This window comes from Mucilaginibacter aquariorum (genome assembly GCF_024498135.1).
Lineage (GTDB): Bacteria > Bacteroidota > Bacteroidia > Sphingobacteriales > Sphingobacteriaceae > Mucilaginibacter > Mucilaginibacter aquariorum.
The window spans coordinates 115,343-298,194 of record NZ_JANHOH010000004.1; the positions used below are offsets into that span (position 1 = coordinate 115,343).

137 protein-coding genes and 1 riboswitch (1 of these 138 cut by a window edge) are annotated in these 182,852 nt (G+C 42.4%); of the genes, 102 read left to right on the top strand and 35 right to left on the bottom strand.

All coding sequences use genetic code 11. The features are described 5' to 3' along the window. From NPE20_RS17065 to NPE20_RS17105, 9 genes are all read left to right on the top strand, one after another. A protein-coding gene (locus NPE20_RS17065) for a glycosyltransferase family protein (protein WP_256539896.1) crosses the window boundary here: on the top strand, nt 1 shows a 1-nt sliver of it. It extends 887 nt beyond the left edge of the window; only 1 of the gene's 888 nt is visible here; its start codon lies off the left edge, out of view; the stop codon is cut by the window's left edge — 1 of its three bases falls inside, at nt 1. 6 nt (nt 2–7) lie between these two features. Continuing rightward, a complete protein-coding gene (locus tag NPE20_RS17070; RefSeq protein WP_256539897.1) occupies nt 8–1,006 on the top strand; it encodes a glycosyltransferase family 2 protein in 999 nt (332 codons plus the stop codon). Then, entirely contained in the window at nt 1,003–1,926 is a 924-nt protein-coding gene (locus NPE20_RS17075) for a glycosyltransferase family 2 protein (protein WP_256539898.1), read from the top strand. The genes NPE20_RS17070 and NPE20_RS17075 overlap by 4 nt, the downstream gene beginning before the upstream one ends. Before the next feature lie 54 nt (nt 1,927–1,980). After that, a complete protein-coding gene (locus NPE20_RS17080; RefSeq protein WP_256539899.1) occupies nt 1,981–2,727 on the top strand; it encodes a glycosyltransferase family 2 protein in 747 nt (248 codons plus the stop codon). 72 nt (nt 2,728–2,799) lie between these two features. Next, nucleotides 2,800–3,939, top strand: a complete 1,140-nt coding sequence (locus tag NPE20_RS17085) for a glycosyltransferase family 9 protein (RefSeq protein WP_256539900.1) — start codon at nt 2,800–2,802, stop codon at nt 3,937–3,939. A gap of 47 nt (nt 3,940–3,986) precedes the next feature. Continuing rightward, on the top strand, nt 3,987–5,813 hold the full coding sequence (locus tag NPE20_RS17090) for an ABC transporter ATP-binding protein (protein ID WP_256539901.1): 1,827 nt from the start codon (nt 3,987–3,989) through the stop codon (nt 5,811–5,813). A gap of 9 nt (nt 5,814–5,822) precedes the next feature. After that, a complete protein-coding gene (locus NPE20_RS17095) occupies nt 5,823–6,419 on the top strand; it encodes a hypothetical protein (RefSeq protein WP_256539902.1) in 597 nt (198 codons plus the stop codon). 32 nt (nt 6,420–6,451) lie between these two features. Next, nucleotides 6,452–7,342: a hypothetical protein gene (locus NPE20_RS17100; RefSeq protein WP_256539903.1), complete on the top strand. Its 891-nt coding sequence runs from the start codon at nt 6,452–6,454 to the stop codon at nt 7,340–7,342. Nucleotides 7,343–7,356: 14 nt separating this feature from the next. Next, nucleotides 7,357–8,310: a nucleotide-diphospho-sugar transferase gene (locus NPE20_RS17105; RefSeq protein ID WP_256539904.1), complete on the top strand. Its 954-nt coding sequence runs from the start codon at nt 7,357–7,359 to the stop codon at nt 8,308–8,310. A gap of 62 nt (nt 8,311–8,372) precedes the next feature. Here NPE20_RS17105 and NPE20_RS17110 read toward each other — a convergent pair whose 3' ends face one another. Then, complete coding sequence (locus NPE20_RS17110) at nt 8,373–9,056, bottom strand: porin family protein (RefSeq protein WP_256539905.1); 684 nt, start codon at nt 9,054–9,056, stop codon at nt 8,373–8,375. 183 nt (nt 9,057–9,239) lie between these two features. On the opposite strand from NPE20_RS17110, the gene NPE20_RS17115 reads away from it, so the two are divergent. Continuing rightward, nucleotides 9,240–10,961 (top strand): glycoside hydrolase family 3 protein, encoded by a 1,722-nt coding sequence (locus NPE20_RS17115; RefSeq protein ID WP_256539906.1) that lies wholly within the window; start codon nt 9,240–9,242, stop codon nt 10,959–10,961. Here the strand turns inward: NPE20_RS17115 and NPE20_RS17120 are convergent, their stop codons facing one another. Continuing rightward, nucleotides 10,962–12,548: a S41 family peptidase gene (locus NPE20_RS17120; protein ID WP_256539907.1), complete on the bottom strand. Its 1,587-nt coding sequence runs from the start codon at nt 12,546–12,548 to the stop codon at nt 10,962–10,964. It lies immediately after the preceding gene. A 112-nt stretch (nt 12,549–12,660) separates the two neighbouring features. On the opposite strand from NPE20_RS17120, the gene murQ reads away from it, so the two are divergent. The 7 genes from murQ (at nt 12,661) to metF (ending at nt 21,569) form a co-directional block, all read left to right on the top strand. Beyond that, nucleotides 12,661–13,470, top strand: a complete 810-nt coding sequence (murQ, locus tag NPE20_RS17125) for an N-acetylmuramic acid 6-phosphate etherase (RefSeq protein WP_256539908.1) — start codon at nt 12,661–12,663, stop codon at nt 13,468–13,470. 134 nt (nt 13,471–13,604) lie between these two features. Next, the gene (locus tag NPE20_RS17130; protein WP_256539909.1) at nt 13,605–14,171 is read left to right on the top strand and encodes a hypothetical protein; all 567 of its coding nucleotides are present in this window, start codon (nt 13,605–13,607) and stop codon (nt 14,169–14,171) included. Nucleotides 14,172–14,293: 122 nt separating this feature from the next. Further along, entirely contained in the window at nt 14,294–15,220 is a 927-nt protein-coding gene (locus NPE20_RS17135) for a hypothetical protein (RefSeq protein WP_256539910.1), read from the top strand. Nucleotides 15,221–15,320: 100 nt separating this feature from the next. After that, nucleotides 15,321–16,055: a Bax inhibitor-1/YccA family protein gene (locus tag NPE20_RS17140; protein WP_256539911.1), complete on the top strand. Its 735-nt coding sequence runs from the start codon at nt 15,321–15,323 to the stop codon at nt 16,053–16,055. Nucleotides 16,056–16,179: 124 nt separating this feature from the next. Next, a riboswitch (SAM riboswitch) is annotated at nt 16,180–16,291 on the top strand. A gap of 152 nt (nt 16,292–16,443) precedes the next feature. Next, nucleotides 16,444–20,160 (top strand): methionine synthase, encoded by a 3,717-nt coding sequence (metH, locus tag NPE20_RS17145; RefSeq protein ID WP_256539912.1) that lies wholly within the window; start codon nt 16,444–16,446, stop codon nt 20,158–20,160. A 53-nt stretch (nt 20,161–20,213) separates the two neighbouring features. After that, a complete protein-coding gene (locus NPE20_RS17150; protein ID WP_256539913.1) occupies nt 20,214–20,576 on the top strand; it encodes a four helix bundle protein in 363 nt (120 codons plus the stop codon). A 36-nt stretch (nt 20,577–20,612) separates the two neighbouring features. After that, complete coding sequence (gene metF, locus NPE20_RS17155; RefSeq protein ID WP_256539914.1) at nt 20,613–21,569, top strand: methylenetetrahydrofolate reductase [NAD(P)H]; 957 nt, start codon at nt 20,613–20,615, stop codon at nt 21,567–21,569. A gap of 138 nt (nt 21,570–21,707) precedes the next feature. On the opposite strand, the gene NPE20_RS17160 is transcribed toward metF, so the two are convergent. From NPE20_RS17160 to amaB, 3 genes are all read right to left on the bottom strand, one after another. Continuing rightward, entirely contained in the window at nt 21,708–24,089 is a 2,382-nt protein-coding gene (locus NPE20_RS17160) for a hypothetical protein (protein WP_256539915.1), read from the bottom strand. A 124-nt stretch (nt 24,090–24,213) separates the two neighbouring features. Beyond that, on the bottom strand, nt 24,214–25,863 hold the full coding sequence (locus NPE20_RS17165; protein ID WP_256539916.1) for a S8 family serine peptidase: 1,650 nt from the start codon (nt 25,861–25,863) through the stop codon (nt 24,214–24,216). A gap of 80 nt (nt 25,864–25,943) precedes the next feature. Then, nucleotides 25,944–27,485 (bottom strand): L-piperidine-6-carboxylate dehydrogenase, encoded by a 1,542-nt coding sequence (gene amaB, locus NPE20_RS17170; RefSeq protein ID WP_256539917.1) that lies wholly within the window; start codon nt 27,483–27,485, stop codon nt 25,944–25,946. Between the two features lie 235 nt (nt 27,486–27,720). Here amaB and NPE20_RS17175 point away from each other — a divergent pair, with 235 nt between their 5' ends. After that, nucleotides 27,721–29,124, top strand: a complete 1,404-nt coding sequence (locus NPE20_RS17175) for a tetratricopeptide repeat protein (protein WP_256539918.1) — start codon at nt 27,721–27,723, stop codon at nt 29,122–29,124. Between the two features lie 378 nt (nt 29,125–29,502). After that, nucleotides 29,503–29,772 carry a hypothetical protein gene (locus NPE20_RS17180; protein ID WP_256539919.1) on the top strand — a complete coding sequence of 90 codons (270 nt, stop codon included), beginning with the start codon at nt 29,503–29,505 and terminating at the stop codon, nt 29,770–29,772. Between the two features lie 70 nt (nt 29,773–29,842). Here the strand turns inward: NPE20_RS17180 and NPE20_RS17185 are convergent, their stop codons facing one another. The 9 genes from NPE20_RS17185 to NPE20_RS17225 form a co-directional block, all read right to left on the bottom strand. After that, nucleotides 29,843–30,646 (bottom strand): carboxylesterase family protein, encoded by an 804-nt coding sequence (locus NPE20_RS17185; RefSeq protein ID WP_256539920.1) that lies wholly within the window; start codon nt 30,644–30,646, stop codon nt 29,843–29,845. A gap of 110 nt (nt 30,647–30,756) precedes the next feature. Next, nucleotides 30,757–32,106, bottom strand: a complete 1,350-nt coding sequence (locus NPE20_RS17190; RefSeq protein WP_256539921.1) for a glucoamylase family protein — start codon at nt 32,104–32,106, stop codon at nt 30,757–30,759. Between the two features lie 52 nt (nt 32,107–32,158). Continuing rightward, nucleotides 32,159–33,844, bottom strand: coding sequence for a glucoamylase family protein (locus NPE20_RS17195; protein WP_354003263.1), 1,686 nt, complete (start codon nt 33,842–33,844; stop codon nt 32,159–32,161). Between the two features lie 93 nt (nt 33,845–33,937). Further along, nucleotides 33,938–34,771 (bottom strand): LamG domain-containing protein, encoded by an 834-nt coding sequence (locus tag NPE20_RS17200; protein WP_256539922.1) that lies wholly within the window; start codon nt 34,769–34,771, stop codon nt 33,938–33,940. Between the two features lie 21 nt (nt 34,772–34,792). Continuing rightward, entirely contained in the window at nt 34,793–36,262 is a 1,470-nt protein-coding gene (locus tag NPE20_RS17205; protein WP_256539923.1) for a RagB/SusD family nutrient uptake outer membrane protein, read from the bottom strand. A 21-nt stretch (nt 36,263–36,283) separates the two neighbouring features. Beyond that, nucleotides 36,284–39,319 (bottom strand): SusC/RagA family TonB-linked outer membrane protein, encoded by a 3,036-nt coding sequence (locus NPE20_RS17210; RefSeq protein ID WP_256539924.1) that lies wholly within the window; start codon nt 39,317–39,319, stop codon nt 36,284–36,286. Nucleotides 39,320–39,578: 259 nt separating this feature from the next. Continuing rightward, nucleotides 39,579–42,464, bottom strand: coding sequence for a ligand-binding sensor domain-containing protein (locus NPE20_RS17215; protein WP_256539925.1), 2,886 nt, complete (start codon nt 42,462–42,464; stop codon nt 39,579–39,581). 194 nt (nt 42,465–42,658) lie between these two features. After that, a complete protein-coding gene (gene trhO / locus NPE20_RS17220; RefSeq protein WP_256539926.1) occupies nt 42,659–43,618 on the bottom strand; it encodes an oxygen-dependent tRNA uridine(34) hydroxylase TrhO in 960 nt (319 codons plus the stop codon). A gap of 147 nt (nt 43,619–43,765) precedes the next feature. Then, on the bottom strand, nt 43,766–46,246 hold the full coding sequence (locus NPE20_RS17225; RefSeq protein ID WP_256539927.1) for a DUF5686 family protein: 2,481 nt from the start codon (nt 46,244–46,246) through the stop codon (nt 43,766–43,768). 132 nt (nt 46,247–46,378) lie between these two features. Here NPE20_RS17225 and kbl point away from each other — a divergent pair, with 132 nt between their 5' ends. From kbl to NPE20_RS17245, 4 genes are read left to right on the top strand one after another with little or no spacing between them, the layout of a single operon-like run. Next, a complete protein-coding gene (gene kbl, locus NPE20_RS17230; protein ID WP_256539928.1) occupies nt 46,379–47,569 on the top strand; it encodes a glycine C-acetyltransferase in 1,191 nt (396 codons plus the stop codon). 45 nt (nt 47,570–47,614) lie between these two features. Beyond that, nucleotides 47,615–48,649 carry a phenylalanine--tRNA ligase subunit alpha gene (gene pheS / locus NPE20_RS17235; RefSeq protein WP_256539929.1) on the top strand — a complete coding sequence of 345 codons (1,035 nt, stop codon included), beginning with the start codon at nt 47,615–47,617 and terminating at the stop codon, nt 48,647–48,649. After that, the gene (locus tag NPE20_RS17240; protein WP_256539930.1) at nt 48,650–49,063 is read left to right on the top strand and encodes a Rieske (2Fe-2S) protein; all 414 of its coding nucleotides are present in this window, start codon (nt 48,650–48,652) and stop codon (nt 49,061–49,063) included. It abuts the gene before it with no gap. A 3-nt stretch (nt 49,064–49,066) separates the two neighbouring features. Further along, complete coding sequence (locus tag NPE20_RS17245) at nt 49,067–49,648, top strand: TetR/AcrR family transcriptional regulator (RefSeq protein ID WP_256539931.1); 582 nt, start codon at nt 49,067–49,069, stop codon at nt 49,646–49,648. Between the two features lie 11 nt (nt 49,649–49,659). On the opposite strand, the gene NPE20_RS17250 is transcribed toward NPE20_RS17245, so the two are convergent. After that, a complete protein-coding gene (locus NPE20_RS17250) occupies nt 49,660–50,367 on the bottom strand; it encodes a hypothetical protein (protein WP_256539932.1) in 708 nt (235 codons plus the stop codon). Between the two features lie 111 nt (nt 50,368–50,478). Here NPE20_RS17250 and NPE20_RS17255 point away from each other — a divergent pair, with 111 nt between their 5' ends. From NPE20_RS17255 to rlmD, 7 genes are all read left to right on the top strand, one after another. After that, a complete protein-coding gene (locus NPE20_RS17255; RefSeq protein ID WP_256539933.1) occupies nt 50,479–51,111 on the top strand; it encodes a hypothetical protein in 633 nt (210 codons plus the stop codon). Next, nucleotides 51,108–51,413, top strand: a complete 306-nt coding sequence (locus NPE20_RS17260; RefSeq protein WP_229704710.1) for a winged helix-turn-helix domain-containing protein — start codon at nt 51,108–51,110, stop codon at nt 51,411–51,413. Before NPE20_RS17255 ends, NPE20_RS17260 begins: the two co-directional genes overlap by 4 nt. Before the next feature lie 52 nt (nt 51,414–51,465). Next, on the top strand, nt 51,466–52,821 hold the full coding sequence (gene creD / locus NPE20_RS17265) for a cell envelope integrity protein CreD (protein WP_256539934.1): 1,356 nt from the start codon (nt 51,466–51,468) through the stop codon (nt 52,819–52,821). A 66-nt stretch (nt 52,822–52,887) separates the two neighbouring features. Beyond that, a complete protein-coding gene (locus NPE20_RS17270) occupies nt 52,888–53,640 on the top strand; it encodes a ferritin-like domain-containing protein (protein WP_256539935.1) in 753 nt (250 codons plus the stop codon). Between the two features lie 25 nt (nt 53,641–53,665). Beyond that, nucleotides 53,666–54,103 carry a hypothetical protein gene (locus tag NPE20_RS17275; protein WP_256539936.1) on the top strand — a complete coding sequence of 146 codons (438 nt, stop codon included), beginning with the start codon at nt 53,666–53,668 and terminating at the stop codon, nt 54,101–54,103. Nucleotides 54,104–54,411: 308 nt separating this feature from the next. After that, nucleotides 54,412–54,837: a hypothetical protein gene (locus tag NPE20_RS17280; protein WP_256539937.1), complete on the top strand. Its 426-nt coding sequence runs from the start codon at nt 54,412–54,414 to the stop codon at nt 54,835–54,837. Nucleotides 54,838–54,947: 110 nt separating this feature from the next. Continuing rightward, nucleotides 54,948–56,372 (top strand): 23S rRNA (uracil(1939)-C(5))-methyltransferase RlmD, encoded by a 1,425-nt coding sequence (gene rlmD, locus NPE20_RS17285; protein ID WP_256539938.1) that lies wholly within the window; start codon nt 54,948–54,950, stop codon nt 56,370–56,372. A 368-nt stretch (nt 56,373–56,740) separates the two neighbouring features. Here the strand turns inward: rlmD and NPE20_RS17290 are convergent, their stop codons facing one another. After that, a complete protein-coding gene (locus tag NPE20_RS17290) occupies nt 56,741–57,709 on the bottom strand; it encodes an NAD-dependent epimerase/dehydratase family protein (protein ID WP_256539939.1) in 969 nt (322 codons plus the stop codon). A 174-nt stretch (nt 57,710–57,883) separates the two neighbouring features. Here NPE20_RS17290 and NPE20_RS17295 point away from each other — a divergent pair, with 174 nt between their 5' ends. The 3 genes from NPE20_RS17295 to NPE20_RS17305 are packed head-to-tail and all read left to right on the top strand — an operon-like array spanning nt 57,884 to nt 61,471. Next, entirely contained in the window at nt 57,884–59,065 is a 1,182-nt protein-coding gene (locus NPE20_RS17295) for a formimidoylglutamase (protein WP_256539940.1), read from the top strand. A 52-nt stretch (nt 59,066–59,117) separates the two neighbouring features. After that, the gene (locus NPE20_RS17300; RefSeq protein WP_256539941.1) at nt 59,118–60,290 is read left to right on the top strand and encodes a TlpA disulfide reductase family protein; all 1,173 of its coding nucleotides are present in this window, start codon (nt 59,118–59,120) and stop codon (nt 60,288–60,290) included. Nucleotides 60,291–60,340: 50 nt separating this feature from the next. Beyond that, entirely contained in the window at nt 60,341–61,471 is a 1,131-nt protein-coding gene (locus NPE20_RS17305) for a redoxin domain-containing protein (RefSeq protein ID WP_256539942.1), read from the top strand. A gap of 155 nt (nt 61,472–61,626) precedes the next feature. Here the strand turns inward: NPE20_RS17305 and purD are convergent, their stop codons facing one another. Beyond that, nucleotides 61,627–62,901: a phosphoribosylamine--glycine ligase gene (purD, locus tag NPE20_RS17310; protein WP_256539943.1), complete on the bottom strand. Its 1,275-nt coding sequence runs from the start codon at nt 62,899–62,901 to the stop codon at nt 61,627–61,629. 226 nt (nt 62,902–63,127) lie between these two features. On the opposite strand from purD, the gene secA reads away from it, so the two are divergent. The 3 genes from secA to NPE20_RS17325 all read left to right on the top strand — a co-directional run bounded on the left by secA (nt 63,128) and on the right by NPE20_RS17325 (nt 68,217). Next, a complete protein-coding gene (secA, locus tag NPE20_RS17315) occupies nt 63,128–66,436 on the top strand; it encodes a preprotein translocase subunit SecA (protein WP_256539944.1) in 3,309 nt (1,102 codons plus the stop codon). 127 nt (nt 66,437–66,563) lie between these two features. Beyond that, nucleotides 66,564–67,040 (top strand): SPOR domain-containing protein, encoded by a 477-nt coding sequence (locus NPE20_RS17320; protein WP_256539945.1) that lies wholly within the window; start codon nt 66,564–66,566, stop codon nt 67,038–67,040. Beyond that, nucleotides 67,033–68,217: a M20 metallopeptidase family protein gene (locus NPE20_RS17325; RefSeq protein WP_256539946.1), complete on the top strand. Its 1,185-nt coding sequence runs from the start codon at nt 67,033–67,035 to the stop codon at nt 68,215–68,217. The genes NPE20_RS17320 and NPE20_RS17325 overlap by 8 nt, the downstream gene beginning before the upstream one ends. 244 nt (nt 68,218–68,461) lie before the next feature. Here the strand turns inward: NPE20_RS17325 and NPE20_RS17330 are convergent, their stop codons facing one another. The 4 genes from NPE20_RS17330 to NPE20_RS17345 all read right to left on the bottom strand — a co-directional run bounded on the left by NPE20_RS17330 (nt 68,462) and on the right by NPE20_RS17345 (nt 71,231). Next, on the bottom strand, nt 68,462–68,914 hold the full coding sequence (locus tag NPE20_RS17330; protein ID WP_256539947.1) for an SRPBCC family protein: 453 nt from the start codon (nt 68,912–68,914) through the stop codon (nt 68,462–68,464). Nucleotides 68,915–68,926: 12 nt separating this feature from the next. After that, entirely contained in the window at nt 68,927–69,178 is a 252-nt protein-coding gene (locus NPE20_RS17335; RefSeq protein ID WP_256539948.1) for a hypothetical protein, read from the bottom strand. 58 nt (nt 69,179–69,236) lie between these two features. Then, the gene (asnS, locus tag NPE20_RS17340) at nt 69,237–70,673 is read right to left on the bottom strand and encodes an asparagine--tRNA ligase (RefSeq protein WP_256539949.1); all 1,437 of its coding nucleotides are present in this window, start codon (nt 70,671–70,673) and stop codon (nt 69,237–69,239) included. Between the two features lie 72 nt (nt 70,674–70,745). Further along, nucleotides 70,746–71,231, bottom strand: coding sequence for a hypothetical protein (locus NPE20_RS17345; RefSeq protein WP_256539950.1), 486 nt, complete (start codon nt 71,229–71,231; stop codon nt 70,746–70,748). Nucleotides 71,232–71,849: 618 nt separating this feature from the next. Here NPE20_RS17345 and NPE20_RS17350 point away from each other — a divergent pair. The 4 genes from NPE20_RS17350 to NPE20_RS17365 all read left to right on the top strand — a co-directional run bounded on the left by NPE20_RS17350 (nt 71,850) and on the right by NPE20_RS17365 (nt 76,385). Next, a complete protein-coding gene (locus NPE20_RS17350; RefSeq protein ID WP_256539951.1) occupies nt 71,850–72,746 on the top strand; it encodes a DMT family transporter in 897 nt (298 codons plus the stop codon). A 261-nt stretch (nt 72,747–73,007) separates the two neighbouring features. Beyond that, nucleotides 73,008–74,945 carry a DNA primase gene (gene dnaG, locus NPE20_RS17355; protein WP_256539952.1) on the top strand — a complete coding sequence of 646 codons (1,938 nt, stop codon included), beginning with the start codon at nt 73,008–73,010 and terminating at the stop codon, nt 74,943–74,945. Beyond that, on the top strand, nt 74,945–75,313 hold the full coding sequence (locus NPE20_RS17360; protein ID WP_256539953.1) for a YraN family protein: 369 nt from the start codon (nt 74,945–74,947) through the stop codon (nt 75,311–75,313). The genes dnaG and NPE20_RS17360 overlap by 1 nt, the downstream gene beginning before the upstream one ends. A gap of 1 nt (nt 75,314) precedes the next feature. Next, the gene (locus tag NPE20_RS17365) at nt 75,315–76,385 is read left to right on the top strand and encodes a glutaminyl-peptide cyclotransferase (RefSeq protein WP_256539954.1); all 1,071 of its coding nucleotides are present in this window, start codon (nt 75,315–75,317) and stop codon (nt 76,383–76,385) included. A gap of 284 nt (nt 76,386–76,669) precedes the next feature. On the opposite strand, the gene NPE20_RS17370 is transcribed toward NPE20_RS17365, so the two are convergent. Together NPE20_RS17370 and NPE20_RS17375 are read right to left on the bottom strand one after the other, a co-directional pair. Then, nucleotides 76,670–79,462: a hypothetical protein gene (locus NPE20_RS17370; RefSeq protein ID WP_256539955.1), complete on the bottom strand. Its 2,793-nt coding sequence runs from the start codon at nt 79,460–79,462 to the stop codon at nt 76,670–76,672. A 24-nt stretch (nt 79,463–79,486) separates the two neighbouring features. Continuing rightward, nucleotides 79,487–80,458, bottom strand: a complete 972-nt coding sequence (locus NPE20_RS17375) for a GlxA family transcriptional regulator (protein WP_256539956.1) — start codon at nt 80,456–80,458, stop codon at nt 79,487–79,489. Between the two features lie 134 nt (nt 80,459–80,592). On the opposite strand from NPE20_RS17375, the gene NPE20_RS17380 reads away from it, so the two are divergent. Both NPE20_RS17380 and NPE20_RS17385 read left to right on the top strand, forming a co-directional pair. Further along, nucleotides 80,593–81,159, top strand: a complete 567-nt coding sequence (locus tag NPE20_RS17380; protein WP_256539957.1) for a dihydrofolate reductase family protein — start codon at nt 80,593–80,595, stop codon at nt 81,157–81,159. Nucleotides 81,160–81,166: 7 nt separating this feature from the next. Continuing rightward, nucleotides 81,167–81,742 carry a dihydrofolate reductase family protein gene (locus tag NPE20_RS17385; protein WP_256539958.1) on the top strand — a complete coding sequence of 192 codons (576 nt, stop codon included), beginning with the start codon at nt 81,167–81,169 and terminating at the stop codon, nt 81,740–81,742. Between the two features lie 265 nt (nt 81,743–82,007). On the opposite strand, the gene pgi is transcribed toward NPE20_RS17385, so the two are convergent. Continuing rightward, nucleotides 82,008–83,654, bottom strand: coding sequence for a glucose-6-phosphate isomerase (gene pgi, locus NPE20_RS17390; protein WP_256539959.1), 1,647 nt, complete (start codon nt 83,652–83,654; stop codon nt 82,008–82,010). 252 nt (nt 83,655–83,906) lie between these two features. Here pgi and NPE20_RS17395 point away from each other — a divergent pair, with 252 nt between their 5' ends. The 5 genes from NPE20_RS17395 (at nt 83,907) to NPE20_RS17415 (ending at nt 87,410) form a co-directional block, all read left to right on the top strand. Continuing rightward, nucleotides 83,907–84,344, top strand: a complete 438-nt coding sequence (locus tag NPE20_RS17395; RefSeq protein WP_256539960.1) for a hypothetical protein — start codon at nt 83,907–83,909, stop codon at nt 84,342–84,344. Nucleotides 84,345–84,433: 89 nt separating this feature from the next. Then, nucleotides 84,434–85,526, top strand: a protein-coding gene (gene prfB / locus NPE20_RS17400; protein ID WP_256539961.1) for a peptide chain release factor 2 whose coding sequence is annotated in 2 segments (ribosomal slippage) — nt 84,434–84,493 and nt 84,495–85,526 — 1,092 coding nt in all. Because the reading frame shifts where the segments join, the coding sequence is not laid out codon by codon here. 228 nt (nt 85,527–85,754) lie between these two features. After that, nucleotides 85,755–86,669: an alpha/beta hydrolase gene (locus NPE20_RS17405; RefSeq protein WP_256539962.1), complete on the top strand. Its 915-nt coding sequence runs from the start codon at nt 85,755–85,757 to the stop codon at nt 86,667–86,669. 10 nt (nt 86,670–86,679) lie between these two features. After that, nucleotides 86,680–87,075: a hypothetical protein gene (locus tag NPE20_RS17410; RefSeq protein WP_256539963.1), complete on the top strand. Its 396-nt coding sequence runs from the start codon at nt 86,680–86,682 to the stop codon at nt 87,073–87,075. Next, nucleotides 87,072–87,410: a DHCW motif cupin fold protein gene (locus NPE20_RS17415; RefSeq protein ID WP_256539964.1), complete on the top strand. Its 339-nt coding sequence runs from the start codon at nt 87,072–87,074 to the stop codon at nt 87,408–87,410. The genes NPE20_RS17410 and NPE20_RS17415 overlap by 4 nt, the downstream gene beginning before the upstream one ends. A gap of 45 nt (nt 87,411–87,455) precedes the next feature. Here the strand turns inward: NPE20_RS17415 and NPE20_RS17420 are convergent, their stop codons facing one another. The 3 genes from NPE20_RS17420 to NPE20_RS17430 all read right to left on the bottom strand — a co-directional run bounded on the left by NPE20_RS17420 (nt 87,456) and on the right by NPE20_RS17430 (nt 89,337). After that, the gene (locus NPE20_RS17420; RefSeq protein WP_256539965.1) at nt 87,456–87,842 is read right to left on the bottom strand and encodes a carboxylesterase family protein; all 387 of its coding nucleotides are present in this window, start codon (nt 87,840–87,842) and stop codon (nt 87,456–87,458) included. Further along, nucleotides 87,802–88,323, bottom strand: a complete 522-nt coding sequence (locus NPE20_RS17425; RefSeq protein WP_256539966.1) for a hypothetical protein — start codon at nt 88,321–88,323, stop codon at nt 87,802–87,804. Before NPE20_RS17425 ends, NPE20_RS17420 begins: the two co-directional genes overlap by 41 nt. Nucleotides 88,324–88,467: 144 nt before the next feature. Next, complete coding sequence (locus tag NPE20_RS17430) at nt 88,468–89,337, bottom strand: transglutaminase-like domain-containing protein (protein WP_256539967.1); 870 nt, start codon at nt 89,335–89,337, stop codon at nt 88,468–88,470. Nucleotides 89,338–89,382: 45 nt separating this feature from the next. Here NPE20_RS17430 and NPE20_RS17435 point away from each other — a divergent pair, with 45 nt between their 5' ends. Beyond that, a complete protein-coding gene (locus NPE20_RS17435) occupies nt 89,383–90,168 on the top strand; it encodes an O-methyltransferase (protein ID WP_256539968.1) in 786 nt (261 codons plus the stop codon). Nucleotides 90,169–90,175: 7 nt separating this feature from the next. Beyond that, nucleotides 90,176–90,685 (top strand): hypothetical protein, encoded by a 510-nt coding sequence (locus NPE20_RS17440; RefSeq protein ID WP_256539969.1) that lies wholly within the window; start codon nt 90,176–90,178, stop codon nt 90,683–90,685. A 9-nt stretch (nt 90,686–90,694) separates the two neighbouring features. On the opposite strand, the gene NPE20_RS17445 is transcribed toward NPE20_RS17440, so the two are convergent. Then, nucleotides 90,695–91,846: an outer membrane protein assembly factor gene (locus NPE20_RS17445; RefSeq protein WP_256539970.1), complete on the bottom strand. Its 1,152-nt coding sequence runs from the start codon at nt 91,844–91,846 to the stop codon at nt 90,695–90,697. Between the two features lie 98 nt (nt 91,847–91,944). Here NPE20_RS17445 and NPE20_RS17450 point away from each other — a divergent pair, with 98 nt between their 5' ends. From NPE20_RS17450 to NPE20_RS17565, 24 genes are all read left to right on the top strand, one after another. Then, nucleotides 91,945–92,925: a deoxyhypusine synthase family protein gene (locus NPE20_RS17450; protein WP_256539971.1), complete on the top strand. Its 981-nt coding sequence runs from the start codon at nt 91,945–91,947 to the stop codon at nt 92,923–92,925. 253 nt (nt 92,926–93,178) lie between these two features. Beyond that, on the top strand, nt 93,179–94,447 hold the full coding sequence (locus NPE20_RS17455; RefSeq protein ID WP_256539972.1) for a c-type cytochrome: 1,269 nt from the start codon (nt 93,179–93,181) through the stop codon (nt 94,445–94,447). Nucleotides 94,448–94,488: 41 nt separating this feature from the next. Further along, a complete protein-coding gene (locus tag NPE20_RS17460) occupies nt 94,489–97,551 on the top strand; it encodes a TAT-variant-translocated molybdopterin oxidoreductase (RefSeq protein WP_256539973.1) in 3,063 nt (1,020 codons plus the stop codon). 22 nt (nt 97,552–97,573) lie between these two features. Beyond that, nucleotides 97,574–99,046, top strand: a complete 1,473-nt coding sequence (gene nrfD / locus NPE20_RS17465) for an NrfD/PsrC family molybdoenzyme membrane anchor subunit (protein ID WP_256539974.1) — start codon at nt 97,574–97,576, stop codon at nt 99,044–99,046. A 2-nt stretch (nt 99,047–99,048) separates the two neighbouring features. Continuing rightward, nucleotides 99,049–99,585 (top strand): DUF3341 domain-containing protein, encoded by a 537-nt coding sequence (locus tag NPE20_RS17470; protein WP_256539975.1) that lies wholly within the window; start codon nt 99,049–99,051, stop codon nt 99,583–99,585. Further along, nucleotides 99,578–100,153, top strand: a complete 576-nt coding sequence (locus NPE20_RS17475; RefSeq protein ID WP_354003265.1) for a c-type cytochrome — start codon at nt 99,578–99,580, stop codon at nt 100,151–100,153. Before NPE20_RS17470 ends, NPE20_RS17475 begins: the two co-directional genes overlap by 8 nt. A gap of 11 nt (nt 100,154–100,164) precedes the next feature. Beyond that, a complete protein-coding gene (locus NPE20_RS17480; RefSeq protein ID WP_256539977.1) occupies nt 100,165–101,421 on the top strand; it encodes a quinol:cytochrome C oxidoreductase in 1,257 nt (418 codons plus the stop codon). Between the two features lie 48 nt (nt 101,422–101,469). After that, nucleotides 101,470–102,669, top strand: a complete 1,200-nt coding sequence (locus NPE20_RS17485) for a cytochrome c oxidase subunit II (protein ID WP_256539978.1) — start codon at nt 101,470–101,472, stop codon at nt 102,667–102,669. Nucleotides 102,670–102,688: 19 nt separating this feature from the next. Further along, nucleotides 102,689–104,581: a cytochrome c oxidase subunit I gene (locus tag NPE20_RS17490; protein WP_256539979.1), complete on the top strand. Its 1,893-nt coding sequence runs from the start codon at nt 102,689–102,691 to the stop codon at nt 104,579–104,581. Nucleotides 104,582–104,664: 83 nt separating this feature from the next. Beyond that, nucleotides 104,665–105,726 carry a COX15/CtaA family protein gene (locus tag NPE20_RS17495; RefSeq protein WP_256539980.1) on the top strand — a complete coding sequence of 354 codons (1,062 nt, stop codon included), beginning with the start codon at nt 104,665–104,667 and terminating at the stop codon, nt 105,724–105,726. Then, nucleotides 105,723–106,613, top strand: a complete 891-nt coding sequence (cyoE, locus tag NPE20_RS17500) for a heme o synthase (protein WP_256539981.1) — start codon at nt 105,723–105,725, stop codon at nt 106,611–106,613. Before NPE20_RS17495 ends, cyoE begins: the two co-directional genes overlap by 4 nt. Continuing rightward, nucleotides 106,610–107,194, top strand: a complete 585-nt coding sequence (locus tag NPE20_RS17505) for a cytochrome c oxidase subunit 3 (RefSeq protein ID WP_354003266.1) — start codon at nt 106,610–106,612, stop codon at nt 107,192–107,194. Before cyoE ends, NPE20_RS17505 begins: the two co-directional genes overlap by 4 nt. Nucleotides 107,195–107,200: 6 nt before the next feature. After that, entirely contained in the window at nt 107,201–107,920 is a 720-nt protein-coding gene (locus NPE20_RS17510) for a cytochrome c oxidase subunit 3 (RefSeq protein ID WP_256539982.1), read from the top strand. Between the two features lie 20 nt (nt 107,921–107,940). Beyond that, complete coding sequence (locus NPE20_RS17515; protein WP_256539983.1) at nt 107,941–108,282, top strand: cytochrome C oxidase subunit IV family protein; 342 nt, start codon at nt 107,941–107,943, stop codon at nt 108,280–108,282. Continuing rightward, nucleotides 108,282–108,980 (top strand): SCO family protein, encoded by a 699-nt coding sequence (locus NPE20_RS17520; protein WP_256539984.1) that lies wholly within the window; start codon nt 108,282–108,284, stop codon nt 108,978–108,980. Before NPE20_RS17515 ends, NPE20_RS17520 begins: the two co-directional genes overlap by 1 nt. 92 nt (nt 108,981–109,072) lie before the next feature. Then, on the top strand, nt 109,073–109,648 hold the full coding sequence (locus NPE20_RS17525; protein ID WP_256539985.1) for a DUF420 domain-containing protein: 576 nt from the start codon (nt 109,073–109,075) through the stop codon (nt 109,646–109,648). Between the two features lie 9 nt (nt 109,649–109,657). After that, nucleotides 109,658–109,933, top strand: coding sequence for a hypothetical protein (locus NPE20_RS17530; RefSeq protein ID WP_256539986.1), 276 nt, complete (start codon nt 109,658–109,660; stop codon nt 109,931–109,933). A 41-nt stretch (nt 109,934–109,974) separates the two neighbouring features. After that, nucleotides 109,975–110,637, top strand: coding sequence for a DUF2461 domain-containing protein (locus tag NPE20_RS17535; protein ID WP_256539987.1), 663 nt, complete (start codon nt 109,975–109,977; stop codon nt 110,635–110,637). Nucleotides 110,638–110,658: 21 nt separating this feature from the next. Continuing rightward, a complete protein-coding gene (locus NPE20_RS17540; RefSeq protein WP_256539988.1) occupies nt 110,659–111,486 on the top strand; it encodes an OmpA/MotB family protein in 828 nt (275 codons plus the stop codon). Nucleotides 111,487–111,640: 154 nt separating this feature from the next. Further along, nucleotides 111,641–113,305, top strand: coding sequence for a UxaA family hydrolase (locus NPE20_RS17545; RefSeq protein ID WP_256539989.1), 1,665 nt, complete (start codon nt 111,641–111,643; stop codon nt 113,303–113,305). A 6-nt stretch (nt 113,306–113,311) separates the two neighbouring features. Continuing rightward, nucleotides 113,312–114,076: an SDR family NAD(P)-dependent oxidoreductase gene (locus NPE20_RS17550; RefSeq protein ID WP_256539990.1), complete on the top strand. Its 765-nt coding sequence runs from the start codon at nt 113,312–113,314 to the stop codon at nt 114,074–114,076. A 91-nt stretch (nt 114,077–114,167) separates the two neighbouring features. After that, nucleotides 114,168–115,025, top strand: coding sequence for a fumarylacetoacetate hydrolase family protein (locus NPE20_RS17555; protein WP_256539991.1), 858 nt, complete (start codon nt 114,168–114,170; stop codon nt 115,023–115,025). Next, nucleotides 115,012–115,842 (top strand): amidohydrolase family protein, encoded by an 831-nt coding sequence (locus NPE20_RS17560; RefSeq protein WP_256539992.1) that lies wholly within the window; start codon nt 115,012–115,014, stop codon nt 115,840–115,842. Before NPE20_RS17555 ends, NPE20_RS17560 begins: the two co-directional genes overlap by 14 nt. Nucleotides 115,843–115,873: 31 nt before the next feature. Next, on the top strand, nt 115,874–117,529 hold the full coding sequence (locus NPE20_RS17565; protein WP_256539993.1) for a tetratricopeptide repeat protein: 1,656 nt from the start codon (nt 115,874–115,876) through the stop codon (nt 117,527–117,529). A 2-nt stretch (nt 117,530–117,531) separates the two neighbouring features. Here the strand turns inward: NPE20_RS17565 and NPE20_RS17570 are convergent, their stop codons facing one another. Beyond that, nucleotides 117,532–118,881, bottom strand: a complete 1,350-nt coding sequence (locus NPE20_RS17570) for an APC family permease (RefSeq protein ID WP_256539994.1) — start codon at nt 118,879–118,881, stop codon at nt 117,532–117,534. A gap of 335 nt (nt 118,882–119,216) precedes the next feature. Between NPE20_RS17570 and NPE20_RS17575 the strand changes: the two genes are divergently transcribed. Beyond that, the gene (locus NPE20_RS17575) at nt 119,217–120,545 is read left to right on the top strand and encodes an NHL repeat-containing protein (protein ID WP_256539995.1); all 1,329 of its coding nucleotides are present in this window, start codon (nt 119,217–119,219) and stop codon (nt 120,543–120,545) included. A gap of 57 nt (nt 120,546–120,602) precedes the next feature. Here the strand turns inward: NPE20_RS17575 and truA are convergent, their stop codons facing one another. The 4 genes from truA to NPE20_RS17595 form a co-directional block, all read right to left on the bottom strand. Next, nucleotides 120,603–121,409: a tRNA pseudouridine(38-40) synthase TruA gene (gene truA, locus NPE20_RS17580; RefSeq protein ID WP_256539996.1), complete on the bottom strand. Its 807-nt coding sequence runs from the start codon at nt 121,407–121,409 to the stop codon at nt 120,603–120,605. A 28-nt stretch (nt 121,410–121,437) separates the two neighbouring features. Then, on the bottom strand, nt 121,438–121,677 hold the full coding sequence (locus NPE20_RS17585; protein ID WP_256539997.1) for a hypothetical protein: 240 nt from the start codon (nt 121,675–121,677) through the stop codon (nt 121,438–121,440). A gap of 90 nt (nt 121,678–121,767) precedes the next feature. Then, nucleotides 121,768–123,255: a serine hydrolase domain-containing protein gene (locus NPE20_RS17590; protein WP_256539998.1), complete on the bottom strand. Its 1,488-nt coding sequence runs from the start codon at nt 123,253–123,255 to the stop codon at nt 121,768–121,770. Between the two features lie 249 nt (nt 123,256–123,504). Further along, nucleotides 123,505–125,229, bottom strand: coding sequence for a DUF5005 domain-containing protein (locus NPE20_RS17595; protein WP_256539999.1), 1,725 nt, complete (start codon nt 125,227–125,229; stop codon nt 123,505–123,507). A gap of 240 nt (nt 125,230–125,469) precedes the next feature. On the opposite strand from NPE20_RS17595, the gene NPE20_RS17600 reads away from it, so the two are divergent. From NPE20_RS17600 to NPE20_RS17685, 18 genes are all read left to right on the top strand, one after another. Then, nucleotides 125,470–126,126 (top strand): helix-turn-helix domain-containing protein, encoded by a 657-nt coding sequence (locus tag NPE20_RS17600; protein WP_256540000.1) that lies wholly within the window; start codon nt 125,470–125,472, stop codon nt 126,124–126,126. A gap of 57 nt (nt 126,127–126,183) precedes the next feature. Continuing rightward, complete coding sequence (locus tag NPE20_RS17605) at nt 126,184–127,572, top strand: SGNH/GDSL hydrolase family protein (RefSeq protein WP_256540001.1); 1,389 nt, start codon at nt 126,184–126,186, stop codon at nt 127,570–127,572. Nucleotides 127,573–127,577: 5 nt separating this feature from the next. Next, entirely contained in the window at nt 127,578–130,151 is a 2,574-nt protein-coding gene (locus NPE20_RS17610; RefSeq protein WP_256540002.1) for a glycoside hydrolase family 38 C-terminal domain-containing protein, read from the top strand. A gap of 237 nt (nt 130,152–130,388) precedes the next feature. After that, nucleotides 130,389–132,713 carry a GH92 family glycosyl hydrolase gene (locus NPE20_RS17615; protein ID WP_256540003.1) on the top strand — a complete coding sequence of 775 codons (2,325 nt, stop codon included), beginning with the start codon at nt 130,389–130,391 and terminating at the stop codon, nt 132,711–132,713. A 16-nt stretch (nt 132,714–132,729) separates the two neighbouring features. Beyond that, nucleotides 132,730–134,115, top strand: coding sequence for an SGNH/GDSL hydrolase family protein (locus NPE20_RS17620; protein ID WP_256540004.1), 1,386 nt, complete (start codon nt 132,730–132,732; stop codon nt 134,113–134,115). Between the two features lie 14 nt (nt 134,116–134,129). Continuing rightward, entirely contained in the window at nt 134,130–134,957 is an 828-nt protein-coding gene (locus NPE20_RS17625; protein ID WP_256540005.1) for an alpha/beta hydrolase, read from the top strand. Nucleotides 134,958–135,258: 301 nt separating this feature from the next. Then, the gene (locus tag NPE20_RS17630) at nt 135,259–137,010 is read left to right on the top strand and encodes a RagB/SusD family nutrient uptake outer membrane protein (RefSeq protein ID WP_256540006.1); all 1,752 of its coding nucleotides are present in this window, start codon (nt 135,259–135,261) and stop codon (nt 137,008–137,010) included. Between the two features lie 17 nt (nt 137,011–137,027). After that, nucleotides 137,028–137,465 (top strand): DUF5004 domain-containing protein, encoded by a 438-nt coding sequence (locus NPE20_RS17635; protein WP_256540007.1) that lies wholly within the window; start codon nt 137,028–137,030, stop codon nt 137,463–137,465. Nucleotides 137,466–137,486: 21 nt separating this feature from the next. Then, nucleotides 137,487–138,488 carry a DUF4961 domain-containing protein gene (locus NPE20_RS17640; protein ID WP_256540008.1) on the top strand — a complete coding sequence of 334 codons (1,002 nt, stop codon included), beginning with the start codon at nt 137,487–137,489 and terminating at the stop codon, nt 138,486–138,488. A 214-nt stretch (nt 138,489–138,702) separates the two neighbouring features. After that, the gene (locus NPE20_RS17645) at nt 138,703–141,678 is read left to right on the top strand and encodes a SusC/RagA family TonB-linked outer membrane protein (RefSeq protein ID WP_435529213.1); all 2,976 of its coding nucleotides are present in this window, start codon (nt 138,703–138,705) and stop codon (nt 141,676–141,678) included. Between the two features lie 27 nt (nt 141,679–141,705). Further along, nucleotides 141,706–143,412: a RagB/SusD family nutrient uptake outer membrane protein gene (locus NPE20_RS17650; RefSeq protein ID WP_256540010.1), complete on the top strand. Its 1,707-nt coding sequence runs from the start codon at nt 141,706–141,708 to the stop codon at nt 143,410–143,412. A gap of 39 nt (nt 143,413–143,451) precedes the next feature. Then, on the top strand, nt 143,452–146,574 hold the full coding sequence (locus NPE20_RS17655; RefSeq protein WP_256540011.1) for a SusC/RagA family TonB-linked outer membrane protein: 3,123 nt from the start codon (nt 143,452–143,454) through the stop codon (nt 146,572–146,574). A gap of 93 nt (nt 146,575–146,667) precedes the next feature. After that, nucleotides 146,668–147,834, top strand: coding sequence for a prolipoprotein diacylglyceryl transferase (locus NPE20_RS17660; RefSeq protein WP_256540012.1), 1,167 nt, complete (start codon nt 146,668–146,670; stop codon nt 147,832–147,834). A gap of 24 nt (nt 147,835–147,858) precedes the next feature. Beyond that, nucleotides 147,859–149,037, top strand: a complete 1,179-nt coding sequence (locus tag NPE20_RS17665; protein WP_256540013.1) for a DUF5005 domain-containing protein — start codon at nt 147,859–147,861, stop codon at nt 149,035–149,037. A gap of 80 nt (nt 149,038–149,117) precedes the next feature. After that, nucleotides 149,118–149,780 carry an SGNH/GDSL hydrolase family protein gene (locus tag NPE20_RS17670; protein WP_256540014.1) on the top strand — a complete coding sequence of 221 codons (663 nt, stop codon included), beginning with the start codon at nt 149,118–149,120 and terminating at the stop codon, nt 149,778–149,780. 107 nt (nt 149,781–149,887) lie between these two features. Then, entirely contained in the window at nt 149,888–152,170 is a 2,283-nt protein-coding gene (locus NPE20_RS17675) for a GH92 family glycosyl hydrolase (RefSeq protein WP_256540015.1), read from the top strand. Nucleotides 152,171–152,273: 103 nt separating this feature from the next. Further along, on the top strand, nt 152,274–153,500 hold the full coding sequence (locus NPE20_RS17680) for a sugar MFS transporter (RefSeq protein ID WP_256540016.1): 1,227 nt from the start codon (nt 152,274–152,276) through the stop codon (nt 153,498–153,500). Nucleotides 153,501–153,623: 123 nt separating this feature from the next. Continuing rightward, entirely contained in the window at nt 153,624–154,649 is a 1,026-nt protein-coding gene (locus NPE20_RS17685; RefSeq protein WP_256540017.1) for a substrate-binding domain-containing protein, read from the top strand. Between the two features lie 17 nt (nt 154,650–154,666). Here NPE20_RS17685 and NPE20_RS17690 read toward each other — a convergent pair whose 3' ends face one another. Continuing rightward, nucleotides 154,667–157,330 (bottom strand): glycoside hydrolase family 2 protein, encoded by a 2,664-nt coding sequence (locus tag NPE20_RS17690; protein ID WP_256540018.1) that lies wholly within the window; start codon nt 157,328–157,330, stop codon nt 154,667–154,669. Nucleotides 157,331–157,442: 112 nt separating this feature from the next. On the opposite strand from NPE20_RS17690, the gene NPE20_RS17695 reads away from it, so the two are divergent. The 10 genes from NPE20_RS17695 to NPE20_RS17740 all read left to right on the top strand — a co-directional run bounded on the left by NPE20_RS17695 (nt 157,443) and on the right by NPE20_RS17740 (nt 182,584). Continuing rightward, nucleotides 157,443–159,800, top strand: a complete 2,358-nt coding sequence (locus NPE20_RS17695) for an alpha-L-rhamnosidase-related protein (protein WP_256540019.1) — start codon at nt 157,443–157,445, stop codon at nt 159,798–159,800. Between the two features lie 495 nt (nt 159,801–160,295). Beyond that, the gene (locus NPE20_RS17700) at nt 160,296–164,507 is read left to right on the top strand and encodes a hybrid sensor histidine kinase/response regulator (RefSeq protein ID WP_256540020.1); all 4,212 of its coding nucleotides are present in this window, start codon (nt 160,296–160,298) and stop codon (nt 164,505–164,507) included. Nucleotides 164,508–164,902: 395 nt separating this feature from the next. Next, nucleotides 164,903–168,091: a SusC/RagA family TonB-linked outer membrane protein gene (locus tag NPE20_RS17705; protein ID WP_256540021.1), complete on the top strand. Its 3,189-nt coding sequence runs from the start codon at nt 164,903–164,905 to the stop codon at nt 168,089–168,091. A gap of 11 nt (nt 168,092–168,102) precedes the next feature. Beyond that, entirely contained in the window at nt 168,103–169,803 is a 1,701-nt protein-coding gene (locus NPE20_RS17710) for a RagB/SusD family nutrient uptake outer membrane protein (protein ID WP_256540022.1), read from the top strand. Nucleotides 169,804–169,873: 70 nt separating this feature from the next. Continuing rightward, on the top strand, nt 169,874–171,373 hold the full coding sequence (locus tag NPE20_RS17715) for an RICIN domain-containing protein (RefSeq protein WP_256540023.1): 1,500 nt from the start codon (nt 169,874–169,876) through the stop codon (nt 171,371–171,373). A gap of 24 nt (nt 171,374–171,397) precedes the next feature. Continuing rightward, a complete protein-coding gene (locus NPE20_RS17720; protein ID WP_256540024.1) occupies nt 171,398–173,827 on the top strand; it encodes a glycoside hydrolase family 2 TIM barrel-domain containing protein in 2,430 nt (809 codons plus the stop codon). A gap of 37 nt (nt 173,828–173,864) precedes the next feature. Beyond that, nucleotides 173,865–175,685 (top strand): glycoside hydrolase family 35 protein, encoded by a 1,821-nt coding sequence (locus NPE20_RS17725; protein ID WP_256540025.1) that lies wholly within the window; start codon nt 173,865–173,867, stop codon nt 175,683–175,685. 6 nt (nt 175,686–175,691) lie between these two features. Continuing rightward, nucleotides 175,692–179,048, top strand: a complete 3,357-nt coding sequence (locus NPE20_RS17730; protein ID WP_256540026.1) for a VCBS repeat-containing protein — start codon at nt 175,692–175,694, stop codon at nt 179,046–179,048. 6 nt (nt 179,049–179,054) lie between these two features. After that, nucleotides 179,055–180,374 (top strand): vanadium-dependent haloperoxidase, encoded by a 1,320-nt coding sequence (locus NPE20_RS17735; protein WP_256540027.1) that lies wholly within the window; start codon nt 179,055–179,057, stop codon nt 180,372–180,374. Nucleotides 180,375–180,391: 17 nt separating this feature from the next. After that, entirely contained in the window at nt 180,392–182,584 is a 2,193-nt protein-coding gene (locus NPE20_RS17740) for a glycoside hydrolase family 43 protein (RefSeq protein WP_256540028.1), read from the top strand. Between the two features lie 138 nt (nt 182,585–182,722). On the opposite strand, the gene NPE20_RS26990 is transcribed toward NPE20_RS17740, so the two are convergent. Continuing rightward, nucleotides 182,723–182,852 (bottom strand): integrase core domain-containing protein (locus tag NPE20_RS26990; RefSeq protein ID WP_435529214.1); only part of this gene is annotated, 130 nt, incomplete at its 5' end.

Genomic DNA, 182,852 nt, shown 5'->3' on the forward strand with positions numbered 1-182,852 from the left:
AGCCGTTTTGCAGTTCGAAAAAAAAAGTATCTCTATAGTTATACCTAATTATAATGGCCGTAAACTATTAGAAGAGTATTTGCCATATACCTTAACGGCTATTAAAAACGCAGGGGTAGATCATGAAATTATTGTGGTTGATGATGCTTCGACTGATGAATCCGTTGGGTTTTTAAAAACGGCTTATCCGCAGGTTAAATTATTGGTTAACCCGCAAAATAAGGGTTTCTCCTACTCCTGCAATCAAGGCATAAATAAAGCCCGGTGCGAATTGATACTGTTGCTAAATTCGGATGTAAAACTTACCCCCGATTACTTTGAACATCAGTGGAAATACTTTTCGGCAGATGATACATTTGGTGTGATGGGGCGCATTATAGATATGGAAGGCGACCATATACAAGATGCCGCGCGTGTACCAAAGCTTAACGGGCTTAAACTAAAAACCGATTACTTTTACTACACAACAGAACCCAACGACCGGCTGTATACTTTTTATCTATCAGGCGCTAACGCATTAATAAACGCCGAAAAGTTAAAGAGCATTGGTGGGTTCTACGAAATATTTTCGCCGTTTTATTGCGAAGATATGGAGTTAAGTATAAGAGCGTGGAAGTTGAACTGGAAATGTTATTACGAACACCAGGCTGTTTGCAGGCATCAAATGTCGGCAAGTACTAAAAATTATAAAACGGCACGCTGGGTAAAAACCATATATTATCGTAACCGTTTTTACATGCATGCCATTCACCTTAACGGTTTAGCTTTATTAGGATGGTTTTTGCAGATCACTTTTATTGATATGTTGCCAAAATTACTAATAGGTAAATGGTGGTTATGGGGTAGCTATGTAAATCTTATTAAAAACAGGGACGAAATAAAAGTCTACAAAAAAAAGGTAAGTACCCTGTTAAAAACTAATAACAGTCATACCAGTATCTTTGAGGTAATAAATAAAATACGTAATGCTGTTAAAGGTAAAAGCGTAACGCGTTTAAAAGTATGATAGGCAAAGATTTAGTATCAATAGCATTATGTACCTATAATGGCGAAAAGTATTTGCCGGCGCAACTTGATACATTGGTTTCACAAACTTATACCAATATTGAAATTGTTGTAGTTGACGATTGCTCTACCGATAATACATATAATATATTAGAGGAGTACTGTAAAAAGTACCCTCAAATTCGCATTAATAAAAATGAGCACAATTTGGGGTACGTTAAAAATTTTGAAGCTGCCTTAAAATTATGTAATGGCAGCTTGATAGCTCTCTGTGATCAGGATGATATATGGGATGCAAGGAAAATAGAGTTGCAGGTAAATGAAATTGATAATAATGTTTTGGTTTATCACGATTCGGAATTTATAAATGAGAATGGCGAAACGATGAACAAAAAAATGTCAGATTTGATGAACTTGTATAGTGGTGATAATCCCGGTGTTTTTTTATTTTTCAATTGTATATCTGGCCATACCATTTTAATGAAGAAGGAATTGCTAAATAGTGCATTACCTTTTAAGGAAGGGTATTTTCATGATTGGTGGTTGGCATATGTGGCTACTAATATAGGTGCTGTTAAATGTATACCGCAGTGCCTGGTTAAATACAGGCAACATAGTAATAACGATACTGATGTTTTACGCAGAAAGCAAGTTAAAAAGCAATCGTCTGTTAATAAAATAATGCGGATACATCAATGGCTAAAGTACTGTGCAGAATACCCTGGTAATAAATATCCGGCTTTAGTAAACGATTTTTATGAAGCATATACAATACGTATTAATACCTATGTATCGTTTAAGCTTAGTTTACTTTTGTTTAAATACCGATCAACAATATTTGCAATACGTAAGAAAAGCAAGATCAATATGCTTAATTACATTTATCAGCAAGTTTGGGGCGCAAAAATAAAAGAGTTATGATAACTCCTGCCGTTTAAGAATATAGTTTTTTCCCTGATATCAATTAACATAATAATGCAGCACTCATTAAATAAAACCGAGAGCGGGTTGCCTAAACTCTCTATAATAATTGTAACACTAAATGTTGCCCATTACTTGCAAGATGCGCTCAATAGTATTTATGCACAAACTTATCCAAATATTGAAATTGTAATAATGGATGGGCTTAGCACCGATGGCACGGTTGATATATTGAAGGCCAACGATGATAAAATAGCATTATGGCGCAGCGAAAAAGACGGCGGAATATATGAAGCCATGAATAAGGCACTTGATTACATTACGGGCGAATGGGTGTATTTTTTAGGTGCCGATGATGTATTGTTTGATGATTTTTCAAAACTCGCTTATGAGTTGAAAGACCCATCTGTATTATATTATGCCAATGTGATGTTAAAAGACATAAAATACCGGGGCGAGGTAACCGCGTATATGCATGCTAAAAGTACTATTTGCCATCAGGCAATGATATATCCAAAATGGGTTTTTGATAAATACAGGTTTAACACCAAGTACAGGATATCTGCAGACCATGAGTTAAATATGCGCTGTTGGAAAGACCCTAATTTACAGTTTAAATATTTTGACCTTATTATTGCAAGGTTTAATCATACCGGGGCATCGTCTGCTGTCGATTTGGTTTTTGAGAAAGATAAAGCAGATCTTATTCGTGAAAATCATGGCTTTAAACTTTGGTTGCGTTTTATTTTTAGAAGATTTAAAGGGAAGCTTTTAAGAAGAGAGCCGGCCAGGTTTAGGTAATATGACAATTTGTAATGCCTCAACAGCAAAAAACTATGCCCAAATCTTATAACTAACCCCGATGACGATACAATGGATATAAAAAATCGTAATCTGTTCAGGATAACCCGATTTATACTATTAAAATTACCGACGTTATTCAGATTCCTTTCTCGTTTAAGGCCCTCCCGTAAACGCCTCCTGCTTATAAAGACTGATGCAATTGGCGATTATATCCTTTTCAGGAACTTTATCGAAATAACAAAGCGATCAGAAAAGTACAAAGACTATCGTATTGATCTTTTAGGGAACCCTATCTGGCGTGATATTGCTTTAACCTATGATAAGGAGTTTTTGAACGCCTGCTACTTTACCACTACCAGAAACCTTTATGAAGAGCCGTTTAAGGTATTTAAACTTGCTCTTCGCTTGTTTTTAAACAATTACGAAGTAGCACTGCAACCCACCTATACCCGCATTTTTATAACAGATGGGTTTGCCGCATTAACAGCTGCGAAACATATAATTGGTTACCAGGGCGATTATGAAGGTATAGAAGCGCGACATAAAAATAAAACGGATGCTTTTTATACCCAAATGCTACCGTTGCCTCCGTCTGTTTATTTCGAGTTTCATCGTAACAGGTTTTTTTTTGAAACTGTTTTGAATAAAAATATTACCCTTAATGCACCGTCTATTACAACGTTTGGCAGTTCTAAAAAGGGTATTGCCATTTTGCCCGGTGCAGGAGAATTTAAACGAGGTTGGGAAAAAGAGAAATTTCTGGAGTTGATCAGGATGCTGCTGCAGCACACCTCGCAACCTGTTTATCTTATAGGTGGGCCTGGCGAAGTGCAAACCGGCGATTATTTATTGCAAAACCTACCTGCCGGAACTGTTGAAAGCTTTATCAATAAAACGTCCCTGCCACAGATGATTGAATTAATAAGTAATTCGGCCTTACTTATAGCTAATGAAACCAGCGCTATCCATATAGCTGTAGCTACCCAAACACCTTCGGTTTGTATACTGGGCGGCGGGCATTTTGAACGGTTTGCCCCGTATCCGGATGATGTTAACTGTAAGCCGGTTTGCGTTTACGAAAAAATGCCCTGCTACTATTGTAACTGGGGTTGCATTTTTAAGACTGAAGAGAATCAACCCTTTCCCTGCATTTCATCTGTAAGCCTTGAAAAGGTTTGGGAAAGTACACTGCCATTATTGCCCGTATAATAGTAATTGATTAATTACCGTTAACTTTGCATCTATTATTTTTTTGAATGAAGACATACTTCCGGTTATTATCCTTTGCAAAGCCTATCGAGAAGTTTGCAATACCTTATATTTTAACAACCCTGCTAACCGTAATATTCAGTACGTTGAATTTGGCATTGCTTGCCCCCTTGTTACAAACGCTATTTTCTGGTAAGGGCAGCACTGTTCATCCATTGGGCGTTAAGCCTTCGTTTTTTGATATTATGGGTACATTTAGATATTATGTAGACTATGCTATTAACAATTACGGGGCATGGGCTGCATTGCAATTTGTATGCGCTACTATTATAGTAGCTGCCTTGTTAAGCAATCTGTTCAGGTATTTATCACAACGCACTATGGAAAGCCTGCGCGTGCACACCTTGTTAAACTTGCGTCGCACGGTGTTCAATAACGTAATGAATTTGCACATGGGTTACTTTAGTAACGAGCGTAAAGGCGACATCATTTCAAAAATAGCATCAGATGTACAAGTGGTGCAATATTCGGTTACTGGTACACTGCAGGTGGTGTTTAAAGAACCATTAACCCTTATTGCTTTTTTGGTGATGCTTTTTTTAATATCGCCAAGCCTTACTCTGTATTCATTAATTGTGATCCCGCTATCGGCATTGATTATATCCCGAATAGTAAAAAGGCTAAAGGAGCAAGCAACGGCTTCGCAGCAAACATATGGTAATATGATAAGTTACCTGGATGAGGCACTATCTGGTATAAAAATCATCAAAGCCTTTAATGCAACCGCATTTATTAAAAACCGTTTTGATAAAGAGAATATTAAATATTCAAACATTACAAGGGCCATGGCAAAACGCCAGCAACTGGCATCGCCCGTATCAGAATTTTTTGGGGTAGCCATGGTTGCAGGTATTGCATTATATGGTGGCAATTTAGTTTTAAATGATCAGTCGCCATTATCACCACCAGAGTTTTTCACTTTTATAGCTTTATTCTCGCAAGTAATGCGCCCGGCAAAAGCCATATCAGACTCCTTTAGTAATATACATCAGGGTATTGCCGCCGGCGAACGTGTACTAAGCCTGGTAGACGAAAAACCTTTAGTAACCGATGCGCCAAATGCAATTACTGTTACAGAATTTAATGATGCGCTTTGTTTTGAAAATGTATCTTTTGCTTATCAGGACAGAACCGTATTATCAAACATAAACTTAACCGTTCCAAAAGGTAAAACCGTGGCGCTTGTTGGGCCGTCTGGTGGGGGTAAATCAACTATGATGGATCTGGTCCCCCGGTTTATGGATCCCAGGGAGGGTAGTATCACGGTAGACGGAAAAGATATAAAAGAAATAACGGCCGATTCGCTACGCAGCCTGATGGGCGTTGTTAACCAGGAATCGGTTTTGTTTAATGATACCATCTATAACAACATTGCTTTTGGTAAAACCGATGCCAGGCGCGAGGATGTAGAAGCGGCGGCACGTATAGCAAACGCCCATAATTTTATCCTGGAAACAGATAATGGTTACGAAACAAACGTGGGCGACAGGGGGACTAAACTATCCGGCGGGCAAAGGCAACGTATCTGTATTGCCCGCGCGGTATTAAATAACCCGCCAATTATGTTACTTGATGAAGCTACTTCTGCGCTGGATACCGAATCAGAAAAACTGGTGCAGGACGCCTTAAATAACCTGATGAAGAACCGCACATCGCTGGTAATTGCCCACCGCTTAAGCACTATCCAAAACGCCGACATAATTGCTGTGTTGGAGAATGGTAAGTTAATTGAGCAGGGATCTCATCTGGAGTTGTTAAACCACAACGGTTTATATCGCAAGTTAATTGACATGCAAACGTTTAACGAAGGTTAAAAGCATTAAATGGTACACGTAATAATTACCACGGCTAATATTCCCGATGCCTACGAGTACAGGAAGGAGCAATATATCCAATCTATCGAGTCGTGCTTAAAATTTAGTCACTTATTTGATTCGTACACGATACTGGAGTGTGTATCTGCTAATGAGGATTATCTTGACCAATACAATACCGTTTACAGCAAAGAGGGCAACCTTTATAACGACAAGGGTTTAAATGAAATGAACCATTTGCGCGCCCACTTAAAACAATCGCCTTATCCCGATGATCTGTCGATCATAAAGTTATCAGGCAGGTATATAGTAGAGGATGCTTATTTTTTTGAACGGGTGCTGGAGCTGCACGACCAGTTTGATAGTGTCTTTAAAAACGATAATGACGTTTATGAAGGCAATGGCTACCATACTTTTTTTTATTACATGAAAAAGCGGCTATTTATAGATGTTGCCAATAGTATTGAATATTCAAACGATCACAACAGGCCTATTGAATGGGACGTTAAAGACTATTTAATGGTAAGCGAAAAGCATATAGAGATTGACAGGCTTGGCGTAATGGCGTATCAGGGCACAAACAGCGAAAAAATATTCAGGTGCTAACATGCACCTCAATAAAATTATAAAAGATTATTATGGCATTACCTATTATATTTTTTCACTACGGTAACCCGGCGTATTTAAAATATAGCCTAAAGCAAGCCAAATTTTTTAACCCCAATTCTACCATTTATTTATTGGGCGATGATAGTAATAATTGCTACTCATTTGTTACCCACATCCCGGCAAATAAATATAAAAGCGAAGCCACCCCATTCATAAAAAATTATAAGCATCTAACCTCTAATTCAGAAGATTACGAGCTGATCTGTTTTTTACGATGGTTTTATATAAATGCTTTTTGCAGAGAAAATAATATAGGCGCATTTATATATTTAGATTCGGATGTGCTACTTTACGAAGATATAGCTACCATGCAGCCCTTTTTTGAGCATAGTAAAATTGCTAATACCTGCGATACAACAGGGGTGCCTGCATTTACATATTTTAACGGGCAAAAAGCTATTAACGACTTTTGTAATTTCCTGCTTTATTCATACACCCACAATGATGCGGTAAAAAATTTAGAGGCCTTGTATGAACCATTTACGAAAGCCCCGGAAACCCTGGGCGGAATAAGTGATATGACATTGTTCCATCTTTATTTTCAGGAGCACCCCGCTGATACAATGAAGATCAACTTTATAAATGATGACCTGGCAATTGATATTTGTATCAACAACCCCGACGGATTTGAAATGGCTGCGGGTATCAAAAAAATTATATGGCAAGATGGTCTTCCCTACGGTATAAATTCTGAAAATGGTTCACTGATCAGGTTTGCGTCATTACATTATCAGGGAAAATCAAAGAATTTAATTTTTAGGCACTACCTGGCCGGTGGTTATAAATTACAACAATTTAGAGATAAATTAAAAGAACGGTTCAAAAAGATCAGAAGAAGCATTAATGGTTTGTTTAAATAAACATATTTGTAAAAATGAGCGCCCCCGATAACCCTGTTTACAAAACACAATCGCCTATATTATTTATCATATTTAATAGGCCAGATACAACCCAAAGGGTTTTTGATAAAATAAAGGAGACGCAACCACAAAGGCTGTATGTTGCAGCTGACGGCCCGCGTGCTACTAAGCCAGCCGAGGCCGGGATGTGTGAGCAGGCCCGCGCAATAATCAACCAGGTAGACTGGCCCTGCGAGGTGAAAACGCTTTTTCGAGATAGTAACCTGGGCTGTAAGCATGCGGTGTCATCTGCCATCGACTGGTATTTTGAAAACGAGGAAGAGGGGATTATATTAGAGGATGATTGCCTGCCTGCCAATGACTTTTTCAGGTATTGCGATACCATGCTGGAGCGTTACAGGTATGATACCCGGATACGTCATGTTGGTGGATGCAACCTGCAGATGGGAAAAAAATGGGGCAACGCTAGCTATTATTTTTCTAATATGACCCACGTATGGGGCTGGGCCGGTTGGCGCAGGGTTTGGAAAGAATATGATAAAGAGCTGAGCCGCTACCATTCAAACGAAATAAGGCCACAGCTGGAAACCATTTTTAGCGACAAATTTATTGTAGATACCTGGGAAGAGATTTTTAATCACATGAAAGCTGACCGGATTAATACCTGGGATTACCAGTTAGCCTTCCTTAACTTTTTTAATAACAGCTTATCGGTAATTCCTAACGTTAATCTTATATCTAATATTGGGTTTGGCGAAAACTCCACCCACACCACAGACGCGAACAGCTTAAATGCAAATTTGCCGTTAGGCAAACTTGGCGATATAACACATCCTTTATATGTGTTACCGCAAAAAGGCGCCGACCTGTTCACCCTCCGTTACGATTTTAATATAGAGGCCCGATGGAAAAAATATAACCGACCTAAGTACAAGGTAAAAAGATGGTTTAAGGGGTTGTTTAAATAACAAGCATAAAAGCCACTCACCTATGGGCGAATGGCTTTTAAATAAATCAATAGTAAATTCTTTTATTGAAACTTAAACCCTAAGCCCAATTGAAACACCTGGTTGCGATAATCGGGTATAGCGCTGCTATTAGAATGGTTTTCACCCAAATCAATGGCATATCGGCCACGTAGCTCAACATTACGGTTTAAATCAATACCAACACCAATAACACCGGATATATAGCTCTTATCGCCACGGTAACCGTATTCAGATTCAGATATGGTATTAAACCCATCGTCATAAGTATTGTGGGTTGATGTGATGAACGTTAATTGCGGGCCTATAACAAAATTGAAACCCGGTACCAGCCTGAATTTCGCCAGCAATGGGATATCAACATAGTTGGTGCGCTGCTTAAATGTACCATCAATAGTTTCGGCCTTGTACCCTTTTTGCGAAAATAAAACTTCGGGCGCGAATGATAGCGGGTAGGCAATTGGCACATCAAAGGTTAAACCTGCATGCCAGCCTGCAATAGTGCTGGTACTAAAGTCAGAATTATAAGCATCAACAGTATTTGAAAAATTCACACCGCCTGCTAAACCAACCCGGGGTCTGTAAAAATCATCAGCACGCCTGTTATAACGTTCCTGAACGGGCGCTCGCCTAACTACTCTTACCCTGCGTGGGCGGCGGTCATAACGTTGTGCACTAACTTCGCCTGCAACCAGCAGGCATATAGCCATAAAGAGAATTTTTTTCATCGGTTTTATTTTATTTGTTTTGTGATGAACTATCGTGGATTGCCCACAATATTTCATGCCGGTTAATTTTATAACCTATAGAGTGAAATTTCGTGCCAAGGTTTATTCGGGATATGTTTTATAAAATCTTAGATAGGTAAAACAATTAGCTAAATTTTAGATTTAAGCTACATTTGGATAATAATGAAACAAAAACTTTACGTCGCCTGCACCATCCTTTTTATGTTAAGCCTGCTAACTCAAAGCAGTTCCGCTCAAAAAACAAGCTTCATTAATTCATTAAGCGAGCAAAACCATTGGGTAGATTCGGTGTACAAAAAAATGAGCCGTAAGGAGCGTATTGGCCAGCTTTTTTACGTAAGGGCGCATACCAATATGGGCAAAGCCTATGAAGATTCGGTAGGTAAGATTATAGAGGAAGAGCATATTGGCGGCCTGGTGTTTTTTCAGGGTGGGCCGGTAAGGCATGCTAATCTCATTAACAATTATCAAAAGGTGTCAAAGGTGCCTTTGCTTATAGCTATGGATGGTGAATGGGGATTAGGTATGCGTTTAGATTCATCCGTTTCTTATCCTTACCAAATGACTTTGGGGGCTATCCAGAATAACAACCTCATCTACAAAATGGGGCAAATGGTAGCTTATGATTTTAAGCGGCTGGGGATGCATATCAACTTTGCACCCGATATGGATGTTAATAATAACCCCAACAACCCGGTTATCAACTATCGTTCTTTTGGCGATAACAAGTATAACGTGGCACAAAAGGGTATTGCTTATTTTAAAGGGATGCAGGATGCCGGGCTTATTGTTTTTGCAAAACACTTCCCCGGGCATGGCGATACCAATGTAGATTCGCACTTTGCCTTACCGCAATTACCCTTCACCCGCGCCCGTTTAGATTCGTTAGAAGAATACCCGTTTAGGGAAGCCATAAACGCAGGTATAAGCGGGGTAATGATAGCGCACATGAATATACCCGCGCTGGATACTACAAAAAATTTGCCTTCTACCTTATCAAGGGCAATAGTTACCGGTGTGTTGAAAGATTCCCTTGGTTTTAAAGGGATTGTTGCTTCGGATGCCATGGAAATGCAGGGCGTGGTAAAAAACTTCCCTAATGGCGAAGCTGATGTAAGGGCATTTTTAGCAGGGAATGATCTGATAGAACTATCTGTTAATTCAAAAAATGGCGCTAAGCTAATTTTGAAAGCCATCAAAAAAAAGAAGATCGCTAAAGAGGAATTTGAGGCGAGAATAAAAAAACTATTGGCAGCTAAATACTGGGCAGGCTTAAATACGTATAACCCTACCACACCGGCAAACTTACTGCAGGATATTAACCGCCCAGCCGCAGCCGAACTAATACAGCAATTAGCTGATGCCGCCATAACCGTGTTAAAAGGCAGCAGCCAAACCATCCGCCAAAACCCGCTCCGGAAAACAGCCATTGTAAGTATCGGGGTTGACAGGCCAACTACTTTTCAGATGGAGCTTTCTAAATGGTATGCCAACAGTATGATATTTTTGGTGGGTAAAAGTACATCCGTAACCGATATGAACCGCATGCTGCAAACCCTAAAAGGTTTCGACCAGGTTTTTGTAAGCATACACGATACCCGCGCACGCCCGGCAAGTAAGCTGGACTACAGCAGCGATGTTAAATATTTAGTAGCTGCCCTTGCCGCAAAACCAAATACAGTAACAAGCGTTTTTGCAAACCCTTATACTATTACCGGTTTACCGGGAATTGAAAAAAGCGCCGGTATCATAGTAGGGTATCAGAAGGATGACGCCATGCAACGATCGGCAGTAAAAGTGATAACCGGTTTAATGAAACCCGCGGGCAAATTGCCCGTGAGCGTAAATGTATATTTCCCAACTGGTACGGGGGTGAGCTTTTAATTACTCCTGCAAAGCTTTTTTAAAGGTAGTATCGCTGTCATTTAACACACGGTAATAAGCGTTGTTTCCCCATTTAAAGCGGGCTGCATTCGCTTTTATCAAGGTTTTGATAATATTACGCGATTGCTGCAGATCGCTTGGGCTTATATATTTTACCGTTTGCGATGCATAGGCTATAAAATTATGCAGGCTTTCTTCGCTGATATTGTATTGACCAATAAAGTTATCGGCAGTGGGGTATTTGCTTATTACGGGCTGCAGCCTGTCTATCACATAAGCGGTAAAAAGCTGGTTGCCGGCAAGCTGCTCTATCAGTTGGGTGTTCTGGCTGGTATCGGTAGGTACAAAAACATCGGGCATTATACCACCTCTGCTAAAAACTTTGCGGCCCTTAGTAGTATGATAAGCCGAAGCCCCGAGGAAAGCGCTATCGTTTAAATTACTGCCTGCATTTAGCAACTCGCCTTTACGGATCCGATCAGCCAGTTCGTTGCGGTAACTTATAACACCATTCTTATACGATTTTTGTATCGACCTGCCCGACGGGGTGTAATACCGGGCAACGGTTAAATTTATGGCGGTGCCATCCCCAAATGCAAACTGCTGCTGTACCAGCCCCTTACCAAAAGAGCGGCGGCCTACAATAGTAGCCCTGTCCAGATCCTGCAATGCGCCTGCCAATATCTCACTTGCCGATGCCGAATATTCGTCAATAATAACGGTAAGGTCGCCCTTTTCATAGCTGCCAGAGTCTGTGGCGAAATAGTCGGTACGGGGCTCATGGCTGCCTTGTGTGTAAACTATCAATTTGCCTTTTGGCAAAAACTCATCGGCCATTGCGGTTGCAGTGTTAAGATACCCGCCGCCATTGCCGCGCAGGTCGAGCACCAGTTTTTGCATACCATCAGCCTGCAGTTTCTTTAAGGCAGTTCTAAAATCGTTATCGGTGGTTGATGCAAACTTGCTTATCTTAACATAACCTGCATCACCAACTGTATAGGCCGCATCCAGGCTGCTCAATGTAACCCGGTCGCGTTTTATGGGGAAGTCCTGAAGTTTCTTAGATTGATTTCGCGAAATACCAAGCGTGATTTGGGTATCCTTTTCGCCCCTAAAGGTTTTACTGATACGTTGAACAGTAAGCTGAGTGCCGGAAAAAGGACTGCCATCTACATTTATTACCCTATCGCCAACCATAATACCCGCCTTAGCAGCCGGGCCATCGGCATTAACCTGGGTAATTACCAGTGTATCGCGCAGCAATTGATATTCTAAGCCTATACCGTTAAAACCGCCTTCCAGTCGTTCGTTAATAGAACGTGCCTGTTGCGCGGGCAAATAAACGGAATGCGGATCAAGGTTTTGCAGCATATCGTTAACGGTAACACCCTCAACGCTGTCTGTATTAACCGAGTCTACATATTTGTTACTTACCAGGTAAAGCACCCGTGATATTTTATCCGGGTTTGAAAAATTAAGGCCAAGCTTGCGCCCCACCATATTATCGTTGCTGATAAGTAAACCGATAGTGACACCTATCAGTATCAATATTAATGTCCTGAAAATTATTCCCGCCGTTCTTTTCATCTATAATTTAACCATACAAATCTAATAATTAGCTGTCATTGCTAATAATTTATATCACCTTCGTTGCTTTGATGTTTTTTACTCAATTTTGTTAAAAATTTATTGCCAAAACATGGAAATAAACACAGAAAAGGATTCCAACTACAACGGCCTCGAAAACATGTCGGTATTGGAGCTTCTTCAGAATATAAACAACGAAGATAAAACCGTAGCATTTGCAGTAGAGAAAGCTTTGCCGCAGATAGAAAAACTGGCAACCATTGTTACTGATCGTATGCGTAATGGCGGCCGGTTGTTTTACATTGGTGCCGGCACCAGCGGCCGGTTGGGCGTGGTAGATGCTTCTGAGTGCCCGCCAACATTCGGCGTTCCGTTTGATTGGGTGGTTGGCATTATAGCCGGTGGCGATACAGCCATCCGCAAAGCGGTAGAATTTGCCGAGGATAACCGCGAGCAAGCCTGGAGAGACCTGCAGGTGTTTGATATTAACGAAAAGGATGTAGTAGTGGGCATAGCAGCATCGGGCACTACGCCCTATGTTATTGGCGGTTTAAAAACCGCTAACGAGCATAATATTGCTACCGGTTGCATTGTATGTAATGCGGGCAGCCCCGTAGCCGCCGAAGCTCAATTTCCTGTTGAAGTAGTTACCGGCCCCGAGTTTGTCACCGGCAGTACCCGTATGAAAGCAGGTACCGCGCAAAAGCTGGTTTTAAATATGCTAAGCACAAGTGTAATGATACAACTGGGCCGTGTAAAGGGTAATAAAATGGTGGATATGCAGTTATCCAATAATAAGCTGGTACACCGCGGCACCCGTATGGTAATGACCGAAACGGGTCTGCCGGAAAATGAAGCAGCCGAGCTTTTAAAACAATACGGAAGTGTTAGAAAAGCGGTAGACGCGTATAATAATAAATAGATGTGCAGATGGGTGAATATGCATATGTGCAGATGAAGAGATAGGTTAAAAAATTGATTATTAATAGGGATATGTATATGCGCCGTGCTAACATCTGCACACTTGCACATCTGCATATCTGCACATTTGAATAAATGCACGAAATAGAACCATATTACCGCTGGCGGGATGACTATGTAGCATCAGAGGATGAATATTCTCCTTTTTATGCCACACAGTATAACGAGTTTGAGTTTGATAAGCAGGTATATAACTATTTGCTACACCCGCAATGGGACTCGTTTGGGTCCAATACGCTATATCTTAAGGTTTTGTATGTTGATTATGACCGGGGCTACAGCATTATAGAATTTATTGGCGAATGGAACGATGCCATTAATAACGATATTATGCTGATGAAGCGCGAACTGATCGAGCTGATGATAGACCAGGGCGTGAACCAGTTTATATTGATAGGTGAGAACGTGCTTAACTTCCATTTTTCTGACGATAGCTATTATGAAGAATGGTTTCAGGAGGTTGAGGATGGCTGGATAGCCGGGGTGAATTTCCAGGAGCATGTTATCCGCGAGTTTAAGAACGCCAATATCGATTACTACATCAACTTTGGCGGGCAATTGGATGAGCTTAACTGGCGTTCCCTAAAACCTTTACAAGTATTTAAAAAGGTGGAAGAGCAACTAACTAAAAGGCTTAATTAAAAGTTTTGGATCGATATTTTAACTGCTAATTTAAGTTGTTCATGATGGGGTTTATCATAAAAATCCAAAATATCCGTCCTCCTCTTTTAGAATATGTAGAATCACTTTAGCACATTAAAGCTATGACCGCCAATGATATCCAAATATACAAAGAATGCTTGGCGTGCCTATCCATTCAAGAAATAAAGAGTCGAATAGAACACTATAAGAGAGCCGTTGATCTGCGCACGATAACACCAGCGCGTTTAAAGCAAGAACTGCGACGAGTCTTTACCATAAATCCCAGGGGCAGAGAAGTAGAATTTTTCATCAAGGCCGACACTTTGATGAAAGAATTTTATTTAGACTATTACCATAGGATCCGAAAATTTACTGAGAATGATATCGATGGAATGTTAAGTAAACAGTTCCAATCTATGCAAAAGGAGCAAGATGTTTGGTGCCGTTCAGCAGAAGACATCAATTCAATAGGACGGCTCAATGATAGTAACGAACCGGTATTGTATGCAGGATCGGGCATTGAAAACGCGATTTTCGAAACAGAATGTAAAGTCGGCGAGTTTTTCTTTTTAATAGTATATCAGACTAAAAAGCGTCTGCGAGTAGCACAGATCCATGCCAATATCGAGTATCCAGAATTCGATGAATTGGAAAATGCGAAGTTGACCATTCTACAAACTTTTTTACAGCATGAGTTTGTAAAGGTGGTTCAACCTGGCCAAGAATATCTTTACAAAAGCTCCATAGCAATTTATAAACATTTTTTTAAGAGTGATCTGAACGATGCATTCACCTATCCCTCCGTTAAGACTGCCCGCACAATCGGATATAATATTTGCTTTGAAGAAAATAAAGCAAAAGCAGCCCTACAATTTTTAGGCGTACGGGTGTGCAGGCTGGTTTCGATCGGGCAAAACCCCGAATTCGTCGTTGAAATATTTTATGATGGATTTTTAAAAGAAACGGGTGGTTTTGACTTTTTCCCACAAAACTCTGAAAAATCTAATGCAAATTTGGGAGCTTATAAAAGGGGACTGCCTTTCCACTGAACTATTAACTCATCGTATTGTAAGCTTTACAAAGCATACAACTTTTATAACCATTACAACGTTTTTACTATATTCGTACAAATAATTTCTAAAAATAAAAATGGAAACCAAAACTCACGATTACGTTTACGAAAATGTAAGTTATGTTGAAAATGCCGAGGCATCACGAAAGTTCATAGCAAATGTTTTTGTTTGGATGTTTGTTGCATTAGGTATATCATCCCTGTGCACCTATACATTTGCCTTTATACCCGAATTATCTGCTTTGTTGCGTGATACACAAACCGGAAAAAGTAATGTTTTAGGTATCATTACCATGTTTGCCCCGTTTGTTTTTGTGTTGATACTGACCGGCAGGTTTGCAAAAATGAGCTTCGCATCAACGGTTGTTATGTTTTTGGCATTTTCCGCCGTTATGGGTGTTAGCCTTAGCTACATATTTTATATATATTCTTTTGGGGCTATAACAACCGCTTTCATAACAGCAGCTGTGGTGTTTGGTGTAATGGCTATTGGCGGTTATACAACCCAGCAAGACCTTACCAAGTTTGGTTCAATACTTATTATGTTGTTAATAGGCGGTATAGTTGCAACCCTTCTGAATGTTTTTTTATTCCGCAGCAGCAGCTTCGATTTACTGATAAGCTACATAATGGTTGCCATATTTGTTGGCCTAACCGCTTTTAATGTACAAAAGCTAAAACGGATTGGAGCCGGTATCGAATTTGGTGATGCAGAAGGCAAAAAGTTGGCAATTATGGGTGCATTAACACTGTATATGAACTTTATTAACCTGTTCTTGTGGTTATTACGCATATTCGGCAACAGGAGATAATAGCATACACATTTATTAAAGGCCGCCTGTTTAATTAACGGGCGGCCTTTTTTATTTACACAGGGCTGGCGTAAGGTGTAATTTATACGCTTGCACTTTACAACATTATTATTCATCTTTGTAACGCTTATGGAGAAAGACGGAGGGATTAGACCCTGCGATGTCTTAGCAACCTGTTACTTAACAAGGTGCTACATTCTACTCAGACCAATTGAATGGTTTGGGACAGATAAGTGAAAGTCAATATTATACCCGACTTTTCGAAATAAGTTTTTTTAGTATCAGGTAATTAGTATCAAGTATCAAGACTTTTTCTTGCGCTGGATATTATGCTCACGTATCGGTTTTCGGTACTTGATACTTGATACTCGCTACTTGATACGGAACAATGGACATTAGAAAAGAATTACAGAAACGCATATTGGTTATTGACGGAGCTATGGGTACCATGATTCAAAGGTACGAGCTCACCGAGGAAGATTTTCGTGGGGAGCGTTTCCGTGACCACCCATCTGACCTTAAAGGCAATAACGACCTGCTGAACATAACCCGCCCGGATGTGATCAAGGCTATCCATGCCGAATATTTGGATGCCGGGGCGGATATTATCGAAACCAATACCTTCAGTACCCAGCGCATATCACTTGCCGATTATCACCTCGAAGAACTTGATTACGAACTAAGCTACGAAGGCGCCCGCATAGCCCGCGAAGTTGCGGACGAATACACCAAACGTAACCCATCAAAACCACGTTTTGTAGCGGGTGCTGTTGGCCCAACAAACCGCACCGCATCCTTGTCACCAGATGTGAACGACCCGGGTTACCGCGCCGTTACCTTTGATGATTTGGCCGAAGCTTACTATGAACAGGTACGTGGTTTGGTAGATGGTGGTTCGGATCTGTTATTAGTCGAAACCATATTTGATACCCTGAATGCAAAAGCGGCATTGTTCGCTATTCAACGATATAAAGACGAATGCCAGGCTGCCGGAAAGGATTATCCTGCCTTTAGGGAAACAGGCGGTATCATGATATCGGGTACTATTACTGATGCATCTGGTCGTACCCTTTCCGGCCAAACAGTAGAGGCTTTCTGGAACTCTATTAGCCATGCCAACCTGCTATCAGTAGGATTGAATTGCGCCTTAGGTGCCCGCGAAATGAGGCCGCACTTAGAGGAACTTTCTGATAAAGCGGGTGTATTTATCTCCGCCTATCCAAACGCGGGCTTGCCAAATGAATTTGGCGCTTACGACGAAACCCCGCACGAAACAGCCCATCAGGTTGATGATTTTATAAAAGCCGGATTGGTAAATATTGTAGGTGGTTGTTGCGGTACCACGCCGGAGCACATTAAATGCATTGCCGATAAAGCCGCGAAATATTCCCCAAGGCAACTGCCGGAGATCGAACCTTACCTGCGCTTAAGCGGATTAGAAGCGGTAACCCTTACCCCCGAAACTAACTTTGTAAATATAGGCGAGCGTACCAATATTACCGGTTCACCAAAATTCTCCAAACTTATCCTTGCCGAAGATTACGAGGCAGCCCTTACCGTTGCCCTGCAACAGGTAGAAGGTGGTGCGCAGGTGATCGACATAAACATGGATGAGGGGATGATAGACTCGGAAGCCGTGATGGTGAAATTCCTGAACCTGGTTGCCAGCGAACCTGATATTGCCAAGCTGCCCATCATGATAGATTCATCTAAATGGACGGTTATTGAGGCGGGCTTAAAATGCTTGCAGGGTAAAGGCATTGTTAACTCCATCTCGCTAAAAGAAGGCGAAGAAAAATTTAAAGAATACGCACGCAAGATCTTAAGCTATGGAGCCGCTGCGGTGGTAATGGCTTTTGACGAAACTGGTCAGGCTGATTCACTGGAACGCCGTAAAGAAATTTGCGCGCGCTGTTACAGGATATTGGTTGATGAAGTAGGTTTCCCTCCTCAGGATATCATTTTCGACCCGAATATATTAACTGTAGCTACCGGGCTTGAAGAACATAATAATTACGCGGTAGATTTTATTGAAGCTACCCGTTGGATAAAACAAAACCTGCCGTATGCCAAGGTGAGTGGTGGGGTGAGTAACATTTCATTCTCGTTCCGCGGTAATAACGTGGTGCGCGAGGCTATGCACTCTGCATTCCTTTACCATGCCATCAGGGCCGGGTTGGATATGGGTATCGTAAACGCCGGGATGCTGGAAGTTTACCAGGAGATCCCAAAAGATCTGCTGGAGCTGGTTGAAGATGTATTATTAAACCGCCGCGATGATGCTACCGAGCGATTGGTAGAATTTGCCGATACCATAAAAAGTAAAGGGAAAGAGATAGTACGTGACGAAGAATGGCGCAAAGCGCCGGTAGAAGAGCGCCTTTCGCACGCGCTGGTAAAGGGTATTATCGAATACCTGGATGAGGACGTGGAAGAAGCCCGTCAGAAGTTTGCCAAACCTTTAGAGGTGATTGAAGGCCCGTTGATGGATGGTATGAACGTGGTAGGCGACCTTTTTGGCGCCGGTAAAATGTTTTTGCCGCAGGTAGTAAAATCGGCCCGTGTAATGAAGAAAGCGGTGGCTTATTTGCTGCCCTTCATCGAACTGGAAAAACAACGTGTTATTGATGCCGGGGAAGATAGCAGTGGCAGTCGTGCCAATGCGGGTAAGGTATTAATGGCCACCGTAAAAGGCGATGTACACGATATTGGTAAAAACATTGTAGGCGTTGTACTGGCCTGTAACAACTTTGAGGTAATAGACCTTGGGGTGATGGTGCCTGCACAGCGCATTATAGAGGAAGCAAAAAAACAGGAAGTAGATATCATCGGACTAAGCGGCTTAATTACCCCATCGCTGGATGAGATGGTGCATTTTTCCAAAGAGATGGAACGCGAAGGGTTTACTATTCCGTTAATTATAGGAGGGGCTACTACTTCCAGGATCCATGCCGCTGTTAAAGTTGCGCCACATTATTCGGGTGCTGCTATACATGTTTTGGATGCATCGCGCAGCGTAACTGTTTGCAGCAGCCTAATGAACCGCGATACACGTGACAGTTATATACAAGGCATTAAGGATGAATATACCAAGGCCCGCGAAGCGCACGCTAATAAAAAGAGCGATAAACGTTTTGTAACTATTGAGCAGGCGCGCGAGCAAAAATTCCAGATAAATTTAGATACAGTTGCGCCTGCGCCAACCTTTACAGGCACCAAAGTTTTTGAAGCTTATCCGCTGGAAGAGCTTGTACCATATATAGATTGGACGCCGTTCTTCCATACCTGGGAATTGCGTGGCAGCTATCCTAAAATATTTGCCGATAAATTTGTTGGCGATGAGGCTAAGAAACTTTTTGATGATGCGCAGGCATTGATGAAGAAAATAGTTGACCAAAAACTGCTACGTGCTAATGGCGTTATTGGTTTTTGGCCGGCAAACAGTGTTGGCGACGATATAGAGATCTATACCGATGAAACCCGCCAGCATTTGCTTACCCGTATCCATACGCTTCGCCAGCAGAACGAAAAGGTTAAAGGCGAGCCGTATTATGCCCTATCGGATTTTGTTGCACCTAAGGATAGCGGTGTGGCCGATTACTTTGGCGGCTTTGCCGTAACTACCGGTATTGGTTGCGATGAACTGGTTGCCGAGTTTGAAGCGGATCATGACGATTACAACAGCATCATGACCAAAGCTATTGCCGACCGCTTTGCCGAAGCTTTTGCCGAGAAAATGCACGAACTGGTACGTAAAGAATACTGGGGTTATTCGAAAGATGAGCATTTGGGTACCGATGAGTTGATCAAAGAAGAGTATCAGGGTATCCGTCCGGCACCCGGTTATCCCGCCTGTCCGGATCATACCGAAAAAACTACTTTGTTTGAAATACTGAAAGCCGAAGATAATGCCCACATGCACCTTACCGAAAGCCTGGCCATGATGCCGGCAGCATCGGTAAGCGGATTTTACTTCGCGCATCCGCAGGCAAGGTATTTTGGACTGAATAAAATAAGTAAAGACCAGATAGAGGATTACGCTGTCAGGAAAAACTTATCTGTTGATACTGTGGAACGCTGGTTAGGGCCGAATTTGAATTACTAAAAGAGCGGGGAGCGAGGAAAGAGGTGCGGCATGGTTGATGATAAAATATAGATATGATATTCACTGATTTAGACGCTTGGAGAGAAGCCAGATTGTTGGTTAAAATGGTTTATACATGTTTGTTGCCTTTTCCTAAGGAAGAAATGTATGGTTTGCAATCTCAGATTAAAAGATCTGTCATATCCATTCCGTCAAACATCGCAGAAGGATGTGGACGAAGTCATCCCAAAGACACAATGAGATTTTTCTATATCGCTCGTGGTTCGGCATATGAATTAGAAACACAATTATATTTATCCCTCGATTTAGAATTTATTGATGAAATAATATTGAAGGAGTTGTTAGACAAATTAACCCGTGTAAGGATTTTATTAGCGGGTTTAATTAATTATCAAAAAGCTCAAATAACAAATTAACCGCACCTCTCACCCCACTCTACGCACCGATACAACATGAAAATAACGGAACATATAGCCAACGCCAACGGCAAAACACTTTTCTCATTCGAACTTATACCACCTTTAAAAGGACAAAGCATCCAGGGTATTTATGATGCTATTGACCCGCTGATGGAGTTTAAGCCGCCGTTTATTGATGTTACATCGCTGCGCGAGGATTATATCTATAAGGAGCACGAAACGGGCTTGTTAGAGAAACTGGCCTACCGTAAGCGCCCGGGCACTATCGCCATTTGCGCGGCTATTATGAATAAATATAAGGTAGATACTGTTCCGCATTTGCTTTGTGGTGGTTTTACCAAAGATGAAACCGAGAACGGACTGATAGACCTGCAGTTTTTAGGTATTGATAACGTATTGGTTTTACGTGGCGATGCCCGCCGTGGCGACGCCTCTTTTGTGCCTACACCCAATGGCCACTGTTATGCTACCGACCTGCTACAGCAGGTAGTAAACATGAACAACGGTGTTTACCTGCACGAGCATTATGAAGGTATCCTAAAAACAGATTTCTGTATTGGTGTTGCGGGATATCCCGAAAAGCATTTTGAAGCCCCCAACCTAAAAACCGACTTCAAGTATTTAAAACAAAAGGTTGATATGGGTGCAAGCTTTATTGTTACCCAAATGTTCTTCGATAACCAAAAGTATTTCGATTTTGTAAATAACTGTCGTGCGGTAGGCATCAATGTTCCGATCATTCCGGGCTTGAAGCCGATCACGACCTCAAAACAATTGGTTAATCTTTCAAAAACCTTCCATATCGATATCCCGGAAGCACTGAGCGATGCCATACACGATTGTAAGGAAGAAAAGAACGTAAAAGACATTGGTATAGAGTGGATGATAGAGCAATGTAAAGAACTGGTGAAGTTTGGCGCACCTGTATTGCACTTTTACACAATGGGTAACCCCGGCCCAACTAAAAGAATTGCTGAGGCGATATTTTAGTAGCTAAACAAATCCACCCTGTCATTTCGAACGAGGTACGAGGAGAAATCTTTTACACCATGCATCCGTTGAAGCATGTTATACACCTTGCACTTGTAAAAGATTTCTCTCTATCGTTCGAAATGACAAGAGAGGTTTTCACAGCGTTTTTTCTATATGCACCAATTTCCCGTCGAAGTTCATGCCTTCTAACACAACTTTAAACCGGCGGGTAACATCGTTGTTGTAAAATTTAATAAGGTACTCGTTCTTTTCTTTATCCAGTATGATATTAGGGTTCCAGTAAAGGGTAGTGCGCAAGTCGGGTGCAGTAACAGTATTAATTACAGTAGCGTAATCCGGACTGAAAAAATCTTTTACCAGGGTGTATCCTGCTAAAGGGAGCATTTTGTTATTTTTATCGTTATAAACAAAGCCTTTGCCCCTTTTAGTATAAACGGATATTACACCACCATAAGCACCAAAGGCGCCACCCATTGATGGATCGTATATTTTAATATAATCAACATCCATCATTGGGGTATTACGGATATCAGCGGTACTGGATGAGAAATTATTCAGGAAAAAAGCCACGGGATCATTCCGCCAAACAATAGATGGGATATCGCCCAATGGATTGCTGATCCTAATACCTGGTATTTTACCCTGTAAGTATTGAAACAACGAACCGTAATTAGTGGCCCGTGGGTCGTTACCAACTAGTATATTGGTTGAGATACCATCTTTAAAAACACCGGCGGTATAAACTTTATCTATTTTTTTCTCCTGCGAAATGCCTTTTGATTTTATCTGCACCTCCTTAAGTTCGCGGGTGTTTTTAAGTTGAAGCATGTAGTCCTGTACCCGTTTTGATAATTGCATGGGCGCGGCATTTAATGTAATGCTCGTATCCGGCGCCGGTTTCATAAACGGGTAGATATAGTTTTTCACCAGGCCATTATCAACAGTGAGTTTTATTTTATTTGATGCCAGGTTTTTGTCCTGAAACTTAAAGTACAACTTTGCGTCGCCGTAATAGATCAGGCCATCCCTAAAAAAGCCTGCATTATCGCTTACTTGTAATGGCAGCATTACCGGACTGCCATCGGGCGTTTCTACATAAATAGTGGCATAAGTGCCCGGCTTAAATCCGTTGGCCCTAACACCACTTACCTTTCCATTAATACTTAAAAAACGATGATTGGGTATAGTATCGGGAAGCGTTTTGGTGGTATCAGTGCTCCAGTTATATTTTCGCCAGCCATGGGTAAGCATTACCAGGTCTAAATTTTTCGCGGCATCTTCTGTTTGGTTAGCAAAGTAATAATACGGGTTAACGATCTTTCCCCGCAGATCACCGGTTAAAAGCAGGTGCGAAACAATATTATCCCGGTTTGGCGATACATCATCTATGTCGGCATCGGTAACCGATATAGAGTAATTGGAACGGATAGTATCTTTTACTGCCAGCTTTAACTGGTTTAACCCTCGTTTTAACTTACTAATTGCTGTAAAATTGGTATCTACATTAAAACTATAATCGTGGTTGTTTACGAAAGTTATGCGCTCTGCAACCGGCTTTAGGTTTTTGTTGAAAACAGTAATATACAATATCCCCGACGGCATATCTTTTACGGGGATGGTACCATTTGACATTTCCGCATTTGAAAGATCAACCTTTATCTGGTAGGTAATAGTGCCGTTGCTATGCGCCACCAGCGTTACCTGTTTATCGGCAGCATCGGCATCTTTAGATCGGAAGATGTAAAACTTTTTACCTGCGGCAACATCAGCTATATGCAGGCTTATACCGTTTGGCTTTGCCGTTGGCAAAGCCGTAGTATGTTCGTTGCCACCTGCATCTTTCCATATGGCAGTGTAAGATTGATTAGGTTGCGCAAGCATAGTAAATGCGCCCATCCCATCGTGTGTGGTGGCAAATTCTGTTACCGTATTGCCATTGCTTTTAATAATACCTTCGGCTTTAACGGGCATGCCGTTGGCATCGGTAACCTTAAAGGCCATCAGCGATGGTATGCCATTTACCCAATCGCCGCCCTCGGGTAAAAAATGTATAGCCGGTGGCGTGGAGTTTGCAACTTCGGCCGTTTTTTGAAGATTTACAACCGATAGCTGCTTCATATAAATAAAACTGCTATCGCCTTTCAATGTAACCTCGGTATAAGCCCGGCAATAAACCGCATGTATAGCGGTATCTGTTGGCAGTACTATATTGCCCGATGCGGTAGATTCAAATATGGGCGCCGTAAGTCGGTTAAGCACTTTGCCGTTATTATCCAGCAGTTCCAGGTAAAAGTTTTTGCCCGCCCTTGATCTTTTAGAACCGGTGAACAAGTAAGCTTTAAACCATACCGTATCGCCGGTAACATAGCTGGTTTTATCGTAGTGGATGTATATTTTTTCCTGCGGATCTTTCTGTAATTGGGTATTTACTATCTGGTCAATGCTTTGCGCAACGCAAAAATTAGAGCAAAATAATAGGGTAATAACAAAAGATAATCGGACAAATAATAGGTTCATTAGGTTGTGAAGAATTACAGATGAATGTAATCACTTTTTAACAAGATTAAAAGCAATAATTTTTTGTCCAATAAAAAAGCCGGACTAAGAATAGTCCGGCTTTTTTTAGCACATGGGAAGGGGATTAGATCCCTCTTTCGCCTTTTAGTTTTGAAGCGGCAAGTAATGCCCTGTAAGCATTAACTATGCCACCTGTTTTTGAAAGGCTTGTAAAATCAACCTTTTCGGTAGTGCTGCCCGGTTTTAAAACCATGGTGCCCGTTAAAGGTACTGCCGATTCTAATATTACCTGTTTAAGCTGTTTAGCGCTTAGGTTTGGATAATATTCCAAAACCAACGCGGCTATACCTGCCGTGATTGGCGATGCAAAGCTGGTACCATCGGCTGTGTTAAATTCGGCATCCATATTTACAGATGTTACCTTAACACCGGGTGCAAATACATCTACATTTTTTTTGCCATAGTTGCTGAAGCTACCCGCAAGGGTCTCGTTCAACTTATCGGCAGATGCGCCAACACTTATTACATTATCGGCATCAACGCCAGATCCATCCTCAAAAATATCGTTCGGAAATTCCGGCTGGGCGTCAACATCCTGGTTGTCATTGCCGGATGCCTGTATCAGCAATACATTTTTTTCTGCAGCATATTTAAAGGCTGCGTCAACCCAATCTTTATGTGGTGATAGTTTTTTACCAAAGCTCATGTTAATGATCTTTGCGCCATTGTCAACCGCGTAGCGTATAGCATTAGCAATATCTTTATCATACTCATCGCCGTTTGGCACGCCTTTAATAGACATAATCCTTACGTTATCGGCAACGCCATCTATACCATATTTGTTGTTACGTACGGCGCCAATTAAACCCGCCACGCCTGTGCCATGTTCCGCATCGGCAAATTTTAGCAGGTTGCTACCATAAGGTTTACCGTCGTTTACATCGGGGTTATCGCCAACAATACGTTTGCGTGCATCCAGATCAGGATTAACATCATTGTTAAGTTTAGCCAGGTATTCGCTCAGGTCATTAATGATCTTGGCATTGGTTTGATCACCGCCCTCTTGTTCAAAAACCGAGGTCCATACCGCTTTACTCTGTTTAACAGTATCGCTGGCAGCAGTGATTTTTGCCAGATCGGCCTTCTTAAAAGAAGAGCCGCTTTGTAATTTAAGCGCTTTTTTAACATAACCGCTGGTGGCCATTAAAGCGTTCATTATTGGCTGTAACTGCTGTATTTCGGTGTTAGCTTTTTTAAGTGTTGCATCATGGGTAAGCTTTACCTTTTCCCAGTAAGCAAACTCCTTTTCGCTGCCCGCAGGTGCCGATGAAAGCGTTTCGTATTTGCCTTTCAGTCTGTTATACTCACGAACCTCTTCGGTAGTTTCGGTAAAATCGCACTTGCCACCCGGGCCGCCCAGAAAGTTCCAGCCGTGTACATCATCAATGTAACCATTCTTGTCGTCGTCAATGCCATTGCCCGGAATTTCTTTCGTATTAACCCATAGTATAGGTTTAAGATCGGCCTGCGCGGTATCAATCCCGCTATCAATAGTGGCAACCACCACGGTTTTGCTTTTTTTGCCTTTTACAAATGTATAGGCCTGGTTTAAACTGATCCCGAAATAGCCATCGGTTTTAAGATCCATCAGATGCCAGTTTTTTGGCAATTCGGCAGGTGCTTTTGTTGCTGCTACCTGCGCGGTTGAATTAAAGCTTATTAATAAGGCGCTGCTCAATAATACGCCGGTAATAGTTTTGCAAATTTTGTACATACTTTCTTTATCTGTGTTTTACCCATTTGTTGCCGTTGACTTTAGCCAACGGATTACAAGGTTATTAATATAATATTTGTTTACAGGTCAAATTTAATACCCTGCGCTAATGGCAACGTTTTAGAATAGTTTATAGTATTTGTTTGGCGCCTCATATAAACTTTCCATGCATCAGAACCAGATTCGCGACCGCCGCCGGTTTCTTTTTCGCCGCCAAATGCGCCACCTATCTCAGCACCCGAAGTGCCGATGTTTACGTTGGCAATACCACAATCAGAACCCGCGTAAGACAGGAACCGCTCTGCCTCGCGCAGGTTATTGGTCATAATAGCTGATGATAAACCCTGCGGAACACCGTTCTGCAGTTCGATAGCCTCGTCAAGATCTGCGTATTTTATTAAATAAAGAATCGGCGCAAATGTTTCATGCTGTACAATTTTGTAGTGGTTCTCTACTTCGGCAATGCATGGTTTTACGTAACAGCCCGATGAATAGGCTTCGCCTTCCAGCTTACCGCCTTCAACAACAAACTTCCCGCCCTCGGCCTTGCATTTCTCTATCGAATCTAAATACAGGCTAACCGCATCCTGATCTATTAGCGGGCCCATATGGTTGTTCTCGTTTAGCGGATCGCCAATTTTTATTTGTCCGTATGCACTGATCAGTTTTTGCTTAAACGCTTCGTAAACACTTTCGTGGATAATAAGTCTGCGTGTACTGGTACAACGCTGGCCTGCGGTACCTACCGCGCCAAAAACAGCACCTATGAGCGACATATCCAGGTCGGCATTCTCTGTAATGATGATAGCATTATTACCACCAAGCTCTAAAAGGCTTTTACCTAAACGCGCGCCTACAGCAGCACTCACCGCTTTACCCATGCGGGTAGATCCGGTTGCCGATACCAGGGGCACACGGGTATCGTTGCTCATTAGCTCGCCAATGTTGCGGTCGCCTATAACCAGGCAGCTTACCCCTTCGTCAATATTATTGCGTTTAAAAACCTCCTGCGCAATGTGCTGGCAGGCAATAGCTGTTAAAGGTGTTTTTTCGGATGGTTTCCAGATGCAAACATCACCGCAAACCCAGGCCAGCATAGCATTCCAGCTCCATACAGCAACAGGGAAGTTAAAGGCCGATATTACACCAACTATCCCCAGCGGGTGATACTGTTCGTACATGCGGTGCTCGGGGCGTTCGCTATGCATGGTAAGGCCATATAATTGGCGGCTCAAACCTACCGCAAAATCGCAAATATCTATCATCTCCTGCACCTCGCCGTAACCTTCCTGCAGGCTTTTGCCCATTTCGTAGGATACCAGTGTGCCTAACTGTTTTTTATTCTCGCGCAGCGAATCACCTATCTGGCGTACTATCTCGCCACGCTTAGGCGCAGGTATTTGTCGCCAGGTTTTAAAAGCTTTTTTAGCCGTTTCTACAACGGTATTATACTCATCTGCAGTAGCAAATTTTACAGCGGCAATTTTTTTGCCGTCGGTTGGCGATACAATATCTTTGGTAACAGCATTGTCGCTGCTACCCCATTGAGTGCCAGTACTAAACGCATGGTTTATGTCGTTTATATGTAAATGATCAAGAATATCTTTAATTGGTAAGCTCATAATTGGTACTTTTGTCAAAGGTAAAAATCTTTAAGGCAATTTCTACAACTCATCCCTCGCCGGCTAAAATGCTTTACATTTATTATCAGTTACTTGTATTAATATCTGTTAATAATGTTTGTATGTTGAAAACTAAATTGACTTATGGAAGCTTATTGTTGTAATTTGAACTCATGTTTAAGCCTTGCGGATAAACATCCGCCTGGGAAATATGGTGTTCTGCAAATAAACTTGAATGGAAGAAGAATTTGAATTTGGTTTTACCGAAGATCCAAAGTTTTCGGTAGAACGGTACGAAGAGATGATTCGAAATCATGATCAGTACTTTTTTGACGCGCAGGCGTTTGAGAACATTATAGACTACTACATAGAAAAGAACGACCCGGCAAAAGCCCTGCAGGTATCCGAGTATGCCCGCAATCAGCACCCGTTTGCCGCTGTATTCCTTATAAAACAAGCCCAGCTACTGGTAGTTACAAATCGTGCATCAGAGGCATTTGCCGCATTGGATAAAGCCGCCATGCTGGAAGCAAGCGACGCGGATATCTACATCATTCGCGGTAACCTGTACGAAAGTATGGAGCGTAACGCCGAAGCTTTAGAGAACTACGAAAAGGCGCTTGACCTTGCCGAAGAAACTGACGAGATACTATTGCATATTGCCTACGTTTACCAAAACATGGGCGATTATGATACCGCCATTACTTACCTTAAGCTTTGCTTAAAACAGAACATGGAAAACCAGGATGCCCTTTACGAACTGGCATTTTGTTACGATGTTTTGGATAACCAGGAAGAAAGCGTTCAGTTTTATCAGCAGTATATTGATAACGAACCTTACAGTTATGCCGCATGGTACAATTTAGGTAACGCTTATACAAAGCTAAGCTTATTCGAGAAGGCGATAGACGCTTACGATTACGCTATCCTGATAAAAGACAGCTTTGCATCGGCCTATTTCAATAAGGGTAACGCTTTAGTTAACCTGGAAAAATATGCCGAAGCGATTGATGTTTACCGCCAAACTTTTGAGTACGAGCAACCTAATGCCGATACTTATTGCGCCATTGGCGAATGCTACGAAAAGCTGGAGCAGATGGACGAGGCACGTTCGTTCTATAAAAAATCGGTTAAGATGGATCCTAAACTGGCTGATGCCTGGTTTGGGATTGGTGTAACGCTTGATTTTGAAGAACGTTATTTTGAGGCACTGCACTTCTACAAAAAAGCTTTAGATCTGGATATTGCCAATGCCGACTACTGGTTTGCCATTGCTGATGCCGAATACAAATTGGGCCACATGCCCGAGGCAGAAAGCGCTTACGAAAAGGTGGTAGAGCTAAATCCGCTTGATGTGGATGCCTGGCTGGATTACTCGTCGATACTGTACGAACAAAAACGACTGGTTGATGCCATTGAGGTAATATCGCAGGCCATTAAAAACAACCCGGATGCTGCAGAGTTGTACTATCGTATGGTAGCCTACCTGTTTGCCAAAGGCGAATACAACGAAGCATTGAACTACCTGGAAATGGCCCTTGCCGCCGATCCGGAGAAACATTATATATTGTTTGATTACCTGCCTCAACTGCAGGAAAACAAGGTGATCATTGATATTATAAACAGGTATACGAAGTAGGGATTAGTGATTGGAGATTAGAGGTTAGTTGTAAGTCATTACGGCTCTTTTAAGGCCGAAAAATAGCTAAATAAATACGGGTTTTTTGCCCGGCAGATAATATTCAAATCCGACTCAATCAAATGTTAAAAGCCAGACAGCAATGTTTGGCTTTTTTGCTGAATGACAAATCAATTGTTACAAGCCATACTATTATATTAAAAAGTGGTGGCACTGATTTATCAGTAGCTGTTTTTTTAAGTCGTTGATTTTTAGTGAATTAAAAACTATTCGCACCGTTCACGGCCGTGAACGTGAACACTTTAAAGGGGAAATTTAACTACTGACGTTTCCAAACAACCCCATCTTCTATACGTTATTCTTTAAAACCGAATAATTATGAATACCCCAAATACACCCCCCGGCAATAAATTTCCTTTAGAAGGCGAAACCGGCGACCCGAAAGTTAATGCGGCAGAAAAGGATGTGATCACCAACAAGGACGAAACCAGTCACATAACCAATAAAGATGGCGCTGTTGCAGATACCGATGGGATAGAAGAAACCCTCAGCGAAAGCGAACCTACAACGGAATTAAACGCCGATAACCACATTACCAACAACGATAGTGCAGCAACCAACGAACTGGAGTCTGACGAACAATTTTAATAGATCATTAAAGAATAGTATCAAACATGCTTCAATAAAAAAGCGGCCCAAATTTGGACCGCTTTTTTTATTATTTACTATGCGAAAAAAGCCAGGGGATAAGCTGTGGTTCTGCAAAGGCATCGTCCCAGCTGTTGTGATCGTCTTTAGGGTAAATGGTAAATTTGGGATCGGCGCCTGCGGCCTTAAGGGCATCTACCACCACTTGCGAATGTTCAAACGGTACCACGCTGTCTTTGGCCCCATGGAAGAACCATAAAGGGATTTTTTTAGCATATTTTTTAACGTTATTGGTGTTATCGCCACCACAAATAGAAAACGCGGCTGCAAAAGTATTTGGCTTACGCCTTAGCATTTCAAGTGTGCCCATGCCACCCATTGAAAGGCCGCCTATGTACACCTGTTTTTTGCTGATAAAGGGTTTATCAAGCATTTGGTCAACAAGGCCGAGCAGTAAGTTCATGGCGCAGGTAGGTTTACCGCCTTCCTGGAAATTGAATATTGTTTTACGTGTTATCAGGTTTTGGTCTATTTTAACATTGGGCCAAAAATCATCTTTAGGGCATTGCGGGAAAACCACTATGGCCGGATAGTTTTGGCGAATGGTATCGTTCAAAAATAGCTTTGGCCCGTATTTAATTTGTGCTTCGTTATCATTACCCCTTTCGCCGGCGCCATGCAGCACAATTATAAGCGGGTATTTTTTTTGAGGGTCAAACTTTTTGGGGAATAAAATGCGGTAAGGCAGCGTGTCCGTTTTCATGATAAACGACCCCCTGTCAAAAGATGAGTTGGTTTGGGCCTGCGCTAAAAAAGGAAATGCCAGGTACATTGTACCCAGCATTATCAATATTCTTAATTTTTTAATCGTCATGTGCAATTAGTTCAGTTTTGTTACTAAACGTAAATTAACACCTTTCCATTCATTTTGCTTTAAATATTTTTATGATAGAATAAGTTTTGCACTGTTATCTGCATCAAAAACTATTTTTTCGCGATAGCAGCGCTCTGAAAATCAAGCTTTTTCAACCCGTTCTGAACCTCGGGGCAACTCATAAATAAGTTCCACAATAATCCCGAGCGATAATTCTCTATCATCACAATAATTGGCCCCTGGTCAATAGCCAGGTATGATTTGGCATACCAGTTATGCGATTCGCTAAAGGCATCGGTAAAGCCATATTCGCCCCATATTTTATCACCCAGGTCATAATAAAAGTGGCGTAGTGCTTTCATAGAGTACTCCGGCGTGTACGGGAACGCGGATAATGCCGCTGTTGGTGTAATAACGCCCAGGTCATTATCCGGCGAGTGCGCGTTATAACCTTCAAAGTTATCGCTGGCAGTTAAGCCCCATGTGTTTTCGCCGTAGCCTTTAAATTTTTTAGGGTTATCAATACAGTATGCCCTGTTAATAAGGGTATGGTTCAGGTTTTGTTCCCAATAATCGGCATACCTGTCCTTTAGTCCTTTAGGATTTAATCCCAGGAAAGAGTATTGGGAGAAGAACAGCGGTCCGCCGTATGGAAAACCTAATGGCAGCCTGTATCCATAATAAGTGTGGCCATTTTTAAAGAAATCGCTTTGCGCCCAGCCCCTGTGGTAAACATCGGCACTAACCGGGTAGCGATCTGCAGATGCTGCAAGGATATAGGTTATTAAACACTCGTTAAACCCACGGATAGGGAAGTTCATGGCCCAACCATTGTTCGGGCTCCAGTGCCAGTACAGGTTGTCGCGGCCTTCGTGTGTGTACCAGCTCCACTCTACTTCATTCCATATCCAGCTTATTACATCGCGTATACGGCGTTCTTTTTGATTGTTGGCAACATAATATTGCTTGGCGCATAAAAGCCCCTGCAGCAAGTATGCAGTCTCTACCAGGTCGCCGCCATCATCCTTACGGCCAAAGCGTATGGTTTTACCCGTTTCGCCATTTAACCAATGCGGAAATACGCCATGATATGCATCGGCCCTGAACAAGAACTCCACTATCTTCAGCATACGATCAACAGACTGTTCATGGGTGATGAACTTGCGGTGATCTGCAGCTATCATGGCCATTATCCCAAAGCCCGAACCACCGGTAGTTACTACCTCGTCGCCATAATCAAAAGATTTGTTGCTGCGCTCGCGGGCAAGGCCGCTAACAGGGTGACCAAAATCCCAAAAGTAACGGAACGTTTGGCGTTGTACTACATCTAAAAGAGCGCTGTCGCTCAAATTTTTTATGATGCCTACCGGTTTAATGGCTCCCTCAACCTTTGCCGGATTTTGCGCCATGCAGCAAACAGATGCAATTGCCATGCAGGCTGATAGTAATATTTTCTTCATTGGATTAGATCAGTTAATAGTTAAACAGGCATATCGCGTGCCTTTATTTTGTTTATAAGTTTGGGCTTGTAAAGCCTAAGCCTTTCATGCCGGTTTTTACTTCGGGGCAGCTCATAAATAAGTTCCATAAAAGGCCGCTCCTGTAATTTTCTATCATCACAATTATGGGCCCCTGGTCAATAGCCAGGTACGAATTGGCAAACCATGGGTTATTTAAATTATAAGCGTCATAAAAGCCATAGTCGCCCCACATTTTATCACCCAGCTTGTAATAGAAAAAGCGTAGTGCCGCCATTGATTCTGTTGGGGTATAAGGTAACGACGATATGGCTGCGGTAGGTGCAATAACACCCACATCGTTTGTTGGCGAGCTTGCCGTATAACCACCTTCAATATCGCTTGCGGTTAGGCCCCAGCTATCGGCGCTATACCCATAATAGTTTTTAGGGTTGGCCACACAATATTTATAATTGATCTGGCTGTGTGCTTTGTTCTGCTCATCATAGTTAGCGTAAGCATCGGCCAGATTATTAGGGTTAATACCCAAAAAGGAGTAATGCGCGAAAAATAAAGGGCCGCCCTGTGCCGGGCCTAAGGGTAGTTTTACACCGTAATAGGTAGCTCCGTTTTTCATGCTGCCATTACCTGCCCAGCCGTTGTCATAAACAACTTTGGGCACGCTGTGCGTTGTTGACGATGCTGCCAGTACATAGGCGATTAGCCCTTCGTTCCAGCCGCTAATTTTCATGTTGATGGCCCAGCCGTTGCTTGGGCTCCAGTGCCAGTATAATACGTTTTGATTGCCCTGCCTAAACCAATCCCACTCTACGTTATTCCAAAGGGTGTTGATATTCGCACGTAAAGTGCTTTCATCTGTGCCTGCGCCGTTAAAATACTGGCGCGCAGTTAACAGGCCTTGCATTAAATAAGATGTTTCTATCAGATCGGCACCATTGTCCTGCGCGCTAAAGGGCTGTACAGCACCGCTTGTTCCGTTAAGCCAATGCGGAAATGCACCATGAAATGTCACCGCCTTGGTTTTTAAAAACCCCACTATTTTTTGCATGCGTGCCAAACCTTCGGCGCGGGTTATAAAGCCGCGATTAACCGCGACAACCATAGCCATAATCCCAAAGCCTGAGCCGCCTGTGGTAACCACATCGCCTGATGTATTGCGCTCGCGTGCCAGGCCGCTTACCGGGTGGCCAAAGTCATAAAAGTATTTAAATGTCTGTTTCTGTACCAGATCAAGCAGTTGATTGTCTGATATAGCGGCGAACTTGTTAGTAGAATCGATACCTGTTGTAAGGTTGATAGTAAATGCCGATTGTAAACTGCCGCTCTTGGCCGATTTAAGGCCCGTGGTTACATCTAAAGTATATTTAGTGATAGCGGCAAGCGTAGGCTTTATGATAACGGTGCTGTCGTTGTTTTCGTAAGTTGCCGCGTAAGTAACTGCGGCACCGGCTTTATCTTTTAAAGTTATAGCTGAAGCAACGGTAGTTTTGTTAAGCGGTGTTGTGAAAGTTAGTTTAATAACCGGGGTTTTATTTACATTGGTATAGGTAAACCCACTGTTTAAACCATTCACCTTTAATGCGAAAAAGCTAAATGACGATGGTGTTATAGGTGGCGGCGTTACCGGCGGTTTAGGGTTTGGCGTACCGCTTTTACCACAAGCAAATAATACTAAGGCAAGCAAGCTTAATCCGGCAAAAATCTTTATATCTCTCATCATCAATACTTTTAAGGTAGCAATACCTGCAAACTAAATTTCAAAAAAAGAGGCTGCCCGGTTATACGCCGAACAACCTCATACTCAATCAAATGTTTACTTTCCGCGACCTTCGAGTTTGGCAATAGAGCCAACTTCTATGTCGCTTAACGCTTTGTTATAAATTCTTACTTCATCTAATTTACCGGCATTGAAACTTGCCCAACCTTCGGCGCCATGGCTGGATGTTTGGCTTGGAGTGGTCATAAATTGCGGTGCTCCAAAAACAAGGTTACCTTGGTCTTTAAAATTTAAAGGACCTGTTACACCCGGGAATGGCCCACTAAAAACTCTTGAACCATTTACGTAAACCTTGCAGGTTGATGTTGCGCCATCATAAGAAAACGCGATGTTTACAAACTTATTGAACAGATTTTTTACGCCATTTACTTCCAGTGCTTTGTCGTCAGTGCCATTAAATAAGTGAAAACGTAATAATCCGTTATCATTTGTACTTCCGTTTTCAAAGAAAAATTCAATATTTCCCCAAAAGCCTGTTTTATTAGCGAGCGAAAATATAGGGATAATACCCACTGATGGCGGTGGCGTGTTTATCCATTCGGTAATGGTAAAGCTTTTAAGATTGGCTACAGCCGATGATGGGGCAGCTATTACGTAACTGTTTAAAGCGCCCTGCAAAGCATCGCCTTTAATACCTTCGGCAAAGGTTGTGCCGGTAGCAGTGCCCGCGGTGTTTGATACACTATCAACCAAGCTGTTATCAAATCCCCAATAGGCAATCAGGCTTTCTTTGGCAACCTCGTTAGCTGCAGTATAGCCGTTTATATCTAACGGCGGTGCATAAGTTGACGGATCAAACTTTTTTTGGCAAGATGACAGGCCTGTACTAATAAGCACAGCCGTCAATATATATAGGTTCGTTTTTTTCATAACATTAAATATCAATAGTTATTAATTATACCCCGGGTTTTGAACTAAAGTTCCGGCAGACAGGTCAAGCTCATTTTGAGGGATTGGCCAAACTTCGTTCTTGTTCGCCTTCCAACCTTTAGGGCCAAATACCTCTAATGCACGACCCTGGCGTATCACATCAAAATAACGGTCAAATTCCATAGCCAATTCTACCTGGCGCTCGTGCCATATAGCTGTACGTAAAGCGGTTTGATCGGTAGTTGTAATTTTAGGTAGAATGGCATTGTTACCACCACGCGCACGCGCCCTAACCAGTTCAAGATCGGCCAATGCCGTTGTAGGGTCGCCTGTTTCGTTAGCTGCTTCGGCATTCATTAATAACACTTCGGCATAACGTAAAACCCTCACGTTTTGATCTTCGCCCTGGTTTTGTATAAACGGGTAACTTTTAGGCACATATGATTTTTGATTATACCTTGGGTTTGGCCCGGTTATCTCAATAGCATCACCCTGTGGTGTGGTTTCACCCCTGAAGATTATCGTAGCATCCATACGTGGATCACCAGGTTCAAATGCATTAACTAAAGCTTCGGTAGGTGTATTAAAGCCCCAGCCAAGGTTAAGGTTGCCCGGTACGCCTTGTATTTGCGAATACTGGCTTGTTGCGGCACCTCCGCCTAAGCTTTGCGCCTGTATTTCAAAAACTGATTCTGAATTGTTTTCATTAGGGATTCTGAATGATTCTTCAAAATTAGGGAATAAGCTATAGCCAAAACCTTTAACTGTATTAGTTAAACTTAAAACCTGATCCCATTTTTTCTGATACATGGCAACTTTAGCATGCAGTGCTATAGCAGCACCTTTTGTAGCACGCCCAATATCGCTTGAGCCATAATTCTGTGGTAAAACAGTAGCAGCGTCAGTTAAATCGGTTTCTATAGCCGCCCATACATCTGCTTTAGGTGTACGCGGAATGTTATACTCAGTAGCATCTTTTGGCAAATGCAAACGTAGTGGTACATCACCAAACGCACGAACCAGCCTAAAGTATGAATATGCACGTACAAATTTAGCTTCTGCTAAATAACGGTTCTTTAGGGTCGCATCCATATCGATGTTAGGCACATTATCTAATACCTGGTTACAAAGCTGAATGTTTTGATACTGCCCGTTCCAAAAATCCTGGATCTGGCCTTCTGTTGCTGTTACAGTGAAGTTATCGAATGCATTCATATAAGAAGCATCGGCTGGTGTGCTACCTTTTTCAGCCTCGTCAGATCCTAAGCTTTCGATGGCCATGGGGGCAAAAGCGGTGTTGTTCCATACACGTAAGTTGGCATATATAGAGTTTATGGCTTTTGAAGCGTCATCTGCGGTTTTAAAGAATTCCTGGCTTGGCTGCTGCCCTTGCGGCGGTACATCAAGGAAGCTTTTTTTGCATCCCTGTGATATTAGCAGCACTGCGCACGTACTTAAAGCAAGTGCGGTTTTAAAGTTTTTTATAAACATGACTTTAAATATTTTTAATTGTTAAAATGTAACATTTACACCGAAGTTATAAGTGGCATATAGCGGGTATGCACCATTATCAATACCGGCATTTATACCCGGCTGATCGCCTTGTCCACCAATTTCTGGGTTGAACCCTTTGTATGAAAAGGAATTAAATACGTTTTGCCCACTGGCAAAAATCCTAACCCGTTTCATAAATAATTTTGATGCAACTGCAGATGGAAGGGTATAGCCTACCTGAACGTTTCTAACCCTGAAGTAAGCACCGCTTTCAACAAAAAATGTATTAGGTAAATAGTTTTTGCCACCACCTACGTTAGCAGACGGATAGGTATTTGAAGTCCCTTCGCCATGCCAGCGGTTGTCATAAAAGTCTTTGGTGAAGTTTTCAGAACCGAAACGCAGGCCTTTATTGGCATTATAAACATCAACCCCGGCAACACCTTGCAGATCAACTGATAAGTCAAACGCTTTGTAATTAAGGTTTGCGCTAAAACCATACAGGTATTTAGGGTTAGGGTTACCAATTGTAGTACGGTCTTTGGCGTCAATAACATTATCGCCGTTTAGGTCTTTATACTTAAAGTCGCCAGGTTTTGCATCTGGTTGTAATGAGTTAGTTATTTCGGCCGTATTTTGGAAAACGCCGTCAACAACTAAACCGTAGTATTCGCCAATTGGCTGCCCAACAACTGTACGGGTGCTTAACTGGCCACCTGTTGCAGCTGCGCCGCCACCATAAATTGGGTTAGCACCGGTAGCTGTTGATAACACCAGGTTATTATTAAGACTAAAATTGCCGCTTAAGCTGTAGTTAAAATCGCTGGCTATTGTACCTTTCCAACTTGCTGCAAATTCAAAGCCTCTGTTACGGAAAGTAGCCTGATTACCAATGATAGTACCACCACCGGTACCTAATGAACCTAAAACAGGGATTGCAAAAATTGCTTGCTCTGTTTTCTTTTCATAGTAATCGGCTTCAAATGTTAGGCGGTTGTTTAAGAAGGCCATTTCCAAGCCAAAATCGGTACCAACACCACGCTCCCAATAAGTAATAGGAGGCACAATTTGTGTAATGTTTGCGCCTGTTGCAGGTTGGCCATTATAAATAGCTGTAAATGCAGCAGAATTATTAACAACCAAGGTGGAAAGGTTAGCCGGTACTGATGCGTTACCAATTTTACCCCAGCTACCCCTGATTTTTAAATTGTCAAAAATGTGCTGGTCTTTCATGAAATCCTCATTGCTGATAACCCAGCCCGCGCCTACTGAAGGGAAGTAACCCCAGCGTTGATTGCCAATAAATTTTGACGAACCATCACCACGAAACGAAGCATTTAATAAATACTTGTTTTTAAAAGAGTAATTAACCCTTCCAAAATATGATTCGTACGTTGCCAAAGCACCACTGTCATCAATAGTACGTGGGAAATTAGGATCGGTTGTAGTGCTTCCTAAACGCAGGTAAAGGTCACCATCGCTTGTGAAAGGTACATTACGCGCTGATGCTGTAATATTGTACGATTTGTAACGCTGTGATGACTGACCAGCCAATACGGTTAAATGATGGTCGCCGAAAGTTTTATCAAAGGTCAAGGTATTTTCCCAGATCCAGTTTCTTACTTCACCCCTTGATACATTAAGGGTGCTGTTATCATTTAACTGTGTTGCGGTAGCCTTATAAGCAGGTACGTAACCTAACACTTCTGCCTGGCCAAACTCACCACCAAAGCTGGTATGAAAGGTTAAATAGTTAGTGAATTTGATATCAGCAAACATATTACCGGTTATACGGTAACCGTTTGAGCGTTGGTTAAAGAAATCTAACTGTGCTTGTGGATTGTTTGTAGCGGTACCAATAGGGAAATCATTAGGATCACCATAAGCGCCATCGGCATAATAAACCGGTACTACAGGCGCTGCAGTAAAGCCTTTATAGATAACGTCTCCGGGCACATCTCTTGATTTGCTGCTTTGCAAAACAGCATTATAACCTAATTTTAAAAAATTAGTTGCTTGCACATCTTGTTGCAGGTGGGCAGTTATACGGTCATAATTATTACCAACAACTACACCTTGTTGTGATAAGTAACCTGCAGAAAAAGAGTAGGTAGACTTATCTGTACTGCCACTAACGGTAAGGTCATGCTTCATAGTGAAAGCGTTACGCAATACTACGTTTAACCAATCAGTGCCCTGGCCAAATTTGTTTGGATCCGGGAAAGTAGTAGGGTCTGCCGGGAACTGTATAGCGTTCAACTCATTTATTAGTGTAGCATACTCGGTGCCATTAGCCAACTTTGGTTGGTTAGTTACCTTTTGCCAACCGGCATAAGCGTTATAACTAATAGATGGCGCGCCTTTACCTTTTTTGGTAGTTACCAAAACAACGCCATTTGCTGCGCGAACACCATAGATAGACTCACTTGATGCATCTTTTAAGATACTGATGTTTTCAATATCATTTGGGTTTAAGAAACTGATATCATCAAACCATGCACCATCTACTACGTATAATGGGTTGGCATTACCGTAAACGGTACCAAGGCCACGTATCCTTATCTGCGGAGATGAGCCCGGGCCACCTGCGTTTGTTATTTGGACACCGGCCACTTTACCCTGTAAAGAGCTCACTGCATTTGTAGATGATTGTTTGGCGATATCTTCTCCTTTTACCTGTGCTACCGAACCGGTAACATCCAGTTTACGTTGGGTACCGTAACCAACAACTACAACCGCCTGCAATTCGTTTGTGCCCGATTGTAATTTGATATCAATATTGTTGCGGCCGGCTATTGCAACATCCTGCGTAGCGTAACCTATATAGGATACCTGCAGGGTTGCGTTTGATGCTGCGTTTAACGTGTAAGCGCCGTTAACATCGGTTTGGGTGCCTGTTGTTGTACCTTTCACGGCAACTGTTACGCCTATAAGCGCTTCGCCGGTGGTAGCATCTGTAACCTTACCTTTAAGGGTTAGGGTTTGTGCCAACACAGCAGTTGTGAAAAAAGTAAACAATAGCAGTAACCCCGAGATTGTGTAAATTCTCTTCATAGTGGTTAATAATTTTTTTAAGTACTGGGTTAATTGGTTTTTGTAGAGTCGAAATTGTGCAGATAATATAATTTTAACAAATAATGTAACTCTACATTATTACATCAAACGAAAAATACTTTCTCAAAAATTTTAAGAAGAAAATATAAATAACTGATATACAAATAATTATAATATCATAGTGTAGGCGTTACATACTACAAGGAGGGCATATAGGAGTATGCTATTATTTGTGCTGATGAGAGGTAATGATGTAGTGTTATAGCTCAATGAGAAACTCCACAAGGTTCTTATCGTGCTCTAAATTGAGCTTTTTACGCAGCCTGTAACGGCGGATCTCTACCCCGCGTAAAGAAATGTTTAATAACGACGCCATTTCCTTACTGCTCATATTCATGCGCAGGTAGGCGCACAGCTTCAAATCGTTAGGTACAAGGTCTGGGTGGCCGTGCTTCAGTTTTTTAAAGAAGTTCTCGTGTGCCTCGTTAAAACTGTTTTCAAAAACATTCCAATCACGGTCATCGCTCATGCCTTCGTCAATAACCTTGTGTATTTTTTTCAGCTGATCTTCTGATAGTTTTTTGCCATTACTATCTTTAAAGTTGTTTATCTCGTCGCTTATTTTCTGAAGCAGTTCGTTCTTGTAAACAATGTTCATGGCCGAGTTTGCCAACTCGCGGCTTTTGCTTGCCAGGTCGGCCTGTAACTGTTCGTTCTTAATGGTAACAATGTGCTGCTCGTTGGCCACTGCCTCCTGGCGCACAAACTCTTCTTTCTCGCGCTGTAGTTTTTCCTGCAATTCGTGGCGGTGGCGCTTTAATTTTAGCTGGTAATAATACCTGATGATGTAATAGATGAATATCAATAACAGTACATAAAAAGCAATGGCAAACTTGCCGGCATACCACGGAGGTAAAATTTCAAATGTAAAGGTTGTTACTACCGATACGTTTTCGTCGTTAATTTTGGCCCTTACTTTAAAGTGATAAGTGCCCTGGTTAAGGTTGGTAAACTCTTTTTGAGTTTGCGAACTCCAATCGCTCCATTGCCGCGAGTAGCCTTCTAAAAAGTACTGATACTTAATATTCGATTGTTTGTAATAGGGCAGTGAGTATGCTATGCGGATATTATTTTGGTTATAGGGGATGGAGATCTCCACATTATCGCTGTTCATATCGCTCAGTGCCGATGTTTTATCGGTAATGTTTTCCACTTTACGAATTAGCACCGGGGGCAATTTAAAGTTAGGTTGCTGTAACGCGTCCTGGTCGTTTAAAATAACAAAGCCATCATCAACACTGATCAGGTAAATTTGGTTGTTAATGAGGTTAATGTTCTCATAATTTTGTACCATTTGCCCGTTGAGCATGCTAAACCGGTTAGAATCGATAGTAAGCTTGCCCGGTACCGAAAGATCTGCCAGTGCAACGCGGCCGTGGTTTATAAACCAGTACTTTTTACCAATGGCGGCAATTACTTTGTTAGATGATGCAAAGGTGTGCAGCTTTTTATTCAGCTGCTGATACTTGTAAAAACGATCGGTAATATCGTCGTAAACATAAAAGCCCGAATCTGAGGAAAAAACAATTCGGTTATCCAGGTTAAACACCCCAACGTTATAGCTATCGGGTAAGCCCGAGCGCTTGTCGTAGTATTTTTGAGATATTACCTTTTTGTTATCCGCGCTCAGCATAACCTTATAAATGCCTTTATAAGCGTGGCTCACCCATATTTGGCCTTTATTGTCCTGCTCTACATAGCGCGATGGCTCGGTAAAGCCCTCTACTTTATGTTCAAATACCCAGTTACCGGCAGCATCTTTATGGTAAATGATGAGTCCGGTATAGGTGCCTTGAATGAGGCGGTCGGTATTAAATTTTTTAAGTGTCCATCCACCGCTTAGCGATGTTATTTTGGTGATGGAGCTGCCATTAACCTGAAAAGTACCGTCGTTGTGGCCGCAAAGCAGTTTGCCATCTTGTAAAGAGAGCTCCCATACCTGGCCTTGTGAACCGGGGATCAATTGGAAATCAAATGACTGGAACAGCCGTTTGGTACCGGGGCTTACCCATTCGCTATAAAAAAGACCCTGGTTAGTACCGAGGTATATTTTATTATTAAAAATAATGCTGGAGTAAACCGTACCAAAACGCCCGGTTTTATCGAAATAAAAATACAGGGGCGAGTTTACTTCTATACGGTCAATCCCGTTATCTAACCCTGCCCAAAGGTTTTGCTCGGCATCGGTATAAAGGCTTAAAACGGTGTTGTTTTGTAACCCGCTCGATTTATTGATGTGTTGTACCACGTTGCCCGCAGTATCTATGATCACTATGCCATTTAAGATAGTGCCGTACGCAAAGTACTTGCCTGGTATTATAGCGCCGTTATTTAACTGGTAGTTTTTAAGGAAATCATTAGCCTGGTTTTGCCATGGTTTCATGGTGATGCCGTCGTAAATGAACAGTCCGTTTTTGGCGGTACCAATAAGGTATTTATTTTGCTGAAAAGGTAATATTGATAAAACCCTGCTGCCTAATATATTGCTGCCTGTTATATAGGTGAGCTTATTATTTTTGAGTTCAAACAAGCCCGCATCAACTTGCTCAACAAAATACCGGCTGCCCGTTTTAAACAAGAACAGGAACGGTTTTGGCGCTTTTACAACGCTGATTTTGCCATTGGCATAAATATAAATGGAGCCGAACGATTGAAATATCACCTTATCCTTGTCTACATAGATCTTCCAGGTTTCTTCTTTAATGGGCTGGTCTTTTTTGGGGACAAGGTGTGTAAGCGATTTGTACTTCAAAAAGCCTTTCTGGTCGTTTTCCCAATAACCAAATTCGCCAAAGCCACCCGAATATATTTTGCCTTTACTATCGGCTGCTACCGAGCGTACAATTAACCCGTTTGGCATGCGGTTAAGCTGCCAGTATTTACCATCGAACGAAAGCAGGCCCTCGTCATTACCAAAGTACATAATGCCATGCTCATCGCGCGTTACCGACCAGTTTTGATTGCCCGATTGATACTGGGCCTTGGTGTAATTTTGAACATACGGTACACCAATGCTTTTTATATCGGCCGCCTGGGTGCAGATATTAATCACTATAAAAAAAGCAAACAGAAGGTGTTTACGCATAAGGGTATAACGGTGCAGCTGTAATTATACGAAAATACTATTTGCTATTGAATAAACAGCGTGGGCATTTGGCTGAAATCGAAATCCTGGTCTGCAATCCGTCGGCTTCAGCCGACGGCAATGAAGTAATATTGTTTTTTGATCTTTCATTGCCATCCCATTTATGGGACGGATAAAAGCATTACACATCGGCTTTAGCCAACCAGCTGCACCGCGCCTTTTTTAGCTGTATTTACCGGTTGCGGAACTTTTACATAATACCCCGTACCATCATAAACGCGTTTGCGCGGATGCGATTGGCAGGTATCGCTGCAGCAGCCGTCCATTTTAGTGCCGCATTCGTCGCATTGGGTAAAATGCTCGTTACACTCAGGGTTGGCGCAGTTTATCATTTTATGCGTAGTGGTGCCGCAGTTATAACATGTAGATATTACTACCGGGTTAACACTGTTCACATCAACCGAAAGACGGTTATCAAACACATAACATTTGCCTTCAAAATCTTCGCCGCCGGTTTCTTTACCGTATTTGATAATACCACCATGTAACTGGTAAACTTCGCTAAATCCTTCGTGCAGTAGCAGGGCCGATGCTTTTTCGCATTTAATGCCGCCGGTACAGTAGGTAAGAATTTTTTTATCTTTGTATTGCGCCAGCTCATTTATCATGGCCGGGAAATCGCGGAAGTTTTCAATATCCAGCGTCACCGCGTTTTTGAATTTACCCAATGAATGCTCATAGTTAGAGCGCACATCCAGTATCACCACATCATCACGGTCTTTCATGGCCAAAAATTCTTTTGGTTCCAGGTGTTTGCCGGTTTGCTTTTGCGGATTGATCATATTAGGGTCGCGCAGGCCAGAGTGAACGATCTCTGATTTGTAGCGACAGTGCATTTTAACAAACGAAGGTTCGTCCACTTCATCCACCTTAAAATCGATACCGGCGAAGCGCTCGTCGGCATGCAGGGTATCCATATAGGTTTTACATGCTTCGGCTGCGCCGGATACGGTACCGTTCAACCCCTCGTTAGCCACAATAATGCGCCCGGTTAACCCAAGAGATTTACAAAATTTTAAATGATCGGCCGCAAATTGCTCGCCATCGGCTATTGTTGAATAACAATAGTAAAGTAGTGTGTTGTATTTTCCCATAAAATCATTGATGCCGCTGCAAACGGTGTTAAATGAAGTGCAAAGATAAATATTTTAGTGATTAGTTAATTAGAGGTTAGAGATTAGTTGTTTCCGGTGACAAATTACCCCTTTTAACTAATCTCTAAACTCCAGTCTCTAATCTCTCTACCTAATTCCGTAAAATATCCTGAACCCCTGCAGGTATTTTTTGTTGCCCGCATAGGAAATACCATAATCAACCCGGAAAATTAAGCGCTGTACACCCACATAAAACTCCCTGTAATTTGGGTTGCCTTTTGTGGTTAAATAGTTGGCGCCTATTACTTCTTCGAGTTTTAATTTCCGTACAAATGGCACCTTGTTTAATATCGACCCGGCAAAGTTATGCTGATAGTGGGCTTCAAAAAAAGCGCCGTTTGTGCTATAAGTATAAAAAGGCAGGAAGTGGAAACTACCAATATAGGTAGGATCAAAGGTGGTACCCTGGTTACCTAAATAGTGGTAATAATCCATGTAATACAGGGTGTTGTTATTAAAGTAATCGCCCCCGGTTAACTTAAAGGATGAAAACCCGGTTAGCCCTATCCTGATGTTTGATTGAGAAATATCCGCCGAAGCAAAATCATAATCAACATCAGAGCCCAATACGCTCTTTATCCCCTTACGATAGTTAATGGTAAGCGTTGGATATTTTGATGGTAAATTGAATTTACCGGTTGGCCTGGTTATATACTGCTGATCGAACGAGAAGCTAATTGATGTTTTAAATGTTAAGGCCTGGTTCTGCGGAAACAAAAATGAATGGTCATCAGCCGGTGTTCCCGGGGGGGCTAATGGGTTGTTAGAGGTGTACTCCTTATTTTTTACATCGCGGATATGGCCAAAAGAAGTATTATATAACTGACTGCGGCTTGCATAATTTAAACCGCCCATCCACAAAATACCATTCCATAGTTCGCGCTGGTAACCAAAACCGGCATACTGCGACCGGTAATATTTTACGTAGTTGTTTTCTGATAATAATGTACTCAGGGTATTAAAATATAACGAGCGGGTGCCCACGTTATTCAGATCGAGTACATCGCTACCAAAATCTACATAATATTTGGCGTTATGGAAAGGATCGTTCAGGTACTCACTGTGTATGTTGGCACTAAAAAGTTTATTGCCAAAGCCATAGCGTACGGCCGGGGTAATGCTGTACGAATGCAGTTCATCAAGTACGTGGGTATAACGAACCTTGGCATTTATACCAAAGCCCTCTACCGTGTTGTAGTAAAACGTTTGCAGAAAAGGGAAAACATAAAGTGAATCTTTTTCGCTGCGATTGCTGGCACTGTACCCGAATATTAAATAACCGGGGTAGTTAATGTTGTTTTTAGTATGTTGTATCGAATCTAAATACTGGTCTGTTTTTTTGTAAGCGGCAATGCTGTCTTTCTTTCGATAATCGCGGGTTTCTAACGGGGTTAGGGGTACCGGTCGATTTGCGCTCCAATAATTTTCGGGCTTAATATTGGCAGCTGTATCTATCCTTAATACTTCGCCGTTAAAAAAGCCTTCGGGGAACTTGGGGTTTATTTTATAGTTATTGTAAATACCCTGGTAATAGCCCCCAAACTTAAACCCTAATACCGATCCGCTAAAACTAAGCTGCACAGCCGTCGGCATCCAAACACTATCGGTAATGGGTATATATTGCTGGCTTATTTTAAGCGTATCAACCAGGTTAAGACTGTTCATTTTGTTGGTGAGCAAAAGATCTGTGCTGTAAATGCGCCAGTCGCCCTCAACTATATAAATATATCCCTGGAAATACTGGCCGTTTTCGCGCCGCGGAATTACCTTTATTTTATCAATGGTGCGGCCGTTTTGTACACTGGTACCAATTAATTTATAGTTGTAAAACGTAAACGCGTTTGATGCTACAGGCGAAACATAGCCACGGCTGCTTAGGCCATTTATTTTTATTACATCATTATAAAAATTTACCTGCAGATCTGACCCCTTACTGTAACTGAAAGCGGTATTTATACCCGCTTCTTTTGATGCGATGGTAACCTCCTTTACTCTATTTGGCCTTTTAAAGTTAAAAGTAGAGAGCAATTCCGATTGATAAAGTATCCCGCGACCATTAGAGTCAAGATCTAAGGCTTTCCTGACCGCTGCGCTTGTTAATGATCTTGGAGAGCTTAATAACCTTTGTACCCCTTTTATATAAACCGAACATGAATAACTATCTGCTTCTTCTAAATGTGCTTTACGGCTACTAATAACCATGCGCATAATGGTATCGCCGGGATCAAGGTTTTGCTTCCATTTGTCAGATATCCGGCTAAACTTAAATATCTCATCCGGAAGCTGCACATTATGCACCTCGTCATGGTCAGTGATAGTAATGTTTTCCGTTAGCTCCTGATAACCCGTAAAGCGATAGGTAACATTGTAGGTGCCGGGGCTTAATTTAAACTGATAATGACCTTCTTCGTTAGCAGTAGTGCCATAGGTAGAATTACGGATATAAACAGATGTAAAGGGAACTGCCTCGTTTTTTTGACCCGTAATAATGCCCGACAAGGTGTATTGTTGTGCCGAAGCGGTAAATACTGTTAGCACGAATAAAATAGCAAGTAAGTATCTTCTCATATAGGGCTTTTACGGTTAATACCATTTAGCTGCAAAATGTTTGTTTGCTATACGTAATTTATATTAAATGTTTTACATAACCATTCAATTGCATGTTATTGTTTAATTTTGCGGCCTTAATACTCATTTATTATGTATAAAACACTACAGCCGGTTTTACAACAGGAGCTTGCCGACATAGAAAGTGCCGGACTATATAAACGTGAAAGAATAATTACTTCGCCGCAGGGTGCCGATATTACTGTGCAAGGCGGTAAAGAAGTTATAAACTTTTGCGCTAATAACTATCTGGGTTTATCGGCCCATCCAAAGGTTATAGCAGCTGCCAAGGCAACTATGGATACACATGGCTACGGCTTATCGTCTGTACGTTTTATCTGCGGTACGCAGGATATACATAAAGAGCTTGAGAAAAAGATCTCAGAATTTTTGGGTACCGAAGATACCATACTTTACGCCGCAGCATTTGATGCCAACGGCGGTGTGTTCGAGCCTTTGTTTAACGAGCAGGATGCTATTATATCTGACGAGTTAAACCATGCCTCTATCATTGATGGAGTACGTTTGTGCAAAGCCCAGCGCCAGCGCTACAAGCATGATGACATGGCCGACCTGGAAGAGAAACTAAAGGCCACGCAAGATCTTCGCCATCGTATTATTGTTACCGATGGTGCATTTTCCATGGACGGTACCATTGCCCAGCTGGATAAAATTTGCGCATTGGCCGAGCAATACAATGCTTTGGTAATGATAGATGAAAGCCACTGCAGTGGCTTTATGGGCAAAACAGGTCGCGGTACGCACGAGCACCACAATGTAATGGGTAAAATAGATATCATTACCGGTACATTAGGTAAAGCATTAGGCGGTGCATCTGGTGGGTTTACATCGGGCCGTAAAGAAATCATTGATATGCTGCGTCAGCGTTCGCGCCCATATTTGTTCAGCAACACTTTGGCCCCGGCTATTACCGGCGCTTCTATTGCAGTGCTTGATATGCTAAGCGAAACTACCGACCTGCGCGATAAGCTGGAAAGCAATACCCAATACTTCCGCGAAAAAATGACAGCCGCGGGTTTTGATATTAAGCCGGGTGTACACCCAATTGTACCGGTTATGCTGTACGATGCCAAGCTGGCGCAGGAGTTTGCCGCTAAAATGCTGGAAGAAGGTATTTATGTAATAGGTTTTTACTACCCGGTAGTGCCACAAGGAAAAGCACGTATCCGTGTGCAGATCTCGGCCGCGCATGATACCGCGCATTTAGACAAGGCCATTGCCGCGTTTACCAAGGTGGGTAAAGCTTTAGAGGTGATTAAATAATTACCTGTTATATTTGTAATTATAATTTTTGAATAAAAGATACTAATGCAATCTAAAATAGATCAATATACTGCCGAAATAAAAGCTTTCACTGCCGCTAAAGCGGATGAACTGGAAGCATTTCGTATAAAATTTTTAGGTACTAAGGGTTTAATAAAAGATCTTTTTGAGGAGTTTAAAACCGTAGGCCCCGAAGAGAAACGCACCTTTGGTAAAGTACTTAACCAATTTAAGCAGTTTGCCGAAGGCAGGTATAACGAGATAAAGGAAAGTCTGGATGCTGGTCCGCAGGCTAAGGTATCGGATATCGATTTGACTTTGCCGGGCGATGGGTTTGAGATTGGTTCGCGCCACCCGCTATCGCTGGTGCGTAACGAGATCATAGATATTTTTAAACGCCTTGGTTTCGTAGTTGCCGAAGGGCCGGAGATTGAAGACGACTGGCATAACTTTTCGGCACTGAACTTCCCGGAAGAACACCCGGCAAGGGATATGCAGGATACTTTCTTTATCCGTAAGGGCGAAGGTAAAGATGATATCGCTTTGCGCACCCACACCTCATCGGTACAGGTAAGGATGATGGAGAATGGTAAACCACCGTTCCGCGCTATTATGCCGGGCCGTGTTTACCGTAACGAAGCGATATCTGCCCGTGCGCATTGTTTTTTCCACCAGGTAGAAGGTTTGTATGTAGACGAGAACGTATCTTTCTCTGACCTGAAACAAACGCTGTATCACTTTGTGCAGGAGCTTTACGGCGAAGGTACCAAAGTTCGTTTCCGCCCGTCGTACTTTCCGTTCACCGAGCCATCTGCCGAAATGGATATCTCTTGTACCATTTGCAAGGGCTCGGGCTGTAACATGTGTAAATACAGCGGTTGGGTAGAAATATTGGGTTGCGGTATGGTTGACCCTAACGTTTTGGAAAACTGCGGTATCGACAGTAAGAAATACACCGGCTTTGCTTTTGGTATGGGTATCGAGCGTATCACCAACTTAAAATATGTGATAAAAGACCTTCGTTTATTCTCGGAAAACGACGTACGTTTCTTAAAGCAGTTTACAACAGATATTGCATAGATGAGGAAGATACTGGCACCGGTTGTTATTAGCATGTTGTTTTTTAGCTGCGGTAAAACCGTAGGCGTTGTGCCAAATGTGCCGGTAAACGTTAAAATTGTAAAAACAGATCCACGATATACAACGCTTAATGCCGCCGGGGGATATGCTTATGTACCTGGAGCTGGTGTTGCCGGTATTATTATATACCGCCAGGTTGATGGCTCTTATACCGCTTATGACCGTTGCAGCAGCTATCAGCCCGAAAAATTATGTGCCATTACGGTTGATGATACGGGCTTTACCGCCACCGACCCTTGCAGCGGCGCAAAGTTCTCACTTACAGATGGTAGCCCTGTTAAAGCCCCTGCTACTAAATATCTTAGATCATACGTTGTAAATACGTCACAATTTGAGATATTTGTTTCAAATTGATGAATGGAAGCCGATAAAATTAAAGATAGTATTAAGCGGGCAGCGCAGGATCTGTTCCGGAAATTCGGTTACCACAAAACCAGCGTAAACGAAATAGCCAAGCGCGCCAAAATTGCAAAAGCTACCATCTACAAGTATTTTGATAGCAAGGAAGCCCTTTTGCATGTTTTGCTGATGGACTATATTAAGGTGAGCGTTGACGAACTGATCAACACCAACACGCCCGATATGGACGAGGAAGCCCACCTGAGCAACCTGATCATGAAAACCTGCCGCTTATCCTACACCGTTTGTAACGAATTTATAGGCTGGGATTTTATCCGCGAAAGCACCAACTCACAAGATTTTTTAAAGAACCTTTCTAACGAACTGGAAGAACTGCTGGTGCATTCATTTACCCAGCTGGCAGGCATCCGCAAGCACGAAACCTATCAGCAGCGCATCCGTTTCCTCATTAAATGCAGCAAAAGCATTGTGTTCAGCTTCGCGTTCACCTCGGTAAGCGATAGCGATGTACGTAAAAACTTTGTATCCTTCCAGAAAGAGATCTTGCCTTATTTGGTGAAGGCGGCATTGCAGGTTTAAGCAATTAAATTTTAAAAATACACAAGGCTCGCTTGCTTATCCAGTTCGGCATAAGTAAAAATGTCGTATATTACTCTTGATAACAGTCTTTTAATGGAAATAGCATCTTTGAAGTACTCCATATTGTATTTGTAAACTAATTTACTGCCTGTTTGGTTCAATCCAAATCCTAAACCGCTGAATTTATTTAAAGGGTTTTCGTCTTCGTCGTCTTCAAAAAGGTACTCGACATTTAATGCACTTTTTACATCGATTGAAATACTTAAGATATCTGTTTGTAGTAATTCAAATGTGAAACCAAGATTATCCTTAACATTTAAATAAATGATAAAACCGTTGTGTCGCCCGGCACGAATATTAAATATGGCATCATCTACTTTTTGATCGTCATATTGAGGTTTAGCATTCGATTCATTAAGTTTCTTTAACTCGTCATTAACTTCAGCAATCACTTTTTGATAATACAGATCGATATCTGGACTGTCTTTTCTGAACTGTTTATACATCTCCAGTTGCATTTCTAATTCCATTTTCTTATTATAAAATGGGTCTTTTAGTTGCTTAAAGATTCGCAGCTGTGTATTTAATTTAGTTAAAGTCTTGGTATGAATATGAGCATGTAGATATTCAAATTCATCAATATTATCTTTAATGCATTGTTCAATAAAGAGTTTTTCTTCTTGTAACAGTTCAATAAGCTTATCAATATCTGATTGCATAGTAAAGCTGGGTTAACATGCCTGTAATTAACCATAAAATATTAATGAATGAAAATATTTTTTGGAAGTCTAACTTTTATTCCATTACTTTGAACAACAAAGTACTTTTAAGTGAAAGAAAACGAAATACAGGACGAGCTAACATCCATCCGCAGTATGATGGAGCGCTCCTCAAAATTCATTTCGCTAAGCGGCCTTAGTGGTGTGCTGGCGGGAGTTTACGCGCTTATTGGAGCGGCACTTGCTTATAGTATCATATATGGCAGCGGAGGCTTTTTTAGCTATCGCGAATATGTGATGGCCAATGTCGACCGATCGCCTGAAAGGTTAGTCACCTTAATATTGATTGCCCTGGCGGTGCTCATCGCATCGGTGGCAACAGGTATCGTGCTTACCATCCGCAAGGCAAAAAAGAAAGGCCAGCCGGTTTGGGGCAATACCAGCAGGCAGCTTTTGTTTAATATGGCAGTACCGCTGTTTACAGGCGGGGCTTTAATGCTTGTTTTATTAAACCGCGGGTATTTTGGCGTTATAGCTTCGGCATCGTTAATATTTTACGGCCTGGCATTGGTAAACGCAAGTATTTTTTCTTTTAAAGATGTACGTTACCTTGGTATTTGCGATATTTTTTTAGGTTTGCTGGCTGGATTACTGCCGGGTTATGGCCTGCTATTTTGGGCTATTGGCTTTGGAGTACTGCACATTGTTTACGGCAGCATTATGTACATAAAATACGACCGGTGAAGATTCCATTTGAAAAACTTGATAAAGCGTTTGAGAACCGGCTGCGTTTGCAAATAATGAGTGTGCTGGTAGTGAACGAGCGCTACGATTTTAACTCGCTTAAAGAACTGCTGGATGCATCAGACGGTAACCTGGCATCGCACCTTAAAGCTTTAGAGAAAGAGGAGTACATTATGGTACATAAATCATTTTTGGGCCGCAAGCCAAACACTAATTACGAGGCTACTGCTAAAGGCAAACAAGCGTTTAAACAGCACCTGGATGCCTTGGAGCAGATCATAAAAAATCAGAAAACGTTATAACTATATTTTTTTGCCTAATTACTTTGTAATTCAAAGTACTTTTAAATTCACAATGATAGAAGAACAACAAACCGGCCTAAAAGGCATCATGAATTGGTTCAAGGAATCGATCACCGTTAAATTAATTTTTATAGGCTTTTTAATATTGGTGCTGCTTATACCATCATCATTAATAGACGACCTTATCCGCGAGCGTGCCAACCGGCAGGATGAGATGGTAAAAAGCATAGCCGATACGTGGTCGGGCAGTCAAATGGTGAAGGGGCCTGTTTTGGTGATACCTTACCGCAAAACGGTAAAGTTTATTGATGCTGATAAGAAAGAAGCCATGCGCGACGTAATTGAAAACTTATACATACTGCCCGAAAATTTAAAGATAAAGGCAAACGTAAAACCCGAGCGCCTGCACAGGGGGATGTTTGAAACTGTGGTTTATAACTCGTCTATTAAACTAACCGGCAACTTTAGTAAAGCCGACCTGGGAAGCCTGTCGTTATTGCCCGAACAGCTGATCTTAGATAAGGCCCGGCTCGAGTTTAGTATATCAGACCTGAAAGGGCTTAAAAATAACCCTATGGTAAATGCTGCCGGTCAGCAGCTTACTGCCGAGCCCTCGTTTAACGCGCATCCATTATTTAATAGCGGCCTGCAGGCCAATATAAACTTATCAAACGTGTCAAACGGCGCTTTTACCTTTGATTACACGCTCGATTTAAAGGGTAGCCAGGAGTTGCATTTTTTACATTTAGGCAAAACAACCGATGTTGAAGTCGCCGGTAATTGGTCGTCACCAAGTTTTGATGGCCGTTACCTGCCCGATACCCGCCATATAGATACCAGCGGCTTTAACGCTAAATGGCGTATGCTTTATTACAACCGCCCTTATCCGCAGCAATGGGTGGTTGATAATGATTTGCTTAACGATGAAAAGAAACAGGATGATGCATCATTTGGGGTGAAGCTGCGCCTGCCTGTTGATCAGTATCAAAAAATTACCCGTACCAGTAAATATGCCATACTCATTGTATTACTAACGTTTGTATCGCTGTTCCTTACCGAGGTGATCCGCAAAAACAGGATCCATCCGTTTAACTATATCCTGATAGGCGCCGCCATGATCATTTATTATACCCTGCTGCTGTCGTTCTCAGAACAGCTTGGCTATAACATGGCTTACCTGATTGCCTCGGTAGCTACTATCGCGCTGGTGTCGGTTTTCATTTCTTCCCTGCTAAAAAATAAAGGGGCCGCGATCTTGTTCGCGCTCATCCTGTCGGTTATATACATCTTTATTTTCGTCATTATCCAGCTGGAAGATCTTGCATTAATGATAGGCAGTATCGCACTGTTTATTATCACAGGCTTGCTCATGTATTTCTCCCGTAAGATCAATTGGGACAAACAATAACAACCTAAACCTTACCGGCCGGGGCACATAGCGTCGGCCGGTTTTAAAACTAAACATCAAAAAACTATGCATACAAGTTATTACTGGATAGGGTATTTCCAGGCAAATGCCCGCCATAAAAGAGTGAACTGGAATTTAATGCCAACCATTACACAGGACGAGATCGCTGCCATACTGCCATCGCTGCAGGCCTGGCAGCTGGGCGAAACATCAGAAGGGGAACACCTGATAGCGGCATCAACACGTTATGCCTACCGCCTTGGCGACCCCGATTATGTGGATGCTGTTAAGCTTTTTATAAAAGAAGAGCAGAAGCATGGCAATAACCTGGGCAGGTATATTGATAAAATAGGGCAAAAGAGGATAAAAAAGGACTGGGGCGATACGCTGTTCCGTAAGGTGCGCTACTTTAATACCAGCATGGAACTATGGACGCTGGCGGTTATAGTAGTAGAAAGCACCGCCCAGATCTTTTATCAGGCCCTTAAAGATGCTACTCATTGTCGGTTGCTGAAAGATATTTGTACGGATATTTTAATAGACGAAGCCCCGCACATTACTTTTCAAACAGAGCGGCTGGCTATCATATTTGAGGAGAAATCAAACTTCTCTAAAAGCTGGCGTAAAGTGGTGTACAAACATTTCTTTCATGCTACATCGCTGTTGGTATGGCATGCGCATAAAAAGCTTTTTATGGCTGGCGGTGTAACCTTTGATATGTATGTGAAGAAAATGCAGTACAAGTACAACAAAACCATCAGTGCCATAACTGCCCCGCCTGCAGATCATAGGTCCATAATCTTTAGATATGAACACTAAAATTCATCAGCCCTAAACTTATAGTATGAATACAAATTCAATTCTTTATAGCTTAAAAGTATGGCTAACCAGCGTAGGTTTAGCCCCGGTCATGTTTATAATCGTTGATTCCTTCACAAGTGAAAATAATTATTCAAGTGTCATGAATTTCGTGTCCGAGAAAATAACAATATATGCAGCTTGTGTAATATTTGGTGGCATAATTTCTTTTTTTACATGGATGCTTTTTATCCTGATCATTAAAGGGATAATCACTTGCTTTTCGTCATTTAAGCTACTCAAGCAAGTAATAGCCGGAGTAGGCGTTCTGCTAACGCTTGGCACCTTTGCGGTATTCTTTCGGGTATTAGAGATCTTAAATGAACCCTTTTACTTAATAATCTCGAATTGTGTTTGCATTGCAGGGGGATCATTGTTTTATAAACTGGAAATTAGAGAAGAGGTAAATGTCATTGTAGATTAAAGAAAAGAATAATTCAGAATACCGTTTTGGTTTTTGGTATAATAAATACTATGTTTGCATAGTAAAATATTATGTCATGAGTAGGGAATTAGCAGAATTTTCGGACCTGATAGATGAACAATTTGATAAAGAAGATACCGAACCGGATACCTTCTGGAACGATATCCTGAACTTGTTTATCTGAATAGAGCAACATTGCTTGTTATTCGCCAACAATAGTAGGCGGGCTGGAAATACTTTTGCTTAATAGTTTGCTGCTTTGATCTATACGACCCACCCAAACGGATTTAATTAATTAAATCCATCACATGAAAAAAACAATCATCCTTGCAATTGCTGTTATGGCAGTCGCCTGTACCTACCGAAGTAAAAAAAATTATATACTTAGTACAACGGCAAACAGATATAATCACAATAACGGTTGCCCGGTGAAATTGTATAGAGAGTATTATCATGCATTCTCAGGATTTATGACCAGTGGTTTAAATGCGCTCTATTTAACCGATTCTACAAGCTTTAGAATTAACTTAGGTTTGTACGATACCGAGTATGAGCGTATTAATACAACCTGTAAAGGGGACACTTTAAAAATAGAAAAGCTTACTAAATTAGGATATATGCTGTCGGATAAGCCGGATAGTACATATATCAGTTCGATACAATATAGTAAAGACGTTGAAACAAAAATTTATAGTTTAAAAAAGCTCAAAGAAGAGGGGGATTTTGATTATTAGCGATATTCATTGCCGTCCCTTTTAAGGGACGAATCTATAAAGTTTCCAAATTGGCTTTAGCCAAACGCACCCTTCTAAAAATTAATAATTACGTTTAACTTTGCAGCCTGATGAGTAGATCTGCAAAAAAACCTAAGTTCTTTGAGAACGTTACTGTAATTGATATTGCCGAAGAAGGCAAAGGAGTTGGCAAAGCCGAAGATTTTGTGCTGTTTATAGAGAAAGCCGTTCCCGGCGATATTGCAGATGTAGAGGTTTACCGCAGCAAAAAAAGTTTCGGTGAGGCTAAGATCACTAAACTTATTACCCCATCAGAATACCGCGTACATGCATTTTGCGAACATTTTGGTACCTGCGGCGGCTGCAAGTGGCAGCACATGACCTATGATGCGCAGCTAAAATTCAAACAAAAAGCTGTGCACGACGCGCTTACCCGCATTGCCAAGATAGATGTAGAGCACATGGACGCCATCGTTCCATCACCTGCCGACCGCTACTACCGCAACAAACTGGAATATACTTTCTCTAACAAGCGCTGGCTGTACGACGGCGAAAACCGCGAAGACGAAACGCTTGATATGAATGCCCTGGGTTTCCACATCCCCGGTCGTTTTGATAAGATCCTGAACATTAACCACTGCTACTTACAGGCCGAACCATCAAACGATCTGCGTAACAGCATCAACGCTTTTGCCAAAGAAAATGGCATTAGCTATTATGATGTTCGCCAGCATACAGGCGCTTTGCGTAACCTGATCATTCGTACTTCGTCAACCGGCGAAATTATGGTTATCGTAGTTTTCGCTCACGCGGATGAAGAGCAGGTAAACCTGCTGATGAATTATGTAGATGCTGCCTTCCCCAACATAACTTCGCTGTTGTACATCTTAAACCAAAAGATGAACGATACCATTTTTGATCAGGAAGTTATAGCTTGGAAAGGCCCCGAATATATTCATGAAGAAATGCCTGCCGCAAATGGAAACGTAGTTCGTTTCAGGGTTGGTCCCAAATCTTTCTATCAAACAAACTCGATACAGGCCCTGCGCCTTTACGAAATAACCCGCGATTTTGCAGGTTTTACCGGCGATGAACTGGTTTATGACCTTTACACAGGCGCCGGTACCATAGCCAATTTTATAGCCGGCCATGTGCGCGAAGTAGTAGGGGTAGAATATGTGCCGTCGGCTATTGAGGATGCTAAGGTAAACTCACAAATAAACAATATCACCAACACCAAATTTTTTGCAGGCGATATGAAAGATGTGCTGGTGCACGATTTTGTTGCAGAGCACGGCAAACCTGATGTGATCATTACCGACCCGCCACGTGCCGGTATGCACGCCGATGTTGTTGCCCGCCTAATGGAAATTGAAGCCGATAAAATAGTTTATGTAAGCTGCAACGCGGCCACCCAGGCCCGCGATCTGCTGATACTAAAAGAAAAATACGACACCGTAAAAATTCAACCCGTAGATATGTTCCCGCACACCCAACATGTGGAGAACGTGGTATTGTTGAAGTTGAGAAAGTAGACATAGCATTTAATCATTGCCGTTGGCTTCAGCCAACGGATAACAGATAGACTTTTCCGGCTTTAGCTAAATCAAGGAGGTTTGGCTAAAGCCCTTAATATACTTGCTATTCCGTCCCATAAATGGGACGGCAATGAATTGAATTTCCCCAACCTCTTTGCGCAAGAGGATAGAGAGGCAAATAACCTGCTGGTACATTTGAATGGATAGCGTTTAGTCAACTCACCCGGTCATTGCTTCGCTCGACCGCCCTCTCTTCGCCTGCGGCGGAAAGATGGCTAAAAATCCCTTCCCCACCCTCTTTGCGCAGCAGAGAGAGTCGACCAGCGCAGCGATGTCGGGGTGAGTAATTCACCGACCTGCAATAACTAATGCTTCAACGCTGTGCAAATCTCCTTTATACTCTCACTCACCGGCTTAAATTCAAAGCCGATAGCCTTTTTTATTTTATTGTTATCAAACTCCCGGGTTACAGATGCTGCACGGGCGCTTATTTTATCAAGGGCAGGTGCTTTGTCGGTTAAAAAACCGAATAAAGATGCACCACGCCAGGCCAGTTCCATCATCCATGTTTTTGCTAATGTGGTTGGCGCGGGCACGCCCATGCATCCGGCAATTTCTTCAAAAAGCTGTTTGTAGTTACGGTTTTCGGCATTAATAATATAACGTTCGCCGCTAATATCGCTTTCCATCAGGGCTATCATGCATTTGGCTACATCCTGCACATCTACAAAGCCAATAGTGCCCCGTGTGTAAAACTTCAGGCCTTTGCGTACGGTCTCAAATATTTGTCCGCTGCCTGCAGTACCCGCGCTTGCCCCAATAATAATGGTAGGGTTCACTATCACGGCATCCAGGCCTTCGGCAACCCCGCGCCAAACCTCCATTTCGCTTTCCAGTTTTGATATGGCATAACCATCAGTTTCTGTCGACGAATCCAGGTGGTGGTTTTCGGTGATCAACTCGCCGGGTTTAGCCTCGCCCACTGCCGCTACCGAACTGGTATGCACCAACCTAATGCCTTTTTCGTTACATAAGTCGACCAAATTGGCAGTACCCCGCACGTTGGTGCGTATCATGGGGTCTTTATCCGCCTGTTTTAAGGATACAAAAGCGGCGCAGTTATATACTTGGGTTACATCTTCGAGTGCTGCTTCCAGCGCGGAGGCATCCATCAGGTCGGCATCAGCCCATTCAATTTTTGCAGCATAAGGCTCCAATAATTGGGGAATGGTAGACGATGCACGTTTGGTGCAACGGATACTGTTCCCGCGAAGGATAAGTTCTTTTGCTAATTCGGCCCCTAAAAAACCTGTTGCACCTGTAACTAAAATCATATGCAAATGTGATAAATAATGTGCGGATATGCAGATGTGCAAATATGCAAATAGAAAAAATGCCGCAGGCGTTACCATCCTTACAAAAACATCTGCACATCTGCATATTTGCACATCTGCAAATCGTTTTTTTCTGCACATTTGCACATCTGCATATTCGCACATTTATAACATATGTCCTTAGCCGATTTTTTTACCCCCATCGATCTTAAAAAGATCACGCCAAAAAATGGATATTTTACCAGTCAGCTGGGCGATAAGATCGAGCATTATTCGGTTGATTTCCCCGATCTGGAACAAAAAACGGATATCGCCATTATTGGTGTGCTTGACGATCGCAATGCTATAAATAACGCCGGCTGTGCTTTAGGACCCGATTATGTACGCGAAAAATTATACTTATTGCACGAGGGGGCCTATACTACTAAAATAGTTGACCTGGGTAACATTGCCCGCGGCGAAACCGTTGTTGATACCTATTACGCCTTAAAAACCGTGGTAGAAGAGTTAATAAAGAAAGATATTATCCCCCTTATAATTGGCGGCGGGCAAGATCTGACCTACGCCCAGTACCTGGGTTATGGAGCCCTGGAGCAAAAGGTAGACCTGCTGGTGGTAGATTCGCAGTTTGACCTGGAAGAGGATGGCCTGCACGAAACCATCGAAACAACCTCGGCATCGTACCTAAACAAGGTATTCCTACATGAGCCTAATTACCTGTTCAATTACAGCAATATGGGTTATCAAACCTACTTCGCCAATCAGGATAGTTTACGGGTGATGGATAAGCTTTATTTTGATGTTCATCGACTGGGCGAGCTAACCTCAAACATAGCAGTGGCCGAGCCCATTATCCGCAATGCTAATATGGTGAGCTTTGATATGGGCGCCATCCGCTCATCAGACGCTGTAGGGAATGCCAATGCCAAACCAAACGGTTTTTACGGTGAAGAAGCCTGCCAGATTTGCCGCTATGCCGGTTTTAACGATAAACTAACTTCCATTGGTTTCTACGAATTTAACCCGGCTTATGATAGCAATGGCCAAACCGCCATGCTGTTATCGCAAATGATCTGGTATTTTATTGATGGCTTTTATAACCGCAAGCGCGATTTTCCGCTCAACCCCAAATCGCAGTACCTGATCTATAAAACCAGCCTTACGCATGATGAGCACGAATTGGTGTTTGTAAAAAGCAAAAAGAGCGATCGCTGGTGGATGCAGGTGCCATACCCAACCGGCGGCTCCAAAAACGAACGCTTCCATTTAGTGCCCTGCCGTTATGAAGATTACAAAACAGCCGTATCCGGCGAAATGCCCGACTTATGGTGGCGCACTTACCAAAAATTAAACTAATCGGCAATTCATTAGGCATTTACACGTTATTGATACTTTACTAATAATTTAAATGAAGAAATTCTTTTTTATCATAGCGGCCTTTTTGCCGGTATTTGCATTTGCCCAAAACGCGCAGCCTTTTACTGTAAAAAGTAAACTAACAAATATCACCGGCCCGGCTAAAGCCTATTTAGTTTATTACCTGGGCGCTAATAGCGTAACAGACTCCGCGTCTATTGTTAACGGCGAGTTTAAATTTGATGGCGTAATAATGGATCCGGTTATGGCATCCTTATTTATCGATCATAAAAATGTGGGGTTTGCAAAGTATATAGATCAGAACTTTCCGGATGGCGGCCCTTCAAAAACAGCCGATGGCTTAAGCTTTTTCCTGGAGAAAGGTAACCTTACCATTACCGGGAAAGATTCTATAGCAAATGCTGATATTGCGGGTTCGGCTATAAATGACGATAATAAAAACCTGAAAGCGCAGCTAAAGCTAATTATAGATAAAGCACAAAAGATTAGGGAGGAAACCAGAAAGGCATCTGCCGAGCAGCAACGCTCAGCAGCTTTCCAGAATGCTACACAGGCTAAATACACGGTACTGCAGCAGGAACAAAAAACAGTGCTGAAGAATTTTATTACCACACACCCAGCCAGCTATATCAGCTTACTAGCACTGTCAAGTGTTAGCGGGCCAACCCCGGATGCTGCCGATGTTGAGCCATTATATAACCTGCTTTCTGCCGATCTGAAAAACTCTGAGGGGGGTAAGCAGTTAAAAATGGCTATCGACGCGTTAAAATTAACCGCTATTGGCGCAACCGCACCAGATTTTTCACAAAATGATGACAAAGGTTTACCGGTGCGGCTGTCATCTTTCCGTGGTAAATATGTGCTGGTAGATTTTTGGGCATCGTGGTGTGGCCCATGTCGCCAGGAAAACCCTAACGTTGTAAAACTGTACAACAAATATAAAGGTAAGGGCTTTACAGTACTTGGTGTGTCATTAGATAAAGCCGGGGATAAACCGGCTTGGTTGGCTGCTATCAAAAATGACGGACTGACCTGGACACAGGTATCTGACCTGAATGGATGGAGTAACCTGGCAGCCAGATTATACGGTGTGCAATCTATCCCCCAAAATTTCCTGATAGACCCGCAGGGGAAAATTGTTGCCAAAGGCCTCCGAGGCGATGACCTTGATCAAAAACTGGAAGAATTGCTGGGCAAGATTTGATTTATCAGTTATTAAATTGATATTAGGCGTTTAAAAATAGACAACTCATTATGAAAAAGATACTTTTAAGCGCCATAGCGCTTTTGCCCGTGCTGGCTTTTGCACAGAATACAAAGTTTACCATACAGGGTAAAGTTGGCGTAGCAAGCGCCCCGGCCAAAGCCTACCTTCAATACCGTAAGGATGGTAAGACAGTTATAGATTCAACCGTTTTAAAAAATGGTGAATATACATTTACCGGTGATGCAGGCGCGACACCTACACCAGCCTACGTTTTAATAAACGAAAAAGGATCGGGCATGAACACCACACGCGATTACAAATCTGTTTATGTAGAGCCGGGAACTATCACCCTAACAGGTGCCGACCTTGTTGCAAAAGCAAAGGCCGATGGTACAAAAGCAAACCGCGAGAACGAGGTTTATCACACCGCCATGCAGCCTGTTAACGATGGTTATGCCGCTATGGAAGCAAAAGAAAAGGCTACCCCCGAGGCCGAACAAAAAACTGAGGAGTATATTAAACAAAACAAGCTGGCCGAAAAAGCCATAGAGGCTCAGGAGAATGCCATCAATAAAAAGTTCATTCAGGAACATCCTGATTCTTACATCAGCCTTAGCGTATTGCAATCATTTGCTTATGGCGCCGACTATGTAGATATAGCGCCATTATACAACGCACTTTCTCCGGCAATAAAAGCATCGGCAGCGGGTAAAGAGTTTGGAGCGTTAATGCCTAAATTAAAGGCCGTTGCCCTGGGCGCGACAGCACCTGAATTTGCCGAGGCGGATACCGCCGGTAAAACGGTTAGCCTTGCCTCATTCCGTGGTAAGTATGTACTGATAGATTTTTGGGCATCATGGTGCGGCCCTTGCCGTGCCGAAAACCCTAACGTAGTTAAAGCATATAATGCTTATAAAACTAAAAACTTCACCATTTTAGGTGTATCGTTAGATAGGCCAAACGCAAAAGAGGCATGGTTAAAAGCTATCCATAAAGACGGCCTTACCTGGACACAGGTGTCCGACCTGCAATTCTGGAAAAGCAAAGCTGCCGATCTTTACGCGGTACGTGGCATTCCTCAAAACTTTTTGATAGACCCTAACGGTAAGATCATCGGCAAAAACCTAAGAGGCGATGACCTGGAAGCCAAACTGGCTGAATTGTTCGGGAAGATATAATTTTTTGAGTCATTGAGTCATTACGCTAACGCGCAGTCAGTGAGTCATTCGATTTTAAATACAAAAGGCGAGATTGCATTTGCAACCTCGCCTTTTGCTTTGTATTAAACTATGCAATGACCCAATGACGCGCCAGCACAATGACTCAATGACTTTTACAATAAGTCGAACCCTATATCTTTTCTGAAATACACGCCGTCGTAGTAGATCCGTGCGGCATCGGCGGTTGCTTGTTGCAGGGCATCAAACATGTTATCTTGTAAGCTGGTAACAGCTAACACACGGCCGCCAACTGCTTTTATATCCTCGCCAACCAAAGTTGTGCCTGCATGGAACACATGCGAATCGCGTACGTTTTCAATCCCGCTGATGGTTTTATCCTTCAGATATTCGCCGGGGTAACCGCCTGCAACGCAAACTACAGTTGCGGCAGTTTTATTAGAGATGACAAGCTCCTTTTCGTTCAAATTACCTTCGGCAACGCCTAATAGCAAGTCAACAAAATCCGATTCGATACGCGGCATAACGCTTTCCGTTTCCGGGTCGCCCATGCGGCAGTTATATTCAATAACCCATGGCTCGCCGTGGGTATTCATTAATCCAATAAAAATAAAGCCTTTGTAGGGGATGCCTTCTTTTTTCAAACCCTCAACAGTAGGGATAATAACCCTTTGCTCTACCTTCTCCATAAAAGCGGCATCAGCAAAATGCACCGGCGAAACCGAACCCATGCCACCTGTATTTAAACCGGTATCGCCTTCGCCAATACGTTTGTAGTCTTTGGCTTCGGGCAGTATCTTGTAGTTGGTACCATCAGTCATTACAAAAACCGAAAGTTCAATTCCCTGTAAAAATTGTTCAATCACCACTTTAGAACTGGCATCGCCAAATTTAGCTTCGGTAAGCATCTCCAGTAACTCCTGGCGGGCCTCCTCTAAAGTAAGGCATATTAAAACACCTTTCCCAGCTGCAAGTCCGTCGGCTTTTAAAACAACGGGCAGGCCTGTTGTGGCCAGGTAGTCAAACCCTTCCTGCAGGGTATCGCGGGTAAACGTGCGCGATGCCGCGGTTGGCACATTATTGCGTTGCATAAATGCTTTTGAATAATCTTTGCTGCCTTCTAATTGCGCGCCTTCCTGCTGCGGGCCAATAACGGGGATGCTTTTCAGCTGCTCATCGGCCAGGAAAAAATCGTGAATCCCTTTTACCAGTGGTTCTTCGGGGCCAACCAATACCATTTTAATATCGTTAGCCAAAACCAGGGCTTTGATGCCTTCAAAATCGGTAACCTTTAAATTAACATTAGTGCCATACTGGCCTGTACCGGCATTACCGGGCGCTATAAAAAGCTTATCGCATTTTGGGCTTTGAGAAATTTTCCAGGCGAAGGCGCTTTCCCTTCCACCCGAACCAAGGAGCAGGATATTCATACGGGCAAATATAGTGTTTTGATATGCAGATGTGCGAATGTGCCGATATGCGGATTATAGAACGGCTAAGTAATTAAGTCATATAGCGGCCAGATTAGCGAATTTAACATCATTTGCACACCTGCACATCCGCATATTTGCACATTAATCCTATCTTTGTATGTCAAAATGACTTTAAAATTGCACTGGCGCAATTATTGAGTTTGGTGCATTATATAAAAATAATATGTTAGATTTTTTCAGTAAGCTTTTTGGAAGCAAATCAGAGCGAGACGTTAAAGGCCTTATGCCGATAGTTGAGAAAGTTAAGGCTGCATATGCCAAGCTTGATCAGTTAAGTAATGATGAGCTTAGGGCCAAAACCATAGAATTTAAAGAGACCATTGCAGCCGGCCTTGCCGGAATTGACAGCGAGATACAGGCTATTAAAACCCGTACCGAAACTGAATTGAATATGGAGGTAAGCGAAAAAGTTACCCTGTATACTCAATTAGATAAGCTGGAGAAAGACCGCAATAAGGAGCTTGAAGATATATTGATGAATATTTTACCTGAGGCTTTTGCCGTAGTAAAAGAAACATCGCGCAGGTTTGCCGAGAACAAGACCATTGAGGTTACCGCTACACAGTTTGACCGTGAATTGGCTGCCCAAAAAAGCAATGTTATTATAAAAGGCGACCAGGCTATTCACCATAATACATGGTTGGCTGCCGGTAACGAGGTTACCTGGAACATGGTACACTACGATGTACAGTTGATAGGTGGTATTGTATTACACCAGGGTAAAATTGCCGAGATGGCAACAGGTGAAGGTAAAACGCTGGTAGCTACGCTGCCTGCTTACCTTAACGCGCTTGCCGGCCAGGGTGTGCACATTGTAACTGTGAATGATTACCTGGCACGCCGCGATAGCGAGTGGATGGGCCCATTATACGAGTTTCATGGTTTGGCTGTCGATTGTATTGACAAACACGAGCCAAATTCTGAGGAACGCCGTAAAGCGTACCTGGCCGATATTACCTTTGGTACCAATAACGAGTTTGGTTTTGACTACCTGCGTGACAATATGACACGCAGCCCGGAAGAACTGGTACAACGCAAGTTGCATTATGCCATGGTGGATGAGGTGGATTCGGTATTAATTGATGATGCACGTACACCATTAATTATATCAGGCCCGATACCACGTGGTGATGAGCATGAGTTTTATGAGCTGAAACCACGCATAGAGCGTTTGGTTAACGCGCAAAAAGCTTACGTTAACGCGGTTTTAAACGAAGCTAAAAAAGCTATAAACGAGGGTAACACCGGTATTGACGATGGCGGCTTAGCATTATTGCGTGCACACCGTGCATTGCCAAAAAACAAAGCCCTTATTAAATTTTTAAGTGAAGGCGGCAACAGAACGGTTCTGCAAAAAACAGAGAACCACTACATGCAGGATCAGGGCAAAGAAATGCCAAAGGTTGATTCGGAGCTGTTCTTCATTATCGATGAAAAAAATAATTCGGTAGAGCTTTCAGAAAAAGGTATCGAGCTGATAACCGCATCGGGCGAAGATCAGGGCTTCTTTGTAATGCCTGATGTAGGTACCGAGATCGCTAACATCGAAAAATCTGACCTTCCGGCAGAAGAGAAAATTGCCCGTAAAGATGAGCTGATGCGCGATTTCTCTATCAAATCTGAACGTATCCACTCGGTTAACCAACTGCTTAAAGCATATACTTTATTTGAAAAAGATACCGAGTACATCCTTGATGAAGGCAAAGTAAAAATTGTTGATGAGCAAACAGGCCGTGTATTAGATGGCCGCCGTTACTCTGATGGTTTGCACCAGGCTATCGAGGCTAAAGAAAATGTTAAGGTAGAGGACGCTACACAAACCTTTGCTACCGTAACGCTGCAAAACTACTTCAGGATGTACCACAAGCTTTGCGGTATGACGGGTACTGCCGTTACCGAAGCAGGTGAGTTTTGGCAGATCTACAAACTGGATGTGGTAGAGATACCAACCAATACGCCAACCAGCCGTGCAGATATGCAGGATTTGGTTTACCGTACCATCCGCGAAAAATACAATGCCGTTGCTGACGAAATTGTGAAACTAACCCAAGCCGGCAGACCGGTACTGGTGGGTACAACATCGGTAGAGATCTCGGAATTATTGAGCCGTATGCTTAAGCTGCGCGGTATTAAACATAACGTACTGAATGCTAAAATGCACCAGAAAGAGGCAGACATTGTTGCCGAAGCTGGTCAGGCTGGTACCGTAACCATTGCCACCAACATGGCAGGCCGTGGTACGGATATAAAATTAGGGGCAGGTGTAAAAGAAGCCGGTGGTTTAGCCATTGTAGGTACCGAGCGCCACGAATCGCGCCGTGTAGACAGGCAGTTGCGTGGTCGTGCCGGTAGGCAGGGTGACCCGGGTTCGTCTCAGTTCTTTGTATCATTAGAAGATAACCTGATGCGTTTATTCGGATCAGAGCGGATCTCTAACCTGATGGTACGGATGGGTATCGAAGAGGGCGAAGTGATACAGCACTCTATGATCTCAAAATCAATAGAGCGTGCACAAAAGAAAGTAGAAGAAAACAATTTTGGTATCCGTAAGCGTTTGCTGGAGTATGATGATGTGATGAACTCACAACGTACCGTGATCTACGCTAAACGTAAGAACGCCCTGTTTGGCGAGCGCCTTGATGTTGATTTGAGCAATACCGTATTTGATGTTATTGAAGATGTGGTAACCGAATATAAAGAAGCCAACAACTATGAAGGCTTCCGCTTAGAAGTTATCCGTTTATTCTCGATAGATACGGAACTTACTGCCGAAGAGTTTTCAAATACCAACATCCCAACTTTGGTTGATAGTACCTTTATAGAGGTTAACAACTTCTACAAACGCAAAGCCGAAGCCGTTGCACAACAGGCATACCCTGTGTTGAAAGACGTTTACGATACACGCGGCCAGTACGTGGAAAACATTGTAGTGCCTTTCTCTGATGGTATCCATGGTTTACAGGTTTCTGTTCCGCTTAAAAAGGCAGTAGAGAACAAAGGAGTGGAAGTGTTTAAATCATTCGAAAAGAATGTGACCCTTTACCTGATCGATGATGCCTGGAAAGAGCATTTGCGCGAAATGGACGAGTTAAAGCAATCTGTACAAAACGCGGTTTACGAACAAAAAGACCCGCTGTTGGTTTATAAGTTCGAAGCCTTTGAATTGTTCCGTCAGATGTTATCAAACGTGAACAAAGAGCTGGTTAGCTTCTTGTTTAGAGGAGGTATCCCGGTTCAGCAGGAGCCCGAGCAGGTACGTGAGGCAAAACCTCAGCCGAAGCTCGACCTGAGGAACATGCGTACTTCAAAACCCGAGCTGGTAAGCGAATCTAACGGCATGCCGATGGAAGATACCCGCGAAATACAAAAGCCAACCCCTGTAAAGGTTGAGCAAAAAATAGGCAGGAATGACCCTTGCCCTTGTGGTAGCGGCAAAAAATACAAGAACTGCCACGGCGTAGGGTTGAATTAAAAAATATAAAAGTCATCCTGAACTTGTTTCAGGATCTCTCAGGACGGTTGACCACTATGCAATCGACTTTGCGAGTGGGATGCCGAAACAAGTTCGGCATGACAACGTTTGTTGAATAAATACAAAAATGAAAAAAGCAATGTTTGATAATAAAGCTCCTGTAAGCCTCATCAAATATTGCTTTTTTTTTGTGCTGATACTGGTCTCGGCCAAAGCATCGGCACAAACCACCCGCGGCAAGGTACAGGTAGTGGCCCCGCCATTGTTTGATACCCTTTTAGCTAAACGTGCCACCCTTGGCAAAGGCAGCGCTGGCGGTAGTAGCACGGCGGGTTATTCCTCATCATACGGCTACCGTGTGCAAATTTACAGCGGCAGTAGCCGCAGTGCGGCCTTTAACGCGCAGGCAAAGTTCAATAGAGAGTTTCCCGAAATGCGTACCTATATCATTTATCGCGAGCCAAACTTTAAAGTAAGAGCCGGCGATTTCAGATCGCGTATTGAGGCCGAACGTATGAAGGAAGAATTGAAATCATTATTCCCGGCGATGTTCATCGTATCCGAAAAAATAAATCCACCCAAAACGGTTATCAGCAATGATTAAAGAAAAGATCCAGCAGCTATCAAAAGATATTTTTAACGATGTAGTGGCCAACCGCAGGCACTTACATTCGCATCCCGAGCTTTCTTTCCACGAGGTAGAAACATCAGTATTTGTAGCAAATAAACTGGAAGAGCTGGGTCTGGAATATCATAAAATGGCTGATACCGGTCTGGTCGCTTTAATAAAAGGCGATAAGCCGTCAAACCAAGTGGTGGCCCTGCGCGCGGATATGGATGCATTGCCTATTACCGAAGCAAACGATGTTCCCTATAAATCACAAAACCCGGGCGTAATGCACGCCTGCGGGCACGATGTGCATACCTCGTCGTTGTTAGGGGTAGCCAAAATATTAACCGATCTTAAAAGCGAGTTTGGCGGTACTATAAAACTTATTTTTCAGCCGGCAGAAGAAAAACTGCCAGGTGGTGCAAGCCTCATGATAAAAGAAGGCGTACTGGAAAACCCAAAACCTGCCGCGGTTATCGGTCAGCACGTTATGCCGTTGATAGATGCCGGTAAAGTTGGTTTCCGCGCGGGTAAGTACATGGCCTCTACAGATGAGCTTTATGTTACCGTCAGGGGTAAAGGTGGGCATGGCGCGCAGCCACAGCAAAATGTTGACCCGGTTATTATCACCGCGCATATATTAACAGCCCTGCAAACAATTGTAAGTCGTTCTGCCGACCCTAAAAGTCCGTCGGTACTATCATTTGGAAAAGTGATTGCCAACGGCGCCACCAACGTTATACCCAACGAGGTGTACCTGGAAGGTACCTTCCGCACCATGGACGAAAAATGGCGTTCTGAAGCCCATATCAAGATCAAAAAAATGGCCGAAGGTATTGCCGAAAGCATGGGGGGGAGTTGTGAGTTCAATATTATGAGGGGTTATCCTTTCCTGATCAACGAGGAAAAATTAACCGCCCGCACCCGTGGCCACGCCGAAGATTATTTAGGTAAAGAGAATGTGCTCGACCTGGATATCTGGATGGCGGCAGAAGATTTTGCCTATTATTCGCAAGTGGCAGATTCTTGTTTTTATCGCCTGGGTACACGTAACGAAAGTCGCGGAATTACCTCTTCGGTACATACCCCAACGTTTGATATAGAAGAAAGCGCATTGGAACAAAGCGTTGGTCTGATGGCTTACCTTGCCGTTAAGCAGTTGGGTAATTAATTAATAGCTAATGGTGATGATACAGGAAATGACCACCATTTTTGATAAATAGCTTCATGCCGTCGCTCGGCTCCAGCCGGGTGACCATTATTACAGGGCCTCCGGCCGAATTTTTATTACACTGCGGCGAGACGCCGCTTAATACATGTCACTCAGCTTGAGCCGAGCGACTACAAAAGGTATATTCATTGCCGTTGGCTTTAGCCAACGGATAGCCTGCCATTATAGCGGCTTTAGCCGAAAATTACCCCTTCTCTGCCATTTCTTTTATCACCAGATTTCGCTTTAACAGTAAGTTATTCATATACTTTTTCAGGAACAACCAGTTAGCCAGTTTACCCAACAACCCAAGCGGCGATTCAAAAGTAAACTCATCCCGCATGATGGTTTGCTTATCATCCCCGGTAAAATAATGTTCGTGGCGGAAACTTTTAAATGCTCCTGCTACCATTTCATCAGCAAAGAAAACAGGGAAATTAAAGTCGGTTATTTTTGAAGTAAGATTTTGCCAGATGCCGAAATGTTTAGCCCGCCAGGTTACGGTTTCGCCCGACTCAATTAATCCGCTGGTGCGGCCTGCAATAGCTTGCTCGCCGGTGTGTTTGGTGGATGCTACATGTATGTCAATATCCCGTGCAACGTCAAAGCAGCGCTGCACAGGGGCGTTGATGTAGGTGTGGAGTTGGATGATAGGCACGCAGATCTGTTATTATTTCACTAAAGATCTTAGAAAAGTCATGCTTGCCTCGTTGTCGATATTTTCTACTAACTTGTTATCTAATTCTAAAATAAAGGCTTCGGCCGCAAGCCCACTTTTCACGATAAAAAGATCCTGCAATAAACTTGAAATTAAGTGCCAATCTTCGCCATTAATATCTTTGCTATTCGCATTCATCCTTGCCCAACCATCAACATCCCCGCCATAATTTTTATATATATTTAGCTTATCAAGTGTGATCATGTTAATTAATTATAAAGGCAATTCATCAGTGTCATCAAAAAACAGTTTTAATCCCGGTCTAAAACTCCGCGTTCTTAGGGAACCTTGGGAAAGGGATCACGTCGCGGATGTTGCCCATACCGGTAACAAACAGTACCAAACGTTCGAAGCCTAAACCAAAGCCGGCATGCGGGCAGCCACCATAACGGCGGGTATCCAGGTACCACCAAAGCTCATCTTTAGGGATGCCTATCTCGTCCATACGTTGCTCCAGTTTATCAAGGCGTTCTTCACGTTGCGAACCACCTACAATTTCGCCTATACCCGGGAAAAGGATATCCATAGCGGCAACGGTTTTACCGTCGTCGTTCTGGCGCATGTAGAAGGATTTTATTTCTTTAGGATAATCTGTCAGGATCACCGGTTTCTTAAAGTGCTTCTCTACCAAATAACGCTCATGTTCTGATTGCAGATCGGTACCCCAGCCTTCAATCAGGTATTGGAATTTCTTCTTTTTGTTCGGGGTAGATTCCTTCAGGATCTCAATCGCTTCGGTATAAGTTAAACGCTCAAAATCGTTTTCTAAACAAAACTGCAGTTTCTCTAACAAATTAAGTTCAGAGCGGTCCTGCTGTGGTTTTTGTTTTTCCTCGTCTAACAAACGCTGACTTAAAAACTCAATATCATCTTTATTTTTATCCAGCGCATAGCGGATCACATATTTCAGCAACTCCTCGGCCAGGTCGGCGTTATCTTTCAGATCGTAGAAAGCCATTTCGGGCTCAATCATCCAAAACTCGGCCAGGTGGCGGGTAGTGTTTGAGTTTTCGGCACGAAAGGTAGGGCCGAAAGTATAAATATCGCTCAGCGCCATTGCACCCAGCTCGCCTTCTAACTGGCCGGATACGGTAAGGTTTGTAGCACGACCAAAAAAGTCTTGTTTAAAATCTATTTCGCCAGTTTCGGTTTTTGGCGGGTTTGCTAAATCAAAGTTGGTTACGTGGAACGTTTCGCCGGCACCTTCTGCATCACTCGCGGTAATTATAGGGGTATGCAGGTAAACAAACCCGCGTTCCTGGAAAAAGGTATGTATAGCGAACGACAGCGTATTACGAACCCTGAATATAGCACCGAAGGTATTGGTACGGAAACGCAGGTGCGCTATCTCGCGTAAAAATTCAAGGCTGTGTTTTTTGGGTTGTAAAGGGTATTTCTCCGGGTCGCTATCGCCCAGTATTTCTATCTGGGTTGCTTTAACATCAACACTCTGGCCTTTGCCCAACGAGGCAACAAGCCTGCCGCTAACGCTAAGCGCGGCGCCGGTGGTAATGCGTTTTAATAAAGCGGGATCGGTGTTCTCAAAATCAACAACAATTTGCAGGTTGTTATTGGTGGAGCCATCATTTAAAGCAATAAACTGATTGTTACGGAAGGTACGTACCCATCCTTTAACTGTTACATCAATATCGGTTTTACCGCTTTCAAGCAGTGCTTTAATTTTTGTACGAGAGCTCATATAAAAAGTATTTGAGCGGCAAAAATACAATTATTTGCTAAACCTGTAAGCAGTAAAACCGACTTTAAATGATTAGTTGCGTGGCAGGTAAACGCTAAACTGGCCTTTACTATATTTAACGCTATCCGGGTAAACACTTGATGTGGTAGGGAAAGTCCTTTTAAAGTTTAAAGTAAACTTACCCGCAATTACACGATTGGTAGAATCATAATCGGTTACTTCAAGTGAGCTTCCGTTTGCAACGCCAATATTATAACGACTTACCGTATCGCTATTTATTTTTTGATAATACTTAGCCTGGTTGCCGGTTAATCCATAAATACCTTTTCCGGTAAATTTAATGTGCATGCGTATACCAGCATCCTGGCTTAGGCCGCCTATGGCGATAGAATCGGTACCTACTTTGCCACTTGCGGGGATACCGTAAACCTGCAATCCATTTTTCTCTGCAACAAAATAAGGTTGATAAGGGGCCTGGCAACAATTATCGTCGTTTTTTAAACAAGCGGTAAATAATAACGATAATAAGGCCAATGAAGTAAATGTTAGCTTTTTCATGATCAGTGTTTATTTGTATTATTTATACTATACGTTAAAAAAATTGCGGATGATACAGCGGGTCTAAAAAAATGTTGGAAAAGCCTCACCCAACCCTCTCCAAAGGAGAGGGCTTTAAATATTCGATTCCCTCCTTGGGGGAGCGGAGCTACCGTTTACCCATATCTTTTCGTTGGGTGTATTTTTTATGACCCGTAGGGTCTACCGCTTTGTAGCCAAATGGAAGAAAAGGGTTTTGCCCCATAGGGGTTACCCCATTATCGGCATTTTTAGGATGGATGAGACTAATTTCGTTACATTTCCACGAATGGGTAGCCTCTACGAGGCATAAATCATGTTCATTATTTTTTCTACAAAGCGGTAGAGCCTACGGCTCATTATCCTTGCCTAATTTCAAAAGATGCGGGTACTCGGTAGCCTGGGGAGGGGTGTGTAGGGATGTGACGTGGCAGGGAGGGGCTTATCCGCCTTGCTTAACGCCGCCCCCCCCCCTCCCTACACCCTCCCGTTGGGAGGGAATCGCGCAAGCCCCATGCTTTATGTCTACTCATGTCTATTACTTTGGAAAGGGTCGGGGTTAAGGCTTTTTTCTTAAGTTTGCACCTCAATAAATTTTTCATGAAACCGAAGCTGAGCCTGGTTATTGGTATTGTATGTATTTCTTTTTCGCCAATATTTGTGAAGCTTGCCGCTTCGCCGGCTATTACATCGGGCTTTTACCGCATATTTATTGCCTGGCTGTTTTTACTGCCTTACTGTATTATTAAAGGGAAACTAAGAACCACTCCTAAAGCGCTCGTCATCACGGTAATTGGGGGTATAGTATTTGGGGCCGATATTGCCATGTGGAATATCTCCCTGCTAAAAATAAGCGCTACAGTATCAACCCTGCTGGCCAATCTGGCCCCCGTTTGGGTAGGGTTGATGAGTTACCTGCTGTTTAAAAAGAAATCGGGTTATTGGTTTTGGGCAGGCACCATCGTTGCTATTATTGGCATGGTGATCCTGGTGGGATACCAGAATGTGATCAACCTGCAGTTTAACGAAGGTATACTATACGCCGTAGCTGCTAGTATCCTTTATGCCATATACATTATGATAACCAAAGGTATTTTGAAACATATAGACACCTTCACCTTTATGTTTTACAATATGCTGGGCGCTTCTGTGCTGTTATTAACCATTGTATTTTTGCGTGGCGATGCCTTATTGAGCTTTGATACCGCTACCTGGGGCTGTTTCATTGGCATGGGGGTGCTATGCCAGCTAATAGGGTGGCTTACCATCAATCATTCGCTCCGTTACCTCGAATCTACAAAAGTATCAATAGCCTTGTTGGGGCAAACCGTTATAGCCGGGTTTTTGGCTATCGGTTTGCTTGGCGAGGTGCTGCATTTAAAAGAGATTATTGGCAGTGTAATAGTATTGGCGGGGATAGCGTTATCGTTTTTAAAAACTCCATCCCGGTCTGTTGCCGCAGTCGGAACCCCGCAGACAAAAGAACTGGATAACTAAGGAACTGGATACCTGATTCATTGCCGTTGGCTTTAGCCAACGGATAGCGAACTAAACAAATTGGCTTTAGCCAATTTGAACGCTTATTTCGGCTAAAGCCGATAGTCCTGCGAGCATGATCCGGCCCATAAATGGGACGGCAATGAAAAGAAATGCTAAGCGAACCGCTCGCCAATCAAAATATTATTGAATTTTTATATATTTAAACAAGGCGATTAAAAGCTTTAAACCACTATTTTTGCAGTTCGCATTTTTTAAAACATGATCACCAAACCCACCATAGACCGTATAATGGAAGCCACAGATATTGTGGAGGTGATTGGCGAATTTGTTGCTTTGAAAAAGCGTGGGGCCAATTATGTGGGCCTTTCTCCCTTCGTAAATGAACGTACACCGTCGTTTACGGTATCACCGGCCAAGGGGATCTTTAAAGATTTCTCGTCGGGTAAAGGGGGCAGTGCCGTTACCTTTTTAATGGAACTGGAAAAGTTCACCTATCCCGAGGCGCTTAAATGGCTGGCCAAAAAGTATGGCATCGAGGTAGAGGAAACGGTAGATACTACCGAAAACCTGGAAGAACAAAATCACAGGGAAAGCTTAATGATCGTATCCGGCTATGCCGCGAAATTCTTCCACGAAAGCTTGCTGGATACCGATGAAGGCAAAAGCATAGGCTACAGCTATTTTAAAGAGCGTGGTTTTAGTAATGATACCATCAAGAAGTTTGAGTTAGGCTACTCGCCCGATCAATGGGAAGCCTTTACCGGTGAGGCCATTAAACAAGGCTATAAAGAAGAATTTTTAGTAGAAAGCGGCCTTTCGGTTAAGCGGGATAATGGGACACTGTACGACCGTTACCGCGGGCGAGTAATGTTCCCTATCCATAGTTTTACAGGCAGGGTTATCGCTTTTGGCGGGCGTACTTTAAAAACCGACAAGAACGTACCCAAGTATGTAAACTCGCCCGAGTCGGAGATCTACCATAAATCAAGCGTATTATACGGACTGTATTTTGCCAAGCGATCTATCCGCGAAGAGGATAATTGCTATTTGGTAGAGGGATATGCCGATGTAATATCTGTTCACCAGGCCGGTATTGAAAACGTGGTGGCGTCATCCGGTACTTCTTTAACATCCGAACAGATCAGATTGATTGGCCGCCTCACAAAAAACATCACTATACTTTATGATGGCGATGCGGCAGGTATAAAAGCTTCGCTGCGCGGACTGGATATGATACTGGAGGAAGGGCTCAACGTAAAAGTGGTTCTTTTCCCCGATGGGCATGACCCGGATTCGTATGTGCAAAAGTTTGGCACCAATGCCTTTAAAACGCACATCGAGCAGAATAAAAAAGACTTTATCCTTTACAAAACGGATATCCTTTTAAAAGAGGCCGGTAACGACCCTATTAAAAAATCGGAAGTAATAAGGGAGATCGTTGAAAGCATTGCCAAAATACCCGATTCTATAAAGGCATCGGTATTTATACAGGAGTGCAGCCGCATCTTAAAGATCGAAGAGCGCTCTTTAAATACAGAGCTGAACAAAATGCGCCAGGCCAAGGCCAAAAAGGATCATCAGCATCAACAGCAACAAAGTTATAAACCGGAACCCTCTCCGGAAGACCTGCTGTTTTTTGATGAGCCGGAAGAGAAGGCGGCTGCAAAAGAATCTGATACACAAGAAAAAGAAATTATACGCCTGCTGTTGCTTTACGGCAATAAAATGATTGATTGGGATGGTATTGCCAATACCTATATTGGTCCGTTCATGATTGCCGAGCTAAGCGATGTGGAGTTTGAACAGCCGGTGACTAAAAATTTCATGGAGATCTATCGGCAGGAGATAGAGAACGGCGTGCTGCCCGAAGAGCAACATTTTATCCATCACCCGGATAAAGGGATAGTTGATTTGGTAGTTACTTTGCTTACAACCAAATATGTGTTGAGCGAGAACTGGTACGAGATGCATAAGATATTGGTATCAGATGAACAGGCCAACATGAAGGCAACCATACTGGGTGCCATATTCCACCTGAAAAAGCAAAAGGTGGGCAAAATATTACAGAAACTGCGTAACGAGCTGCAAACAAGTACCAGCGAAGCCGATCAGGAGATTTTGCTGAACCAGTACATGCACATGAAAAAGGTGGAAAAAACCATATCCGATTACTTAGGCTCGGTAATTATAAAATAATGGCAACCCACAATGACCTCGGCCAAAAAGGCGAAGCAATGGCGAAAGCCCATCTGGAAGCCACGGGTTACGAGATAATGGACGAGAACTGGGTTTTCGGCAAAGCCGAGATCGACCTGATCGCTTATAAAGACAAGATCATTATCTTCACCGAAGTAAAAACCCGCACCGGCAACGGTTTTGGCGAGCCCGAAGATTTTGTAGATGCCCGCAAGCAGCGTTTATTAGTAGAAGCTGCAGATGAGTACATATATTTGATGAATCATGAGGGCGAAGTGAGGTTTGATATAATATCTATCCTGTTTGACCGTAATAATAACCACATATTAAAACATATTGAAGATGCCTTTTGGCCTTCTGCCATTTAAAATGAATAAACGAATAACCCTTTTCGCACTATTAGCCCTGCTGGCCTACGGATGTAACAATGATAAGGCCGATGAATTTACGATAAGCCCCGAGGCGGGCAGCAATTACAAATCCGGCGATGCCATAGCCCTAAAAGTTGGTTACCCTGCGGGTGCCAAGGTAGATTCGGTGGTTTACCTGCTGGATTCTGTAAGGATCGGCGTAGCCAAAGATTCGGCTGCTGTAAACTTAAAAACAGATAGCATTGCACTGGGCGCAAGGGTAATAACCGCCAAGGTTTACCAGGCAGGCAAAAGCCAGGAATTGACCACCAATATTGTATTGCTGGCCGCTAAAGCCCCCGAAGAACTAACTTATACCGTAGAGAAAGTTTTCCCGCATGATACTACCCTGTATACCGAAGGGTTGATCTATGACAATAACGGTTTCTATGAAAGCGGTGGCGGTTACGGCATCCCCCCTTCAGGCGAACCGGTAGATGGCCCGTCAAAACTGGTTAAAACCGACCTGGCTACGGGTAAGATCCTGAAAAAGCAAATGATAGACCCCAAAGTATTTGCCGAAGGTATTATAGTGGTGGGTGATAAGATAATGCAGCTTACCTGGAAAGAAAAAATAGGGTACGTGTACGACAAGAAGTCGTTTAAACTATTGGCCACCATTAACAACAATGTTGGTGTTGAAGGCTGGGGCATGACCTACGACGGCAACAAAATTTACATGGACGATAGCACCAACCGTATCTGGTTTCTGAATAAAGACACCTACCAGCAAATAGGATTTGTTGATGTATATGATGATAAAGGCGCGGTTAATGAAATAAACGAACTGGAGTATATTGACGGAAAGATCTACGCCAATGTTTACCATAAAGATTATATCCTGGTGATAGACCCTAAAACCGGCGCTGTTTTGCAAAAAATTGACCTGACAAACCTTTACCCCGAAGCCAGCCGCAACCCCGAAGCTGATGTGCTAAATGGTATAGCTTACGATAAAGCCACCAAGCGCATTTTTATAACCGGTAAAAAATGGAATAAACTATTCCAGGTAAAGTTTATTAAGAAGTAATTAAGTTAGAACGTCATGCCGAATTTATTTCGGCACCTCACATGCAAGGTGAGGTACATACTAATTACTTGTCCTGAGGGATCCTGAAACAAGTTCAGGATGACGGTGAGTTTAAAGAGAAAAGCGGGTATTTGCCCGCTTTTCTCTTTTTTAAAAATGTCATTTCGAACGAACGATAGTGAGGAGAAATCTTGTTCATCCGGGCAGGTTGCAAACTTGGCATAATGAACAAGATTTCTCATCGTACCTCGTTCGAAATGACATAATTTGTAAAGGTAGCCCTATCATCGTTTTTCAACGCTGATGCTTTGTCTTTTTACCCCAATGTTACCATCCAGATCGGCACCTTCGGCAATAATGGTGTATTTACCGGGGGCATCGGCAGTGTAAAAACTAATGGTAGCCTTACCATCCTTATCCGTAATAATATTCGGTTCCCAGTGTATGGTTGATCGGATATCTGTCATGTTGGGTATAGGATCTAACGAGTACTTAGGCGAATAAAATTGCTTTGGTATATTAATAGGCATTGGCCTGTACAGGTAAGTACCAATAGCTTTTTTCATGAAAGGGCCGTGCCCACTGCGCGTAGTAACCTCAATAAAGGCGTGTTCCCAGGGTATCGCCATGGGGTCTACAAAACGGCTGGTGTAGGCCGATACATTTGCCGGTTTGGTCATCAGCTCAATGCCTTTAATTTCTTCGGCATCATAATAATCAAGGTACTGGTTAAAATAATCGTAGGGCCTTACGCCATCAGGCATTAAAAAAGCAATATCAATACCATCTATAATAATGTGCACCAACTGTGTCCTAATGCGATAATAAATCACCCCGAACTTATTCGCAACCGGGCCAAATCCCTTTACATTTTTATAGAGCAGGTCGCGCAGGGTTGTTCTGCCGGCTTTTTGAAGCTGTTCATCATCAATAGTTATATCAGCCTCGCCGGGCCCGTTCAGGTTTTTAGATCCTTTTACTATCCTTTTACTTTTGATCTGCACTTCCTTAAGCACCTTGCCACGGGTAATGGTTTCGTAGTTCTGTTTTAAGGTTATCTGGTTTTTTACAATGCTTAAGTTGCTGTTATCGGTATTAAGATACCAGGGGATTAGCCGTTCGGCGCGAGGCGTAAAAATGGGGGGCTTAAATTCGTCCATTTCAATGCCAACATTATTGCTTTTTCCTTTTTTGTTACGGGCCTGTATAAAATATACCGCCGTATCTGAAGGGAGAATGCCTTTAAATGTAAATATGCCATTTGTATTTGTAACGGTATCGGTTACCAGCAGCGGTTTCTTTGACAGCAAAGTTATCCTCGAATTGGCTACGGGTTTATTGAACACATTGGTAACCCGGCCTGTAATTAAAAACTCCGGTTCGGCCGCATATGGCATTGGTTTGGGTGCGGAAAACGCCTCATTCCAATCATAAGCAGCCCAGCCTTGCGCTAAAAGCAGGCGGTCAAGGTCCTGCCATTTGGCAGCGTCATCCGTACTGTGCTCATAATAACCGGGATCTTCCACCCCGCCCTTAAGATCTGACGTAAGGAGCATATAACTCATTATCGAGCTGTTTTTTAAGCTGTCGGTTTTTACCTGCCCATCATCAGTAACAGCAAGCGAAAAGCTGCCTTCAACAGGGTCTCCGTATACATCGGTTACCTTCATGTTTAGCGCAACGCTATCGCGCTGTTTGTATATCGCTTTATTGGCGCTTATGCTTATATTTAGCTTACTGTTATAATCGGCAAACACCATGCGTTCGTTAAGCGTTTTTTTATCGGCGCCAACTACGGATAGGTGCAATATGCCGCCGGGTAATGTTCTTTTATTGATTAGAAGTTTTGCAACGCCATTATCAAACTTTACCAACGCCCCGTAGAAAACCATCCCCCTTGTATGGGCCATCAGGTAATAATTGTTGGAGGATGTTGCTATATCAGGTGTAGCGGCTATAAACACCACTATCGAATCGCTTTTGAACCGGTTGTTAACTTTAAGCACAAACCCCGAGGGTTTAACCGTCGGCAACGGAAAGCTTTTATAAGAACCATCTGGTAGTTTTATTTTGGCTGAATAAACTTCGCCGGCCTGCGGCAGCATGTGAAATGCCCCAATGCCCTTATGAGCCGAATTAAAAGTTGCAACCGCTTCCTGCTTACTGTTATAGATACTGCCGGATACATCTGTGCCCCGGCCATCTTCGTTTATTGCTTTGAAGGCCACATAGGCCGGCAAACCTGCAACCAGGCTGCCCCCTTCGGGCATAAATTGCAGATCGATATTTTGGGGGCGGTTAAACGCTAACGGCATCACCAGATTACGATTACCCTCGCCCTTACGCAGATCGCGCATTGTTAACGATAGATTTTTGAAGTCGGCTTTTTCGGGCAGCTCGAAATTTACATTTACCAGCCCCTCCATATCTGTATTTACGTTGCTTTTTAACCAGGTACGTTTACCATCGGTTAATTTTAATTGCATTTCGCGCAAGCCAATTGGGGCAGCATCTAAACTGTTAACTTTTAACCCAAGCTGCACCTTGTATGCGTCGGCGCTTTTTTCGGTATGGGCGTTGTAGTTTATCAGCCAGTCGTTATCAGCAACTTTGCTAAAATAAAATGGTTTACTGTAGATGTAGGCCTCGTCGAAGTTGCGCATCCAACTCGTATATGCCCTTAAAATGTAGGTGCCCTGCGGCATGTCTTTCTCATCAAGCACTATATCGCCATAGGTTATGGCATCAACAGGCGCCATAATTCTTTTTATGAGCTTACTGCTATCGTTAGCAATTTCGATATACATTATACCGCTTTTTTTACTTGCCTTTAAGGTAATGCTTTCCAGTAAATAAGCTTTAAACCGTAAAGTATCGCCCGCCTGATACGCGGGCTTATCTGTTTGCAGGTATATTTTTTCGATAGCCTGGCTGGCATTGCGGCTGTTAACGGTCGAAATTATATTGCTGATAACAGCCTTGGGCGTTTCCTGGGCGGATGCTGAAATTATAAAGCTGCATAATATAAATGCAATTAAAAGCCCCCGGACAAAAGCTATGCGGTTGGTATTAAACATGCGGTTAATTGTGATATGACGGGCTTAATTTACACTATTATACTTATTCCTGTACTCTACAGGAGATAAACCGGTTATCTTTTTAAACACCGTACGGAAGGCTTTGGTATCCGAGTAGCCAACATCGTACATTACCTCGTTAATATTTTTGCGGCTGCTTTCCAGATGCTTTTTGGCGGCTTCTATCTTTACGCGCTGTATATATTCCAGCGGACTATTATTGGTAGCTTTTTTAAACCTGCGCTCAAAATGGCGTTTGCCAATGGCGTATTTTATGGCCAGGTCTTCAACAGAAATTTTCTCGGTGATGTTGGCCTCTATAAACTCCTGCGCTTTTTTTATCGGCTCATCCTCATGAGTTTTTTGTCCGTTAAACATAATAAATGGCGACTGGCTCTTGCGGTCAATTTCTAAAGCGAACATCTTGGCGGCCATAATAGACATATCGCGCCCGGCATGTTTTTCTACCAGATACAGAAGCAGGTTCCAGTAGGAGGTTGCGCCGCCACTGCTGTACAAGCCCTTTTGCTCGGTAACAATGCGGTCATCAACCAGGGTTATCTGCGGGAACACCTCTCTAAATTCGTTTGCAAACCGCCAATGGGTAGAACATTCCTGCCCGTCTAACAAACCTGTTGCGGCCAGCAGGAATGCACCAACACAAAGGCTGGCAGCTTCTGCGCCCTTATAATGCTGGTCAACTATCCATGGTATAAATTCTTCATTACGTTTTATGCTGGTCCGCATATCCCCGCCAAAGGCGGGGATAATTATCAAATCGGTTTTTTTAATATCACTCAGTACAGCATCGGTATGTACCGAAAATAAACCGCCATGCAACCGCACTTCCTTCTCTAAACCCACCAGTTGTACGGTAAATGCCGGCGGTTTACCCGCGGCGGCCAAAAAGTCATTTACGCCGGTAAATATTATCCGGGGGTCTACAATGCTTGCTAAAACCGCTTCGTTGGTGATGAGGATAGATATATGTTTCATGATGAGTTGGTTTAACTGGTTTATAAAAATAAAAGTAAGGAAGAAGAAAGTCGTAAACAACCCCTAAAAAGTCCTTTTTACACCTGAATAAGTTTTTATAGCAGAAGTACCTTTGTATTATCAAACAAATAGTGATGAGAAAGCTAAAATTACAGATGCAAATTAGCCTTGATGGCTTTGTAGCCGGCCCTAACGGTGAAATGGATTGGTTGACCTGGGATTGGGACGATAAATTGAAGGAATATGTCAAAGGCATAACAGAGCCAATAGATACTATTATACTTGGCCGTGTGCTGGCCGAAGGCTTTATCCCCGTATGGAAAGAACGCGCTGCCGACCCATCTGCCGATGTATTTACCCATCAAATGGTGAACACGCCAAAAGTGGTATTCTCAAAAACATTAACCACCCACCTATGGGAAAACACAGCCTTAGCCAACGGCGATATAGTTGAAGAGATAAAGAATCTTAAAAATCAGCCCGGGGGCGATATCGTTGCTTACGGCGGCGCGCGCTTTGCATCGGCATTAATAAAACACAATTTAATTGACGAGTACCATTTGTTTGTAAACCCGGCTGTTATTGGGAAAGGTATGAGCATTTATAACGCTGTTGAAGAAAAGCTAACCCTAAAGCTGGTAAAAGCTACACAATTTGAATGCGGCATAACTGTGCTTTGTTATACCCCTGCAATGAAATAATTAAACTATGCGCAAGCTTATAGTATCGATGAATGTAACCCTTAACGGTTTTATGGCCGGCCCGTATGGCGAACTGGACTGGCATACACCGTATTGGGACGATGAAATGGCCCGTGTTACAGCCGAACAATTGGGCAATGCCGGTACCATACTATTGGGGCGTAATACTTACCAGGGGATGGCGCCGTACTGGTCGGCCCAACAGGCAAACCTGCATAGTGCCCGTGAGGATGCCGACTTTACCGATATGATGAATAGTTATGAAAAGGTGGTGTTCTCAAAAACCTTAACAAGTGTAAGCTGGCGTAATTCCCGTTTGGCGGGCAGGAGCATCGCCAAAGAAATAAAAGAGCTTAAAAAATCAACAGGTAAAGATCTGATAGTTTATGGCAGCGGTAAACTGGTTGCATCCCTTATTAGGTTAAATGTTGTAGATGAGTATCGAATATGGGTTTACCCTGTGGCTATAAGTAAAGGCAGGCCGCTTTTTAAAAATCTGCATGAAAGGTTAAACATACGGTTATGCAAGGTTAAAATGTTTAATACAGGGGTGGTGTTAATGTGTTATGAGGTGAAAGGGTGATCCTGAGATACAAAATCTGTAACCTTTGAGGCTGTAAATAACAATATAGTGTCAGTCTGAGCTTGTCGAAGACTTAGCAAAGGGACTAATGGTTCGACAGGCTCACCATGACAGGCTAAAACAAAAATGTCATCCTGAACGACAGTGAAGGATCTATTAATAAACATGCAGGTAACTACATATTGGCGAATAGATGCTTCAAATCGTTCAGCATGACAAATTGGCGGAGCTGCTTACTGCAAACTCAAACCTGCCAACTGAAAACCTACCTCCAGGCCTTGTACTGATTGATCAACCCATTTGTTGACGAATCGTGGCTGGTTATTTCCTCGTTGCCTTTTAACTCAGGTAGGATCTTACCGGCTAATTGTTTGCCAAGTTCAACGCCCCATTGGTCAAAGCTGTAAATATTCCAGATGATGCCCTGTACAAATATTTTATGCTCGTACATGGCTATAAGGCTGCCCAGTGTGCGTGGGGTTATTTTTTTAACCAGTATGGAGTTTGTTGGGCGGTTACCTTCAAATACTTTAAACGGCGCTATCTCACTGATCTCCTCCTCGGTTTTACCGGCTTTCTTTAATTCGGCAATTACTTCCTCTTCGCTTTTGCCGTTCATTAAAGCTTCGGTTTGGGCAAAAAAGTTTGATAGCAGCATATTATGATGTTCGCCCAACGGGTTGTGTGATTGTGCAGGCGCTATAAAATCACAAGGAATAAGTTTTGTTCCCTGGTGTATCAGCTGGTAAAACGCATGCTGACCGTTTGTACCCGGTTCGCCCCAAATAACCGGGCCGGTTTGGTAATCTACATGTTTACCGTTGCGGTCTACATGTTTGCCGTTACTTTCCATATCACCTTGCTGGAAGTAAGCTGCAAAGCGGTGCATGTACTGGTCGTATGGTAAAATAGCTTCGGTTTCTGCCTCAAAGAAGTTGTTATGCCACACACCAATTAAGGCAAGTATAGCAGGCAGGTTCTGCTCAAGCGGGGTGGTTTTAAAATGATTGTCTATAGCATGTGCGCCATCCAACAGCTCAACAAAATTATCGAAGCCTACACTTAACGCAATAGATAAACCAATGGCGCTCCATAACGAATAGCGGCCGCCAACCCAATCCCAAAACTCGAACATGTTTTTGGTGTCGATACCAAACTTCTCAACGCCTTCGGCATTGGTAGATAGTGCCGCGAAGTGCTTGGCCACATCTTCGTCTTTACCACCATTTTTAATGAACCAATCGCGGGCGCTATGGGCATTGCTCATGGTTTCCTGCGTGGTAAATGTTTTAGATGCAATCAGGAACAGGGTAGTTTCCGGGTCAACTGTTTTTAAAGTTTCTACTATATGGGTAGCATCAACGTTAGATACAAAATGCAGGTTTAAATGGTTCTTGTATGCTTTTAAAGCTTCGGTAACCATAACAGGGCCAAGGTCCGAGCCGCCAATGCCAATGTTCACCACATCGGTAATAGGTTTGCCGGTATAGCCTTTCCAGCTTCCGGATATGATGGCCTCACTAAATTCTTTCATGTGGGCAAGCACGCTGTTCACCTCGGGCATTACATCTTTACCATCAACATACACGGGGGTATTGCTGCGGTTACGTAAAGCGATATGCAAAACAGGGCGGCCTTCTGTCACATTGATCTTTTCGCCGGAATACATGGCGTCGATTGCCTCATTTACACCACACTCGCGTGCTAATTGTATCAATAAGGCAAGGGTTTGCTCATCAATGCGGTTTTTGGAAAAGTCCAGCAAAATATCCTCAAATTGTAATGAGAATTTTTCAAAACGCTGATTATCAGATTCAAATAATTCCTTTAAACTTTTCGACACAATATCGATGTAATGGTCGGTTAAATATTTATAGGATTGGGTGCTTGTGAAATCAATATTTGGCAGCATAGTTGTGATGTTTTTTGTAAAAATAACAAGTTAAAATTGACCCCTGCATTAAATGTGAAAAAAGGACAGTTCAGTGTTATTTTAACACACTATACATAGTGTTTGTTTTACACCAACGAATTGTCATTTTAATAACAAAAGTTTAATAATATTTTGAATATTAAAACTTATAAATGATATATTTGTTGGGATGGTAAATAAAACAAATATTTTTCATCATTCTCTTAATTTGTTTTTTAATTACATAAAATCATGTTCGAAAAACTCTTTTTGCTTGTAAAAAATAACGCCGGGGCGGCTGTTATGAACAATCCGTTAGTTGCCGAAAAACATCGTGAGGCAGTAATAAACGATGCTTCAAGCTCTATTATCGAGGTTTTAAAGAACCATTTGGAGAGTGGTAAATTAAAAGACCTGGTGAAATATTTTCAATTTTCGGCAATTTATGATAACCCGCTTATTACAAGTGTGGTAAACAGGTTTGCCAATAAACTGAACAACTTTTATAACATGGATACCCCCACGGCCATGTCAATTGCCGATAAGCTTATCCCACCGGTTATGCACCAATTGATGGAAGAATCAAAAGGAGAGCACAACAAGGACTTTGCTTTAAGCGCTATCCTGTCAAAAATTAGCGGCAACGGTGGCGATATGAGCCTGCTGTTAAGTCAGTTGCGCATAGCTTAAAAAATATATTTATATAGAAAGGCTTACGATTGATAGCAATTGTGAGCCTTTTTAATTTACCCTGTTTTCATTTTTATATATTTGCCATTATGACAAGAGAAAATATGCAGGATTTAAGGGATAGAACAACTTCCCTGAGGAGGCATCTTTGACATCGATACCAAACTCGATGCCATGCAAAAGGAACAGGATATAACCTTAGGCCCAAACTTTTGGGATCATCCTAAAGATGCCGAGAAGGTTCTGGCATCCATCAAAACAAAAAAAATATGGACCGATGCTTTCCAGAAAGTAGTATCGGTAGTTGAAGATACCAACGTATTGTTCGAGTTTTTTCAGAGTGGCGATGCTACCGAGGCCGAAATGAACGAGCAGTATGCGGCGGCATTAACCGCGGTTGAAGAGCTTGAATTTAAAAACATGCTTAGCGCCGAGGAAGATCAGTTTAACGCCGTACTGCAAATTACGGCCGGTGCCGGTGGCACCGAAAGCTGCGACTGGGCCGGTATGCTGATGCGTATGTACATTATGTGGGGCGAGAAAAACGGCTACAAAGTTACCGAGCAGGATTACCAGCCGGGCGATGTTGCCGGTGTAAAAACCGTTACCCTACAGCTGGAAGGCGATTTTGCTTACGGATATTTAAAGGGAGAGAATGGCGTTCACCGTTTGGTGCGTGTATCACCTTTTGATGCCAACGCCAAGCGCCATACATCGTTCGCGTCGGTTTACGTGTATCCATTGGTTGATGATACCATTGAGATAGAGGTGAAGGATGCCGATATTGAGTTTGAAACCTTCCGCGCGGGTGGTGCGGGCGGGCAAAACGTAAACAAGGTAGAAACCGCTGTACGTTTATATCACAAACCATCGGGCATTATTATCAAAAACCAGGAATCGCGTTCGCAATTGCAGAATAAGGAGAACGCTATCCGTTTACTAAAATCGCAGTTATACGAAGCCGAAATGCGCAAGCGCGCGGAAGCATCAAGCGCGGTTGAGGGTAACAAAAAGAAGATAGAGTGGGGCTCGCAGATCCGTAATTACGTGTTGCACCCTTATAAGCTGGTTAAAGACCTGCGTACCGATCACGAAACCTCGAACGCCGCCGCCGTATTAGATGGTGACTTGAACGAGTTTTTAAAATCGTACCTAATGGAATTTGGCGGACCGAAAAATTAAGTGCTGTAACACTTCCCTCCCCACGGGAGGGGTGCGGGTGGTTGTGCAGTAGCAGGGAGGGGTTTATCGAATTAACTCATTAAACCCCTTCCTGCACCTTCCCAAGGGAAGGAATCGCACCAGGCCGCTGTTTTTACGCCCAATTTTATAAAAAAACGATGCTGCACATCACAGCATCGTTTTTTATTAGCATAAATTGTACTTTGGCGTCACCAATTACTGCTACTAATGATAAAGAATATTTTAACCGCCCTAATTTTGACTGTTACTGCTACCACCGCCTTTAGTCAGGAAAAACCAATGCCGCTATACCCTAATGGTGTACCAAATTCAAAACCAACACCGGCCACCTATGTAGAAATTATTAGCGATACCTTTTGGATAAATAACGTTAGCGTACCCACGCTTACGGCTTACGTACCCGAAAAGGGAACAGCCAACGGTACCGCCGTTGTTATATGCCCGGGTGGCAGCTACAGCGGTCTGGCATCGGCACACGAGGGCTTTCAGGTTGCACAAGCGTTTAACAAGATGGGTGTAACGGCGTTTGTATTGAAATACCGCTTACCAACCGACCTGATCATGGTTGATAAAACGATTGGCCCGCTGCAGGATGCGCAGCGTGCTATCCAAATGGTGAGGAAGGATGCCGCTAAATGGGGTGTCAATCCCAATCGGATAGGCATTATGGGCTTTTCGGCCGGCGGGCATTTGGCATCTACCGAGGGTACGCACTTTGATAAAGTAGTAATTGATAATAAAGATAATATCAGCGTTCGGCCCGATTTTATGATGCTGATCTATCCGGTGATAACCTTCGGCGAAAAAGCGCATGCCGGCTCGCGCGAGAACCTGTTAGGCAAAAACGCCTCACAAGCACAAATAGACCTGTACTCGAACGAGAAACAGGTAACTGCTAACACACCGCCAACCTTCATAATACACGCGGAAGATGATGATGTGGTACCAGTAGAGAATGCTTTACTGATGTATGATGCCCTGGTAAAAAACAAGGTAAAAGCCGAAATGCACTTGTACCCGGCCGGCGGCCACGGTTTTGGGATGTTCAACTCAAAAAGCAAAGGCCTTTGGTTTGAATGGCTAAAAGTTTGGATGGGTGATAATGGGTGGTTGAGTAAATAAAATTGAGATAATGAATTTTCTAAGTAAACTTTTTGTTAAAAAACATCCTACAGATGAAGAGATTCTTAACAAGGGATTTTCAATGGCAATGGAATTTGGGAAAAACTTTTTGAAGCCTATAAATGAAAGACTGAAATTAAAATTCGATTTTTTATCTGATAGTGAAGTTGAATATTATAATACGACCTGCACAGAAGCGATGAAGGTAGGCCATGCATTTATAATTGATAGCCTCGCATCAAAAGCCGAACGGAATGAAACTGTAAATGGTATTGCGTTTAAAAGGCAGTTTGAAAACGATTTTACTGAAAAATTCAATTGGGTTACCCAGTCTAATATTAATTGCATTTACTCTCAAGGGCTATATTTCGCCTGGAAAGAGGGGTTAGACAAGATCATAATATGAGCATCCCTTTCCAAACCATTCAGTGGGATAATATCCCAAAAGAAGAACATGTAGGCGAGCAGGGCACATCGTACTGGCAAACCCTGCAGTTGCCCGGGTTAAGGATCCGGCTGGTAGAATACTCTCCCGGTTACCTCGCCGACCATTGGTGCCGGAAGGGCCACATTGTACATTGTTTAGAAGGCGGTTTTAACAGCGAACTATCCACCGGCGAAGTATTTACTTTAAGCAAAGGTGAAAGCTATGTAGTTTCTGACGAGGCCAGTTCTCATAGGTCTGTCTCCCAAAAAGGGGTAAAACTTTTAATAATTGACGGCGATTTTTTGAAGGGGTAGATCAGGTGCTTTTTTGAGGCGAAATAAGGCGTTTTTAAGGCGAAATTAATCCCCTTTTTTTTGTTTAAAAAGCCATTCAGGTATCGTATTTCCTATATATAACTCCGGGTAAACCTCATGCGAAAGGTTATCTATCTCCCAGTATTTTATTTTAGGGGCATGCAACAATTGCAGGTTTTTATACAACACCGAATCGCTGCTGATAGGGTTTTCGGTGTCGGCATTACCATGAATAAACCATATGGGCGTCTTTGCCAAGGTATTGAGGTGTTTAAAGTCGGGTATGCCCGAAATAGAAACAGCCGCCGCAAACAAATCGGGCCGTAAGCCCAAAGAATTTATAGTGGCTGATGCGCCCATTGAAAAGCCAATAACGTATATTCTTCTGCTATCAATAGGGTAAGTTTTCTTTAACGAATCTATTAGTTGCAATACGCTTGTAAGGGAAGGGTCGGGGGGTAGAAGTCAGCACTTTATAGCTGTTATCCGGCAGGTAATTTGACGATCGCACCGCGAATTGCGGAACAACAACATATGCCGGATATTTTGCGCGGATATTAGCTTGTGCCCATAATTTAGCTAAAACCCCAAGTTGGGCGCTATTGTCGGCACCTATAGCACCCGAACCATGCAAAACTAAAACCAGCGGGTAACTTTGGACTCTTTTTGCCTTAGGCGGTGTAAGCAGCCGGTATTTAATAGTTGTTTGGTTTGAGCCGGTATATTCAAAAGGCGTAAAAATAGCATTGCTAACGCTTAGAATGTTCTTCTTATATCTGGCAGCAGAGTCATTATTGATAGTGGGTTTTATCTTAAAATAGCCGGTGCTTCCTTTTCGTGTTTTGCAGGCTGCCAGCGTAGTTAAGGTAACAACAAACAATAGCCGAATATACAGGTCATATTTAAATTTCATGCTGTAAAAGTAGCGAACCGGAAATTACCCTCTCTTAATTTTGAGTATATTTTTATAGCATCAAAGCTATATCTATTGCTTAGCATCAGGTATAAAAACATCCTCAAAATTCAGTGCATAACTGAAAGAGATTAAGTTCTCCTTTTAGTGGTTTGGGGAGATAAGAATCTCAAGCAATTCATTCAGTTCATCTACTTTGTCTGACGACCCCAGGTGCTCATAAGCGCTGATAAGGTTACGCAGCACACGCTTAATAATATCGGCATTTGTGCAGGGTTCGTAAAATTGCTTATCAAATTGTAAGTTCAACTGTTTCAGGAACATATCCACATCCCGGCGGCCAAAAATGAAGCCTTTATTAAACGCGTTGATATAAAACAGGATACCGCCTTCAAACTCGTTTCCCTGGGTTTCATCCAAATAGGCTAAAATAAAATGCTGGGGCAGGTTTACACCATAAACAGGGATATCCAGCTTTTGGGCGATGATAGAATAGATAATGGCAAGCGAGATCTGATTGCCCTTCTTGTTTTCCAGCACCTGGCTTATATAGCTGTTCTGCGGGTCGCGATGATTGGTTGTGTTGCCGCTAAAACCGTGAATGCTATAAAATACATGGTTCATTAGCTTCACCTGTTCAACCGGGCTGGCCTCGTTCATCATATGTATCCAGATGTCGCGCTTGATAGATTCTATCTGGTTAATTACCTTCTGTTCATCAAGATCGGGGTATTGGTAGCGGTTAACAATGAGGATGCCTTGCAGCAGGTCAAACGATCCGCTCTGGTACCAAAGCTTCAGATCGTTCTTTACTGTGCCAAATTGTATCTCGTGTACAAGGTTTGCTATGCGTTCTTGTTGGGTGGAGTCGAAAGCTTGCTCGAAGGCGCTTTCCAGGTAATGTATGGCCTCCGGGCCATAAGAAAGCAGCTTATCGTGAACGTGCCCGAATATTTCAGTATCCGGATCGTCCAGCAAACGAATCAATGAATTTACTTCTGTAGGATTAATCATATCTCTTAATGCTAAAATACTAAACGTTTTAATATTTTTACAGCGATGTTTAATTTAACGTTCGCTAAGGATTTTCTGTTGCATAGGCTTAAGTCAAAAAACCGTCATGGTTTGCACTCGCCGTTTGTTTACCGTTTGGTAGACGAGGTTATTTACGATAAAAAGCATAAACCCGAGTACGACAAAATTGAACAGGAGCGCGACCGCTTGCTGATAGATGACCGCTATATTACCGTTACCGACCTGGGTGCAGGATCGCACGTGAACAATAACAAGCAGAAAAAAATCAGCGATATTACCATTAATGCGCTTAAACCGCCAAAACTGGCCAAGCTGCTTTACCGCCTTGCTGCCTTTACCAAACCAACGAATATTGTTGAGCTGGGTACCTGTCTGGGCATTACTACGTTATACCTGCAAGCTGCGGCACCCAACGCAAAAGTTTATACATTAGAGGGTTGCCCTCAAACCGCGGGCGTTGCTAAAGATGTTTTCAACAGGACAGGCGTAAAAGATATCAATGTAATAACCGGCAACTTTGATGATACCCTGCCGGATGTTATTGCCGGGCTGGACAAGCTTGATTTTGTTTACATAGATGGCAACCACCAACGCGATGCTACCCTTCGATATTTTGAATGGTGCCTGCCCAAGGTACATGAAGATACCATGTTGATATTCGACGATATTTACTGGAGCGAAGGCATGAAAGAAGCCTGGGCACAAATAAAAGCCCATCCGCAAGTAACAGCTACGGTTGATCTTTACTGGATAGGCCTGGTGTTTTTTAAACCCGGGCAGGCTAAGGAAGATTTTATGATAAAGGTGTAGTCAATATATGAAATTGGTTTTACTTGTTCCCTTTTTTTGGATAACATCTTTACAAGGAAGTTGGTTGCCTGCGTGGTTCACACAATCATTTAATGATAAAAAATTGAATGAGCGATACGCAATTATAAAACCTGTTAAACCTAACTTTTTAGAGGCTGATTTTACAGGTGATAAGATAAATGATATAGCGGTCCAGGTAATTGATAAAAAGAATAGAAAAAGAGGGGTACTGATTATTAACGGGGGGACTAACAAGCATTATATTTTTGGTGCTGGATACAAATTTGCAAGCGAAGATTTTGATGATACCAATTGGGTAGATGGCTGGAGTTTGTACAAAAGTAAAGTTGCGTATAAAACTTTATTTGATGCAGATGGTGATATTTCAGGAAGCAAAAAGGTGAAAATTGCTCATGTCGCCGTTTCCATATATGCAATTGAAGATGGGAGTGAATTAGCCGGCGCTTTAATTTATTGGAACGGAACAAAATATGTATCTATTCATCAAGGGGAATAAACACATCACCTAAAACGCTTCACCTAACCCCACATATACACCACTTTGCCTGGTTTCGCCGGGGCGTTTTTCACCAACACCATAATCTACGCGGATGCTGAGGCCTTTTTGTATATCAAAGAAGTAACGCAAGCCACCACCGTAATTAGGCTTTAGCTGGTTTACGCTAAACTCTTTATTGAAAACTTCACCTGTACCAATGAAACCTACAATGCCGAAACGTTCGCTCATGCGGTAGCGTAGCTCGGTTTGGCCGGCTATCAGATTGCGGTCGCGAAAACGGCCGTTGTAATAACCACGCATCATTTCGTCGCTGCCCAGGGCGGGCAATAAGTAAAACGGCGATTGGTTGCCGGTCCAGTTCTGGCTTTGTATATCAAACCCTAAAACAAAACGCTTGCTTAATGCAAAAAACTGGGTGAACTCCACATTCAAAAATCCACCGGTAAGGTTATTGTTGCCCCCCACGCCATGCATAAAATCAAAATGACTGGTAAGCATAGTGCCTTTAGTAGTATATGTATTGTTATTACGGCTATCAAAAACAAAGCTTGGGCCAAGGTACAAGGTTGTACCACCATGTTTGCCCTCAATAGTAGGGTCGGTAGTAAATATGCCGGTGCTCTCCTGGTCATGAAAACGGAAATCAAGGCCGCCGGCTACAAGTCCAACGTAAATATTGCTGCCTATCCTTTTTTCGGCGGTGAAATTTACACGTACCCGTTTTTGGCCTAATCTATCGGCATCTGCTTTAAGGGTATTATTACCTACACCATAAAAATCAAAAGGAAAGTTTATGTATCCAATGGCCCCGGTAAAGTGGTAATTATTTTGCGGCGACCAATAGCTGCTGCTTAGGTTTAAACGGCTCTGGCCTTTGGTGGTGATAGTAGCGTAAGCGAAGATGTTGGATACCCTTGTGTTTTTGCTTAGCGTATCGGTATAAAAAGAATACAGTGCCGAGCCACCTGCTTCCAGTCCGGTTTCGGGGGCCGAGCTTATCACCGGGAGGATAACAAAGCTTCCTTTTTTGGTGGTGTCCTTCTCAAAAAACATTTTGCGCACAAACTTTGGTAAAAGTTTTGTTTGCGCAAAAACGGGCTGGACAAATATGGCGAGCAATAAAATCGTGGTAAGTTTTTTCATGTAGTATAGTGCCATAAAGGTAAATTTAAAGCACTTGTTTTACCGAATTTGTAATTTAAAATTCTGATGTGCGCAAAATACCTACTTTTGCAAAATAATAAGAGCAAAATAATATGAGCACAACAAGAGGCCCAATATCACAATTCATAGAGAAAAATTACCTGCATTTTAATGCAGCGGCGCTAATGGATGCAGCCAAAGGTTATGAAACCCATTTAACCGAAGGTGGTAAAATGATGGTGACCATTGCAGGCGCTATGAGCACGGCAGAGTTAGGTATTTCGCTTGCCGAAATGATACGCGAGGGGAAAATTGACATTATATCGTGCACCGGTGCAAACCTGGAAGAGGATATCATGAACCTGGTGGCGCACTCGCACTACAAACGCGTGCCTAACTATCGCGACCTAAGCCCGCAGGATGAGTGGGACTTATTAGAGAACCATTACAACCGTGTAACCGATACCTGTATCCCTGAAGAAGAAGCATTCCGCAGGTTGCAAAAACATATTTATAAGATCTGGAAAGATGCCGATACCAATGGCGAGCGTTATTTCCCGCATGAGTTTATGTATAAGATATTGTTAAGCGGCGAACTGGAACAGTATTATGAAATAGACCCTAAAAACTCGTGGATGCTGGCTGCTGCAGAAAAAAACCTGCCAATTGTTGTACCGGGATGGGAAGACTCTACTATGGGTAACATATTTGCATCGTACGTTATAAAAGGCGAGGTAAAAGCTACTACCATGAAGAGTGGTATAGAGTATATGGCATGGCTTGCAGATTGGTACCCAAAAAACTCGGGTGGTAAAGGTGTAGGCTTTTTCCAAATAGGTGGTGGTATTGCCGGCGATTTCCCAATTTGCGTTGTACCTATGCTTTATCAGGATATGGAAATGACTGATATTCCTTTCTGGAGCTACTTTTGCCAGGTGAGCGATTCTACAACTTCATACGGTTCATATTCGGGTGCTGTGCCAAACGAAAAAATAACCTGGGGTAAACTGGATATTAATACGCCAAAGTTTATTGTAGAAAGCGACGCGACGATAGTAGTGCCTTTGATATTTGCCTGGATATTAAAACAATAATTAAGTTTTAAAAGTATCTTTAGATATTCTCTTTTTTCAGATCCTACTGATATTTTACAAAAAAGGCCTTTACGGTTATTTAAAGGCCTTTTCCCATTAATTTAGAACGATTATAAATTAGATATTGCTGTCATTATATTGTCAGCGATACTGTAATAAATTATACTTTTGTGCCTGAAAAAGTGGCTAAAACATACAGGTCTACGTCGATTTAACACTTTAATATAAAAATTATTTAGCATAAATACCTTTTATGAGAAATATCTCATTGATTTTTAAACAGTTTTCAAGGTCGGTTTTACTGGTTGCCGGTTTGGTTGTATGTGGGTTAACAGCTCATGCGCAAACAGATGCAGCAAAGGGTGAAGCTATATTTAAGGCCAAATGTACAGCGTGCCACAAAATAGATACGCGTATGACCGGCCCGGCCTTAGGTCCGCAGCTTACACAAGAGACTGACGATGCCTATTTAACCAAATGGATCCAAAACAATCAAGCGCTAATTGCTGCTGGTAACAAAAAGGCCGTTAAGATATTTAACGAGTACAACCAGGCCGGCATGACAGTTTTTGCTGAGTTAAGCGATGCTGATGTTGGTAATGTTATTACTTACATCCGCGCTGATTGGAAAAAGATCCAGGATGATAAAGCTAAAGCTCCTGCCGGTGGTGCAGTTGCTGAAGATAAAGGCCCAAGCAGCCTTGTTATCTGGGGTTTATTAGGCGTTATTGTTATCGCATTCATTGTTATCCTTGTATTAAACAAAGTAATTGCCACACTTGAGCGTTTACTTTTAAACAGACAAGGTTTAGCGCTTGAAGAAGCAACTGAAGAAGAGAAAGCGCCTGCTGATCGTTTAGCAACAGTTAAGAAGCTTCTTAAAAATAAGAAACTTGTTTTCTTCATAGTGGTTTGCGGTACTATAGCAATGGGCAGCTTTAGCTGGGTAACCATGTGGAACACTAACGTTCACCAGGGGTATCAGCCGGTACAACCTATTAAATATTCGCACCAGTTACACGCAGGTGCTATGAAAATAGAGTGCCAGTACTGCCACACCGGTGCATTCAAATCTAAAAACGCTTCAATACCATCATTGAACGTTTGTATGAACTGCCACAAATCGGTTAAAACAGAGTCGCCGGAGATTCACAAAATTTACGATGCACTGGGTTATGACCCTAACACCGCTAAATACGATAGCACTAAAGCTAAACCAATACAGTGGGTGCGTGTGCACAACCTGCCGGATCTGGCTTACTTTAATCACTCGCAACACGTAAAGGTTGGTAACATTAAATGCCAAACTTGCCATGGCCAGGTTCAGGAAATGCAGGAAGTATACCAATACTCTCCGCTTACCATGAAATGGTGTATACAGTGCCACAAACGTACCGAGGTTAACGGAAAAGGCAACGCTTACTATGATAGCATACTTTCTGCCCACGAAAAAATTAAAAAGGGTGAGAAAGTTACTGCAGCTGTGTTAGGCGGTATTGAGTGTGCTAAGTGCCACTACTAATAATTATCAAGAAAAGTACATTACAGTTTATATAACTATAAATGGATAGCAATAAAAAATACTGGAAAGGTTTAGAAGAACTGAACAAAACACCAGAATTTGTTGAGAAAAATAAGCATGAGTTTGCCGAGCCAATCCCTATCGAAGAGGTTTTGAGCGGAGGTGGCTTGTCATCAAAAACCCCTCGTCGCGACTTTTTAAAGGCGCTTGGCTTTGGTGTGGGTGCGGTTACTTTAGCCGCTTGCCAAAAAGTACCGGTACATAAATCAATCCCTTACTTAATTAAGCCTGAAGAGATAACACCGGGTGTGGCTAACTATTACTCATCAACTTATGATGGTAGCGCTATATTGGTTAAAACCCGCGAAGGCCGCCCTATTAAGGTTGAAGGTAACCCTAACGATCTTTTATCAAAAGGTGGTTTAAGTGCGCAGGCCCAGGCATCAGTGCTTGAGCTTTACGATACCAGCCGCATAAAAGATCCGCAGCAAAATGGTGGCGACAGCAGCTGGGCAAGCGTTGATGCTTTTGTAAAAAGCGAACTTGCAGCTATCGCGGCAAGCGGTAAAACAATAAGCCTGGTAACATCAACCGTACACAGCCCATCAACACAAGCTGTTATTGCCGATTTTATATTAAAATATCCTACTGCAAAACACGTAAGTTATGATGCAGTATCATATACAGGTATTATAAAAGCTAACCAAAACAGTTTTGGTAAAGCGGTATTACCTCACTATAATTTTGACAAAGCGGATATCATTGTAAGTTTCGCTGCAGATTTCCTTGGAACATGGATCTCTGGCGAAGAGTTTACCCGCCAGTACGTACAAAACAGGAACAACAAATCGCTTGAAGCTAAAAAGATGTCACGTCACATCCAGTTTGAAAGTGGTATGAGCCTTACCGGTACCAACGCCGATGTACGTATAGCCATTAAACCATCTGAAGAAGGTGTTGCACTGGTTAACCTTTACAACGCGTTATCGGGCACAACCCTACCTGGTTCAAGAAAATTAACTACTGCCAACGCAGATAAAGCAATAATACTAGTAGCAACAGAATTAAAAGCAGCTAAAGGTAAAGCCTTAGTAGTTTGTGGTTCAAATGATGTAGCTACACAAGTATTAGTTAATGCCATCAACTCCTTATTGGGCAGCTACGGTACTACTATCGATTTGGATAACCCATCTCGCCAGTACGCCGGTAATGATGGTGAGATCGTAGACTTTATAGCACAGGCTAAAAGCGGCCAGGTTGGTGCAGCATTATTCCTTGATGCTAACCCTGCCTATGATTATCATTCGGCAGCCGCTGTTAAAGATGCATTGAAAAATGTTCGTCTTAAAGTATCATTCTCTGATCATGCAGATGAAACTACAGCCCTTTGTAATATAGTAGCACCAAACCACCACTATTTAGAGTCGTGGGGTGATGATAGCTCAATTGAGGGTTACTACACTGTAATGCAGCCGACCATTAACCCGGTTAACAATACCCGCCAGGCCGAACAAAGCCTGTTGGTATGGAGCGACAATGCGGTTAAAGATTACTACACATACGTTAGAAATAACTGGAACAATAACCTGTTAGCCAAAGGCGGTTTATCTGGCCAGGCTGGTTGGGAAACCTTATTGCAAACAGGATTTGTATTAGCTGCACCAGTTGCGGCCGGTACTTATACCTTTAACCTTGACCTTAACGCGGTGGCACAAACGGTATTAAACCAGAGCGCTAAATTAGCCGAAGGTAATAAAGTAGAGCTGCAGGTGTACCAATCTGTTGCCATGCGCGATGGTAAAAGGGCAAATAACCCATGGTTACAAGAGTTGCCAGATCCGGTATCTAAAGTTACCTGGGACAACTTTGCAGCCATGTCTCCGTCAGATATCAAAAAGTTAGGCCTTGAAGAATTTGAGGTTGTTACTATTGAGGCAAACGGTTACACAGTATCATTACCGGTATTATCACAACCCGGCCAGGCGCCTGGTACTGTATCAGTAGCTGTTGGTTACGGCCGCACAGCAGCCGGTTTGGTTGGTAATAATGTAGGTAAAAATGCATTCCCTTTCCTTAGCTTCCGCAATGGTACTTTCCAAAATACCGCAACTGCAGATCTTAAAGGAACCGGAGATATATTCCCGCTTTCGCAAACACAAACGCACCATTCATTTGAAGGCCGTAACGTTATCCGCGAAGCAACATTTACCGAATACAAAAAGAATCCATCAGTAAACAGCGGAAGTGATGGCGAGCACGAAAAATATGACTTGTGGGAAAATACCAACGAAGATCATATCCACGCCCGCCCGGTTTATGATTGGGTTATGGCTATTGACCTTAACGCATGTACAGGTTGCGGTGCTTGTATCGTAGCATGTAGCGCCGAAAACAATATACCGGTTGTTGGTAAGGACGAAGTTGGACGCCGCCGCGAAATGCACTGGATACGTATTGACCGTTACTATAGCTTTAACAACGATAGCAATGGCCACGGCATAAGCAGAGAAAAAGAAATTGCCAAGCTTACCGACTTTGACAATGTTACTGTAGTTCACCAGCCAATGCTTTGCCAGCACTGCGACCACGCACCTTGCGAAACAGTTTGCCCGGTATTAGCAACAGTACACTCAAGCGAAGGCTTAAACCAAATGGCATATAACCGTTGCGTTGGTACACGTTACTGCGCAAACAACTGTCCATATAAAGTACGTCGCTTTAACTGGTTTAACTACTGGAACGATTCACGTTTTGATAACTACCTTAACAACGAGCATACACAATTAGTACTTAACCCTGATGTTACTACACGTTTCCGTGGGGTTATGGAAAAATGCTCGATGTGTGTACAACGTATACAGGCAGGTAAGTTACAAGCTAAAATAGAAAAACGCCCACTTAAGGACGGCGAGGTTAAAGTAGCCTGCCAGCAAACCTGTTCAGCAAACGCTATCGTGTTTGGTAACAGGAACGATCCTAACTCTGAAGTTTCAAAAGCTTTAAAGAGCGAGCGTACTTACTACGTGCTTGAAGAGCTTAACGTGAAACCAGGTATTGGTTACCAGGTAAAAGTTAGAAATACATCATCTGAATTACAGGCTTAATTTTACAAGAGATATATAACATATGGCATCTCACAACGAATCGATAATCAGGGAACCGTTAATGACGGGCAAGGATATTACCTATGCCAAGATCACTAACGACATATTGTTGCCTGTAGAGAATAAACCTAACAAAGCCTGGTGGATAGGCTTTACAGTTGCCTCATTAGGCTCATTATTATGGGTTGTGTCTATCAGCTACACCTTTTGGTTTGGCTTAGGCGCATGGGGATTAAACAAAACAGTAGGATGGGCCTGGGATATCACCGGTTTCGTATGGTGGGTAGGTATTGGTCACGCCGGTACATTGATCTCGGCGGTACTATTGATCTTCCGTCAAAACTGGCGTAACTCCATTAACCGGTCGGCAGAGGCGATGACCATCTTCGCCGTAATTTGTGCAGCCACCTACATTGTGGCGCACATGGGCCGCCCATGGTTAGCTTACTTTACATTACCACTTCCAAACCAGTACGGCTCACTTTGGGTAAACTGGAACTCGGCGCTGATGATGGACGTGTTCGCGATATCAACTTACTTCTCTGTATCATTATTATTCTGGTACACAGGTTTATTGCCGGATATCGCTTCAATACGTGACCGTGCTACAGGTTTACGCCGCCGTATCTACTCAATACTTTCTTTCGGATGGACAGGTTCATTAAAAACCTGGCAGCGTTTCGAAACTGTATCATTGATCCTGGCGGGTATATCTACACCACTGGTACTTTCGGTACACACTATTGTATCCTTTGACTTTGCTACGTCATTGGAACCGGGATGGCATACAACAATCTTCCCTCCGTACTTTGTTGCGGGTGCTATCTTCTCTGGTTTCGCAATGGTACAAACCCTGTTGCTGGTAACCCGTAAGGTATTAGGTTTAGAAAACTATATCACCATGTTCCACATCGAATCGATGAATAAGATCATCTTATTAACAGGTTCTATCGTGGGTGTGGCGTACATCACCGAGTTCTTTATTGCATGGTACTCTGGCGTTGAATATGAACAATACGCATTTATCAACAGGGCAACCGGTCCATACTGGTGGGCTTACTGGAGCATGATGAGCTGTAACGTGATATCACCACAGCTTTTCTGGTCAAAAACACTGCGTACAAGCATCAAATTTTCATGGTTCCTGTCAATCATCGTGAATATAGGTATGTGGTTTGAGCGTTTCGTAATTATTGTAACTTCTCTTCACCGCGATTATATACCATCAAGCTGGGCTATGTTTTATCCTACCTGGGTAGATGTAAGTGTGTTCATCGGTTCAATAGGCTTGTTCTTTACCATGTTCCTGTTATTTGTAAGGGTATTACCATCGGTAGCTATTGCCGAGGTGAAACTGTTGCTTAAAACATCAAGCGAGCAGGCTAAGAAGAAACTTATAAACGAAAATCATCTTGATCCGGTCGAGGTTGAGTACTACAAAGAGTCCCTAACAAAGTTCGACAGTATTGACATGGTTGATTACGAAAAAGTATAAAAATGAGCAAGACTAAAATAATATTAGGCCTTTTTGATGATCCTGATGATATGATGCGGGGTATCGATAACTTACAGAAAAATAGTATACCTATCTATGATATTTATACGCCAATGCCAATACACGGTATTGAAGATAAAATGGGCGTTAAAGATTCAAGATTGGGTTACGCGGCGTTTTGCTTTGGCTGCCTTGGCGCAACAGTAATATTCAGCATGATCTATTATATGCTGGTGCATGACTGGCCAATGAACGTTGGTGGTAAACCAAGTTTTGCTATACCAAACTTTGTACCGTTTACTTTTGAGTGGACCATTCTATTTACCGCTTTTGGTATGACGATAACCTTTTTTGCTGCAACGCATTTATTCCCGGGCCGTGCGCCACGTGTAATGGATCTGCGTGCAACCGATGATCGTTTTGTTATAGCAATAGACGCTAAAGGAAACATCCCGCACGAAGACATCACCAATTTATTAAAACAAGCAGGAGCAGTAGAAGTAAAGCATAACGAAAGAAAATATGTTAGCTATGAATAAATTTAGAATATTGGGCACAACGGCTATCGTTATTGCTGCATCGATCGTTATTACGTCGTGCAAGGATAAGCGTAGTACCGGTTGGGAATATGCTCCCAATATGTACGAGCATACAGCATTTGACCCGGATCAGGCTAATCCTAACTTTAAGGATGGCAAAACAGCGCAGTTACCACCTGCGGGTACTATACCGGTAGGGTTTAAACGTTTTGATTATCCAAACACACGTGAAGGATATGATAAGGCGAGCCTTGAGGTTACTAACCTTATAGCACAAACCCCGCAGCATTTGGCAGAAGGTAAAGCCCTTTTTGTTACATTTTGCTCTCCGTGCCATGGTGTAACCGGGCAGGGCGATGGTTTGGTAGTACAACACGGATATCCGCCACCACCGTCTTATTCAAAAGGACAATCATCACGCGGTGGGGCAATGAAGGATCTTACAGACGGAAAAATTTATCATACTATAACTTATGGTGTTAATGCGATGGGTTCTTACGCATCACAGGTGGCACCAGAAGAGCGCTGGAAGATAGTTATGTATGTACACCATTTACAAAATTTATAAGATTATTTTTAATGAAGACTCATAATAGTATTGAAGAACGTTTTCAATTCACAGGCAACGCTAAAACCATCAGTTTGGTTGCCATTGTAATTGGTGTAATAGCAATTGCATTTGGGTTTATACTCGGTGGAGAACACGTACAAAGCACTTACAGCAACTTGCTGCTAATGTCTTACTACTTTGTTTGTGTTTGTTTGGCGGGCGTATTCTTTTGCGCATACCAGTATGCTGCACAAGCGGGTTGGTCTGCCGCCTTTATCAGGATCCCGCAGGCAATGGCAAGAGTATTGCCTATAGCAAGTGTTATATTAATTATCGTAGTAAGCTTTGGCTTGTTTAACGAGCACGAGGTAGTTGAGCATGGCAAAAAAGAAATGGTACCCTACCTGTATGCTCACTGGGCTACACATGGTTTAACTGACCCTGCCAGCGAAAATTTTGACCCGATCATAACAGGTAAGGCAGCTTTCCTAAATATCAAATTCTTTTACGGGATGCTGATCGTATTATTAGGCGCTTACAGCTACTTTGGTTTGGCTTTAACAAAATGCTCAGAAGCTGAAGATACCGAAGGTGGTATGAGCAACTATGATAAAAGCTTTAAACTGTCTTGTATATTCCTGGTAATATTTGGTTTTACATTCCCAATTTTTGCTTTTGGAGCTATCATGTCATTAGAAGCACATTGGTTCTCAACCATGTTTGGTTGGTACAATTTAGCTGCAATGCACGTAAGTGGTTTGGCCGTTATTGCATTAATAATAATCTATCTGCAGAAAAAAGGCTATATGTCATGGTTACATATAGATCATTTGCACAGCATGGGTAAACTGATATTCGGTTTCTCTATCTTCTGGACATACGTTTGGTTCGCGCAGTTTTTCCTTACCTGGTATGCAAACATACCCGAAGAGTCGGTTTATTTTTATGCACGTTGGGAGCCCGAATATAAATTTTGGTTCTGGTTTAATATTGTGATCAACTTTGTTGCGCCATTACTTCTATTAATGTCTCGTGACGCAAAACGTGTAATGAGCCGTATGATGTGGACTTGTATCATTTTGGTAGCGGGTCACTGGCTTGATTATTATATAATGGTAATGCCGGGTACAGTTGAAAGCCCGGGTTTTGGTGTAGAAGAGATAGGTATATTTTTAGGTTTTTCGGGCTTGTTTACATTCATGACGTTGAATGCGTTAAGTAAGTTTAGTTCAATTGTTCCTAAAAAACATCCGTTCCTGCAAGAGAGCCTGCATCATCACATATAATAATTGTTAAATTTGCAACCGGATACAGCAATTCAAATAACCAATAAAATGGGATTCAAAAATTTAATTAATTCTAAAAAAATACTTTCGCTTTTAGCTGTGTTTATGCTTTTGGGCACCAGCATGCTTTTTGCCCAGGGTACAGAATCGGCCGGAGCTACCGCTTCACCTGCTGCTGATGCAGTAAAGGATAATGGTTTAGCAACCGCCGGTTATTATATCCTGCTTTTCCTTATCGTTTGTTTTGTTATTGGGATTGTTGGTAAAATACTTCGTGTGTTTGACCTAACCCAGCAAATACAAGGGAAAGAGCCAATTAACTGGAATAATGTAATGGGCATTTGCTGCCTTATATTCTTAATAGCCGGCGCATATGGCGCTTATTGGGAATTTACGGTTCATGGCAGCATGATATTACCTGGCGCAGCATCAGAGCATGGTGTTAAGATAGACGAGATGTTTTGGACAACTACTGTGTTAACAATGATCGTATTTGTGATAACACAGATATTATTGTTCACCTTTTTGTTCAGGTACCGTTACAATGCAAAACGCCGCGGCCATTTCTTACCGCATAATAATACTATCGAAAAAGTATGGACCATAGCCCCGGCTATCGTTTTAACTATATTGGTAATATTTGGTTTCTTTACCTGGCAAAAAATTACCGACAATGTTGATGCTAAAGGCGAGCCTGCTTCAATCAATATTGATATAACCGGCCATCAGTTTGCCTGGGAGTTGCGTTACCCCGGTAAAGATGCACGTTTAGGTGCTACCAACTATAAACTGATAAGCGGTATAAATAAATTAGGCATCAACTTTAAAGATAAAAACAGCTATGATGACCTTCAGGCTGATACAATGTATCTGCCGGTTCGTAAATCAGTTAGGCTAAACATTCATGCACAGGATGTTATCCATAGCGTATACATGCCTCATTTCCGTGTACAATTAAACGCGGTACCGGGCCTGCCTGTTTTCTTCAAATTTAAGCCAACCATTACCACTGCAGAAATGCGTACCAAATTGGATAAACCAAATTTTGAATACGAGATTTTGTGTAACAAAATTTGCGGTGGTAGCCATTATAATATGAAAAAAATTGTACGTGTGGTTACCGAAGCTGAGTACCAGGCATGGTTATCACAGCAAAAACCATATCTGACAGACGGGATTAAGAAAGACCTTAAATTTGCTGCAGAGAAAAAAGAAGTACAGCCAAACAGGTTAGCGTTAAACAATTAATACAAAAAGATTAGCGAGTATGTCAACATTATCAGTTCAAGATCACGGAGTAGCTCATCACGAAGACGATCACGGACAACATCATCATAAAGCAACGTTCCTGAATACTTATATATTCAGTCAGGATCACAAAATGATTGCCAAGCAATTCCTTATAACAGGTATGACTATGGCCTTCATCGCCATGATATTATCAATCCTGTTCAGGATCCAGTTAGCTTATCCGGATAAAGCGTTCCCATTAATGGAAACATTATTAGGCCGTTTTGCACCGGGTGGACGTTTAGATTCTAACTTTTACCTGGCGTTGGTTACCATACACGGTACCATCATGGTATTCTTTGTATTAACAGCCGGCTTAAGCGGTACGTTCGCCAACCTTTTAATCCCCTTGCAATTAGGTGTACGTGATATGGCATCGCCATTCATGAACATGTTATCATACTGGTTCTTCTTTATTGCCAGTGTTATCATGTTATCATCGTTCCTGGTACAAAAAGGCCCTGCAAGCGGTGGCTGGACAATATATCCGCCATTATCTGCCTTGCCTAAAGCTATGCCGGGTTCTGGTATGGGTATGACGCTGTGGCTAATAAGTATGGTATTGTTTATCGCTTCCCAGTTAATGGCAGGTATAAATTACGTAAGTACTATATTAAACATGCGTACCAAAGGTATGGACCTTTGGAAAATGCCACTATCTGTATGGGCATTGTTCTTAACCGCTATCTTAGGTGTATTATCATTCCCGGTACTTGTTGCAGGTGTGGTATTATTAGTATTCGACCGTAGTTTTGGCACAAGCTTTTACCTTTCAGAAATTGTATTGAACGGTACACAAATACAACCGTACGAAGGTGGTAGCCCTATCCTGTTCCAGCACTTGTTCTGGTTCCTGGGTCACCCCGAGGTATATATCGTAATTATGCCTGCTATGGGTATATCATCCGAGGTTATGTCTGTAAACTCGCGTAAACCAATATTTGGTTACCACGCAATGGTTTACTCGCTAATAGGTATTACCGTATTATCATTTATTGTATGGGGGCACCACATGTTTGTAACGGGTATGAATCCGTTCCTGGGCGGTGTGTTCATGATCACTACACTGATCATTGCGGTACCATCGGCAGTAAAAACATTTAACTGGCTGGCTACATTATGGCGCGGTAACATTCGTTTTACATCGGCAATGCTGTTTGCAATAGGGATGGTGTCATTCTTTATCTCAGGTGGTTTAACCGGTATCTTCTTAGGTAACGCAGCATTAGATATTAACTTGCACGATACATACTTTGTTGTTGCCCACTTCCACCTTGTAATGGGTTCGGCAGCAATATTTGGTATGCTTGCGGGTGTTTATCACTGGTTCCCTAAAATGTTTGGCCGTATGATGAACGAGCGTTTAGGTTACCTGCACTTCTGGTTAACATTCATTGGCGCTTACCTGGTATTCTTCCCTATGCATTTTATGGGCTTGGATGGTGTACCACGTCGTTACTATGCGTTCACCGAGTTTGAATCAATGAAACAATGGTTATCTGTTAATACATTTGTTACCTGGGCGGCAATTATGTCGGCAGTAGCGCAGGTAGCTTTCTTGTTCAACTTTATACACTCTATATTCTGGGGTAAAAAAGCGCCGCAAAATCCATGGGAATCAAATACCCTGGAGTGGACTACACCTGTTGAACACTTACATGGTAACTGGCCGGGCGAGATTCCAACTGTTTACCGTTGGCCGTATGATTACAGCAAGCCGGGTGCAGAGCATGACTTTATACCACAAACAGTTCCGCTTTCACAAACAATGAGCTCAAACCTTCCGCACGATTTTGAGGATAACCCTGTAGGTTTAGAAGAGCATACAAAATGGGCAAGTACTCAAAAGAGCAACGAAGAAGTAAAATAACATTATACTGATCTGATCTTTTAGGGTATCTGTGCAGGAATTTTAGTCCGTAGCAGGTACCCTAATTTTTTAGAAATATTTAAATGAGCATAAAGGCACCCGGGAATACATTTCTAAAAGTTAACCTCATAACCATAATCCTGCTTTTTGTACTGATACTGGCAGGCGGAGTTGTGCGCAGCACAGGCTCGGGTATGGGTTGCCCCGATTGGCCTAAATGCTTTGGCCGTTACATACCACCAACCAGTATATCTGAACTGCCTGCTAATTATAAAAAGGTATATGCTGATAAACGCCTGGCCAAAAACCAAAAGTTCGCTAAAATGCTCGATGTCTTTGGATACAGCCAACTGGCTATGCGCATCCGTAACGATAGATCGATATTAGTACCTGAAGAGTTTAACAGTGCACGCACCTGGACGGAGTATGTTAACCGCCTCATAGGAGCTATATCGGGTATATTCTTATTGCTTTGTGCCGCATACTCATTTAGATATTGGAAAACCAGTAAGCTGATAGTTGTGTTAAGCGTGTTTAATGTGATACTGGTGGGTTTCCAGGGATGGCTGGGATCTATAGTGGTATCAACTAATTTGGTTGCCTGGATAGTAACAGTACATATGCTTATTGCCTTAGCTATATTAGCTATCAGCATAGCTACCTATCATATGGCGAAAGTACAGGGCAGGTATAAAGTGCAGAGCAAACCATTTGTAGCCATAGTTACCTTGCTGGTTTTAGCAATGAGCATTTTACAAATAACTTTTGGCACCGAGGTGCGCGAAAAAATAGATGCGGTTGCAAGCCATTTAGAAGGCAGCTACCGCGATAGTTGGGTGCAACGCGCAGGCGATATTTTTGCACAGCACCGTGATGTTGCCGTTGTTGTATTGGTAGTAAACCTTGTTTTATATGTATTGATACGCAAAGGCTTCAACAGGCATTCGATACAGCAACAGTTAATGAGCTTTACCTTTTTAATGATAATGCTGCAGATAGTTACCGGTATATTTTTATCATACTGGTCATTGCCGCCATTTGCGCAGGCATCGCACATTGTTTTGGCAAGTTTAATATTTGGCGCCCAATTTTATTTATTGTTGAATTTATTTAGTTCGGTTAATGTACAGGGGGCAGGCAAATGAAATGGAGTGATTTTTCGAAGCTGATAAAAATGCGACTAACACTATTGGTTGTGTTTTCGGCATCTATTTCGTTTATTATCGCGGTAAAAGCTAATGGTGGCAATACCTGGGGCTCGTTATATAGTACAACCATGTGGATCAACTGGGTAAAACTCGTTGTTGGTGGTTTTTTAGTTACGTCTGCGGCAAATTGCTTTAACGAAGTAATTGAAGTTGACCTGGATAGGTTAATGAAGCGTACGATGGATCGCCCTATGCCTGCCGGTCGTATGACTACCGGGCAAGGTTTAGTTTTAGGATTGGGCATGGGTATGGCAGGTACCTACCTTTTAGGTAGTTTAAATATCCTTACGGGATTATTATCAGTGTTCTCTATCATACTATATGCGTTTGCTTATACTCCATTAAAACGCAAATCGCCGATAGCAGTTTTTGTAGGTGCTATCCCTGGTGCGTTGCCCGCGTTAATTGGTTATGTAGCAGGGCAACCGCATGGTCGTATTGATGAAATAGCGCTGATACTATTCGCGATACAATTTGTATGGCAGTTTCCGCATTTTTGGGCCATTGCATGGGTATTGGATGATGACTATAAACTCGCAGGATTTAGACTGTTGCCAACGGGTAAGCGTGATAGAACAAGCGCGATCATTGCTTTTGCAGCAACTTTAATATTACTGCCTGTAAGTCTTTTACCTTATTTAAATCATAATGCTGGTATTATACTTGCAATAGTGTCCTTAGTAATGAGCCTTATATTTATATACCAGGCATTTAATTTGATGCGTACGCTTGAAATTAGCAGCGCGCGTAAATTAATGTTTGGCTCCTTTTATTATTTGCCGGTAGTGCAACTAATGTTTTTATTTGATTTTATAGGAAAATGATGGCCAAGATAGAGCAAGAAGATAGATTAAACCTGGCGCCCAAAAAATTCAACATGTGGATATTTATATTCACATCGTTTATGTTTTTTGCGGCATTAACCAGTGGTTTTATCGTATACGCAGGCGGTAGTTCGGCACATGGCATGAACATGAAACTGCCTGATGCCTTTATGTACAGTACTGCTGTAATTATATTAAGCAGCATAACTATGTTTATGGCATCGCAGGCTGCCAGAAGGCTACAGTTTGCTAAGCAAAGGCTTTTCCTTTGGCTTACCATATTTTTAGGAATCGCCTTTTTTGCTATCCAGTTATACGCGTGGTATTATCTGGTTACTAAAATGGGCGTATATTTTAGCAATCCCAATGCATCCCAATCCTTTATATATGTATTCACCGGGATGCATTTATTACACATTTTTGCCGGCTTGTTATTATTGGCAAATACGCTTTGGCGTAGTTACCGCAGTATAGAGCAGGTTAAAAATTTATACAGTATGCAGATGTCCTCTATTTTTTGGCATTTTGTCGATATTATATGGATTTATCTGTATGTTTTTTTACTTTTGAACCAACAATAAAAACTCATGAGTGTACAAGTATCACCTATTGATGAAGTAAAGACAACCCCGTGGTCGGGCGGCAGATCGCCGTTTAATGTTGAGTATGGTAAAATGATGATGTGGTTTTTCCTCCTTTCGGATGCATTTACCTTTTCATCATTATTAATTGCCTATGGCGCGCTACGTTTCAGCTCCAGCAGCTGGCCTGCGCCAGATTTGGTTTTCCAATCGGTACCGGGTTTATTAGATAGCGGCGCGCCACTTGTATTTGTGGGTTTAATGACGTTTATCCTGATCCTTAGCTCGGTTACTATGGTATTGGCTGTTGAGGCAGGCCATCGTATGGCTAAAAAAGAAGTGTTATGGTGGATGGTAGCAACTATTATAGGTGGTTTCACCTTCTTAGGTTGCCAGGCATTAGAGTGGAGCCACTTACACCACGAAGGTTTTTGGTGGGGTAGTATCCCGAATATGGAAGAGCTTAAACACCTTTTTAAAGGTGGTAACGAAGCTACCTACGGTACCTATGCGCAGCAATTTGCAAACTTATTTTTTACCATAACAGGTTTCCATGGTTTCCACGTATTTAGCGGGGTTATCATCAATATCATTATCACTATAAACGTATTGTTAGGTACTTACCAAAAACGTGGCAGCTATTTAATGATAGAAAAAGTTGGCCTTTACTGGCACTTTGTAGACCTTGTTTGGGTATTTGTATTTACTTTCTTTTACTTAGTTTAAAAAATTTAACTGATAAACATATGTCATCAGAATCAGCAGAAGTTCACCACGAAGAACACGGTGAAGGAATGACCCGCAAAAAAATACTTAAAGTATTTGGAGTATTATTGGGTATAACTGTAATTGAGTTTATAATAGCACTTTGGTTAGTGCCTGCAGGTCACATTCCTTTGCATTGGGCAAACCCGGTTTATATTGTGTTAACCCTGTTCAAGGCGTTTTACATTGTTGCATATTTTATGCACTTAAAATTCGAAAGAATTGGTTTAGCCCTATGCATCATAGTTCCTATATTGTTTATTATAGGGTTAATATTGGTGCTTACAAACGAAAGTCATTACTGGGTAGACCTAAGAGCATAATGCGTAAAGGGTACATCCTGAAAAAAATAATAATCCTGGTATTGATATTAGCTTTACCGGGATTTTTATATTATTTACTAACCGCAAAGGGCAAGAACAGGTACAAACCGCTGCCATTTTACGGCCCTAAAGAGGTTGCGAAAACCGGGCACAAGTTTCACGGAACCTACATCCCGGATACTATTTACCACAAGCTGAGCGATTTTACATTGCTTGATCAGGATGGTAAGCAGGTATCATTCAAAAACTTTGATAAGAAGATTTTTATAGCCAGCTTCTTTTATACCAACTGCCCAAACGTTTGCAACGCAGTAAACAAGAATATCAGCGAACTGGTATACGCTTACCGTAAAAACCCAATGGTTTACTTTACTTCGATAACGGTAGACCCGCAAAGGGATACGCCGCAGGCACTAAAGAAATACAGCGCTAAGTTTGAGGTAAATAAAAAATGGCTTTTCCTATCGGGCGATACCAGCACAACTTATAACCTTGCACGTAAAGGCTTTTTAGTAAATGCGGTGCAGGCCGATAAAGATAATTTTATATACAGCGATAAGCTGATCCTGATAGATGCCGAAAAACGCATCAGGGGGTATTATTCCGGAACATCGGCGGCCGACATCACCAAGCTTAATGATGAGATAAAAGTGCTGATAGCCGAAGAACTGCGCAAGGTTGATAAAGCGCTGTATTAGAATCAAGAAATAAGAATCAAGAGCCAAGACGATAGCTCTTCATATAATAAACGAATCTCGACCCCTGCATCTTGATTCCTGACTCAAACATTATGACTGATAAATTTATATTTCGATTCGTAGCTGGCGTAACCATATTTGTTATTACTGTGGTTATTTTACTTAACCGCCACCTTATACCCGGCCCGGAAACGCCGCCCGCTTTTACACCCTACCTGCCTTTGCTGAATGCCTTTTTGAATGGTACATGTAGTGTATTGCTGCTAACATCATTGTACTTTATAAAAAACGGAAACATAACAGTTCACAAGCGGTTAAATATTTTAACCTTCTGCCTGTCATCATTGTTCCTGGTATCGTATATACTATTTCATTACCTTATGCGTAATGATACTATATACGGTGATATTAACGGCGATGGCCAGCTATCTACAAGCGAACTGGCTGATGTGGGCAGTTTAAGGAAAATATATCTGTGGATACTTGTACCGCATATTGTACTGGCTGCGGGTGTATTACCGCTCATATTATTAAGTTTTTATCGCGGCCTGCAAATGCAGGTAGAAAAACATAAGAAATTGGTAAGATGGGCGTTTCCTATATGGTTATTTGTTACAATATCTGGCGTTGTTGTATATTTGATGATAAAGCCGTACTACCATTTTTAATTGGCTAACATGAAAAAGTTAAAGTATTTATATCTCGCATTAGTTTTTGGTTTATTGGTGTGCAGTGTAGTGCCGGTAAAGGCGCAATGTGCCATGTGTGCTGCAACGGTAGAGAGCAGTTCAAAAAACGGTAGCTCTAAAGCCAACGGCCTAAACAATGGTATTATGTACCTGCTTGGTGCACCTTACCTTGCAGTTGCTGTAGTAGCATACATATGGTATAAAAAATACCGCCGTAAAGATGTAGACCTTAATATGCGCAGCGAGAAGCTTAACCTAAACTAAGCCGATCAATTCCTGCATCTTCATTCATATTTCGTTTTATAATGATAGAATCCCAAACGCTTGATTTTTTAAAAGAGCTTGTCGAAAATAATAACAGGGAGTGGTTTCAGGCTAATAAAGAAAGATACGATAAGGCCCGCGCAAATGTAATTGAGCTTGCCACTAATGTTATTACCAAACTACACAAGGTAGACCCCAGCGTTAGCGCCGACCTTGATCCTAAGAAATGCGTGATGCGCATTTACCGCGATATCCGCTTTAGTAAAAATAAGATCCCATATAAAAATAATTTTGGCGTAAGCCTGCCAACCTTGGGGTCTAAATTAGGTGGGGTAGAATACTATCTGCATATACAACCCGGTAAATCATTTATAGCAGGTGGTTACTGGATGCCCGAGGCTGAACACCTGAAAGCCATCCGCCAGGAAATAGACTACAATGCCAATGATCTTAAAAAAATAATTGACGATAAAGAGTTTGTAAAACTTTTTGGCGAGTTTAGGAAACAGGACCAGTTGAAGACAACTCCTAAAGGTTATGATGTTGATAACGAAAATATTGATCTGCTAAAGCTAAAAAGCTTTATTGTTTCGCATCCTTTAAAAGATAAAGAGTTGATGGGCGCCGGTGCTGCCGACGAGATAGTTACCATGTGCAGCAAGGCATATCCACTTAATATTTTCCTGAAAAACGCAATTGCTTAATATATTTAAATCCTACATATCATGAAATTCAAGTATTTATTTTTTGCCGTTCTGCTCGTTTCCGCACTGCAATCGTGCGTGGTGATGTCGCCTAAAAAGCACAAAGCTCTACTGGCCGAGCGCGATTCATTATCTGCGCGTACCACCACACTGGAAGAGCAGGTATCTAAGCTGATTGCTGATACATCGCGTATCCGCCAGGAGCTTGCTGCCCTTAAAGGCAACTACAGTGGCTTAAACGATAAATACAACGCCCTGGATAAAAACTATAACGCCAGTTCGTCAAAGGTTACCCAATTATCTACCGATCTGCAAAAACGCGAAGCACGCCTGAAAGAGGTGGAAGAAATTTTGCGCAAGCGCGATGAAGCAACAAACGCCCTTAAAGATAAGTTGCAAAAAGCCTTGCTTGGGTTTCAGCAGAGTGGTTTAACGGTTGATATCCGTAACGGTAAAGTATATGTATCCTTAACCGATAAATTGCTGTTCCCATCGGGCAGTATTGTTATTGATGAAAAAGGTAAACAAGCGCTTAAGCAACTGGCAGCAGTGTTAAACAAAGAAGCGGACATAAATATTGCGGTTGAAGGCCATACCGATAATAAAAAGATAAAAAACCTTGGCCAGATCAAAGACAACTGGGACCTGAGCGTGTTGCGTGCAACATCGGTAACCCGTTACCTTACCGAAACCGAGAATATCGACCCTAAAAGGTTAACGGCTACAGGTAAGGGTGAGTTCCAGCCAATTGATACCGCCACAACCGCCGAAGCACTGTCTAAAAACAGGCGTATAGAGATAGTACTTACCCCAAAACTGGACGAGCTATACAACCTGATTACAAAATAATATAGTCCATCAAAAAATAAAATTGTCCATAAAGTAAAAAATCCTCCATGTATTGGGGGATTTTTTTGTAATAAGTGTGGTTTTTACATTAAATAATTATAAATGGTTTATATATTCGTAATACAGAAATCATTTATAAGCTTATCCCATAAGCATGCCTACAGAAAAACATACCTATATACAAATACACCCGGCAGATAATGTTCTGGTGGCATTAACCAATCTTGCTGCCGGTACCCGGATAAGCTTTAACGGGCACACTTTTGCCCTGCTTACTGCTGTCGAGGCCAAACATAAATTCAGCATTACGCCGCTGGAAACAGGGGCCTCTATTTACATGTATGGCGTATTGGTTGGTAAGGCTTGTGAATATATACCCCAAGGCACAGCCTTAACGGTAAATAATATAAAACATGCCTCAAGCGATTTTAAGCTGGGCGAACGCAAAACAAATTGGGTAGTGCCCGCCGTTGCTGAAACTTATCGGGGTAAAACCTTTATGGGCTTCCATCGGGCAGATGGTTCTGTGGGTACGGCTAATTACTGGTTGGTTATACCGCTCGTTTTTTGCGAGAACAGGAATATTAATGTTTTAAAAGAGGCGCTATCGGCTAAATTGGGTTTTGCTAAACCACGAGGATATGAGAGCGAGGTGGACAGCCTGGTAGAAATGTATCAGTCGGGTAAATCGACTGCAGAGATCTTGCAGGCCAACCTGCAATTATCGCCAGAGGGGCAAACATCCAAGAAGTTATTTGAGAATATAGACGGAATAAAATTCCTGAACCATGATATGGGTTGCGGTGGTACCCGTACCGATTCAGATGCTTTATGCGGTTTATTGGCCGGATACATTACACATCCTAATGTAGCTGGTGCAACAATACTTAGCCTGGGTTGCCAACACGCACAGGCTGGTATATTACAAGCCGAAATTAAGAAACGCGATCCCAATTTCAGCAAGCCTCTGGTAATGCTGGAGCAGCAAAAAATAGGTACCGAAAGCAAATTGCTACACGAAGCTCTTAAGCAAACCTTTGCCGGGCTAATGGAAGCCAATAAACAACAACGCCAGCCTGCACCGCTATCAAAGCTTTGCATTGGGTTGGAATGCGGAGGGTCGGATGGCTTTTCGGGCATATCTGCCAACCCAACATTGGGGTATTTGTCAGATATTTTAGTTGGCTTGGGTGGTACTGTAGTACTATCCGAGTTTCCGGAGCTTTGTGGTGTGGAACAAGAGTTAGGCGATCGTTGTACCGACGAAACCGAAGCCTTAAAATTTATGGATCTGATGCGCACTTATAACGCGCGCGCCGAGGCTGATGGTTCGGGCTTTTATGCCAATCCATCACCCGGAAATATAAGGGATGGCTTAATAACCGATGCCATAAAATCTGCAGGGGCGGCAAAGAAAGGTGGCACCTCGCCGGTAACCGATGTGTTGGATTATCCGGAAAAGGTAACTAAACCCGGATTGAATTTACTATGCACCCCCGGCAGCGATGTGGAAAGCACCACGGCCGAAGTAGCATCGGGCGCCAATGTGGTTTTGTTTACTACGGGTTTAGGCACACCTACCGGCAACCCAATAGCCCCGGTAATAAAAGTGGCTACCAATACCGCTGTGTTTAACAGGATGCCCGATATTATTGACATTAACTGTGGTACTATTATAGAAGGCGAGGAAACCATAGAGCAGTCGGCTACCCGCATGCTGGATTACGTGATAGAAGTAGCCAGCGGCCTTAAGCAACCAAAAGCGGTAATATTAGGGCAAGACGATTTTATCCCCTGGAAAAGAGGGGTTTCATTATAACTACATATGTTTAGCTTAAAAAATAAACATGCGGTAATAACAGGCGGCGGTAGCGGGATAGGCAGGGCCATATCGCTATTATTTGCCAAACAAGGCGCCACCGTGCACATCATTGAGTTAAATGCTGATGCAGCCGCGCAAACTATTGAAGACATTAAAAACAACGGCGGTAGTGCATTTGGCTATTCTGCAGATGTAAGCAAGCAAGAACAAGTATTGGATGTATTTAAAAAAGTGAGCAAGGTTGATATACTGGTAAACAACGCCGGTATTGCCCATGTTGGGAGTCTGGAAGGAACAACAGAAGCCGACCTTGACCGAATATATAATGTGAATGTTAAAGGCGCTTATAACGCCTTATATGCAGCCATCCCGCTGATGAAAGCCAATGGTGGCGGTGTTATCCTGAACATGGCGTCTATAGCGGCAATTGTAGGTATTACCGATAGGTTTGCGTACTCTATGAGCAAGGGTGCTATTATGGCCATGAGTCTTTCGGTAGCACGCGATTATTTGGCAGATAATATTCGCTGCAATACCATTTCCCCGGCTCGGGTACATACCCCGTTTGTAGATGGTTTTATAGCTAAGAACTATGCTGGCCGCGAGGATGAGATGTTTGAAAAACTATCAAAAAGCCAACCTATTGGCCGGATGGGTAAACCCGAAGAGGTTGCAGCACTGGCTTTATACTTATGCTCGGACGAGGCAGGCTTTATTACGGGCTGCGATTACCCGATTGATGGAGGCTTTATTAAATTAAATAATTAAACAACCTATTAGTAAAAGTGATTTGACGAGGGAGCAAAAATCACTAAACCACTAAACCACTAAATCACTAATTCAATAAATCACTAATTAAATGAAACTGATAAGATACGGTGCAGCGGGTAAAGAAAAGACCGGAGTTATAATTGACGATATTAAATATGATACATCGGCCTTTGGCGAAGATTATAACGAAGCTTTTTTTGAAAATGATGGACTTAACAGGTTGCAACAATTTATAGAGTCGAATAAAGGGGCGTTAACTAAAATTGCTAGTGGCGAACGTTTAGGCAGCCCTGTTGCACGCCCATCTAAAATTGTTTGTATCGGCCTTAATTATAAAGACCATGCCGAGGAAACTAATGCGCCTTTGCCATCAGAACCAATAATATTCTTCAAATCTACCACTGCCCTGGTTGGCCCTAATGATGATATCATTATCCCTAAAAACTCGGTAAAAACCGATTGGGAGGTTGAGCTTGCCGTAGTGATCGGCAAAAAAGCATCATACATTGAAGAGAGTGAAGCAATGGATTATGTAGCCGGTTATTGCCTGCATAACGATGTATCGGAAAGGGAATTTCAACTGGAGCGTAACGGCACCTGGGATAAGGGTAAAGGTTGCGATACATTTGCGCCCATCGGCCCATTCTTGGCTACTGCAGATGAAGTGAAAGATGTACATAACCTGCACCTTTGGTTAACCCTAAACGGTAAAACAGTGCAGGATGGCAGCACATCTAACCTGATCTTTAATATCCCATATTTAGTAGCTTACATCAGTCAGTTTATGACTCTGTTACCGGGCGATATTATTTCTACAGGTACGCCTGCGGGTGTTGGCCTGGGCATGAAACCACCGTTATATTTAAAAGCCGGCGATGTGGTTGAGTTAGGGATTGACGGCCTTGGTGAAGCCAGGCAAGTATTAAAGGCTTATGCGAAAAATTGACAGCCACCAGCATTTTTGGTTATATAACCCGGTAAATCATGCTTGGATAAACGATGATATGCGGGTTATACAACGTAACTTTTTACCTGCCGATCTGCAGTCCATTTTGCAGGAAAATGGTATAGAAGGTTGTGTTGCTGTGCAGGTAGACCAAACAGAAGCCGAGAATGAATTTTTATTGGATCTGGCTGAGAAGAACAGCTTCATAAAAGGGATTGTTGGATGGATAGATTTGCAGGCAGATAATATTGAAGAGCGTTTGCAATACTACAGTAGTGTAAAGCCCATGAAAGGCTTCCGGCATATTTTGCAGGGTGAGCCAGATGAAAAATTTATGCTGAATAAAAAGTTTAAGCATGGAATAGGTTTATTAAACCAATACGGATTTAGCTACGATATACTTATAATGCCCAACCATCTGCCTTATGCAAAAGAGTTTGTAGCGGCGTTTCCTGAACAACGATTTGTAATAGATCATTTGGCTAAGCCCTATATAAAAGATAAAAGGATAAATGGCTGGAAAGAGGATATTCAAGCGATAGCCGCGTTCCCCAATGTATACTGCAAAGTATCGGGCATGGTAACTGAAGCCGATTGGGCTAACTGGAAAACCGAAGATTTTGTGCCTTACCTCGATATTGTGTTTAACGTGTTTGGTGCCAGCCGGATAATGTATGGCTCAGATTGGCCCGTGTGTAATGTAGCCGGCGGTTATAAAGGCGTATTAAAAGTTATTGAAAATTATGTTAGCCAATTAAGCCAAACCGAACAGGAGCTATTCTGGGCTAAGAATGCTGTAGATTTTTATAAATTGTAAATATCGGGGGCGTTCTGTACCTTCATGCATTATGACCCAACGCCTTATTGCAATCCTAATAACTGTAGGCTTACTTTATTCTGCAGTATCATCATTTGCCGCAAATAATCCCTTAAATAGCAGCTACACCAATGCTTTTGCAAATTGGGGGAGTGCGCTCAAAAAACAGCTTAATGGTAAATCTGCTGAGTTTAATGAAGGTGTTTTAAAAATTGAACAAAACCAATTAGGCGAGGGCTTAAGTTTGATAAATAAATCGTTAGTTAATGCTTTAGCAACCGGCCGGGTAAGTTCTAATTTAGCATACAGCTTTTACGAATTTATAAACCTGCTAAAAATTTCAGAAGCAATTAAGAGTACTGATAAGAACTTAGCTAATGCTTTCATATACGCGTCATTTGCTGATAAAGCAGATAAGGACAGTGTATTTAATGTGTTTTTCAATAAAAAAGCTGCAAATGAGTATTCAGGCCGGATGAAACTCCTGGCTTTTACTGGTGTAAACGATCCAAACTTAACTGCCGAATTAAGGGAGTTTTTGATTCGGTACCCTGCACACTTTTCTGCAAATTTGTTAAACGCTGATAAATATTTCTTTGAAAAGAAATGGAAAGAAGCGAGCGAAGCGTATACTAAATGTATATCTATATCTCCTCAATATGCTTATGCCTACCGCATGCGCGGGAGTTGTAATTCCTTAATTGGCGAAAAGCAGAAATCTGTTGATGATTTTGACAAAGCGTTAAAATTGCAACCCACTTACTACGAGGCTTTATATGGCCGCGCATCGCAATATCAAGATCTTGATAAATACAGCGACGCTATTTCAGATTATCTGAAATGTTATAAAAAGAAAAAAAACTATTTTCTCTTGACGTATAATCTTTCCCGGTGTTACAAGGAATTGAAAATGATGGATAGCGCCATGATTTATGCTGACGAATATATAGCGATGAACCCTGATGCTCCTTTAGGTTATTATGGAAAAGGGAACATATATTTTGATAAAGAAAAATACTTGAAAGCGGCGGATCTTTTTTCACGATGTATAGCCTTGAAACCGCAGGAGCCACGGTATTGTGTAAGCAGGGGTGAATCTTATTATTTTGCAGATTCAGCATCTTTGGCAATTAAAGATTTTAAAAAAGCTTTTGAATTGGGAGATTCTACTGCATACGTTAGCAGATTAATTGGGGAATGCCTGTATAAACAAAAACAATACGACGCTGCTATCCCATACTATAAACAATCTATCAAAATCTCACCTGATAATGAACTTACGTGGGAGTCATTAAATTTAACGTATGTAAAGCTTAAACGCTATCCCGAAGCTATTGAGGCGGGTTTGAGATCAATTAAAATAGATTTTACTTATTCTTCCGCAATGACCAATTTAGGTTGGGCCTATTATTGTTCTGGCAATTATGATAAATGTATATTTTACTCTTACAAATCACTAAAACTCAGCAAAAGCGCCGTCCCTATGTTTAATATTGCATTAGCAACTCTTAGAAAGGGACAATTTAGTGATGCTAAAAAGCTCTATTCGGAATTTGTGAGCGATTGTAATACTAATAAGATAAAAATAAATGATGGGGCAATTACCGATCTGAAAGACCTGATAGATCAAAAGGTGATGGTAACCGAATCAAAATTTATAATCAAAAACATCTTTGGCGAAAAATAAGGTTAAGATGCATCAGCCGGTTTAAACGGCCACTCTTTATTTACTTTGGCTTTAGTAAAATATACAATGGTACCTAATGCAATGGCGCTTAATCCGCCCAAAACCATATGGAAACCGGTTGATACCAGTATACCTACCCACATCAAAATTGCCAAAAATATAGGAATAGGAAACAAAGGCATTTTGTAAGGGAAATTGGTTCCGCTTTTAGATCTACGTAACAAATAAAGCCCCAATGCCTGCGAAATAAACTGGATCAATATCCGCATAGCTAATATAGCGCTGATAACATCACTCAGCTTAAATAACAAACTGAAAACAAAAGCTACGCCGCCTAAAAACAATAAAGAGATATGCGGGAATTTCCCGGTTGGGTGCAGCTTTGCAAATACTTTAAAAAAAGCACCATCTACAGCTGCGGCATAAGGAATACGGCTATAGCCTAATGTAGCAGAGAATACTGAAGAAAAGGCTACGAGTAATATCAAACAGGTAACAACTTTTGCGGATGTATGCCCGGATAATTTCTCCATAAATTCACTTACCACAAACTGGCTGTCCTTAGCCTGATGCCAGGGTATAACGCTCACCACACTCACATTCATCAGCATATATAAAACCGCTATACCGGCTATTGAAATAAACATACTTTTTGGTATGTTTTTAGATGGGTTTACAATTTCGCCCCCTAAATGGCAAACATTATAATACCCAAGATAGCTATAAACGCTTTTTACGCTGGCAAAACCAATGGCCGCTACAAAGGCATAATTAACGGTTAAACCATCATTAATATGTTTAATGGGTGATAAAAAATTGCCATGAGCTAAACCACCACCAATTATCCATATCATGGTGAGCAAAACACATACCCATAGTATAATACTTATTTTGCCTATTGATTCTATTTTGCGGTAAAGTAATATTACAATACATATTACCACACAGCCGCTCATCAGTTTAGCCTGGATAGGCGAAAGAGGCAGCAGATAGGAGAAATAGGATGCAAAGCCAATTGCCGCCGAAGCTATTACCAATGGCGCCTGTATCATGGTTTGCCAAACAAACAGGAAGCTCATCAATTTACCCGGGCCGTTTTTGCCGTAAGTTTCTTTTAGGAAGTTGTATGACCCACCAGCCATCGGGAAAGCAGCGCCAAGCTCGCTCCAAACCATGGCATCAATAAAAGATAGTATTGCGCCGGCCAGCCATGCGTATAAAAACCAGGGCCCGTTCATCATACTTATTACCATGGGTAACGTAATGAATGGCCCGATGCCAACCATGTCGGTCATGTTAATTGCGGTGGCTTGTGCCAGGCCAAGGCGGCGTACCAGGGAAGTTTCAGCCATGCAGTTTTTTTTAGCGCGAAAATTTAATCAGTTACTGCACAAAAATAACTTTAAGCAGCAAGGGGCAAAAATAATTGGGTCAGCGGTTTGTAATGAGTTTTTAATATAAGCACCATGTAATTTAACAGACACATTTACAGCGTTTATCGATAGATTATGATTGTTAATGTTACAAATCGCTTTATTTACCCGTAAGGAATGTAAACAATGCTCGTTCTTTAACAAACATTAACAATTGACACTTTATATTTTCTACAATTTTACGCGGAAAATTACACACACAAAGAATTTAACTTTTCTTACTATCTGATAAAATGAAAAAAACATCTACTCAAATGAATTTACTGTTATTGCTGATAATTACCGTGCTTGGCGCATGTAGTAAAAGCGATAATGTAAAATTGGAATTACCGGTAGTACTTACCGGCGACGTTGTTATCGCAGCAACATCTACCAGCGCCTGGACGGGTGGTTCTATCACAAATAACACCGCCAATATTTCATCATACGGTGTTTGTTATAGTACAACTAATCCCGAACCCACAATTAACGATACCAAAAAGGAACAGACGATAAAATTGTTCACGTTTAACAGCCATCTTTCCGGGCTTGTACTCAACACAGTTTATTATTTAAGAGCCTATGTTACCAACTCTACCGGTACCGGATATGGCAATGTTATACAATTTAAAACAGGTAATGGTGTTGCCGATGCTTATGGAACAGTAAGCACCTTTGCAGGATCCAGCCAGGGATTTGAAAATGGCACCGGGACAGCGGTTTTATTTAATCGCCCTACAGGAGTTGCCACAGATGCCGCGGGTAATGTATACGTTTCTGACTCGTACAATTCTGTTATCAGAAAAATAACGCCCGATGGCGTTTCAAGTACGCTTGCTGGTAACGGTACTTTTGGGTACGCGGATGGCCCTGTTGCAACCGCCCAGTTTTATGTGCCATCGGGCCTGGCTGTTGATGCTGCGGGGAATGTATTTGTAGCTGATTTAGGCAATAACATGATCAGAAAGATAAGCCCCAGCGGTATAGTAAGCACTTTTGCTGGTAACGGTTCGGCTGGCTATTCAAATGGAACGGGTTCAGCAGCAACATTTAGCGGGCCTTCGGCACTTGTGATAGATGCCCAGGGCAATTTGTATGTTACCGATAGCGGCAATAGTCTGATCAGACAAATAACACCAGCAGGTGTTGTAACAACCGTTGTTGGCAATAGGGTAGCTGCGTTTGCAAATGGAATAGGAACGGGAGCATCTTTAAATAAACCCAACGGTATAGCATTAGATGCTGCAGGTAATATGTATGTTACCGAGCCGGCAAATAAAGCAATAAGGAAAATAACTAAAGATTATTTGGTAACCACGTTTGCAGGAGGTTTAGATACTGCATCACTGGCAATTGGTAAGCCGCAGGCTATAAATATAGATGCAAACAATAATATGTATATTGCTGATGGTAATGGCCGCATCCTTAAAATTAACAAGGATAAAATTTTTACTGTATTTGCAGGTAAAACCGGCACAACGGGTTCTACAGATGGCGATGGCAGTGTCGCCTTGTTTAACAATCCACAAGGCATAGCATCAGACACACAGGGCAATATTTATATTGCCGATTACAGCAATAACCGGATCCGAAAAATCAGATAAGCTTTATAAGAAAAGCCACCCATTGGGTGGCTTTTTTGTTTCTATGATCTGTACATATTAAAGAGCCTTCCACGAATTTGCCTCACCGGCAAGCATCTGACTAAAGTTGCTGCGTGGAGGAGTATCCAGATAGGGATAAGTGATCTTACTCAGATATAAGCCCTGTGGGTATGCAGGTTTAATTGTTTCAAATAGCTGCAGGGTTATCAGGTGCGATTCAAATTCATCAACACTTAGCTTCCCTGTTCCCACCTCAATTATTTTACCAACAATGATCCGTACCATTTTCCCTAAAAACCGGTTTGCAGATATGTGAAACCTTAATTTATCCCCCGTATTATCGGTGAAAATTTGGACGGCGCTTATGTTGCAGATAGTGTGCTGGTTCCTATCTGGCATTTTACAAAAGGCACGGTAATCATTATATTTCAAGAGTAGGTTAGCTGCACGGTTCATGTTCTCTATATCCCAATCCATAATGAGGTACATAGAGCTAAAACTGCTTAGAAAAGGATCTTTATAAGTATGGATAAAATAGTCATAACTCCGTTCTATAGCATCAAAACGGGCGTGGGGCAAGCCTTCCATAGGTATAATATCAAAAACTGCTATATCATCGGGCAATAAATTATTCAGCCGGAAAACAAGGTCGAAATCCCAGGGGGCGCTTACATCTAAATGGAAAAAGAACTGGCTTGCATGTACCTGTGCATCAGTGCGGCCACATCCAATAATTTGTATAGGCTTTTTAAAGATCTGGCTTAGGCTGGTTTCTAAAACCTGTTGTACACCTACACCATCCGGATGTTTTTGCCAGCCGTTATAATTAGTGCCCAGATAGCCTATGTGAAAGAAATAGCGCAATGTATGATGGGTTAATGCCGGGGAAAAATTAATCGGTTATATCTTCTTCTTCCGGTTCCGCCTTATCCGCTTTAGGCAAGTTGGCTTTAAGCATTACACGGCCCTTTTTTGTTAGCGTACAAGCCGGTGACCTTTTATTTTCTTCGCCCTTTGCAATATCTATCAGGTTGTATTGTTTTAAGTCCTGCAAATCAACTTTGCTTATATTGATGGCCATCCCCTTTTCTGCAATAACCTTGAGTGCAGCAACCACATCGTCGTGTTTCATAATATTGTATTAAGTATAAATGCAAATATGCAACATAAACAAGAAAAGCCACCCGAACGAGTGGCTTTTGCTGGTATAAGTTTCATTTACTTAATTTGAAAGGGCTTTTATACGATCCAAGGCATTTTTATTTTCAGGATTTAATGCCAGCGACTTTTTATAATTTAAAAGTGCATCTGTGTTATTGCCTGTAATTTCAAATACCTCTCCTAAACTATCATAGGCATTCGCACTTTTTGGATAAAGCGCTACATTCAGTTTGAAGATAGAAAGCGCCTGATCTGCTTTTTTCTGCTTTAATAGTTGGTACGCCCAGGCATTAAGTTCGTTTTCGGTTAAGTTTAATTGTGGGTCCTTCTTTTTTAAGTTAGTTGATACAGTTACTGCATTATTAAAACCCTGCTTTAATAATGCTAATCTTAATTTTTGAACATCAGCGGATAAACCAAACCCGTTTGTTTCATGCATCTCGGGGATATAATAGCCCGCTATTTCATCAATAAATTGATCGGGATTAGAACCCATTAAATTGGTTAATACAACTATGGAAAGATCATCTTTCAGGTACACAAATAAGGCAGACCTGCCGCCGCCAACAGGGCCCACTGCAGGGTGCTGTTCTCTTGTAACGGTAGGCCACCCCAGTGCATAACCATTTGTGAGTCTATTAAACCCACCTATCTTTCCGTTGTTTAATATCGCCGGTGTCCACATGGTTTCGATGCTGGTTTTTTGTTTTAAAAGTTTGCCGGCTTTTAATGCAATAACCCAGTTTCCCATATCTGTAGCGGTAGATAAAATGCCGGCGGCAGTTCTGAAAAAAACCGGAAACTGCATATAGCTAACCCCGGGTGTGTTGTTTCTGATGAAGCGGTCGCCAACCTGCCTGGTCATGGTATACGCGCCAGCGTAATTAGGTATCACATCATAAGAGTCTCCAAACCGGGTTAATTTCATACCCGCTACTTTAAATTGCCTTTCTTCAATAAACTTTGTAAAATGCATACCGGCCAACTTTGTAATAATCTTACCAAGCAAAACATAGCCGGTTTGATTATAGCTGAATTTATCCCCCGTATTAAATTCAAGAGGCAGCTTCTTTACCTTTTGCAAGGCTTCGTTTTCATCCCCATGACCCATTACCTGCTCCTCAGCATCAAGAATATCAGGCAAGCCGGAAGTATGAGTTAACACCTGCTGCAGTGTGATTTTTTGCCATGTTGCCGGCAAGCTATCTACGTAAAGTGAAATAGGGTCGGTGATCTTTAGCCTCCCCTCTTCGGCCAATTGCATAATGGCCACGCCAACAAACGCCTTGGTGATTGAATTTACCGAGAATATGCTTTCATCAGTTGCAGTAATTGTATTTTCCAGGTTAGCTATTCCATAAGTGGCGTTCTTTACAATTTTCCCCTGGCGTACTATTGCCACCTGCAACGCAGGGATATGTTTTTGTTGCATTTTATTCTTTATAAAAACGTCTATGCTATCGGATGTAGAAAGCTGCTGAGCTATGGAAAATGCCGGTATCAGTAGCCCAACTATCAAAAGGGTCGAGGCTGTAATTTTAAGGTTCATATAATAAGGTTTATGTCTATTAGTAAGATGTATTACGATGAGCTATGTTACAAATAGTTGTTCATATATCAGTATAGATTAAGTTGCAGGCAATCGCAGTGTTTAGTGCCTGGTTCAAACGATTTGCCGTGGTAATTGTGTAATATCAATTTAATAAAACCGGGTTTCCCAGTAAATAAAACGGCCTTCCTGATCTAGGAAGGCCGTTTTATTTTAAAAAATGAAATTAGCTTAAGGCTGAAGTTTAATTTATAAGCCTACCAAAGCATACGGAATGCGGACACCTTTAATTTGATAGGCATTAGGATCCTGGTTGCCGCCGAAGCAGGTATTGATGGAGCAGCTACCGCCCGAGCCATTATAATTTAAGGAGTAAGTTACCATCAGCTCATTCTTCCCGTTTACAAATTCGCCATGCACTGCAGGAGTATAAAATTTAGCCAAATGGCCATTATACCAATCTTGTATTACATAAACTAGTTTTGGCGCGGTAAAAGGGCCAAACGGACTTGATGCGGTAGATATATAAATGCCGTGCTGGGTTGGGTCGCAAAAGTAACCAAGATCCATTTGCATCATTACATATTTACCATTAACATAACTTACGGCAACGTTTGCCTGGGTTTTTGTACCCGAGCCAATAGTTAAAGCACCGGTCAAATTTGTAGTATCTGGTGTTGATGCCCAGCTATTTCCTCTCCAGAATGTCCATGATGCGGGGTTGCTTGCCGGGAACCTTGCCAATGTTACAACGTTTTCATTAAAGAAGGTGCTTTGCGCGCCATATACATATACGGTATCGCCTGCCGGTTTTTTTATCATACCAACAGAGAAACTCATTTTGGTTTGGCCCGACATGCCATTTGGCGTTATCCGTGTTGCTGCGCCCCATGTAGTGCTGCTGGTGCTTTCGGCTATACTATATAATGCCTGGTTTGCCGGTATCGAGCCGTTTGCCGATTCGTAGGTATTTAATAAAACATTGCTGCCAATTTCAACACCTGCACCCGGCCAGGCATAGGTTGAATTATGATTGCCCGGGCTTTTTACTATTTCCAGCAAACTTATACCGGTGCCCGCGTTACTGGTAGTGGTAATGTTAGGTGTCGAGCTTGATGTCCAGTTGGTAATTGATGGCTGCAACATGGCCGAATTATGGTAAGAGAAAAATTGACAGGCCAAAGAACCGTTTGCCTGCAACTGACTGCTGGCATAGGCATCCTGGGTGATCCAAAGCACCTTACCATTGTTTGCGCCATTAGTGAGCGGGATACTGTTACCCTGGTCCCAGGCAACGGTAGTATTGGCTACGTTACCCCTATGGAAGAAGGTAACCACAACATCATCGCGATAGGCCTCGTTGATAATACTGGTTAAATCCCAATACTGGGTAGTATTGGCGGCTGCGGTTTCTTCAGTTATCGCCGCACCGTTCGCCGTTGAACTGGCATGATCTGTCAGTACCAAACCATTGGCATTTTTTATCACATAATAAGATTGCCCTGTTACCTTCTGCAAGTTCCAGATCTGCGAAGGGAAACCGTTTGCATGGTCTACCCAAAGCTGGGTACCCGATGTGCCGTTTGGTGCTTCCAGGAACATACCGCTTGCAACATTCATGATCTTGAACGGGGTGGTGCTTGTGATTGTACCGGTGCCTTGCTGTATCAGGTACCACTTTTGATTTTGAGCCGTGGCAGTTCCGGTACTCATATTCGCATACTGCTGTACATTTTTAATGGAACTTTGCGGGTGCAGCAAAGTAGAGTCGCCACGTACTTCCATTACTTTTCCGCTAAAAATGTTTGTGATCTGGAAGCACCCATAAGCCGATGGGCTGGCACCTGCAAGACTGAAGTTGGCTGGTGCTGCCTCTGGTGTCTGATCTTTTTTCAGCGTTTCGCTTTTTTTACAGCTTTCGGCTCCCAACAGGAGCAGGATGATTGCATACAATAGTAAGTTTTTCGTTTTCATAAAATTTAATTGGTTATAGGTTAGTAGTTGTTTGTAATTGGCATTGGTTAGTGGCCCTGCATTAAAACAGGTGTCGTACAAATCAATTAAAAAAAGAAACGCGTACGGGAAACCATTTATGCCGTAATTAAAACCGATTGTGCCTTTTATAAAACCTACCAAATAATTTTTAAATCGTTTTAGCAAAACAATTATTCTTTCTACATTAGATTACCAATTGTACCACCAATTATTACTTTCATGTATTGTACTTTAGATCTGGGATGCCGGGTTACAGTATTGCTACAGGCTGTTCCGGCGATATTAGCAATAGCTGTACGCGAAAAATGGACAGGAACGGTTGCCGGTGGCTTCTTGTTAGTAACTGTCGTTCTGATTTATATCGGTTACAGAAGAATAAGATATAACAGGGAGAGAAAGACCATCAATGGCTATTTAATTGCAGGTAAAACTATCAGTCGGCTCCCTGCAGAAGGGTTGGGTGATGGGGCGATAGGACGTTCGGAGGTTATTGCAAATAATGGGTACCAATTAGCATCCCATGCTTTATTTCTAAAAAAGTTGCAGGAAACCGTTGTTGCCCACTTATCATACCCCGGGCTCGATGTAGATCAATTATGTGATATTATGAATATGAGCCGGAGGAACTTATACAGGAAGATAAAACAAGCGTCGGGTTTAACACCATTAGAGCTTATTAACGATTTGCGTTTAAAAAGGGCAGCAGAGCTATTAGAAGGCGGCGATAAAAGAATGTATGAGATAGCCGACGAAATTGGTTTCAAATCGCGCATTGTCTTCACACGAAATTTCACGAGGGAATTTGGAATGTCGCCGACAGAATACAGCAAAAAGTATCATGCCCTGCGTAACCTGAAATTCAACACTCCCCAATAGGTCAAATTTAATTTCAATTTTTGCTAAATCAATTTAGCTTTTTTATAGATTTGTCGCATGAAACAAAGTTTACTTGCTTTCTTTTTTACTTTTCTTATCACACCTTATCTTAATGCCCAAACTATCCAACCCTTTAAAACGGGCGATAGGGTGGTATTTACGGGCAATAGCATTACCGACGGCGGGCATTATCATTCTTATATCTGGCTGTATTATTTAACACATTTTCCAAACAAGCGCATCCAAATTTTTAACGCGGGTATAGGCGGCGACGTAGCCCAGCAAATGTACGAACGACTGGACAGCGATGTATTCGCCAAAAAGCCCACGGTAGTTACACTCACCTTTGGCATGAACGATACCGGCTATCAGCTTTTGAAGGGTGCCAAAGCGGATTCTGTATATCAGGCAAAAATAGCCACTTCCTTAAAAAGCTTTAAATTGATAGAAGCAAAGTTGAAACAATACCCCAAGGTGAGGAAAGTAATGATCGGCTCATCGCCGTATGATGAATCCTCAAAAACCAAGTTCATCCGTCTGGTTAATAAAAATGCGGCTATGCGGCAGATAGCAGCCGAGCAGCAGCGTGTGACTAAAAATAATAACTGGGAATATATGGATTTTGGTGCCCCGATGACTGCCATTAACCTGCGCGAGCAACAGCGCGACTCGTTATTTACCTTGCAGGGCAGTGACCGGATACATCCCACAAATGATGCGCAAATGGTAATGGCATGGTTATTCCTTAAAGCCCAGGGCTTGGCGGGAAAAAAGATTGCAAACATTGCAGTAAACGCCGGTACCAAAAAAATAGAACTGGCAGAGAATTGTACAATTACTAACCCGGTTATATCAACTGATAAAATTAGTTTTACTTATCTGGCAAATGCACTGCCATACCCCATGGACACCATCCCTTCGGGTTTTGGGCGACCGCAAAAGGCACAGGCTGCGGCATTAAAACTGATCCCGTTCAACGAGGAGTTTAACCAGGAGCTGTTGCAGATAAAAGGCCTTAAGGCTAAACAATTACAGTTAAAAATAGACGGGAAAGGAATAGGTATCTATAGTGCTGGGGAGTATGCGCAGGGCATTAACCTGGCAAAAATCAATACAACCCCACAGTATCAGCAGGCAATGGCTGTAATGCATTTAAATGAAGAACGCTGGGCAATAGAGCGCCGCCTGCGCGAATATTATTGGATCCATTACTCCATCCTGAAGCCAAAGGGTTTGCTCTTTAACGATGGCGATGCTACGGTAGATTCGCTGCAGAAGTATGGTAAGAAGGATTTCTTTGTGTCAGCAACCATCCCCACTTATCAAAAGGCTCGTTTTAAATCTGTTAGGGATGCCTGGCAAAAGGAAATTGACCTGTTAACCAACCAACTCTATATTATTAATAAACCTGTTAGGCATCGTTTCGAGATCACTTTAGTTAACTAATTCTGATGAATTTTAAATTATACAAAAGGCTTTTTAATGCCTTAATGCTTACCGTTGCGGTTTCTTATTGCCAGCACGCCTCTGCCCAAACCGCTTATTATATAGATGGTTATCACGGGGGCATTTGGGGGCATTACCCGGATTGGAATACCCGCTTTATGGCGGATATGTTAAAGAAAAACCCAAATTGGAAGATCAATATAGAGCTGGAACCCGAAACCTGGGCAAGGGCAAAGGCTGTAGATCCGGCTGCCTACGCTGATTTTAAGGCACTGTTTGCAGATCAATCGCTTAATGGCCGCATAGAATATGTAAACCCGGCATATGCCCAGAGCTATAATTATAACATCTCGGGCGAAAGCATTATCCGGCAGTTTAGGTATGGTATGAAAATGGTTCGCACGCACTTCCCTGAAGCCATTTTTACCAGCTATTCTTCCGAGGAACCTTGCTTTACAAGCGCACTGCCGCAAATACTTAAATCATTTGGCTTTAAGTATGCATCGCTTAAAAACCCCAACACCTGCTGGGGCGGTTATACCCGCGGCCATGCTGGCGAATTGGTGAACTGGATTGGGCCGGATGGCACGGCGATCATTACTTCGTCACGTTACGAAGGGGAAAAATTTGCTCCAAGATCTACCTGGCAAACCATTGCCTGGAATAACTCTCCGGAATATATTAATGCTGCTTTTGCTGCAGGTATGCCGCATCCGGTGGGTATGACCCTGCAGGATGCCGGTTGGAAAAACGGGCCTTTTATAGGCAGCGGAGTAAAGAATGGCTTAACAAGCGTTTACACCACCTGGCGCAATTATTTTGGTAACATCGCCAAAAATGATGCCCGGCAAGATTGGAAGGTATCGCAGGAAGATATGTTAGTGAGCCTGGTTTGGGGTTCGCAGGTAATGCAGCAAATAGCCCAGCACGTGCGTGTTTCAGAGAACAAACTAATAATAGCCGAAAAAATAGCTGCCATGGCCAGGATCTATTCCGGGGGTAAGTGGCCTCAGACCCAGCTAGATTCCGCCTGGCGTACCTTGCTTCTGTCACAACATCACGATTGCTGGATAGTACCCTACAATGGTAAAAATGGCGATACCTGGGCAGATAAAGTGAACAAGTGGACTGCCAATACCGATGCCATTTGCGATAGTATTATTACTAAAGCGCAGACCGCTATAAATAAGGCCAACAGCACCGGCAATTATATTACCGTTTATAACACTACCGGGGCCGACCGCAACGAAACGATATCTGTTGAAATCCCGGCCGGCGCTAATATGGCGCAGTTCGTGGTTTTGAATGTTAAAGGTGTGCAAGTACCTGCGCAATTAAACAGCGATAAAACTAAGTTGCTGTTCCGGGCGCAAGTTCAATCAATGGGGTATTCGGTTTATCAATTAAAAGCTGATCGACCCTCAGCAATAAAAGGGGCTGCTGTATCTGTTTTGGCGGATGGTAAGTACTTGCTGGAAACAGACCTGTATAAGATCATTATCGACCCGGCACATGGTGGGGTTATTAAAAGCATCATTGCCAAAAATTTAGATAATAAACAATTTGTAGATCAAACCAACGCCCGGGCCTTTAACGAGCTTCGAGGCAACTTTTATAATGATGGCGGCTTTAAGTCTACCGCTGATAAACCGGCCAGAATTGAGATATTAGAGAATGGCCCGCTGCAAATTAAACTGGCTATAAAAGGCACCATCAACGGCAGCGACTACACCCAAACGCTCACTCTTGCACAGGGGCAACCGCGTATCGATCTTCTGGTAAATATAAACTGGAAGGGCAACCCCGGTATCGGCAAGGCTACCCTACCAAACACTTACAAGCTGGATAACCCCGAGAAGGCTTTTTATGATGATAGGAATAAACTATTGGCTTATTTCCCGCTGAATTTGGCGCAGCAGAAAGTTTATAAGAACGCTCCTTTTGATGTTACCGAAAGCAAACTGGACAATACTTTTTTCACCCGATGGGACAGCATTAAAAACAATGTGATCTTAAACTGGGTGGATGTTACCGATAAAGATAACCAATATGGGATGGCCGTTTTTACTGATCATACTACTAATTACGCCCACGGAAAGGATTTCCCTTTGGGACTGGATATTCAATACTCGGGTATGGGCTTATGGGGAAGGGATCATAAAATAACAGGCCCTACTACCATAAACTATGCGCTGGTTCCGCACGCCGGCAAATGGGATAAGGCAGGTATCCAACAGCAAAGCAACAACTGGAACGAACCTTTGATAGTATCAGCTACTACAATGCGACCTAAATTATCGGGTAATTCGCTTGTTAAAGTACCTGCCGGATACGAGGTATCTGCAGTTAATTTTGATGGCAATGATATGCTGGTACGTATATTTAACACGGGGGCTGGTATTAAAAGCAAAGTTATATTTAATTGCAGTGCCGATAAAGTTGTTTTATCCGAACTGGATGGCAAGGCAGGGCAAACGCTGCCCTTAGCTAAACTAAAAAGCGGTGGGTTGGCAACCAGTATTGCTATGCCAAAATTTGGTATCCGTACTATGAGATTGGTTAATGCGAAGGGGATTTAAAATGCATCTTGCCATCGTAGCACCAGATAGATTGAGGCATCAAAGCGTACTTGAAAAATATTTTTGTTAAAATTTGCTAAATCGTTTTTTCTTATATAATTTGGGCGTATTAATACCAATTAATAAATCAGCACCCGGATTATCTAAATCATATATATAATATGATGGAGGAATAGGCACCATTGTCAATTTGATGCTGTATGCTAATGCTCGGTGAACAAATTATTGCTCGTAACAATGTTATACTATATTAAAAAATACCTTGTAGCTACCGTTGTGTTCAGTTTTGCCACAGCGCAAATATTGTGCGCGCAAAATCTGGCTTCGTATGTTAATCCCTTTATTGGCGCCAGTACCAGCACCGCCGATGCGGGTGTTTATCACGGCCTGGGCAAAACCTTCCCGGGAGCAACCACGCCTTATGGTATGGTGCAGGTTAGCCCCAATACCATTACCGGTGGCGACAACGGCTCCGGTTATAGCTATGAACAAACCAGTATTGAAGGTTTTGCCTTTACCCAAATGAGCGGCATTGGCTGGTACGGCGACCTGGGTAATTTTTTGGTGATGCCAACTACCGGCAAGCTTAAAACAAAAGCCGGTACCATCGCTCATCCCGAAGGAGGCTACCGCTCGCTTTATTCTAAGCCGAGCGAAAAGGCATCAGCGGGCTACTATAGCACCTTGTTAACCGATTACAATATTAAAGCAGAAATGACCGCCGCCCCGCACTGCGGCATGCTGCGCTTTACCTTCCCGCAAAATAAATTATCACGCATTCAGATAGACTTGGCCCGCCGGGTTGGTGGCACCTCCACCCTGCAATACGTAAAAGTGGTTGATGCTTATACTATTGAAGGCTGGATGAAATGCACACCCAATGGCGGCGGCTGGGGCAACGGCGATGGCCATGCCGATTACACCGTTTATTTCTACACTAAATTTAATAAACCGCTAAAAGATTATGGCGTTTGGAGCGCTGATATCCCTGATGGCTGGGTACGCAAACGCGAAGAAGTTGGAAGCGATAAATATCAGGAAAAGGTGGCTAACGCAGCTGTTTTGCCCGGTGTTAAAGAGAAACAAGGGAAACACCTGGGCTTTTATACCCAGTTTGCCACCAAAGCAAATGAGCAGGTGCTAATGAAATCGGGCGTATCATTCGTAAGCATCGCGGGAGCAAAAAATAACCTGCTTGCCGAGATTAAGGATTGGGATTTTGATGTTGCTCACCAGCGTGCGGTTGCCCTTTGGGATAAAGCTTTATCTAAAGTAAGTATCCACGGCGGCACTACAGATCAGAAGAAAGTTTTTTACACCGCGCTTTATCATACCATGATCGATCCGCGCATCATCAGCGATGTGGATGGCAAATATCCTGGTGGTGATGGTAAGGCGCGCCAAAGCTCGGCTTTCAACAAGCGTACGATTTTTAGTGGCTGGGATGTTTTCCGCAGCCAAATGCCTTTGCAAACTATTATTAATCCCTCGTTAGTTAATGACTTGGTGAATTCAATGGTAACATTAGCCGATCAAAAACAGAAGAATTACTTTGAACGCTGGGAACTGCTCAACGCCTACAGCGGCTGCATGTTAGGTAATCCCATGACCTCCGTTTTGGCCGATGCTTACGCCAAGGGCATCCGCAACTATGATGTTAATAAGGCTTACGCACTGTCGGTAGGGTCTGTAGAAAAATTTGGTAACGGTGAGAAAGGGTATGCGCCCGGCTCAATAGGTATTGCTCAAACGTTGGAGTATGCCTATAATGAGTGGTGCGTTGCGCAACTGGCAGGCTGGTTAAAACACCCTGCAGATGAGCAAAAGTATGCCGCCCGCAGCCTGTCGTACAAAAATATTTTTGATCAGGAGAAGGGTTGGTTTCGTCCCAAAGATGAGAGTGGCAAATGGGTTGCCTGGCCCGATTCGGGAAGGATGACGCAATGGTATGGTACCTTCGAAACTAACCCTTACCAACAGGGCTGGTTTGTTCCGCAGGATGTGGATGGCATGGTGCAATTGATGGGTGGCAAAGAAAAAGTAATTGCCGATCTCAACAATCTTTTCGCCAAAACACCGGATAATATGATGTGGAACGATTATTATAACCACGCCAATGAGCCCGTGCATCATGTGCCGTTCCTGTACAACCGCTTATGCGAGCCGTGGCTTACTCAAAAATGGACCCGCGAGATCTGTCGCAGGGCATATAAAAATTCGGTTGAAGGCTTGGTTGGTAACGAAGATGTTGGTCAGATGTCGGCCTGGTATGTGTTAGCTGCTACCGGTTTGCATCCCGTTTGTCCCGGCGATACCCGACAGGAGATCACCAGCCCCGTGTTTGACAAAGTAACCTTAAAGCTCGACCCTAAATACGCAAAGGGCAAAGCCTTTACCATTGTAGCTAAGGGCAATTCGGCCAAAAATGTTTACATCCAAAGTGCTAGGCTAAACGGCAAGGCATACAGTAAATGTTACCTCGATTATAAAGATATAGCAGCGGGCGGCATGCTGGAACTTACAATGGGCGCCGAGCCAAATAAAAACTGGGGAATAAATTGAGATATAAGATACATACATGAAGAAATTCTATTCATTACTAATTGGTATTGGTTTAAGTGCAGGGGTTAGCGCTCAAAAAGTGGCGCCATTTAAGGCAGGCGACAGGGTGGCTTTTGTAGGCAACAGTATTACCGATGGCGGCCACTATCATTCGTACATATGGCTTTATTATATGACGCATTTCCCTAACCGCCGTATTACCTGTTATAATGCAGGAATTGGCGGTGATGACATAGGACAGATAGCCACCCGTTTTGATGATGATGTACTTGCCAAAAAGCCAAACGTTTTAACGCTGACCTGGGGCATGAATGATACCGGTTACATTGAATGGTATCGCAATGATGCGCAGGATTTTATTGATAAGCGGTTGGTAGGTAGCTATGCAACCTATGCAAAATTAGAAGATAAGCTGAAAAAACGGCCGGATATCCGCACCATATTGATAGGCGGCTCTCCGTATGATGAAACAAGTAAATTCACCAAGAAAAATGTATACCCGCATAAAAGCGATGCGCTTGCAAAGGTGATAGATCATCAGGAGCAATCAGCCAAAAAAAATAACTGGGGTTTTGTAGATTTTTACCACCCGATGGATGCGATCAACAAACGTGAGCAGCTTAAAGACAGCACTTTTAGCCTAACACCAAACGATCGCATTCACCCGGATAACAACGGGCATCTGGTAATGGCCTACTTGTTCCTTAAAGCACAGGGGTTAAGCAATAATTCGGTGGCAGATATCAGCATCAACGCGGCCGATAAAAAGCTTTCTAAAGCGGTTAATTGCTCGGTCCTAAATTTATCGGCAACTGCTAAATCGTTATCATTTAACTATTTGGCTAAGTCGTTGCCATACCCGCTGGATACCATTCCACGTGGTTGGGGCAATAACAAAAAGCAATCGGACGCTTTAAAGGTGGTGCCTTTTAATGATGAATTTAACAGGGAGATGTTGACCGTAAAAAACCTGAAGGAAGGCAGGTACGATTTGCTGATAGATGGGGAACGCATGGGTAGCTGGGCAGCATCTGAATTTGCCAACGGCATTAACATGGCCGAAATAAGTATAACGCCGCAGTATCAACAGGCTATCCAGATCCGCGAGCTAAATGAAGAGCGATGGGATATTGAGCGCCGCCTGCGTATGTACATTTGGATGGAGTACGATTTCCTGAAGGAAAAAGGCCTGCTGTATAACGACAGCAACGCCGCTATGGATACCGTTAAAAAATATGCTGTAAAAAATATTTTTGTAAACGGCAATAAAGACAATTACACCCGCGCCCGCTACAAAAGCGTTCGCGATGCATGGCAAAAAGAAATGAATGTGTTAACAGACCAGATCTACGCCATTAATAAACCTAAAACCCATCACATCCAGATCATCGCCTCAAAATAATGCCACTTCTTAATATGAATACTAAAAAGATCATCACCCTTTTCCTTATTTGTGCCACTTCATTTTGGCTGAAAGCAAACGCGGCTACAGTTGATACGGCACTTACATATAGCGCCGCCATGAACAAGGATATAAAAGCAGTAGTTATTAAACCTGCAAATTATTCAGCAGCCAAGAAATACCCTGTATTGTATCTGCTTCATGGGTTTAGCGGCAATTATAGCGACTGGATAAAGAAGGTGCCGGCCGTTTCAAAACTGGCCGATACTTATCATATGCTTATTGTTTGCCCCGATGGCAACTTTGCCGGTTGGTACTTTGATAGCCCTATGAATAAGGAATGGATGTATGAAACCTATGTGGCCAACGAATTGGTGAGTTATATTGATAAACATTACTCGACTATTACCAACCGAAAGGGAAGGGCTATTACCGGTCTGAGCATGGGCGGCCACGGTGCCTTATTCCTGGCATTTAAACATCAGGATATTTTTGGGGCAGCAGGGAGCATGAGCGGCGTGGTAGATATACGCCAATTTGCCGATAGTTATGGTATAGAGCAGGTATTAGGTAAGTATAGCGAACGCCCCGAAGTGTGGGAGCAGCACTGTGTGGTGAGCCTAGTTTACTTATTAAAACCTAATGCACTGGCCTTAACATTTGATTGTGGGTATGATGATGGCATGTACAGCGGCAACCAGGAACTGCATGAAAAGCTAATAGAACGGAAGATCCCGCATGATTACACTGTACGGCCGGGGGGCCACTCCTGGGAGTATTGGGGTAACTCCGTAAACTATCAGGCGTTGTTTTTTAGCAGGTACTTTAATAGCGAAAAGTAAGACAGGTAAATTCTTTTGAAAACATTGTTTGTTTCCGCTTTAAAACTTATTAAAATGCTAAATAATTGGGATTGTAAATCTCAAATTTATTAAAAGGAAAAAAATGTTAAAAAAACTTTGCTAAATCGTTTTTACAACTTATATTAGCACATAATTACAGACCAATAATTATAAACCATTTATTTAATTTTAACAGAGCGTATCAATGCGGCATCTTTTTATAAGTTGCTAAAACGATTTTTTGATACCTGATATATAAAATGCTGAGGCTTAACCGCTTTTATTATTATAACCCTATAGTATGAAAAAAATTTACTTTCAGTCAGTTGCTTATACCCTCTTTCTGGCGCTTTTGTTTTTGGCATCATGCCAAAAGGAAGGCTTCCTGAGTCAAACCAGTACCTCTAACCTTACAGAAGAAACTGTTTTTAAGGATAGTGCAAATACGGTAAGCTTTTTGGCCGGCATTTATGAAAATGTGGGTTTTAGCGCTTCAGCAAAACGGTTCACTTATGGGCCAAGTCCCCTTAACCAAACACCTAACGGAGGGCTGGATGCTTCATCAGATGAGGCTGAAGTTTATAATTCTGGTGGCTCTACTGCGTTGGCTTGGGAAACCGGTACTATTAACGCCGCGGTTGTTACCGATGATGCTTATAAAAAATCTTATACAAATATCAGATCGGTTAATCAGCTGCTGAAAAACCTGCCGAGAGTACCTATTAACAATTTTGCAAAAACACAGATGAAGGCCGAGGCGCGCTTTTTACGGGCCTGGTACTATGCTATCCTGCTTAAGCATTATGGTGGCGTGCATTTATTGGGAGATAGTATTTATACCTATACCGATAAGATTCCCGCAAGCCGCAATACTTACGAAGAATGTGTAAATTATATTGTATCTGAATGTGATGCGGCCGCGCTTGATCTGCCTACCACACAAACCGGCGTAAGCTATGGCAGGGCATCAAAAGGGGCTTGCCTTGCACTTAAATCGCGTGTATTGTTATACGCTGCAAGTCCATTGTTTAACGGCCAATCGCTTACAGGCTCAAGAAATGATGCGGTGTTAGGATATCCCACCTTCAATAAAGATAGATGGAAATTGGCGCAGGAAGCTGCAGAAGCTGTAATTAGCCTGGGAGCCTATCATTTAAATATAGATAACGCTACCCCGGGTATTGGTTTTCAAAACCTTTTTACCCTGCGGTATAATACCGAATATATATTCCAGCTGATGCGCCCTACCGGGAATGTAGATCTGGAAGAATTGTTTCAACCGCCATCGCGGACCGGCAAGAATGGCGCATTCCCTTTACAGGGTTTGGTTGATGCCTTCCCGATGAAAAATGGCAAGCCTATTACCGATCCAACATCAGGCTATAATGCGCAAGACCCTTTTGCAGGCCGTGACCCGCGTTTAGATTTTACGGTTATCCGTGATCAAACACTTTTGCAAAACAGGCTGGTGCCTGGCTTTTCGCCGGTTAATATTTACCAGGGCACTTACAAAGGGGTAGCTACCGGGCCTGATGCTGTGCATATAGGTACATCTACCGGTTATTATACCAATAAAATGCTTTCGCCTAACGCGGTATCGCAAGATTTCACCCATCGTACAGATAGGGTGCTGCCTTTGATCCGTTATGCCGAGATCCTGCTTAATTATGCAGAGGCTGCAAATGAAGTAGACGGACCAACCCAACTTGTTTATGATGCAGTTTCAAAAATAAGGGAAAGGGCCGGCCTGGTGCCGTATCAATTGCCGGCCGGGCTTAACCAGACAGAGATGCGTTTAGCTATACAAAACGAACGCCGTATTGAACTGGCCTTTGAAGAGCACCGCTTTTGGGATGTACGCCGCTGGAAAATAGCCGAACAAACCGATAATATACAAACCAAAGGACTGGAAATTAACCGCAACGGTAACGCTGTTACCTATAAAGTTTTTGACGTACGTAAGCGCAATTTCCGCAAGGCGATGTACCTGTGGCCGTTGCCGCAAAGCGAGGTGGCTAAATCACCCGAGCTGATCCAAAACCCCGGTTATTAATATCATAAAATAATTGCATGAAAAAGAATTATAACATAAAAGGTATGCTGTTGCTAATGCTGGTAGTGCTAATGGCTGCAGCATGCAAAACAGAAAAGGTATTGCCAAAACAGGAAGCATTAAAAGATATCAGCGGAAGCTGGCAGGTAATAAAAGCAACCCGTAACGGTACCGATTTAACTGCGCTGGTAGATCTGAGCCAGTTTAGGATAAACTTTGACGGCGTAGGTTACAAGCTGATGAACAAGCTGCCTTTTATAGTAACCCAGGATGGCGCCTTTTCGTTGGATGATCCGCTGTATCCATATAAAATAACATTTACAGCAGCGGGGGGTACGCCGGTTTCAACGGCATTTACCTACCCTATTGTGAACGGGAAAAGACAACTGAGCCTCACCTTTAGTCCGGGCTGCACAAACAATGCTTACGTATACGTACTGCAAAGAGTTAATTAAGGTAAACACCAAAAACAGATTATGAGATCACATTTACATATAAAAGGTAAAAATTTATGGAGGGCATGTGCCTGCCTTATATTGGGCATAGTGCTGGCCTGCTGCGGTGAAGAAATTACCGGCGTAGACCAACCGTCAACCGCAACGGTAGGGTCAACCATACCCATTACAGTGCATATTAATATCCCCACTGCCGGTAACGGCGGCCCGGATTACCTCATATTTGGTTTTTTAGTACCTAAGGGATGGAAAGCCGCGCAAAATACCAAGGTTACTTATAACAGCCCTGCACTGGGCGGCGGCAACATGACGCTTTTAACTGATGCTACACTGCCAAAAAATGGCGGGGGATTAACCTGGCCGGCGTATATGAAAAAAACATTTGGTAACGGTGGTAACCTTATTGATGATATGGAATGGGTTGCCTACCAGTCAGAGAAGGCTTACACCCACAACGGCAATACCTTTAGCGGCGATATATCAATCAACATAAAAGTTGGCGCTGATAATAACAATACGCTTGTAAAGTTGGGCTATGTAATTACCGATAGCGGCAATGGTTTTACCAGTGATGGTAATGGTACCTATTACAGCAAGGTAATAACACCATGTTTTGAAGTTACCGGTGGTGCGGGCGATATAGTGGATTTTTGTAACCCTCAGCTTACCATTGTAGATCCGCCAAAATCGTTGGATAATGATTTTGTTACGCTCACATTTGATGGTACCGTAACAGCAACCCCGCTTAGCAACGAAACCGAACTATACCTGTGCGCAACCGCTTATACAAGCGATGGTAAAACCATAACGGTATGCGAACAAACCGATAAAACGCGTATGGTGCAAACATCGTCAACCAGTAAAAGGTTCCAGATAACTTTTTGGCCTAAAGCATTTTTCAATACAACCGATACGCAAACCATCACCAGGATGGAGTACTTCATAACCAATAAAGCAGGTACAACCAAGGTGGGTTATGGAAACACCCTGGAGCCATTCGTGTACACGTTTAAGTGCGGATAATTCAGCTTTTTATATAACCGGGCGTATACAAAAAACAATTTACGCCTTGCTAAAACGATATTTTATTTTTTGCCAACAATTTAAACTTTATACAATGGCTAAATGCTACTTAAATAAATACTTTACAGCTTTGGTGATACTGATGCTGGCGCTGGGTACAACCGGCCGCGCCATGCAGCAGGATACCACCGCAAGAGTTAGTGCCCGCCCCGGCATGGCCGGTGGGGTTGTGCTCGATGAATACGGTAAGCCTTTAAAGGGTGTAAAGGTAACCGTTAAGGGTAAAACAGATACGGTGAGTACCGATGGTAACGGCCGTTTTGAAATAAGCGCCGCTAACAATACTGTCCTGGTATTTAAATATCCAAACTATAATGTGTACCAGGCAACTGTTAAGGATAGCAAAGAGATAACAGTTAGGCTGATTGATACTTATATTAAAAAACCGGCTAAAATTGATGTGCTTTATGGTACGGCAGATGCAAGCAAAAATCTGGGTGCCATATCAACAATTTATACTAACCAGCTTACCACTACACCAGCAACGCTTTATACCTATGCTTTGCCGGGCCAGCTAGCAGGCTTATATACGCAGCAATACAGCGGCTTTGCAACACCGCAAGTTACACCGCAAACGCATAGCGATTTCATAGGCAACGTTGTAGCGCACAATAACTATTCGCCTAATGATAATACCGAGTTTAATATATCCTTGCGCGGCCAGGCGCCAATAACCATTATTGATGGTGTACAACGCGAAATAGCTTCGCTGGATCCGGAAAGTATCGAATCGGTATCCGTTTTAAAGGACGGGCTTTCTAATATATTATTAGGTATAAACAGCTCAAGGGGTGTTTTGCTTATCACTACAAAACGTGCAAAGGCGGGCCCGCCACGCATATCATTTACCGCGCAAAGCGGTGTACAAACACCGTTGGGCCTACCAACCCCGCTGCCGGCCTACCAATACGCTTACCTATACAACGAGGCTTTGCAAAACGATGGCAAGCCGCCTATTTACAGCAGTGCAGATTTTAATGCGTATCGTAACCATACCGATCCCACAGGCCACCCTGACGTTAACTGGTACAATACTCTCCTGCGCAAGAACTCGCCGATGAAAAGCTACAAGCTTAATGTAAACGGCGGTTCAGAAATTGCCCGTTACAGCGTATCGTTAAATTACCTGAACCAGGATGGGATGTTTAAAACGGCATCATCGGTGCCGTACAATACTAACAATAACCTTAGCCGCTACATTATCAATTCGGATCTGATGGTTAATGTTACCAAGAAATTTGTGGTAGATCTGCAGATGTTTGGCCGTATCCAGTCGGGTACACAGCCAGGTGCAGGTTATGGTAACATCCTCGGTGGTTTATATTCAACACCAAACAATGCCTATCCGGCCACAAATCCCGATGGCTCTTTTGGTGGTACCACCATGTTTACCAACAACCTTTTATCGCAGGCGCAATATTCGGGTTACCAGCGCACCAACAGTAACGATGTGCTGGCCAATTTAGATCTTACCTATGATATGAGCAGCATTACCAAAGGCCTTTCGGGTAAGGCCAAAGGTAACATGGCGCTATCATCGCAGGGGGTGCTCGACAGGTCGTTGCAAAACAATACTTTTCTGATGAAGCCTGATAGCACTTATGCGGGAGTAGGTGCATCCAGGTCGCAGGTAAACAATTTTAACAGTGTATCAACGGCGCGCTATTCGTACGCACAGTTATCGCTTAATTACGACAGGCAATTTGGCAAGCATAACGTTACAGGTATGATGTTATATGATACCCGTTCGGTAAACCTTAACTACGATTTAACAAGTGTAACTACCAACGAGGCTTTTAAAGCAGGTTATAATTACGACGAGAAATATTTTATAGAAGCCGCGGTGAACCGCAGTGGCTACAGCCGGTATCCGCCGGGTAAACAGTTTGGACTGTTTTACGCGGGCGGTTTAGGCTGGCAAATGGCCAAAGAAAATTTTATTAAAGATAATATCAGCTGGATCTCGTCATGGAAGTGGCGCGCCACTTACGGCCGCACCGGTAATGCCAACGTTGATAATGTAGGCTACTACAACTTCATTCAAACCTATAGCTCACCAAATGGCTACCAGTACAGCACGGGTACCAGCCGTAGCGATGTACAGGGTATATATGCAGATCAGTTGGCCAACCCTTTTATCAGTTGGGAAAAAGCCGATAAAATTGACATAGGTACAGACATTGCCCTATTCAACAATCACCTTACAATAACCGCCGATTATTACCGCGACAGGTATAAAGACCTGTTACAGATACGGGGCCGTAACAGTTTACTGCTGGGTACACAATACTCTGCTGAAAATATTGGTGTAGTGCTTAACCAGGGCGAGGAACTTACTTTAACCTACCAAAACCATATCAACAATTTTAATTACTTCGTATCGGGTAATGCATCGCTGCAGTATTCAAAAAACGTGTTTAACGATGAAACACCTACGCCGTATCCATGGCAGCGCCATACGGGCAGGTCAACCGGCGCTATTTATGGCTATACAGCTTTAGGTTTCTTTAAAGATGCCCAGGAAGCCGCAACCAGCGCAACTACAACCGGCTACACAGCACAAGCGGGCGATGTAAAATACCAGGATCTGAACAAAGACGGGATCATAAACCAGTTTGACATTTCGGCCATCGGAAATCAAAGGCCGCTGTTGTTCTACGGTGCATCGCTAGGGTTCAACTACAAAGGCTTTAGTTTCAGCATGATTATCCAGGGAGTTAAAAACAGGCAGTTCTTGTTTGATAACTCTATGGTGAACGGCTTTGCAGGCGTAGGCTTCCTTGGCCTTACCTATGCGGGCCAGGGTTACGATAACCTAACCGGCAGATGGACGCCTGAAACAGCCGCTACGGCAACACTCCCACGCTTATCACTGGGCAATGCCAATAACACGGCCTTTTCAACCCTGTATGTACGCTCAGGCGATTACTTAAGATTGAAGAACGCAGAGATCGGTTACGAGCTACCATTCCAATGGGTAAAGAAACTTAAATTATCGGGTGTGAGATTATTTGCGAACGGCGAAAATCTGGTAACCCTTTACGGTTACAAAGGTATCGATCCGGAAGTAAGTAACGGGGCATATCCTATCCAACGGGTAATAAACGCGGGTGTTACCGTTAAGCTTTAATTTTTGGCCATTATAGAAAATACGATCATGAAAAATCACAAAAATATTATAGCAGCCATAGCACTGATAGTGGCAATTGCAGGCTGCAAAAAATACGAGCAGACACCGGTTGATAAGGTGGACATCACCCACATTTTTGATCCAAGGGACTCTGCCGGAGTAAACGCGCAAAAATATCTGTATGGCGTATATTCGGTTTTAAGGAATGGCCATAACCGAGTTGGCGGCGATTACCTTGACGCCGCTGGCGATGATGCCATTTCTTCAGCATCGGGACCGTCAAACATTGCTACCATTCTGTCTACCGCATCTTACAACTCCTATACTATTCCTTCAGATGAAAATTTGTTTGGTACCTATTATGCAGGCATCCGCCAGGCAAATGAGTTTATAAATAATATAGAAGTGGTACCTGTGCTGGCCAAATACAATGGCTATTCCATGAAATACGTATGGAAGAGTGAGGCGCGCTTTTTAAGGGCGATGTTTTACTTCGAACTAATAAAACGTTATGGCGGCGTGCCGTTAATGGGCAATCATGTTTACACTATTTCTGATGATATATCACTGCCACGCAATTCTTTTGATGATTGCGTAAAATACATAGTGAGCGAATGCGACGCCATAAAAGATTCGTTATTGGTATATCCTATAAGCGACCCAAATGCAGACAGCCACCGCCCAACAAAAGGCTCGGCAATGGCATTAAAAGCAAGGGTACTGTTGTATGCTGCAAGCCCATTGTTTAATGGCGGCAATATTGATGCTGCCAATAATTTAACAGGTTATACCAACTTTGATGCCACCAGGTGGGCCGCTGCCGCTGCCGCCGCGAAAGATGTGATAGACCTGGGTACCTATTCGCTGCTGCCAAACTTTAAGGAGGTGTTTTTGACGCAGAATAACCCCGAAATTTTGTTTATGCGCCAGGGCGGAAACAACACTAACGTGGAAACCAGTAATGGTCCCGTGGGCTTTACTGCTGCAACAGGCAAAGGCCAAACCAGCCCAACACAGGAGTTGGTGAATGCTTTCCCTATGGCAAACGGATTGCCTATTGGCGATGCGGCATCCGGCTACGATAGTAACAACCCATATAACAACCGCGACCCAAGGCTTACTTATTCCATTATGTACAATGGCGCCCAGTGGTTAAACACCCAGATACAAACATTTGAAGGTGGCCAAAGCAAACCAAACGGCTCGCTGCAGCAAACTAAAACCGGTTATTACATGCGCAAGTTTATGGGCAATTTCGAGAATACCAATGCTTACAGCTCGCACAGTACCGATTGGTTGATCATGCGTTACGCCGACCTTGTTTTGGGTTATGCCGAAGCCCTAAACGAATCTGAGGGGCCAACTACAGAAGTATACAACGCTTTAATAAGCATTCGTAAACGTGCCGGCATCGAAGCAGGCGCGGGAAACCTTTACGGTTTAACAGCAGGGATGACAAAAGAGCAGATGCGTACGGTGATACAGAACGAACGCCGCGTTGAGCTGGCTTTTGAAGAAAGCCGCTACTGGGATATCCGCCGATGGAAATTAGCCGAAACCACCATGAATCAGCAGCGCACAGGTGTAAGCATAGCAAAGGTAGGCAGCACACTTAATTACAACCCCATTAATGTGCTTACAACCAAGTTTGATGCGCCAAAAATGTACTTGTACCCTATTCCGTACGATGAGGTACAAAAGAACCCTAATATGAAACAAAACCCCGGATGGTAATTACCAGAAAGATCAATTAAACCAATTAATTAAGCAGTTATGAGAAAAATAATACTTTTCTTTCAAATAATATTTACGTTGCTACCGGTGGCTTTGTACGCTCAAAATACAACAGTAACCGGCAAGGTACGCGATATAGCGGGGGCTTTGCCGGGGGTATCTGTTGTAGAAAAAGGGTTCCCTACCAACGGTGCCATATCTGATGTGAATGGCCGGTTCTCGCTTACCTTAAAAGGGCAATCGAATATAATTATACTAAGGTTTATAGGTTATGTAAACCAGGAAGTAAAGGTGAGCGATAATAAAACCCTGGATATCATTCTTCAAACCAGTACAAACGGATTGGATGAAGTAGCAGTTGTGGCATATGGCACGCGTAAACGTATTACAAGCACCGGCGCGGTTAGTTCAATTTCGGGAAGTGATATCCGTACAGTACCAACGGCTAATGTACAGAACACGCTTACCGGTAAGTTGCCGGGCTTCTTTTCACAGCAGGCATCGGGCCAGCCGGGTAAGGATGCATCTGATTTTTACATTCGTGGGGTAAGCTCTTTAAACCCTGCAGGTAATCAGCCGCTTATTATTGTAGATGATATCGAGTACAGTTACGATCAGCTACAGCAGATAAATGTGAACGAAATAGAAAGCATCTCTATCCTTAAGGATGCCTCTTCAACTGCTATTTACGGTATTAAGGGCGCAAACGGTGTGTTAGTGGTAGCCACCCGGCGCGGTAAAAGCGGCGCACCCAAGTTTAATGTAAGGGTAGAGACCGGTATACAGCAGCCCACTAAAACGCCAAAGTTTCTGGATTCGTACAACTCCGCTTTGCTAATAAACGAAGCGAGAGCGAACGACGGGCTTCAGCCATCCTTCACCCAGGCAGATCTTGATCATTTTAAAAATAACGATGATCCTTACGGCCACCCCAATGTAAATTGGTACGATAAGATCTTTGAAAAACAAAGTTACCAGGCCAATGCCAATTTAGATATCGCGGGCGGTACTAACGCGCTCAAATATTTTATATCCGGCGGCGCATTAAACCAAAATGGTTTGGTTCGCGATTTTGCCGATCCGCAAAGTTTAGTGAACACTAACTATTATTTCCGCAGGTACAACTTCCGCTCCAACCTGGACCTAAGGGTTAACAAAACCCTTGATCTGCGTTTGGATGTAACCACCCGCTTTTCAGATCTTAACCAACCGTACAATCAAAACGCGGTAGGCGAAGTGTATAATTTTACAAAGCAAACACCGTTTACATCGCCATATTTAAACCCTAATGGCAGCTATAGTTATGCTTATTCATCCTTCAATCCAGATCACTTGCCTACACTAAATGCAAGGCTGGCAACAGGTGGTTATCAGCATTCGCGCAGAACAGATTTTAACTTCCTGTTTGGTGGTACTCAAAAGCTGGATGCATTAACAGATGGTTTATCGCTGACAGGTCGTATCGCCTATTCCAGTATAGAGCAGTACACCAAGCAGATCTTTAACGAGGGTATCCCTTCCTATCACTATGACCCGGTTACCAATCAGTATTCTCTTCGCCCCGGCGGTACATATGTTTATCAAAACTATGGCTTAACCGGTAATACTGATATGAATTCAAATAATTACAACTTACAATTATACCTTAACTACGATCGTACTTTTGGCAGCACTCATCATTTTTCGGGATTGATGCTATTTAATCAAACAGCTAACACCTTGTATGCCGCTAATTTATTATCAGGCGACCTGGTTGGCGTACCACAAAAGTTTAGAGGTTTTTCTGGCAGGGTGGGGTATGATTACAAACAGAAATACCTGATAGACTTTAATGTGGCCTATAACGGTACCGATCGTTTCGCTGCCGACCACCGCTTTGGTATATTCCCCGCCGTGAGCGTGGGTTACAATTTGGTGAAAGAAGATTTCTTCACTAAGGCCCTGCCTATATTCAGCCTTTTCAAATTAAGGGCCAGCTATGGTTTAGTAGGTTCGGATGCTGCGCCTGGTAACCGTTATGTCTATAATCAGGTTTACAACCAGGGCGGGGGCTACAGTTTTGGCCAGTCGCAGCAAGGTTATGGTACAATTTATGAAGGCGCGCTGGGCAATCCTAATGTAGTTTGGGAACGTGCCCGTAAATTGGATATAGGTTTAGATATGAACTTATTTAACGATAAAATATCGGTAACGTTTGATTATTTCCACGATATACGTTACAAGCAGCTGATTAAACCAGGTAGTGTGCCTCTGATATTGGGAGTAGATTTGCCGGCTGTTAATATTGGTAAGACCCGAAATCAGGGTTTCGACGGTCAGATAAGCTACCATGGCAATATTGGCAAATTTCAGTATAATACCGGGCTGGTTTTTTCATATGCCAAAAACAAGATCTTGTTTAAAGACGAGGCTGCACCTGTCTACACACGGCTGGCAGAAACTGGTCGTCCTATCGGTCAGCAATTTGGTTATCACTTCCTGGGTTACTATACTGCTGCTGATATTGCCGCTATTGCCACTTATAAAGCCAATAGTGTTGATGGCACTAATAAGGGTAACCCTATTGCTTTACCAGATGATGGCAGCCCGGTGCAGCCCGGCGATCTGCGTTATGAAGACCGTAACGGCGATGGCGTGATCAACGCATTTGATAAAGGGCCTATAGGTAATCCAAACCTGCCTAACACTACACTTGGTCTTTCCTTGCAGGGTGTATACAAGGGCTTTAGTATAAGCGTGTTGCTACAGGGTTCATTCAATTATAGTTTTGCTGTGGTTGGTACCGGTATCGAGCCGTTCCAAAGCCAGTTTCAGCCCATACACCAGGAAAGATGGACGCCCGAAACAGCTGCAACAGCAAACTTCCCAAGGTTAGGCTTTAACTCTACATCAATAAATAGCCCAACCGCTTATTTTAGTGATTATTGGTTGGTTAACGCCTACTATATCCGTTTAAAAACCATTGACATAGGCTATCAATTACCAAACAAGCTGCTGCCGTTTAAAATCAGCAATGCAAGGGTTTACATGAGCGCTTATAACTTGTTCACCTGGGATAACTACAACAAGTATCAGCAGGATCCGGAGATCTCAACCAATACAGCAGGCGATGCCTATATCAACCAGCGGGTTATAAACCTGGGTATCCAGCTGGGATTTTAAGATATTTGAATTTAGACAAGCAGGGATTAGGCAGAGCGCTTAATCCCTGCTTTTTTTAAAAGACATTCAACGGGCATTTTATACATTAGCAATATGTTTCCAACACTTGGCGATCTGTTTGAATACCTGTTTCATGCCCGGTTTTCGTTCCCTATCCAAACCTTTGGTTTCTTTGTGGCTTTATCGTTTTTGCTGGCGTACATTGTATTTACGTCGGAGTTTAAAAGGTACGAGGCTAATGGTAAGATCCATGCCTTTAAGCGGATAGTTATTATAGGGAAGCCTGCTTCGGTGTTAGACCTGGCAATAAATTTTCTATTAGGATTTGCCTTTGGCTTTAAGGGTTTAGGAGCTGTATTTAATTATAAAAGCTTCGCGGCAGATCCTCGTGGGTACATTCTTTCCACCCACGGTAACCTTATTTTTGGCCTGCTTGTTGGAATAGGGTTCGCGCTGTGGGTTTACCTGGATAGGAAGAGCTATCAATTGGCTAAACCAAAGGTGGTTGAAGAAACCCGGCACCCATACCAGCTAATGGGGTTGATAGTGTTCAGCGTTGGCTTTTTTGGGTTTATTGGTGCCAAGTTATTTGATACAGTAGAACATATCAGCCAGTTTAGGTATGACCCTATAGGGGTGTTGTTCTCGGCAAACGGTTTTGCTTACTATGGCGGGTTGATATTTGGCGCGCTTACCTACCTGTACATTGGTTACCGCCATGGAATGAAACAGGTGCACCTGGCGGATATCGGTTCGCCCGGCATGATGCTGGCTTATGGTATTGGTCGCGTAGGCTGCCATTTAGCAGGCGATGGCGACTGGGGGATTATTAATGAGCATGCCAAACCGCAATGGCTTAGCTGGTTACCCAATTGGATGTGGAGTTTTAAATATCCGCACAATGCTATAAATGCAGGTATACCTATACCGGGTTGCAATGGTAATTACTGTAACCAACTGGTGAAAGGCGTGTATCCAACATCCTTTTATGAATTGGTGCTTTGTATAGGGATGTTTGGGCTGATGTGGGCTTTCCGTAAAAAGATAAAAATACCAGGACTGATGTTTTGTATTTACCTTATACTTAACGGTGGCGAGCGTTTTTTAATAGAACACATCCGTATAAATTTTAATTACAGCTTTTTAGGTATTACATTTACACAAGCAGAATTAATTGGCGGGCTTATGCTGTTTGGCGGCATTGTAGGATTGATTATTATTGCTTACAAACGCTTTAGGCCTGCCCGGCAGTCTGCATAAACCTATATTAAATTGATTGATCCCATGAAAAGGCTTACGCTTGTTTGTCTGTGTATTTGCACTGTGTTGTCTCAAAGCATTGCCCAAACTAAATCAGTAAATCTTACCGATCTTAAATTTACAGTAGAAGAAGCGCCCGAATGGTCGGCCCTGTTAAACCGAACCAACGGCTGGTTCGGCGGCGACGGCATTTATACCATACCCCTAAATGGCGTAGAAGGCAAGCACTCCAAACCAAACAGCAAAACCCTTTTTATTTTTAGTGATAGCATGATCGGGGAGATCCGTGATAATACGATGATGCCGGGCTATAAAATGATCCATAACACGGTAGCGATATTAAACGGCAACCAACCCGATGCAAAGCAAATGGAGTTTTACTGGGATAAAGATAAAAAAGGAGAAGCCGAATCTGTTTTTATTCCCAATACCCCAAAAACAGATTCTTCCGATTACTATTGGCTGGGTGATGGTTTTGTAAATCAGGCGAATAACGCTACCTACATATTTGGCTACCGGGTGCGAAATGTAAGTAGCGGAGCTTTTGGTTTTAGGGAAGTAGGTAATACGTTTATTAAAATAGCGCCGGGCGATAACCCTCCATACACCACAATTAAACAGATGGATACGCCTCTTTATTTAACCGATGGCAAAAATGATATCGGTTCTTTTGGTGCCGGCATCTTTGTTAATACCAAAGCAGCCGGCGCGCCAAAGCCGGATGGTTATATATATGTGTATGGCGTTCGGGGTATGGTCAAGAGCCTGTTGGTAGCCCGTGTATTGCCGGCCGATTTCGAGAACTTTAAAAAGTGGAAGTTCTGGAATGGAACTGCCTGGGAGAGCGATATGAGCAAAGCTGCTGATGTTACCACCGGTGTATCTAACGAGCTTAGTCTTTCTGTTTTACCGGATGGCAGGTATGCTTTAGTTTTTCAGCAGGGTGGTATGAGTACGACGGTGGGTATGCGGATAGGAGCAAGCCCTGTTGGTCCGTTTGGCCCGGTAATAAAGTTATGGGATTGCAAACCCGACCTGGTGGAAAAAACCTTTGTTGTTTATAACGCCAAGGCACACCCTACCTTATCTAAACCAGGCGAGTTGCTGATCAGCTACAATATCAATTCTGTTGAATTTATAAAGGATCTGCAAACGCATCCCAACTTGTACCGGCCGCGATTTATCCGGGTTAAATTTCATTAATTGTGAATTATATTTGTAACTATAAAAATAATATATATTTTAGCTAAATCAATTTAGCATAACCACCAATTCAAACCGGAATGAAAAAACTTATAATGTTTGCCGTAGTTATTTTTATGTGCAGTTTTCAAACCAAAAAGGCCGAAAAAATAGTCTTTTTTGGCGATTCTATTACGGAATATGGCGTTCGCCCAGACGGTTATATTACCTTATTTCAGCAAAAACTGAAGGATAACAACAAGGCAGGGAATTATGAGGTAGCCGGCGCAGGCATAGGCGGGAACAAGATCTACGACCTGTACTTACGGTACGAGGATGATGTGTTATCCAAAAATCCAGACGTGGTGGTGATTTGGGTAGGGGTAAACGATGTATGGCACAAACGCTTGTTTGGTACCGGCACCGATTGGGATAAGTTTGGCAGGTTTTATACAGCATTGATCAAAAAATTCCAGGCTAAGGGGATCAAGGTTACCATTTGTACCCCCGCCAGTGTTGGCGAAAAAACCGACTACAGCAACGAACTGGATGGTGATCTGAACAAATACTCGCAGATCATCCGTGATATTGCCACGCAAAACAATTGCGGATTGGTAGATTTCAGGAAGTTATTCCATGAGTATGGATTAAAGAATAACCCTCAGAACCTGGATAAGAATATCCTTACAGTGGATGGGGTACACTTGAACGCTGCAGGCAATAAGTTTGTAGCCGACGCGCTTTACCAGTCGCTTATTAAATAATAAAAATTCGGTTTAGTTTATATATCTTGGTTGGAAGGAGGCGGGAGCGCCTCCTTTTTTAAGTCAGTAGCTACCAGGATCTTATTTTTTTATCCTTGTATCCCTAAATGAAAAAGCCTTCAATTTTTTGCACCGTTGCATTGTTTATCGCCAGCAACTTACACGCCCAGCAAGGTAACCTGGTTAAATATGTAAACACACGGCAGGGAACTAATACCAAATACGAATTTTCTTATGGTAACACTTACCCGGCTACGTCATTGCCATTTGGCATGAACACCTGGACACCTCAAACCGGCAAAAACGGGGATGGCTGGAAGTATCAGTACTTTGAAAAGAAGATAAGAGGGTTTCAGCAATCGCATCAATGCAGTTCATGGGTAAATGATTATGCCGTATTTTCATTGATGCCGGTAACGGGTAAATTAGTGGTGAACGAGGACGAGCGGGCAGCATCGTTTAACCACGATAATGAAATTGCCCAGCCAAGCTACTATAGCGTTACCCTTGATAATGGCATCAAAACAGAAATGAGCCCAACCGAGCGAGGGGCGCACCTGCGTTTTAGTTTTCCAAAAGGGCAGGCCTCCTATTTAGTATTGGATGGCTATACTAAAATGAGCATGGTTAAGATAGATCCGGTTAAACGAACAATAAGCGGCTACGTAAATAACTGCCGTTGGGCTCCTCAAAACTTCAAAAATTATTTCGTTATTACATTTGATAAGCCGTTTGCTGATTATGGCACATGGGAAAATAAAAAGAATAGCTTAAACGCTAAGAATAAGCGAGCCGAAGGCGAGGGCGCAGGGGCTTACATTAAGTTTAAAGATGGTGAAAAAGTACAAGCGAAGGTGGCCTCATCATACATTAGCCCTGAGCAAGCCGAAATAACCTTACAAGCCGAGTTAGGTAAATACAGCTCATTTAATGATACCCATAAAGCGGCTGATAAAGTTTGGAATACTTTGCTTGGCCGTATGGCGGTTGAAGGCGGTACTGAAGAGGAGAAAGCCACATTTTATTCCTGCCTGTATCATGCAAACCTTTTCTCGCACCAGTTTTTTGAATATGGCAAGGATGGTAAACCTTATTACTATAGCCCGTATGATGGTAAGCTGCACGACGGTTATATGTATACCGATAACGGCTTTTGGGATACATTTAGGGCGCAATTTCCGTTAAACACCGTTCTGCATCCCAAAATGGAGGGGCAATTAGTACAGGCGTTATTGGATGCGCAAAAACAATGTGGCTGGCTGCCGGCATGGTCTTTTCCCGCAGAAACCGGGGGCATGCTGGGTAACCATTCTATTTCGCTATTAGCTGATGCCTGGATGAAAGGCATCCGTACGTTTGACCCTAAACAAGCGCTGGAAGCTTATTATCACGAGGCTACAAACAAAGGCCCATGGGGCAGTGCCAACGGCCGCCCGGGCTGGAAAGAGTACTTTGCCGATGGTTATGTGCCGTATTCTAAGCAAACAGAAGGCGCCACAGCCTGGACCCTGGAATTTGCCTATGATGACTTTTGCGCTTACCAGTTGGCAAAAGCAACCGGTAATAAGCATTATGAGAATGTATTTGGCCGTCAAATGTATAACTACAAAAACCTATTCGACCCTAAGACCAGGTTTATGCGCGCCAAAGACGCCAAGGGCAATTGGATAGAACCTTTCGACCCAATGGATTGGGGTGGGCCATACACCGAAGGCAATGCATGGCATTGGACCTGGTCGGTTTTCCATGATACACAGGGGCTTATAAATTTAATGGGTGGCGATAAAAATTTCACAGCCAAATTAGATTCGGTGTTTACCGAGCCGGGTACTATCAAGGTAGGTGGCTACGGTACAGTTATACATGAGATGACAGAGATGGCAGCCTTTAAAATGGGCCAGTTTGCACAGGGCAACGAGCCTATTCACCACATGCTATATATGTATAACTATGCCGGCCAACCCTGGAAAGCCCAGCAGCATCTGCGCGAGGTGATGGATAAGATGTACAACGCAACCGAAAATGGGTACCCGGGTGATGAGGATGAAGGACAGATGTCATCATGGTTTGTGCTGAGTGCTGCCGGATTTTATAGTGTTTGTCCCGGGACAGATCAGTATGTAATTGGCAGCCCGCTATTTAATAAAATGACCATTACGCTCGAAAATGGGAATAAATTTATAATCGAAGCCAATAATAACAGCAAGCAAAATGTATATATCCAGTCGGCTACGCTTAATGGTAAACCTTATACCCACAACTGGATAAGCCATACCGATATCATGAATGGTGGCACATTGCATTTAGAAATGGGCGATCAGCCTAATTTAACCCGCGGTTTAGCTTTGGAGGATAAACCATTTTCGCTATCAAAGGCAGGACAGTTTTAGTAAAGCCTGACTTTCGTGCCAAAAGTTAATAATAAGCTTTTGGTTGATGTAAAGATTTGATTTAATTTACAAAACCAATTCAACTAAATTAATTCATCACCCAATGGATAATAAGCCAAAGTTCACCGAACGCAAATATTTGTTAGTACTTATATTTGTAACCTCGTTGTTTTTAATGTGGGGTATATCCATGACGCTTGGCGATGTATTGAACAGGCATTTTCAAAATGTGCTGCATATAAGCAAGGCACGGTCGGCTTACGTGCAGTTCTCCATATTCGGCGCTTATTTTATTATGGGCATCCCGGCTGGGTTGTTCATGAAGAGGTTTGGATACAAAAACGGCGTTTTGCTGGGGTTGCTGCTTTATTCTGCCGGTGCATTTTTATTCATACCGGCCGCGAATGCCGAGTCATTCACTTTTTTTAGGGTAGCATTGTTTATCCTGGCTTGCGGTATGGCAACATTAGAGACTGTAGCGCATCCTTTTGTAGCCTCTCTTGGAGACCAGCGCACGAGCGATCAGCGTATCAACTTTTCGCAGGCATTTAATGGTGTTGGCGGTATCATAGGACCTATCATTGGTAGCTATTTCATTTTTGGGCAGGAGCAGGATCTGGTATCCGTAAAGCATCTTTATATAATTATTGGCGCCGTTATAGCCGCAATTGCTGTAGCATTCTCTTTTGTAAAAGTACCTGCGCTTATAGATCCTCATATTCCTGCGATTGATTCATACTCCCCCACCGAAGTTCCTCATGTTGATAAAAAGCTTTTTCAGCATAGGCATTTTGTTTTTGCGGTTGTAGCCCAATTGTTCAATGTAGCCGCACAGGGTGGCACCTGGGCTTTTTTCATCAATTACGGGCATGATGTTATGCATTTTAGCGATGGTAAAGCAAGCTACTTTTTTTCGCTAAGTATGGTTATGATGATGATCGGCCGCTTTGCTGGTACCTTATTGATGCGGTACATAGCACCCAGTAAGCTATTGGCGATTTTTGCGTTATGTAATATTGTAATGTGCCTTATTGTGGCCCAGGGATTTGGCTGGCCGTCCTTTATCGCCCTGCTCTTTATCAATTTCTTCTTTAGCATCATGTTTCCTACCATATTTAGCCTTGGCTTAAAAAACATGGGCAAGCAAACCCAGCAGGCATCGTCGTTCATCGTTATGGGAGTGGTAGGCGGCGGACTATTTCCGTTATTAATGGGGCAGGTGGCTAATCATAATGTGGCAACTGCCTATTACCTGCCAATAATATGTTACGCAGTTATATTCTTATTTGGCTTTAGTTATAAACGCCTTAATAAAGCAGCGTTTAAATAAAATGATAATATTTAATAACATCAGTCGTATTAGTTTGACTGAAATAATCATTAAATCGATTTAATGCTATTTCAATGCTATTTTTATTAACTATATTTATATTTGACCTTACCAAAATACCACGTGAAAAAACTCTCTATAGTTGATATTGCCAACCATCTAAACGTATCGAAAACTACAATTTCCTTTATCCTGAATGGCCGTGCGCAGGAGAAAAGGATAGGGAAGGAACTGGTTGACCGTGTGCAGAAATTTGTGGATGAAGTAGGCTACAAGCCAAACTCATTGGCTAAAAGCCTGCGTACAGGCAAATCAAACATTATTGGGTTGATGGTAGAGGATATTTCCAATCCCTTTTTTGCGTCGATAGCCCGACTAATAGAGGACCGCGCTTATAAAAACGGCTACAAAATTATTTATTGCAGTACTGACAATGACACGAACAAAACGCGCGAATTGATCAGCATGTTCCGTGACAGACATGTGGATGGGTATATCATTGCGCCACCCGAAGGTATTGAAGATGATATAAGTTCATTAATAAAAGATGGAATGCCGGTAGTGCTGTTTGACAGGCATCTACCAAAGGTAAGCACCGATTTTGTAGAAATAGATAACCTTTTCAGCACCTATAATGCTACCATGCATTTGATACAGCAAGGTTATAAAAACATAGCATATATAACGTTCGCATCAAATCAAACGCAAATGCAAGACCGTTTACAAGGTTATAAAGATGCGTTAGACGAGAGCGGCTTGAAACCTTTTATCCAGGAAATAGTGTTTAGTCAGAATGAGGAACTTATTATGGGGCCGCTAAATACTTTCCTTAAAAAGCATAAGAACCTGGATGCAGTGTTTTTTGGCACCAACCATGTAGGTACCTGTGGCTTAAAAGTAATAAATAGCCTTGGCCTAAAAGTTCCGGATGACCTTGCGCTTGTTTCTTTTGACGATTATGATGTTTTCAAGCTTTTCTCGCCACCGGTTAGCGCTATTGCACAGCCTATTGAGGCTATAGCAGATAGCGTAATAACAGTACTGCTAAACAAGTTAAACACATCATCTCAGCATATCAGTTCTCAATCCATCATCCTGAAAACTGATTTTCAAATCAGGGGGTCGTCAAAAAAGGCGGATAAGGCCTAACTTAACCACCCCACAGTTTAATTATTGTATGCCCTTACTTGCAGTTTATACCCTTTAGTTAGCAATTTAGGGTCTATTTCTACTTCAAGCGTTTTTGTTTCACCTTGCATTAGCGAAAAATAGCCATCGTTATAAAGGGCGGGCAAAAGCTGTTTACCTGCGCCATCTACCAATTGTGCCCTTATACCAAAAGCAGCTGTAGTTTTAGATTTATTGACGATGCTGTACTTAAGCAGTTTATTAATACCGTTTTTTGCGGTAGATATTTTGGCGTTGCTTTGAACCAGGCTTGCGCCGACGTGCGGCATTTTATTTAATGCTGTATAATCAAGATAGCTGTTGCCTATCCAATAAAAATTTTCTGAAACAAGGTGCCCTGTCTTATCAATAAGCTTGAGCTTTAAAAAATGCACATCAGATAGTGCAGCTTGCTTATCAACCCCGCTGAACGCGACAAATGCCTCTGTGGCTGATGTTGATTGGACATCCAATGTTTTTGATACTGTGTATGCCGGAACTATTTTGCCATTCATATTGTAAACAAAAGCCTCGGCGTGTAATCCCTTTATATCGTATGGCTTGTTATTAATCACCTTCACAGAATTTGTAGCGGCATTCCACTGGATATGGATCGGCTCGCATGCTGTTTTTGCACCAAAATAGGCACCGGTAAGGTCATAGTAGTAATCATAGGTTTGCCATATCATTGATGGATAAGCAGACTGGCTCATCCATATCAGCATCCCGGTAGCATCTTTCCACATGTGGTCATTCCATGATTCATACATGGCCTTCATGGTTTCTACGTTTAGCATTTGGGCTTTTTTGCAAAAGTCTTCTAACGATGTTGCCTTGCCATAGCTGTTGTTGACGCTGTTGATGTATTTAACCGGGTCAGATCCCCCGCCCAGGGCGCCATCGGTGCTAAAGTAATGCCTGGCCCACATGTTGGTTTTGCTGTTTACTGCAGTTGTGGTAGGGGCCACCCAGTAATCCTTCGGCATGAATTTTTTAAAGCTTTCAACGTTTACAAACGTGGCGGTACCCAGTTCGCTCCGCATGCCATACGAATCTTTAGAGAAAAGATAGCCGTTATGCGGATCGGTAAAATAAGTTTTGGGGTCGGTATTGCTCCACAACCCGCTGCCCGATAATACCCGACTGCCACCATGAATGGAAAAATTCGGATTAGTTTCGCCTGCATTTGAACGGGCAAGGTAAAGCCTGTCCTCCCCATCATTATCGTTAATTGCTGCTTTAATGGTGTTATTTAACGGCCCGTTAGGGTTACCACCTGGTACGCCTTCGTTGGCGCCGCACCAAATGATAATTGATGGGTGATGCCTTAGTTTAATAACTTTTTCAATAGCGTTGCTTTTAAAGATACCCAGGCTATCTATCTGGCCAAAATTGTTCAGCCAAAAATCGTCCCAAACCATTATTCCATATTTATCGCAGTAGTTATAAAAGGCTTCATCAGTAACCTCGCCGGTCCAGTTACGGATGATGTTAAAATTCATATCCTGATGAAACCTGATCCGTGTATCATAATCCTTACCACGCGCTTTAAGCATATAATCGCTCATGCCCCAATTGCCGCCTTTTAAAAGCACCGGAACATCATTAACATACACCCTTAATGGCCCGTTTACCGATGTTGTATCGGAAGTTATTTTTCTTATTCCGAAGGTTTTGATCACCTTATCAGATACACCAACGCCATCAGCATCAAATCGGACACTGCAGGTATAAAGGTTCTGCGTCCCATCGGCTTTGCCGCCATAGCCATTAGGCCACCATAGTTTCGGGTTATTAATATGTAGCTGCGGAAATTGATCCTGATTGTAATTTACGGTTTCAACGCTGTTAGCCTTTAATGTTATTTTAGGCCCGGTTACGGTAATATAGCCCGGGTTAATAACAAACTTTACCACCCCGCTCACCGGTTCAGAAGAAGCGTTTTTCAGATTAACCTTCACTGTTAGATCTGCAGCATTTTTATTTTGCAAATGAGCTCGTATCCATGGATCTTCAACCGCGACAGGCCCGGTGGTTGTTAAGCTAACCGTATCAGTAATGCCGCTATTTAAACCGGGTACAGCAGGCATCCAATCCCAGCTTCCGCTGGGGATGTAGGTAGGGCTTTCCCAGTTAGCCATGGGGTGATTATGTTCAGGATCATTTCGTGGTGGCACAACTAAAACTAAAAGTACGTTAGGCGCATTTTTTTTCAGGTTTTTGGTAATATTATAAATGCCCCTTTCTACAATCCCCTTTATCGTTCCTATATGCTGCCCATTTAAATAGATCTCGCCCCGTTTATGTATCCCGTTAAAGTTAAGCCAAACGGTTTTGCCTGGTTTAAAAGATGACGACGAAAATTCTGTACGATACCAAAAAGGCCTATTGTACTTAGCCTTATCAACTTTATAAATATTATCGGCATAATCCGGATCTTTTTCCTTACCTGCCTTAACATATGAGTAAAATGCGGTCCCCGGCACAACAGCATCAATCCACTTATTTGTATGAAACCCGGGGGATGATATTTGTTTTGCTGTAAATAAACTATCATCCTGAGGGAACAGCTTCCAATTTAATTTTATAGCCTGTGCTTGTACTATGGTTTGAAGCAATAGTAAAAAGGCTGTGCTTAGGGTTAACTTTAAAATAGATCGCATACAATTTTATTTCGGGGGCAATTTATTAAATAGTTTTCTAATTAGCTAAATCGATTTAATTTGTTTTAGCAGGTTTATTTTGCAATATTGCGGGCACAATTATACAACCACAATGAAATCTTTTTTTACGATACTGCTTTTCCTTTTTGGTTCAGGTCTGGCTAAACACGGGTATGCTCAAACTGCGGATGTTAAAACTCCAAACAGGCAATGGAATGCGCATTGGATAGGTGCACCATACGATGCTGGTAAGGACTATGGCGTTTATTACTTCCGTAAAAGCATAGACCTTACTACCAAGCCTTCAACTTTTATCGTACACGTATCGGCCGATAATCGCTATAAGTTATCGGTTAACGGCAAACTGGTTTCATTGGGGCCGGCACGAGGCGATACTTATTATTGGAATTATGAAACGATAGACCTCGCACCATATCTGTCCACAGGAAAAAATACAATAGCCGCACTCGTTTGGAATGAAGCTCAATACAGTCCGGCGGCACAGATCAGTGTACGCACAGGTTTCATATTACAGGGTAATTCACCAATCGAAGAAATATTAAATACCAACAATACCTGGAAGTGCATCCACGATACCGGGCACCAGCCTATTCCGGGGTATTTTTTTGCTGCCAGTAAAGGGGAAATGGTAGATATGAACCATGCTATTAAAGGCGACTGGACGGCTGCGGCTTATGATGACAGTGCCTGGCCCCATGCGGTTAACTTATCTGAAGGGAGACTTAAAGGCACGGCCTGGGGGATAGATTGGGCATTGGTGCCTTCTACACTACCCGCAAGAGAAATGACCTATCAACGCATCCCTAAATTGCGTGCTGCAACAGGTATAAGCGTTCCACCAACGTTTCCGGAGAAAAAAACTGCAATAATCATCCCGGCAAATACTACGGTTTCTTTATTGCTCGATCAAATTTTTGAAACAAATGCCTACGTAACGTTAAATTTTAGCGGCGGTAAAGACGCGGGGATATCACTTGGCTATGCCGAATCACTTTACGAAAAGGGCAGCAAAGGCGTTATTAAAGGTAACCGGAATGATGTAGAAGGAAAGGAATTTGTAGGGAGGATAGACAGTCTGATAGCGGATGGCAGCAAGGGACAGTCGTATACAACGCTAAATTTTCGCACTTATCGTTACATCAAGCTGTTTGTAAAAACGAAGGACGAGCCGCTGGTTATCGATGATCTTTATGGCACTTTTACGGGTTATCCTTTTAAACGGACGGCAGTATTTAATACTGATAATGCCGAAATAAAGCAAATGCTGGATATTGGCTGGCGTACTGCAAGGCTTAACGCCTGGGAAACTTATATGGACTGCCCGTATTACGAACAGCTGCAATACATTGGCGATACCCGTATACAGGCTATGGTATCTTATTACAATAGTAGTGACGACCGCCTGGCTCGTAATGCACTAAATCAAATTGACCATTCGCGCTTACCCGAGGGTGTAACCGCCAGTTGCTACCCTTCAAAAGGTACACAGGTTATATCCCCATTCTCGTTATGGTATATAGGTATGCTGCATGATTACTGGATGTACCGTGGGGATGATGATTTTATTAGAAATAAACTACTTGGCGAAAGAGGAGTGCTGGATTTTTTCAGCAAATATCAACAGGCTGATGGTTCGTTAAAAGATACCCCATACTGGGCGTTTGTTGACTGGGCCGGTAATTTGTGGGGCGAGGTAAAAGGCAAGGATGGCAGTGCGGCTATTTACGACCTGCAGTTGCTATGGGCATACCAGTGGGCAGCAGAAATGGAAGCAAAAATTGGCATGCAGGGTCATGCCAAATTATATGATCAAAAAGCGGCACAATTAAAGGCCACTATACAGCGCAAGTATTGGGACCCGGTTAAAAAATTATACGCCGATACTAAAGAGAAAAACGGCTACTCACAGCATGTTAATTCGCTGGCTATACTTACCGGGATGGTAAGTGATGCGAATATGTCCGCTGTAGCTAACGGGATACTTAATGATAAAAGCTTAACCCAATGTTCGGTTTACTTTAAATATTACCTGAACCGGGCGCTGGTAAAAGCAGGCTTGGGTAACAATTATATGAACTGGCTGGGTATTTACCGCGAAAATATTGCAATGGGCCTTACTACCTGGGCCGAATATTCAGATGTTAACACTTCCCGTTCTGATTGCCATGCATGGGGTGCGAGCCCGAATATTGAATTTTTTAGGACCGTGCTGGGTATTGACAGTTACGCGCCGGGCTTTAGTAAGGTAAAGATAGAACCTCATTTGGGAAACTTGAAAACAATTAGTGGCGAAATACCTCATCCAAACGGAAAAGTTGCCGTTGGTTATGCCCTGGATAAAGGCAAATGGAAAATAAACATCAGTTTGCCGCAAAAAACCACAGGTATGCTGGTATGGAAATCAAAGCGATATATATTAAAGACCGGAACTAATTTATTTGTGATTTAATTTATACTTTAATTATTACATTTTTAAGCTCATTCTGTTCAGCGCTATAGCGCTGAGCAGAATGAGCTTTTTTATTAAGGATGATTCGCTGATGGTTTTAGCTATCTGTAGGTAAGATGCCAGTACTCCCCACTGTTAAAATTCGGAGAAATTCATTAATTTCAAATAAGCTTTGCACCTGTGGGTTTTTAACTTTCACATAGCAGGGCTTTTTTATAGCGCTGGAATAATTAATTAAAATATTATTAATTGTTTTTTTAACAATTAATAATATTGTGCTATATTAGATTTTTACAATTTTAAACCAACTGTTAAAATTTTACTGAATTTAATGCCGATATAGCCTTGATTGAGCTGTGGGATAGGTTTTTGAAATGCTTTACAGCCGGTAATTTTACGGCCTTACAGTTTTCAAGAGTAACACTTAACCCGCAGGTGCAATGAGTTGTAGTGAAAATGTATGATGTGGAGTACTAATAATTTATAACAATTACGATGTTGTTAATAATTACTGTCAGGAAAGGTTGCATAGATGCTACAGAGAAAGCTACACTTGCGCGTGCAAGTGTAATTGAAAGACCATTGTTTAGTATGAAGTGGTATTTTGTATGTTTGCTTGTCGTTTTTTTCAATTTACCTGTACAGGCCCAATACAGCACGTCAGGAGGGGCTACAAACCTTCGCAAAGATTTTGCCTTGGTTACTTATACCATAAACGAAGGGTTACCTTCCAGAAACACAACTACGGCCATAAAAGACAAATATGGCTTTATGTGGATCGGCACCCAAAACGGCCTCTGCAAATTTGACGGATATAACTTTAAAACATTTCAGAACAATCAGCTGGATAGCAATTCCATATCCAACAATTTTGTAAACGCCATAGTTACAGATAAACAAGGGCGGTTATGGATAGGTACAATGGACGGATTGAACCTGTTTGATCCTTTAACCGAAAAATTCACCAGGTTTTTTCATAAAGATAGTCAGAAGGCATCTCTGAGCAATGACAAAGTATGGTCGTTACTTAGAGATGTGCGTGGCGATATATGGATAGGTACCGACGATGGTTTCAATAAGTATAGCTTTAAAGCCAATAATTTTGAAGTTTACAGGCCCAATGCCGGCAACGCTTTTGCAATGAAAGGCAAATCTGTTAATGCTATTGTAGAAGATGGTGAAAACCTTTGGCTGGGCAACTGGGGAAGCGGTTTAAACAAATTCAATATCGCTACAAAACGCTTTACCAATTATAAGCAAGTTCAAATACCCGGGCAAAAAAACCCCAACGATATATGGGCGCTTTGTAAAGATGAGGATGGGATGTTATGGATAGGTGCATATTGGAAAGGCCTTTACAAATTCGATCCTAAAAAAGAAACGTTTACATCATTCAACCGGGTTGATATTGATAACAAGGCAGTTTTTAATCTAACAGCAGCAGGCAAACATACTTTACTTGTTGGCGGGAGCGAAAATTTTTATTGGGTAAATACTCAAACTAACGACTGGACGCTGATAAATGGGTTTAAAAACGATCCCAATGGCAATATCTACGAGGATGCAAACGGCATTATATGGATATGCGCCAAAGATGGAGTTGCCAAACTTGATTTTAATCAGATCAAGTTTTCGTTTTTGGCGTTTTCTGGTTTAAACCCTGCTGTAAGAAGCATTTTAATCAAGAATGAGACAGCCTGGCTGGGTACCGGTAAAGGGCTTATTAAATATAACTTAAAAACGCACAATAGTATAACCTATCGCCATACAAATGATATTAATAGCCTTGGCAATGATGATATAAGTCGGTTATATCAGGATAGTAATGGTAAGATATGGATAATGACTGAATTTGGATTTGATGAATTTGACGAACAAAACAACGTTTTTAAACATCATTACCATCATTCATCGCTTGGCGCTTTGTACAACGAAGACGTATTTAGGGATATATTAGAAATAAGCCCCGGTATTTATGGGTTGGCATCTGATGCAGGCTTCAAAATATATAACAGTAAGTTAAATGCCTATTCGCATTATTTTAGTAATGGCAATAAGTACAGCATTAGCAATAACCACCTTAATTGCCTTTTAAAAGATGCAGATAACACCATATGGATAGGTACCAGCGGAGGGGGCGTTAACCGTTTCGACCCACGTACAGGGCATTTCAGATCGTATACATTAAAGGCTGGCACCGCAAAAGGGATAAGTAATAACTCCATTCAGAGGATCTTTATGGACTCGCGGCAGAATATCTGGATCTGTACACCAGATGGCTTAAACCGTTATGATAGAAAGAGCGACTCTTTTATTGTTTATTCACGAACAAACGGGTTCAACGATAATGTATTTAATGATCTTGTAGAAGATAAGGCCGGAAACTTATGGATAACCACCGAAAAGGGGATGTCTATGCTTAACCCGCTTACTGGCGTGGTTAAGAATTTTGATGAGACGGACGGGCTTTATGTCAACTCTACCATTTACAATTACCAGGGTAAAATATATTTGGCCGCAAGCCCGGGTATTGTTTCATTTGATCCGGCATTAATTAATTATAATAAAGAGGCTCCACCTATTGCAATTACCAATTTCCAGGTGTTCAACAAGGCAATCGCACCTTCTGCAAATGGCCCCCTAAAACAAAATTTAAATGTAGCCCGGCAGGTAACATTAAATTATAACCAAAATGTTTTTTCGCTGGAGTTTGTTGCGCTTAACTATACCTTATCGGCCAAAAATGAATATGCTTTTATGCTGGAAGGTTTTGACGAGAAATGGAACCAGGTAGGCCAGCAACGTAAAGCTACTTACACCAATTTAGACCCCGGCACATATATTTTTAGGGTGAGAGCCTCTAATAACGATGGTGTTTGGAATAAAACTGGTAAAACACTTATCATAGTTATTACACCGCCCTGGTATTTAACATGGTGGGCTTACGCCGTGTACCTGCTAATTATAGGCAGTATAATTTACAGTTATATTTTATACAAAGAACGACAGGCCAAATTAAGATATGAGATAAGGTTAGCGCATTTAGAAGGTGAAAAAGAGAAAGAATTGAATCAAAAAAAACTATCGTTTTTTACCAATATATCGCATGAATTCCGTACACCGCTAACGCTTATAATTAACCCCGTAAAAGAGTTGTTAAGTACTCAACATTCAGATGATGCTACCAGCCTTAACATTGTTTACCGTAATGCAAAGCGACTGTTAAGCTTGGTGGATCAGTTGTTATTGTTCCACAAGGCCGATTCAAGCACCGGCAAGTTGAAAATATGCAGATTAAATATGGTTGATCTGGCCAATGAGGTATATTTATGTTTTATACATCAGGCTAAAGCCAAGCAGATAACGTTTGAATTTTTATGTGAAAAGGAATATATAGAACTATATGCAGACAGGGAAAAGATTGAAATAGTATTGTTTAACCTGTTATCAAACGCAATTAAGTTTACCCCTTTTGGCGGCAATATAAAAATGGCTGTACAGGAGGATGTATCATCCATAACTATTAGTGTGCAGGATAATGGCTGCGGCATAAAACAAGGAACCGGCGATAGGCTTTACACTCGATTCTTTCAGGAAGAAAGTATGAACAACTCATCAAAGGGTGGTTTTGGCATTGGGCTTTTTTTGGTAAAGCGTTTTGTTGAAGATCATTTTGGTAATATTACCTATACCAGCAGCAGCGGAGGCGGTACCCTTTTTAAAGTTAGTTTGTTGAAAGGATTGAATCACTTTGACCCCGAAGTTATATATGAAGATACCGAAGAAGGGTCGGTTCTGTTGCACGAACTGATAGAGGAAGCCACTTCAGGCATCTATGTTGACGAATTGTTAGACACCGATGCTGGAGAAGAGGAAATGCACGCCGAATTAAAGTCTATCTTATTGATTGATGACAACCGCGACTTTAGAGAATATCTAAAAATAATATTTAAAGCCGATTATAACATACACGAAGCCAGCAGTGCCGAAGAAGGCCTGTTAAAAATAAAAGAGCTTTTGCCTGATATGGTGATAAGTGATGTGGTAATGGAGAGTATGAGCGGTATTGACCTATGCGCAATGGTAAGGGCAGATATAAACATTAGCCACACCCCGATAATTTTATTAACCTCAAGCTCATCTACCGAAGTGAAATTGCAGGGTTTAGAGGGTGGTGCCGATGATTATATAAGCAAGCCATTTGATAAAGAGATACTTAAAGCGAGAGTGGCAGGTATCCTTAAAAACAAAAATAACCTGCAAAAGTACTTCTATAACGAAATTACACTTAATAAAAACACCCATAAGATACCGCTGGAGTATAAAGAGTTTTTGGATAATTGTATGCGTGTTGTAGAGCTTCACCTAACCGATACGGATTTTAGTATACAAACATTGGCCAATGAGCTTAGTATATCTCATTCAAGCCTTTATAAAAAGATAAAATCTATCTCGGGGTTGTCGGCTAATGGGTTTATCAGGTTTATAAGGTTAAGAAAGGCCGCCGAAATCCTGATCCATACCAATCACAACATCTTCGAAACCTCCTATCTTGTGGGTATAAATGATATTAAATATTTCAGAGAGCAATTCAGGAAACTTTTTAATATGAACCCCTCCCAATACATGAAGAAATATAGGAAAGTGTTTTCGGCCGAAGCTATAAATAACGATTATAAAGCGGCCCGGAAAGTTACCGTAAGATAACCAGCGCCGTTATATTCTAAGGCTGTTTTAACTTATATCTTACCTGGGCTTTGATGCTTTTTTAATCAGTTTAAAGCCTACCCCTGCTTTTTTAATTCCTGCCGGCAACACCTGCTTTTCTAAACTTGCAATTATTTTTTTTGGCTGGCGCAAATAATTGGTGTTTTCTTATTTATAGCTAAGATTATAGCTAAAATTACCTTTTTGCCCCCCTTTTTATGAGGATTAACCACCCTTAAAGAAAGCTTTTTTACCTCAACTTAGCACTCATAAACCAAATTCTGTTTAATTATTTCACGGGCTATTTAGTTACTCAACAAGCTTACAGCAATATTGAGCCAAGTCGCCCCGGCGTGTAGTTAACAGAAATTAAACCAATTAATAAAACTTTAAACATGAAAAAAAATTTACTCAATGAGTTTTCACCGCATCGGAGAACCAGGAAAGCATTAGGTATTTTACTAACGGGTATTATTCCGTTGTGCGTACCTATGGCATCTCAGGCCACAGCATTGAAATTTACCCCTACCTTAAGTGAGTTAAAGCAAGCCGATGTTACGGTTTCAGGAACAGTAACAGACGAAAAAGGAAGTCCATTACCAGGAGTTACTGTTGCAGTTAAGGGCACCACACAGGGCGTAGTATCTGATGTTAATGGCAAGTACACCATTACGGTTGCTAACCCTAATGCAATATTGGTTTTTACCTTTATTGGTTACACCCCTCAGGAAATAGGAGTTAACAGCAGAACCAGCATTAGTGTTCAGTTAACTGCCGACTCAAGATCATTAAATGAGGTTGTAGTGGTAGGTTACGGTACTCAAAAGAAAGCTACCCTTGCAGGATCTGTATCGCAAGTAAGAGGTGCCGAGCTTGTAAAAAGTCCACAACCCAATGTTTCAAACTCTCTTGCGGGCCGTTTTTCGGGGGTGGTTATTAATAACAGAAGTGGCGAGCCTGGCTACGATGGTTCTAATATACTTGTTCGTGGCCTTGCAACTACAGGTAACACTAACGTGCTGGTTGTAGTTGATGGGGTACCCGGCCAAATTGGAGGGCTTGAACGACTTGACCCTAACGATATTGAAAGCCTTTCGGTATTAAAGGATGCATCGGCTGCTATTTATGGTAACCGTGCGGCTAACGGCGTTATACTGGTAACCACTAAAAAAGGTAAAACCGGCAAGCCAACAATTAACTACAGCTTTAATCAGGGTTTTAGCTCGCCAACGCGCTTACCGCAGATGGCTGATGCAGCTCTTTACGCTCAGTTAAGAAACGAGATAGCTTATAATTCAAACCAGGGCGGCGGCTTAAATCAGATCTATTCTGACGAGCAGATTCAAAAATTCAGAGATGGGTCAGACCCTATAAATTATCCAAATACAGATTGGATAAATACAACACTTAAAAAGACTGCATTGCAAAATCAGCAAAGCTTGTCAGTTAACGGTGGTAACGATGATGTTAAATACTATATATCATTAGGTACACTATATCAGGACGGTTTATATAAAGACGGAGCAACTAAGTACAAACAGTATAATTTCCGCTCAAATATTGATGCTAACATTAATAAAAGGTTAAAAGTAGGCTTGTCTATATCTGGCAGGGAAGAGAACAGAACTTTCCCAACAGTAGGTGCGGGGAATATATTCAGATCGGTATACAGGGCTAACCCCACAGTTATAGCTTTTTATCCTAACGGTTATCCATCTACGGGTATTGAGTTTAATAACCCGGCGGTGCAGGTAACCGATCTTGGCGGTATTGTAAATAACCCAACCCAGGTTTATAACGGTATATTAAGAGGAAGTTACCTTATTCCGGGGATAGAGGGCTTATCTATTGATGGGTTCTTTTCTGTAGATAAATCAAACGCTTTTAACAAAAATTTCTCTAAACCGTATGTACTATACACCTATGATCAGCCAAACGATGTTTATAACGGTACCATAGTTGGTGGTAATAACCAAAAGGCTACATTGTTCCAATCTCAGAACAACCAGTCGCTTGTCACTTCAAACATTAAATTAAACTTTAACAGAAAGTTTGGTTTACATAACATCGAATCATTTGTTGGTTATGAGCAAAGTAAAAACCATTTAGATTATTTTGATGCAACCCGTTTCAATTATCTTGCATCAAATCTTCCCGAATTATCTCAGGGAGGTAATGCAGCAACAGATTATCTAAACTCGGGCTACAGTTCAAACTATACCCGCCGAAGCATAATAAGCCGACTTGGTTACAACTACAACGAGAAATACATTTTTGAAGGTCAGTTACGTGCCGATGGTAGCTCAATATTCCCAAGCGGCAAACAGTGGGGTTATTTCCCTTCTGCATCAGTAGCTTACCGTATCTCCCAGGAGGGTTGGTTTAAAGACAAAGTTAAATTCTTTGACGATCTAAAGATCAGGGCATCATACGGTTCATTAGGTAACGATAATGTAAATGCTTTCCAGTATTTTGATAACTATGTTTTAGTAGGTAATGGTTTTGTAGCTATAAATCCTACAGCTACAGACAGATCGCCTATAATTCAGCCAAACGTTAACCTGGTAAAACTGGCTAATCCTAATATAACCTGGGAGGTTTCCAGAAAGCTTGATGTTGGTATCAATGCAGTGTTTTTACACAACTTTACTTTAGAAGCTATATACTTCCAACAAAAACGTTCTGATATCTTAACTGCCAGAAACGCTTCTCTTCCTGGTTCATCAGGTATTGTTAACCCTTATGGATCAGATCCACTGGTACCTTCTGAGAACATTGGTAAAGTAAACAGCGAAGGCTTTGAAGGCACGCTTGGTTACAATAATAGTGGTAAAGAATTTAGCTGGGGTGTTAGTGGGAACTTCACCTACGCAAAAAGCAAGATCATATTTATTGATGAAGCCGCAGGTGCTTTAAGTTATCAGCGCCAAACAGGCAGGCCGTTAAACACTTACCAACTTTATAATTCAATAGGCATATTTCGCAGCCAGCAAGAACTTGATAGCTATCCGCATGTACCGGGTGCAAAAGTGGGCGACTTGAAACTGTTGGATTATAACGGTGACCAGCAGATAACTGCCGACGACCAAACCCGCACTAAATACGGTAACATACCACAAATTACTTATGGTTTTACCTTAAACGCGGCTTATAAGAATTTTGATCTTGCTGTATTGTTTGCCGGCCAGGCTCAGGTTAGCCAGTACGTATTACCAGAGGCTGGTACAATAGGTAACTTTTATAGCAGCTGGGCCAATAATCGCTACAGTCCTACAAACCCTAATGGTACCTATCCAATTGTTACGGATCGTGCTTCGAGTGCAACAAGCGGTGGTTTGTATAACAGTACTTTTTGGCTTAATGATGCTTCATTTTTAAGGTTGAAAAACGTTCAGGTAGGTTATAATTTCAACAGTCAGCTTTTGTCAAAGCTTAAGTTATCGGGTTTACGACTTTACGCAAGCGCATTTAACTTGTTTACCATATCAAAAGTTAAAGACTATGACCCGGAAGGAACCAGCGGAAGCGGACAGTTCTACCCTCAGCAACGAATTATCAACTTGGGCGTTAACGTTAAATTTTAAAATTAACAAAAATGAAATTACAATATAGGAAGCAATTATATACAGCCATACTTGGCGTAATGTGTATGACTGCGTGCAAAAAGGATTTTTTAAACGTGCAGCCTACTGATAGGATTGCAACGTCAGCTATAGAAACGGACACATCGATTTTTGAGGCTTATGTAACCAACCGTTATATAGGTGCTAAACTGCAGGATAAAGAAGGCGAAGGCACAAACCCGGGCTTTGGCCGTGGTTTTGAGTATAGCATGTGGAGTTCTGTTACTGATGAGTCTATTTATAATAATGATGATGCCACATGGCTGGTTCAAAGGGGCCAGTTAGCACCCGAAAACCTTGGAGGTGCGGGCGTGTTATGGGGTAGAAGCTATCGTAGTATAAGGGAATGTAATTATGCATTAAGTATTTTACCCAAATTACCGTTCAGCGCAGCTCACAAAACACGTATCGAAGGTGAACTTAGGTTTATAAGAGCATTTAGGTATCATGACCTGATAAGGAACTACGGTCGCGTAGTTTTAATGGGCGATAAGGTTGTTAATTTACAGGATAATTTGCAGGATCCTGCACTTTTTACACGTGCTACACTTAAAGAGAGTATAGATTACGCAGTAAGTGAACTTACCGATGCAGCCACTAAATTACCGCTGAATAACGACGGATCGTGGCTTTTGGGCCGTGCTACAAAAGGTGCAGCTTTGGCTTTAAAATCAAGATTAACACTTTATGCTGCCAGCCCTTTATACAATGTAGGTACATGGGCAGATGCAGTTACTGCTGCGCAGGAAGTTATTAGTCTTAATAAGTATGGTATTTATAGCGGCGGATATGCTAATCTGTTTCTAACCAATGAAACCAATGAAGCTATTTTTGAACGTTTGTATACCAAAAATGACAACCATGTGCATCTTGAAATTGCAAACGGGCCAAATGGATATGGCGGTTGGGCCGGTAACACACCTTTACAAAACCTGGTTGATGATTATGAGATGGATAACGGAAAACCTATTACAGATCCAACCTCGGGTTACGATCCCACGCACCCGTATGATAACCGCGACCCGCGCTTTGCTGCCACCGTTTTATATAACGGAGCCCCTTACCGTGAGCGTTCAATTGAAGCGTTTATACCGGGAGGTAAAGATAGCAGAGATGGAAATGAGAACTGGAATACAACTAAAACCGGTTACTATCTTAAAAAATTCATGAATGATGCTTATCCGTTACAAAACCCATGGGGTAACGCCGGTTTCCAGCCATGGATATATATGCGCTATGCCGAAGTATTGTTAAACTTTGCCGAAGCAGCCAACGAAGCCTATGGAGCCGATGTGGTACCTGTAGGTGCAACGCTGTCAGCCCGCTCTGCTATAAATATGGTAAGAAGCCGTGCCGGGGTAAACATGCCTCCACTTGCTCCGGGCTTAAGCAAATCACAAATGCAAGACGCGGTACGTTACGAGCGCCGTGTAGAGCTTGCCTTTGAAGAGCATCGTTTTTATGATGTACGCAGGTGGAAAATAGCCGAGGTTACAGAGAACAAACCAGCCGGTGGGGTTATTATAACTAAAAACGCGAATGGAAGCTTTAGTTATGCACCAAAGGTAGCTTTAGATGGTCGTGCTTTCCATCCGCAACATTACTGGTTGCCTATACCACGTACAGAGATACAGGCATCTAATAACCTGTTGCAACAAAACGACGGATACTAATAAGAGTTGAGATTTAGGGGGCCTGGTGGGATTGCCATCGCCCCCTTTTTATGTTATTTAAACTTTTATTATGAAAAAAGTATTTCTTGTGTTTGCTGCGCTATGTTTATTGAACGCGAGCTGTAAAAAAGATGTGGCGAACGTGAATTTGCCAGTTGTTACAAACCCCGAAAAGGGGCCTGAAGTTGCAACCGGCACGCCCGATGCCGCAAGTGCGTTAAAGGGCGTAAACTGGGCTGCCGATGGCGATAATTTTAGCGATGGTATCTTAGTGTTAAGTGGTCTCACCTCATCAGATAGTTACGCAACGGTATCTGCAAAGGCTGATGCCGTTCTTTCGGGCATCCAGGCAAACACCGGCGCTAATACGCTGAGGTTACCTGTTAATTATTCTACAACATCACAATTATGGTGGAACGCCTATACCGCTGTTATAGACAAAGCGGTAAGTAAAAATATGAATGTGATATTGGGCTACTGGGAGGCCCAATCATCAAAAGACGGGAAAATTGACAACGTTTCGGAGTTTTGGTCAATGTGGCAAACAATTGTAAATAAATATAGCAGCAACTCTCGCGTTTATTTCGAAATATTTAACGAACCACATGGTTATTCTTTAACCGATTGGACAACCATATGCGCGCAATGGTTAAGTAAATATCCAACAGTGCAGCAGGGCCGAATATTGATAAGTGGTACCTCGTATTCGCAGGATATTACAGGCGTAGGTGCTGATAGCAGGTTCGCTAACTGTTTGTTATCCATACACGACTACGCTTTTTTTAGTAACGGAAATATTAAAACTGCTGCTGAATGGGAAAGCAGGTTTAAAGCAAATGTAGGCAGCTACAGTAACCGTGCTGTTTTAACGGAGTTTGGGGTGCCCATGACCACCGCGAAAAATTATACTGGAGCAATAGCTGCCGATCAGGAAATTGCTTATATGCAGGGTTTAACCAACCAGGTTCGTGCCTATGGCATGGGTAGTGTTTACTGGCCGGGCATCCGTAATGGCGACAGCTACAGTATGCAGCAGCTAAACGGAACGGGTACCAATCTTACCGTATCAAACACCAATGCCTCGGGCCTTAGCAGGCTTAAGTATGGTTGGGGCGTAGGTACTGGCGGTACCGATGTTTTTTATCCATTGGCCTTTTACCGTTTTATTAATGTTAATAGCGGTCTTGCACTTGATGTTAATAGTTCGTCAACCTTAAGCGGTGCGGGAGTTCTTCAATGGTATCAAAATGGGGGCAATAATCAACAGTGGATAATTACAGATTCGGGTAGCGGCTATTATAAGATCACCAATCGTAATAGCAACCTTGCCCTTGATATAAATACGGCTTCAACCGCTGATGGGGCCGGTGTTATACAGCAGCAATTAAGCGGTGGCAATAGCCAGCAATGGCAGCTTGATACTATTAAAACAGGCGTATATAAGGTTGCTAACCGCAATAGTACCAAGGTGCTTGATGTAAATGGAGCAGTAACAACTGTGGGCGCTTCTATTATTCAGTGGCCATTGAATAACGATGCCAACCAGCAGTGGCAAATTCTTCAGCAATAGCATGCTTGCAATAAATAATAACTTATGAAAAAAACACCTTACCATTATTTTTACTTGTTTATAAGCCTTTTATTTCCGGGGTTTTTACAGGCGCAAAATTTAGCCAAACCTGTATTGTTTAACCAGGCCTGGAGTTTTCACATGGGTGATATTACAGGCGCCGAAAAAGGAAGTGATAATACCCAATGGAAAACCGTTGATCTGCCTCATGACTGGAGCATACAACAACCTTTTAGTGATGAGTGGGCCAGCGCTACCGGTTATTTACCGGGTGGCATAGGCTGGTATAAAAAAACATTTACTGCCAATGCCAGCTGGCAAGGTAAGCAGGTGTTTATTTATTTCGACGGGGTTTACAAAAATAGCGAAGTTTGGATAAACGGGCATTATTTGGGCAAACGGCCAAATGGATTTATTGCTTTCCAATACGAGCTTTCCCGGTATTTAAATTATAAAGGTAAAAATACGATAAAGGTAAAGGCCGATCATAGCGATTTTGCAGATTCAAGATGGTATACCGGTTCCGGGATCTATCGTAATGTATACTTGATTGTTAAAACCCCGGTACATGTTGGTTTGTGGGATGTTGCTTTTTCTACGCCAAAGGTATCCACGCAAAAAGCCGAAGTAAATGTAAAAGTTAATGTCACCAATAGCACTAAAAGCACTGCTGCAATAGGTGTAAAAGTTAACCTAATTGATAATGCCGGTAAAATTGTTGCTGCCTTGCAAAAGCAGGTAAGTGTTAAACCTGGTAGCAAGCAAGTGGAGTTTGATGGACAAATAAATTCGCCCCATTTGTGGGATGTAGAAACCCCTTCACTTTATAAATTACAGGTTCAGTTAACCCGTAATGGCGGGCAAATTGATGTGGTTGATCAACAAGTAGGCATTCGCAGCATTGAATTTGATAAGGATAAGGGATTCTTTTTAAATGGAAAAGGTACAAAGCTTAAGGGTGTTTGTATTCATGATGATGCGGGCGCACTGGGTGTAGCAGTACCTCAGGAAGTATGGGTACGCCGTCTTAAAATATTAAAAGAGGCGGGCGTAAACTCCTTACGCCTTAGCCATAACCCGCATGCCGATTATTTATATGATTTGAGCGACCGTATGGGCTTTTTGGTAATGGACGAAGCTTTTGATGAATGGGAATTGGGCAAAAATAAATGGGTAAAAGGCTGGAATGTGGGCACGCCGTCAAAAGATGGATATCATAAAGATTTTAAGGAATGGGCCGATCGTGATGTAAGCGATATGGTGATGCGTACACGTAACCACCCATCCATTATTATGTGGAGCATTGGTAACGAAATTGACTATCCTAATGATCCTTATACCCATGAAATATTAAACACGGGCAGAAACCCGCAGATGTATGGTAAAGGTTACCTGCCAGATCATCCTGCCGCCAGCCAGTTAACTGTTATTGCCAGGCAATTGGTTAAAGTTGTTAAGGCTGTTGATAAAACACGCCCGGTTACCGCCGCATTGGCAGGTGTGGTAATGTCTAACGAGGTGGGTTTCCCGGAAGAGCTTGACGTAGTTGGCTATAATTACCAGGAATACCGTTATCCGGAAGATCATAAAAAATACCCTAACCGAATTATTTACGGTAGTGAGAATGGCATGGCAACGCAAGCATGGGCCGCTGTTGATAGTAATGAGTATATATCAGCCCAATACCTATGGACAGGCATTGATTATTTAGGAGAGGCCGGTAGATGGCCACAACGCAGTAATGGTGCCGGGTTGTTAGACCTTGCCGGCTTTAAAAAACCGGAATATTTTTACAGGCAAAGCATTTGGGCAGCTAAACCTATGGTTTACATAGGTGCACGCGAAGTTAAAAAAGCCGAAGATAGGGGCATTTGGAGCCATAAGTCTGTACAACCGGTTTGGAACTGGCCTGCAAATAGTAAAATGCGCGTTGATTGTTTTACCAATTGCCAGGAAGCAGAGCTCTTTTTAAATGGAAAATCGCTTGGTAAATTATCACGAAGTGCAGCAAAAGGTAAAATACCTTCCTGGGAGGTTGATTATGAACCGGGCGAATTGACAGTGAAGGGATATAACAACGGCATCGAGGCCGATAGCTATACTATTAAAACCAATACCGAGGCATCAAATATTAAAGTATCGGCTGATGTAACCATGTTTGCCAAAAACACAAAAGGCCTTAGCCAGGTAGAAATACAAATTACAGATAAGAACGGCAATCCTGTTTTTGATGCAGAAAACGTACTTACAGTATCTGTTACCGGTGCTGCTAAACTATTGGGACTGGAAAGTGGCAGCACAAGTAGCCACGAAGGTTATCAATCGCCGGTTAGGGCAGCTGTACACGGGCGTTTATTAGCGTATTTACAAACAAGTGGCAAGCCGGGGAAAATTACTGTGCAGGTAAGTTCTCCGGGTCTTAAAACATCAACGGTTGTGTTAACGGTAAAATAGGCAGCCTAAGAAAACAATCCTCCTACATTTTAATTTTATGAAATTTTTTAAAATCCTTATCTTATTTACTTTACTATCCGGTGTTGAACTTAAGGCGCAGAATAGTAACCACACTTTTGCCTTGGGCGATAGCACTTTTTTGCTCGACGGGAAACCATTACAGATCATAGCCGGCGAAATACACTATACCCGTGTACCGCGTGAGGCCTGGCGCCAGCGAATGAAAATGGCTAAAGCGATGGGGCTTAACACCATAGGAACTTATGTTTTTTGGAACGTACACGAACCGCAAAAAGGTGTGTATGATTTTACCGGCAATAATGATATTGCTGCCTTTGTAAATGATGCCCGCGAAGAAGGTTTATGGGTGATATTAAGACCAAGCCCCTATGTTTGTGCCGAATGGGAATTTGGCGGCTACCCGTACTGGCTGCAAAACGAAAAAGGTTTGGAGGTTAGGAGCAAAGAACAGCAATACATCAAAGAATATCGCGAGTACATTAATCAGGTTGGAAAGCAACTGGCACCGTTGCAGGTTAACCACGGCGGCAATATTTTAATGGTGCAGATAGAGAACGAATACGGCTCATACGGGAGCGATAAGGAGTATCTTGATCTTAACCGAAAGATGTTTATTGACGCCGGTTTTGATGGGCTTTTATATACCTGCGACCCCGAAGCTGCCATAAAAGATGGCCATTTGCCGGGCTTATTAGCCGCAATTAACGGTGTTGACAATGTGAGCAAAGTTAAAAAGCTGGTTAAAGAAAACCATAACGGTAAAGGCCCATTCTTTATAGCAGAGTGGTATCCAGCCTGGTTTGATTGGTGGGGAACCAAACATCACACCGTTCCGGCAGAGCAGTATGTAGGTCGTCTTGACTCTGTTTTGGCGGCAGGCATTTCTATCAACATGTATATGTTTCATGGAGGCACTACCCGCGGTTTTATGAATGGAGCAAATTATAATGATAAAGATCCGTTTGAACCCCAAATAAGCAGTTATGATTACGATGCCCCGCTTGATGAAGCAGGTAATGCAACCCCCAAATTTATGGCATTTAGGGAGGTGATACAGAAAAATATGCCTTCGGGAGAAAAGTTACCGCCGGTACCCGCACCAAAAAGATCCATCAACATCCCGGGCATTAAATTAACGCATAGCATCAATTTATTAAATGTATTACCTGCGCCAAAAATCAACAGCAAGCCATTAACTTTTGAAGACCTTTCGCAAGATTATGGCTTTGTTTTATACCGTACGGTGCTTAAAGGGGGCAACAATGGTACACTGAAAATAAACGGCCTTCGCGATTACGCTATAATTATGCTAAATGGCAAAACAGTTGGTATATTAGATAGGCGGCTTAAGCAGGATAGTTTGTCTCTTGATCTTCCGCAAGGTAACGTAACGGTTGATATATTGGTTGAAAACTTAGGCCGTATAAATTTTGGTAAGTATTTGCTGCAAAATAAAAAAGGTATAACCGGCGAAGTAACTTTTAACAAAAAAGAGGTAAGCAACTGGAAAATGTATAGCTTACCTATGAATAATATTAACGATATTAAAATTAACAGCAACAATGCTGTAAGTAGTTCACCTGTTTTAACAAAAGGCAGCTTCACCTTAAAAGAAATAGCTGATACTTATTTGGATATGAGTAAATGGGGTAAAGGTGTAGTATGGGTTAATGGCCATAATCTTGGCCGTTATTGGCAAGTAGGCCCACAACAAACGGTTTACGTACCACAGGAGTGGCTTAAAAAAACAAATGAAGTTGTAGTGATGGAGCTGATAAAGCCCGGAATAAAAGAATTAAACGGATTGGATAAACCTATCCTGGATAAATTGCAATAGCATATAATGGATACAAGGTTCGTGGGTGAATTAATAAGACCGGTATTATTAAGACGGTTGACACTGGCTGTAGCTTGCATTGTTTTATTAGGTAGCTGCAAAACAGCCCCGTCACCTAATGGCACCGAACCAGAAAATACGCTATTTACGTTATTGCCGGCTGACAAAACCCACGTTGATTTTAATAATACGCTAACAGAAGGTTTGAACACCAACGTGCTGATGTATGAATATTTTTATAACGGTGGCGGGGTAGCCGTAGGCGATTTGAATGGCGACGGGCTACAGGACCTGTACTTTACGGGTAACATGACTGATAATAAGCTTTACCTGAACAAGGGAAACCTGCAGTTTACAGAAGTTACCATGGCGGCAGGTGTTGCCGGTCGGCCCGGCCCATGGAAAACCGGCGTTAGCTTTGCCGATGTGAATGGTGATGGTAAATTAGATATTTATGTATGTTACTCCGGTAAGCTTAGGGCCGAAAAACGGGGGAACCAATTATTTATAAACCAGGGAAACGATAATAATGGTGTACCTGTATTTAAGGAAATGGCAGCTAACTACGGACTTAATTTTTCCTCGTTTAGCACACAGGGTTATTTTTTTGATTATGATAAGGATGGCGATCTGGATCTGTTACTGGTTAACCACAACCCCAAGCGCGAGAATACCCTTGATGAAGTATCGGTTGCCGATTTAATGAGCAAAATTGACCCTGAAGCAGGCTTAAGACTTTTTAAAAATAATAACGGTTTTTATGAAAATGTAACATCTGTCGCCGGTATTATTAACACCTCATTATCTTACGGCTTGGCCGCGGGCATCGCTGATATTAATGGCGACGGAAACCCCGATATCTATATATCTAATGATTATAATATACCCGATAGATTGTATATCAATAACGGTAAAGGCCAATTTACAGATGAATTGCAGCGGCAAATGGGCCATACCTCTTTTTCATCAATGGGAAACGATATCGCCGATTTTAACAATGACTTGCTGCCAGATATTTACTCACTTGATATGTTGCCCGAAGATAATCGTCGCCAGAAAATGCTTTTTGCATCTGATAATTACGAGGCCTTTAACCTGAGTTTAAGAGTAGGGTTTTATTACCAGTATATGCGTAATATGCTGCAAAAAAATAATGGCGATAACACCTTCAGTGAAATTGGGCAGCTTGCCGGCGTTTCTAATACCGACTGGAGCTGGGCGCCTCTTTTTGCAGATTACGACAATGATGGCTGGAAAGATATGTTTGTCAGCAACGGCTACACCCGCGATTATACCAACATGGATTTCCTGAAATATGTGGGCGATAATTTGCGTAACAGGAAGGCCATGCGCCAGGATCTGTTAAATCTGGTTGAAAAAATGCCATCGTCAGAAGTTAAGAGCTATTTTTTTAAGAACGATGGCAATTCAACTTTTAATAATGTTAGCGCTGCCTGGGGTATCAGCCAGCCGGCAAACAGTAATGGCGCGGCTTATGCCGATCTTGACAATGATGGCGACCTGGATCTGGTAGTGAATAACATAAACAAACCGGCGTTTATCTATCAAAACAATTCGCAGGCGCAAAGCAAAAATCATTACCTATTGGTAAAGTTAAATGGCGCTGCTAAAAACACGCAGGGGATAGGTGCAAAGGTTATCATCTATTCAAAAAACAAAAAACAATACCTGGAGCAGATGCCTACACGCGGGTATCAATCTACTGTTACCACAGTATTGCACTTTGGTTTGGGTGGCGATACACAAGTCGATTCGTTACAGGTAATATGGCAAAGCGGAAAAGCACAAGTAATTGGCAATATAAATGCAGATAAGCTGCTTACCCTTAATGAGAAGGATGCCAATATGAACTACCTAAAGCCCGCCCTGTCGGGAGCCCTGTTTAAAGAAGCATCTGCACCATTTAAATACATCAGCACTAAAAGCACAGTAAACGATTTTAAGCGCCAGCCATTGATGGTTAACCCTTTATCCTTTTCGGGGCCTTGTATGGTTAAGGCCGATGTGAATGGCGATGGCCTTGAAGATATTTATGTTGGTGGTGATAGCGGCAAAGCGGGTAGCTTATATCTGCAGCAAAAAGGCGGGGCCTTCAAGCTATCGCAACAATCCGCTTTTGAAGCCGATAGCAAATGTACCAACACCGCAGCTGTATTTTTTGATGCCAATAATGACGGCAAACCCGATCTTTATGTATGCTCTGGTGGCTATAATGATTATACCGCCGCCGACCCCTTGTTGCACGACAGGCTTTACATGAACAATGGCCGGGGTAATTTTACAAAAAGCAATAATGCTTTACCCAAAATGCTGAGCAGCAAAAGTTGCGTAAAAGCCGCTGATATAAATGGCGATGGCTTTGCCGACCTGTTTGTTGGCGGCCGGGTGATACCGGGCAGCTATCCGCAAGCACCCGAAAGTTTTATTTTGATAAATGATGGCAAAGGTGGCTTTACAGATAAAACAGAGGCGTTTAATCCATCATTAAAGCATATTGGAATGGTAAGTTGCGCCGCCTGGGCTGATATGAATGGTGATAAAACCCCCGACCTTATCATTGCTGGCGAGTGGATGCCACTAATTGTTTTTGAAAATAAAAACGGCAAACTGATAAACGCTACTAACAAATACTTTGATAAAAACTATGCAGGCTGGTGGAACTGTTTAACGGTTGCAGATATTAACCATGATGGACATCCCGATATTATCGCAGGCAATATGGGGCTGAATACGCAATGCCGGGTTACCGACCAGGAGCCTGCCGAAATGTATTATAAAGATTTTGACGACAACGGATCAATTGACCCTATCCTTTGCTTTTACATTCAGCACAAAAGTTACCCGTACCTAACCCGCGATGAACTGCTTGACCAAATGAGTATCATGCGATCACGGTTCCCGGATTATAACAGCTATGCCGATGCTTCCATAAACCAGATATTTACGCCGGAAGAAATGAAAAATGCCGGGCGTTTAACAGCTAATTATCTTGCCACAGCCTGCTTTATCAGCACAGGCAAAAGCAATCGGCTGCTTTCAACCCAGCTTCCTATCGAAGCCCAGTATGCCCCTGTTTTCACTATAAATTTATTGGATTATGATGGCGATGGCAATAATGACCTGCTTATGTGCGGTAATATTGATCATACCCGCGTTAGGTTTGGTAAATACGATGCAAGCTACGGTGTGCTGTTAAAAGGCGATGGTAAGGGGCGGTTTAGCTACATCCCGCAGCAAAAATCGGGGTTTAAATTAACAGGAGATGTTAGATCGGTAATGGAAATAAATGGCACCTATTTGTTTGGAATTAACGGCATAGGCATTAAGGCTTACCGGCAATAAATTAAAATGAGAAAGCTCCTTTTTATATCGTGGTTGTTTAGCTTTTTTCTGCTGATCAGTAGCTGTGGCCCGGCTAAGCAGCCCGAACTGCATGGTGATGACATAGGCAAAGTTATAGCGCAAATGACAAACGTGATGGTGCACGATGTTACCAACCCGCCTTTGGCCGCACGCTTTTTTGCTTATACCTGCCTGGCCGGTTATGAGGTTGTTTCGCAGAATGACATGCATATTAAAAATATGCATGAGGTATTGAATAATTATCCGGCTTTTAATAAGGCAAAGGCAGTACGGGGTAGTAATTACCAGCTTAGTGCGGTATTAGCTATGTATAAAACAGCCCAGAAACTACAACCCTCCGGCGTTTTGCTTAAAAAAAGCGAACAGCAGTTTTTAGATTCGTGCAGGCTAATAGGTTTTTCAGATGCGGTTATCGATAGCTCGATAAGCTATGCTACCGCCATAAGCAAGCAGGTTTTAACTTATGCCAAGGCTGATGGTTATAGGAAGATAAGTACTTATCCGCGCTATACGCCCACGGGCAATGCCGGCACCTGGGACCCAACGCCACCATCATACATGGCACCGGTCGAACCTTATTTTTATACCGTAAGGCCTTTAACACTCGATTCTTCTTTTCAATTTATATCTGTTTCGCCTGTGCCTTTTTCCACGGAAAAAAGCAGCGCTTTTTATAAATTTTTGCTTTTAAACTATGCTAAAGGCGAAAATGGACTTACTACGGCCGAAAAAGATATTGCCAATTTTTGGGATTGCAATCCCTTTGCAGTCCAAAACGACGGGCATATGGTTATGGGGTTAAAAAAGATATCGCCCGGGGCGCATTGGCTTGGTATTACAGGTATTGCCTGCAAGCAATCAAAGGCCGGCTTTTCTAAAACAGTTGAGGTTACTACAACTGTGGCAATAGGGCTTATGGATGGGTTTATTAGCTGCTGGGCGGATAAATATAAAACCAATAGGGTTAGACCCGAAACAGCCATCAGGAAATATATAGATCCGCATTGGAAACCTTTTTTACAAACACCGCCCTTCCCGGAATATAGCAGCGGGCATTCTGTAATATCAGCAACATCAGCGGCTATACTTACATATTATTTTGGCCCCAATTTTAGTTATACCGATAGCACCGAGATAAATTACGGCATACCTCCCAGGAAGTTTACATCCTTTGATCAGGCAGCAAAAGAGGCGGCAATTTCACGTTTTTTAGGTGGCATACATTTTAAAGATGCTATTGATAATGGCCTGGTGCAGGGTAATAAAGTTGGGAAGTGGGTACTCCAAAAAATGAATAAAAATTAATATCTAATATATCCAAAATGAATAACTGGCGAACGGTAAGGCGTTTTTTAATAATTATTTCCATTGTTTTTTTATGCCCTGTAGTAGGGAATGCTCAATCTAAAATTAAACATCTCAATAAAAAGGCAATTACTAACGGGCCATATAGTGCTTACCTGTTCACCTATTTTACCGGCGATAAATCAGGAGAAGCTATCCGCTTCGCGTTGAGTAATGATGGATATAATTTTCGGGCGCTAAATCATAATAAGCCGGTTTTAAATTCGGCAAAAATAAGTTCTACTGGCGGGGTTCGTGATCCGCACATCCTGCGTGGCGCCGACAACAAAACTTTTTTTATGGTAGCTACCGATATGAATACCGATAAATTTGGTTGGGGACCCGACTATGCGATGGTGCTTTTAAAGTCTACCGATTTAATTCACTGGCAATCGCACATTGTAAATGTTGCCGAAACCTTTAAAGAATTTGCAGGGGTTAATCGTGTATGGGCACCACAAACTATTTATGATCCCAAGGCAAAAAAATATATGATTTACTGGTCAATGCGGTTTGGTAACGAACCCGATAAGATCTATTATACTTATGCCAATAAAGATTTTTCGGGCCTTGAAACTGTACCTAAACAATTGTTTTTCAAGCCGGATAACGGCGCTTGTATAGATGGTGATATTATTTATAAAGACGGTAAATATCATCTCTTTTTTAAAACGGAAGGTACCGGGGCAGGTATAAAAATAGCGGTGTCTGATAAGCTTACAGAAGGCTACATATTAATTGATAAATACGTACAACAAACAAAATCGCCAGTTGAAGGGGCGGGTGTTTTTAAACTAAATAACAGCCGCGACTATATACTGATGTATGACCGATATACCGAAGGGAAATATCAGTTTACCCGTAGCAGCGATCTGGAAAATTTTAAAACTATAGATGATGATATTACTATGGACTTTCATCCGCGGCATGGTACGGTAATGCCGATAACAGCCAAAGAAGCCGCAGCATTAACCAGGCAATGGGCAAATACCGGCGATATAATGCTATCGGCTGCTAACAGGCAGATAAAAAAGAATAACATGGTTTTAGATACGGTTGCCTATAAATTGCAGCTTATGGTTAACGCAGGTACCGACCTAAGGAAATTCGATCCGGGGTTTAACATATTTCCTGGCATAAAGGTGCAGCCTAATACAGCACAGAATTTTACAAAAGGCGCGGTTAAGTACACGGTAACCATTGGCGATAAGAAGCCACAAGTTTATAACGTGACCGCACTTGAAACCCATAATCCAATTGTTAATGGTTACTATGCCGATCCTGAAATATTATATGCCGAGAAAGACGGGAAGTTTTACCTGTATCCCACAAGTGATGGCTTCGATGGCTGGTCTGGCAATTACTTTAAAGCTTTCTCATCTACCGATTTGGTTAGCTGGAAAGATGAGGGTGTGATACTTGATTTGCCGAAAGACGTAAGCTGGGCAAAAAAGAATGCCTGGGCACCGTGTATAATCGAAAAAAAGGTAAACGGCAGCTATAAATACTTTTACTATTTCGCGGCAGGGCAAAAAATTGGCGTTGCCACGGCAGATAGCCCTACAGGGCCTTTTATTGATTTGGGTAAACCGCTTATAGATAAGCTTCCTGAAGATGTTAAAGGAGGGCAGCAAATTGATGCCGATGTTTTTAGCAATCCTAAAACAGGTAAGAACTATTTGTATTGGGGCAATGGCTACATGGCCGGTGCCGAGTTGAATGAAGATATGGTATCATTAAAACCCAATACAACGAAAATATTAACACCAGATAAGCATTATAACGAAGGCACCTACGTTATTTATAGAAAAGGTATCTACTATTTTATGTGGTCAGAGAATGATACTCGCAGTCCTGATTATACGGTGCATTACGGAACATCAGATTCACCTCTTGGCACTATTAAAGTTCCCCAAAACAACACGGTAATAACAAAGAACGGAGCAGCCGGTATTTATGGAACCGGCCATAATTCTGTTATACAAGTACCCGGCAAGGACGAATGGTATATTGTTTATCACCGCTTTACCTACCCCAAGGGGATTATCATGGGCGATGCCGCGGGTTACAACCGCGAGGTTTGTATAGATAAGCTTACATTCACTGCTGATGGTGCTATTGAACAAGTTGTACCTACGCATAAAGGCATCGGCCCGGTAAAATTAAAGTAATCTCATCTGTAACGACTATCAATAGTTATCTGAGTTGTCCTGAAATAAGTTGACAATAATTAAAGAATAAATATAGTCCTTGTCAGGTAATACTGGCAAGGATTTTTTGTTGGTGAATAGTGTTTGGTGTTAGATAGTTTAAAGCTGAGGCCTGCGTTGATTATACAATTTCACAGCTTGTCCGATCATTTTCCTGGCTTGTTGGATATTACCAGGCTTTACGATCAGAAACTCCTCTTTCAGGATACCATTTATGCGCTCAGCTAAA

What these genes read in the sequence shown, in the direction of transcription:
- NPE20_RS17075 (WP_256539898.1), top strand. Translation starts at nt 1,003, where the DNA reads ATGATAGGCAAAGATTTAGTATCAATAGCATTATGTACCTATAATGGC.
- NPE20_RS17080 (WP_256539899.1), top strand. Translation starts at nt 1,981, where the DNA reads ATGCAGCACTCATTAAATAAAACCGAGAGCGGGTTGCCTAAACTCTCT.
- NPE20_RS17085 (WP_256539900.1), top strand. Translation starts at nt 2,800, where the DNA reads ATGGATATAAAAAATCGTAATCTGTTCAGGATAACCCGATTTATACTA.
- NPE20_RS17090 (WP_256539901.1), top strand. Translation starts at nt 3,987, where the DNA reads ATGAAGACATACTTCCGGTTATTATCCTTTGCAAAGCCTATCGAGAAG.
- NPE20_RS17095 (WP_256539902.1), top strand. Translation starts at nt 5,823, where the DNA reads ATGGTACACGTAATAATTACCACGGCTAATATTCCCGATGCCTACGAG.
- NPE20_RS17100 (WP_256539903.1), top strand. Translation starts at nt 6,452, where the DNA reads ATGGCATTACCTATTATATTTTTTCACTACGGTAACCCGGCGTATTTA.
- NPE20_RS17105 (WP_256539904.1), top strand. Translation starts at nt 7,357, where the DNA reads ATGAGCGCCCCCGATAACCCTGTTTACAAAACACAATCGCCTATATTA.
- NPE20_RS17110 (WP_256539905.1), bottom strand. Translation starts at nt 9,056, where the DNA reads ATGAAAAAAATTCTCTTTATGGCTATATGCCTGCTGGTTGCAGGCGAA.
- NPE20_RS17115 (WP_256539906.1), top strand. Translation starts at nt 9,240, where the DNA reads ATGAAACAAAAACTTTACGTCGCCTGCACCATCCTTTTTATGTTAAGC.
- NPE20_RS17120 (WP_256539907.1), bottom strand. Translation starts at nt 12,548, where the DNA reads ATGAAAAGAACGGCGGGAATAATTTTCAGGACATTAATATTGATACTG.
- murQ (WP_256539908.1), top strand. Translation starts at nt 12,661, where the DNA reads ATGGAAATAAACACAGAAAAGGATTCCAACTACAACGGCCTCGAAAAC.
- NPE20_RS17130 (WP_256539909.1), top strand. Translation starts at nt 13,605, where the DNA reads ATGCACGAAATAGAACCATATTACCGCTGGCGGGATGACTATGTAGCA.
- NPE20_RS17135 (WP_256539910.1), top strand. Translation starts at nt 14,294, where the DNA reads ATGACCGCCAATGATATCCAAATATACAAAGAATGCTTGGCGTGCCTA.
- NPE20_RS17140 (WP_256539911.1), top strand. Translation starts at nt 15,321, where the DNA reads ATGGAAACCAAAACTCACGATTACGTTTACGAAAATGTAAGTTATGTT.
- metH (WP_256539912.1), top strand. Translation starts at nt 16,444, where the DNA reads ATGGACATTAGAAAAGAATTACAGAAACGCATATTGGTTATTGACGGA.
- NPE20_RS17150 (WP_256539913.1), top strand. Translation starts at nt 20,214, where the DNA reads ATGATATTCACTGATTTAGACGCTTGGAGAGAAGCCAGATTGTTGGTT.
- metF (WP_256539914.1), top strand. Translation starts at nt 20,613, where the DNA reads ATGAAAATAACGGAACATATAGCCAACGCCAACGGCAAAACACTTTTC.
- NPE20_RS17160 (WP_256539915.1), bottom strand. Translation starts at nt 24,089, where the DNA reads ATGAACCTATTATTTGTCCGATTATCTTTTGTTATTACCCTATTATTT.
- NPE20_RS17165 (WP_256539916.1), bottom strand. Translation starts at nt 25,863, where the DNA reads ATGTACAAAATTTGCAAAACTATTACCGGCGTATTATTGAGCAGCGCC.
- amaB (WP_256539917.1), bottom strand. Translation starts at nt 27,485, where the DNA reads ATGAGCTTACCAATTAAAGATATTCTTGATCATTTACATATAAACGAC.
- NPE20_RS17175 (WP_256539918.1), top strand. Translation starts at nt 27,721, where the DNA reads ATGGAAGAAGAATTTGAATTTGGTTTTACCGAAGATCCAAAGTTTTCG.
- NPE20_RS17180 (WP_256539919.1), top strand. Translation starts at nt 29,503, where the DNA reads ATGAATACCCCAAATACACCCCCCGGCAATAAATTTCCTTTAGAAGGC.
- NPE20_RS17185 (WP_256539920.1), bottom strand. Translation starts at nt 30,646, where the DNA reads ATGACGATTAAAAAATTAAGAATATTGATAATGCTGGGTACAATGTAC.
- NPE20_RS17190 (WP_256539921.1), bottom strand. Translation starts at nt 32,106, where the DNA reads ATGAAGAAAATATTACTATCAGCCTGCATGGCAATTGCATCTGTTTGC.
- NPE20_RS17195 (WP_354003263.1), bottom strand. Translation starts at nt 33,844, where the DNA reads ATGATGAGAGATATAAAGATTTTTGCCGGATTAAGCTTGCTTGCCTTA.
- NPE20_RS17200 (WP_256539922.1), bottom strand. Translation starts at nt 34,771, where the DNA reads ATGAAAAAAACGAACCTATATATATTGACGGCTGTGCTTATTAGTACA.
- NPE20_RS17205 (WP_256539923.1), bottom strand. Translation starts at nt 36,262, where the DNA reads ATGTTTATAAAAAACTTTAAAACCGCACTTGCTTTAAGTACGTGCGCA.
- NPE20_RS17210 (WP_256539924.1), bottom strand. Translation starts at nt 39,319, where the DNA reads ATGAAGAGAATTTACACAATCTCGGGGTTACTGCTATTGTTTACTTTT.
- NPE20_RS17215 (WP_256539925.1), bottom strand. Translation starts at nt 42,464, where the DNA reads ATGCGTAAACACCTTCTGTTTGCTTTTTTTATAGTGATTAATATCTGC.
- trhO (WP_256539926.1), bottom strand. Translation starts at nt 43,618, where the DNA reads ATGGGAAAATACAACACACTACTTTACTATTGTTATTCAACAATAGCC.
- NPE20_RS17225 (WP_256539927.1), bottom strand. Translation starts at nt 46,246, where the DNA reads ATGAGAAGATACTTACTTGCTATTTTATTCGTGCTAACAGTATTTACC.
- kbl (WP_256539928.1), top strand. Translation starts at nt 46,379, where the DNA reads ATGTATAAAACACTACAGCCGGTTTTACAACAGGAGCTTGCCGACATA.
- pheS (WP_256539929.1), top strand. Translation starts at nt 47,615, where the DNA reads ATGCAATCTAAAATAGATCAATATACTGCCGAAATAAAAGCTTTCACT.
- NPE20_RS17240 (WP_256539930.1), top strand. Translation starts at nt 48,650, where the DNA reads ATGAGGAAGATACTGGCACCGGTTGTTATTAGCATGTTGTTTTTTAGC.
- NPE20_RS17245 (WP_256539931.1), top strand. Translation starts at nt 49,067, where the DNA reads ATGGAAGCCGATAAAATTAAAGATAGTATTAAGCGGGCAGCGCAGGAT.
- NPE20_RS17250 (WP_256539932.1), bottom strand. Translation starts at nt 50,367, where the DNA reads ATGCAATCAGATATTGATAAGCTTATTGAACTGTTACAAGAAGAAAAA.
- creD (WP_256539934.1), top strand. Translation starts at nt 51,466, where the DNA reads ATGATAGAAGAACAACAAACCGGCCTAAAAGGCATCATGAATTGGTTC.
- NPE20_RS17270 (WP_256539935.1), top strand. Translation starts at nt 52,888, where the DNA reads ATGCATACAAGTTATTACTGGATAGGGTATTTCCAGGCAAATGCCCGC.
- NPE20_RS17275 (WP_256539936.1), top strand. Translation starts at nt 53,666, where the DNA reads ATGAATACAAATTCAATTCTTTATAGCTTAAAAGTATGGCTAACCAGC.
- NPE20_RS17280 (WP_256539937.1), top strand. Translation starts at nt 54,412, where the DNA reads ATGAAAAAAACAATCATCCTTGCAATTGCTGTTATGGCAGTCGCCTGT.
- rlmD (WP_256539938.1), top strand. Translation starts at nt 54,948, where the DNA reads ATGAGTAGATCTGCAAAAAAACCTAAGTTCTTTGAGAACGTTACTGTA.
- NPE20_RS17290 (WP_256539939.1), bottom strand. Translation starts at nt 57,709, where the DNA reads ATGATTTTAGTTACAGGTGCAACAGGTTTTTTAGGGGCCGAATTAGCA.
- NPE20_RS17295 (WP_256539940.1), top strand. Translation starts at nt 57,884, where the DNA reads ATGTCCTTAGCCGATTTTTTTACCCCCATCGATCTTAAAAAGATCACG.
- NPE20_RS17300 (WP_256539941.1), top strand. Translation starts at nt 59,118, where the DNA reads ATGAAGAAATTCTTTTTTATCATAGCGGCCTTTTTGCCGGTATTTGCA.
- NPE20_RS17305 (WP_256539942.1), top strand. Translation starts at nt 60,341, where the DNA reads ATGAAAAAGATACTTTTAAGCGCCATAGCGCTTTTGCCCGTGCTGGCT.
- purD (WP_256539943.1), bottom strand. Translation starts at nt 62,901, where the DNA reads ATGAATATCCTGCTCCTTGGTTCGGGTGGAAGGGAAAGCGCCTTCGCC.
- secA (WP_256539944.1), top strand. Translation starts at nt 63,128, where the DNA reads ATGTTAGATTTTTTCAGTAAGCTTTTTGGAAGCAAATCAGAGCGAGAC.
- NPE20_RS17320 (WP_256539945.1), top strand. Translation starts at nt 66,564, where the DNA reads ATGAAAAAAGCAATGTTTGATAATAAAGCTCCTGTAAGCCTCATCAAA.
- NPE20_RS17325 (WP_256539946.1), top strand. Translation starts at nt 67,033, where the DNA reads ATGATTAAAGAAAAGATCCAGCAGCTATCAAAAGATATTTTTAACGAT.
- NPE20_RS17335 (WP_256539948.1), bottom strand. Translation starts at nt 69,178, where the DNA reads ATGATCACACTTGATAAGCTAAATATATATAAAAATTATGGCGGGGAT.
- asnS (WP_256539949.1), bottom strand. Translation starts at nt 70,673, where the DNA reads ATGAGCTCTCGTACAAAAATTAAAGCACTGCTTGAAAGCGGTAAAACC.
- NPE20_RS17345 (WP_256539950.1), bottom strand. Translation starts at nt 71,231, where the DNA reads ATGAAAAAGCTAACATTTACTTCATTGGCCTTATTATCGTTATTATTT.
- NPE20_RS17350 (WP_256539951.1), top strand. Translation starts at nt 71,850, where the DNA reads ATGAAACCGAAGCTGAGCCTGGTTATTGGTATTGTATGTATTTCTTTT.
- dnaG (WP_256539952.1), top strand. Translation starts at nt 73,008, where the DNA reads ATGATCACCAAACCCACCATAGACCGTATAATGGAAGCCACAGATATT.
- NPE20_RS17360 (WP_256539953.1), top strand. Translation starts at nt 74,945, where the DNA reads ATGGCAACCCACAATGACCTCGGCCAAAAAGGCGAAGCAATGGCGAAA.
- NPE20_RS17365 (WP_256539954.1), top strand. Translation starts at nt 75,315, where the DNA reads ATGAATAAACGAATAACCCTTTTCGCACTATTAGCCCTGCTGGCCTAC.
- NPE20_RS17370 (WP_256539955.1), bottom strand. Translation starts at nt 79,462, where the DNA reads ATGTTTAATACCAACCGCATAGCTTTTGTCCGGGGGCTTTTAATTGCA.
- NPE20_RS17375 (WP_256539956.1), bottom strand. Translation starts at nt 80,458, where the DNA reads ATGAAACATATATCTATCCTCATCACCAACGAAGCGGTTTTAGCAAGC.
- NPE20_RS17380 (WP_256539957.1), top strand. Translation starts at nt 80,593, where the DNA reads ATGAGAAAGCTAAAATTACAGATGCAAATTAGCCTTGATGGCTTTGTA.
- NPE20_RS17385 (WP_256539958.1), top strand. Translation starts at nt 81,167, where the DNA reads ATGCGCAAGCTTATAGTATCGATGAATGTAACCCTTAACGGTTTTATG.
- pgi (WP_256539959.1), bottom strand. Translation starts at nt 83,654, where the DNA reads ATGCTGCCAAATATTGATTTCACAAGCACCCAATCCTATAAATATTTA.
- NPE20_RS17395 (WP_256539960.1), top strand. Translation starts at nt 83,907, where the DNA reads ATGTTCGAAAAACTCTTTTTGCTTGTAAAAAATAACGCCGGGGCGGCT.
- NPE20_RS17405 (WP_256539962.1), top strand. Translation starts at nt 85,755, where the DNA reads ATGATAAAGAATATTTTAACCGCCCTAATTTTGACTGTTACTGCTACC.
- NPE20_RS17410 (WP_256539963.1), top strand. Translation starts at nt 86,680, where the DNA reads ATGAATTTTCTAAGTAAACTTTTTGTTAAAAAACATCCTACAGATGAA.
- NPE20_RS17415 (WP_256539964.1), top strand. Translation starts at nt 87,072, where the DNA reads ATGAGCATCCCTTTCCAAACCATTCAGTGGGATAATATCCCAAAAGAA.
- NPE20_RS17425 (WP_256539966.1), bottom strand. Translation starts at nt 88,323, where the DNA reads ATGAAATTTAAATATGACCTGTATATTCGGCTATTGTTTGTTGTTACC.
- NPE20_RS17430 (WP_256539967.1), bottom strand. Translation starts at nt 89,337, where the DNA reads ATGATTAATCCTACAGAAGTAAATTCATTGATTCGTTTGCTGGACGAT.
- NPE20_RS17435 (WP_256539968.1), top strand. Translation starts at nt 89,383, where the DNA reads ATGTTTAATTTAACGTTCGCTAAGGATTTTCTGTTGCATAGGCTTAAG.
- NPE20_RS17440 (WP_256539969.1), top strand. Translation starts at nt 90,176, where the DNA reads ATGAAATTGGTTTTACTTGTTCCCTTTTTTTGGATAACATCTTTACAA.
- NPE20_RS17445 (WP_256539970.1), bottom strand. Translation starts at nt 91,846, where the DNA reads ATGGCACTATACTACATGAAAAAACTTACCACGATTTTATTGCTCGCC.
- NPE20_RS17450 (WP_256539971.1), top strand. Translation starts at nt 91,945, where the DNA reads ATGAGCACAACAAGAGGCCCAATATCACAATTCATAGAGAAAAATTAC.
- NPE20_RS17455 (WP_256539972.1), top strand. Translation starts at nt 93,179, where the DNA reads ATGAGAAATATCTCATTGATTTTTAAACAGTTTTCAAGGTCGGTTTTA.
- NPE20_RS17460 (WP_256539973.1), top strand. Translation starts at nt 94,489, where the DNA reads ATGGATAGCAATAAAAAATACTGGAAAGGTTTAGAAGAACTGAACAAA.
- nrfD (WP_256539974.1), top strand. Translation starts at nt 97,574, where the DNA reads ATGGCATCTCACAACGAATCGATAATCAGGGAACCGTTAATGACGGGC.
- NPE20_RS17470 (WP_256539975.1), top strand. Translation starts at nt 99,049, where the DNA reads ATGAGCAAGACTAAAATAATATTAGGCCTTTTTGATGATCCTGATGAT.
- NPE20_RS17475 (WP_354003265.1), top strand. Translation starts at nt 99,578, where the DNA reads ATGAATAAATTTAGAATATTGGGCACAACGGCTATCGTTATTGCTGCA.
- NPE20_RS17480 (WP_256539977.1), top strand. Translation starts at nt 100,165, where the DNA reads ATGAAGACTCATAATAGTATTGAAGAACGTTTTCAATTCACAGGCAAC.
- NPE20_RS17485 (WP_256539978.1), top strand. Translation starts at nt 101,470, where the DNA reads ATGGGATTCAAAAATTTAATTAATTCTAAAAAAATACTTTCGCTTTTA.
- NPE20_RS17490 (WP_256539979.1), top strand. Translation starts at nt 102,689, where the DNA reads ATGTCAACATTATCAGTTCAAGATCACGGAGTAGCTCATCACGAAGAC.
- NPE20_RS17495 (WP_256539980.1), top strand. Translation starts at nt 104,665, where the DNA reads ATGAGCATAAAGGCACCCGGGAATACATTTCTAAAAGTTAACCTCATA.
- cyoE (WP_256539981.1), top strand. Translation starts at nt 105,723, where the DNA reads ATGAAATGGAGTGATTTTTCGAAGCTGATAAAAATGCGACTAACACTA.
- NPE20_RS17505 (WP_354003266.1), top strand. Translation starts at nt 106,610, where the DNA reads ATGATGGCCAAGATAGAGCAAGAAGATAGATTAAACCTGGCGCCCAAA.
- NPE20_RS17510 (WP_256539982.1), top strand. Translation starts at nt 107,201, where the DNA reads ATGAGTGTACAAGTATCACCTATTGATGAAGTAAAGACAACCCCGTGG.
- NPE20_RS17515 (WP_256539983.1), top strand. Translation starts at nt 107,941, where the DNA reads ATGTCATCAGAATCAGCAGAAGTTCACCACGAAGAACACGGTGAAGGA.
- NPE20_RS17520 (WP_256539984.1), top strand. Translation starts at nt 108,282, where the DNA reads ATGCGTAAAGGGTACATCCTGAAAAAAATAATAATCCTGGTATTGATA.
- NPE20_RS17525 (WP_256539985.1), top strand. Translation starts at nt 109,073, where the DNA reads ATGACTGATAAATTTATATTTCGATTCGTAGCTGGCGTAACCATATTT.
- NPE20_RS17530 (WP_256539986.1), top strand. Translation starts at nt 109,658, where the DNA reads ATGAAAAAGTTAAAGTATTTATATCTCGCATTAGTTTTTGGTTTATTG.
- NPE20_RS17535 (WP_256539987.1), top strand. Translation starts at nt 109,975, where the DNA reads ATGATAGAATCCCAAACGCTTGATTTTTTAAAAGAGCTTGTCGAAAAT.
- NPE20_RS17540 (WP_256539988.1), top strand. Translation starts at nt 110,659, where the DNA reads ATGAAATTCAAGTATTTATTTTTTGCCGTTCTGCTCGTTTCCGCACTG.
- NPE20_RS17545 (WP_256539989.1), top strand. Translation starts at nt 111,641, where the DNA reads ATGCCTACAGAAAAACATACCTATATACAAATACACCCGGCAGATAAT.
- NPE20_RS17550 (WP_256539990.1), top strand. Translation starts at nt 113,312, where the DNA reads ATGTTTAGCTTAAAAAATAAACATGCGGTAATAACAGGCGGCGGTAGC.
- NPE20_RS17555 (WP_256539991.1), top strand. Translation starts at nt 114,168, where the DNA reads ATGAAACTGATAAGATACGGTGCAGCGGGTAAAGAAAAGACCGGAGTT.
- NPE20_RS17560 (WP_256539992.1), top strand. Translation starts at nt 115,012, where the DNA reads ATGCGAAAAATTGACAGCCACCAGCATTTTTGGTTATATAACCCGGTA.
- NPE20_RS17565 (WP_256539993.1), top strand. Translation starts at nt 115,874, where the DNA reads ATGACCCAACGCCTTATTGCAATCCTAATAACTGTAGGCTTACTTTAT.
- NPE20_RS17570 (WP_256539994.1), bottom strand. Translation starts at nt 118,881, where the DNA reads ATGGCTGAAACTTCCCTGGTACGCCGCCTTGGCCTGGCACAAGCCACC.
- NPE20_RS17575 (WP_256539995.1), top strand. Translation starts at nt 119,217, where the DNA reads ATGAATTTACTGTTATTGCTGATAATTACCGTGCTTGGCGCATGTAGT.
- NPE20_RS17585 (WP_256539997.1), bottom strand. Translation starts at nt 121,677, where the DNA reads ATGAAACACGACGATGTGGTTGCTGCACTCAAGGTTATTGCAGAAAAG.
- NPE20_RS17590 (WP_256539998.1), bottom strand. Translation starts at nt 123,255, where the DNA reads ATGAACCTTAAAATTACAGCCTCGACCCTTTTGATAGTTGGGCTACTG.
- NPE20_RS17595 (WP_256539999.1), bottom strand. Translation starts at nt 125,229, where the DNA reads ATGAAAACGAAAAACTTACTATTGTATGCAATCATCCTGCTCCTGTTG.
- NPE20_RS17600 (WP_256540000.1), top strand. Translation starts at nt 125,470, where the DNA reads ATGTATTGTACTTTAGATCTGGGATGCCGGGTTACAGTATTGCTACAG.
- NPE20_RS17605 (WP_256540001.1), top strand. Translation starts at nt 126,184, where the DNA reads ATGAAACAAAGTTTACTTGCTTTCTTTTTTACTTTTCTTATCACACCT.
- NPE20_RS17610 (WP_256540002.1), top strand. Translation starts at nt 127,578, where the DNA reads ATGAATTTTAAATTATACAAAAGGCTTTTTAATGCCTTAATGCTTACC.
- NPE20_RS17615 (WP_256540003.1), top strand. Translation starts at nt 130,389, where the DNA reads ATGTTATACTATATTAAAAAATACCTTGTAGCTACCGTTGTGTTCAGT.
- NPE20_RS17620 (WP_256540004.1), top strand. Translation starts at nt 132,730, where the DNA reads ATGAAGAAATTCTATTCATTACTAATTGGTATTGGTTTAAGTGCAGGG.
- NPE20_RS17625 (WP_256540005.1), top strand. Translation starts at nt 134,130, where the DNA reads ATGAATACTAAAAAGATCATCACCCTTTTCCTTATTTGTGCCACTTCA.
- NPE20_RS17630 (WP_256540006.1), top strand. Translation starts at nt 135,259, where the DNA reads ATGAAAAAAATTTACTTTCAGTCAGTTGCTTATACCCTCTTTCTGGCG.
- NPE20_RS17635 (WP_256540007.1), top strand. Translation starts at nt 137,028, where the DNA reads ATGAAAAAGAATTATAACATAAAAGGTATGCTGTTGCTAATGCTGGTA.
- NPE20_RS17640 (WP_256540008.1), top strand. Translation starts at nt 137,487, where the DNA reads ATGAGATCACATTTACATATAAAAGGTAAAAATTTATGGAGGGCATGT.
- NPE20_RS17645 (WP_435529213.1), top strand. Translation starts at nt 138,703, where the DNA reads ATGGCCGGTGGGGTTGTGCTCGATGAATACGGTAAGCCTTTAAAGGGT.
- NPE20_RS17650 (WP_256540010.1), top strand. Translation starts at nt 141,706, where the DNA reads ATGAAAAATCACAAAAATATTATAGCAGCCATAGCACTGATAGTGGCA.
- NPE20_RS17655 (WP_256540011.1), top strand. Translation starts at nt 143,452, where the DNA reads ATGAGAAAAATAATACTTTTCTTTCAAATAATATTTACGTTGCTACCG.
- NPE20_RS17660 (WP_256540012.1), top strand. Translation starts at nt 146,668, where the DNA reads ATGTTTCCAACACTTGGCGATCTGTTTGAATACCTGTTTCATGCCCGG.
- NPE20_RS17665 (WP_256540013.1), top strand. Translation starts at nt 147,859, where the DNA reads ATGAAAAGGCTTACGCTTGTTTGTCTGTGTATTTGCACTGTGTTGTCT.
- NPE20_RS17670 (WP_256540014.1), top strand. Translation starts at nt 149,118, where the DNA reads ATGAAAAAACTTATAATGTTTGCCGTAGTTATTTTTATGTGCAGTTTT.
- NPE20_RS17675 (WP_256540015.1), top strand. Translation starts at nt 149,888, where the DNA reads ATGAAAAAGCCTTCAATTTTTTGCACCGTTGCATTGTTTATCGCCAGC.
- NPE20_RS17680 (WP_256540016.1), top strand. Translation starts at nt 152,274, where the DNA reads ATGGATAATAAGCCAAAGTTCACCGAACGCAAATATTTGTTAGTACTT.
- NPE20_RS17690 (WP_256540018.1), bottom strand. Translation starts at nt 157,330, where the DNA reads ATGCGATCTATTTTAAAGTTAACCCTAAGCACAGCCTTTTTACTATTG.
- NPE20_RS17695 (WP_256540019.1), top strand. Translation starts at nt 157,443, where the DNA reads ATGAAATCTTTTTTTACGATACTGCTTTTCCTTTTTGGTTCAGGTCTG.
- NPE20_RS17700 (WP_256540020.1), top strand. Translation starts at nt 160,296, where the DNA reads ATGTTGTTAATAATTACTGTCAGGAAAGGTTGCATAGATGCTACAGAG.
- NPE20_RS17705 (WP_256540021.1), top strand. Translation starts at nt 164,903, where the DNA reads ATGAAAAAAAATTTACTCAATGAGTTTTCACCGCATCGGAGAACCAGG.
- NPE20_RS17710 (WP_256540022.1), top strand. Translation starts at nt 168,103, where the DNA reads ATGAAATTACAATATAGGAAGCAATTATATACAGCCATACTTGGCGTA.
- NPE20_RS17715 (WP_256540023.1), top strand. Translation starts at nt 169,874, where the DNA reads ATGAAAAAAGTATTTCTTGTGTTTGCTGCGCTATGTTTATTGAACGCG.
- NPE20_RS17720 (WP_256540024.1), top strand. Translation starts at nt 171,398, where the DNA reads ATGAAAAAAACACCTTACCATTATTTTTACTTGTTTATAAGCCTTTTA.
- NPE20_RS17725 (WP_256540025.1), top strand. Translation starts at nt 173,865, where the DNA reads ATGAAATTTTTTAAAATCCTTATCTTATTTACTTTACTATCCGGTGTT.
- NPE20_RS17730 (WP_256540026.1), top strand. Translation starts at nt 175,692, where the DNA reads ATGGATACAAGGTTCGTGGGTGAATTAATAAGACCGGTATTATTAAGA.
- NPE20_RS17735 (WP_256540027.1), top strand. Translation starts at nt 179,055, where the DNA reads ATGAGAAAGCTCCTTTTTATATCGTGGTTGTTTAGCTTTTTTCTGCTG.
- NPE20_RS17740 (WP_256540028.1), top strand. Translation starts at nt 180,392, where the DNA reads ATGAATAACTGGCGAACGGTAAGGCGTTTTTTAATAATTATTTCCATT.